The 220367-nt window shown below is 69.6% G+C and carries 207 protein-coding genes, 1 tRNA gene and 1 pseudogene; 121 read left to right on the forward strand and 88 right to left on the reverse strand.

The annotated features are described in order from the left end of the window. Positions 1-78 precede the first annotated feature (78 nt). The 7 genes from QM591_RS01900 (at position 79) to QM591_RS01930 (ending at position 7703) form a co-directional block, all read left to right on the forward strand. A complete protein-coding gene (locus QM591_RS01900; protein ID WP_415129048.1) occupies positions 79-1236 on the forward strand; it encodes an alcohol dehydrogenase catalytic domain-containing protein in 1158 nt (385 codons plus the stop codon). Then, entirely contained in the window at positions 1233-2018 is a 786-nt protein-coding gene (locus QM591_RS01905) for an amino acid ABC transporter permease (protein ID WP_415129050.1), read from the forward strand. Before QM591_RS01900 ends, QM591_RS01905 begins: the two co-directional genes overlap by 4 nt. Continuing rightward, entirely contained in the window at positions 2015-2818 is an 804-nt protein-coding gene (locus QM591_RS01910) for an amino acid ABC transporter ATP-binding protein (protein ID WP_415129052.1), read from the forward strand. Before QM591_RS01905 ends, QM591_RS01910 begins: the two co-directional genes overlap by 4 nt. 96 nt (positions 2819-2914) lie before the next feature. Beyond that, positions 2915-4498, forward strand: a complete 1584-nt coding sequence (locus tag QM591_RS01915; protein WP_415129054.1) for a thiamine pyrophosphate-binding protein — start codon at positions 2915-2917, stop codon at positions 4496-4498. A gap of 12 nt (positions 4499-4510) precedes the next feature. Beyond that, a complete protein-coding gene (locus tag QM591_RS01920; RefSeq protein WP_415129056.1) occupies positions 4511-5518 on the forward strand; it encodes a dimethylarginine dimethylaminohydrolase family protein in 1008 nt (335 codons plus the stop codon). Then, positions 5515-6759 (forward strand): M20 family metallo-hydrolase, encoded by a 1245-nt coding sequence (locus QM591_RS01925; protein ID WP_415129058.1) that lies wholly within the window; start codon positions 5515-5517, stop codon positions 6757-6759. The genes QM591_RS01920 and QM591_RS01925 overlap by 4 nt, the downstream gene beginning before the upstream one ends. Next, entirely contained in the window at positions 6756-7703 is a 948-nt protein-coding gene (locus QM591_RS01930; protein ID WP_415129060.1) for an NAD(P)-dependent oxidoreductase, read from the forward strand. Before QM591_RS01925 ends, QM591_RS01930 begins: the two co-directional genes overlap by 4 nt. Here the strand turns inward: QM591_RS01930 and QM591_RS01935 are convergent. Both QM591_RS01935 and QM591_RS01940 read right to left on the reverse strand, forming a co-directional pair. After that, on the reverse strand, positions 7694-8416 hold the full coding sequence (locus QM591_RS01935) for a hypothetical protein (protein ID WP_415129062.1): 723 nt from the start codon (positions 8414-8416) through the stop codon (positions 7694-7696). The two genes, QM591_RS01930 and QM591_RS01935, sit on opposite strands and share 10 nt — an antisense overlap. Then, positions 8416-9324: a winged helix-turn-helix transcriptional regulator gene (locus QM591_RS01940; RefSeq protein WP_415129064.1), complete on the reverse strand. Its 909-nt coding sequence runs from the start codon at positions 9322-9324 to the stop codon at positions 8416-8418. The genes QM591_RS01935 and QM591_RS01940 overlap by 1 nt, the downstream gene beginning before the upstream one ends. A 178-nt stretch (positions 9325-9502) precedes the next feature. Between QM591_RS01940 and QM591_RS01945 the strand changes: the two genes are divergently transcribed. From QM591_RS01945 to QM591_RS01975, 7 genes are all read left to right on the forward strand, one after another. After that, on the forward strand, positions 9503-10387 hold the full coding sequence (locus QM591_RS01945) for a sugar phosphate isomerase/epimerase family protein (RefSeq protein ID WP_415129066.1): 885 nt from the start codon (positions 9503-9505) through the stop codon (positions 10385-10387). 21 nt (positions 10388-10408) lie between these two features. Then, positions 10409-11635, forward strand: a complete 1227-nt coding sequence (locus QM591_RS01950) for an aromatic ring-hydroxylating oxygenase subunit alpha (protein ID WP_415129068.1) — start codon at positions 10409-10411, stop codon at positions 11633-11635. Continuing rightward, positions 11622-12605 carry a PDR/VanB family oxidoreductase gene (locus QM591_RS01955; RefSeq protein ID WP_415129070.1) on the forward strand — a complete coding sequence of 328 codons (984 nt, stop codon included), beginning with the start codon at positions 11622-11624 and terminating at the stop codon, positions 12603-12605. Before QM591_RS01950 ends, QM591_RS01955 begins: the two co-directional genes overlap by 14 nt. 73 nt (positions 12606-12678) lie before the next feature. After that, positions 12679-13623, forward strand: a complete 945-nt coding sequence (gene pip, locus QM591_RS01960; RefSeq protein ID WP_415129072.1) for a prolyl aminopeptidase — start codon at positions 12679-12681, stop codon at positions 13621-13623. Between the two features lie 89 nt (positions 13624-13712). Beyond that, a complete protein-coding gene (locus QM591_RS01965; protein ID WP_415129074.1) occupies positions 13713-13991 on the forward strand; it encodes a hypothetical protein in 279 nt (92 codons plus the stop codon). Next, positions 13988-14743 (forward strand): aminoglycoside phosphotransferase family protein, encoded by a 756-nt coding sequence (locus QM591_RS01970; protein ID WP_415129076.1) that lies wholly within the window; start codon positions 13988-13990, stop codon positions 14741-14743. The genes QM591_RS01965 and QM591_RS01970 overlap by 4 nt, the downstream gene beginning before the upstream one ends. Before the next feature lie 38 nt (positions 14744-14781). Further along, positions 14782-15726: a hypothetical protein gene (locus QM591_RS01975; protein ID WP_415129078.1), complete on the forward strand. Its 945-nt coding sequence runs from the start codon at positions 14782-14784 to the stop codon at positions 15724-15726. 38 nt (positions 15727-15764) lie between these two features. Here the strand turns inward: QM591_RS01975 and QM591_RS01980 are convergent, their stop codons facing one another. Together QM591_RS01980 and QM591_RS01985 are read right to left on the reverse strand one after the other, a co-directional pair. Further along, positions 15765-16370, reverse strand: a complete 606-nt coding sequence (locus tag QM591_RS01980; protein ID WP_415129080.1) for a DUF4304 domain-containing protein — start codon at positions 16368-16370, stop codon at positions 15765-15767. 64 nt (positions 16371-16434) lie between these two features. Further along, the gene (locus QM591_RS01985; protein WP_415129082.1) at positions 16435-16977 is read right to left on the reverse strand and encodes a hypothetical protein; all 543 of its coding nucleotides are present in this window, start codon (positions 16975-16977) and stop codon (positions 16435-16437) included. 100 nt (positions 16978-17077) lie between these two features. On the opposite strand from QM591_RS01985, the gene QM591_RS01990 reads away from it, so the two are divergent. Beyond that, on the forward strand, positions 17078-17332 hold the full coding sequence (locus tag QM591_RS01990; RefSeq protein WP_415129084.1) for a hypothetical protein: 255 nt from the start codon (positions 17078-17080) through the stop codon (positions 17330-17332). A 175-nt stretch (positions 17333-17507) separates the two neighbouring features. On the opposite strand, the gene QM591_RS01995 is transcribed toward QM591_RS01990, so the two are convergent. Together QM591_RS01995 and otnK are read right to left on the reverse strand one after the other, a co-directional pair. Further along, positions 17508-18200, reverse strand: a complete 693-nt coding sequence (locus QM591_RS01995) for a class II aldolase/adducin family protein (protein WP_415129086.1) — start codon at positions 18198-18200, stop codon at positions 17508-17510. After that, entirely contained in the window at positions 18197-19438 is a 1242-nt protein-coding gene (otnK, locus tag QM591_RS02000; RefSeq protein WP_415129088.1) for a 3-oxo-tetronate kinase, read from the reverse strand. The genes QM591_RS01995 and otnK overlap by 4 nt, the downstream gene beginning before the upstream one ends. A gap of 135 nt (positions 19439-19573) precedes the next feature. Here otnK and QM591_RS02005 point away from each other — a divergent pair, with 135 nt between their 5' ends. The 5 genes from QM591_RS02005 to erm all read left to right on the forward strand — a co-directional run bounded on the left by QM591_RS02005 (position 19574) and on the right by erm (position 25007). Next, the gene (locus tag QM591_RS02005; RefSeq protein ID WP_415129090.1) at positions 19574-20950 is read left to right on the forward strand and encodes a homoserine dehydrogenase; all 1377 of its coding nucleotides are present in this window, start codon (positions 19574-19576) and stop codon (positions 20948-20950) included. A gap of 28 nt (positions 20951-20978) precedes the next feature. Continuing rightward, positions 20979-22283: an MFS transporter gene (locus QM591_RS02010; RefSeq protein WP_067165208.1), complete on the forward strand. Its 1305-nt coding sequence runs from the start codon at positions 20979-20981 to the stop codon at positions 22281-22283. Beyond that, positions 22276-23223: an amidohydrolase family protein gene (locus QM591_RS02015; RefSeq protein WP_415129092.1), complete on the forward strand. Its 948-nt coding sequence runs from the start codon at positions 22276-22278 to the stop codon at positions 23221-23223. Before QM591_RS02010 ends, QM591_RS02015 begins: the two co-directional genes overlap by 8 nt. A 25-nt stretch (positions 23224-23248) precedes the next feature. Beyond that, positions 23249-24049 carry a DeoR/GlpR family DNA-binding transcription regulator gene (locus tag QM591_RS02020; protein WP_067165211.1) on the forward strand — a complete coding sequence of 267 codons (801 nt, stop codon included), beginning with the start codon at positions 23249-23251 and terminating at the stop codon, positions 24047-24049. Between the two features lie 199 nt (positions 24050-24248). Continuing rightward, positions 24249-25007: a 23S ribosomal RNA methyltransferase Erm gene (gene erm, locus QM591_RS02025; RefSeq protein ID WP_415129095.1), complete on the forward strand. Its 759-nt coding sequence runs from the start codon at positions 24249-24251 to the stop codon at positions 25005-25007. Positions 25008-25032: 25 nt separating this feature from the next. Here erm and QM591_RS02030 read toward each other — a convergent pair whose 3' ends face one another. After that, on the reverse strand, positions 25033-25719 hold the full coding sequence (locus QM591_RS02030; RefSeq protein WP_415129097.1) for a hypothetical protein: 687 nt from the start codon (positions 25717-25719) through the stop codon (positions 25033-25035). A gap of 67 nt (positions 25720-25786) precedes the next feature. Here QM591_RS02030 and QM591_RS02035 point away from each other — a divergent pair, with 67 nt between their 5' ends. The 10 genes from QM591_RS02035 to QM591_RS02080 all read left to right on the forward strand — a co-directional run bounded on the left by QM591_RS02035 (position 25787) and on the right by QM591_RS02080 (position 35081). After that, a complete protein-coding gene (locus QM591_RS02035) occupies positions 25787-27034 on the forward strand; it encodes an MFS transporter (RefSeq protein ID WP_415129099.1) in 1248 nt (415 codons plus the stop codon). Further along, positions 27027-27794: a MerR family transcriptional regulator gene (locus QM591_RS02040; RefSeq protein ID WP_415129101.1), complete on the forward strand. Its 768-nt coding sequence runs from the start codon at positions 27027-27029 to the stop codon at positions 27792-27794. Before QM591_RS02035 ends, QM591_RS02040 begins: the two co-directional genes overlap by 8 nt. 76 nt (positions 27795-27870) lie before the next feature. Further along, entirely contained in the window at positions 27871-28275 is a 405-nt protein-coding gene (locus tag QM591_RS02045) for a hypothetical protein (protein WP_415129103.1), read from the forward strand. A gap of 153 nt (positions 28276-28428) precedes the next feature. Beyond that, the gene (locus QM591_RS02050; protein ID WP_067165229.1) at positions 28429-28998 is read left to right on the forward strand and encodes a helix-turn-helix domain-containing protein; all 570 of its coding nucleotides are present in this window, start codon (positions 28429-28431) and stop codon (positions 28996-28998) included. 200 nt (positions 28999-29198) lie between these two features. After that, entirely contained in the window at positions 29199-30293 is a 1095-nt protein-coding gene (locus QM591_RS02055) for an ABC transporter substrate-binding protein (protein ID WP_415129106.1), read from the forward strand. After that, complete coding sequence (locus tag QM591_RS02060; RefSeq protein WP_415129108.1) at positions 30290-31627, forward strand: amidohydrolase family protein; 1338 nt, start codon at positions 30290-30292, stop codon at positions 31625-31627. The genes QM591_RS02055 and QM591_RS02060 overlap by 4 nt, the downstream gene beginning before the upstream one ends. After that, positions 31624-32385: an ABC transporter ATP-binding protein gene (locus tag QM591_RS02065; protein WP_415129110.1), complete on the forward strand. Its 762-nt coding sequence runs from the start codon at positions 31624-31626 to the stop codon at positions 32383-32385. Before QM591_RS02060 ends, QM591_RS02065 begins: the two co-directional genes overlap by 4 nt. After that, entirely contained in the window at positions 32382-33188 is an 807-nt protein-coding gene (locus tag QM591_RS02070; protein ID WP_415129112.1) for an ABC transporter permease, read from the forward strand. The genes QM591_RS02065 and QM591_RS02070 overlap by 4 nt, the downstream gene beginning before the upstream one ends. Next, entirely contained in the window at positions 33185-33904 is a 720-nt protein-coding gene (locus tag QM591_RS02075) for a DUF1028 domain-containing protein (protein ID WP_415129114.1), read from the forward strand. Before QM591_RS02070 ends, QM591_RS02075 begins: the two co-directional genes overlap by 4 nt. Before the next feature lie 79 nt (positions 33905-33983). Next, positions 33984-35081, forward strand: a complete 1098-nt coding sequence (locus QM591_RS02080) for a hypothetical protein (RefSeq protein WP_415129116.1) — start codon at positions 33984-33986, stop codon at positions 35079-35081. Between the two features lie 65 nt (positions 35082-35146). Here QM591_RS02080 and QM591_RS02085 read toward each other — a convergent pair whose 3' ends face one another. From QM591_RS02085 to QM591_RS02110, 6 genes are all read right to left on the reverse strand, one after another. Continuing rightward, entirely contained in the window at positions 35147-37207 is a 2061-nt protein-coding gene (locus QM591_RS02085) for a heavy metal translocating P-type ATPase (protein ID WP_415129118.1), read from the reverse strand. Positions 37208-37223: 16 nt separating this feature from the next. After that, entirely contained in the window at positions 37224-39458 is a 2235-nt protein-coding gene (locus QM591_RS02090) for a heavy metal translocating P-type ATPase (protein ID WP_415129120.1), read from the reverse strand. Between the two features lies 1 nt (position 39459). Beyond that, positions 39460-39669 carry a heavy-metal-associated domain-containing protein gene (locus QM591_RS02095; protein ID WP_415129122.1) on the reverse strand — a complete coding sequence of 70 codons (210 nt, stop codon included), beginning with the start codon at positions 39667-39669 and terminating at the stop codon, positions 39460-39462. Positions 39670-39731: 62 nt separating this feature from the next. Next, on the reverse strand, positions 39732-40367 hold the full coding sequence (locus QM591_RS02100) for a sugar O-acetyltransferase (RefSeq protein ID WP_415129124.1): 636 nt from the start codon (positions 40365-40367) through the stop codon (positions 39732-39734). A gap of 119 nt (positions 40368-40486) precedes the next feature. After that, positions 40487-44443: an SdrD B-like domain-containing protein gene (locus QM591_RS02105; RefSeq protein WP_415129126.1), complete on the reverse strand. Its 3957-nt coding sequence runs from the start codon at positions 44441-44443 to the stop codon at positions 40487-40489. Between the two features lie 246 nt (positions 44444-44689). Then, entirely contained in the window at positions 44690-45751 is a 1062-nt protein-coding gene (locus QM591_RS02110; protein ID WP_415129128.1) for a hypothetical protein, read from the reverse strand. Positions 45752-46083: 332 nt separating this feature from the next. Between QM591_RS02110 and QM591_RS02115 the strand changes: the two genes are divergently transcribed. Continuing rightward, a complete protein-coding gene (locus QM591_RS02115) occupies positions 46084-47082 on the forward strand; it encodes a TerC family protein (RefSeq protein WP_415129130.1) in 999 nt (332 codons plus the stop codon). Continuing rightward, complete coding sequence (locus QM591_RS02120; protein ID WP_415129132.1) at positions 47082-48377, forward strand: hemolysin family protein; 1296 nt, start codon at positions 47082-47084, stop codon at positions 48375-48377. The genes QM591_RS02115 and QM591_RS02120 overlap by 1 nt, the downstream gene beginning before the upstream one ends. 9 nt (positions 48378-48386) lie before the next feature. On the opposite strand, the gene QM591_RS02125 is transcribed toward QM591_RS02120, so the two are convergent. The 5 genes from QM591_RS02125 to QM591_RS02145 form a co-directional block, all read right to left on the reverse strand. Beyond that, positions 48387-49112, reverse strand: a complete 726-nt coding sequence (locus QM591_RS02125; RefSeq protein WP_415129134.1) for a VIT family protein — start codon at positions 49110-49112, stop codon at positions 48387-48389. Between the two features lie 110 nt (positions 49113-49222). Further along, on the reverse strand, positions 49223-50059 hold the full coding sequence (locus QM591_RS02130) for a helix-turn-helix transcriptional regulator (protein WP_415129136.1): 837 nt from the start codon (positions 50057-50059) through the stop codon (positions 49223-49225). Positions 50060-50121: 62 nt separating this feature from the next. Further along, on the reverse strand, positions 50122-51060 hold the full coding sequence (locus tag QM591_RS02135) for an SDR family oxidoreductase (protein WP_415129138.1): 939 nt from the start codon (positions 51058-51060) through the stop codon (positions 50122-50124). 319 nt (positions 51061-51379) lie between these two features. Next, entirely contained in the window at positions 51380-52312 is a 933-nt protein-coding gene (locus QM591_RS02140; RefSeq protein WP_415129140.1) for an aldo/keto reductase, read from the reverse strand. A gap of 243 nt (positions 52313-52555) precedes the next feature. Then, entirely contained in the window at positions 52556-53770 is a 1215-nt protein-coding gene (locus tag QM591_RS02145; protein WP_415129142.1) for an MFS transporter, read from the reverse strand. 106 nt (positions 53771-53876) lie between these two features. On the opposite strand from QM591_RS02145, the gene QM591_RS02150 reads away from it, so the two are divergent. Beyond that, the gene (locus tag QM591_RS02150) at positions 53877-54332 is read left to right on the forward strand and encodes a MarR family winged helix-turn-helix transcriptional regulator (RefSeq protein WP_415129144.1); all 456 of its coding nucleotides are present in this window, start codon (positions 53877-53879) and stop codon (positions 54330-54332) included. Positions 54333-54405: 73 nt separating this feature from the next. Here QM591_RS02150 and QM591_RS02155 read toward each other — a convergent pair whose 3' ends face one another. Both QM591_RS02155 and QM591_RS02160 read right to left on the reverse strand, forming a co-directional pair. Beyond that, on the reverse strand, positions 54406-54906 hold the full coding sequence (locus tag QM591_RS02155; RefSeq protein WP_415129145.1) for an SRPBCC family protein: 501 nt from the start codon (positions 54904-54906) through the stop codon (positions 54406-54408). Positions 54907-55024: 118 nt separating this feature from the next. Beyond that, on the reverse strand, positions 55025-55564 hold the full coding sequence (locus QM591_RS02160) for a YaeQ family protein (protein WP_415129147.1): 540 nt from the start codon (positions 55562-55564) through the stop codon (positions 55025-55027). Between the two features lie 41 nt (positions 55565-55605). Here QM591_RS02160 and QM591_RS02165 point away from each other — a divergent pair, with 41 nt between their 5' ends. Continuing rightward, entirely contained in the window at positions 55606-56001 is a 396-nt protein-coding gene (locus tag QM591_RS02165) for a VOC family protein (protein WP_415129149.1), read from the forward strand. Between the two features lie 12 nt (positions 56002-56013). Here QM591_RS02165 and QM591_RS02170 read toward each other — a convergent pair whose 3' ends face one another. The 4 genes from QM591_RS02170 to QM591_RS02185 all read right to left on the reverse strand — a co-directional run bounded on the left by QM591_RS02170 (position 56014) and on the right by QM591_RS02185 (position 59246). Then, positions 56014-56466 carry a CatA-like O-acetyltransferase gene (locus tag QM591_RS02170; protein WP_415129151.1) on the reverse strand — a complete coding sequence of 151 codons (453 nt, stop codon included), beginning with the start codon at positions 56464-56466 and terminating at the stop codon, positions 56014-56016. A 38-nt stretch (positions 56467-56504) separates the two neighbouring features. Beyond that, complete coding sequence (locus QM591_RS02175; RefSeq protein WP_415129153.1) at positions 56505-57926, reverse strand: serine hydrolase domain-containing protein; 1422 nt, start codon at positions 57924-57926, stop codon at positions 56505-56507. Further along, positions 57916-58224: a DUF427 domain-containing protein gene (locus tag QM591_RS02180; RefSeq protein ID WP_415129155.1), complete on the reverse strand. Its 309-nt coding sequence runs from the start codon at positions 58222-58224 to the stop codon at positions 57916-57918. The genes QM591_RS02175 and QM591_RS02180 overlap by 11 nt, the downstream gene beginning before the upstream one ends. Before the next feature lie 116 nt (positions 58225-58340). Beyond that, positions 58341-59246 (reverse strand): DUF808 domain-containing protein, encoded by a 906-nt coding sequence (locus QM591_RS02185; RefSeq protein ID WP_415129157.1) that lies wholly within the window; start codon positions 59244-59246, stop codon positions 58341-58343. Between the two features lie 59 nt (positions 59247-59305). On the opposite strand from QM591_RS02185, the gene QM591_RS02190 reads away from it, so the two are divergent. The 3 genes from QM591_RS02190 to QM591_RS02200 all read left to right on the forward strand — a co-directional run bounded on the left by QM591_RS02190 (position 59306) and on the right by QM591_RS02200 (position 63124). Continuing rightward, positions 59306-60247, forward strand: a complete 942-nt coding sequence (locus tag QM591_RS02190; protein ID WP_415129159.1) for a 3-methyladenine DNA glycosylase — start codon at positions 59306-59308, stop codon at positions 60245-60247. Positions 60248-60372: 125 nt separating this feature from the next. After that, on the forward strand, positions 60373-61896 hold the full coding sequence (locus tag QM591_RS02195) for an MATE family efflux transporter (RefSeq protein ID WP_415129161.1): 1524 nt from the start codon (positions 60373-60375) through the stop codon (positions 61894-61896). A 457-nt stretch (positions 61897-62353) separates the two neighbouring features. Then, positions 62354-63124, forward strand: coding sequence for an alpha/beta fold hydrolase (locus QM591_RS02200; RefSeq protein WP_415129437.1), 771 nt, complete (start codon positions 62354-62356; stop codon positions 63122-63124). 46 nt (positions 63125-63170) lie between these two features. Here QM591_RS02200 and QM591_RS02205 read toward each other — a convergent pair whose 3' ends face one another. Then, entirely contained in the window at positions 63171-64094 is a 924-nt protein-coding gene (locus QM591_RS02205) for an NADP-dependent oxidoreductase (RefSeq protein WP_415129163.1), read from the reverse strand. Between the two features lie 58 nt (positions 64095-64152). Between QM591_RS02205 and QM591_RS02210 the strand changes: the two genes are divergently transcribed. From QM591_RS02210 to QM591_RS02265, 12 genes and pseudogenes are all read left to right on the forward strand, one after another. Next, the gene (locus QM591_RS02210) at positions 64153-65109 is read left to right on the forward strand and encodes a Gfo/Idh/MocA family protein (RefSeq protein ID WP_415129165.1); all 957 of its coding nucleotides are present in this window, start codon (positions 64153-64155) and stop codon (positions 65107-65109) included. Between the two features lie 69 nt (positions 65110-65178). Next, the gene (locus QM591_RS02215) at positions 65179-66351 is read left to right on the forward strand and encodes a cytidylyltransferase domain-containing protein (protein ID WP_415129167.1); all 1173 of its coding nucleotides are present in this window, start codon (positions 65179-65181) and stop codon (positions 66349-66351) included. A gap of 101 nt (positions 66352-66452) precedes the next feature. Further along, a complete protein-coding gene (locus QM591_RS02220; protein ID WP_415129169.1) occupies positions 66453-67325 on the forward strand; it encodes an N-acetylneuraminate synthase family protein in 873 nt (290 codons plus the stop codon). Next, positions 67322-68635 carry a DUF6716 putative glycosyltransferase gene (locus QM591_RS02225; RefSeq protein ID WP_415129171.1) on the forward strand — a complete coding sequence of 438 codons (1314 nt, stop codon included), beginning with the start codon at positions 67322-67324 and terminating at the stop codon, positions 68633-68635. The genes QM591_RS02220 and QM591_RS02225 overlap by 4 nt, the downstream gene beginning before the upstream one ends. A gap of 119 nt (positions 68636-68754) precedes the next feature. Continuing rightward, positions 68755-69129, forward strand: a complete 375-nt coding sequence (locus tag QM591_RS02230; protein WP_415129439.1) for a helix-turn-helix transcriptional regulator — start codon at positions 68755-68757, stop codon at positions 69127-69129. 10 nt (positions 69130-69139) lie between these two features. After that, positions 69140-69565, forward strand: coding sequence for a VOC family protein (locus QM591_RS02235; RefSeq protein WP_415129173.1), 426 nt, complete (start codon positions 69140-69142; stop codon positions 69563-69565). Between the two features lies 1 nt (position 69566). Then, positions 69567-70010 carry an iron chaperone gene (locus QM591_RS02240; RefSeq protein WP_415129175.1) on the forward strand — a complete coding sequence of 148 codons (444 nt, stop codon included), beginning with the start codon at positions 69567-69569 and terminating at the stop codon, positions 70008-70010. A gap of 1 nt (position 70011) precedes the next feature. After that, the gene (gene pdxH / locus QM591_RS02245) at positions 70012-70665 is read left to right on the forward strand and encodes a pyridoxamine 5'-phosphate oxidase (protein WP_415129177.1); all 654 of its coding nucleotides are present in this window, start codon (positions 70012-70014) and stop codon (positions 70663-70665) included. A gap of 292 nt (positions 70666-70957) precedes the next feature. Continuing rightward, positions 70958-71116, forward strand: a pseudogene (locus QM591_RS02250) (ISL3 family transposase); the annotation flags it as partial. Between the two features lie 105 nt (positions 71117-71221). Continuing rightward, positions 71222-72160, forward strand: a complete 939-nt coding sequence (locus QM591_RS02255) for a hypothetical protein (protein ID WP_415129179.1) — start codon at positions 71222-71224, stop codon at positions 72158-72160. Continuing rightward, positions 72153-72950, forward strand: coding sequence for a hypothetical protein (locus tag QM591_RS02260; RefSeq protein ID WP_415129181.1), 798 nt, complete (start codon positions 72153-72155; stop codon positions 72948-72950). The genes QM591_RS02255 and QM591_RS02260 overlap by 8 nt, the downstream gene beginning before the upstream one ends. Before the next feature lie 40 nt (positions 72951-72990). Beyond that, positions 72991-73218: a hypothetical protein gene (locus QM591_RS02265; protein WP_415129183.1), complete on the forward strand. Its 228-nt coding sequence runs from the start codon at positions 72991-72993 to the stop codon at positions 73216-73218. A 27-nt stretch (positions 73219-73245) separates the two neighbouring features. Here the strand turns inward: QM591_RS02265 and QM591_RS02270 are convergent, their stop codons facing one another. The 3 genes from QM591_RS02270 to QM591_RS02280 form a co-directional block, all read right to left on the reverse strand. Further along, positions 73246-74187 (reverse strand): hypothetical protein, encoded by a 942-nt coding sequence (locus QM591_RS02270; RefSeq protein WP_415129185.1) that lies wholly within the window; start codon positions 74185-74187, stop codon positions 73246-73248. Between the two features lie 36 nt (positions 74188-74223). After that, positions 74224-77079 (reverse strand): FAD-binding and (Fe-S)-binding domain-containing protein, encoded by a 2856-nt coding sequence (locus QM591_RS02275; RefSeq protein WP_415129187.1) that lies wholly within the window; start codon positions 77077-77079, stop codon positions 74224-74226. A gap of 97 nt (positions 77080-77176) precedes the next feature. Next, positions 77177-77338, reverse strand: coding sequence for a hypothetical protein (locus QM591_RS02280; protein WP_415129189.1), 162 nt, complete (start codon positions 77336-77338; stop codon positions 77177-77179). Positions 77339-77488: 150 nt separating this feature from the next. Here QM591_RS02280 and QM591_RS02285 point away from each other — a divergent pair, with 150 nt between their 5' ends. Next, a complete protein-coding gene (locus tag QM591_RS02285; RefSeq protein ID WP_415129191.1) occupies positions 77489-78154 on the forward strand; it encodes a GntR family transcriptional regulator in 666 nt (221 codons plus the stop codon). 6 nt (positions 78155-78160) lie between these two features. Here QM591_RS02285 and QM591_RS02290 read toward each other — a convergent pair whose 3' ends face one another. Beyond that, entirely contained in the window at positions 78161-78526 is a 366-nt protein-coding gene (locus QM591_RS02290; RefSeq protein ID WP_415129193.1) for a bleomycin resistance protein, read from the reverse strand. Positions 78527-78581: 55 nt separating this feature from the next. Then, on the reverse strand, positions 78582-79727 hold the full coding sequence (locus QM591_RS02295) for a PQQ-dependent sugar dehydrogenase (protein WP_415129195.1): 1146 nt from the start codon (positions 79725-79727) through the stop codon (positions 78582-78584). Positions 79728-79827: 100 nt separating this feature from the next. Between QM591_RS02295 and QM591_RS02300 the strand changes: the two genes are divergently transcribed. Continuing rightward, a complete protein-coding gene (locus QM591_RS02300; protein ID WP_415129197.1) occupies positions 79828-80478 on the forward strand; it encodes an acyl-CoA synthetase in 651 nt (216 codons plus the stop codon). After that, on the forward strand, positions 80475-80834 hold the full coding sequence (locus QM591_RS02305) for a hypothetical protein (protein ID WP_415129199.1): 360 nt from the start codon (positions 80475-80477) through the stop codon (positions 80832-80834). Before QM591_RS02300 ends, QM591_RS02305 begins: the two co-directional genes overlap by 4 nt. A gap of 17 nt (positions 80835-80851) precedes the next feature. Here QM591_RS02305 and purB read toward each other — a convergent pair whose 3' ends face one another. After that, entirely contained in the window at positions 80852-82243 is a 1392-nt protein-coding gene (gene purB, locus QM591_RS02310; protein WP_415129201.1) for an adenylosuccinate lyase, read from the reverse strand. A 47-nt stretch (positions 82244-82290) separates the two neighbouring features. Beyond that, positions 82291-82767 (reverse strand): low molecular weight protein-tyrosine-phosphatase, encoded by a 477-nt coding sequence (locus QM591_RS02315; protein WP_415129441.1) that lies wholly within the window; start codon positions 82765-82767, stop codon positions 82291-82293. 141 nt (positions 82768-82908) lie between these two features. Between QM591_RS02315 and QM591_RS02320 the strand changes: the two genes are divergently transcribed. Then, a complete protein-coding gene (locus QM591_RS02320; RefSeq protein ID WP_415129203.1) occupies positions 82909-83181 on the forward strand; it encodes a hypothetical protein in 273 nt (90 codons plus the stop codon). Beyond that, positions 83178-84476: a hypothetical protein gene (locus tag QM591_RS02325; RefSeq protein ID WP_415129205.1), complete on the forward strand. Its 1299-nt coding sequence runs from the start codon at positions 83178-83180 to the stop codon at positions 84474-84476. The genes QM591_RS02320 and QM591_RS02325 overlap by 4 nt, the downstream gene beginning before the upstream one ends. A gap of 11 nt (positions 84477-84487) precedes the next feature. Here QM591_RS02325 and QM591_RS02330 read toward each other — a convergent pair whose 3' ends face one another. Continuing rightward, a complete protein-coding gene (locus QM591_RS02330; protein ID WP_067165405.1) occupies positions 84488-84883 on the reverse strand; it encodes a phage holin family protein in 396 nt (131 codons plus the stop codon). 67 nt (positions 84884-84950) lie between these two features. Between QM591_RS02330 and QM591_RS02335 the strand changes: the two genes are divergently transcribed. Beyond that, positions 84951-86012, forward strand: coding sequence for a histidinol-phosphate transaminase (locus QM591_RS02335; RefSeq protein WP_415129207.1), 1062 nt, complete (start codon positions 84951-84953; stop codon positions 86010-86012). 138 nt (positions 86013-86150) lie between these two features. Here QM591_RS02335 and QM591_RS02340 read toward each other — a convergent pair whose 3' ends face one another. The 8 genes from QM591_RS02340 to QM591_RS02375 all read right to left on the reverse strand — a co-directional run bounded on the left by QM591_RS02340 (position 86151) and on the right by QM591_RS02375 (position 95300). Continuing rightward, positions 86151-86735, reverse strand: coding sequence for a PIN domain-containing protein (locus QM591_RS02340; protein WP_415129209.1), 585 nt, complete (start codon positions 86733-86735; stop codon positions 86151-86153). 39 nt (positions 86736-86774) lie between these two features. Further along, positions 86775-87302: an excisionase family DNA-binding protein gene (locus QM591_RS02345; protein ID WP_415129211.1), complete on the reverse strand. Its 528-nt coding sequence runs from the start codon at positions 87300-87302 to the stop codon at positions 86775-86777. Between the two features lie 223 nt (positions 87303-87525). Then, a complete protein-coding gene (locus QM591_RS02350; RefSeq protein ID WP_415129213.1) occupies positions 87526-88818 on the reverse strand; it encodes a glucoamylase family protein in 1293 nt (430 codons plus the stop codon). Further along, complete coding sequence (locus QM591_RS02355; RefSeq protein WP_415129215.1) at positions 88815-90554, reverse strand: ABC transporter ATP-binding protein; 1740 nt, start codon at positions 90552-90554, stop codon at positions 88815-88817. The genes QM591_RS02350 and QM591_RS02355 overlap by 4 nt, the downstream gene beginning before the upstream one ends. 1 nt (position 90555) lies before the next feature. Continuing rightward, positions 90556-91539 carry an ABC transporter permease gene (locus QM591_RS02360; protein ID WP_415129217.1) on the reverse strand — a complete coding sequence of 328 codons (984 nt, stop codon included), beginning with the start codon at positions 91537-91539 and terminating at the stop codon, positions 90556-90558. A 15-nt stretch (positions 91540-91554) separates the two neighbouring features. Further along, positions 91555-92541 (reverse strand): ABC transporter permease, encoded by a 987-nt coding sequence (locus QM591_RS02365; RefSeq protein ID WP_415129219.1) that lies wholly within the window; start codon positions 92539-92541, stop codon positions 91555-91557. A 3-nt stretch (positions 92542-92544) separates the two neighbouring features. Then, a complete protein-coding gene (locus tag QM591_RS02370) occupies positions 92545-94242 on the reverse strand; it encodes an ABC transporter substrate-binding protein (protein ID WP_415129221.1) in 1698 nt (565 codons plus the stop codon). Positions 94243-94289: 47 nt separating this feature from the next. Then, a complete protein-coding gene (locus tag QM591_RS02375; protein ID WP_415129223.1) occupies positions 94290-95300 on the reverse strand; it encodes a LacI family DNA-binding transcriptional regulator in 1011 nt (336 codons plus the stop codon). 215 nt (positions 95301-95515) lie between these two features. On the opposite strand from QM591_RS02375, the gene QM591_RS02380 reads away from it, so the two are divergent. The 5 genes from QM591_RS02380 to QM591_RS02400 all read left to right on the forward strand — a co-directional run bounded on the left by QM591_RS02380 (position 95516) and on the right by QM591_RS02400 (position 102246). Next, positions 95516-97198, forward strand: a complete 1683-nt coding sequence (locus tag QM591_RS02380; RefSeq protein WP_415129225.1) for an alpha-amylase family glycosyl hydrolase — start codon at positions 95516-95518, stop codon at positions 97196-97198. Continuing rightward, positions 97195-98391, forward strand: a complete 1197-nt coding sequence (locus QM591_RS02385) for a glycoside hydrolase family 1 protein (protein ID WP_415129227.1) — start codon at positions 97195-97197, stop codon at positions 98389-98391. The genes QM591_RS02380 and QM591_RS02385 overlap by 4 nt, the downstream gene beginning before the upstream one ends. A 320-nt stretch (positions 98392-98711) precedes the next feature. Further along, a complete protein-coding gene (locus tag QM591_RS02390) occupies positions 98712-99839 on the forward strand; it encodes a thiamine pyrophosphate-dependent dehydrogenase E1 component subunit alpha (protein ID WP_415129229.1) in 1128 nt (375 codons plus the stop codon). Continuing rightward, positions 99839-100885 (forward strand): alpha-ketoacid dehydrogenase subunit beta, encoded by a 1047-nt coding sequence (locus tag QM591_RS02395; RefSeq protein ID WP_415129231.1) that lies wholly within the window; start codon positions 99839-99841, stop codon positions 100883-100885. Before QM591_RS02390 ends, QM591_RS02395 begins: the two co-directional genes overlap by 1 nt. An 11-nt stretch (positions 100886-100896) precedes the next feature. After that, entirely contained in the window at positions 100897-102246 is a 1350-nt protein-coding gene (locus tag QM591_RS02400; RefSeq protein WP_415129233.1) for a dihydrolipoamide acetyltransferase family protein, read from the forward strand. Between the two features lie 842 nt (positions 102247-103088). Here QM591_RS02400 and QM591_RS02405 read toward each other — a convergent pair. Further along, the gene (locus QM591_RS02405) at positions 103089-105260 is read right to left on the reverse strand and encodes a hypothetical protein (protein WP_415129235.1); all 2172 of its coding nucleotides are present in this window, start codon (positions 105258-105260) and stop codon (positions 103089-103091) included. A gap of 552 nt (positions 105261-105812) precedes the next feature. Between QM591_RS02405 and QM591_RS02410 the strand changes: the two genes are divergently transcribed. The 12 genes from QM591_RS02410 (at position 105813) to rpsN (ending at position 115034) form a co-directional block, all read left to right on the forward strand. Beyond that, positions 105813-106859: a metal ABC transporter solute-binding protein, Zn/Mn family gene (locus QM591_RS02410; RefSeq protein WP_415129237.1), complete on the forward strand. Its 1047-nt coding sequence runs from the start codon at positions 105813-105815 to the stop codon at positions 106857-106859. Then, entirely contained in the window at positions 106856-107695 is an 840-nt protein-coding gene (locus tag QM591_RS02415; RefSeq protein ID WP_415129239.1) for a metal ABC transporter ATP-binding protein, read from the forward strand. Before QM591_RS02410 ends, QM591_RS02415 begins: the two co-directional genes overlap by 4 nt. Beyond that, positions 107692-108558, forward strand: coding sequence for a metal ABC transporter permease (locus QM591_RS02420; protein ID WP_415129241.1), 867 nt, complete (start codon positions 107692-107694; stop codon positions 108556-108558). Before QM591_RS02415 ends, QM591_RS02420 begins: the two co-directional genes overlap by 4 nt. Before the next feature lie 44 nt (positions 108559-108602). Next, on the forward strand, positions 108603-109007 hold the full coding sequence (locus QM591_RS02425) for a Fur family transcriptional regulator (RefSeq protein WP_415129243.1): 405 nt from the start codon (positions 108603-108605) through the stop codon (positions 109005-109007). Between the two features lie 209 nt (positions 109008-109216). Continuing rightward, positions 109217-110155 (forward strand): permease, encoded by a 939-nt coding sequence (locus QM591_RS02430; RefSeq protein WP_415129443.1) that lies wholly within the window; start codon positions 109217-109219, stop codon positions 110153-110155. Then, on the forward strand, positions 110148-110966 hold the full coding sequence (locus QM591_RS02435) for a TIGR03943 family putative permease subunit (protein ID WP_415129245.1): 819 nt from the start codon (positions 110148-110150) through the stop codon (positions 110964-110966). Before QM591_RS02430 ends, QM591_RS02435 begins: the two co-directional genes overlap by 8 nt. Beyond that, complete coding sequence (locus QM591_RS02440) at positions 110956-112413, forward strand: hypothetical protein (RefSeq protein ID WP_415129247.1); 1458 nt, start codon at positions 110956-110958, stop codon at positions 112411-112413. Before QM591_RS02435 ends, QM591_RS02440 begins: the two co-directional genes overlap by 11 nt. Next, a complete protein-coding gene (locus QM591_RS02445; protein ID WP_415129249.1) occupies positions 112410-113102 on the forward strand; it encodes a DNA-3-methyladenine glycosylase in 693 nt (230 codons plus the stop codon). Before QM591_RS02440 ends, QM591_RS02445 begins: the two co-directional genes overlap by 4 nt. 52 nt (positions 113103-113154) lie before the next feature. After that, positions 113155-114153 (forward strand): SDR family oxidoreductase, encoded by a 999-nt coding sequence (locus tag QM591_RS02450; RefSeq protein WP_415129251.1) that lies wholly within the window; start codon positions 113155-113157, stop codon positions 114151-114153. A 164-nt stretch (positions 114154-114317) separates the two neighbouring features. Next, positions 114318-114554 (forward strand): 50S ribosomal protein L28, encoded by a 237-nt coding sequence (gene rpmB / locus QM591_RS02455; protein WP_060959747.1) that lies wholly within the window; start codon positions 114318-114320, stop codon positions 114552-114554. After that, positions 114554-114724: a 50S ribosomal protein L33 gene (rpmG, locus tag QM591_RS02460; protein ID WP_029145259.1), complete on the forward strand. Its 171-nt coding sequence runs from the start codon at positions 114554-114556 to the stop codon at positions 114722-114724. The genes rpmB and rpmG overlap by 1 nt, the downstream gene beginning before the upstream one ends. 4 nt (positions 114725-114728) lie before the next feature. Further along, on the forward strand, positions 114729-115034 hold the full coding sequence (rpsN, locus tag QM591_RS02465) for a 30S ribosomal protein S14 (protein ID WP_067165504.1): 306 nt from the start codon (positions 114729-114731) through the stop codon (positions 115032-115034). Positions 115035-115101: 67 nt separating this feature from the next. On the opposite strand, the gene QM591_RS02470 is transcribed toward rpsN, so the two are convergent. Further along, the gene (locus tag QM591_RS02470; RefSeq protein ID WP_415129254.1) at positions 115102-115920 is read right to left on the reverse strand and encodes an alpha/beta hydrolase; all 819 of its coding nucleotides are present in this window, start codon (positions 115918-115920) and stop codon (positions 115102-115104) included. A 99-nt stretch (positions 115921-116019) separates the two neighbouring features. On the opposite strand from QM591_RS02470, the gene QM591_RS02475 reads away from it, so the two are divergent. The 4 genes from QM591_RS02475 to QM591_RS02490 all read left to right on the forward strand — a co-directional run bounded on the left by QM591_RS02475 (position 116020) and on the right by QM591_RS02490 (position 119588). After that, positions 116020-116616, forward strand: a complete 597-nt coding sequence (locus QM591_RS02475) for a TetR/AcrR family transcriptional regulator (protein ID WP_415129256.1) — start codon at positions 116020-116022, stop codon at positions 116614-116616. Positions 116617-116840: 224 nt separating this feature from the next. Beyond that, the gene (locus QM591_RS02480) at positions 116841-117119 is read left to right on the forward strand and encodes an HU family DNA-binding protein (RefSeq protein WP_067165507.1); all 279 of its coding nucleotides are present in this window, start codon (positions 116841-116843) and stop codon (positions 117117-117119) included. Between the two features lie 80 nt (positions 117120-117199). After that, positions 117200-119170, forward strand: a complete 1971-nt coding sequence (locus QM591_RS02485) for a cytochrome c oxidase assembly protein (protein ID WP_415129259.1) — start codon at positions 117200-117202, stop codon at positions 119168-119170. A 166-nt stretch (positions 119171-119336) separates the two neighbouring features. After that, positions 119337-119588, forward strand: coding sequence for a hypothetical protein (locus tag QM591_RS02490; protein ID WP_415129261.1), 252 nt, complete (start codon positions 119337-119339; stop codon positions 119586-119588). 19 nt (positions 119589-119607) lie between these two features. On the opposite strand, the gene QM591_RS02495 is transcribed toward QM591_RS02490, so the two are convergent. After that, positions 119608-120702, reverse strand: a complete 1095-nt coding sequence (locus tag QM591_RS02495; protein ID WP_415129263.1) for a hypothetical protein — start codon at positions 120700-120702, stop codon at positions 119608-119610. Positions 120703-120757: 55 nt separating this feature from the next. Between QM591_RS02495 and QM591_RS02500 the strand changes: the two genes are divergently transcribed. Continuing rightward, positions 120758-122158, forward strand: coding sequence for an ATP-dependent DNA helicase (locus tag QM591_RS02500; protein ID WP_415129265.1), 1401 nt, complete (start codon positions 120758-120760; stop codon positions 122156-122158). Positions 122159-122312: 154 nt separating this feature from the next. On the opposite strand, the gene QM591_RS02505 is transcribed toward QM591_RS02500, so the two are convergent. Together QM591_RS02505 and QM591_RS02510 are read right to left on the reverse strand one after the other, a co-directional pair. After that, complete coding sequence (locus tag QM591_RS02505) at positions 122313-122972, reverse strand: heme oxygenase (biliverdin-producing) (RefSeq protein ID WP_415129267.1); 660 nt, start codon at positions 122970-122972, stop codon at positions 122313-122315. Positions 122973-123037: 65 nt separating this feature from the next. Then, entirely contained in the window at positions 123038-123349 is a 312-nt protein-coding gene (locus tag QM591_RS02510) for a DUF2470 domain-containing protein (RefSeq protein WP_415129269.1), read from the reverse strand. A gap of 98 nt (positions 123350-123447) precedes the next feature. Here QM591_RS02510 and QM591_RS02515 point away from each other — a divergent pair, with 98 nt between their 5' ends. Beyond that, entirely contained in the window at positions 123448-124710 is a 1263-nt protein-coding gene (locus QM591_RS02515; RefSeq protein WP_415129271.1) for a serine hydrolase domain-containing protein, read from the forward strand. Next, positions 124707-125570: an EamA family transporter gene (locus QM591_RS02520; protein ID WP_415129273.1), complete on the forward strand. Its 864-nt coding sequence runs from the start codon at positions 124707-124709 to the stop codon at positions 125568-125570. Before QM591_RS02515 ends, QM591_RS02520 begins: the two co-directional genes overlap by 4 nt. A gap of 78 nt (positions 125571-125648) precedes the next feature. Here QM591_RS02520 and QM591_RS02525 read toward each other — a convergent pair whose 3' ends face one another. From QM591_RS02525 to QM591_RS02535, 3 genes are all read right to left on the reverse strand, one after another. Continuing rightward, on the reverse strand, positions 125649-126023 hold the full coding sequence (locus tag QM591_RS02525; protein ID WP_415129275.1) for a YybH family protein: 375 nt from the start codon (positions 126021-126023) through the stop codon (positions 125649-125651). A 74-nt stretch (positions 126024-126097) separates the two neighbouring features. Further along, complete coding sequence (locus tag QM591_RS02530) at positions 126098-126649, reverse strand: RNA polymerase sigma factor (protein ID WP_415129277.1); 552 nt, start codon at positions 126647-126649, stop codon at positions 126098-126100. Between the two features lie 101 nt (positions 126650-126750). Next, on the reverse strand, positions 126751-127701 hold the full coding sequence (locus tag QM591_RS02535) for a helix-turn-helix domain-containing protein (protein WP_415129280.1): 951 nt from the start codon (positions 127699-127701) through the stop codon (positions 126751-126753). Positions 127702-128315: 614 nt separating this feature from the next. On the opposite strand from QM591_RS02535, the gene QM591_RS02540 reads away from it, so the two are divergent. From QM591_RS02540 to QM591_RS02565, 6 genes are all read left to right on the forward strand, one after another. Continuing rightward, the gene (locus tag QM591_RS02540; protein ID WP_415129282.1) at positions 128316-129599 is read left to right on the forward strand and encodes an ABC transporter substrate-binding protein; all 1284 of its coding nucleotides are present in this window, start codon (positions 128316-128318) and stop codon (positions 129597-129599) included. Between the two features lie 127 nt (positions 129600-129726). Beyond that, on the forward strand, positions 129727-130602 hold the full coding sequence (locus QM591_RS02545; protein ID WP_415129445.1) for a carbohydrate ABC transporter permease: 876 nt from the start codon (positions 129727-129729) through the stop codon (positions 130600-130602). Next, a complete protein-coding gene (locus QM591_RS02550) occupies positions 130592-131491 on the forward strand; it encodes a carbohydrate ABC transporter permease (RefSeq protein WP_415129284.1) in 900 nt (299 codons plus the stop codon). The genes QM591_RS02545 and QM591_RS02550 overlap by 11 nt, the downstream gene beginning before the upstream one ends. Positions 131492-131499: 8 nt before the next feature. Further along, on the forward strand, positions 131500-132621 hold the full coding sequence (locus QM591_RS02555; RefSeq protein WP_415129286.1) for a Gfo/Idh/MocA family protein: 1122 nt from the start codon (positions 131500-131502) through the stop codon (positions 132619-132621). Further along, positions 132614-133495, forward strand: coding sequence for a DUF6807 family protein (locus QM591_RS02560; protein ID WP_415129288.1), 882 nt, complete (start codon positions 132614-132616; stop codon positions 133493-133495). The genes QM591_RS02555 and QM591_RS02560 overlap by 8 nt, the downstream gene beginning before the upstream one ends. An 80-nt stretch (positions 133496-133575) precedes the next feature. Beyond that, positions 133576-134280 (forward strand): DUF3800 domain-containing protein, encoded by a 705-nt coding sequence (locus QM591_RS02565; protein WP_415129290.1) that lies wholly within the window; start codon positions 133576-133578, stop codon positions 134278-134280. Positions 134281-134404: 124 nt separating this feature from the next. Here QM591_RS02565 and QM591_RS02570 read toward each other — a convergent pair whose 3' ends face one another. The 9 genes from QM591_RS02570 to QM591_RS02610 form a co-directional block, all read right to left on the reverse strand. After that, positions 134405-135412, reverse strand: a complete 1008-nt coding sequence (locus tag QM591_RS02570; protein ID WP_415129292.1) for a LacI family DNA-binding transcriptional regulator — start codon at positions 135410-135412, stop codon at positions 134405-134407. Between the two features lie 49 nt (positions 135413-135461). Continuing rightward, entirely contained in the window at positions 135462-136784 is a 1323-nt protein-coding gene (locus QM591_RS02575) for an FAD-dependent oxidoreductase (protein WP_415129294.1), read from the reverse strand. 56 nt (positions 136785-136840) lie between these two features. After that, positions 136841-137623: an enoyl-CoA hydratase/isomerase family protein gene (locus tag QM591_RS02580; protein WP_415129296.1), complete on the reverse strand. Its 783-nt coding sequence runs from the start codon at positions 137621-137623 to the stop codon at positions 136841-136843. Beyond that, complete coding sequence (locus QM591_RS02585) at positions 137620-138819, reverse strand: CaiB/BaiF CoA transferase family protein (RefSeq protein WP_415129298.1); 1200 nt, start codon at positions 138817-138819, stop codon at positions 137620-137622. Before QM591_RS02585 ends, QM591_RS02580 begins: the two co-directional genes overlap by 4 nt. Continuing rightward, complete coding sequence (locus QM591_RS02590) at positions 138819-139880, reverse strand: NAD-dependent epimerase/dehydratase family protein (protein WP_415129300.1); 1062 nt, start codon at positions 139878-139880, stop codon at positions 138819-138821. The genes QM591_RS02585 and QM591_RS02590 overlap by 1 nt, the downstream gene beginning before the upstream one ends. Before the next feature lie 17 nt (positions 139881-139897). Next, positions 139898-140962: a dihydrodipicolinate synthase family protein gene (locus tag QM591_RS02595; RefSeq protein WP_415129302.1), complete on the reverse strand. Its 1065-nt coding sequence runs from the start codon at positions 140960-140962 to the stop codon at positions 139898-139900. A gap of 230 nt (positions 140963-141192) precedes the next feature. Beyond that, positions 141193-141576: a phage holin family protein gene (locus tag QM591_RS02600; RefSeq protein ID WP_415129304.1), complete on the reverse strand. Its 384-nt coding sequence runs from the start codon at positions 141574-141576 to the stop codon at positions 141193-141195. 142 nt (positions 141577-141718) lie between these two features. Continuing rightward, positions 141719-142678: an alpha/beta hydrolase gene (locus tag QM591_RS02605; RefSeq protein WP_415129306.1), complete on the reverse strand. Its 960-nt coding sequence runs from the start codon at positions 142676-142678 to the stop codon at positions 141719-141721. After that, positions 142675-143904: an MFS transporter gene (locus tag QM591_RS02610; RefSeq protein WP_415129308.1), complete on the reverse strand. Its 1230-nt coding sequence runs from the start codon at positions 143902-143904 to the stop codon at positions 142675-142677. The genes QM591_RS02605 and QM591_RS02610 overlap by 4 nt, the downstream gene beginning before the upstream one ends. 295 nt (positions 143905-144199) lie before the next feature. On the opposite strand from QM591_RS02610, the gene QM591_RS02615 reads away from it, so the two are divergent. Genes QM591_RS02615 through QM591_RS02625 form a run of 3 tightly spaced genes read left to right on the forward strand, consistent with a single transcriptional unit; the run spans position 144200 to position 147020 of the window. Beyond that, entirely contained in the window at positions 144200-144832 is a 633-nt protein-coding gene (locus tag QM591_RS02615) for a LuxR C-terminal-related transcriptional regulator (protein ID WP_415129310.1), read from the forward strand. Next, complete coding sequence (locus tag QM591_RS02620; protein ID WP_415129312.1) at positions 144829-146007, forward strand: ATP-binding protein; 1179 nt, start codon at positions 144829-144831, stop codon at positions 146005-146007. The genes QM591_RS02615 and QM591_RS02620 overlap by 4 nt, the downstream gene beginning before the upstream one ends. Then, complete coding sequence (locus tag QM591_RS02625; protein WP_415129314.1) at positions 146004-147020, forward strand: hypothetical protein; 1017 nt, start codon at positions 146004-146006, stop codon at positions 147018-147020. Before QM591_RS02620 ends, QM591_RS02625 begins: the two co-directional genes overlap by 4 nt. Before the next feature lie 20 nt (positions 147021-147040). On the opposite strand, the gene QM591_RS02630 is transcribed toward QM591_RS02625, so the two are convergent. The 7 genes from QM591_RS02630 to QM591_RS02660 all read right to left on the reverse strand — a co-directional run bounded on the left by QM591_RS02630 (position 147041) and on the right by QM591_RS02660 (position 157937). After that, a complete protein-coding gene (locus QM591_RS02630) occupies positions 147041-147478 on the reverse strand; it encodes a PLDc N-terminal domain-containing protein (protein WP_415129316.1) in 438 nt (145 codons plus the stop codon). A 129-nt stretch (positions 147479-147607) separates the two neighbouring features. Then, entirely contained in the window at positions 147608-148240 is a 633-nt protein-coding gene (locus QM591_RS02635) for a LysE family translocator (protein WP_415129318.1), read from the reverse strand. A gap of 115 nt (positions 148241-148355) precedes the next feature. Next, positions 148356-149795, reverse strand: a complete 1440-nt coding sequence (locus QM591_RS02640) for a hypothetical protein (protein ID WP_415129320.1) — start codon at positions 149793-149795, stop codon at positions 148356-148358. Beyond that, positions 149792-152848, reverse strand: coding sequence for an alpha-mannosidase (locus tag QM591_RS02645; RefSeq protein WP_415129322.1), 3057 nt, complete (start codon positions 152846-152848; stop codon positions 149792-149794). The genes QM591_RS02640 and QM591_RS02645 overlap by 4 nt, the downstream gene beginning before the upstream one ends. 42 nt (positions 152849-152890) lie before the next feature. Further along, positions 152891-155332, reverse strand: a complete 2442-nt coding sequence (locus QM591_RS02650) for a hypothetical protein (protein ID WP_415129324.1) — start codon at positions 155330-155332, stop codon at positions 152891-152893. 224 nt (positions 155333-155556) lie between these two features. Next, on the reverse strand, positions 155557-156798 hold the full coding sequence (locus QM591_RS02655; protein ID WP_415129326.1) for an Nramp family divalent metal transporter: 1242 nt from the start codon (positions 156796-156798) through the stop codon (positions 155557-155559). Positions 156799-157001: 203 nt separating this feature from the next. Next, entirely contained in the window at positions 157002-157937 is a 936-nt protein-coding gene (locus QM591_RS02660) for a dihydrodipicolinate synthase family protein (protein WP_415129328.1), read from the reverse strand. Positions 157938-158116: 179 nt separating this feature from the next. On the opposite strand from QM591_RS02660, the gene QM591_RS02665 reads away from it, so the two are divergent. Then, positions 158117-159175: a LacI family DNA-binding transcriptional regulator gene (locus QM591_RS02665; protein WP_415129330.1), complete on the forward strand. Its 1059-nt coding sequence runs from the start codon at positions 158117-158119 to the stop codon at positions 159173-159175. Here QM591_RS02665 and QM591_RS02670 read toward each other — a convergent pair. From QM591_RS02670 to QM591_RS02695, 6 genes are all read right to left on the reverse strand, one after another. Next, the gene (locus tag QM591_RS02670) at positions 159172-159978 is read right to left on the reverse strand and encodes a ChbG/HpnK family deacetylase (RefSeq protein WP_415129332.1); all 807 of its coding nucleotides are present in this window, start codon (positions 159976-159978) and stop codon (positions 159172-159174) included. The two genes, QM591_RS02665 and QM591_RS02670, sit on opposite strands and share 4 nt — an antisense overlap. A gap of 7 nt (positions 159979-159985) precedes the next feature. Then, a complete protein-coding gene (locus QM591_RS02675; RefSeq protein WP_415129334.1) occupies positions 159986-160894 on the reverse strand; it encodes a PRD domain-containing protein in 909 nt (302 codons plus the stop codon). A gap of 61 nt (positions 160895-160955) precedes the next feature. Next, on the reverse strand, positions 160956-162872 hold the full coding sequence (locus QM591_RS02680; protein ID WP_415129336.1) for a glucose PTS transporter subunit IIA: 1917 nt from the start codon (positions 162870-162872) through the stop codon (positions 160956-160958). A 257-nt stretch (positions 162873-163129) separates the two neighbouring features. Further along, a complete protein-coding gene (locus QM591_RS02685) occupies positions 163130-164416 on the reverse strand; it encodes a glycosyl hydrolase family 28-related protein (RefSeq protein WP_415129338.1) in 1287 nt (428 codons plus the stop codon). Positions 164417-164488: 72 nt separating this feature from the next. Then, positions 164489-165373 carry a LysR family transcriptional regulator gene (locus QM591_RS02690; protein WP_415129340.1) on the reverse strand — a complete coding sequence of 295 codons (885 nt, stop codon included), beginning with the start codon at positions 165371-165373 and terminating at the stop codon, positions 164489-164491. A 59-nt stretch (positions 165374-165432) separates the two neighbouring features. Then, positions 165433-166305 carry a sugar phosphate isomerase/epimerase family protein gene (locus QM591_RS02695; protein ID WP_415129342.1) on the reverse strand — a complete coding sequence of 291 codons (873 nt, stop codon included), beginning with the start codon at positions 166303-166305 and terminating at the stop codon, positions 165433-165435. Between the two features lie 188 nt (positions 166306-166493). On the opposite strand from QM591_RS02695, the gene QM591_RS02700 reads away from it, so the two are divergent. The 6 genes from QM591_RS02700 to QM591_RS02725 all read left to right on the forward strand — a co-directional run bounded on the left by QM591_RS02700 (position 166494) and on the right by QM591_RS02725 (position 175981). Continuing rightward, positions 166494-167798, forward strand: a complete 1305-nt coding sequence (locus tag QM591_RS02700) for an alpha-L-fucosidase (RefSeq protein ID WP_415129344.1) — start codon at positions 166494-166496, stop codon at positions 167796-167798. 69 nt (positions 167799-167867) lie between these two features. Continuing rightward, a complete protein-coding gene (locus QM591_RS02705; protein ID WP_415129346.1) occupies positions 167868-169169 on the forward strand; it encodes an ABC transporter substrate-binding protein in 1302 nt (433 codons plus the stop codon). Between the two features lie 16 nt (positions 169170-169185). Further along, positions 169186-170115 (forward strand): carbohydrate ABC transporter permease, encoded by a 930-nt coding sequence (locus QM591_RS02710; RefSeq protein ID WP_415129348.1) that lies wholly within the window; start codon positions 169186-169188, stop codon positions 170113-170115. Further along, positions 170115-171014, forward strand: a complete 900-nt coding sequence (locus QM591_RS02715) for a carbohydrate ABC transporter permease (RefSeq protein WP_415129350.1) — start codon at positions 170115-170117, stop codon at positions 171012-171014. The genes QM591_RS02710 and QM591_RS02715 overlap by 1 nt, the downstream gene beginning before the upstream one ends. A gap of 66 nt (positions 171015-171080) precedes the next feature. Then, positions 171081-174341 carry a glycoside hydrolase family 2 protein gene (locus QM591_RS02720; protein WP_415129352.1) on the forward strand — a complete coding sequence of 1087 codons (3261 nt, stop codon included), beginning with the start codon at positions 171081-171083 and terminating at the stop codon, positions 174339-174341. A gap of 20 nt (positions 174342-174361) precedes the next feature. Beyond that, positions 174362-175981 (forward strand): fucose isomerase, encoded by a 1620-nt coding sequence (locus tag QM591_RS02725; RefSeq protein ID WP_415129354.1) that lies wholly within the window; start codon positions 174362-174364, stop codon positions 175979-175981. A 33-nt stretch (positions 175982-176014) separates the two neighbouring features. On the opposite strand, the gene QM591_RS02730 is transcribed toward QM591_RS02725, so the two are convergent. The 3 genes from QM591_RS02730 to QM591_RS02740 are packed head-to-tail and all read right to left on the reverse strand — an operon-like array spanning position 176015 to position 179052. After that, positions 176015-177004 carry a class I mannose-6-phosphate isomerase gene (locus QM591_RS02730; protein ID WP_415129356.1) on the reverse strand — a complete coding sequence of 330 codons (990 nt, stop codon included), beginning with the start codon at positions 177002-177004 and terminating at the stop codon, positions 176015-176017. Next, a complete protein-coding gene (locus tag QM591_RS02735; protein ID WP_415129358.1) occupies positions 177001-178026 on the reverse strand; it encodes a LacI family DNA-binding transcriptional regulator in 1026 nt (341 codons plus the stop codon). The genes QM591_RS02730 and QM591_RS02735 overlap by 4 nt, the downstream gene beginning before the upstream one ends. A gap of 39 nt (positions 178027-178065) precedes the next feature. Beyond that, positions 178066-179052: a carbohydrate kinase family protein gene (locus QM591_RS02740; protein WP_415129360.1), complete on the reverse strand. Its 987-nt coding sequence runs from the start codon at positions 179050-179052 to the stop codon at positions 178066-178068. 132 nt (positions 179053-179184) lie between these two features. Here QM591_RS02740 and QM591_RS02745 point away from each other — a divergent pair, with 132 nt between their 5' ends. The 5 genes from QM591_RS02745 to QM591_RS02765 all read left to right on the forward strand — a co-directional run bounded on the left by QM591_RS02745 (position 179185) and on the right by QM591_RS02765 (position 185962). After that, a complete protein-coding gene (locus QM591_RS02745; protein ID WP_415129362.1) occupies positions 179185-180021 on the forward strand; it encodes a class I fructose-bisphosphate aldolase in 837 nt (278 codons plus the stop codon). Then, positions 180018-181163, forward strand: a complete 1146-nt coding sequence (locus QM591_RS02750; RefSeq protein WP_415129364.1) for a Gfo/Idh/MocA family protein — start codon at positions 180018-180020, stop codon at positions 181161-181163. The genes QM591_RS02745 and QM591_RS02750 overlap by 4 nt, the downstream gene beginning before the upstream one ends. A 245-nt stretch (positions 181164-181408) precedes the next feature. After that, positions 181409-184612, forward strand: coding sequence for a glycosyl hydrolase 53 family protein (locus tag QM591_RS02755; protein WP_415129366.1), 3204 nt, complete (start codon positions 181409-181411; stop codon positions 184610-184612). Positions 184613-184700: 88 nt separating this feature from the next. After that, on the forward strand, positions 184701-185147 hold the full coding sequence (locus QM591_RS02760; protein WP_415129368.1) for a GNAT family N-acetyltransferase: 447 nt from the start codon (positions 184701-184703) through the stop codon (positions 185145-185147). Beyond that, positions 185144-185962, forward strand: coding sequence for a sugar nucleotide-binding protein (locus QM591_RS02765; protein ID WP_415129370.1), 819 nt, complete (start codon positions 185144-185146; stop codon positions 185960-185962). Before QM591_RS02760 ends, QM591_RS02765 begins: the two co-directional genes overlap by 4 nt. A gap of 29 nt (positions 185963-185991) precedes the next feature. On the opposite strand, the gene QM591_RS02770 is transcribed toward QM591_RS02765, so the two are convergent. From QM591_RS02770 to QM591_RS02780, 3 genes are all read right to left on the reverse strand, one after another. After that, positions 185992-187089 (reverse strand): SH3 domain-containing protein, encoded by a 1098-nt coding sequence (locus QM591_RS02770; RefSeq protein ID WP_415129372.1) that lies wholly within the window; start codon positions 187087-187089, stop codon positions 185992-185994. 121 nt (positions 187090-187210) lie between these two features. Beyond that, the gene (locus tag QM591_RS02775) at positions 187211-188647 is read right to left on the reverse strand and encodes a hypothetical protein (protein ID WP_415129374.1); all 1437 of its coding nucleotides are present in this window, start codon (positions 188645-188647) and stop codon (positions 187211-187213) included. Positions 188648-188884: 237 nt separating this feature from the next. After that, positions 188885-189739 (reverse strand): NAD(P)H-binding protein, encoded by an 855-nt coding sequence (locus QM591_RS02780; protein WP_415129376.1) that lies wholly within the window; start codon positions 189737-189739, stop codon positions 188885-188887. A 94-nt stretch (positions 189740-189833) separates the two neighbouring features. Between QM591_RS02780 and QM591_RS02785 the strand changes: the two genes are divergently transcribed. Then, positions 189834-190205, forward strand: a complete 372-nt coding sequence (locus tag QM591_RS02785; RefSeq protein ID WP_415129378.1) for a winged helix-turn-helix transcriptional regulator — start codon at positions 189834-189836, stop codon at positions 190203-190205. Between the two features lie 24 nt (positions 190206-190229). Here the strand turns inward: QM591_RS02785 and QM591_RS02790 are convergent, their stop codons facing one another. Next, on the reverse strand, positions 190230-190538 hold the full coding sequence (locus QM591_RS02790; RefSeq protein WP_415129380.1) for a hypothetical protein: 309 nt from the start codon (positions 190536-190538) through the stop codon (positions 190230-190232). 365 nt (positions 190539-190903) lie between these two features. On the opposite strand from QM591_RS02790, the gene QM591_RS02795 reads away from it, so the two are divergent. The 3 genes from QM591_RS02795 (at position 190904) to QM591_RS02805 (ending at position 192863) form a co-directional block, all read left to right on the forward strand. Continuing rightward, positions 190904-191830, forward strand: a complete 927-nt coding sequence (locus QM591_RS02795; RefSeq protein WP_415129382.1) for a hypothetical protein — start codon at positions 190904-190906, stop codon at positions 191828-191830. A gap of 30 nt (positions 191831-191860) precedes the next feature. After that, positions 191861-192220 carry a hypothetical protein gene (locus QM591_RS02800; RefSeq protein ID WP_415129384.1) on the forward strand — a complete coding sequence of 120 codons (360 nt, stop codon included), beginning with the start codon at positions 191861-191863 and terminating at the stop codon, positions 192218-192220. A gap of 76 nt (positions 192221-192296) precedes the next feature. Beyond that, a complete protein-coding gene (locus tag QM591_RS02805) occupies positions 192297-192863 on the forward strand; it encodes a TetR/AcrR family transcriptional regulator (protein WP_415129386.1) in 567 nt (188 codons plus the stop codon). Positions 192864-193336: 473 nt separating this feature from the next. On the opposite strand, the gene QM591_RS02810 is transcribed toward QM591_RS02805, so the two are convergent. From QM591_RS02810 to QM591_RS02830, 5 genes are all read right to left on the reverse strand, one after another. After that, positions 193337-193410: transfer RNA gene (locus QM591_RS02810), tRNA-Gly, on the reverse strand. Positions 193411-193486: 76 nt separating this feature from the next. Continuing rightward, positions 193487-193687: a type II CAAX prenyl endopeptidase Rce1 family protein gene (locus QM591_RS02815; protein ID WP_415129388.1), complete on the reverse strand. Its 201-nt coding sequence runs from the start codon at positions 193685-193687 to the stop codon at positions 193487-193489. 9 nt (positions 193688-193696) lie between these two features. Beyond that, positions 193697-194005 (reverse strand): hypothetical protein, encoded by a 309-nt coding sequence (locus QM591_RS02820; RefSeq protein ID WP_415129390.1) that lies wholly within the window; start codon positions 194003-194005, stop codon positions 193697-193699. A 44-nt stretch (positions 194006-194049) separates the two neighbouring features. Further along, the gene (locus QM591_RS02825; protein ID WP_415129392.1) at positions 194050-194832 is read right to left on the reverse strand and encodes a hypothetical protein; all 783 of its coding nucleotides are present in this window, start codon (positions 194830-194832) and stop codon (positions 194050-194052) included. 115 nt (positions 194833-194947) lie between these two features. Then, positions 194948-195922 (reverse strand): hypothetical protein, encoded by a 975-nt coding sequence (locus QM591_RS02830; protein WP_415129394.1) that lies wholly within the window; start codon positions 195920-195922, stop codon positions 194948-194950. A 263-nt stretch (positions 195923-196185) separates the two neighbouring features. Between QM591_RS02830 and dcd the strand changes: the two genes are divergently transcribed. Beyond that, positions 196186-196791, forward strand: coding sequence for a dCTP deaminase (gene dcd, locus QM591_RS02835; protein WP_415129396.1), 606 nt, complete (start codon positions 196186-196188; stop codon positions 196789-196791). A 97-nt stretch (positions 196792-196888) separates the two neighbouring features. Here dcd and QM591_RS02840 read toward each other — a convergent pair whose 3' ends face one another. Further along, positions 196889-197713, reverse strand: coding sequence for a hypothetical protein (locus tag QM591_RS02840; RefSeq protein WP_415129398.1), 825 nt, complete (start codon positions 197711-197713; stop codon positions 196889-196891). A gap of 116 nt (positions 197714-197829) precedes the next feature. On the opposite strand from QM591_RS02840, the gene QM591_RS02845 reads away from it, so the two are divergent. Then, positions 197830-198351, forward strand: a complete 522-nt coding sequence (locus QM591_RS02845) for a MarR family winged helix-turn-helix transcriptional regulator (RefSeq protein WP_415129400.1) — start codon at positions 197830-197832, stop codon at positions 198349-198351. Between the two features lie 110 nt (positions 198352-198461). Beyond that, positions 198462-200180, forward strand: a complete 1719-nt coding sequence (locus QM591_RS02850; protein WP_415129402.1) for a BCCT family transporter — start codon at positions 198462-198464, stop codon at positions 200178-200180. 2 nt (positions 200181-200182) lie between these two features. On the opposite strand, the gene QM591_RS02855 is transcribed toward QM591_RS02850, so the two are convergent. The 3 genes from QM591_RS02855 to QM591_RS02865 form a co-directional block, all read right to left on the reverse strand. After that, complete coding sequence (locus tag QM591_RS02855; RefSeq protein ID WP_415129447.1) at positions 200183-201577, reverse strand: MFS transporter; 1395 nt, start codon at positions 201575-201577, stop codon at positions 200183-200185. Between the two features lie 178 nt (positions 201578-201755). Continuing rightward, entirely contained in the window at positions 201756-202727 is a 972-nt protein-coding gene (gene murQ / locus QM591_RS02860) for an N-acetylmuramic acid 6-phosphate etherase (protein WP_415129404.1), read from the reverse strand. Beyond that, positions 202717-203673, reverse strand: coding sequence for a BadF/BadG/BcrA/BcrD ATPase family protein (locus QM591_RS02865; RefSeq protein ID WP_415129406.1), 957 nt, complete (start codon positions 203671-203673; stop codon positions 202717-202719). The genes murQ and QM591_RS02865 overlap by 11 nt, the downstream gene beginning before the upstream one ends. A 150-nt stretch (positions 203674-203823) precedes the next feature. On the opposite strand from QM591_RS02865, the gene QM591_RS02870 reads away from it, so the two are divergent. The 10 genes from QM591_RS02870 (at position 203824) to QM591_RS02915 (ending at position 214112) form a co-directional block, all read left to right on the forward strand. Continuing rightward, positions 203824-204690: a MurR/RpiR family transcriptional regulator gene (locus QM591_RS02870; RefSeq protein ID WP_415129407.1), complete on the forward strand. Its 867-nt coding sequence runs from the start codon at positions 203824-203826 to the stop codon at positions 204688-204690. 97 nt (positions 204691-204787) lie between these two features. Then, positions 204788-205753, forward strand: coding sequence for a GNAT family N-acetyltransferase (locus tag QM591_RS02875; protein WP_415129409.1), 966 nt, complete (start codon positions 204788-204790; stop codon positions 205751-205753). Between the two features lie 14 nt (positions 205754-205767). Beyond that, positions 205768-206460, forward strand: a complete 693-nt coding sequence (locus QM591_RS02880; protein WP_415129411.1) for a PIG-L deacetylase family protein — start codon at positions 205768-205770, stop codon at positions 206458-206460. Positions 206461-206565: 105 nt separating this feature from the next. After that, a complete protein-coding gene (locus QM591_RS02885) occupies positions 206566-207885 on the forward strand; it encodes an ABC transporter substrate-binding protein (protein WP_415129413.1) in 1320 nt (439 codons plus the stop codon). A 72-nt stretch (positions 207886-207957) separates the two neighbouring features. Beyond that, positions 207958-208941 carry a carbohydrate ABC transporter permease gene (locus QM591_RS02890; protein WP_415129415.1) on the forward strand — a complete coding sequence of 328 codons (984 nt, stop codon included), beginning with the start codon at positions 207958-207960 and terminating at the stop codon, positions 208939-208941. Beyond that, the gene (locus QM591_RS02895) at positions 208938-209858 is read left to right on the forward strand and encodes a carbohydrate ABC transporter permease (protein WP_415129417.1); all 921 of its coding nucleotides are present in this window, start codon (positions 208938-208940) and stop codon (positions 209856-209858) included. Before QM591_RS02890 ends, QM591_RS02895 begins: the two co-directional genes overlap by 4 nt. Before the next feature lie 243 nt (positions 209859-210101). Then, positions 210102-211958 carry a molecular chaperone DnaK gene (dnaK, locus tag QM591_RS02900; RefSeq protein ID WP_415129419.1) on the forward strand — a complete coding sequence of 619 codons (1857 nt, stop codon included), beginning with the start codon at positions 210102-210104 and terminating at the stop codon, positions 211956-211958. Between the two features lie 2 nt (positions 211959-211960). Further along, positions 211961-212602, forward strand: a complete 642-nt coding sequence (locus tag QM591_RS02905; protein WP_415129421.1) for a nucleotide exchange factor GrpE — start codon at positions 211961-211963, stop codon at positions 212600-212602. A 15-nt stretch (positions 212603-212617) separates the two neighbouring features. Further along, positions 212618-213604: a DnaJ C-terminal domain-containing protein gene (locus QM591_RS02910; protein ID WP_415129423.1), complete on the forward strand. Its 987-nt coding sequence runs from the start codon at positions 212618-212620 to the stop codon at positions 213602-213604. Positions 213605-213683: 79 nt separating this feature from the next. Further along, entirely contained in the window at positions 213684-214112 is a 429-nt protein-coding gene (locus QM591_RS02915) for a heat shock protein transcriptional repressor HspR (RefSeq protein ID WP_415129425.1), read from the forward strand. Positions 214113-214296: 184 nt separating this feature from the next. On the opposite strand, the gene QM591_RS02920 is transcribed toward QM591_RS02915, so the two are convergent. Next, on the reverse strand, positions 214297-215271 hold the full coding sequence (locus QM591_RS02920) for a hypothetical protein (RefSeq protein WP_415129427.1): 975 nt from the start codon (positions 215269-215271) through the stop codon (positions 214297-214299). Positions 215272-215323: 52 nt separating this feature from the next. Between QM591_RS02920 and QM591_RS02925 the strand changes: the two genes are divergently transcribed. The 4 genes from QM591_RS02925 to QM591_RS02940 all read left to right on the forward strand — a co-directional run bounded on the left by QM591_RS02925 (position 215324) and on the right by QM591_RS02940 (position 220019). Continuing rightward, on the forward strand, positions 215324-216562 hold the full coding sequence (locus tag QM591_RS02925; protein WP_415129429.1) for a DUF4185 domain-containing protein: 1239 nt from the start codon (positions 215324-215326) through the stop codon (positions 216560-216562). A gap of 59 nt (positions 216563-216621) precedes the next feature. Continuing rightward, on the forward strand, positions 216622-218088 hold the full coding sequence (locus QM591_RS02930; RefSeq protein WP_415129431.1) for an ABC transporter substrate-binding protein: 1467 nt from the start codon (positions 216622-216624) through the stop codon (positions 218086-218088). Positions 218089-218155: 67 nt separating this feature from the next. Continuing rightward, positions 218156-219124 (forward strand): carbohydrate ABC transporter permease, encoded by a 969-nt coding sequence (locus QM591_RS02935; protein ID WP_415129433.1) that lies wholly within the window; start codon positions 218156-218158, stop codon positions 219122-219124. A 1-nt stretch (position 219125) separates the two neighbouring features. Then, complete coding sequence (locus QM591_RS02940; protein ID WP_415129435.1) at positions 219126-220019, forward strand: carbohydrate ABC transporter permease; 894 nt, start codon at positions 219126-219128, stop codon at positions 220017-220019. The last annotated feature ends 348 nt before the right edge of the window (positions 220020-220367 follow it).

The following is a 220367-nucleotide window of genomic DNA, read 5'->3' on the forward strand; positions in this document are numbered from 1 at the left end:
CGCCCCCCCCCCCCCCCCCCCGACCCCGGCTCCGCCACCCCCAGCCCCCCACCCGCCAGATCCCGAAAGGAGCGCGTGATGACGACAGCGACCGAGACCACCGCCTCTCGCCGTTCGCGCGCGCTCGTGTTCGACGATCGCGTCGACGCCGAGCCGCGCGTGCGGCGCACCGAGGTGCGAGCCCCGGGACCGGGGGAGGTGCGGGTGCGGATGCGTGCCGCCGGGGTGTGCCATTCCGATCTTCACGCGATCAACGGTGACTGGCCCACGGGCCAGCGCGTCGTCCTCGGTCACGAGGGCGCCGGAACGGTGGACGCGATCGGTCCAGGGGTCTCCGACCTCGACGTCGGCGACCTCGTCTCGCTCAACTGGTACGCCTCCTGCCTGACCTGCGCCGCGTGCCTACGTGATCGTCCCTGGTTGTGTGCGCAGAGCCCCGCGGTATCGAACACGCTCCCCGGCGGGCTCACCGCGACGAGCGACGACGCATCGGGTGAGGAGGTGTGGCCGTATCTCGGCGTCGGAGCCTTCGCCGAGTACGTCGTCGTTCCCGCCCACGCCGCGATCGCCCTGCCGGCGGAGGTTCCCGCGGCCGTCGCTGCCATCGTCGGGTGCTCGGTGACCACGGGCTACGGCGCCGTCGTGCACACCGCCGCGGTGGAGCCGGGAGAGTCCGCCGTCGTGGTGGGCTGCGGTGGCGTCGGACAGGCCATCATCCTCGCCCTGGCGCTGCGGGGCGCGAGCCGGATCGTCGCCGTGGATCGCTCGCCGGAGAAGCTCGAGGCCGCCCGTGCGGCCGGGGCGACCGACCTCGTCCTCGCCGACGGCGACGAGCGCGATCGCCTTCGCGCCCTCCTGCCGGAAGGCGCCGACGTCGCCTTCGACGCGATCGGAGCCCCCGCCGTCTCCGGCTACCTTCCCCGCCATGTCGTGTCGGGCGGGCGCTGCGTGCTCGTCGGCATGCCGCGCGTGGACGGCACCGCCGAGATCGACACCTGGGACCTCGTCACCCGCGGTGTCACTCTGATCGGCTGCAACTACGGCTCGTCCGTGCCGCGGCGCGACTTTCCCGCGATCGCCGCGCTCTACCTCGACGGACGCCTTCCGCTCGACCTCCTGCTCGGACCCCGCATCTCCCTGGATGCCGCCACCGAGGCGATCCGCGCTCTCCCCACCCACGGCGGCGGTCGCATCGTCGTCGACCTCGACGCCCGAACCGCGAACGGAACCCCATGACCTTCGACGTCCAGATCTTCCTCCAGCAGGTGTTCTCGCAGGCGTTCCTCAACGGCGCCTTCCTCTCCATCTCGGTGGCGGTGCTGTCACAGATCGCCGCGATCGTGCTCGGCTTCCTGCTGGCGCTGGCGACGATGGGGAAGAACGCGGTGCTGCGTGCCGTCGCCCGCGTGTACATCTGGCTGTTCCGCGCCATCCCCGCCCTGCTCGTGCTGCTGCTGCTGTGGAACGCGGCGCCGCAGCTGATCCCCGCGTTCCGGCAGAGCTGGTACTCCCCGTTCCTGGCGGCGGTCATCGGTCTGGCGCTCACCGAGGCCGCGTTCATGGCCGAGATCATCCGCTCGGCGATGCAGAGCGTCGACGACGGTCAGGCCCTCGCCGCCCGCGCACTCGGGATGAAGCCGGTCTCGGTGCTGTTCAAGGTCACCCTGCCGCAGGCCATCCGGGTGGCCATCCCGCCCACCGGGAACGAGTTCATCGCCATGGTGAAGTACACGTCGCTGGCGAGCGTGATCTCTCTGCGGGAGCTGCTGACCACGGCGCAGCTGGGCGTCTCGACGACCTTCCGGTACGCCGAGTACTACGCCGCCGCGACCGTCTACTACCTCGTGATCGTCTCCGTCCTGATGATCCTGCAGAACCGGCTGGAGCGGAGATACCGCTGGACCAGCCCCAAGCGGAAGCGGAGGTCGGCCGTGAACACCGGATCCATCCCCACCATCGACCTGGGCGGCGTCGCCGCCCCGGCCGCCGAGCAGCGCAAGGAGGCGGGCGTTCGATGACCGGCCACACCATCCTCGACTCGGTGCCCACCGGCACCCTCACCGACGGCCCGCTCATCGCCGCCGCCGATCTCCACAAGTGCTACGGCGAGGTCGAGGTGCTCAAGGGCGTCGACTTCGCCGCGCGCACCGGTCAGGTGAAAGCGCTCCTCGGCCCCTCGGGCAGCGGGAAGTCGACGCTCCTGCGCCTCCTCAACCTCTTGGAGCCCGCCGACAAGGGCACGATCATCCTCGACGGGGAACGCATCGGGGTGCGTCCCGGCACCGATCGCCATGCACCGGAGCGGATGCTGGCGGTGCAGCGCCGCGACATCGGCATGGTGTTCCAGCGTTTCAACCTCTTCCCGCACCTCACCGCGCTGCGCAACGTGTCCCTGCGCCTGGCCGAGCTCCCCGGCGTCAGCCGTGCCGAGGCACAGGAACGCGCGGCAGTGATGCTCGAGCGCGTGGGTCTCGGCCATCGCATCCACTCCTTTCCCTCCGAGCTCTCCGGCGGTCAGCAGCAGCGCGTGGCGATCGCCCGGGCGCTCGTGCTCAGCCCGAAGGTGATGCTCTTCGACGAGCCCACGAGCGCCCTCGACCCCGAGCTGGTGCACGAGGTGCTGGATGTCATGGAGGAGCTCGCCGCCGAGGGGATGACGATGATCGTCGTCACCCACGAGACCCGCTTCGCCCGCCGTGTGGCCGACGAGGTGGCGTTCTTCGACCACGGCGTGATCCTCGAACAGGCCGAGCCCGAGCGCTTCTTCACCCAGCCCGAGCACGAGCGCACCCGACAGTTCCTCGCGCACCTCCACTGAGCCGCGGATCGCACCGGCGCACCGCGACGCCATTCCGCCCCACCCCACGTTCCGCGCACGATCCGCCGTCCCCGGCGACGAGAGAGACAGAGAGTCATGAGATTCGGAGAAGGAGTAACGCGCCTCCTCGCCGACTACGGTGTCGACACCGTCTTCGGCATCCCCGGTGTGCACACCATCGAGATGTATCGCGGGCTGCGCGACGCCGGCATCGCTTCGCACCCCGCCCGCCACGAGCAGGGCGTCGGCTTCATGGCCGACGCCTACGCGCGTCAGACGGGACGCCCCGGCGTCGCGATCCTGGTGACCGGACCCGGTCTCCTCAACGCCCTCACCCCGCTCGCCCAGGCGTGGCACGACTCGGTGCCGCTTCTGTTCCTCGCCGCCGACACCGACTCCACGCTCGCCGGTCGCCGCCGCGGTCCCCTGCACGACGTGCGCGATCAGACCGCGGCAGCCGCCGGGGTGAGCGACCACGTGTGGCGCGTGACCGACCCCGCCGAGTTCCCCGCCGTGCTCGCCGCCGCCTGGGCCGCGATGACCACCGGCCGTCCCGGCCCCGCGGTGATCTCCCTCCCGATCGACCTGCTGGAGCGCGAGATCCCCGCACCGTTCACGCGGCTGCCGCTTCCCACGGCGACTCCCGAGCCCGACCCCGCAGCGCTCGCCGACGCGAGCCGCGTGCTGTCGTCGGCGAGCAGGCCCGCGATCCTCGCCGGTGGCGGCAGCCGTGGGGCCGAGGTGACCCAGCTCGCCGAGGCCCTGGACGCGCCCGTCGTCACCACCGGCAACGCGGCGGGCGTGCTGGCCGCCGCGCATCCGCTGAACGTCGGGGTGCTCCTGCCTTTCGCCGGCGCGCAGAGGCTCCTCAAGGAAGCCGACGTCGTGCTCGCGGTCGGCACCGAGTTCTCCGAGACCGACGTGCTGTACTCCGGCCGCCCGATCCAGATCGACGGAACGCTCGTGCGCGTCGACGTCGACCCCGACGCCCTCCACGTTCCGTTCCCCGCCGACGTCGCGGTGCTCGGAGACGCGGCTGCGGTGGTGGCGGTGCTCGCGGAGAGCGCGTCACGCCCCGCAGGCGATGGTGCGGCGCGCGCCGCCGTCGCCCGCGCCGACGTGGCGTGGACGACGCAGTCCGAGGGCCACGCGCCGTGGATCGACGCGATCGTCGCCGCGACTCCCGCCGAGGCGGTCACGGTGCTCGACTCCACCCAGCTCGCCTACACGCTGCACCAGATGGTCGTGCCGAGCTCTCCCACGGCACGCATCGCCACCTACGGCCTCGGCACCCTCGGGGCTGCCGTGCCGATGGCGGTCGGGGCGGCGATCGCCGAGCCCGAGCGTCCCGTCCTCGCCATCGCCGGTGACGGCGGTGTGCTGTTCTCGCTGCCCGAACTCGCCACCGCCGTCGACCTCGGTCGCCAGTTCACGCTACTGATCTGGGACAACCGCGGCTACGGCGAGATCCGCGACTCCTTCGACCGGGCCGGCGCCGAACGCATCGACACCGAGGTCACCGCCCACGACCACGCCGCCATCGCCCGCGGCTTCGGCGCTCACGCCGTGACGGTCGACACCCCCGACGAACTTGCCACCGCCCTGCGCGACGCGTTCGGCTCCGCCGGAGCGACCGTCATCGTCGCCCGTGAAGCCGCCGCCGTCGCGGCCACCGTCTGAGAGAGGACCGTCATGACCACCATCGACTCCACCCTGGAGATCTCGGACGGGCGCTTCCACGCGCTCCTCGGCCCCGAGCCGTTCCCCGCATTCGACGACACCGGGGAGCTGGAGGCGACGTGGGGCCGTCGCTGGGGCGCCGCCGACGAGGTCAGCCGCCTCCGCTCGGTGCTGGTGCGCCGGCCGAGCCCAGGCCTGGCCGACATCCGCGCGGACGCGTACTCCGACGACCTCGACGCCCTCGTCGACCCGGCGCTGCGCTGGTACTGGACGGGCCGTGAGACCCCCGATCTCGACCGCGTCGCCGCCGAGCACGACGGCCTCGTCGACACGCTGCGCGCACACGGCGTCGAGGTGCACGTGGCCGACGAGCTGCCCCGCACCTTCACCAAGTCGATCTACACGCGCGACCCGCTCGTCACGATCCCCGGGGGCGCGATCATCGGCCGACTCGCCGCGCGGGTACGCCGTGGGGAGGAGCAGTCGATCACGGCGGCCGTTGCCGGAGCCGGGATGCCGATCCTCGGCACGATCACCGGCTCGGGTCTCGTGGAGGGGGGAACCTTCGTCAAGGTCCGTCGCGACACCGCCTTCTTCGGCACGTCGGTGCGCTGCAATCCGGAAGGCTATCGCCAGCTCGCGCGGCTGCTGGAGCCGCACGGCATCACGCTGCACCGTTTCTCGCTGCCGGGCTACCTCATCCACCTCGACATGTGCTCGTCGATGCTCGACGACGACCTGGCCCTGGTCAACCCGCGGCTCGCCCCGTACGACTATATGAACGCCCTGCGCGAGCTCGGCGTCGAACTGGTCGAGGTGCATCCGTCGGAGGAGTGGGCGTGCAACCTCCTCGTCCTGGACCGGCGCACCGTGATCATGCCCGACCACTTGCCCCGCACCGCCGAGATGCTTGCGGACAAGCACGGGGTGACCGTGGTCACGCTGCCCTACCGCGAGATCCTCAAGAACGGTGGCGGCATCCACTGCTCGACGATGGAGCTGCAGAGGGACTGGGCATGACGGGGCGCGACTTCCTGGCCGACTTCGCGGAGATGAGCGCTTTCGGTGCCACGCCTCGCGGAGGACTCGACCGCATCGCCGGTACGGCCGCTCACCGCGATGCACGCGCCTGGCTCGCCGCGATTCTGCGAGAGCACGGGTTCGAGGTCGGCACCGATGCCGCGGGAAACATGTTCGGCGTCATCCGTCCGGCCGGTGACGCGCCCGTCGTGCTCTTCGGCTCGCACCTCGACAGCCAGCCCAAGGGCGGGCGCTACGACGGGTCGTACGGCGTGCTCGCTGCCGCCCACGCCGCCATCGCCGCCGCGGAGGGCTTCCGCGCGCGCGGAGAGACCCCGAGGTACAACATCGCGGTCGTCGACTGGTTCAACGAGGAGGGCGCGCGCTTCAAGCCCAGCATGATGGGCAGCGGGGTGTTCACCGGAATCCTCGACCTCCATGCCGTCCTGGAGACGACCGACCGCTTCGGCGTGCGCGTGGCCGACGCCCTCGACGACATCGATGCGCGCGGCGCGTTCGAGCTGGGCGAGGTCGCCGGTTACGCCGAGATCCACATCGAGCAGGGGCGTTCACTGGAGGAGCAGGGCATCACGATCGGAGTGGTGGAGGCCACCTGGTCGGCGCACAAGTACGACGTGCTCGTGCGGGGCGACCAGTCGCACACCGGCGCCACCCGCATGGCCGACCGCAAGGACGCGATCCTCGGGGCCGCGCACCTGATCACCCGCGTGCGTGACCTGTGCGACCTGTTCCCCGTGGAAGCCCTGCACACGTCGGTGGGCGAGCTGGACGCGTTCCCGAACTCTCCCGTGACCGTCGCCGGCGAGGTGCGGATGCTCGTCGACCTGCGGGCGCCCTCGAGCGAGACCCTGGTCTCGGCCGGCGCCCACTTGCGTGAGGCGATCGCCGCCGCCGCCGCAGCGAGCCGCACCGAGATCGAGATCCTCTCCACCGTCACGTGGAACAGCGGGCCGTTCCTCGAGCGGGGTATCGCCGTGGCCGAGGAGGCCGCGGCGGCGGCCGGGCACTCGCACACCCGGGTGCTGACGCTCGCCGGACACGACGCCACGAACATGAAGGACATCGCACCCACGGTGCTCGTCTTCGTGCCGAGCGTGGAGGGCATCACCCACAACGAGGCCGAGTACACGCGCGACGACGACGCCCTCGCCGGGGTCGCCGTGTTCACGCGCGTCGTCGAACGTCTCGCGTCCGGCGCGCTCGACGAGCCCGCCCCGTGAGCGACGCGCCGGTCGCGGTCATCACCGACGTGACCGACCTCGACGTCGGCCCCGCCCGCCGGATCCTGGAGGAGGCGGGGTTCGAGGTGCACGTCCTGGCGCTCGACACCGACCCGACCATCCCGGACGCCGCGCGTGGCGCGGTGATCGCGCTCGCCGGCTATGCGTTCCTCGGCGCAGAGTTCTTCGACGCTCTCCCCGCCCTCCGCTACATCGGCACGGCGTCCGCGGGAATCGACATGGTGGACGCGGCGGAGGCGGCGGCGCGCGGCGTCGTCGTCCAGCCGCTCGTCGGGGTGGCGACCGAGGAGGTCGCCGCGCACGCGCTCGCCCTGCTCCTCGCCGTCGAGCGCGGTGTGCTCCCGGCGGCGGCCGCGGTGTCGGCGGGCTCGTGGAGCGAGGCCTATGAGGCGGTGCCGCGGCGTCTGTCGGAGCGAACCCTGGGCCTGTTCGGCCTGGGCCGGATCGGGGGACGCCTCGCGCAGCTCGCCCGTCCCCTCTTCGCCCGGGTCATCGCACACGACCCCTACGTCGCGGCCGCTCCCGACGGCGTCGACGAGCTCGTGGACGCCGTCGCGCTCCTCGCCGCGAGCGACGTGCTGTCGTTGCACGTGCCCCTGACCGCCGAGACGGCCGGCGTCATCGGGGCGCCGGAGCTCGCGGCTCTCCCCGCGGGCGCGAGCATCGTGAACGTCTCCCGCGGTGAGCTCATCGACAGTGCGGCGCTCATCGCGGCGCTGGATGCCGGCTCCCTCCGGGGCGCGGCCGTGGACGTGCTCGACGCGGAACCGCCCGCGGCCGATCACCCGATGCGGACGCATCCGCGCGTGATCGTCACCCCCCACATCGCCTACCTGTCGGAGCGGTCGCTCGAAGGCTACGAGCAGCAGCCCGCCCGGTCGGCCGTCGCGTGGTGGGAGGCCCACGCGTCGCCTCAGATGTAGAAGGGGACGGTACCGCGCGTCGCGCCGGGGAGGATGTGCTCGTCGGCGGCCATCGCCGCGTGCCATTCTTCGAGGAAGCGACGTCCGCTCGCGTCGTCGAGCGTGAGGCCGGACACCCGCATGTGCGGCACCAGCAGGGCGAGCACGGCTCCCAGTGCGGCGGCGGCCGGCTCGCCCGCTCCGGTCCATTCGCCGCCGTGGAGCGGCTGCGGGAACACGCGCGCGGTCTCGCCGTCCCAGTCCACGAGGGCGCCGAGGCCCTGCAGCTCTGCGAGGAGCCGGTCGACGTAGGAGCCGTGCTCCCCGAGACCGCGCAGTTCGCTCGGATCGTCGGCGAGCGCGGTGAGTACCAGGAGCGGGGCGACGAGGTCGCGGTGGTCGGAGAGGTCGACGACGATGCCGCGCAGGTGTCCCGACGTCGACCTGCTGGTGCAGGTGAGCCCTTCGGCGGAGCGGACGACGTATGTGCCCATCGAGGCGAGCGCTTCGCGCAGGGGAGTGGCCGAGGGCTCGCCGGCGATCGCGTCCCAGTTGCGGACGACGACGGTACCCGTGGTGACGGCGGCAGCCGAGAGGAACACGGCGGCGTCGGCGACGGTGGGGGCGTACACCTCGGTGTTCGCGGGGCTCGTGCTCGCGCCGAGGTGCGGCACCGTCACGGTGGCGCGCAGGGGGATCGTCGCCAAGGGGGCATCCCACACGTCGTCGCTCATCATCGGGTCCTCTCGGTCGGTCTGTCGGGGATGTCCTGGGTGTCGTAGATCTCCTTGGCCACGGCCAGGTGCACCCAGGTGGTGAGCACGTTCACGCCGGGGAGAGCGTTCAGTGCGTCGATCTCGGCGGCGGCGGCCTCCAGCCCCGCGACCCGGAGCGTGCCGACGAAGCTCGAACGCCCCACGGAGGTGGCGAGGTACTCCACGCCTCCCCTCGCGATGAGGGCGGCCTCCAGTGTGCCGTCGTCGTCGGCGACCATCCGGAATCCGATCTGCAGCGAGTCGGGGCGGGCCTGCTGGCGCACGCCGATCCGGACGACACCCGCCTCGATCAGTCGGAGCACGCGTGCGCGGGCCGAGGCGGTCGTGAGACCGACGAGGCGAGCCAGCGAGGCGTACGGCACGCGTCCGTCGGCCTGCAGCTCGCGCAGGAGCACTCTGTCCACCGCATCGAGGTGCACGTCGCCGAGGGGATGCAGCCGGACCATGGCGTCCTTCACCACGTCGAGGTACTCGTCGACCTCGACGGTCGCCACCGACGGCAGTGCGCGGATCCGGCGCAGCCGTTCCGCCAGTGCCGCTCGGTCGGCCACGCGCACTTCGGCGGCCACGGCCGCCTCGCCCGCGACGCGGGTGATGTAGGGGAGCGCAGGGTCGTCGACGAGGGCGGCTACGACGTCGGCGACGGCGCCGGTGGGAGTGATGAGCAGGTGTGCGAGGGCGTGCTGACCGAAGACAGAGGGGTGGATGATGCCCCGAACCTCGATGTGGTCGGCGGCGAGGGCCGCCAGCAGCTGCCGGGTGTGAGATGCCGAGAGTCCGGTCGCGCGGGCGAGCGCTTCGACGGAGGCGCGGCCGTCGTCGATCAACGCCGAGAGCAGCGCCTCGCGCGCGGGGGATGCGGACATGCCTCTCCTTCGTTCGCGGGCCCGAGCTTACTGAATCGGTCGCGCGTTACCGTCGTGTTTCCGTTGAAGAGAAAGTTTGTTACGGATGTAGCTCAACAACATCTTTGCGCATTTTTCACGGCTCGTGACGTATATCGTTTCGCTCATGGCTTCACTTGAGCAACTGATAGGAAACGCCATGACCCGCCTTGCCCCTCCCGCTCTGCGCACGTTCCAGTCGCTCTGGGCCATGGAGGACCTGCCGACGGCAGCGGCTCCCTGGACCCTCGAGGAACAGATCGGGCTGCTCGTGGAGGCGGGGTACGCGGGTGTCGCCGTCGACCTGGGTGCTCGCCGGGCTCCGACCGCCGAGGCTCTCGACCGTGCGCTGGCCGGGTCGGGGCTGGAGCGGATGGTGTTCACCTTCGCCGGCACCACGGCAGCGCTCGACGAGGCCCTCGACTACGCCGCCCGGATCGAGGCCCGCGACATGGTGCTGTGCGCGAGCGTGTATCCGGACGACCCTCGCGAGGCGGCCGACCTCGTCGCCGGTTGGCACGCCCGTGCCGCGGCGGCCGGCGTTCACCTTGAGCTGGAGACGCACCGCAACACCCTCACCAACGACCTGCGTTTCACCCGGCGCCTGGTGGATGAGCTCGATCCGGCCGTGCGCCTCGCGATCGACCTGTCCCACTACATCGTCGGCGCCGAGATCCCCGCCGAGCCCACCGCCGAGATCGAGGAGAAGATCGCGGCGATCCTCTCCCGCGCGGGCAGCCTGCAGGGGCGGATCGCGTCCCGCTGCCAAGTGCAGATCCCGCTGCACCACGAGGGGTCGCAGCCCTGGATCGCGCTCACGCGCCGCTGGTGGCGAGACGGCTTCGCGCACCTCCTCGCCGCCCGCGAGGAGGCGGCCCGTGAGGAGCCGGTGACCTTCGTCACCGAGTTGGGCACGACGCCGTACGCCCTCGTCGACGCCGACGGCGTCGAGCTGTCCGACCGCTGGGCCGAGGCCCGGCAGCTCATCGAATGGGCAGAGGCAGACCTCGCCGCCGCCGCCCGCATCGTTCCCGTTCCCGCCTGATCACCCGCAGAAGGACTCCCGATGGACACCACCTCCACCCCCGCCGCTCCAGTCACCTACGTCCCCACCGCCAGCGGCAAGAACGTCATCGTCGAGGGCCCGCTGACCGAGGCCACGCTCGGCACCTCGATCGTCCCCGCCTACGCCTACACCGACGAGGAGGCGTTCGCTCACGAGCAGCAGACCATCTTCCGCTCCGGCTGGTCGTGGGCAGGCTACGCGCACTGGATCCCCAACGTCGGCGATGTCCGGCCCGTGACGATCGCCGGGTCGCCGCTCCTGCTCGTGCGCTCCACCGAGGAGGAGATCAAGGTCTTCCACAACTCGTGCCGCCACCGCGGGATGGTTCTCACCGAGGAGCCGATCGAGGTCACCCAGCGTATCCAGTGCGCGTACCACTGCTGGTCGTACAACCTCGACGGCAGCCTCGCCGCGGCTCCGTACTTCACGCGGGAACGTCGCGGCAACCCGTCTCCCGAGGCCAAGGAGCGTCTGCATCTGCTGCCGGTCGCCAGCGCGACCTGGGCGGGCATGATCTTCGTCAACCTGTCCGATGATCCCCGTCCGTTCCTGGAGTCGGCGGGGCCGCTCGTGGAGCGGTGGTCGTACATCGACTTCGACCGTCTGCACCTGGGCGCCGAGCGGGAGTTCGATCTGGCCGTCAACTGGAAGCTGTGCGTGGAGAACTTCCTCGACTTCTACCATCTGCCTTTCGTCCACCCGCAGGTGGGTCCGGTCGCGGCGTCGCTCGACGTCGACGACGTCGTGATCGAGCCGTCCCTCATCGTCGGCGGCTCCTACCCCCGGGGAGCGGTCGGCAAGGCCAAGAAGAGCGAGGATCAGCTCCCCTATCTCGGCGACGTTCCCGACGACAAGAAGGAGTCGCAGGACATCTTCTGCCTCTTCCCCAATGCGCTCGTGTTCCTGGAAGCGGACTGGTTCCAAGTGATCGCGCTCGACCCGCGTTCGGCGACCCACACCGTGGAGCACATGGCGGTGTTCGTGGACAAGGATGCCGATGACCCGCGGTTCGCCGAGAGCATCTCCTCGCTGGTCGAGGTGCTCTTCCACGTCAACGAGCAGGACATCCCCTTCCTCTACAAGCTCCAGGCCGGGCGGCGTTCGGTCGGCTCCGACCACACGTCGCTCGTCGAGCACTGGGACCAGATCACCGCGATGTTCCAGACGATCGTCGCGTCGCGCGCCGGTTACGGCACGGCCGGGGAGGCGGCGCGTGTCGACGAGTGAGATGATGCGTGATCGGCTCGTCGTGCGAGAGGTCGCCCCCCTCAGCGCCGACGTCGTGCGCATCACGGTCGCGGCCGAGGACGGTCGTCCGCTGCCGCCGTGGGGTCCCGGCGACCACATCGACATCGAGCTGACGTCGGGGCTGACCCGGCAGTACTCCCTGTGCGGGGCGCGCGCCGAGTCCGACGCCTGGACCGTGGCCGTGCGGCTGGATCGCGCGGGCCGCGGCGGATCGGTGTTCGCGCACGAGGGACTCCGCGCCGGCGACGCGGTGCGGGTCGCCGGCCCGCGAGCGACGTTCGCCCTCGAGCAGGCGCCCCGCTACGTCCTGGTCGCGGGAGGCATCGGCATCACCCCGATCCTCACGATGGCCGAGCATCTGGCCGAGAGCGGCACCCCGTTCCGTCTCTACTACTTCGACCGAGGTGCCGAACGGATGGTGTTCCGCGAGCGCCTCGCCGCCCTCGGGCCCGCGGCGGTGATCGTCGACCGCGCGGTGGACACCCACACGACGCTCGCCGCCGTCGTCGCCGATGCCGGCCCAGAGGCCCTCGTCTACGCGTGCGGACCGCGGCGGATGCTCGACGAGCTCTCCGATCTCGTCGCGCCCGAGCGGCTGCGCATCGAGGACTTCGCCCCGGCTCCGGCACCGGCTTCCGCGACCCCGGACGGCGGGGAGCCGGCGGGTGCGTCGTCCGACGCGTCCGCCTTCGAGGTGCAGCTGGGGGCGGGAGGCGAGGTGCACCCCGTCCCGGCCGGGTGCTCCCTGCTCGACGTGCTGCTGAAGGCCGGGGTGGACGTCATGTGGTCCTGTCGTGAGGGCAACTGCGCCAGTTGCGAGACCACCGTCCTCGACGGCGTGCCCGATCACCGAGACGTCATCCTCACCGACGACGAGAAGGCGGCGAACGACGTGATGTTCCCCTGCGTCTCGCGTTCGCTCACGCCGCGCCTGGTGCTCGACTGCTGAGAAGGGTCTACGCGCCGCTGGCGGGACTGCACGAGCATGGGGCGTGCGCGTGTGGCCCGGCTATCCTTCGACCGTGCATCCTCCGCTCGAACCGTTCGCCTCCGGCATCCTGTCGCGCCCCGGTGGGGTGGGCCTCCATTGGGAGACGTCCGGCAACCCGGAGGGGCGACCGGCGCTGTACCTCCACGGCGGCCCGGGCGGCGGGCTCGGGCGAGGGGGCTATCGCCGGCGGTTCGACCCCGACGTCTACCTGATCGTCGGACTCGACCAGCGCGGGTGCGGCCGGAGTACGCCGTGGGCCATCGACGACCTCGACCACCTCGACGAGAACACGACCCCCGCGTTCCTGGCCGACATCGAAGCGCTCCGCGCACACCTGGGCATCGATGCGTGGCTGGTCCACGGCGTCTCGTGGGGCTCCACCCTCGCGCTCGCGTACGCGCTCGCCCATCCCGAGCGGGTCACGGAGCTCGTCCTCACCGCCGTCACGACCGGCGCGCGGTCGGAGATCGACTGGATCACCGAGGGGGTGGGGGCGATCTTCCCCGAGGCATGGGCGGAGCTCGCGGCGGACCTGGCTCCCGGTGAGCGCGTGGTGGAGCACTACGCGGCACTGCTGAGGAGTCAGGACCCGGCGGTCCGCGCCGCGGCGGCCGATCGCTGGGACGCGTGGGAGTCGACGCACGTCTCCCTCGACCCCGCTTACCAGCCGGGTCCGTCTCACGAGGACTCCCGCACGCGGGAGAACTTCGCGACCCTCGTCACTCACTACTGGGCGAACGACTGCTTCCTCCGCGGTGACGAGGCGATCCTCCCGCGCGCGGCAGCCCTCGCGGGGATTCCGGGTGTGCTCGTTCACGGCCGCTACGACGTCAGCGGACCCGCGATCACGCCGTGGCTCCTGCACCGGTCCTGGCCCGGCAGTCGTCTCGAGATCGTCGAGACCGAGGGCCACGGCGGGGAGATCGAGATGGCGCTCACGACCGAGGCGATCGACGGCTTCGCGCGACGGGGGTGACCCCGCTGTACCGGGTCTATCGCATCGAGTAGCCGATCTCCGTCGCCCGGGGGAGGTGATCGGGTGTCGTCCCTCGTAGCGTGGGGGTCATGGACAGCGGGATCGAACGTGAGCAGGAGCACCCGTCGGCGGACGAGGCGGCTCGCCTCCGGGCGGGCATGAGGTGGCTCGTGACCGGATCGATCATCGCGCTCATGGCCCTCGTCTCCTGGTCGATCCTGTCGGCGGCCAGCGGGTCGGCGGCGGGCATGGTCGCGGCGAGCTCGGGCTCTGTCGCGGTCGTCGTCGCCTGGACCACCGGATACGTCGCGATCTCCACCCGCCTGAAGCAGCTCGCTGCTGCGGCCACGGATCCCGAGAGCGCGTGACCGAGGAGCAACCGCTCACCGGCGGCAACTCGACCGCCGTGGTGAGGGTGGGCGACACGGTGCGACGCGAAGCCGGACCCTGGACTCCCGCGGTCCACGCCCTGCTCCGCACGCTTCGAGTCGCGGGGATCGAAGCCGTCCCGGAGCCGATCGGGTTCGACGATCGGGGCCGGGAAGTGCTCTCCTTCCTACCGGGCGAGGTCGGCGCCTACCCGTTACCCGACTGGCTCTGGGATCCGACGATCCTCGACGACGCGGGTGCGCTGCTACGGCGCGTCCACGATGCGAGCGTGCCTCTGGTGGTGCAGGACCTCTCGTGGCGGTCGCCTCGCCACCATCCGGCCGAGGTGATCTGCCACAACGATGCCGCCCCGTACAACATGACCTTCTCCGGAGGGCGGTTGACCGGCCTGTTCGACTTCGATATGGCCGCTCCCGGGCCGCGTCTTCGCGATCTCTCCTACCTCGCATATCGTTTCGCCCCGCTGGCGGGAGACGCCGGGGCGGAGTTCACCACGGAGCAGCAGTTGGGGCGGATCGACCGACTCGTCTCCGCGTACGGGATGTCCTTCTCACGATTCGAGGTGCTGACCGCTGTCGCCGATCGCCTCCGCGAGCTCGCTGAGTACACCGACGGGCGGCATCGCGAGACGGGCAACCCGGAGTTCGCCGAGCACGCCGCGATGTACCGGCGGGATGCGCGTCGGGCGGAGCGGCTGTCGATCCCGGCGACGGGCGCGGTGGGCGGGTGAAAATAGCGCGTCTTCTCGTACCCGGTATCGCGATCGTCGTGCTCGTCATCGTGTGGGTTGCGCCCTTCACCGAGGCGCGAGAGTGGCCCGGTATCGCCTTCGTCGTCGCAGCCGATAGGCCCATTGCACTCGGATTGGCGGCGCTGAGTATCGCCGCGGGTGCCACCGTGATCCTGGTGCGTCGCTTCCGCCGGGCCGCCATCGTTCTCGGAGTCGTCTGCGTCTTCGGCGCGGCGATGTTCGGGGGCCGAGTCATTGCGCAGGGCGCTTCTGACGGACGAGCACCCAGCGCAGACGCGGCAATCTACGGCATGGCCTGGAACGCTCGGGGGGAAGACGTGTCAGACATCGCAGGCGCGGTCGAATCCACATTTCGGGGTCGGCATAGCGCCATCGTCGTCCTCCCCGAAACGCCGTGGAAGCTGGGCGAAGAGGTCGCTGAGATTCTTCGCGCGGGTGGGCACGACGTCGTCGCGTTCGCTCCCGACTGGACGGCCACGTCCATCATCATGACGCGCGCTCTCGCCGAGGAAGGGCAGTACGCCATCGACAGCGGCACACCTCCGTGGGCCGGGCTTGCGCTCACCCCCGCGGCGCCGTCCGCGCGGACACCGATCATCGTGGGCACGCACCTTCAACAACCCTCCCTGTCCGCCATCGATACGTGGCGACAGCACATCGAGTGGGTTCATCGAACGTGCTCCGCGAGTCCCTGGGTCGTCGTCCTCGGGGACCTGAACTCGACCCTCAACAACCTGGGCGGTGATCAGCTCGGAGGCTGCCACGACGTCGCGGCAGCCAATGGCGCCGGATCCGCGTCGACCTGGCCGACCAGTCTCCCGCCGATCCTGGGCGTATCGATCGACCGATTCCTCGTGGGGAAGGGATACTCGCCGGCTGCGGCGACGTGGGAGGTGGATCGGAGCCTGTCGATCACGAAAACGGATCATTGGCCGATCCGGATTTCCGTTCCTCGCGACTGACTCTCCCTCTTCTTGCTGATCCGCGGAGGTCGCGCGATTCAGTCCAGGGTGATGCCGTGCTGGGCTGCCACCCGCTCGAACTGCGCGGCGAGCCGGGGCCAGCGCTCCTCCTGCCCGAACCGTTCCTGCGCCGACTGGACCTGGCGCCGGATGGCGTCCTGGTCGCCCGTGGCGCACCACCATGCGAACAGCGTCGTGTCCAGGGGAGCGTCGCTCTCGCGGAGCACGGCGGCCAGTGACGCCCCGTCGGTCACGCGGCTGAGGTGCGCATCGAGATCGCGGAGCGCGGCGGCGAACGCGTCGTCGAGAGCGTCGTCGCTCCATTCCTCCAGGTCGATCCACTGCCCCGGCCACGCGACGACGTCCTCGAACCGCGTGACGTACTGCGGTGCCGCACGAGTGAGGTCGTCGGGAACCGCCGATCCGACGGTGCGCGCGAACTCTGCCGAGTAGGCGCTGACGTTCACGTAGATCCGCAGGTGGTCGGCGGAGTTGCCGTGACTGCGCTGCAGGCCGATGCCGTGCACCACGTCGCCGGTGACCCGGGTCCATTCCCACCGCTTCTTGCGGTACCCGCGAGGTTTCAACTCGGGAGTGACGACGCGGGCGGCGAAGGCGGTGAGACGGGAATCGAGGTCGGTCACGACACCCGATGGTAGCGGCCCCGCCCGGCCCCGCCCCGCCCGGAATCGCCCTGCGCGGAACCCCTCAGTGCGCGGGAAGGGATCGCTGTGCGCGAGATGCCGGCCGCAGGAGCAGCGCGCCCGAGACGGCGTAGGCGACGGGAACGAGGAGGTGAGCTCCGTCCCACGGGAAGACGAAGAGACTCACGAGGACGAGCACCGCCGCGATGGCGGGAAGCGCCAGAGTCCATCGAAGCGGGTCGCCGGTCGAGTCGCTCCAGAACACCAGTGCCGCGCCGGCGGTGAGCGCGGCGAGGCTCAGGAGCGATGCCAGTTGCGACGGGGCGGGCCCGAGAGGCGAGCCGGCCGCGATCTGCACCGTGTTGACGACGGCGAGGAGGAGAGCACCCACCCCGGCGACGACGAATCCGAGCCGCGCCCGGCCTGCGACGGCAGGAGCCAGGAGGAGGACTCCGACGGCGATGAGAAACGTCGGACCGACGGTGATCAGCACGATGACAGCCGGAGAAGCCGGCGTCGACACGAACCGCCCGACCACCATTTGCGCCGTATCGGCGATTCCTCCGACGATCAGCAGGATGCCTCCCGCGAGGCGATAGATGTCCACGCGCGCAGTCTCCTCTCCGCGCGCGATCCGCAGCAAGGAGGGCGGCAGGACTCCGGCCAGACTCGCAGGTGCGTCCGCGCCAGTCGACTAGCCTCGGGGCATGCCCCTCGCTCTGGTGAGCGGTGCCGCGCGCGCCAATAGCATCGCTGCGGGCATCGTCCCCCGACTCATCGCGGACGGGTGGGACGTGGTGACGAGCGATCTCGACTCCGGCGACTTTCCGTGCGACCTCTCCGACCCCGCGGCGCCGATCGCGCTCGTCGAGAGGATCGCGTGCGAACGGGGAACGCTCTCCGGGCTCGTGCTGAGCCACGCGCACGACTGGCCGGGCTGGGCCTCGTCTCCATCGTCCTGATCCTCGCGGGCTGCGCCGAGATCGACGATGTCGCTCACGGGAGCGCCCAGACCACGTACCCGAACGCCGCCGCTTTCGAGAAGGAGCACGCCGACGCCGCTGCGACGGCGACCAGTGGCTGGCGTGGACGCCCGCGACCGAGGCGGAGTGATCCGTCCCGCCCGCGCCGCCAGTTTCAGGCGGGTGGCGCGTCGGACACCTGCTCCCGCCACGGCATCCCGTAGCGCTGGGTGAGCTCCGCGATCTGCTCCTCGGTCAGGAGGCGATACCGGTCGTCGGGCTGGAGGAGCCAGGTGCGCGACGCCTCTTCCACTTCGATGGCGGCGTTGAGAGCCGCGTCGGGGGTCGCGCCCGCCGTGATCTGACCGTGGTTGGCCAGCAGCGCCCCCCGGAACCGCCACGGCGAACGCCGCACCTCGTCGGCTTGGCGGACGTCGCCCGGCGCGTAGAACGGAATGAGCGGAACCTGTCCCACCCTCATGAGGAAGTAGGGCGTGACCGGCGGGAGCGCGCAGTGGTCGGCCCACGGCTCGCGGCACGAGGCGGCCACGGCATACGGAGAGTGCACGTGCACGATCGACCGCATGTCACGATCCCGCTCGTAGAGGGCGATGTGGAGGAAGACCTCCTTCGAGGGACGGGGACCTTCGAGGTGTCGTCCGTCGAGGGCGACGATCGACAGGGCATCGGGGTCGAGGCCCGCGAGGTCGGCGTTCGTGGGGGAGATCGCGACGAGATCCCCGTCGCGCACGCTGACGTTGCCCGAGCGACCGGGGCTCAGACCCGCCTGCGTGGCGGCCGCAGCGGCGGCGACGAGCGCGAGGCGCTGCTCGAGCGCGATGGTTCCGGTCGCCGAATCAAGGCTCATGCGAGAAGCTCCCACGCGTTGGTGAACATGTCGTCGGCGCCGAAGTTGCCCGATTTCAGGGCCAGCCCCATCCGGCCGTGCGCGGCGAGGGCATCGGTCCACACCACACCGGGGGCGATGACCTGCCCCACGCGGAGCGAGGCGATCCCGAGGTCTTGGACGACCCGGCCGCTCGTCTCGCCGCCCGCGACGATGAGTGCGCCCAGCCGTGGCGCGGCGTGCTGCGCGACGAGGCCGAGCACGCGCTCCACGTCGTCGCCGGACACCGCGGCCGCCGGTGCGTCGAGGTCGGTGAGGGCGTCGGTCGCATAGACGAGGGCTGCGCGTCCCGGCTCGGCGGTCCACTGCGCCGTCACCCACGTGAACACCTCGGCGGCGTAGGCCGCCGGCTCGTCGGCGATGCGCGCCGGGTCGAGCTTGAGGGCGGGCAGGTGCTCCCGCGCGTGAGCGACCTGGCGACGGGTGGTGGCCGAGGCGGATCCGCTGAGGATCAGTCGTTCCCCCGGGCGGGACGCAACGGGCTCGCCGCCCGCCGCGTCGTCACCGTCGGCGTCGCCCAGCCCGAGGGCGAGCCCGGCGCCGCCGGTGAGGAGGACGTGGTCTCCCGCGGAGTGGGCCAGCGCGACGAGGTCGGCGTCGTCGATCGCGTCGGCGATGACGATCCGGGGTGCTCCCGTCGGGGCGAGCTCGTCCTCGATGCGACCCGAGCGCACCGCATCGAGGTAGAGGGAGGAGATGCCGAGCGCGGTCTGTGGCTGGAGGAGCCGCTCCAGGCTGGCATCGCGCATCGGCGTCAACGGGTGGTACCGCATGGGGCTCTCATCCAGCGGCACATGTCCGACGAACAGGCGCCCCTGGTACACCGTGCGTCCGTTACGGGGATAGGCGGGCGCGACGAGGGCGACCTCCAGGCCGAGTTCGGCGAGCAGGGCGTCGATGACCGGCCCGATGTTGCCCTCGGGGGTGGAGTCGAACGTGGAGCAGTACTTGAAGAAGAACGTGCTCGCCCCCTGGTCACGGGTCCACCGCATCGCTGCCGTGCTGGTGGCCATGGCCTCCTCCACCGGAGCCGTGCGCGACTTCAGTGCGACCACGAGCGCATCCGCCTCTCGCAGGTCGTCCGGGTCCACGCGGTCGACGTCGAACACGACGAGGGCGCTGCGTCCGACCGCAGCGAGAACGGACGCGATGTCTGTGGCGCCGGTGACGTCGTCCGCGACGCAGCCGATGATGCTCATGTGTTCCTCCACGTCTCAGCATATACGGCCGATGTGAGGTTATGTGAATGTGTTTGACTCAGATGTGAATCTATGGTTATGTGCTCTCGTGCCCGTCTGGGCACACGACGACGTGTGGAGTCAGGACGGGTAACGATGAATGTGACGGCGCTGCTCTCGCGAACCAGCGGAGAACCGGCGCGCTTCGCGCTGACGGGGGCCAAGGGAGCCTACGCGAGAACGCTCCTCGCGCAGGCGAAGCTCGGCGATCTCGTCCGTCCTACCGTGCTCTGCGACCTCGACACCGAGGGCGTCGCCGCGCTCTGCATCGACCTCGGTTACGACCCCGACGCCTTCGTGATCGCCTCGTCGGCCGACGAGGTCGCGGCGGCGGGGGAGCGGATCGCGATCGTCTCCGACCTCGACCTCATCCGCGCGTCCGATGCAGAAGTCCTCGTCGAGGCCACGGGAAGCCCGGTCCACGGAACCCGCGCGAGCCTGGCGGCGATCGAAGACGGCCGTCATGTCGTGATGGTCTCCAAAGAGGTCGACACCGTCTCGGGCCCCGCTCTCGGCCGGGCGGCGAACGAGGCCGGCGTGGTCTACACCCTGGCGCACGGCGACCAGCCCGCCAACCTCCTGGATCTCATCGGATGGGCGCGCCTGGTCGGATTCGAGGTCGTCGCGGCCGGGAAGTCGAGCGAATACGACCTCGTCTACGACCCCGCCGCCGGCACCGTCACCCAGCTCGACGAGACGCACGAGGTCGACACGGCGGCGTTCGACCGTCTTCTCGCGTTGGGAGAGGTCGAGAGCACGCTCGCGGCCCGGGCCGCCGCCGTTGCGGCGTTCACGCGGAGCGCTGCGGCCGACCTCTGTGAGATGGCCGCCGTCGCCGCCCAGAGCGACCTCGTCCCCGACACCGAGCTCTTCCACTACCCCGTGGCTCGCATCGCGGAACTCGCCGACATCTACGCGCTCCGCGCTGACGGCGGCATCCTCGAGGGCCCCAATCGGGTCGACGTCTTCAGCGCGCTGCGCGTGGTGGGTGAGCCCAGCTTCGCGGGCGGAGAGTTCGTCGTCGTCCGCACCGGCGACGTGTCGACGTGGGAGGTGCTGCGCCAGAAGGGGCACGTCCTCAGCCGCGACGGACGATACGCGTGCATCTTCTGGCCGTATCACCTGATGGGTGTCGAGACGGTCGCCACCATCGCCGCGGCCGCACGGCTCGGGGTCGGCACCGGTCGTCCCGGCGCGGCGCCTCGCGTGATGATGGCGGGCCGGGCCCGGCACGACCTCGCCGCCGGCACCCGCCTGACCATGGGCGGCCACCATCACGAGATCGAGGGCGTCGCCCCGGTCGTGCGGGAGATCGCCGCCACCCCCGCCGACGCGGCGCCCTTCTACCTCGCCGCCCACACGACGCTCGCGCGTCCGGTGGCCGCGGGCGAGCTGATCATGCTCGCCGACCTCGCCGACCCCGAGCCGCTGCTGCGCGACACCTGGTCGACGGCGCGAGCCCTTCTCGTCTGACTCTCACCCGAACGCAAAGGAGCACCCGATGACTCAGACCACCTCCGCGGCGGCGCAGACCCGCGCCGGCGCGCCCCGCAAGACGAACATCCGCTGGTCGGTGGTCGTCATCCTCTTCCTCTTCTACACGGTCAACTGCATCGACCGGGCGTCGCTGTCGGTGGCTCTGCCCACCATCAGCGCCGAGTTCCTGCTGGAGCCTGCCGTCCAAGGCCTCATCCTGTCGGCGTTCTTCTGGACGTACTGCCTGTTCCAGATCCCCGGGGGCCTCGCCTCCGACCGCTGGGGACCGCGCAAGGTGATCGGGATCGCCGCCGCCGTCTGGGGCGGGTTCACGGCTCTGGCCGGCCTCGCGCTCAACGGTTTCATGCTCGTGCTCGCGCGCCTCGGACTCGGAGCGTTCGAGGCCCCGTACATGCCTGCCGCGTCGAAGCTCGTCTCCAAGTGGATGCCGCAGAACCGCCGCGCCTCGGGAGTGACCCTCATCGACTCCGGCGCTCCCCTCGGATCCGCGCTCGGCGGACTGATCGTGGCGGGGCTCATCACCGCGACCGGGTCCTGGCGCTGGTCGTTCATCATCATCGGTGTCGCGACGATCTTCATCGGCCTGGCCGTCTACGCCTACATCCGCAACACCCCGCGCGAGCACAAGCTCGTCAACGCCGCCGAGGCCGAGTTCATCGAGACCAACGGCGGACGTGACGTCGTCGCGAAGGAGAAGCCCGGGCTGACCGTCGGCACCACGATCTGGATGGTCGTCGGGCGCATGGGCTGGGCGATGGTGTTCTGGGGCCTGGTCACCTGGGGCCCCAACTACCTCTCCAACGCCCGGGGCCTGGACTTGGCCGCCATGGGCTTCGCCACGTTCGTCATCTTCCTCTGCGGCGCGTTCGGCGAGATCCTCTCGGGCCTTCTCGCCGACCTGCTCCAGCGCCGGTTCGCCCCGAACGTCGCCCTGAAAATCCTCTTCGGTGGCTCGGGCGCGATCAGCCTCGCCGCGCTCGCGATGCTCCCGTTCGTCGCCGACGCCGGAACGGCGATCCTCCTCCTGTGCGTGGGCGTGTTCTTCAACCTCTTCGGCGGGCTCTACTGGACCATCCCGGGCATGCTCGCCAAGCCCGAGAAGGTCGGCTTCGTCGGCGGGGTCATGAACTTCGCGGGTACGTCGTCGGGCATCATCGTCCCCATCGTGGCCGGCCTCATCGTCCAGTTCACCGGCGGCTACACGGGCGTGCTCATCTACCTCGCCGTGTGCGCGGCCGTCTACCTCGTGGCCTCGCTGTCGATCGACTTCGAGGGCAAGCGCGTCAAGCGGGGAGCAGTCAGTGTCTGACGACCTGCTGCTCGATGGGGCCGGCCGCTATGCCGGCCCCATCGTGGACGCGCACCACCACGTCTGGGATCTCGAGCGGAACCTCTACCCGTGGCTCACCCCGGAGATCCTCGTCCCCCACCGCTACGGCGACTACACGGCGATGAAGCGCACGTACCGTGCGGAGGATTACCTCGCCGACGTCGACGGGCTCGGCATCGCCGCGACCGTGTACATGGAGGCGGAGTGGGACCCCACGGATCCGCTGGGCGAGACCCGCTACATCGAAGAGGTCCACTCCGCGACCGGCGTCCCGGGCGCCATGGTCGCGCAAGCGTGGCTCGCCGCGCCCGACGTGGCCGCCACGCTCGCCGCGCAAGCGGCGTCGCCTCTCGTGCGGAGCGTCCGGCACAAGCCCGGCGGGCCCACCTCGCCCGCCGACGTCGACAGCGGCGGCCGCTCGCTCATGAGCGACGACACCTGGCGTGCGGGATACGCGCTCCTCGCCGCGTACGGGCTGCACTTCGACCTCCAGACTCCGTGGTGGAACCTGCCCGAGGCCCGCCGGCTGGCCGAGGACTTCCCTGATACGACCCTCGTCGTGAACCACTCCGGCGTGCTGCTCGACCGGCACCCCGAGACGATCGCGCGCTGGCGCCGCGCTCTGGAAGAGATCGCCGCCGCCCCCAACGTCGTGATCAAGGCCTCGGGGCTGTGCGTCGAGGGAGAGCCGTGGACCACCGACCTCAACCGCGACGTGATCCTCGACATGGTGCGCATCTTCGGTGCCGACCGCGTGATGTTCGGCAGCAACTTCCCGGTCGACGGAATGTTCGTCAGCTACCGCGGACTTCTGGAGACCTACCAGGAGGTGCTGTCGGTGCTCCCGGCGCGCGATCAGTGGGCGGTTTTCGCCGGGACCGCAGAGCGCGTGTACCGGCCTGCCCCCCTCGGGGCGTGAGCCGGTCGCCGGTTAGGGTGGGCGTATGGCGATCACCTCCGACAGCGAGGCCCGTGTGATCCCCGATCAGCGTCGCGAGAGACTCATGCGTGCCCTGCACCGCGAGAAGGTCTTGAGCGTCCACCAGCTCACGGATCTCCTCGGCGTCTCGCACATGACCGTGCGTCGTGACATCGCGGTGCTCGAGCAGGAGGGGCTTGCCCTCGCCGTTCCCGGCGGCGTGCGCCTCGCGACCCATGCGATCTCGGAGCCCTCGCGCGACGACAAGTCGCTGCTGCGCCCCGAGCAGAAGTCCGCGATCGCCGCGGCGGCCGCCGCCCGCGTCCGCGACGACATGGTCGTCTACCTCGACGCCGGCACGACCATCCAGGCGATGGTGCCGCTGCTCCTCGAACGCACCGGCCTCACGATCGTGACGAACGACTTCGGCATCGTCGACGCACTCGCACGCACGAGCATCCCCACGATCCACACGGGCGGGCGCGTGGACCACGCCAACCGCTCGACGATCGGCTCGCTCGGCGCACTCGTGCTCGCCCAGCTCAACACCGACATCGCCTTCATCAGCGCCTCATCGTGGAGTCTCGCGCGCGGGGTGACGACTCCCGAGCCGTCCAAGGTCGACGTGAAGCAGGCCGCGATGCGTGGCACGGCCGAGAGCGTGCTGGTGGCGGACTCCTCCAAGTACGGCTCGTTCAGCGTCTACAAGGCAGCCGAGCTCAAGGCCTTCGATGTCATCGTCACCGACACCGAACTGTCCGACACCGCCGCCGAGGCGATCACCGGCCGCGGGATCGAGCTGACGCTCGCGCTTGCTACGCTCTAGCGCGTGGGAACAATAAACGCGGCGCTCGTGACGGGGCGCTTCTTCACCTTCCGCGACCGCCGCGCCTGACGGCGCGCTCGCTCTCGCTCGCATCAGCGCGCCGTCCTTCCGAGACGTCACCACGCACCTCGGACGGGCGCTTTCTCGTCTCCACGACGCTGCCCTCTGGGGTGCTCCTTCTCACTCTGGGAGCACGCTCATGCCTCGATCTCACCATGGCGGCCGCCATGAACTCGGCCAGAACTTCCTCATCCACGTCCCGTCGATCGACGCCGTCCTACGCCTCGTGGCCGAGACGCGCGGACCGATCCTCGAACTCGGTGCCGGTGACGGCGCCCTCACGCGACCGCTCGCCGCACAAGGTCGTCCCCTCACGGCGATCGACCTCGACGAGCATCGGGTGCGCCGGTTGGCGGAGGGCCTTCCGCACGTCGACGTCGTCCACGCCGATGCGCTGACCTTTCCGCTGCGCGCGCCGGTCATCGTCGGCAACATCCCGTTCCACGTCACGACGCCGATCCTTCGACGGCTCCTGCGCGAGCCCGGGTGGGAGCACGCGATCCTCCTGACCCAATGGGAGGTGGCACGCAAACGCGCGGGCGTGGGAGGGCGCACGATGATGACGGCCCAGTATGCGCCCTGGTTCGAGTTCGCCCTCCACGGGCGCGTTCCGCGGTGGGGGTTCTCGCCGCCGCCGAGCGTGGACGGCGGCATCCTCAGCATCAGTCGCCGCGCCGCGCCGCTCCTCCCTGAAGAGCAGCGCCGGGGATATCAGGACTTCGTCCGGGCGGTGTTCTCGGGACGGGGCGGGAGGTTGGAACGTATCGTGCAGGGGGCCGCGCGGGTGGGCCCGGGCGTGGCGCAGCGAGCGGTCGCTCAGGCTCGGGCGCACGGGGCGCTGCCGCGCGATCTGAGCCCCGAGCAGTGGGTGACGATCTGGCAGGCGCTGCGGAGATGAAGATCGGCGTGCGGGAGGAGTCGCGCTATCCGCCCGCACGCCGCCGCTCGTCTGCGCGTCGCAACCGGAGCCGCATCGCTTCGCGTTCCTCCAGGGGCCACGGGCCGGAGTCGGCGAGGGGGATCTCCGTCATCCATCGCCGTTGGTGCTCGGGGATGAGCCTCGCGACGCGGTCCGGGTCGCGGTCCGCCGTCGCATAGAGGTCGGGCCCATCGGCGTAGAACGGATCGCACAGGACGAGGCGGCCATCCGAGGTGCGCATGACGTTCGACGGATTGTCATCGAGCGGTCCGCACCACGGAAGCTCCTGCCGGGCGCGCTCATGGATCGCCGCGACGAGGTGCGCGAGCTCCGACAGCTCAGGGGTCGGCTCGTGCAGCTGGGCGAGAAACGACTGCGCCCGCGTGGTCGCTACCGGAGTCAGTCGTTCCATGATCTGCAGATCGCCTCCGCCGTCCAGCCGACGGTGTTCGTGCAGTACCGGTACCCGTCGGGTGTGGGATGCCTCGACGTAGAGGCTCGCCGTGTACGGTCCGACGGGATCGCACGGACTGATGCGGGCGGCCAGCTCGCCGTCAGGAGAGCCGAGGGCGATCGCCCAGTCTCCTTCGCCGCACGAGGTCCATCCCTCCGCCCGCAGCAGTCGCTCCACGTCGACATACGTCGCGGCGGCGGGCACGTCGTCCAGGAACGCGAGGTGCGGTGCGGCCATCACGACAGCGTACTGACGGGCCGTCGCGGCTTGACTCCGACGCGGCGTCATAGTTTCCACTGGGGGCATGCTCATCCCCTTGGCGTACCTGGCCTCGTATCTGCTCTCCGTGCTCGGCAACTCGATCGCGGGTGTCGCGCTTCCCCTCATCGTCCTCCAGGTGACCGGCAGCGTGCTCGGCGCGGGCACCGTCGCCGCGGCGACCGCGCTCCCGGCCGTGCTGGCGGGACTGCTGATGGGTGTGGCGATCGATCGGATCAACCGGCGCACGTCCTCGGTGATCACCGACCTCATCTCGGCGGCGGCGGTCGCGGCGCTGCCGCTCATCGATCTGGCAACCGGGCTGACGCTCGGGTGGTTCATCCTGTTCGGCGTGATCGGGTCGCTCGGCGATGTGCCCGGGATGACGGCGCGCGAGGCGCTGCTGCCCGCCATCGTGCGACACGGGCGGATCGGCGCCGAGCGGCTCATCGGCATCCGGGAAGCGCTCGGAGCCATCGCGCTGGTGCTGGGGCCCGCTGCGGCCGGGACGCTCATGGTGCTGTTCGACGGATCGACCGTGCTGTGGGTCACGGCGGCGACGTCGTTGGCGGCCGCTCTGATCACGCTCCTCATCCCGCATCGGGTGGGCGCAGTGACGACCGGTGACGGCGTGGCCGCGCGCCGGGCCGCCGGCACGTGGAACCAGTTGCGCGAGGGATGGCGGGTGCTCTTCGGCAGCGGCTTCCTGCTCGTCACCACGGCATTGAGCGTGGTCTCGGTGATCGTGCTGGCCGCGCTGCAGGGCCTGCTGCTGCCGGTGTACTTCTCGCTGGAGCAGCAACCGGGAATGCTCGGGTTCGTCTTGACGGCGCTCGCGATGGGAATGCTCGTCGGAAGCGGCATCTATGCGGTCGCGGGCGTTCGGGGCAGGCGACGAGGCTGGTTCCTCGCGGGATTGGTCGGCACCACGATCGGGTTCGGTCTCGTCGGCTCGCTGGCCTCGGTGTGGGTCGTGTTCGCGGGAGCCTTCGTCGTCGGGCTCTCGAGCGGCCTGTTCGGCAGTCTCATGGGCGTGCTCATGATCGAGCGGATCCCGGAACAGATGCGCGGGCGGATCCTCGGCACCCAGAACGCGATCATGACGGCCGCCCCCGCCCTCGGCATCATCGTCGCCGCGGTGATCACGGAGTATGCCGGTGTGCGCTGGGCGGCCGCCGCGCTCGCCGCGGTGTGGCTGGTGGCGCTGGTGCTTGGGCTCGCCGCACGATCGCTGCGTACTCTGGAGGCGGGCGAGGGCTTCGAAGAAGAGACGACGGCGGTGGGCAGTGCGTAGCGCAGAGCTGGCAGGACTCGCCGGAGTGAGCGTGCGGACGCTCCGTCACTATCACCAGACCGGGTTGCTCGAGGAACCTCCGCGGCACCGCAACGGCTACCGCGACTACACCGTGCACGATCTCGTCCGCCTTCTGCGGATCCGACGGCTGGCCTCGCTCGGCATCCCGCTCGAGCGCATGCCGCCGCTCCTCGACGACGTCGACGCGGATGCCGGGTCGGCCCTGGAGGAGCTGGACGCGGAGCTGGCGGCGCAGGTCGACCGGCTGAACGCCCAGCGCGCCGTCATTGCGCATCTGCGCGCGCACGGCGCCGCACCGGACCTGCCGCCCGAGCTCGCCCCGTTCCTGGCGGTCTTCTCGACGGCACCGTTGCCATCGAGCATGGTCCAGCACGATCGCGACCAGTCCGTGCTTCTCGCTCACCTGGCAGGGGATGAGGGCTTGCGCTCCCTCGCGGCGTTCTACGAGCGCCTGAGCGAGCCCGACATCGCACCGCGGGCGACCGAGATCGCACGGCGTTATGCCGAGCTCGGATCGGAGAGTGCGGATGCCGAGGTCACCGAGACCGCCGAGGCACTCGTGGCGATGCTGCGCCCGCTCATCGACGAGCTCTCTCCCGGTGAGGACGGCATCGTGTGGTCCGGGCCCCTGCACTTGTTGACCGAGTACACCGACGACGCCCTGAACGATCAGCAGCGCCGGTGTCTTCACCTCGCCGAGCGCATGCTGGAGGAGCGAGACGGTGCGGCCGGGGGTTGACCCCCCGCCGGCCTACCGCAGGATGCACCGCCGCCTGATGGTCCGCGCTGTCGGAGGCCGCTCGTAGGCTGAGCCCGTGGCGACCGTCGGCGATGTGCGAGCGATCGCCTCGCGCTTGCCGGGAAGCGAGGAGCGCACCACGACGGCCGGGGTGTCGTGGTTCGTGCGGTCGAAGCCGTTCGTGTGGGAGTGTCATCCGTGGCCGAGTGTTCCGGAGCCCGTGCGCACCGTGCTCGCGACCGAAGAGGTCTTCGGGGTCAAGGTCTCCGACCCGCTCGATGCGGAGGCGCTTCGCGAGATGGAGCCGCGGGTCTTCCTCCCCCAGACCACCCGCTGGGGTGAGCCGAAAGTGGCGTTCCGTCTGGCGGACATCGACCTCGATCACCTGGCGGAGCTCGTCGTCGAAGCGTGGCGGGTGCAGGCGCCGAAGTATCTCGTGCGTGCGTTCGACGAGGTGGGGGAGTCGGCCGCCGACGTGTAGGGCGGGCATCTGAGCGGAGCCCATCCGGCCTCCGATCCACCCTCCGACCGGTTTTACATCACGGAAACATCCCGGTCATTGTCACGACAGAACACCGGGTATACAGTGTGCTTACTCAGTGTAAACATGCTGCTTAATGACGAGAGGATCGCCGTGGACGACAGCAATCTCGGTGCCCGGGTGCGCGAGCTGCGCATGCTGCGCCAGATGTCCACGCGCGAGCTGGCGCGGCGCGCGTCGATCAGCGCGGGGTACGTCAGCCAGATCGAGAACGGCCAGGCGAACACCAGCCTGGACGTCGTCCGACGGATCGCCGCCGCGTTCGGCGTTCCGTGGACCGAGCTCTTCAGCGCGCAACCCGCGCTGGGCACCGTCCTCCGCCGCGCCGAGCGCCCCATGCTCGCGGCGGGCAACTCCGTCCGGCACTTCCGCATCACGCAACCGCCCCTCGGCAACGTCGAGGTGCTGGTGTCGGAGTACGAACCCGGTCACGGCGAGGGGAGCGAGAGCTACACCCACGGCGACTCGCAGGAGGTGTGCGTGATCCTGCGCGGTCGCTTCCGGTTCCACCTCGGTGACCAGGACTACATCCTCGAGACCGGCGACAGCCTGGACTACCGCTCCTCCACGCCGCACAGCATCGTCAACATCGGCGACGCCCCCGGCGAAGCGTTGTGGGTGGTCACCCCACCCTCCGACGCCCCCCTTCCCTACGTGGACTGATCCCCGTCCTCAGACTCCCGGCGCCGATGCGACGCTCGCAGGGCACCGGTGATCGGCGATGCCGAAAACGGCACCGCGATCCGCTCCACCGCTCCACTCACCCGTTCCACCCGCTCCACCACGCACCGCACCGTCCGAGCTCCATCCCTTCCCCGGATTCCCGGATCCGCGCATCACCCGTCCCGCGCTAGGAGAACATGATGAACATCCGCCGCACCGCCGCGCTGCTCGCGGCCGCCGCCCTCGCCACCACCCTCGCCGGCTGCGCGAGCGAATCGCCCGACGCCGAAGGCGCCACCACGACGATCGAGTTCGGCCTGCCCACCAACATGGGCGCCAACAACTCGCCGATGGCCGTCGCCGAGGCGATGGGATACTTCGCCGACGAGGGCCTCAAGGTCGACATCGTCGTCACGGGCGACTCGACCTCCATCGTCCAGGGGATCGACTCCGGCTCCCTCGACATCGGCAGCACGCCGCCGGAGCCGATCTGGCAGGCCATGACCAAGGGCAGCGACCTGCAGCTGGTCTACAACTACATCCGCAAGCAGACCGGATCGCTCGCCGTGCTCGAAGACAGCCCCATCCAGTCGCTGGAGGACTTCCGCGGCGCGGTGATCGGGCAGGCCAGCCTCGGCACCTCGAACATGCTGCTGTCGGAGGGCATCCTCGCCTCGGCAGGCCTCGTCCCCGATGTCGACTACTCGCACCTCGCGGTCGGCACCGGCGCGGCGGCTCTGCAAGCCCTGAAGGGCGGACAGGTCGACGCGTTGTCGCTGTGGGACACCGAGTACGCCGCGTTCGAGGCGCAAGGCACCGCGCTGCGCTACTTCACGACCGACGAGGTGGCCTCGCTCTTCTCCACGACGTACTTCACGAGCGCCGACTACGCGGGCAAGAACGCCGAGACGATCGAGGGCTTCGGTCGCGCCATGGCCAAGGCGACGCTGTTCACCGCGACCAACCCCGAGGCCGCGCTGCGGATCATGTACGACAAGTACCCCGACACCCTCGTGGCGGGCAACTCCATCGACGACCAGCTCGCGATCGACCTCGTGGCACTGGAGCGCCGCATCGAGCTGCTCACCGCCGGTGACCCGCAGGCCACCGGGACCTGGGGCGCCTACGACGAGTCGGCGCTGAAGGCGTGGGCCGCGTTCGCCCTCGACGCGGGGATCATCGACTCCGCCGTCGACAGCGTCGCCGCCGCCCCGAACACGTTCGTCGAGGCCTACAACGACTTCGACGGAGACGCCGTCATCACCGAGGCGAAGAACTGGAGCGCTGCCGAATGACGACCCTCACCTACACCGCGGGGGTCCCCGCGATCGACCACCACTCCCATGCCGGATACATCCGGCCGGGGGAGGAGCTGGAGGGGATCGATGCCCTCGAGCGCGAGAACGCGATGGGACACGTGGAGGCTCAGCTTCCGGCTGGCGTGTTCGACGCCTTCGTCGACGCACGCGGACGCCGCGACGGGGACGAGCTCGACCGGCTCGATCGCGAGTACGGTATCCGGGCCCTCTTCGAGGAGAGCATCGCCTTCCAGGCCACGACCGTTCATGCGGTCGCCCTGGCCGACGGGAGCCGGGCGCTCTACGGAGACATCCCGCACGCCGAGCAGGTGCGACTGAGCACCGAGCGTCGCCGCGCGGACTTCCCGGGCCTCTACGGCCAGGCGCTGGAGCTCTCGCACACCGCGGCGGTGCTCACCGACATCCCGCAGATCGACGGTACGCGGTGGCCGCACGCGCAGTACAAGCCGGTCGCGCGCATCGATCCCTACCTCTACCCGTTCGGGCACCCGCCCTTCCGGCGCCGCGGTTCGGACAGTCCCCGCTTCCAGCGTGTGTTCGGGTCGATCCTCGTCGACCTGCTCGCGGCCGAGGCGCTCGCAGGGCCGCCCGCGACGCTCGCGGAGTACGAGGAGTTCGTCCGGACCTCCATCGCGCGTCGCCAGGACAGCGGGTTCGTCGGGCTCAAGATCGCCTCGGCCTATGTGCGCTCGCTCCACTTCGTGCGGCGGTCGCGGGAAGAGGCGACGGCGGCGTACGAGCGGCTCCGCACCGACCCGGCGGCGCTGGAGACCGAGGCCCACACGATCCTCGCCGACTTCCTCGTCTTCGCGATCGCCGAGCTGGCCGTCGAGCGCGAGTTGCCGGTGCAGATCCACACCGGCATGGGGCACGCCGAGCCCGGGCTCCTCCTCACGGGCGCCGACCCGCGCAACCTCGAGCCGCTGCTGTCCGACCCCGCGCTCAATCGACTGCGTGTGATCCTCATCCACGGCGGATACCCGTACACGGCGTATCTCGCGGCGATCGCGCAGGCGCACGGCAACGTGTACGTCGACTACTCGTGGATGCCCTACCTCCACCATCACGCCCTGGAACGGATGCTCCAGGAGTGGCTGGAGCTGCTCCCCGCCAACAAGGTGATGTTCGGCACCGACACCGGGCAGCCGGAGTTCCACGTGTCGGCCACAGCCCGCGGGCGGCTGCTCCTGGATCGTGCGCTGGCCGCCGGGGTGTCCGACCGCCTGTGGACGACGACCCAGGCCGAATGGCTGGCCGGCCGCGTGCTCAACGAGAACCTCTGTCGCGTCTACGGGTTGGAGGCACCGTGAACGACCTCATCCAGATCACCGACCTGTCGAAGGTCTACCAGACCCGAACCGGCGACGTGACGGCGCTGTCTCACGTCGACCTGGGTATCGGAGAGGGCGAGTTCGTCTCGATCCTCGGTCCGAGCGGCTGCGGCAAGACGACGCTGCTGCGGATCCTCGCCGGCCTGGAGGACCACACCGACGGCGAGGCCACGATCTCCGGCACCCCCATCGGGGCCCCGCGGGGCGAAGCGGGCATGGTGTTCCAGAAGGCCACGCTGCTGCCGTGGCTGAACATCCTCGACAACGTGCTTCTCCCCCTCAGCCTGAAGCGGCGCGTGACGGCGGCCGACCGCCGCCAGGCCACCGACCTGCTGACGATGGTGGGGCTGGAGGAGTTCCTCCGCAAGCACCCGCACGAGCTCTCCGGCGGCATGCAGCAGCGCGCCGCGATCTGTCGCGCCCTCGTGCACGACCCGGCGGTGCTCCTCATGGACGAGCCGTTCGGTGCGCTGGACGCCATGACGCGCGATGCCCTGAACGTCGAGGTCAACCGCATCTGGCGGGAGACGGGCACGACCGCCGTGCTCATCACTCACAGCATCGCCGAAGCGGTGTTCCTGGCCGAACGCGTCGTCGTGATGACGCCGAGGCCCGGCCGGATCGCGGAGATCGTCGACGTGCCGTTCGGCAAGGAACGCACCCCCGACCTGCTCGGCGATCCCGAGTTCGCCGCCCTGACCTCCCACATCCGACGCCATTTCGAGGTGAACTCATGACCGTCACCACTCAGATCGTGTCCTCGCGCCGGCGCCTCGTGAACACGCCGGCCAAGCGCACCGTCGGCTCGCTCGGCCTCCTGGCGGTGCTGCTCCTGGTGTGGCAGTTCGTCCCCGGCTGGACGAACACACCCGAGTACGTCGTGCCTCCGCTCAGCGACGTGCTGGCCGCCCTGTTCGATCCCACCGCCTTCCCCCGCTACGTGGAGAACGCCGCCTCGACGATGACGATCGTCCTCACGGGGCTCGCGATCGGCGTCGTGGCGGGCCTCGTCCTCGCGATCCTGTTGGCGCAGTTCCCCACGGCGTACGCCGTCGTGTTCCCCTACATCGTGGCGATCGAGTCCATTCCGAAGGTGGCGATCGCTCCGCTGTTCATCATCTGGTTCGGTTTCGGCATGCCTTCCAAGGTCGTCGTGGTGGTGCTGCTCGCCTTCTTCCCGATGCTCGTGAACGCGCTGCACGGCTTCCGCGGGGTGGACCGCGACCAGGTCGACCTCTTCCGGGTGAACGGCGCCAAGCGCTGGCAGATCCAGACGCGCCTCATGCTGCCCGCCGCACTGCCGCAGATCTTCTCCGGCCTGGAGCTGGCCGTCGCCAACTCCATGATCGGCGCGATCGTCGCCGAATTCGTCGGGGCGCAGAAGGGCCTCGGCGTCCTCATCCTGCAAGCGCAGGGACGCATGGAGACCGCGGCGGTGTTCGCGCTCCTCATCATCCTGTCGGTGCTCGGCATCGTCCTGAACCTGATCGTGCGGGTGCTCCGCAAGGTCGTCGTGCGATGGGAGATCACGTCGAAATGACTTTCAGCATCGTCGCACGCGATCCGCTGACCGGTGCGGTCGGCGTCTGTCAGGGAACCGGCTCCATCGCCCTCGCCTCCCGATGCCCGCAGGTGTCGGGCGAGGCCGCGGTCACGAGTCAGTGGCACTCCGATTGGCGGCTGGGGCTGCGGGCGCTGGAGCGGGGGCGCGCGGGGCTCGACCCCGTGCTCATCCTCGCGGGGCTCGCCGAGACCGATCCGCTCTTCCGCTACCGCCAGATCGGTGTGGTCCTCGACGACGGCCGTGTCGCCGCGCACACCGGGGACTACGTCGAGCCGGGCCTGTACGCGGGGCACCGGGTGGGGGACGGCTACGCCGTGCTCGGCAACGGCCTGGTCGGCCCCGAGGTGCTGGTGGCGATGGCCGAGTCGTTCGAGGGCGAGGGCGAGGCGGCCGACGAGGGTGAGACGGCCTTCGAGGAGCGGCTGATGCGTGCCCTGGAGGCCGGGCTCGCCGCGGGTGGGGAGGGTCGGCGGCACGTGTCGTCGTCGATCATCACGGCCGTTCGTGGTCAGCGCCGCCCGCGCCTCGACCTCCGCGTCGACATCGCGCCCGAGGGGACCGACGCGATCGTCGATCTCCGCAGGATCTTCGACGAGTACGCGCCCTTCATCGACTACTACGGGAGCTATTGGCTCGACCACCCCGAGGTCACCGGCGAGCAGTGGCTCGCCCTGGGCTCCCCCCTCTCCTGATCCGCAGGATGCCCCACCTGAGCGGGGCGTGGCAGGGCAGGAGCGGGGCGGGGAGAAGCGGGCCGGTACCCTCTTCATCGTGCGCCGTGTGACCTCCCTCGACACGACAGCCCTCACCGGTCCGATCGACCGCGACCTGCTCGCCGCGTTCCGGCGGTCGCTTCCGGTCGACATCCGCGGATCCCTGTGGGCGATCTGGTGGCCGATGGTCGCCCTGAACGTCAGCTCCCTCTTCCTGACGGGGTTCTTCGCGTGGCTCGCGCTGTCGGACGGCCCTCCTCGGACCGACAACCTCGTGGTCGCCGGGGGACTCGCGGCGGTCGCGCTCTTCGTGCTCGTGATCACGACGGTCTCGGCGGTCTCCGGCACCCGCCGGCGACGCGGCGTCCGGCAGTTCCGGCTCTCGCGCTTCGCCCGCGACAACGACTGGACGTATGCGCCGGTCAGCGCCGGGCTTGCGTTCCCGGGAATGATCTTCGGGGAGCGCGCGGCTCAGGTGGCGTATGACGTCGTGCGTGGGTCGGGGGCGAGCGGACTCGTGATCGGCAACCAGACCTTCACGACGGGGGAGGGGAAGAACCGCCGGACGCATCGCTGGGGATTCGCGAGCGTGCGGCTGGGGACGAGCCTGCCGCACATCGTCCTCGATGCGCGCAGCAACAACGCCCTCGGCGCCACGAACCTCCCGGTGTCGCTCGACCCGACGCAACGGCTGGAACTGGAAGGCGACTTCTCTCGCCACTTCACGCTGTACGCGCCGCACGGGTATGAGCGGGATGCGCTGTATCTGTTCACGCCCGACGTGATGGCGCGCTTCGTCGATCACGCGGCCGCGGTGGACATCGAGATCATCGACGACCGGATCTTCCTCTACTCCCGCCGCGATCTGGCCACGCTCGACCCGGCCGTCTGGGAGTGGCTCGTGTCTGCCCTCGACGCCGTCACGGAGAAGATCGAGCAGTGGCGTCGTTGGCGTGACGACCGTCTCGGGGAGACCCAGGTGGTGGCTGCCGCATCCGGTGTCGGCGAGATCGTCCGCCCGCCGCGGGGAGTGGCTCCGGAGGGTCGACGACTCGTGCAGCGAGTGCACTGGGCGTGGATCGCGATCGGCGGCGCCTTCGCGGCGTGGGGGCTGTTCACCCTCCTCCGCGATGTCTGGTCTGGCCTCTTCGGCTGAGGCGAGACCCGACCGTCACGCGACCCCTGCCCCGACCGCCACCGCCGCGCCGACGGCTCCCTCAATCACCCCATCCGCTGGGGTCGGAGGTCGATGCGGCGGAGCAACTGTGCGTTGAGGGCGACCACGATCGTCGACAGAGACATCAGGATTGCTCCCACCGACATGGGCAACACGAACCCGAGCGGGGCGAGCACTCCGGCGGCGAGGGGAACGGAAAGCAGGTTGTAGCCCGCCGCCCACCACAGGTTCTGTGCCATCTTGCGGTAGCTGGCGCGCGAGAGCTCGATCACCGAGAGGACGGATCGCGGGTCATCGCTGGCGAGCACCACTCCGGCCGAGGCGATCGCCACATCGGTGCCCGCGCCGATCGCGATGCCGACTTCGGCCTGAGCGAGGGCGGGGGCGTCGTTGACGCCGTCGCCGACCATCGCCACGCGGCGACCATCGGCCTGCAGCGTCGCCACGGTGGAGGACTTGTCTTCGGGACGCACGCCGGAGAAGACCCGGTCGATTCCCACCGACGCCGCCACCGCTCGGGCGACCGGCTCGGCGTCGCCCGTGATCATCACGACCTCGATTCCGCGCCGGCGAAGGGCGGCGACGGCGCCGCGCGACTCGGGCCGCACCTCGTCGGCGAGGGCGATCGCTCCGATCACGGTGTCGCCTCGGACAACGTGGAGCACGATCTCGCCGCGATCGTGGCCCAGTGCCGACGCGTCGAGTCCCGCGGAGCCGATCTCGTCGAGCAGCCGCGGACCGCCGACCCGCACCCTCGCCCCGTCGACGGTCGCCGTGACGCCCAGCGCCGGCACCGACGAGAACTCCGTCGACCGCGGAACGGTGAGGCCTCGTTCGGCGGCCGCGCGCACGATCGCCCGAGCGAGCGGGTGCTCGCTGTCGGTCTCGGCGGCCGCCGCCAGCGCCAGAACGTCGTCCGCGCTGTGGTCGCCCGTCGCGGCGACGTCGATGACGGCGGGTTCGCCCCGCGTGAGGGTTCCCGTCTTGTCGAACAGCACGGTGTCGATCGTCCGCATGCTCTCCAGGGCCAGTCGGTCGGTGACGAGCACACCGCTGCGGGCCGCCCGCTCGGTCGCGATCGAGACGACGAGCGGGATCGCGAGGCCGAGCGCGTGCGGACAGGCGATGACGAGCACCGTGATCGTGCGGACGACTGCACTGTCGGGATCCCCCACCGCCGTCCAGACCACCGCCGTGACCACGGCCGCGCCCAGAGCGAACCAGAACAGCCACGCGGCGGCCCGGTCGGCCAGACGCTGAGCGCGGGAGGTGGAGCTCTGCGCCTCCGCGACGAGCCGGCGGATGCCCGCGAGCGTGGTGTCGTCGCCCGTGGCGGTCACCTCCACTCGGACCCCGGAGTCGGTGGCCACGGTCCCCGCGACGACCGCGTCGCCGACGCCGCGGTCCACCGGACGCGACTCGCCGGTGACGAGCGACTCGTCCATCGCGGCGCGACCCTCGATGATCCGTCCGTCGGCGGGAACGCGGGCTCCCGGGCGCACCACAACGACGTCGCCGACGACGAGCTCGGACGGAGAGACGGCGACCGTCGCGCCTGCATCCACGCGCTCCGCCTGATCGGGGAGCAGCGCGGCGAGCGAGTCGAGCGCAGACGTCGTCGCCGCCAGCGACCGCATCTCGATCCAGTGCCCCAGGAGCATGATGACGATGAGGAGGGCGAGCTCCCACCAGAACTCCAGTTCGTGGTCGAGCAGGCCCAGGCTCGCTCCCCACGAGGCGACGAACGCGACGGTGATCGCGAGCGCGATGAGGAGCATCATGCCCGGTCGGCGGGATCGCAACTCCTCGACGGCGCCCACGAGGAAGGGGCGTCCGCCCCAGACGTACATGACCGTTCCGATGAGCGGCGAGACGAAGGCGAGCCCGGGGACATCGGGCAGCCGGTAACCGAGCAGCATCGCGAACATGCCGGAGAACGCGACCACCGGCACCGCGAGGACGAGGTTCACCCAGAACAGCCGGCGGAACTGCGCCACGTGCCCCGCGTGCCCGGCGTGTCCCCCGTGCCCGCCGTGATCCCTGTGGTCGCCGTGTCCCTCGTGCGCGCCGTGGGTGTGCTCCATCGATTCGTGCGGCTCGGTCATCGCCGGTCCTTTCGTCTCAGGCGGTCGGGAGGGAAGAGCGGAATCGGCGCAGTCGCAGGCTGTTGCCCACGACGAAGACGCTCGAGAACGCCATCGCGGCGCCCGCGATCATCGGGTTCAGCAGTCCCAGAGCCGCCAGCGGAAGGGCGGCCACGTTGTAGGCGAACGCCCAGAAGAGATTGACCTTGATCGTGCCGAGCGTCCGTCGTGACAGCCGCACCGCGTCGGCGGCCACGCGCAGGTCGCCGCGGACGAGCGTGATGTCCGCCGCCTCTATCGCGACGTCGGTGCCGGTGCCCATCGCCATTCCGAGGTCGGCCTGGGCCAGGGCGGCGGCGTCGTTGACACCGTCGCCGACCATCGCCACCACTCGGCCTTCACCCTGCAATCGGGCCACTTCGGCCACCTTGTCGGCGGGAAGGACGCCGGCGATCACGCGCTCGATGCCCACCAGGTCGGCGATGTGACGCGCGGCCGCGGCGTTGTCTCCCGTGAGGAGCACCGGCGCGAGACCGAGGGCACGCAACTGGGCGACGGCGTCGGCACTCGTGGGCTTCAGCGTGTCGGCGACCACCACGATGCCGCGCGCGCGACCGTCCCACGCCACCCAGATCGCGGTCTGTCCCCGCGCCTCGGCCCGCTCCTGTGCGGCCACGAGCGCCGGGTCGGGGACGATCCCGAGTTCGTCGAGGAGTGTGGAGCGCCCGACCACGACCGTCGTGCCGGCGACGGTTCCCTCCACGCCGCGTCCGGGAAGGTTGCGGAAGCCGGACACCTCGGCCAGCGCGCCGGTCTCGCCGGCAGCGAGGGCGACGGCGCGCGCGATGGGGTGTTCCGAGGCATCCTCCACGGCGCCGGCGCGCCGCAGCACCTCGCCCGCCGTCTCGTCGGCCGCAGCGACGACTTCTGCCACGCTCATCCGGCCCGCCGTGACGGTGCCGGTCTTGTCGAGCACGACGGTGTCCACGCGTCGGGTCGACTCGAGGACCTCGGGTCCCTTGATGAGGATGCCCAGCTGCGCGCCGCGGCCGGTGCCCACCAGGAGTGCGGTGGGCGTGGCAAGGCCGAGCGCGCAGGGGCACGCGATGATCAGCACCGCGACGGCGGCGGTGAAGGCGGCCGCCGCGGACGACCCGATCAGCAGCCAGCCCGCGAGCGTCGCCGCGGCGATTCCGATGACGACCGGCACGAAGACCGCCGAGATCCGGTCGGCCAGCCGCTGCACCTCGGCCTTGCCCTCCTGGGCCTGTTCGACCAGTCGTGCCATCTGCGCGAGCTGGGTGTCGGCGCCGATGCGCGTGGCGCGGACGATCAGGCGCCCGCCGGCGTTGATGGTGGCTCCCGTGACCGCATCACCCACCGTCACCTCGACGGGCACGGGCTCACCGGTGAGGAGCGACCGGTCGATCGCGGAGGTCCCCGATACGACGATGCCGTCGGTGGCGATCTTCTCGCCGGGGCGCACCACGAACTCGTCGCCGACGCGGAGCTCTGCAGTGGGGATGCGAGTCTCCACCCCGGCGCGACGGACGGCGACCTCCTTCGCCCCCAGCTCGAGCAGGGCCCGCAATGCCGCTCCGGCGCGACGCTTGGCCCGCTTCTCGAAGTAGCGGCCCGCGAGCACGAACATCGTGACTCCGGCGGCGACCTCGAGGTAGATGTTGCCGCTGCCGTCTCCGCGCTCCAGCGCCCACGTGAAGCCGTGGGTCATGCCGATCATCCCCGCGCTTCCGAAGAAGAGCGCGTAGACCGACCAGAGGTAGGCCGACAGGGTCCCCATGCTGATGAGGGTGTCCATCGTGGTGGCGCCGTGTCGGAGGTTGATGACTGCGGCGCGATGGAAGGGCCATCCGGCCCAGACGACCACCGGCGTCGCCAGCGCGAGCGAGGCCCACTGCCAGCCGGGGAACTGCAGAGCCGGCACCATCGCCAAGACGATCACCGGTACCGACAGCGCGACGGCGCCCACCAGCCGACCACGCAGGCTGCGCAGCTCGGGATTGCTCCCGGCGTCGTCCGGCGGGGCGGGAAGCGTCGCGGTGTACCCGGTGCGCTCGACCTCGGCGATGACCGCGGCCGGGTCGAGGCCGGCGGGCGCCACGACGATCGCCTTCTCGGTGGCGTAATTGACGGTCGCGTTCACGCCGTCGAGGCGATTGAGCTTCTTCTCGATGCGCATGGCGCACGATGCGCACGTCATGCCGCCGATCTCGAGCTCGAGGCGCTCGGTGCCGGGGTCGGTCGTGGTCATCTCAGACGGTCGCGGCCTCGTAGCCGGCCTCTTCGACGGCGGCGATCACCGCGGCGGTGTCGACCGCGTCGGACGTCGTCACGCGGAGCACGCCGGTCTGCGCGCTCACCTCGATGTCGGTGATGCCGGGAACCTGCGACACTTCGCCGCGCACGGCGCTCTCGCAGTGTCCGCACGTCATGCCGGTCACCTGGAACTCTGTCGTCTGCATGGAAGATCCTCTCTCGAATACCCCCGGGGGGTACTTACGCGACAACTCTATCCGTCTGCCGTCTATTCCGCGCCCGGCGGCGTCTCCGATTCGCGCAGAGGGCGGATGACTCGGCAGGGATTCCCCGCGGCCACCACGTTCGGCGGGACGTCGCGGGTGACCACCGAGCCGGCGCCGATGATGCTGTTTTCGCCGACGGTGACCCCGGGGGTGAGGGTGACCGAGCCTCCGAGCCAGACGTTGTCTCCGATCGTGACGGGCAGCGGGAGTTCCCAGCCGTCCCGCCTCCGAGGCACGTCTTCCGCGTGGTTGGGCGTGTAGATGGCGCACCGGGGACCGATGAGGCAGTCTGCGCCGATCGTCACCTGCCCGCCGCCGATGACGAGGAAGTCGGCGTTGATGAAGGTCCGATCGCCGATCACGAGGCGTATGCCGTAGTCGATGCTGATCGGCGGACGGAAGTCGATGTCGGCGCCCGCGCCGGGGATCAGGTCGTGGAAGAGCTGTCGCGCATGCTCGGGCGAGCGGTAATACGTCGCGGTGATCTCGGCGCAGACCGCGTGCGCCTCCCACGAGAGCTCCTGCAGCGCGGGAGACGTGCGATATCGGATCCAGTCCCCCGCCAGCAGCCGCCGCAGGTCTTCGTCTGTCGCGGCCAGCGCCTGTATCCGGGCGTCTGGGACCGTGTCGTCAGTCATGCTTCCTCCTATGTTGTTAGCAACAACATATAGGGATCACGTGGCGAGCATGCGGGGAGGCCTGCAGAAAGACAACAGGGCCCGTCCGACGCATGGTCGAACGGGCCCTGTTCGCTGGATCAGCCGAGGCGGCGGCGTCGGGTCACCGCGATGCCTCCGACTGCCAGCAGCAGGACGCCGGCCAGCAGCGCCGGCCAGGGAATCTCACCACCGGTGCCGGGGAGGGAGGAGCCGGGGTCTTCACCGGCCGGGTCTTCACCGGCCGGGTCCTCGCCGCTCGGCGTCTCCCCGGGTGTCGGCGTCGGAGCCGGCGTGGGCTCACCCGGAGTCGGCGTCGGGGTCGGCGTCGGCTCTCCCGGCGTCGTGTCGCGGAGGACCACTCCGGCGTCCCACGTCGGGTCGATCCCCTGCGAGGCACGCACCTCGAAGTAGTCGTACTCGCCCGTGAGGTGAGGGTTGTCGTCGCCGAGCACGATCGTGGCGGTCAATCCGGTCTCCGGATCGGCGTTGGAGTCGGTGCCGTCGGTTCCCGCGCCCGTTCGCGTGAAGGCGTACTGCGTCGCCTGCTCCTCGGTCAGCTCGAAGCGCACCCGGTAGGTGCCGGCGACCAGCTCGTCGAAGATGTAGCGGCCGCGGGCGTCGGTCGTCGTCGTTGCGAGTGTCGCGCCGTCCTCTCCCAGGAGCACCACCCGCACGCCGGCGAGGGGTTTCTCTCCGGCTCCCTGCACGCCGTCGCGGTCGGCGTCGATCCACACGACGTCGCCGATCGCGTACGTCTTCAGCACGAAGCCGAAGTCGAGCGACGGGTCGTGATCGCCGTCCTCGGTGAGTGCCTCGACGGTCGTCGCCGTCCACGTCGAGGAGTCGCCGGAGGTGTCGCCGACGCCGTCGCGCGTCGGGACGTAGGGCGTCAGCGCCTCCACCGTGCGGGGATCGTCGCGGACGATACGCACCGTGTAGGTCTGTCCCTCCTCGAGCACGGGGAGCTTCTCGAACAGGTACTCGCCGTTCGGCCCGGTCGTCACGGAACCCACCGGCTCGCCGTCCACGTCGATCACGGGACCGTTCGGTCCCACGATCTCCAGCACGACCCCGGGAATCCCCGGCTCGCCCGGATCCTGGCGTCCGTCGCGGTTCTCGTCCACCCAGACGAAGTCGCCGACCGACACGCGCGGCGCCGGCGCGTCTTCCCCGGGCTCGTTGAAGATCCGCACTTCGGTCGAGCCCGTCGTCTCGTCCACGACCACGCGGAACAGCTCCGAGGTACGGAGGTATCCGGTCGGCGCCTTCACCTCGCGCACCCAGTAGGTGCCCGGCTCGGTGACCATCGGCACGCCGCCGTCGGCGGTGCGCAGCTTGCCCTCGCTCACCCGGAGGCCGTCGAGAACGACACGGCCGGCATCGGCCTGACCGGCCTCGGTGGAGCCGAGCACCTGGAACCGTGCGGCGTCGTCGTCGATCACGACCGACGCGTCATCGGCATCCAGCTTGCTGAGGTTGAGCGGATAGTCGTTGGTCGGGGTGATCGTGGCGCTCGTGCCGTCGATCACGTTGGTGATGCCCATGCCGACCTCGTACTCGGCGAGCCGGACGGCGAAGTAGAGCGTCACCTCCTGACCCTGCGTCAGGCGTCCGCGCTCGACGGTGAGGGTGTTCGAGCCATCGTCGAACACGACCTGGAGCGACGAGCCGGGGATCGAGTACCGCTCGGTCGCCGCGATCTCACCCGAACCGACGTTCGCCGGGTCCACGAACCCCAGGAAGGAGAGGCCGCCGGGGAGCACGTCGGCTACATCGCGCACCATCGCGGTGAAGGTGCCGTGCGGGATGAGATCCACGCGGTAGACGAACTCGTCGTCGACGAGGCGGCCGTCGGCGTCGATCTCGGCACGCAGGTTGTTGGTGAACGTGTCATTCGCGGCGTCGTAGATCCGCTTGCGCACCTCCATCTCGTTGCCGAAGGTCGTCGCGCGCGAGGTCGCCGACGAGACGTAGGTGTACCCGTTGTCGGCACCGCGGTACGACGCCTTGTTCACGATCTCCAGCGACTGCTTGCCGGCGATCGGCTTGGTCGGAAGCGTGATCGTGATCACGAAGTTCGCATCCGTGCGAATGCCGAGCTCTGTGAGCGCGTCGGCGAACGCGTCGTTGACGGCGAACTCCAGATCGCCGCCCGGGGTCAGGCGCAGATCCCAGAACGAGGAGTCGAGGGCGAAGCCGTTCCAGCCCAGCTGGTTCTCCGGGAACCACTCGTAGCGCAGTGAGATGCCCGCCGAGATCTCGTCGAGGTTCGCCGGGGTCACGTCGAACACGTCGTGGTCGACGAGATCCGTGATGACCGACGAGGTCACGTCGCCCACGCCGTTGCCGATCGTGAAGGTGAAGGGCACATCGATCGAGGAGCCGGGGGTGCCCGAGAGGGCGTTCGTCGGCCCGGCCTTACGGAAGACGTCGGGGTTGCTGACCTCCGATCCTGGGGCCTTGGGCTCCAGCGGGCGGTGGCCGACGGTGCGCGAGGCCGGGTCGGCGTCGTCCGAGTAGGCGAAGCGCGCCGTGTTGCCGAGCCCCGTGTACACCGCGTCGGCGGTCGGCGGCACCTGACCGGCAGCCGTCGTGCGGACAAGGCCGGCGACGGAGATGATCCGCGCCTTCACGGTGATCTTCACGTTCGTCGTGACATCCCTGCCCACGTTCACGAGCAGTGTGTCGCCGTCGCGGAGGTAGGTGCCCACGTACTCGTCCGCCGCGAACTGCGCTGCCGACACTCCGGTGACCTCGGTGAAGGTCGCGCCGTCGGCCGTCAGGAAGTCGGCGCCTGCCGCCCACTCCGTCTGCGCGGGAAGCGTGTCGGTGATGACCACGTTTCGCGTGAGCGCGTGGCGGGTGTCGGCGAAGTCGGCGAACGTCCGCAGATCGGCACCGAGGGTGTACTCCACATCGATCGCGGGGTCGAGTGTCACGCCGTCGGCGGCGAAGGTCACGGGGATGTCGCCCGGGCGCGACGTGGTCTTGGTGAACGCCACGCCCAGGTTCGGGCGGGGCTGCGCGGCGACGCGGCCGCCGACGCTCGTGCCGGCGGTGCGGTCTTCGCCGCCGTTGAGGGTGGCCGTGTTCTCGAGACGGACGGAGTAGTCGCCGCCGTCCTCGTTGTCCTTCACGGCGTCGTATCGCTCCTGCAGCTCGTCGCGGAGCGCCGCGAGCGCGTCGGCATCGGCGATCTTCGCGCGGTAGGTGAAGGTGTAGCGCGAGTTGGCTTCGGCGTCGAAGGTGTACGAGAACGACGCACCACTGACCGAGGGGAGTCCCGTCAGCTCGCTGGTCGCCTTGTTCACGCCGTCGGCGTCGAAGACGTCCTTCGTGCCCGAGAGCGAGCCGTCGACGAGGGCGAGGTGCGCGCCGAGCTCATCTGCGACCGTGACCTCTCGCGCGGCCGCGCTGTTGACCGTGATCGTGAAGGGGATCTCCCGCTCCAGGAACGACTCCGGCAGGACGACCTGTCCGTCTTCGATCGTGACGGCAGGGAAGTTCACCCCGCCCACGTTCTTGGCGAACGCGTCGGTCACCGTCTGCGGGGTCTCGCCGGGACGGGTGATGAGCACCGTCGTCCGGGTCTCCTCGCCGTCGTAGCGCCAGACGTGCTCGGTGGTCACGGCCTCATCGACGACGTCGACCTGGAACTTCAGGTCCAGGACACCCTGGTTGATGTCCGACGGGAAGGGATCGGCGAAGGTCACCACGATGTTGCCGTCGGCGTCGAGGGCCAGCGACTCCACCGCGGTGTTGCCCGAGGGGACGACGAGCGCCGACTCCGGGATCGTCACGCCGGAAGGCCGCTGAACCGTCACCACCTTGCCGTCGTCCATGCTCCCGTAGCCGATCTGGAAGCTGTAGTCGCGCCCGCTCTCGTAGACGGGCTTGCCGTTGTGCTCGGACACGTTCGGCAGGAGGACGGAGACGGTGCCTCCGGCGGCATGGGCGGCAGTGACGCCGCTGACGGCGAGGGCGGTCGTGACGACGACCGTCACGAGGGCGGCAACGGCGGTGCGCACGCGCGACCGCAGCCTTCGATTGTTCACGGGAGACTCCTCGGTGATCGCTCCGCTACGCGTGCGCCGCGGCTTCCGCGCGCGCCACATAGCGCCGGGCAGCGGTCGTGCTGCTGTCCGTCGGTGGGGGCCGTGCGCCGGTCGTCCCCGCCTCTGATCCGATGCGTGGGAGCGCTACCAAGGCGCATTCGCTCTCACGCTACCGACGGCGCGCAGCTCGACACGAATCGATTCAGCGACCATGCGCGAAATGCTCGCGCCGCTGCGGAAAGCGCTCTACAGGCTGTGTGCGTACAGCACGCCGGAGGAGGTTCCGAGGTAGACCCGCCCTCCGCCGACCGCCAGCGACGTGGCGCCCGACACCGGGGTGATCAGTCCCGCGAACGTCGCGCCCGCGTTGCGCGAGACGAACACGCGATCGCTCGTCAGCACGTACACCGTGCGTCCGGATACGTACAGGTCGGTGATGGACTCCCCGCCAGGCATCGCGACGGTGTGGATGCGGCGCGTGGACGGGGTGAACACACGAAGTCCCGTCGACCCGCCACTGAGGAGACGTCCGTCGCAGCTCTGCACGCGGGAGCCGACGGTACCGAGGTGGAACCTCTCACGAACGAGCGGCATCTCCTGCCAGTACCCCTGGTGGAATCGTCGCATCGGTCCGAACCCGCCTCCGGACCACCCGGCCTGGAGGTAGGGGACGCCGTCGGCGGACGCGATCCAGTGATACCGGTCTTGGGACTGTGCCCGCACCCCGTCTCGCGCGAACGACCGCTCCCACGTATAGGCGGCCGTGCGCCTCCACGCCACCGGGCCAGCCGGGCCAGCCTGGCCCGCGACCGAGCCCGAGCCGACGGCGAAGCGGCCGGCGTCCGAATCGGTGATGTCGAACACGTGGAACGAGGCACCGACCGGTTGCTGCTCCCACCTCAGCCCGTCGGGCGACCAGCTGAACCCGCCGCGCGGATCGAGCGCGGCCACGGGAGCATCGCCGAGCGGATCGATGTTGGGGGCCATCAGGCCGGCACTCGTGATCCGCCAGGTGTGGATGGCGTGCGTGTAGGCGCGGTGGCGGCTGCCGACGAACCGTCCGCGTGAGATGTCGAACGGGTCGATGCTGATCGGTCCCGTGTTGCCGTTCCAGTCTCCGTATCCGGCGAAGAGCATTCCGCGGTAGATCTCGAGGTCGACGATCCGCCTGCCGACCGCGGTCGGTTGAGCGGTGGCGCCGGGATGCGCCCCGAGGCGTTCCCAACCGGGCTCCTTCGCGCGAGGAAGCGCGGCCGCGGCCGAGGCTGCGCCGGCAAGAGTCAGAAACGTACGGCGTGAGATGGTCAACGGTCCCCCAGACGTGTCGCCACCCCCCAGCGGCGATCACCGACCCGACGGTAGCGCTACGCGTCGACCTGCCGGGCTCCGCTGCTCAAAGTGCGGCGTCCGCGGCGCGTTTCGCCGTCCGCCGGTGGCCGATGTCTCCGGACCGCCTGCGGCGATCTCCCAGGAATGCGTCACCCGGCTGCCCTATTCTCTTTCCATCCAGGGGGAGTACTCCGACACGGTCGGCTCGTCATTACGGGTGCATCGCACTCCGGGCCACCGGTCCCTGATCACAGGGATGGGGGAGACCTTGGCGTCGTCGCAACGCTGAGCCCGAGTCTTCCGGAGACCCTGTGAACATCACCCCCCTCGTGTGGATCATCACGATCGCCGTCACGATCGCCTTCTTCGTCTACGAGTTCTTCGCCCACGTGCGGAAGCCCCATGAGCCCACGATCGGGGAGTCGGCGCGCTGGTCGGCGTTCTACATCGGACTCGCCCTCGTCTTCGGCGTCGGGGTCGGTCTGGTCTCGGGGTGGACCTACGGCGGCGAGTACTTCGCGGGCTACCTCACCGAGAAGGCCCTCTCGATCGACAACCTGTTCGTCTTCCTCATCGTGATGACGAGCTTCGCCGTGCCGAAGATCTACCAGCAGAAGGTGCTGATGATCGGCATCGTGATCGCGCTGATCCTCCGCGGCATCTTCATCGCGGTCGGGGCGACTCTGATCTCGAACTTCTCGTGGATCTTCTACATCTTCGGTGCGCTGCTGCTGTTCCTCGCCTACCGGCAGGCCTTCGCGCACGGCGAGTCCAATCCCGCGGACGGCCGCTTCATGCGATTCGTGCGCCGCCACCTACCCGTCAGCGACGAGTACAACGGCGACCGCCTCACGGTGAAGCGAGACGGCCGCCGATTCGTGACGCCGATGCTCCTCGTCATCATCGCCATCGGGTTCGTCGACCTCATCTTCGCCGTCGACTCGATCCCCGCCATCTACGGGCTCACCGAGGAGGCGTACATCGTCTTCACCGCGAACGCGTTCGCGCTCATGGGGCTCCGCCAGCTCTACTTCCTCATCGGCGGGCTGCTGGAGCGCCTCGTCTACCTGGCGCAGGGGCTCGCGGTCATCCTCGCCTTCATCGGAGTCAAGCTCGTGCTGCACGCGATGCACGTCAACGAGCTCGCCTTCATCAACGGTGGGGAGCCGATGCTGTGGGCACCGGAGATCCCGATCTGGTTCTCGCTGCTGTTCATCACCGCGACGATCACGGTGGCCACCGTGGCGAGCCTCCTGAAGACCCGCCACGACCGTGAGCGTGCCGTCGAACGGATCGAGGACGCCCGCTGATGGGCGACCTCGTCTGGAACATCGTCCTCGTCTTCGTCTTCGTCCTGATCGGCGGTGTCTTCGCCGCCACGGAGATGGCGCTGGTGACGCTCCGTGAGAGCCAGGTCAACGCCATCGCGGCCCGCGGACGGCGCGGTGCGAAGGTGGCCTCGCTTGCGCGCAACCCCAACACCTTCCTCTCGGCCGTGCAGATCGGCGTCACGGTGGCCGGGTTCGCCTCGGCGGCCTACGGCGCCACCTCGATCGCGCCGTCGGTCGCGCCGCTGTTCGAGGGTTGGAGGGTTCCCCCGGCGCTCTCGCTGACCCTCGCGACCGTGCTCCTCACCCTCGTCATCGCCTACCTCTCCCTCGTGCTGGGTGAGTTGGTGCCCAAGCGGCTTGCGATCCAGCGCAACGCGCAGTTCGCCTACGCCGTGGCTCCCGTGCTCGACGGCTTCGCCACCCTCATGCGCCCCGTCATCTGGCTGTTGTCGGTGTCGACGAATGCGCTCGTGCGGCTTCTGGGCGGTGACCCCGACAAGACCTCCGACGAGCTGACCGACGAAGAGGTGCGTGACATCGTCGCCAGCCATCAGGGTCTCCCCGACGACGAGCGGCGCATTCTCGACGACGTGCTCTCCCTCCGCGGTCGGCAGATCAGCGAAGTGATGCGGCCACGTCCCGAGGTGGTCGCTCTGGAGGAGTCGATGTCGGTGGTCGACGCGGTGGCGCAGGTGCGCGACCTTCCCTTCTCGCGTTATCCCGTCGTCGACTCGTCGATCGACGACATCACCGGCTTCGTGCACGTGCGCGACCTCTTCGAGCGTGCGGCCGCCGACCCGGCCGAGCGTCTCGGCGACCTCGCCCGCGCGATCACCTATCTCCCCTCCACGGCGCGCGTGCTGCCGACGCTGACGCGGATGCGCGCCGACGGGCATCAGATCGCGGTGGTCGTCGACGAGTACGGCGGCACCGATGGGATCGTGACCCTCGAAGACCTCGTCGAGGAGGTCGTGGGTGAGATCTTCGACGAGTACGACACCGACGGGATGATCACGGGCGACTCGGAGACGGTCGATGGCCGCCTCAACCTGCAGGACTTCGAGGAGGCGACCGGCGTGCACCTGCCGCGAGGTGCCTCCGACACGGTGGCCGGGTTCGTCACGGAACGACTCGGACGCCTCGCCGTCGTCGGCGACACCGTGGAGGTCGACGGAGCCACGCTCCAGGTGGTGGCCCTGGACCGTCGGCGCATCTCCGCCCTCCGGGTGGTGCCCTCCCCGGCTGAGGCGACCGTCACCGACGAGAGCCGCTGAGACCCCGGCTCAGCCGACGACGGTGCCGAAGAGGGAGCCGACGAGGAAGGTGGCACCTAGCGCGATCGCGCCGCCGGTGACGGTGCGCGCGACGGCGCGCCACCGAGACGCCGCTCCGATCCACGCCGCCGTGTACCCCGTGATCGCGAGGGCGAGCAGCACCGCGATGAACGTCCACACGATCCGTGCCGGATGCGGCACGAGCAGGATCGTCGCCATCGGGAGGAGGGCGCCGACGAGGAACGCGATCGCCGAGGCGAGGGCGGCGTGCCACGGGCTCACGACGTCGTCCTGGTCGATGTTGAGCTCGATCGACAGGTGCGCCGAGAGCGCGTCGTTGGCGGTCAGCTCGGTCGCGACGCGAGTGGCGGTGTCGTGGCTCAGGCCCCGCGCCTCGTACAGGCCGACGAGCTCGGCCAGCTCCGCCTCGGGATCGTCTGCGAGCTCGCGGCGCTCCTTCTCGATCAGGGCCCGCTCGGTATCGCGTTGACTCGACACCGACACGTACTCGCCCAGCGCCATGGAGATCGCCCCGCCGACGAGGGCCGCCGAGCCCGCCAGCAGTACCGGCATCACCTCGGAGGTGGCACCGGCGACGCCGACGACCACCGCCGCTGTCGACACGATTCCGTCATTGGCTCCGAGCACCCCCGCACGCAACCAGTTCAGTCGCTGTGAGAGACCCACGCGGTGAGGTTCGTCGCGATGCGCCCCGGGGGCCGAGGGGATGGTCATGCCGTCACGGTACGCCTGCCCCGGTGGTCGATCCAGCAAGGTCAGCCGATCCTTGCCGCCAGATGTCTCGCCCGCGGGTTCGCCGTCGGTGCTCGCCGTATGGAGGGGATTCAGTCCATCCGTTGGGCGCCGATCACCGACAGCAGTTGGAGCTTCTCGGCGTCCACCGTGCCCGGCGGTGCAGTGATCACCAGGAGGGTCTGGGCCTGATCCGGATCGACGAGCACGTGGCACTGCAGGTTCATGATCCCTGTCTCGGGGTGCTGCAAGCGCTTGTCGATCGTGTGCTCGCTCCGCAGCTCGTGCTGCTCCCACAGCGCGGCGAACTCCGGACTCTTCGCCCGCAGCTCCGACACCATCGCGGCCGCCCGCGAACGGGGCCCGTGCTCGGCGTAGACGGCACGGATGTCGGCGGTGAAATCCCGTGAGCGGGCGGCGTGATCCTCCGGCGGATAGACGTCGCGCGCAGGGGGATGAAGGAACCAGCGGTAGCCGATGCTCCTCATCGGTCCCGAGAAGCGCGTCTCGTCGCCGAAGAGCGCCCGCGCGGGTGGCGTCTGTGCGAGGGTCTCGCCGAGCCGGGTCATGACCTGCGCCGGGGTGTCGGCCAGGCGATCGAGCACACGCATCAGCCCTGGAGAGACGTGATCGCTGCCGCTCAGCCGGGCCGGTGCCGTGTGACCGGCGAGGCGGAAGAGGTGATCGCGCTCGGCGAGGGTGAGGCGAAGGCCACGGGCGAGGGCCGTGAGCATCTGGATGGACGGTTGCGGCCCCCGTTGCTGCTCCAGCCTGCTGTAGTAGTCCGTGGACATGTCGGCGAGGGCGGCCACCTCTTCCCGCCGGAGGCCGCTCGTGCGCCGCCGCTGACCCCGAGAGAGCCCCACGTCTTCCGGCTGCAATGCCTCGCGTCGGCGGCGGAGGAAATCGGCGAGCTGTTCACGGTCCATTCGTCGAGTCTCGGACGCTCCGGGCCTACGGGCAAGGGATCGCCGCTCCCCCTCAGGCCACGTCATCCCGGCAAGGGCGTTCCGAGGAGCTCGCCCGTCACCTGCCACGCGCGGGCGGCGTCGTCGGCACCGGTGAGTCGGCTGTACAGAGGCTGCTCGGCCGGCGGTCCGCCGAGGTGGCGCAGGCCGCTCGGTCCGTACAGGTGGCCGCCTCGCGCGTTGGGGCTTGTGCCGGCGTACACGGCGGTGAGGGCGGCCGAGGCCGGGGTGCCGAAGATCAGGCCGCGCCGGGAGAGTGCCCGGATGACGCGGACGGCGGTGGTGTCGCGGGGGCGCCCGAGCTCGGGCTGTGCGGCCAGGAGGTTGGTCGGGGTGACACCCGGATGCGACAGCATGCTCCGCACTCCCCAGCCGTGCGCGGAGGAGCGGCGGTCGAGCTCGGCGGCGAACAGGCCCACGAGGATCTTCGAGGAGGAGTACGCGGCCATGGCGTCGTAGCGCTGCTCGGAGTTGAGGTCGTCCCACAGCACGCGCCCCTGGTCGGCAGCCACCGACACCTGGCTGACCACGCGCCCCTGGCCCGCGCGCAAGAGCGGGAGGAGGCCGACGGTCAGTGCGGCGTGACCGAGGTGATTGGTGGCCAACTGCATCTCGAAGCCGTCGGTCGAGAGCTTGCGCGTGGGCGGGGTCATGACGCCCGCGTTGTTGACCAGCAGGTGGAGCGGGGCCTCCTCGGCGTTCAGCTCCTCGACGAGGGTGCGCACGGTGTCGAGGGCCGCGAGGTCGAGACGACGTCGCTGCACGCGCGCCTCCGGAACCTCTGCGCGGATCCGCGTGAGGGCGGCCTCGCCCTTCTCCGCGTTGCGTACGGGCAGGATGAGCTCCGCGCCCGCACGGGCGAGGCGGAGGGCGATCTCGAACCCCACCCCGTCGCTGGCCCCGGTGACGAGGGCCCGACGGCCGGTGAGATCGGGGACGGGGATGTCGATGCGTTTCGGCATGAGGCTCCTGGCGGTGGGACGACCGGGTCATCGGATGAGACCTGGTCGCCGGAGGAAAGGCCGGTGCGGTCGCACCGACCCTTCCAGGGTGGGCCTCATCGCCCGCCGGCGTCAGAGAGGGGTCATCCGCGGATCCGCGGTCCCTCCCTCGCTGCCCGGCCGTGGCCCACATTCCGCGGCCGTGGCCGACGTTCCGCGGGCCAAAAGCAGGCTGACACCCGCCCCTCCCCCCGATTCCACGAGCAACACCCCCGGCGCGCCTGCTTTTGGCACGTCACGAGGGCGGCATCAGCCCGGCCGACGGACCCGGCTCCGGGCTTTACGGAACCCGGTAGCCGGCGGCGCGGAACAGCTCGTACCACTCGGCGCGCGTCAGGGGCACGTCCGACCCCTGCGCGGCGCCGGCCACCCGCTCGGGCGTCGTCGTGCCGAGCACCACCTGCATCTGCGCCGGATGGCGAGTGATCCACGCCGTGGCGATCGCGATCGGCGGGACGTCGTATTGGGCTGCCAGTCGGTCGATCGCCGCGTTCAGCTCCGGGTAGTCGTCGGACCCGAGGAAGACACCCGTGAAGAAGCCGGCCTGGAAGGGCGACCACGCCTGGATAGTGATGCCGTGGATGCGGCAGTACTCGACGATGCCTCCGCCGTCGAGCGTGACCGATTGGTCCGTCCCCTGCATGTTCGCTGCCACGCCCTGCGCGATGATCGGCGCGTGGGTGATCGACAGCTGCAGCTGGTTGGCGACGATCGGCTGACGGACTGCCGTCTTCAGGAGCTCGATCTGCCCGGGCGTGTGGTTGGAGACGCCGAAGGCGCGCACCTTGCCGGCCGCCTCCAGCTCGTCGAACGCGCGCGCGACCTCGTCGGGCTCCACCAGCGCGTCGGGACGATGCAGCAGGAGCACGTCGATGTAGTCGGTCCGCAGCGCGCGCAGTGACCCCTCCACCTGCCCCACGATCCGCTCGTACGAGAAGTCGAAGTACGGACCCTCCGGCACGATGCCCGCCTTCGTCTGGATCGTGACCTCAGCGCGCTCGGAAGGTGTCAGCTGCATCGCCTCGGCGAAGCGCTCTTCGCACTGGTGCAGGTGGGAGCCGTAGATGTCGGCGTGGTCGAAGAAGTCGATCCCGGCATCCCGGGCGGTGCGCACGAGGGTGCGGATCTCGTCGTCGGACTTGTCGCTGATGCGCATGAGGCCGAGCACCACATTGGGTGCCTGCAGGGCGGGTCCGAGGGGGACGGTCTTCATGGGTGGCTCCTGTCGTTCGGTGCGCTCTCACGCTAGATAGTCGCCTGCCGGAAGTCCACCGCCCGCGCCGCCCGCGCCCGCCCGTCGCCTCCGCGATCCGCCCGCGGCGCCGCTCACCCGCCCCAGGTTGTGCACAACGGCGGAGCCCGCGGGCGACACGCCGCATCCCGAAGGGCACGGGGCGGCGTGTCGCGTCGCGCATCCGCCGTTGTGCTCGCGGGTGGCGGTGTCGCCCGCGGGTGCTCAGCCCCGGGTGGTCGCCAGCGCGGGCGTGGGGGCGGCCGCCGTGCGGGGCCGCGTGAGGGTGGCGACCGTCATGACGACCAGCGCGGCCGCGGTCATGGCCGCCCCGGTCCAGAGGGGGGCCGTGTAGCCGAGGCCCGCAGAGATGGCGAGGCCTCCCACCCACGCGCCGAGCGCGTTGCCCACGTTGAACGCCGCGATGTTGGCCCCCGAGGCGAGCGTCGGCGCCTGGCCGGCGTAGACCATGATCCTGCTCTGGAGGCCCGGCGTCGCGCCGAAGCCGAAGCCGCCCATGAGGAACAGGAGCAGCACGGTGGCCGGGCCCGACGCGGCCACGAGGGCGAAGACGACGAGGATTCCGGCCAGGGCCGCGATGCAGACGAGGAGGGTGCCGTCGATGGAGCGGTCCGCGAGCCGGCCGCCCACGACGTTGCCCACCACGAGGCCGGCACCGAAGACGACGAGCAGCCACGGCACGGCTCCCGAGGGGAATCCGCTCACCTCCGTCAGCGTGTACGCGATGTAGGTGAAGGCGCCGAACATGCCGCCGAACGACAGCACCGTGACCGTGAGCGAGAGCCACACCTGCGGGGCCCGGAACGCGCGGAGCTCGTGCCGCAGGCCACCCGGCTGCACATCTGTCTCCGCCGAGTCCGCCGTGGCGCCTGCCGTGGCACCGGGGACGAGGGCGGCGACTCCCGCGAAGGCCACCACTCCGATCGCGGAGATCACCCAGAACGTCGCGCGCCACCCGAACTGCTGGCCGAGGAAGGTGCCGAAGGGAACCCCCAACACGTTGGCTGCGGTGAGCCCGGTGAACATGAGCGCGATGGCGCCCGCCTTCTTCTCGGGAGGCATCAGCCCGGCGGCGACGACCGACCCGAGGCCGAAGAAGGCGCCGTGGCACAAGGCTGCGACGATGCGTCCCGCCATCGCGATCTCGTACGTGCTCGACGCGGCCGTGAGTGCATTGCCGACGATGAACAGCACCAGCAGTGCCAGCAGCACGGGCTTGCGGGGAAGGCGGGTGGCGGCGGCGGTGAGGAAGAGGGCGCCGACCACGACCGCCACGGCGTATCCGGAGATGAGCCAGCCCGCCACGGCCTCGGTGACGCCGAAGTCGGCCGCGACCTCCGGCAGCAGACCCATGATGACGAACTCGGTCAGTCCGATGCCGAATGCGCCGACAGCCAGCGCGAGCAGTCCGAGGGGCATGACGGTCTCCCTGAGGCTAGAATGGTTGCAGACGCGGGATATTGCGAATCGGAAGCAATCATTGCACGCGCAGATACAACGCGCAAGCAACTAACGGAGGTCGCTCATGGGTATCGCCGACGATGCCGTCGAGGTTCGCGCTCAGGGGTGGCGCACGTTGATCGCACTGCACGGGCTCATCGAGGCGGAGCTGGAGCGCGCCCTCGACGAGGGCTTCTCGCTCTCGGTCGTCGAGTACACGGTGCTGGATGCTCTCGAGCGGCAGAACGGATGGCACATGCGGATGCAGCAGCTCGCTCGCGCGGCCGCCCTCAGTGCCAGTGCCACCACGCGCCTGGTCAATCGCCTGGAAGACCGGGGGCTCCTCACCCGGGTGCTCTGCGCTGACGACCGGCGCGGCATCTACACGGAACTCACCCCCGCGGGCCGCGCCCTGTACGAGCGCGCGCGTCCCGTGCATGACGCGACACTCGAGCGTGTGCTCGACGAGGCGCAGGAGCGGCCCGAACTGGCCCCCGTCGTGGCGGCCCTCCATGGCGAGACGGTGCTGCCGACGCGATGATCCCGGGACGAGTTCTCGTCATCGCGTCATGAAACGCACCGACTGTCATCTCATATATGCGGGCGGTCGGGCATCACCCCAGGATCCCGGCCGTCCCGTCCGCCTCGGTCGCGGATGAGGTTCCCGTCTCGGCGATGGCCTTGAGCCGAGCCAGGCCATCCTCGACGTCGCGGCTGATCATCCGGTCGGTACCGACGAGTCGTGCGACGGCGCCGCGGAGCCCGCGCCCCTCGAGCGAGATGGTCCAGGTCACGCGTGTTCCGCCGTCGATCCGGGTGAGGTCGAATCGCATCGGCAGGTTGACCTTCCAGGGCGAGACCATCGCCAGACGCACCTCGACGCGATCGGGCGTCGTGGCGCCCACGATCATGTTCCCCTTGCCGATCTTGCCGGGCCCGGACCACGCGTAAAAGGCGCCCTCGCCCGATTCGGGGCCGGAGTACTCGCGACTGTCGGCGGCGAGGCCCGACCACGGGGACCACTCCTGCCAGGACCGCAGGCTGGAGACGAGCGCGCGGACATCCCCGCGCGGCGCGGCCACCTCGACCGATCGGCTGATCGCGGAACTGCTCATATGTGCAACCTACCTCGCCCGCCTGGAACCGATCTCAGCGTCGCGCAAGATGCGTACGGTTCGTGCGAAAGCGCGGCGGGGGAGGACTCGGTGAGGGAGTCCCGCGGAGCGCGAGGGCCTATTGCGCGGGCCGTTCGAGGATGGCCGACGACAGCGACGTGCCGTTGACGTCGAGGTAGATGCGACGCTCGGTGACCGACAGTGTCAGCTCCGTGCGGCGTTCCAGCGCGGCGGCGGCGGCCTCGACGAAGCCCGGCTCGAACGCGTACAGCGGAATCTCGCCGCCGCGGTGGATGCGCTTGCCCGCCCAGAGGGCGGCGACCTTCTCCGCGTCGCGGTGCGTGTAGACGGCGACCCGATCCGCAGCCAGCGCTCCCTGATGCAGTCGCGCGGCGTCGGGCGCCCCCACCTCGATCCACGCGAGCAGCGACCCGGTGAGGTCGCGCACGAAGACCGCCGGCTCGTCGGTCGCGGCGATGCCCTCGCTGAAGGCGATGCCGTCCTCGTGCTCGAGGCAGTAGGCCAGCACGCGCGTCATCATGAACTCCGCCGTCTCGGCCGACTGCCGTGCGGTGCGGAGGGAGAGCTCCTCGTAGACGCCGCGGTCGACATCGGCGAGATGGACCGTGAAAGTATGAATCGTCGCGCCGATGGCCATGAGAAGCGAGCCTACCGGCGCGGCCCCGGCACACTGGAGAGATGACGGGTCTTCATCATGTCGAGGTGTGGGTGGCGGATCTCGCTGAGGCGCAGACCGAGTGGGGGTGGCTCCTGGGCGAGCTCGGGTTCGTGCGCGAGAGCCGGTGGCGCGACGGCGAGTCGTGGACGGCGGGCGGTCTCCCTTACCTGACTCTCACGACCTCGCCGAACCTCTCCGGCCCCCACCACGACCGCCGCGCGCCGGGCGTGAACCATCTCGCGTTCGCCGGGGGCTCCCCCGCTCGCGTCGACGCGATCATGGCGGCCGCTCCCGCGCACGGGTGGCGTCCGCTGTACCACGACCGGTATCCCCACGCGGGCGGTCCCGACAGCTACGCGGGCTGGCTGGAGAACTCCGCCGGATTCAAGGCCGAGGTCGTCGCGGACATCCCGTGATCGGCGCGTCGATCAGACCTCGGTGCCCAGCCAGGAGGGCTCCGCGAACAGCGCCTGCAGCTCGGTGACCAGCCGTGACGTATGGAACCCGTCCGCCGCCGCGTGGTGGATCTGGATCGCGAGGGGGAGGAGCGTGCGGCCCTCGCGCTCGACGTAGCGGCCGAGTGTGAAGATCGGCGCGAGGTGGTCCCACCCTCCGTCGACGTTCAGGGTGAAGCCGGTGAAGCTCGCCCACGGGAGACTGGAGATGTCGAAGCTGTGCCGCGGCGGCGCTCCCTGGGGGAAGAAGTCGGTCGCATCGCGGTGCTCGGCGATCACTCGAACCGCCGCGTCGTGGAACGCGGCGAAGTCGGCGTCGAACGGAACCCACAGGCTGGAGAACGTCTCGCTCTCCGGATGGAACACGGTGAAGGAGGGGTCGACCTCGGGCCACACGGCGGGCGCGCCGTCGTCGAGGCCACGCATCGAGGTCGATCGGTGTGGGGTGGCTCATCCTTCCGAGACTAGGCCTGTTCGTCCACCCACTCCGGGACGGCCAGCGTCTCGAGTCCGGGTCCCTGGAGCGGCACGGTGTGCCACGCGCCGTGGAGTTGGCCGTCGCCGTCGCGGTGGAGGAGCAGGCGGTGGGGCGACGCCGTGACCACCAGATGCACGCGCACCCCGTCGGCCTGGGGCTCGCCGCGGACGGCGACCGGCACGGCGGTGCCCTCTTCGACCTCGGGCGAGGCGACGACGGCGGGCCCGGGCTGTGCGGGTGCCGGAAGGGGAAGGAGAGCCGCCGTCCAGCTGTCGCTCGCCACGGCGACGGTGTCTCCCGAGGGAAGAGCCAGTCGCCATCCGCCGTCGGCATCGTCCAGTCGCCAGTCGGCCATGTCGATCGCGCCGTCCGGTGCCGGAGCGAGCACGTCGCGCGCGTCCCACGAGTCGACGGTGTGCGCCCGTTCGCGTAGCTGCTCGAACGCGTCGTCGTCCTCGTCGAGGGGGAGGTCGGACACGTCCGACATCAGCTCCCAGAACGCGCGGAGGGTGCGCTGCGTCTCGAGCGTCGACCCCTGGTAGGCGATGACGATCCCGCGTTCCGGGTCGATGACCCCGAACTGTCCGTACGCACCGTCGAGACGGAAGCCCACCGTGCTCCGCCATACCTGGTAGCCGTAACCCAGTCCCCAGTCGTTCGCCGCGGCCTCCTCGGGGGACTGCGCCGGGTCACGCGTGTCCGACCATGGCTGCGACAGCTCTCCGACGTACGACGACGCCACCAGCTGCTCGCCGTCGTGCCGCCCGCCGTCGGCCAGCAGCGTCGAGACGCGGACCAGATCGCCGACCGTGATGTGGAAGCCCGAGAAGCCCTGCTCCACACCGAACGCCGGCTTCATCCAGCGCTGTCCGATGCCCAGGGGCTCCAGGAGCCGCGGGCGGAGGTAGTCGGTCAGACGCTCTCCCGTGAGCGCCGTCACGATGCACGATAGGGCGTAGGTCGCATCGGAGTTGTAGGCGAACCGGGTTCCGGGGGTGGCTGCCGGCGTCTGGGTCAGGAGCTTCCGCACATCGAACCCCAGGGCGTCGATCTGCTCGGGATCGTGGCCCGTGTTCATCGTGAGGAGGTGACGGACGGTGAGCCCGTGGGGATTGGGGAGTCCGAGGAGGTCGCCCACGGAGTCGTCGAGCGACAGCATGCCTTCGGCTTCGAGCAGGCCGATCGCGAGGGAGGTGAAGGTCTTGGAGACCGAGTAGACCAGTGCCGGTCGGGTCAGGTCGTAGGGCTGCCACGCGCACTCGAAGGCGGAGTTCCAGCCGCCTTCGCCGTCGCGCCGAGCCACCACGATCGCGTGAGGGTCGAGCCCCGAGGTCTCGAGGGTGTCGAGGAGCCGCAGGAGGGCTCTCGAGGGGATGCCGTGAGCTTCGGGCGTACTGTCACTCACCATCGACGACCTGCACCTCTTTCCAGAACGCGACGTATCCCGAGAAGTCGCGGCCCACCCGCTCGATCGCGGTGGGGTAGGGCTCGGGGTAGCTCCAGGCGCGATCGGTCAGGCTCTGCCCGTCCACCTCGACCGTGAAGTACTGGCAGTCGCCCTTCCACGGGCACCGGTACGGGGTCGGGCTCTCCACGAGATACTCGCCGTGCACGCTGGTCGGCGGGAAGTACCAGTTCCCCTCGATGGAGACGAGCTCGTCGCGGCTCGCTTCGGCGATCACCGTCTCGCCCAGAACTGCCTTCATGGTTCCTCCTCGGTCGACATCGACTCTTCCAGTCTGCCGCGTCACAGCGCCAGACGGGCGCGATATCCGTGGTTGCATCGCGGGCGCCGTCGGCGTCTCGTCGGTTCGGGGCCGGATCAGTGCGGCGACTCCCCGCCTTCGGTGAAGGAGGGTCGGCGCCCGAAGGCCCGAGCGATGCTCAGCACCACCCCCACGACGACGAGACCCAGCGCCAGACCGGCGACGGCGGAGACCGCGGTGTCGGCCACCCAGACCACGACCGGGCCGAACGCCTCGACGGCGTGCTCCACGGCATGGAGGAGCTCCACCGGAAGGGCCCAGCCGACCTCGCCGAGGTTCGCGAGCACGAGGTGGCCACCCACCCAGAGCATCGCGACGGTGCCCACCACGCTGATGACGCGGAAGATCGCGGGCATCGATCGAACGATCCGCGCTCCGGTGTGACGCACGCGGCGGGAGGGGCTCTTGGCCATCCGGAGCCCGATGTCGTCGATCTTCACGAGCAGTGCGACCGCTCCGTAGACCGCGCCGGTCATGACGACGGCGATCAGCGCGAGCACCGCCAGCCGCGTCCACACGCCCAGACCCGGCTCGATGTTGGAGAGGGAGATGAGCATGATCTCGGTCGAGAGGATGAGGTCGGTGCGCACCGCCCCGGCCACGAGGCGCTTCTCGTCGCGTCCACCGGCGTCCTCGTGCCCGTGGTGGAAGCCGAACCACTCGAGCACCTTCTCCGCGCCCTCGAAGCACAGGTACGTGCCGCCGATGATCAGGAGCCAGGGGAGCACGTCGGGCGCGAACGCGGTGAGGAGCATCGCTGCCGGGATGATCAGGAGGAACTTGTTGGCCAAGGAGCCGAGGGCGATCTTCCCGACCACCGGGAGCTCCCGCGCGGGGGAGATCCCCTGGACGTACTGGGGGGTGACGGCGGCGTCGTCGATCACCACACCGGCCGACTTCGCAGACGCCTTGAGCGCCGCACTGAGGATGTCGTCGACGACGGCGAGCAGACCAACGGACATGTGGCTCCCTGGATGAGTTCCGGCGGAGCAACGTTACCCTCCCGCCGTATCCTCGAGGGATGTCGTTCGCCCCTCCGACAACGCCGCGTGCGGGCGACGCGTCGGCCCGCCGACCCGCGGTGCGGAAGGCTATCGAGCTGACGGCGGAGGAGTGGCGCGCGCGCGAGGCGGAGCATCGGGCTCGCGCCGACGAGCTCACCGCCGGGCGCCGTGACCGGGTCGCGCGCGGGCAGGCGCACCCCGTCGACGACTTCCTGTACACGTACTACAGCTACAAGCCCGCCGTGCTCCGCCGCTGGCACCCGGGGATCGGGGTGCGGCTGCAGGGTGCTGCGGCCGAGCCGCGCGCCGCCTGGCGCGGCTACCGAGCGGACGGCGCGGACGTCGAGGTGGACGCCGCGGCCGTGGCCCGAGAGCGGGGACTGCTGCTGCGCGGGATCGCCGACATTCTTCGAGCCACCCGCTCGCGGCGGGCACAGTTCGGGTGCTTCGGTCTCCATGAATGGGCCATGCTCTACCGCGACGACTCCCCCCGGCACGCGGTGCCGCTGCGGCTCGGCTCGCGCGGCACCGATGCAGTCGTCGAGTCGCACCAGCTCACGTGCACGCACTTCGACGCCTTCCGGTTCTTCACGCCCGACGCGGTCCCTCGCAATCGTCAGCCCCTGGATCGCGCCGGTCAGGTCGGGATGGAGCAGCCGGGATGCCTGCACGCCAACATGGACCTCTACAAGTGGGCGGTCAAACTCGGGCCTCTGGTTCCGGGCGACCTCCTGCTGGACGCGTTCACGTTGGCGCGCGATATCCGCGAGCTCGACATGCGAGCCTCTCCCTACGACCTCACCGACTGGGGATATGCACCGGTCGCGATCGAAACCGTGGCGGGCAAGGCGGAGTACGTCGCGTTCCAGCGCGGCTTCGCCGAGCGGGCGGACGAGGTGCGCGGTGAGCTGATCCGCATCGTGGCAACGGCGCGCGAGGCCGGCGCGGCACCGGCCTGAGAGCCCGCGACGCGTCGTCGTTTTTGCGCCATCGCCCTAGAGTGCGCCGAATCGATTCGATACCATGGGGAGGTCGCGGTCGCGACCGTCTCCCCTTCGTCTTCCTCCTGTTCGAGAGCACTTCCATGGCACGCACCCTCACCACCGGCAGCCCGTGGCGCGTCATCCTGGCCTTTTCCGTGCCGCTGCTGATCGGCAACGTCGTGCAGCAGCTGTATCAGGTGGCCGATGCCGTGGTCGTCGGTCGCTGGCTCGGCGTCGACGCGCTCGCCGCCGTGGGCGCCACCGGCAGCCTCATCTTCCTGCTCCTCGGGTTCGCCTGGGGTCTCACGTCGGGGTTCGCGATCCCCACGGCGCAGGCGTTCGGAGCGCAGGACGCCGTGGCCGTGCGTCGCTCCGTGGCCGCCGGCGCCACCCTGACCGCGGTGACCAGCGTGCTCCTGACGCTGCTCGCGCCCATGGTCGCGCGTCCGGCGCTCGCCGTGCTGCAGACCCCCGCACAGCTCATGGACGACGCTGTCGTGTTCGCCCAGATCAGCTTCCTCGGCGCGAGCACGATGATGTTCTTCAACTTCCTCTCCGCGATCATCCGCGCCATCGGCGACTCGCGCACCCCGCTGGTGTTCCTGAGCCTGTCGTGCGCCCTGAACGTCGGCCTCGTGGTCGTGATGGTCGGGCCGTGGGGATGGGGCGTCGCGGGCGCCGCCCTCGCGACCGTGGTGTCGCAAGCGGTGTCGGTGCTGCTGTGTCTGGAGTTCGTGCGGCGGCGCGTTCCCGTGCTCCGGCTCACCCGCCACGACTGGCGTCTCACGCGTCACGACTTGACGCGTCATCTGCGGCTCGGCCTCCCCATGGGCTTCCAGGCCTCGATCATCGCGATCGGAACGCTCGCCGTGCAGGTGCGGCTCAACGAGCTCGGTGCCGATGCGGTGGCGTCGTATACGACCGCCTCTCGCGTCGACGGGCTTGCGATCGCGCTCCTCATGTCGCTCGGCCTCGCAACGTCCATGTACGTCGCGCAGAACCACGGCGGAGGCCGCCCCGATCGCATCCGCCGGGGTGTGGGGCAGGCGGTGTGGATGTCGCTCATCGGAGCCGTCGTGCTGGGGGCGCTCCTGATCGTGTTCGGATCGAGCCTCGTGCGACTGTTCGTCGGCGACGGGTCGGACGGCGTGGTGCACGACGCAGCTCTCATGCTCGTCATCAACGGGGCGAGCTACGGCATCCTCGCCGTGCTGTTCGTGCTCCGTGGCGCGCTGCAGGGACTCGGGCACACGATGATCCCCACCGTCACGGGAGTCGTCGAGCTCGTCGCGCGCGTGGGCGCAGCCGTGGTGCTCGGCGCGATCTTCGGGTTCGTGGGCGTCGTCTGGAGCAATCCGCTCGCGTGGGTGGGTGCCGTCGTCATCCTCGTGCCCGCCTACCTGCGCGCGCATCGCGAGCTCGCGCGGATGCCGGTCACTCCGGCCGTTCCCACCCCTACTGCCGCCATTCCCGTCGTCGGCCCGCACGACGGGGGCATGGTGGTCGACGCGATCGTCACGCAGCCGATCGCGCTGCCGCAGCAGCCGTCCGCCGCGCCGCGCGGTCACCTGATCCGTGTCCTCGCACGTCGCCGTTCGCGGCGCGACCGCGCCCGCTCCCGCTGACCCCCGCTCGTCGGTGAGTGGCGCGGTCCGGTCCGGTCCGGTGGCGTGGTGCACAACGGCGGATCACAGGGGTGACACGCCGGGGGAAAAGGCTCTGCTCCGGGGTGTCGCTCGTTCGCATCCGCCGTTGGGTCCGGTGAGTGACGGGCCGATCCGTCGTGACGCGGCCTCGCGCGGGAGCCCTCGGCCGCGGGCGTGCTTACGGGGTGGGTGGAGCCGGCGACCCGGCTCGGCGGAACACAGTCGCGGACACAACGGCGGATCACAGGGGTGACACGCCGGGGGAAAAGGCTCTGCTCCGGGGTGTCGCTCGTTCGCGTCCGCCGTTGGGTCCGGTGAGTCGCGCGCCCACCCGTCGCGCACCAGCCGCCATCCGTCGCACGGTGGTGGGCCCCGTGCCCGGTGGACGCCGAGCGGGAGGAGAATCGGTCGGGTGATCCTGCCATTGCTGACCGAGATGCCCGACCCGCAGTACATCATGGTGGGCGAGGGACATCGCATCGCGACCTACTCGTGGGGAGACGATGCGCTCCCGACCGTCGTCGCGGTCCATGGGTTCGCCTCCAGCACGCAGGACAACTGGGTGGCGACGGGATGGGTGCGAGACCTCCAGGCCGCCGGGTATCGCGTGCTCGCTCTGGATCAGCGCGGTCACGGCGCCAGCGACAAACCGCACCAGGCGAGCGACTACACGCTGCGGCAGCTCGCCGGAGACGTGGAGGCGGTCCTGGATACCTACCTCGTCGACGAGGCGCGCTACGTCGGCTACTCGCTCGGCGCACGCGTGGGCTGGGAGGTGCTGCAGGACATCGCTCCCCGGATTCCGCGCGCCGTCCTCGGCGGAGTGCCCGACGGCATTCCTCTGGCCCGGCTCGACCTCGATCAGGTGCGCGCGCTCGCCGACGACGGCACGCCCGTCACCGACCCGGTGACGCAGAACTACGTCCGGCTGGTCGAACGGGTTCCCGGCAACGATCTGCGCGCGCTCCTGGCGATCGCGAGCGGGCTCCGCGCGTCGAAGCAGGTCGATCCCGACCCGGCGCACGCGCCGCAGCAGCCCGTGCTGTTCGCCACCGGCGCGCGCGACGCGATCATCGAGGGGTCTCGGGCCCTCGCCGCGGCCTGCACGCAGGGACGGTTCCTGGAGATCCCCGACCGGCACCACTTCAATGCGCCCGGGTCGCGAGTGTTTCGTCAGGCGGCGATCGAGTTCCTCGCGGAGGACTGACCGCGCGGACCCTCCCGCCACGGTGCCGGAAGGGTCCGCGCGAGGCTCAGACCGTGACGACGATCTTGCCGCGTGCGTGGCCCTCTTCGAGCTCGCGGTACGCGGCGACCGCGTCGTCCAAGGAGTACGTCGAGGCGATCTCGGTGCGCAGCGTCCCGTCGGCGACGAGCTGCGCCAAGTGGGTCAGTTGCGCGGCGTCGGGGCGCACCCAGACGTAATGCCCACCGAACTCGCTGCGCGCACGGGGATCGGCGATCGACACGACGGCGCCGCCTTCGCGCAGCAGCTCCGAGGTGCTGTCGAGCGAGCTGCCGCCGGCGAAGTCGATGATCACGTCGAAACCGTCGGGAGCCACCGCCCGGGCCTGTGCGACCAGGCCATCGCCGTACTCGACCGGTTCGGCGCCGAGCGAGCGCAGGTACTCGTGGTTGCGGGTCGAGGCGGTGCCCACGACACGAGCGCCGCGCAGCGCCGCGAGCTGGACGCCGAATGAACCGACCCCGCCGGCGGCGCCGTGGATGAGCACCGTCGCGCCTTCCCCGAGGCCCGACCGCTCGATCGCCTGCCATGCGGTCAGGCCCGCGAGAGGGAGCGAGGCCGCCTGCTCGAAGCTGATCCCGGCGGGCTTGGGCGCGGCCGTGCGGACGGGAACCGGCATGAACTCCGCGAGCGAACCGTGCTGCACGACGTCGGCGCGTGCGTACGCGAGCACCTCGTCACCGACCGCGAACTCCGGGGTGTCGAGCCCCGCCTTCTCGACCACTCCGGCGACATCCCATCCGGGCACCGCGGGAAGCGTCGTATCGATCAGTCCGCGGAGGTATCCCTCCCGGATCTTGTAGTCCACAGGGTTGAGGCTGGCGGCGACGACGCGGACCACGAGGGTGTCGGGTCCGACGTGGGGCTCGGGAAGCTCGGTGAGCTCGAAGCGGTCTGCTCCGCCGAAGTCGCGATAGACGAGTGCTTTCATGCTGAAGCGCAACGGCGCTCGGACGGGCCGCATTCCCCGCCGTCGCTATCGTGGGGGCGTGATCACCTTCGCCACGATCGGGACCAGCGTCATCACCGAGCGATTCGCGGAAGCGGTCGCGGAAGTCGAGGGCGCACGGATCGGCGTCGTCTCCTCACGTGACGCCGAGCGCGGCCGGGCCTTCGCCGAGCGCATCGGGGCGCCGGCGAGCGTCGACGGCCCCATCTCGGCGCTCGCGGGCGACGTCGACGCCGTGTACATCGGATCGCCGAACGGATTGCACGCCGCTCAGGCCCGCGAGGCGATCGACGCGGGCCTCCACGTGTTCGTCGAGAAGCCGGCGACGCCGACGGCGGCGGAGTTCGCCGCGCTGATCGAAGCGGCACGCGCCGAAGGCGTCGTGATCTTCGAGGGGATGCGCAACGTCTACGACCCCGGACTGGCGCGGGTGCGGGAGCTCCTCCCTCGACTCGGCACGCTCCGGCGGGCATCGTTCGCGCTCAACCAGCGCTCGGCGCGGTACGACCTCGTGCTCCGCGGTGAGACCCCCAACATCTTCGATCCGGCCCTCGCCGGGGGCGCCCTGTTCGACCTGGGCGTCTATCCGCTGAGCGCCGCCGTCTCGCTGTTCGGTGAGCCGTCGCGGGTGGCGGGGGCCCTCAGCCGCATCGCGACGGGGGCCGACGGCGCCGGCGCCGCGCTCCTCACCTACCCCGACCTCGTCGTCGACATCGGCTTCTCCAAGGTCACGGCTTCGGCGCGTCCGAGCGAGATCCAGGGAGAGCTCGGCACGCTCACGATCGATCGCATCACCGATCCTCGCCATCTCGTGCTGACTCCCCTCGGGGGAGAGCCGGAGGAGTTCGCCATCGATGCGGCGGAGAACAACATGCGCTACGAGGTGGAGCGGTTCGTGCGGGTGGCCTCGGGGGCAGACTCGGCCGCCGCGGATCAGGCGCGGTCGCTCGCGGTGCTCCGGATCGTGGAGTCGTTGCGCGCGCCCCTCGGCGCCTGACGTTCACCCGTCGTTCTCCCGCGCGTCATCGGCGTCGCCCAGGATCGCCGGAACGCCCGAAGGAGTTCCGTGTCGAACGTCAATGCTCCCGCTGTCGTCGCCATCATCCCCGCCCGAGGAGGGTCGACGGGGGTGCCGCGAAAGAACGTGCTCCCCGTGGGGGGCGTGCCGTTGATCGCGCGCGCGGTGGCTGCGGCGCGGGCGGCGGTGCGGGTCGACCGGGTCGTGGTCACGACGGACGACGCCGAGATCGCGCGGGTGGCCGCCGAGGCGGGGGCCGACATCGTCGACCGACCCGCCGAGCTCGCCGGCGCCACGGCCACGTCCGAGAGCGCGCTCCTGCATGCGCTCGACGTCCTCGACGGGCGGGGTGTCACCACCGGCACGGTGGTCTTCCTTCAGGCCACGTCTCCGTTCATCGACCCCGCGGGCATCGACGAGGCCGTGAGCCTCGTCGTCGACGAGGGGTTCGATGCCGTGTTCTCGGCCTACGAGACCTATGGCTTCCTCTGGCGACGCGCCGAAGACGGAGCGGCCGCGGCGCTCAACCACGACGCTTCCGTCCGCCCCCGCCGCCAGGACCGGGAGCCGCATTACTTCGAGACGGGGGCGTTCTACGCGTTCGACGCCGCCGGCTTCCGCGCGGCGCGCCACCGCTTCTTCGGCCGGGTGGGGATCGTCGAGGTGTCCGAACGGACGGCGGTGGAGATCGACGATCCGCACCAACTGGGGATCGCGCGCGCCCTTGCGACCCACCTCGACCCGGCTCCGACGGCGATCGACGTGGACGCGGTGGTGACCGACTTCGACGGCGTCCACACCGATGACACGGCGCTGATCGACCGCGACGGCGGCGAGCACGTGCGGGTCAGCCGCTCCGATGGCATGGGCGTCGCTCGCCTGCGCCGCGCCGGCATCCCCGTCCTCATCCTCTCCACCGAGACCCACCCGGTGGTCCGCGCCCGTGCCGACAAGCTCCGCGTGGAGGTGCTCCAGGCGGTCGACGACAAGGCGGCGGTGATCACGGCGTGGGCGCACGAGCGCGGCCTCCCGCTCTCCCGGATCGCGTATCTCGGCAACGACGTCAACGATCTCCCCGCCATGGCTCTCGTGGGCTGGCCGGTCGCGGTCGCCGACGCGCAGCCGGAGGTGCGCAGTGCGGCACGCGCCGTGCTGCAGCGCGGCGGCGGTCAGGGCGCGGTGCGGGAGCTCGCCGAGCGCGTGCTGCGGGCACGGCCCTGACCGAATCGACACCGGATCGGAGTCTCCGCGTCAACTCGACGTGGCCAATCGTTCACCTTGTCGGCCGACACTTTCCGAACGACGTCACGAGAGGAACCGAGATGACCGTCACGATCGGATCGCGCACCATCGGTGCAGGCCACCCCACCTATGTCATTGCCGAGATCGGCCTCAACCACAACGGCGACGTCGAGATCGCCAAGCAGCTCATCGACGTGGCTCGTCGGGCGGGCGCGGACGCGGTGAAGTTCCAGAAGCGCACGCCCGAGATCGCGACGCCGGCGCACATGCGCGACGTGCCGCGCGACACGCCCTGGGGCACGATGAGCTACCTGGAGTACCGCTACCGCGTCGAGTTCGACCGTGAGCAGTACGTGGAGATCGGCGACTACGCCACCATGTCGGGCCTGGACTGGTTCGCCTCCCCGTGGGATGTGCCGTCGGTGCACTTCCTCGAAGACCTCGGCGTCGTCGCGCACAAGGTGGCGTCGGCATCTCTCACCGACGGCGAGATGCTGGAGGCGCTGCGTGCCACCGGCAAGCCGATCATCCTGTCGACGGGGATGTCGACGCTGGAGCAGATCGACCGTGCCGTGCAGATCCTCGGCACCGAGAACCTCATCCTCCTCCACGCGACCTCCACCTATCCGATGGAGGCCGAGGAGGCCAACCTGCGCGTGATCCCGGCCCTCCGTGAGCGCTACGCGGGGGTCCCCGTGGGCTACTCGGGCCACGAGCGGGGTCTGCAGATCTCGCTGGCAGCCGTGGCGCTGGGAGCGGTGGCGGTGGAGCGCCACATCACCCTCGATCGCACGATGTGGGGATCGGACCACTCCGCCTCGCTGGAACCCGCTGGGCTCGAGCACCTCGTCCGCGACATCCGCGTGATCGAGGAAGCGCTCGGCGATGGCGTCAAGCGCGTGTTCCCGGGCGAACTGGCGCCCATGGCCAAGCTCCGCCGCGTCCCGGCATGAGCGAGCGCCGCCTGCGGGTCGTCGCGGTCGCCGACGCCGACTCCTTCGTCAAGTGGGCGGCGTCCCTCCTCGACTCCGTCCCGAATGCCGACAGCAGCATCGTGCTCGTGCGCACGCCGCTCACCGTCAGTGCTGCCCAGGAGCGCTCCGCGTTGGCCGGCACTCGGTTCGCCGCGCAGGATGTCACCCGGCTCGCGCACGCCGCCCTGGCCGGATGGCTCACCCGGGAGCGTCCCGACGTGGTGGTGATCGCGGGCCGCGGTCCGTTCGCGCGCCTCGTCATGCACGAGATCGACCGCGTGCACCCGCGCCCCGTCGTCGTCGCGGGCCTGCCGGGCATCTCGATCCCCGCCCAGCGTGCCGCCGTCACCTACCGGCGGGAGGCCGACCTGTTCGTCGTGCACTCGCATCGGGAGGAGCGGGCGTTCCGCGACCTCGCCCGCCGCCTCGACGCCGACGTGCCTTTCGGGCTCGCGAGCCTGCCGTTCGCACAGCCGCGTCCGCCCGCCGCGGGGGGCACCGACCTGGTCTTCGCGGCGCAGGCGCTCGTGCCCTTGACCACGGAAGACCGGATGGTGGTCGCCGACATGCTGCGTCACGCGGCGGTCGCCGAGCCCGACCGGCGTGTGGTCGTCAAGCTTCGCTCCCGCGCGGGCGAGAACGAGACCCACTACGAGCGGGAGAGCTACGAGAAGCTGCTGCGTCACCGCCCGCCGAACCTCGTCTTCTCCTACGCCCCGATGCGTGAGGCCCTCGCGACGGCGGAGGGTCTCGTCACGGTCAGCTCCACCGCCGCGATCGAGGCCATCGCGGCGGGGATCCCGGTGATCGCGCTCGACACGTTCGGGGTGAGCAAGGAAAACCTCAACACCGTCTTCCGCGGCTCGGGGTTGTTCGGCAACGCGGGCGCCGTGATCGGGCGCTCCTTCCGGCACCCCTCGCCGAACTGGCTGATCCAGAACTACTTCCACGACCCGGGCGAGTCCACGTGGTGGGACGACGTCGAGCGGCTGGTGGGCCAGCGGCAGCAGGGTCTCCTCCCGGCGCGCCGGCAACCGGTGCGGGCGGGGGGCGCGCTGCGGCTGGCGTGGGACCGCAAGTCGGTACTGGGCCGGGAAGACCGCACGCTGTCGGGGTACGCGGCGCTCGCGGTCGGCATGCCGCTGCGGGCGATGATCCTCGCTCGCCGGCGCCTGCGCGGAAATCGCGGGGCGCTGTCGTGGACCGACCAGACGACGGACATCACCGTCACGCCGGCCCTTCGGCAGGAACCGCTGCTGCGGCGTCGACCGGTCGGCGTCGACGGCTGAGTATCCCTGCGGCGGCGCGAGCGGGCGTCACACAGCCGGGACGGTCCGCGTGGCATGATCGGGCCGTGGCCTCACCGGATCTCGACACGCTCACGCGGTTGCGCCGTGTTCGCGACCGGATGGACCGGGAGTTCGCGTCGCCGCTCGACGTCGAGTCGCTCGCGCGGGGCGCCCACATGTCCGCCGGTCATCTCAGTCGCCAGTTCCTGGCCGCACACGGGGAGTCGCCGTACTCGTACCTCATGACGCGGCGGATCGAGCGCGCGATGACCCTCCTGCGCCGCGGTGATCTCTCGGTGACGGAGGTGTGCTTCGCCGTCGGATATCAGTCGCTCGGCACCTTCAGCACCCGGTTCGCCGAGCTCGTCGGCGTGCCCCCGAGCGTCTACCGCGAGCGCGGTGCCGAGGTGCGCCCGGGGATGATCCCGTGCATCGTCCGGCAGGTGACCAAACCGATCAGGAATCGAGAAGCGCGTCCGGCGCCGGCGTCGTAGCGTGGGCGGCATGCAGATCACGATCCATTCGAGCTACCTGCCGCACACCGATGCGGACGCCTCGCTCGCCTTCTATCGAGACGTGCTCGGCTTCGAGGTGCGCCTCGACGTCGGCTACGAGGACATGCGCTGGATCACGGTCGGCCCTCCCGGGCAGCCCGACACGGCGATCGTGCTCCACCCGCCGGCCGTCGGATACGACGTGTCGCCGGAGGAGCGCGACCTGCTCCTCGCGCTCATCGCGAAGGGCAGCACCTTCGGTATCAACCTCGCCACCGACGACCTCAACGACGCGTTCGCCCGGATCGAGGCGGCCGGAGCCGAGATCGTCCAGGAACCCATCGAGCAGGACTATGGCGTGCGCGACGCCGCGTTCCGCGACCCCGCGGGCAACCTGATCCGCCTGCAGCAGACCCGCACGACCGAGGAGAACTGACATGACCGAGCGCGACACCAAGAGCGGGTTCAGCGATACCGAGCGCGAGGCGATGCAGCAGCGCGCCGCCGAGCTGAAAGCCATGAAGAACGTCAAGGGAGCAGCCAAGAAGGCCAAGGAGCTCGAGGCGTGCCTCGCCGCGATCGAGGCGCTGGAAGGCACCGATCGCCAGATCGCCGAGCGACTCCACGTCATGGTCAGCGAGGAGGCCCCCGGCCTCGATCCGAAGACCTGGTACGGGTTCCCGACCTATGCCAAGGACGGCAAGAACATCGTCTTCTATCAGCCGGCCTCGAAGTTCGGCACGCGCTACGGCACCGTCAACTTCGCCGAAGACGCCGCGATCGACGACGACGAGATGTGGGCCGTATCGTTCGCGCTCCTGGAGATGACGTCGGCGGCCGAGAAGCAGCTGCGCGCGCTCATCGCGAAGGCCGTCGCCTGAGGTGGCGGGGGAAGAGGCCCTGACCCGGCACACCGACTACGGCGCCGAGCAGCTGGAGGAGGGGGATCTCGCACCCACCCCGCACGAGCAGTTCACCCGGTGGCTGGACGAGGCGGCCCGCCGCGGGGTCTACGAGCCGAACGCCATGGTGCTGGGGACGATCGGCGCCGACGGCGTGCCGCAGAGCCGCACGGTCCTCTGCCGCGGCGTCGACGAGCGCGGCTTCGTGTTCTACACCGACCGGTCGTCGCGGAAGGGGCAGGCGCTCGCGGCTCATCCCGTCGCAACGCTGCTGTTCCCCTGGTACGCGTTGCACCGGCAGGTGCTCGTCACGGGCGTCGTGCATCTGGTGGATGACGCGGAGTCGGACGCGTACTGGGACAGCCGCCCGCACGGTTCACGCACCGCCGCCACGGCGAGCCGGCAGTCGCAGCCCGTCGAGGGTCGAGAGGCGCTCGAGGCCCGTGTGCGTGCGGAGGCCGAACGCTACCCGGCGGACGTCTCCGTTCCGCGTCCGGAGCGCTGGGGTGGGTATCGGGTGACCCCGACCCGGGTGGAGTTCTGGCAGGGGCGTACTTCGCGGCTCCATGACCGTCTCGTGTTCTCGCGCCCCGCCGTCACCGAGCCGTGGCGTGTCGAGAGGCTTCAGCCCTAGCGGCGTGGTGGGTGCGCGCGGTCTGGTCTGAGCGCATCGCAGCGCCGCGGTAGCGACAGCGCGGTCCCATCCATGCGGATGCTCTCGTCAGCTGTCTCCCGCGGCTGCCGAGCTGTGATGCCCTCTAGCGCCAAGGAGAGGATGCCCGCCAGAGGCCAAGAGATATCGGAGCACCCGAGGGCTCAACGTCTGAAGCTCGCCACTCGTCGCCACGCTCTGAAGCGCGCACTCATTCATACGAGCGTCGATCGCGTCGGCGTACGTTCGGTGGGTCCCCGCGGCCGAATCCTTGCTCCGGCCACCGGGGCAGCATCTCACCCCAGACCGTGCGGTGATCGACTGCCGCCTCGCGGAGCCTGACCCGTGGTGTCGGAACTGTGGTGGGGAGGCGATGTCGCGTGGCACGACAGCGCGTTGGTTGGCGCACGAACCGTTCCGGCATCGGCCCACTGCGAGTTTCTCCGTCACCCGACCCCGAAAGGCGGCTATCTTCGCGGCTAGCGAATATTCCTATTCACGGCTAATCTGATCATTAGGAATACTGCGAGGGGTGCCCATGGATGTGAACGACGCCATCCGCGCGCTCCGCTCGCAGGGCAAGAACGTGACGGTCCGCGACGCGCGCCATCTCGACATCGATGAGCGCAGTTACCGGCACGCCGCAACGCGGAGCACGCCAACGCGCGCGGACGCAACGCGGGCGCTGGAGCATGGCGACGCGGTGGTGTTCACACCTGACACACTCACGCCCAGCCTCCGCGCATTCGCGCTGAAGGAGCCAAAGGCGGCTGTGGTCACCGAGGAGGAGATCATCCTCGAGGGCCGTGCAATCACCCTCCGCGAAGGCAAGGTCCAGGCCGTCTCGAAGCGAGGCCCGAAGCCATACGGCCGGTATGCGCTCGCGCGCACTCTCCTCGCGACCAGGGGCTCGTTCATGCAGCTCGAGCTGGCGGCGCGCGTCCGCATCACACAAGGTGCCGTCGCCAAGGCGCTGCAGCACGATCTGTTCGGGGACGTGATCGTCCAGACGCGAGCGGGCGGTGTGCACGTCACCGATCGCGGCGAACTGTTCGACCGGATCCTGGATAGCTACCCCGGTCCGGGTGGCATCACGACGTACTGGTGGAAGGACACCGCGCCCACTCTGCAAGCGAAAGACATCATCGAGGCCGATCCCGCAGCGCTCCGATCGGGCGACGTCGCTGCGGATCTGACACGAGCGTGGCGACGCCCTGAGCATGCTGTCGTCTATGCGCAGCGACCGGTGGATCCTCGCGACCGCGGCTTCGCGACAGCTGACGGCTCCGATTACACGCTGATGGTCATTCACGCCGCCGACCCAACCATCCCTGCGACAGCGAAGACGTGGATGGCGCCCGGGAGGGTGGACCCGATCATCGCGGCGTACGACGTGCGCCGCACCGGGACCACCGGCGACCAGGAGGAAGCGGTCGCGCGACTGCGCGAGTACACGGTCAGGGGCATGGATGGCTAGCCCGGCGAACCGACCCGGTGCCTCACGCACCGCTTATCTGATCGCCACCTCCGCCACAGACGATGCGGCGTTCGAGGCGCTCATCGACCTGTCGGGGGTGATCGCTGGCCACGAGGAGACAGCGATTATCGGTGGCCACATGGTGACTGTCCTCAGCGCGGCGTTCCCCGCTCCCGGATTGGTGGAGCGTCGGACCCAGGATGCCGACGCCGGCATCTCCGTCGAACTCGCCTCCACGGGCGAACTCCATGACGAACTGATCGCGCTGGGTTACACGGCCGTCAACGGGAACCGCTATGTCAAGGGTGAGGCTGAGCCCCAGTCGATCATCGACCTGCTGATCCCGACCGTCAACGCACGCTTCCGCGAGCAGAGAGCGGGAGCTCGGCGATTCGACGCGATGCCCGGACTCAGCTTGGCGTTGAACACCAGGCTCCTCATGACCGTCGCCCTCACCTTCCAGGACGGCACCGAGCGCATTGCCGAAGTGCTCGTCCCCGGCATCGAAGGCGCCATCATTCTCAAAGCTCTCGCCTGGGGAGACCGGCCCGGGGCACAGAAGGATGCTCTCGACCTCAGCAACCTCTTCGCCATCCTGGAACACCACGACGTCGCCGCCCTCGGCGAGCAATGGCGGTTGGATGAGGCAGTCGTCTCTGGTCACCGCCTCACGGCCGCGACCATGCTCCATCGACTCGCGGACTCGTGGGATTCCCGACCGCCGACCGTCTCCGTCGACACCCGAGCACTCGTATCGCGGATTCGACGTCGAGTAACGGACCCGCGCTGAACCGCGTCCTCCGCCGCTTCGCAAAGGCGATCCCGTAGTCGTGGCCTGCGGACCGCGGTGGAGCTCCTGGGCAGGGCTGGCGACCATCACGGTGGTCTTGTCGGCATGCAGGGCGTTCGCGACCGCGCAGCAGGTTCCCTGGCTGACGGAGTGCTTCTTCGCGTTGTTGCACGGCGCCGCCGCCGGCGTGCGCGAAGGGCGTTTCACGCCCGCCGTCGCGGCGGAGGAGCTCACCACGACGGTGCTCGCCCTCGTGCGTTCGCGCTGAGGACGATCTCGCTGTGGCCCGGGGGCTCTAGATCGCGCCCGTCCGCAGTTCGAAGCGCTGAACCGCGCCGACGTCGACGAGCCACAGCACCCACGGGTTCTCTCGCACGGGGTGGGCCGAGTGCAGGACCGATGGGTCATCGGCATCGGCGACGAGCTCGTTGTCCTCGGCGAAGCGCTTGCCGAGAACCACGAGGTTTCCCCGCCCTTGCGCGACCTCGCTGACGCTGAGCTCCAGCCAATCGCCGAGGACGTGGACGTCGGGGGAAAAGGTCATCCCGCCGGTGGGGCTGGGGTCGGGCACGAACGCCGTCTCGTCCGCCATGTCGATCGTGACGAGCCGGCCCCAGCGTTCGGCGAAGACGAGACTGCAGGTCTCGAGTTCCGCGCGCAGTGAGCGGATGGCGTCGGCGGCGTCGGCCGCGGCCAGCGTGTAGCCCGACGTGAGCGCCTCGAACTCGTGAAAGGGGAAGCTGGACCGCGACCGAGCAACTCGGGCGGTGCGGCGCACTGCATCGGTGTGGCTGCTGTCCACGCAGAAGTCCGCCAGCTGGGCGAGAGTGATGGGCGCGTATCGAGGAGCGAACCCCAGGGGAGCGAGCTCGTCGAGCACGCGAGCCCAGCGCGATCCACCCGCGAGCCCGTCGCCGGGCTCCGGGAGCCCGGCGGGATCCACGTTCTCGACGCGACACCCGGCGCGCGCCGGATCGCTCTCGACGCGGAAAGCGACCTGTTCTCCGTCGACGTTCCCCTTCAGGAGGGCGCGGCCTGGCTCACGGAAGAACGCGTTCGTCGCCCACTCGGCGGCGTAAGAGCCCGCGGCCGATGAGGTTGAGCGCGGGTCTTCTCGAAACCACCGCTCGCCGCTCGGTGAGACGAGGACGGCGTCGTCTGCGACCGCCGTGAAGACGGCGAATGCATCGATCTCGTCGTCCGCTGCGGCCAGCAGGGCAGTGAGATCCTCCGTCATGTCGAGCCTCTCCGTTGTGTCGCTCCTCGAGCCCGACTAGCGGGTCGCCTCCTCCAGCATTTCCAGGATGTGACGGTAGTCGCTCCCGGTCGCCCGCGTCATGCCGATCTCACAGGTGCGGTTGCACGAGGCGTGCGCATCGGCCTCCAGCGCCTTCACCTCGGCCGCCTCTGCCGCCGTCGCCGACGCGGTGAGCTCGGGGTGGAGCATGCCTCGGTCGCCCGCGAACGCACAGCAGCCCCACGCGTCCGGAGTGACGGGACGGGTGGCGACGGCGCGGGCGATGGCATCGATGTCGGCGTTGATGCCGAGCTGGGTCGAGGAGCACGTGGGGTGCAGGGCGAGGGTGTCGACCACGGGGGCGATCTCTCCGAGCCGGGGGAGCACCTCTCTTTCCACGAAGGTCACCGCATCCTCCACGACCACCGAGATGCCGGCCCGCTCGAAGAGGTGGACGAACCCCTCGGTGCAACTGGCGGCGTCGCTGATGATGCGCAGCGTCGCGGTCGGGTCGGTGGCCTGCACGGCGTCGGCGACCCGTCGCGTCATCCGCTCCACGCCGCCGCTGTACCCCTTCGAGGTCCAGGGCGTCGAGCAGCAGAGCGATTCCACCTCATCGGGGACGACGACGCGCACCCCGGCGCGGTCGCACAACGCGACCACGGCGGCGGTGACACCGATGCCGCGCCCTTCACCCGTCTCGGCGTGTCCGAACATGCTGTTGACGCACGCGGGGAGGTAGAGCGCGATCGGTGCGTCCTCGCCCCCGCCGCGCACCCCACGCAACGGCCGGCGTGCCGCCCCGCCGGAGGGGAGATCGGCGGAGTAGGCGGGCACCACGTCAGCGCCGAGCACGGCGCGTCCGACCGTCGTCACGGCGGTCACCGCCGGCGCAGGAACCTTGTCGGCCGCGGTCAGGGCCACCGATCCGATCCGGGTGACGGAGCCCCACGACCGGGCCGCCGCCGTCCACCCGGCGGCGAGGGCGGGGTTCTGGTTCTCGCGACGCAGGCGCTTCACGAGCTGCCCGGTGTCGATCTTCACGGGGCAGGCGGTGACACACATGCCGTCCACGGCGCAGGTATCCACGCCCGCATAGTCGTAGTCGCCCTCGAGCTCGCGGGCGAGGGCATGGTCGCCGTTCGCTTCGGCACGGACGATCGCGCGCCGCACCACGATCCGCTGACGGGGCGTCAGGGTGAGGTCTTTCGAGGGGCACACCGGCTCGCAGTAGCCGCACTCCACGCAGCGGTCCGCCTCCTCCTCGATGCGCTCGGCGGGCTTGAAGTCGCGCAGGTGTGCGACGGGGTCCTCGGTGATGATGACGCCGGGGTTGAGGATGCCGGCCGGGTCGCACGCGTTCTTCAGCTCGCGCATGACCTCCCACAGTTCCCTCCCGTACTGGCGCGCGACGAACGGTGCCATCACCCGCCCCGTGCCGTGCTCCGCCTTGAGGTTGCCGCCGGCGTCGAGGACGAGATCCACCATGTCTTCGGTGAACTGCGCGAAGCGGTCCATCGCCGCCGTCTCGCCGAAGCGATCGGTGAGCATGAAGTGGATGTTGCCGTCTTTGGCGTGGCCGAAGATCACGCTGTCGCGGTAGCCGTGCTCCTCGAACAACTGCTGCAGGCCGTCGCAGGTGGGAGCCAGCTGCGGAACGGGCACGACGATGTCCTCCAGGAGCGCCGTGGTGCCCGGCGGGCGAGCCCCGGCGACCGTCGCATACAGGCCCTTGCGGAGCTTCCAGGCCTGCGCGCGCGTGAGGGCGTCTGCCGAGAACGCGGTCGGCGTCGTCGTCTCCGCCAGAGCGAGCGTCGCGGCCCCCGCCCGGGAGAGGGCATCGAGCTCGTCGGCGGTGGTGGCGTGATATTCGATCAGGAGCGCCGCGTGGTCGCGGAGCTCGAAGCCGTGGATCTGCGCGGGCGCGTCGTCGAACCCGCGGCCCACGCGAAGGCTCGTCGAGTCCATCAGCTCCAGCGTCGCGGCACCCGTGGAGACGAGGGCGGGGAGGAGCCGCGTCGCATCGTCGAGCGTCGGGAAGACCGCGAGCGCTGTCGTCACCTCCGGCTCGAGCGGCACCGTCCGGTACACGGCCGACGCGACGAAGGCGAGCGTTCCCTCACTGCCGATGAGGAGATGGGCCAGGATCTCGGCGGCGGAGTCGAAGTCGAGGAACGCGTTGATGCCGTAGCCCATCGTGTTCTTCATGGCGAACTGTCGACGGATCGTCTCGACCGATGCCGCGTCGGAGCGGACGCGGTCGCGCAGCGTCAAGAGCGTGCGATGGAGATCGGGCTCGGCGCTTCGCAGTCGCGCGTCGGCGTCGGGATCGGCGGTGTCGACGACGGTGCCGGTGGCCAGCACGAAGCGCAGCGACTCCAGCGTGCGGTAGGTGTTCTCCTCGATCCCGCAGGCCATGCCGCTGGAGTTGTTGGCGATCACGCCCCCGATCGTGCACGCGGCTTCGCTGGCGGGATCGGGGCCGAGGCGATAACCGTGGCGGCGCAGCCGGTTGTTCACCTGCCGGACCGTCGCGCCCGGCTCCACGCGCACGCGTCGTCCGCCGTCGAGCACCTCGATCCCGCGGAAGTGGCGGCGGGTGTCCACGAGGAGGCCGGTGCCCGAGCCCTGGCCGGACAGACTCGTGCCGCCCGAGCGGAAGGTCACCGGCATCCGGGTCTGCTGGGCGGCGCGCAGGAGCGCGGCGACCTCGGCGGCGTCGGCCGCGGTCGCGACGGCGGAGGGAGTGAGGAGGAAGTGCGAGGCGTCTGACGCGGCGGCGACCCGGTCCAAGGCTCGCGCGGTGACTCGCGTCGGATCCGACACGGCCCCGCGGACGGCGGAGGGCACCTCGAGCGGAGCGACGGTGCGGGTGGCTTCCTCGACGACCATGGCACGATTGTCAGACAAGTGGGCTGCCATGTCAAACGAGACTGCGCCGTCCGGGGGGCCGTACGGTGGACTGGCGCAGTGACAGAGGGCGAAGCGGCTAGGGCGAGGTCCGGTGGTCGCGGGCGTGCCGCGCGGGATCGGCGGTGCGAGGATCGTCCCCCGCGGCGCTCGCCACTCCGCTCGACCCGGTCAGCGCCGAAAGGGCGACGGCCACGGCTCGCCACACGGCCTTCGCGCCCGTGAGGATGACGTTCTTCATGAGGCACCTCCTGAATCCGTCCGGGACGGTGGACGCCGCCGGCGGCGCGGGCCCGGCGCGCCTGGCGCCGGTTCGCTCACCCTAGCGACGGCGCCTCGTCGCCGACAAGAGCGCGAGGGTGCGACCGGCGGCGCCGGTTACCATGTGGCGGTGGCCCCCAAACTCGAGGTGGTGTCGGTCGTCGACGCCGTGATCGCCGATCTGCGTCGTCGGATGTTCTCCGGCGATCTCCCTCCGGGGGCGCCGTTGACGGAAGCCACCGTGGCCGCCACGTACGACGTCGCTCGCACGACAGCGAAGGCGGCGATCGAGAGCCTGGTGGGCGAGCGCCTTCTCGTGCGGAACGCGCACAAGACGGCCCGTGTCGTCACCCTCGATGCCGATGACGTGCGCGACGTCTACCGCACGCGCTCCCTCATCGAGGGCCAGGTCGTGCGGACGCTCGCCGACCAGAAGCGTGTGCCCGACGCCGCGCGTCTCGCCCTCGATGAGATGCACGCGCTCGCCGACGCGGACCCCGAACGCATCGTCGCACCCGATATGCGCTTCCATCGCGCCCTCGTCGACGCCCTCGGCAGCGCGCGCACGAGCCGCGCCTACGAGGCGCTCGCGTCGGAAGTCGTGCTGTGCATGTCACACGTGCAGGGCGCCGCGCTCCTTCCCACGGCCGACATCGTCTCGGAGCACGAGGAGATCCTCCGCCGCATCGTCGACGGCGACGCGGCGGGAGCAGCCGCAGCCGTGCACGATCATCTGGGCCGCGCGTCCGACCGCCTCGCCGCGCTCGTCGAGATCCGCGCCGCCGAGACGCGCTAGCCGTCGCTACGCGACGTTCTCGATCAGACTCAGCTGGGTTCCGTCCGGGTCGATGAGAAACCCGGCGCGGTGACCCCACGGTTGCATCTGGATCGGATGCAGCCGGGGGTGACCGACGGCCTTCTCGGGCACCCCGGCCGCAGCGATCTGCCGGTACAGCACGTCGAGATCGTCGACCCGGAAGCTGCACATGAAGGAGCTGTCTTCGGGCGCGAGATCTGGGAACGCGAAGAACTCCAGTCGGAGATCTCCACGGCGGAGCATCAGCCACTCATCGCTCCGATAGGTGAGCTCAAGTCCGAACGCGCCGTAGAACGCGAGCGTCACATCGAAATCACGGGAGGGCAGATTCGGCACCGCGCAATCTGTCATCCCGGAAGCCTAACGACGCAAGCCCAGGTTCGGACAGGGCTGCTCGACCGCGGAACTAGTCTCCGCCCAGGGCCGCGGGGTCGACACGAAGCAGACGGTCGTCGCCGCGGCGGGGATCACCACGGCCGTCGGTGTTGTTGGTCAGGAACCACACGGCGCCGTCGGGCCCGATCGTGACGTCCCGCAGCCGCCCGAGTTCACCGGCGTAATGCTCGGACTGGCGCTCGGGATCGCTGAGAGAGACGCTGCGCAGCACCTCGCCGCGGAGGTTCGCCATCAGCACGACGTCGCCGACGATCGCGATGCCACTGGGGCTGGCCGCATCGGTCGGCCACTGCGCGATCGGATCCACGAAGCCGTCGTCCTCGCCGCCGGTCCCCTCGACCACGGGCCATCCGTAGTTGCCGCCCGGCTCGATGAGGTTCAGTTCGTCCCACGTGTTCTGACCGAACTCGCTCGCCCAGAGGCGCCCCTCGCCATCCCATGCGAGGCCCTGCACGTTGCGGTGTCCGAGGCTGTAGACGGGGGACCCAGGCGTGGGATTGTCATCGGGCACCGACCCGTCGAGCTCCAGCCGGAGGATCTTGCCGTTGCGGCGTTCGGGGTTCTGCGCCGCGGGCCGGTTGCCGGCGTCGCCGACGGGAACGTAGAGCTTGCCGTCGGGCCCGATCGCGATGCGGCCCGCGTTGTGCGTGCGAGCGAACGGCAGACCCTCCACGATCGTCACGGGGTCGTCGAGCGAGAGGGAGCCCGGCTCGCCGCGGAGGTCGTAGCGCTCCACGCGGTTGCCGCTGCGGGTCGTGGCGTAGACGAAGACGGAGTCGCCGGCCGCCGCGAGACCCAGGAGACCGCCCTCTCCGCCGTGCAGGACGCCGTCGATCTCTGCCGCCTCCCGCAGCTCACCGTCCGGGGTCAGCTCGAGCACGCGTCCACTGTCGCGCTCGGTGAGCAGGGCCCCCTCGCCGACCACGGCGATCGACCACGGGGCGTCGAGGCCATCGACGACGGTCTCCGGCTCGCTCGGGAGCGGAGTGGGGGCCGGGGTGGGCGTCGGCGTCGATGACGGCGCCGACGGTGACGGGGCGGGTGTAGCCGCGGGTGCCGACGACAGCGTCGGGTCGGGGGTGCTTCCGCAGCCGGAGAGAGCGGTCGCCGCGGCGAGCGTTCCGGCGGCGAGGAGGGTCGTCGAGGCGCGTCGCATGGCGCCACCGTATCGGCATGACCGCCGGAAAGGAGGGGTCTTGCGCGCGACGACCTAGACTGAGAGGGTTCCGCGTCCGTCCGATCCGATGAGTTCTGCCGTGCCTGCTGCACCCGAGACCGCACCGCCGGTCCGCGCATTCGAGATGCGCCACCTCCAGCTCGCGCGCGCCTTCTTCGCCGCCATCGCCGCCGTGATGATCACCTTCTCGCGCGACCACTCGGCCGCCGTCGGGCTCTCGGTCTTCAGCGGCTGGGCGATCGCCACGGCGCTCGTGCTGTTCGTCGCCGCCTGGCAGGTCTACGACCGCGGCCAGCGCGCCGTTCCGGTGCTCCTCGGCGTCCTCACGCTCCTGGCCGGCATGGCGGGCGGGCTCCCGCCCTTCCGCTCGACCACCCTGTTCTTCGTCGTCGTGATCGTCTGGGCGTTCGCGGCGGGAATCACCGAGCTGATCGCCGGAGTCCGCGCACGCGGAACGGACGAGCACGCACGCGACGCGATCCTCGTCGGGGCGCTCACGATCGCCCTCGGCGTGGGACTGCTGCTGGTCAATCCCGCCTACAGCCTCGAGTACTTCATCAAAGAGGCCGGGCAGAGCTTCGTTCTCACCGGGATCACGATCGGCGTCGGGATCTTCGGCGGGTACGCCGCGATCGTCGCGGTGTTCCTGGGGATCGCCGGGTTCTCGCCTCGACGCCCCGTCGTCAGCGCCGCGACATCCGATGCCGAGTCCGCAGGAGAGCCCGCATGACCGACCCCCGCCCCACGCGCCGTGACCTCATGAAGCCCGCTCAGTTGCTCGGACTGGCCTTCGCCGCCGCCGTGTTCGGCGGCGTCATCACGCTCGTGTCCATGGGCATCTTCCAAGATCCGCGGCCGGTGCCCGCGGGGGAGCTCCACCCTCACCTCAAGGCCTGGATCGTCTCGGGTGTCGTCGCCGGCATCGTCTTCATCGTCACCCTCGTGACGATCGCTCTGCTCCTCCTGGCGGTCGATCCGGCCCAACTGGCGAAGCAGGTCGACAGTCCCGTGCTCGTGCGCGACGAGGATGCCTCACCGGACGAGTCCTCGGACCCGACGGCCGAGCCCCGCGCTCCCGACGCCTGACCCGGGACGGATGCCGGTCAGTCGAGCTCGTCCACCAGGCGGTCGGCCAGGCCCGTGTAGCCGGCGGGAGTGAGCGCGAGGAGGCGTTCCTTCGCCGCGTCGCCGATGTCGAGTCCCCGCACGAACTCCGCCAGCTCGGGAGCGCCCACGCGGCGGCCGCGAGTGAGCTCCTTCAGCAGCGCGTACGGGTCGGTGATCTGCGAGCGACCAGCCACGATCTCGGCACGCACGACGGTCTGGATCGCCTCGGCGAGGACCTCCCAGTTCGCGTCGAGGTCGGCGAGCAGCACACCGCGCGAGAGGGAGATCTCGGTGAGCCCGCGCTGCAGGTTGTCGAGCGCGAGGAGCGAATGGCCGAAGGCGACTCCGATGTTGCGCTGCGTCGTGGAGTCGGTGAGGTCGCGCTGCATGCGGGAGGTGACGAGCGTGGAGGCGAGGGTCGTGAACAGCCCGTTCGCGATCTCCAGGTTCGCCTCGGCGTTCTCGAAGCGGATCGGGTTGATCTTATGCGGCATCGTCGACGACCCGGTGGCACCGGCCACGGGGATCTGCGCGAAGAAGCCCATCGCGATGTAGGTCCAGATGTCGGTCGCGAGGTTGTGGAGGATGCCCCCGGCGTGACGTACGCGATCGTAGAGCTCCACCTGCCAGTCGTGCGACTCGATCTGGGTCGTCAGGACGTTGAAGTCGATCCCGAGCCCCTCGATGAACGAGCGCGACAGCTCGGGCCAGTCGACGTCGGGTGCCGCGGCGAGGTGCGCCGACCACGTGCCGGTCGCCCCCGAGAACTTCGCGAGGTACTCGCCGCCCTCGATCTGGCGCGCCACCCGCTCCAGCCGCCAGGCGAACACCCCCAGCTCCTTGCCCATCGTCGACGGTGTCGCCGGCTGCCCGTGCGTCCGGGAGAGCATCGGGGCGTCTCGGTGCTCGCGGGCGAGCGCCGACAGGGCGTCGATCACCGCGCGGAGCTTGGGCAGCCAGACCCCCTCGACCGCGCGCTTGACGGTGAGGGCGTAGGAGGCGGAGTTGATGTCCTCGCTCGTGCACGCGAAGTGCGCCAGCTCGGCGATCCGTTCCAGACCGAGGCTGGCCAGGCGATCGCGGACCAGGTACTCGACCGCCTTCACATCGTGACGGGTGACCGCCTCCGTCGCGGCGAGCTCCTCGATCTCCGCCGCTCCGAAGTCGCGGTACACCGCGCGCAGCGCATCCTTCTGGTCGCCCGACAGCGGCGAGGAGCCGAAGAGCGAGCGGTCCGTGAGGGCGATGATCCACTCGACCTCGACCTCGACGCGGGCCCGGTTGAGTCCCGCTTCGGAGAGGAAGTCGCCGAGGTCGGCGACCGCGGCACGGTAGCGGCCGTCGAGCGGGCTGAGGGGTTGGGGCGGGAGAGAGGTCGCTGAGGACAAGGCGCGGGGCTCCGATCGATGAAGAACGGGCGCTCAGGACGAAGTGGCTACGCGGGGCGGATGGCGGGTTCGAGCTGCCGGAAGAGCGCCCGGCTCGCACTCTCGATCATACCGAGCACCTCGTCGAACATCGGAGGGCCGGCGTAGTAGGGGTCGGGCACGTCGAGGTTGCCGCCTGCGTTCGGGTCGAACGACAGCAGCAGTGCGAGCTTGTCCGTGTCGCCGGGCGTCCGCGCCCAGCCGGCGAGGATTCGCTCATGCGAACGGTCGAGCGCGACGATGAGGTCGTGGCGGTCGAAGTCGGCCTGCACGAACTGACGGGCCCGATGGCGCGAACCGTCGTAGCCGCGCCCCGCGAGCGCATCGATCGTGCGGGCGTCCGCCCGCTCGCCGACATGCCAGTCGCCCGTGCCGGCGCTCGTGGAGACCACTCTGTCGCCGAGCCCCGACTGGTCGGCGAACCACCGGAACACGACCTCCGCCATCGGCGATCGGCAGATGTTGCCCGTACAGACGAAGACCACGCGGAAGGGGTCGACGCGGGAAGCCACGACCCCTATTGTGCGCGAGTCGTCGCGTTCTGCACAGGGCGCGATCGGGCCTCGTGCGTCCACGGCTGTGTCTGGGGGCCCTTCCTCATCCGTCCTGCGTCGCAGGATCGAGGAATGGACGATCCCGATGCCCTTCTCGAAGTCCGTCGGGGCGTGCAGCAGGTGACCGTCGATCTCCTGTCGGTCATCGACGGTGTGCCGTCGTTGATCGACTCGATGAACTGGCGATGCCGAGCCGCCGATGCGTTCCGTGAGGCGCTGTCGGAGTGGCGCGAGGAACTGGATCGCGCCACCGCCGGCCTCGACGGCTGGAGCGGGGCGCTCGAGCGCCGTGCCGCCGCGTTGCGCCTGGCGGCAGAACCGGACCGCGCGGGGGCGGCGGGGTGAACGACGAGGTCGACATCCGCTCGGGCGGGTTCGTCGCGGTCGATACCGCCACCCTGCGTCACGCCGCGGCCCGCTTGAGCGCGGTGGCCGGTGAGCTCGACGCGCTCGCGGCACGGTTGTGGGTGCTGAGCGGGCAGTCGGCGCGCGCGGGGCTCCTGGAGCCTTCGCCGGCGGGAGGAGTGGAACGGGCGCGCGATCGGGCCGAAGCGCTCACGCGTGCTCTCCGCGACCGGGCGGAGCTGTACGAGGTCGTCGAACGGTCGGTCACTCTGGGCTGGGACTCGCCCGCGGCGCGGATCGCCCTCCTCGGTGTCGACCCGGCCGTCGTCGCGCGTGCGCATCGCCTGGTCATGCAGTGGCACGACGAGCGCCACCGTGAAGTCGAGGACCAACTGCGGGGTGCGCTGGCGCCGGTGGCTCCGATGACGCTCCTGATCGGGAGGCTCATCCAGGGGATCGCGGCGGTCGATCACGGCGTCGTCGGGCGGAGCGACCCGCTTCTTCGCGGAACTCCGCCTGCCACGGTGGTCACCGAGCTCGCGCGTCGTCAGGTGGAGCCGCCCCGCGCGCTCGCCGACCTCGCAGCGCGTGTGCCGGGGCAGGGCGAGAGCAGGGTGCGCGTCGAGGTGTACACCTCGGCCGGACCCGCCCCGGCCCACGAGTACGTCGTCTACATCGCGGGCATGCAGTCATTCGGTGATGGGGTCGACCCGTGGGACATGCAGTCCAATCTCGAGCTCTACGAGGGGCGGGCCTCGTCCTCCTCCGATGCGGTCGAACGCGCCTTGGCGGCGGCCGGCGCGCGCCCGGGCGATCGCGTGCACTACGTGGGGCACTCCCAGGGCGCGATGATCGCATCGCAGCTGGCGCGCGAGAGCGAGTTCGACGTCGGATCGCTCGTCACGTTCGCGAGTCCAGTCGCCGTCCACCTTCCCCCCGATGTGCTGCAGGTGACCGTTCGGCATCCCGATGATCCGGTAGTGGCGCTCGCCGACGGCGGCTGGCCCTCCGCGGCGGGGTCGGCGCAGAGCCTCGTGATCGAGCGGATCGCCGATCCCGAGCCTCGGCTCACCGACCTCGCGCTCGGCGTCCATCAGATGGACGTGTATCGCGAGACGGCCGCGCTCGCCGACGCGTCGGGCGACCCGCGGCTCGCCGACCTACAGCGCGAGCTGTTCACCTTTGGAGGTGCCACCGCGGGCGTCGCGATCGTCTACGGAGCCGAGCGCGACCGCGCGCGGCTACCGTCGCCGCGACCCGGTCCCTCGCCGCAACCCCCGACGCCGCCGCGGTGAGAGGTCCGCGGTCAGCGGCGCTTGAGCTGGGGGCGCAGGATGATGCCGAAGATCCAGTTGATGACCGAGATCACGAGCGCCGCGACGACGCCCAGCCAGAAGTCCTCCACTCGCAGACCCCAGTTCCACCAGTGCGTGGCCCACGCCGTGATCCACAGCAGGAGGCCGTTGATGAGCAGCGAGATGAGACCGAGGGTGAGGATGTAGAGCGGGAACGCGACGATCTTGATCACGGTGCCGATCACGGTGTTGACGATCGCGAACACGGCCGCCACCGCGAGCAGAGTGAGCACCAGCTGCAGGGTCTCGCCAGGGGCGAAGGGGATGACGGTGACGCGGAGCCCCGCGAGCAGGGTGACGACCCAGATCGCGAAGGCGTTGATGACGACGCGGACGAGGAACCTCATAGGCGGCAGTCTCCCATGTCGCGCCGGCGGAGGGAATCGATCCGGGTGGCATCCGTAGACTCGACGCGTGACCGACCTGCCCGTCCGCCTCCGTCCCGAGATCGCCGCACTTCCCGCCTATCGGCAGGGGCGGCAAGCCGGTGCCGACGCTTTCAAGCTGTCGAGCAACGAGAATCCCTTCGACCCGCTCCCGAGCGTCGTCGCCGCGATGCAGTCCGCCACCGGGGTGAACCGCTACCCCGACGCGTCCTCGCCGCGCCTGCGCGCCCGGCTGGCGGAGCGATTCGGGGTCGGCGACGACGCGGTGCACGTGGCCGCAGGGTCGGTGTCGATCCTCTACCAGCTCACGCAGGCCACGAGCGGGCCGGGCGACGAGGTGCTCTACTCCTGGCGGTCCTTCGAGGCGTACCCGGGACTCGCCGTCGTCGCCGGGGCGACGGCCGTCGCCGTGCCGAACACGCCCGACGGTCGTCACGACCTGGAGGCGATGGCGCGGGCTGTCACCGAGCGCACCCGGGTGGTGATCGTGTGCAGCCCCAACAACCCGACCGGACCCGTGGTCACGCAGGCGGAGTTCGACCGGTTCGTCGAGGCCGTGCCGCGCGACCTGCTCGTGATCCTCGACGAGGCCTACGCCGAGTTCGTCACCGACCCCGATGCCGTCGACGGGCGACGGGTGCTGGCGTCCGGCCGGGAGAACGTCGTGGTGCTGCGGACGTTCTCGAAGGCCTACGGCCTGGCGGGCCTGCGGATCGGATACGCCGTCGGTCACCCCCGCATCCTCGATGCCGCTCGCTCGACGGGCATCCCGCTCTCGGTCACGGCCGCCGCCGAGGAAGCCGCCCTGGCGAGCCTCGACGCCGAAGCGGAGCTCCGCGAGCGCGTGCGCGTCATCGCGGACCGTCGCGACCGTCTCGTCGCCCGGCTGCGCGAGACCGGCTGGCAGGTTCCGCAGGCGCAGGGGAACTTCGTGTGGCTCCCCGCGGGGGATCGCGCCATGGATGTCGCCGCGGCCTTCGACGAGGCCGGACTGATCGTCCGCCCGTTCGCCGGCGACGGCGTGCGCATCTCAGTGGGCGAAGAGGAGTCCCTCGACCGCGTCATAGAGGTCGCCGCCGCGACCGCCTGACCGCCCGCGCGTCAGGCCGGCGTGAAGCCGAGCTTCTCCGCTCCGCGTGCGATCCAGGAATGCCCCGCACTCACGGTCGAGGGCTCGCGCCGCTGATGTAGGCCTCGTCCGCGCCGCTTTGCAGGTTGCCGCAGCGGCTCACCGTTGCTTTATGCGCGGGGCGAGCATCTGCTTCACCTCGTGCATACCGTACCGCTCGGCGAGAAGGTCGAGGATCTCGAGCGGCGTCATCGGCGGAGCCACGAACCGCTCGGAAATGGCATGGACCGCGCGAACGCCGGCGTCGATGTGCGCGGATACGCAGTTGGCAGCGAAGTCTGCGACGCTGACGACCTCGACTTGCGCTTCAATGAGCGCGCTGCACTTCTCGAACTTGGCCCTCTTGTCTTCTGTCACCAGCGCATCAGTCTTTCCGATGATCGCGGCATGAACGACATGCGCGTCGAACTCGTCGACGATGTCGTAGTCGTACTCCCGTTCCCTGGGTGCCTCGATGAGCGCGCCAGGGAACACGGCCTGCATATTCGTCAGCAGATGGGCCCGGTATTCGGGCCTGTCTGGGACCGCGCGTTTCTCATCGAGGCGAGCGAGCACGTCGTCGAGTTCGCCTATGGTACCGCTGCTCCACAGCGGGGTATACGCCTTCTCCATCGCCAGCGACAGCAGGAAGTCACGCTGTTTGCCGGGAACAAGGGCGACAGTGTCGAGTACAGCGCGGTACACGTGCCGGAGTCTGCCACAACCAGCGCGCCCCGCGCCGGTTCAGTGCGCTTTTCGCGCTGCCGCGACGAACGCGGCAGCCTCGTCGGGGTCGACGTCGCCATAGGCTTGGGAACTCTCAGCGATGAAGTCGCTCCGCGCCTCGTAGAGCCTGTCGCGGTACGCGAGTACGTCGGCTAGACGCAGTTTTCGGCGCTGCTCTCCGGGGATGGTTGCAGGCAGCTCACCCTGCTCGATGAGCTTGACAACCGTCGGCCGGCTGATGCCGAGCAAGTCGGCGGCCTGTTGAGTGCTGATCTCCTTGTCGCGCGCGACGATGCTCACCGACTGCCCCTGGCTCAGAGCTTCGGCAACGTCCTTGAGTATTCGGAACAGCGGCTCGGTCAGTTCGACGCGGTCGTGCTCGTCCGGCCCACTGAGGTAAAAGTCAGGCATGGACGCAGGTGCAGGCGATGGCGTCTGCACCGCCCTGGACTGCGCCAGGTGCGCATCGACGAAGCTCACGACCCGGGCGGTGCGCTCGCGCTCCTCGGGGGCGGGAGTGACCATGTCCGGTGCTGCGGTGCTCATTGGGCTGCCCTTCCGTTGCGCACTACCAACCTAACATGATTACGAAAGTTACGAAAGTGTCGGGGGGCCCGCCGCAATCGATCCTCTTCCGAGCTCGCCGCAGCTCCGCGCCGGAATCTCTTCGTTCCTCGGATGCCGGGACGTGTGTCCCGGACGCTCGGTGCATCCGCGGGCCTCGCTCGGCCAGCGGATGTCGTAATGGCCGGTGATGATCGCCCGCGCGTCAGGCCGACGTGAAGCCGAGCTTCTCCGCTCCGCGTGCGATCCAGGGGTGCCCCGCGAAGGCGTCCCAGACCACTGTCGACCCCAGCGCGGCGGCACCGAGGAGAGCGGTGGCACCCTTGTTGAGCCCGTACCGAGGCGCGGCGTACCAGGGCTCGTCGCCCTCCAGGTTCACCCCGTCGGTCGCGCCCCACTCGTTCCAGGCGCCGGGGTGCTCGTCGCGCAGGATGCGCAGGGCGGGGGCGACCTCGGCGGGGGCGAGCGGCAACGCCCCGAACAGCGACACCGGCGGAATCGTCCCGTCGGCGTGCGGCTCGCGGGCGGACGGGCGGGCGCCGTTGACGACGTAGCCATGCGGACCGAGGCCCGCCGCCGGTCCCCAGAGGCCCGCCGCGTAGGTCCTCCACCGGTCGGCCTGGTCGGCGCACCAGGCCTTCGACGCCAGTGACGCATCCCGCGCGTTGGCCCACCAATCGCGTCCCTCCAGGTCGCGGACCCGCTGGAACGGGTAGAACGCGAGCGGAAAGTGATAGGTGAACAGGGTGCCGCCGGGCTCGTAGACGCACTCGTGCCCGCCGTAGGCCCCCACCGGCTTCTCGAACCCCCGCCACAGGTCGCGGGCGAACCCCTCCGACACGTCGGGATGCCCCGCCGCGAGCAGGTACATCGTCAGCTGCTCCGCGGTCATCGACCAGGCGCTGACGAAGCCCGCCTCGTCCGCACCGTCGGCGTAGTCGTCCTCCCGGTCCGACACCCAGGCCATCCGGAGAACCGTGCGCCCGTCCCGGCTGTCGGCGAGCCAGTGCCAGTCGATGCGGTGCAGCAGTCGCTCCAGCCGCGCGTCGATCTCCGCATCGCCGAAGTAGGCGCTCGCCACGGTCGCTCCGCAGAGGGCGAGGGCGGTGTCGATCGTGGAGTACTCCGACCGTCCCTGGCGCTCGCCGGTGTCGGCGTCGACGAAGTGCGCGAGGAAGCCGTTGCGGTGCGGCACCGACTCCTCGAGCGTCCGGAGCGTCCCCCGCACGCGGTCGCGCACCTCGTCGCGGTCCAGCACGCCACGTTCGACCCCGACACACCACGCCGCCAGCGCGAAGCCGGTGGCGGCGACGGTCGCCACTCCCGGAAGGTCGTCGCGGTCCAGCACGAGACCCTGGCCGCGGCTGGCGGCGGTGGCGTGGGTCCAGAGCCAGCGGATCGATGCGTCGACCTCGTCCTCGGTGAGGCGGCGGATGTCCTCGGGGAGCTCGGGCACGATCGACGCGGTCGCGGAGTGGGCGAGGTGGGGGGAGGTCATGCAGCGGTCCTCTTCTCGAAGGGGTTGGGGATGGCGTCCAGGAGCATGCGGGTGTAGTCCTCGCGGGGATGGTCGATCACCTCGGCGGCGGTGCCGGATTCGATGAGCTCGCCGCCACGGAGCACCATGACGTCGTTCGCGAGACTCTTCGCGCTCAGCAGGTCGTGCGTGATGTAGAGCATTCCCACGCCGTGGTCGGCGACCAGCGATTGCAGCACTTCGAGGATCTCGGCGCGGATCGAGACGTCGAGGCTCGCGATCGGCTCGTCGGCGATGACGATCCGGGGCTCTGCAGCCAGCGCCCGGGCGATCACCACGCGCTGGCGCTGACCTCCCGACAACTCGTGCGGAAGGCGACCGATGTAGCGCCCCGCGGGGGTCAGTCCCACGGTCTCCAAGAGGCTCGCCGCCCGCTCGATCGCCTCTCGTCGCCCGACGTGCAGATAGTTGACGAGCGGACGCGAGAGCGCGTATCCGACGGTGAGGGTGGGGTTGAGCGCCGCGTAGGGGTCCTGGAACACGTACTGGACGTTCCGCTGGTATTCGCGGGCGAGCGCGCCATGGAGAGCGGTGAGCTCGGTGGGCTCTGCGGTGGGACGCCCCTCCCGCTTCTGCGGGTGATAGAGCACCGAGCCGGACGTCGGCCGGTCGATGCGCGTCAGGATCCGCGCGATCGTCGACTTGCCCGAGCCGGACTGCCCCACCAGGGCCGTGACCTCGCCCTCTTTGAGGGAGAACGAGACATCCTTGACGGCGTCGACGTGCTCCACGCGCAGGCCCCGGCGCTTCTCGAAGCGGCGGTGCAGCCCGGCGACCTCGAGCACGGGACGACGTTCCACGGGAGCCTCGTCGGCGACCGCATCGGGTTCCTCCAGCTCGGCCCCCTGATACCCGTCCACCTCTTCGCCGAGGAGCTCCGCGTACGAGCCGACGAGATGCACGGAGTAGGGATGACGGGGGCCCGTGGTGACCGCCTCCGCCGCACCGATGTCCTCCACGATCTCGCCTTCGTACATCACGGCCACGCGGTCGGAGAAGTCCAGGAGCGTGCCCATGTCGTGGGTGATGAGGATGGCGCCGAACCGTTCCCGTTCCTGCAGTTCGCGGATCTTGTCGAGGATCGACTTCTGCACCACGACGTCCAGCCCCGTCGTCGGCTCGTCGAAGAGGACGAGGTGCGGGTTGAGGGCGAGCGCGAGGGCGAGGTTGACGCGCTGGCGCATGCCGCCGGAGAGCTCGTGCGGGAACATGTCGAGGAAGCGGGCATCGACGCTCACGAGGTCGAACAGCTCCTCCGCGCGCTGCCGCACCGCCTGCCGGTCGACGTGTCCGCTCTCGCTGTGCTCGCCGATGACGTCCTCGAACACCTTCCGCACCCGGACGACGGGATTCAGGGAGTTCATGCTCGACTGGAACACGGTCGACACGTACGACCAGCGCAGCGGGCGCACGTCGTCTTCGCTGAGGTCGGTGACATCGACGTCGCCCCAGCGGATGGCGCCGCCGGTGATCTTCCCGGGGCTGCGAAGGAGCTTCAGCACCGCCTGGGCGAACGTCGTCTTCCCCGACCCGGACTCCCCGGCGAGCCCGACGAACTCGCCGGGGGCAACGCGGAGCGACGCGTTCTTGACGGCGTCGACGGGGGGACCGAGCCGCGGCTCGTACCGGACCGAGAGGTTCTCGACCGACAGCACCGCGGGGGAGTCGGCCGGGGTGTTCTGGGCGCGCTTGTCCATGTCACTTCTCCTCTTCGCGCAGGTGCGGGTTGCTCAGCATGTCGACGCCGAAGTTGACGAAGGTCAGCGACGTCATCAGCAGCGCCAGCATGAGACCGGGGGCGACGAGCCAGATCCACAGGCCCTGCACGAGGGCGCCGTTGGCGTCGGCCTGGGCGAGCATCTGCCCCCAGCTCACGGTGTTGGGATCCCCGAAGCCCATGAACGACAGTCCTGCCTCGGCGGCGATGGCGCCGGTCGCGGCGCCGATGAACCCCGACACGATGAGCGAGGACATGTTCGGCATGATCTCCCGGAAGACGATCCGGAACATCCTGTCGCCGCCGAAGCGCGCCGCTGTCACGTAGTCGCGGTTGCGCATCGAGATGATGAGCGACCTCATCTCCCGCGATGCCCCCGCCCAGCTCGTGATCGCCACGACGAAGACGAGCAGCATCAGCCCGCGGGTCTCGCTGTAAGCGACGATGACCATCATGAGCGGCAGGACCGGCACCACGAGAGCCAGGTTCGTGAGGAACGACAGCCCGTCGTCCACGATCGAGCCCTCGGTGTAGCCCGCGATCAGGCCGATCACGAGCGCGATCAGGATGGTCGCGAGCCCTCCCAGCACCCCGATCGCGAGGGAGAGCCGCGTGCCGTGCACGAGCTGGGCCCACAGGTCGTAGCCCAGCGTGTTGGTGCCGAGCCAGTGGTCGGCGCTCGGGTCCTGCACCGGCGCGAAGCTCGCATCGGTGGGGCTGTGCGGAGAGATCCAGTCGGCCAGCAGTGCGACCAGCAGGAACACGGTCAGCATGATGATGCCGATCCGCGCTTTGGGGCTCGACCAGATCACGGCGTACCAGCGCGGCGGCTGGACGACGGCCACGACCTCTTGCGTCGATGCCTCCTCGGCCGTGACACGTCGCCGGTAGGTGCGCGTGGGGCGCGTGGGCGTCGGCATCGAGGCGCTCTGCTCGGGAATCCGATCCCTGTCGTTCGGAGTCATTTCGTCACCTGCCTTTCAGGCCTTCGCCTTGCGCGCACGCGGGTCGATGAGCGGATAGAGGAGGTCGACGATGAAGTTCGCCGTCAGGACGATCACGATGGTCGCGAGCAGGATCGCCTGCATGAGCGGGAAGTCGCGGGCAGCGGTCGCCTCGCCCATGAGCCGCCCCATCCCGGGGTAGTCGAAGACCGTCTCGATGAGGATCGACCCGCCCATGAGGACCCCGAGCGACAGCGCGAAGCTCGTGACCACGGGGAGCAGGGCGTTCCGGGCCGCGTAGCCGAGCGCGAGCGTGCGCTGCTTGAGTCCCGCAGCGGCGCCGAGCCGGATGTAGTCCTCGCCGAGCACCTGCACCATCGTGTTGCGCATCGAGAGGATGAACCCGATCGGTGCCGTGATCATGAGGGTCAGCGCCGGGAGGAACCCGTGGGCGATCACGTCGGTGATGTGCAGCCACGAGAAGTCCTCGTCGGTGTAGCCGTACCCGCCCGCCGCCGGGAACCAGCCCAGTTGGTAGGCGAAGACGTACAGGATCATGAGGCCGATCCACACCGACTGCAGGTTGCCGACGAACGTGGATCCCACCGAGATCGTCGCGTCGAAGCGGCTGTTGCGACGCCACGCGGCGACCGCCCCGAGAAGCGTCCCGATGAGGAACGACAGGAGCTGGGTGAGCCCGACGAGGACGAGGGTCCACGGGAGTGCCTTGGCGATGACGTCGGTCACGGGGAACGGGAAGTACGTGAACGAGATGCCGAAGTCCCCCTGGAGCATCTGCCCGAGGTACTGGATGTAGGCCACGAACACGTTGTCCGACCCGTAGCCGAGCATCGTGCGGATCGCCGCGACCTGTGCCGGGTCGACCTCGCCGCGACCGGTGAGCTGGCGCACCATGATCTCGGCGGGGTCGCCGGGCTGCAGCCGCGGGATGATGAAGTTCAGCGTGACGGCGGCCCACAGCGTGAGGAGGAAGTAGCCGATCTTCCGGATGTAGTAGACCATCGCTCACTCCCCGGTCGAGGCGTCGCCGGCCGTTCCGGGCGCGGGGCGCAGCTGGGTCGCGAAGCGCAGGGGCTGGTCGACGGGGTAGGGGTTGTCCTCGCTCGGCCAGCCGACGGCATTGTCGGTGCGGTAGATCAGCCGGCTCGGCGCGTACTGCAGCGCGATGTAGGGGAACTCGGTCATGAAGACGTCGATCACCTCGTCCTGCAGCTTCTTCGCCTCGGCCTCGTCGGTGGTGTTGGACCACGTCGCCACGAGCTCGTCGACCTCCGGGTCGTCGAAGCGGGCGCGATTGAGGAGCAGCTCCTTGTCGTGCGAGATCTGCGACGACACGAGCCGCGAACCGAGGTCGCGGGCGCGCTGGCAGCCCCCTCCCACGAAGTCGAGCACCATGTCGAAGCTGCCCGAGCGCTGCATCCCGTCGACCGCGTTGGGGTCGGTCGCGACCATCTTGATCTGCACGCCGACCGCTCGGAGGTTGCGGACGATGACGTCGGCCATCGCGATGAAGTCCATCCATCCCGCCTGAACGCTGAAGACGAACGACAGCGGCGTGCCGTTCTCGTCCACGCGCCAGCCGTCGGCGTTCTTCTCGTAGCCGGCCTCGTCGAGCAGGCGGTTCGCCTCGGCGGGGTCGTAGGGGATGTACTCCTTGCCCTTCCACTTGTCGGGCACTTCGGCCTCTTGGAACGGGAGGAGGAGCATCGTCTGGCTCGCCGGCTCCATGATCCCGTAGCTCGCCCGTTCGCTGATCGCCTCGCGATCCAGCGCGTAGGCGATGCCCTCCCGGAACGCCGGATCGCTGAGCACCGGCCGCTCGTTGTTGATCGCGATGACGGTGGAGGAGTCGGGCGGGAAGAAGTAGTGCGCGTTCTCCGGGTCGGCGGACACGATCGATCGCGGCGGGTTGGGGATGTCGCCGCGGTACATGTCGAGCGCCCCCGAGCGGATCTTGAGCGCGCCGGAGTTGGCGTCGTACTGGCCCTCGAGCGAGATCTGCTGGATCTTGAGGTTCTCGGCGTCCCAGTAGTCGGGGTTCCGGGTCATCACCAGCCGGCGGCCGTTGTAGTCGGCCGGCACGAACGGTCCCGTGCCGACGCCTTCCGTGTCGACGTAGGTCGTCGGGTCGCCCTTGTCGGCGTAGATGTGCGCCGGAAGGATCTTGGTGCTCTGCAGCACGTCGTCGGTCTTGGGCACGGCGGGCCCGTCGAAGCGGAACTCCACGGTGTGGTCGTCGAGAGCGGTCACCGAGGTGGCCGCGGCGCCGTAGAACTCGCCCCAGACCCCGTTGCGGTCGGCGGCGGGATACTCCTTTCCCGCCTGGAAGGTGTAGACGACGTCCTTCGCCGTGAACGGCTCGCCGTCGTTCCAGGTCACGCCTTCGCGGAGGTGGACGATCATGCGGTCGGTCGTGGGCCACTCGTACGACGTCGCGAGCCACGGCACGGCCTCGCACGTGAACCGGTCGCGGATCATCAACGGCTCGAACAGCCAGTTCTGCACCGTCGCATTGGGGGAGAGGTAGTTGTAGTTGACGAGTCCCTGCACGGAGGAGTTGGCCTCGGAGGGCATCCGGATCTCCGCGATCATGCCTTCTTCGGCGGGGGGCGGGGGCTCGAGCCCGATGTTGGCGCACCCCGACGTGGCGATCAGCGTCATGAGCGCGCCGGCACTCACGATCGTCCTCGTTCGCTTTCTCATCGGAACCTCCTCGTTCCTCGGATGCCGGGACCTCCGCCCCGGCGGGCTCAGTCGGCCGCCTCCCGCTCGGTGCATCCGCAGGACTCGCGGACGACCAGGGTGGTGGCCAGAACGGTGTCGTCGTCGATGTCGTCGCCGAGCGCTCCGGCGGCGGCGCGCGCACCCAGCTCGGCGATCGGCTGGTGCACCGTCGTCAGGCGCGGGGAGGCGAGCTCGGCCAGCGCGGTGTCGTCGAACCCGGTGATGGCCACGTCGGACGGAATGCGGTGGCCGAGGCCCGGGAGCGTGGCCAGCAGCCCCAGCGCGAGCTCGTCGTTCGCGCAGACGAGCGCGTCGGGGAGGTCGCCGCCGCGGTGCAGTTCACGGGCGGCCACGGCGCCGCTGGGCACGTCGAGTCCGTAGTGGAGCGGCTCGCCGCTCTCGTCGAGGCCGTGGCTGGCGAGGGCGTCTCGGAACCCCGCGTACCGCTGCATCGGGTCGGGGGAGCCCTTGGTCTCTCCGACGAAGCGGAGGCGCCGGTGGCCGTGGTGCTCGATGAGGTGGCGGGTGAGCTCGGCGGCAGCACGACGCCCGTCGGTGCGCACCGACGGGATGCCCTCTGCCGCGCCGGCGACGAGGACCACGCGACCGGAGCGGGTGAGGCGATGCAGCTCGTCGTCGGGGATCGTCCCGCCCGCGATCAGCAGCCCGTCGGTGTGCTCGGCGAGCTGGCGTACCGCGGCGACGGCATCGGGGCGCAGATGCGTGCCGAGGACGTTGATGACGACGCCGCGCTCGACGGCGATCGACTCCGCTCCCTCGATCAGCTGCGCGAAGTAGGGTCCGCCGAGGCCGGGGAGAACGATGCCCAGGGTGTTGGTGCGCTGGTACGACAGGGCGCGGCCCAGCGCCGACGGACGGTAGTCGAGGCGGTCGATCGCCTCCTGCACGCGCTTCTTGGTCTCCGCCGTGACCCGCGGATCGTCGTGGGTGACGCGGGAGACCGTGGCCACCGAGACCCCGACCTCGCGAGCGATGTCGCGGATCGTCGTCTTGCCCGAGCTCTGCGGCTTCGTCATGCGTCGGTCACCTCCACGTCGTCGTGCGTCCGTCCGGCGTGCGGGTGCCGGATGCGTGTTCTCCGGCTGGATGTAACCGGATACATCGGGTACCGTAGCGAAGGTAACCGGTTACATCAAGCCCCCGGACACAGATCGAGCGCCCAGGCCGCGCGTCGGGGCGAGGGATGCATCCGAGATCACGACCGCAACGACGCGACGGCAGGAGGCCACCGATGGCGACGCAGACACGACCCGGCACGCTGCGGGATCGACTGGACCGCATCGTGCTCTACCAGGTGTATCCGCAGAGCTTCGCCGATGCCGACGGCGATGGCATGGGCGACCTCGACGGTCTCGCGGCGCGGCTGGATCATCTCTCCTGGCTCGGTGTCGATGCGGTCTGGATCAACCCGTGCTTCGTCTCGCCGATGCGCGACGCCGGGTACGACGTCGCCGACTTCCTCCACATCGATCCGCGCTACGGCGGAGATGCCGCGTGGGACCGCCTCGTCGCCGAGGCCGACGCGCGGGGGATCGCGGTACTGCTCGATCTGGTGGCCGGTCACACGTCCGACCAGCACGACTGGTTCCGGGCGTCGGCAGACGACCCCGACGACGACCGGTACGTCTGGAGTCCCGTCGCCGCACCCGGGTTCGTTCGCGGGCCCGGTGCGCGCGGCCAGTTCTACAAGCCCAACTTCTTCGAGTTCCAGCCTGCCCTGAACTTCGGGTACGCCCGCCCCGATCCGAACGAGCCGTGGCGGCAGCCGGTGGACGCCGCCGGCCCACGCCGCAACCGTGACGCCCTCGTCGAGATCATCGGCCACTGGTACGACCGCGGCGCCCAGGGGTTCCGCGTCGACATGGCCGCCTCGCTCGTCAAGGACGACCCGGGGCACGTGGAGACCGGCCGACTGTGGGCCGACGTGCGCGCCCGCCTCGACGCCCGTCACCCCGGCAACATCCTCATTTCGGAGTGGGGAGATCCGGCGCGCGCCGTTCCCGCCGGGTTCGACGTGGACTTCTTTCTGCAGTTCGGCGGAGACGACGACGGTGCGCCGCTCAAGTCGCTGTGGAACAACGGTGCCGGAACCGTGCACGAGGCCTGGGAGCCCCGGATCGCGTGGGCCGATGCCTCGGGCGAGGGGGATGCCGACACGTTCGTGGCGGCGTGGGAGCATGTGCGCGACGCGATCGCCGCGGCGGGGAGCTCCGGCATTCCGGGCCTTCCCACCGCCAATCACGACTTCACTCGGCTGGTCGCCGGCGACCGCACGGCCGATCAGGTGCGACCGGCGCTGCTGCTGGCCCTCACCTGGCCGGCGCTGCCCTCGATCTACTACGGCGACGAGATCGGCATGCGCTACGTTCCGGGCCTCGCCTCCCATGAGGGCTCCTCGCTCGGGCCGACGTACGAGCGCGCCGGATCGCGGACGCCGATGGCGTGGGGGGATCTGCCGGCCTCGGCCGCCGTCGTCCACGAGTCGCGCTATCTGCCGCAGGATCTCGACCCGCTGCGTCCGACCGTGGCCGATCAGCTCGCCGACGGTGACTCGCTCCTCCGCTTCGTCCGCGCCGCCGTGGCGCTCCGGCGTTCCGACGACCGCCTCGCCGCCGGAGCCCCCGTGGAGGTGCTGAGCACCGGCGCGCCCTTCGTCTTCCGGAGGGGTTCGTTGCTCGTCGCCCTCAATCCGTCGGGTGCGCTGCGCGATGTCGCGATCGACGGCGACGGCGCGATCCTCCTCGGTCACCGCGCACGCGTCGATGCCGGGGTGCTGCGCCTCGACCCCTTCGGGTGCGCCGTGGTCGACCTCGCCTCGCTGGGTGTCGCCCCCGACTCGACCCGCGATCTCGACCCCGGCCCCACCGACCGCGACTCCGCCGACCGTGACTCCAGCGAAAGGAACAGCGCATGACCGCCACGACCCCGTACTCCGGCGAGACCGTCCCCGCTCCCGAGGGGTTCATCTGGGGTGCTGCCACGGCGGCGCACCAGATCGAAGGGCAGAACGTCAATACGAGCCACTGGGAGTACGAGTACTCCGAGAACACCACCGTCCAGGAGCCCTCCGGCGATGCGGTGGACTCGTACCACCGCTACCCCGAGGACATCGCCCTGCTCGCCGCGGGGGGCCTGACGGCTTACCGGTTCTCGATCGAATGGGCACGCATCGAACCCGAGAAGGGTGTCGTCTCCCGCGCACAGCTGGACCACTATCGCCGCATGATCGACACGTGCCGCGATGCCGGGGTGGAGCCGATCGTCACCCTCCACCACTTCACCGTTCCGCGCTGGCAGGGACGCGACGGCGGCTGGTACGCCGACGACGTGGTCGATCGCTTCCGCCGCTACACCGAGACGGCCACCGCGATCCTCGACGACGTCGAGTGGGTCGTCACCATCAACGAGCCCAACATGATGGTCAATCAGGACGAGGCGAAGATCGACACCGACAACGGCGTCAACTTCCCGGGCCCTTCGCCGCACGTCGCCCAGGTGATCGCCGCGGCGCACCACGCGTCGGTCGAGGTGCTTCGCGGTCTCGGTCACGTGAAGGCGGGCTGGTCGGTCGCCAACCAGGTGTTCCAGGCCGTCCCCGGCTTCGAGAAGGAGCGGGACGAGTGGGGGTACTGGCGCGAGGACTACTACCTCGAGCAGGCTCGGGACGACGACTTCATCGGAGTGCAGTCGTACCTGCGCACGATCATCGGCGCCGACGGCCCGGTTCCCTTCCCCGACGATGTCGAGCGCACCCTCACGGGATGGGAGTACTACCCCGAGGCTCTGGGCCACGCCCTGCGGCATACGCGCGAGGTCACCGGCGGCATTCCGATGATGGTCACCGAGAACGGCATGGCCACCGCCGACGACGCACGCCGTATCGACTACACGACGGGCGCCTTGCAGGGTCTGGCGGCCGCTGTCGCCGACGGCTGTGATGTGCGCGGCTATCTCCATTGGTCGCTGCTCGACAACTACGAGTGGGGGTCCTTCCGTCCCACCTTCGGCCTGATCGGGGTCGATCGGGAGACCTTCGTCCGAACGCCCAAGCCGAGCCTGGCCTGGCTCGGCGACCTGGCCCAGCGGAACGTGCTCCCCGCCCCCTGACCCGGATCCGTGCACAGTGGCGGACGCACACAACGGCGGACGTGCACAACGGCGGACGTGCACAACGGCGGACGTGCACAGTGGCGGACGTGCACAGTGGCGGATGTGGGCTCCAACACGCCGCACCCCGCGCGCAACACGCCGGGGGAGCGCATGCCTCGTCCGCCGTTGTGCATGGGAATGGTCCGTCGGACCCGCCGCCGTGCCCGCCGACATCCGCCGTCGTGCACGCGCGAGTTGTCCGCCTGACACCGCGAAACGGCCCTTCCGTTGTCGATCTCATGCGGTCCGGCGCATGGGGGGAGCGTTAGCGTGGAGACATGACCCCGTCTGACGACCCGGCTCTCGTGCGCGTTCTGGCGGCGGACGGGACGTTCGCCCCCACTGCGGAGGCCGAGCGCTACGTCCCCCTGATCGAGGCCCTGAGCGACGCCGAACTCGAGACGTTCTACCGCGACATGGTCGTGGTGCGCGCCTTCGACCGGCAGGCCACGAACCTCCAGCGTCAAGGGCAGCTGGCCCTGTGGCCGCCGTCCTTCGGGCAGGAAGCCGCTCAGGTCGGCTCCGCCCGCGCCGCGCGCCCGCAAGACCACCTCTTCCCCTCGTATCGCGAGCACGTCGTGTGCACCATCCGCGGCGTCGATCCGATCGACATCATCCGCGTCATGCGTGGGCTCACGCACGGCGGATGGGATCCGACCGATCCGAAGAACGGCAACACGCACATCTACACGCTGGTGCTCGGGTCGCAGACTCTGCATGCCACCGGGTTCGGTATGGGCCTCGCGTTCGACGGACGATCCGGTTCGGGCGACGTGGAGCGCGACGAGGCCGTCATCGTCTACTACGGCGACGGATCGTCGAGTCAGGGCGATGTGCACGAGGCGATGGTGTTCGCCGCCAGCTACGCCACGCCCCAGGTGTTCTTCCTGCAGAACAACCACTGGGCCATCTCGGTGCCGGTGACGACGCAGTCGCGCTCGCCGCTGTTCCGCCGCGCCGACGGATACGGAATGCCCTCGGTGCAGGTGGACGGGAACGATGTGCTCGCCAGCTACGCCGTGAGCCGCGTCGCCCTCGACGAAGCGCGCGCCGGTGGTGGGCCCCGCGCGATCGAGGCGCTGACGTATCGCATGGGCGCCCACACGACCAGCGACGATCCCACCAAGTACCGCACCTCCGACGAGGAGCGGGCCTGGGCGGAGCGCGACCCCATCGCGCGGATGCGCGCCTATCTCCAGGCCCGTGGGGCCGCGGACACCTTCTTCGCGGAGGTCGATGCCGAGGCCGCGGCCTACGCCGATGACATTCGCACGCGCACCAATGCCCTCGGCGACATCGATCGCGACGTGATGTTCGCCCACGTGTACAGCGAGCCGCATCCGCTGATCGACGAACAGCGACGGTGGTTGTCCGACTACGAGGCGTCGTTCGAGGGAGGCAACTGATGGACCGGATCGCCGTTTCTCCCCAGACGGACCCCTCGCAGGCCGAGCGAGCCGACGAGGCCCCCGCATCGCGCGAGACCCTTCCGTTCGCCAAGGCCCTCACCGCCGGCATGCGGGCCGCCCTGGCCGCCGACGATCACGTTCTGCTGATGGGTGAGGACATCGGTCGCCTGGGGGGCGTCTTCCGTGTGACCGAAGGACTGCAGGCGGAGTTCGGCGAGCGACGCGTGCTCGACACACCGCTGGCGGAGTCCGGCATCCTCGGTACCGCGATCGGCCTCGCGATGGCCGGCTTCCGCCCCGTCTGCGAGATCCAGTTCGACGGCTTCGTCTTCCCCGCCTTCGATCAGATCACCTCGCAGCTGGCCAAGCTCACCAATCGGCATGAAGGCGCGATGTCCTTCCCGGTCGTGATCCGCATTCCCTACGGCGGCCACATCGGCGCGGTCGAGCACCACCAGGAGAGCCCCGAGGCGTACTTCACGCACACCCCGGGCCTGCGCGTGGTCTCTCCGTCGACGCCCAACGACGCGTACTGGATGATCCAGGACGCGATCACCTCGAACGACCCGGTGGTGTTCCTCGAGCCCAAGGCCAAGTACTGGCTCAAGGGCGAGGTCGACACCACCGCCCGCGCCCTGCCTTTGCACGCGTCGCGGGTGGTCCGCCGGGGCACAGACGTCACCCTCGTCGGGCACGGTGCGATGGTCACCACGCTCTTGCAGGCGGCGGCTCTCGCCGAGGGCGAGGGAACGTCGTGCGAGGTCATCGACCTCCGCTCTCTCTCGCCGATCGACTACGGCCCGATCCTCGACTCCGTGCGCCGCACCGGCCGCATGGTCTACGCGCAGGAGGCGCCCGGATTCACCTCGCTCGGCTCGGAGGTGGCGGCCACGGTGATGGAGAAGGCGTTCTTCGCTCTGGAAGCGCCGGTGCTGCGCGTGTCCGGCTTCGACACTCCGTTCCCTCCCGCGAAGCTCGAGGGGCAGTACCTTCCCGATGCCGATCGGATCCTCGAGGCCGTCGACCGCGCCCTCGCCTACTGACTGGAGCCGCTATGAGCAACCAGACCTTCCACCTCCCGGATGTCGGCGAGGGGCTGACCGAGGCCGAGATCGTGCAGTGGCGCGTCGGGCCCGGTGACCAGATCGAGGTCAACGACGTCATCGTGGAGATCGAGACGGCGAAGTCGCTCGTCGAGCTGCCGTCGCCCTTCTCCGGCACGATCGGGGAACTGCTCGTCGCCGAGGGCGAGACCGTCACCGTCGGCGCCCCGATCATCACGATCGCCGGCGAGGCGGCCCAGCCCGATGCGGCTGCCGGGCAGAGCGAGCACGGCGAGAAGCCGGCCGAGCCCGAGGCGGACGCGGCGGGTTCCGTGCTCGTCGGCTACGGAACCGGCGGTGCGGTCTCCAGCCGCCGGTCCAAGAAGCCCGTGCGTGCCGAGGCGGTCCGCGCCTCGGCCGGCGTGATCGCCAAGCCTCCCGTGCGCAAGCTCGCCCGCGATCTCGGTGTCGATCTGTCCGACGTCGTGCCGTCCGGTCCCGCCGGAGAGGTCACTCGCGACGACGTCGTCCGCCACGCCGACCAGGCCTCCGTCTTCCGCAACATCGCCACTCCCGATCTTCCCGCCGAACGTGAGCGGACGATCCCCGTCGCTCCCGAAGCGCCCTCCCCGGTGTCCCCTCCGGCCCTCGTCGAGGGGCGCGAGGAGGCCATTCCGGTCAAGGGCGTGCGCAAGGCCACCTCGTCGGCGATGGTGCGTTCGGCCTACACGGCGCCGCACGTGTCGGTGTGGACCGACGTGGATGCGACGCGCACGATGGAGCTCGTGAAGCGGCTGAAGGCCTCGCCCGACTTCGCCGACATCAAGGTGTCGCCGCTGCTGATCATGGCGCGTGCCGTGATCTGGGCCGTGCGCCGGACGCCGATGGTGGGGGCCGCGTGGATCGACCGCGAAGACGGCTCGGCCGAGATCCGTGTCCGCAACTACGTCAATCTCGGTATCGCCGCCGCCACTCCGCGAGGGCTCCTCGTCCCCAACATCAAGGACGCGCAGGATCTCAGCATGCGGGAGCTGGCGCGGGCTCTGGAGCGGCTGACGCTCACGGCGCGCGAGGGGAAGACCTCGCCCGCCGACCAGCAGGGCGGCACGATCACGATCACCAACATCGGTGTGTTCGGGATGGACGCGGGAACGCCGATCATCAACCCCGGTGAGTCGGGCATCGTCGCCATGGGCACGATCCGCCAGAAGCCCTGGGTGGTCGACGGCGAGGTGCGGCCGCGGTTCGTCACGACCGTCTCGGGATCCTTCGACCACCGCGTGATCGACGGCGACGGCATGAGCCGCTTCATCGCCGACGTCGCCTCCATCCTGGAAGAGCCCGCCCTCCTGCTCGACTGACGGTCGCCGCCGGCGGGATTGCGCTCGCCGGATTCGAGTTGCTCCTGAAAATCGGATCTCCCGAATCACAGGAATCCGCGGTGGGAGCCTCCTGATCACGCGATCGACCGTTCTCGGGGTGGCTTGCCAACCTACCGCGGAGCAGCCGTCCTCCGAGCAATCGTCCTCTGGCTCAAACGGTTAGGAGACACGCCCTCGGTGTGGTGAACGGGTGTCCTCAGCTTCGCATCCTGCCGTCGACGTAGCTCAGCTATTCGTGCCGGTCGCTTCCATCTCTGCCCCGGCATCGGCGAGTTGCGTTCCAGGCGGACGGCTCGCTGGCTCCGGACGCCTCATGAAGTCTCTCCAGTACTCGGCATAGTCCGAGTCGAACCCTTCGCGGAAGCGCAGCATCTCGTTCGGTGGCGCAAAGACTGCCCCCTGCATGAGGTAAACCCTGCGGTGCAGCGAAGGTAGGCCGACAAGTTCGTACGTGGACGGCCCAGTAACGCGGATCTCCGTACCGCAGACGGCCTCAATCATCATCCGCCACACTCACGGCGTTGTCTCACACCCAACACCGGAACGTTTTGCTCGCCCGCGCGGAACTCGATTCCCGCGACGGGTGGCGTCGACCTGGCGAGCTTCGCGTTCATGCGGACCGCTCAAGTCCCGGCGATCTCAGCATTCCTAACTGAGTCGCGCGCCGCAGGCCCCACCGAGCACAACGGCGGATGCTGCGGACAACACGCCGTCGTCGCGGCGGTCTCGGGCGGCGTGTCGCCGCTCGGATCCGCCGTTGTGCCCGTGCGCCGATCCGCCGTTGTGCCCGTGCGTCCGTCCGTGTGTCCGGCGGGTGAGGATCAGCGGACGGCGCGTGTGGCCGACGATGTGCGAGCGACGGTGGTGTACCCCGGTTTGGTCCCGACGACGGTGACGGTGATCTTCTTCCCCCGCAGAGAGGTCGTCACGGTCAGCGTCGACCTCGTCGCGCGGGGAATCGCCTTCCCATCGGCTCGCCATTGGTAACGAAGGGTGGTTCCCGTCGTCCATTTGCCGGGCTTCGCCGTCAGTCGCTGTCCCACTTTCGCCACACCGCCGATCGTCGGCTTCGCGGTGCGGGCGACCTTCGCCGTCTGCGATGACGTGGCCGAGGCCGTTGCGTATCCAAGTGTCCTGCCGGTGACGACGACCGTGATCCGCGTGCCGACCAGATCGGGCGAGAGCACGAGGGTCTTCGACCGCGCACCCGGCACAGGGTGTCCGTCCGACATCCATTTGTAGGAGTACCGCGTGCCGGGCATCCACGATGTCATCTCGAAGCGCAGGGTCGCCCCGACCCGCGCAGTCCCTCGGAGTCGAGGCGTGTAGCTCGTCCCGACCTTGCCCATCGACGGCGTCGTCTTCACGACCGTGCCGTAGCCCGGGATCTTCGCCGTGACCCGAGCAGTCACGCGGTGGCCGAGGTCCGACTTCTTCAGGACGTACCGCCACGAGGACGCGCCGGAGATCGGTTTCCCATCGCGGAGCCATCGATAGCTGAGCGTGGTGCCCTTTCGCCAGGTGTTGTCGAAATCGACGGCCACGGTGCCGTACACGGCCATGTCTCCGTACACAGTGGCCTGCGGGATCCGCACAGCCCGCTGAGTGGGAGCCGACGTCACCGACACGGCGTCGTAGCCTGCCCGCTTGGCGGTCACCTTCACGCGGATCGGCTGGTCGACTGCCCGGTCGTCCAGGCGATAGGTCGGCCGGTTCGCGCCGACCATTGCCATGTCTCCGACATACCACTGGTAGGACAGCGTCGTCCCAGGCGCCCACGTGCCCGGAGAGGCGGTGAGGACCGAGCCGATGACGGTCTTTCCGCTGATCTTCGGTGTCCCGGGGGTCATGACCCGCGAGGTGGGCGCGGAGACGGAGACCAGGGTGGACCGACCGGACATGGCTCCGCTGATGCGAACGGTGAGCCGTTTGTCCGCCTGCCCCGCCGTGGGACGGAAGGAGGACGCCGTTGCTCCGGATACGTCGACACCATCGGCGGACCACTGATAGGTGAACGTGGTTGCCGCGTTCCAGCCGGCTGGCTTTGCGGTGAGCGTCCGTCCGACGGCGGCTGTTCCCGCGATGGCGACGCTACCGGGGGCGATCACTTCGCCCGTGGTCGCCGAGGAGAACCCGGTGTGCCAGCCGCCCTTCGTTCCGCTCACGCTGAACGAGACGCGCTTGCCGAGCATCGACGCGGTGATGAGCAGTTCGCGTCCGGGATGCTGAATGCTGCGTCCATCCACCAGCCACGACGTCGACAGACTCGTGCCGTCGGTCCATGTTCCCGGCACGCCAACGATCGTCCGTCCGACGACGGCGTCGCCCTCGATCGTGACCGTTCCGACGCGCAGGATCTGCGCGGTCGCCGCAGAGGTGGCGGAGCCGGTCGCGTAGCCGGCCGCCGTCCCGGTGACCCGGACGGATATCTTCGCCCCCTCGGCGCTCGCCGGCACCACGTAGGTCTGCCCGGTTGCGCCACCGGCGGGCGCGCCGTCGATGAGCCACTGGTACGTCAGCGTGTAGACGGAGGTCCAGTCGGCGGTGGCCTGCAGCGTGCCGCCGACCTTGCGGGAGCCGGAGATCACGGGAGTTCGGACGACGCCCACACGCGCCGTGGGTGTCGAGGCGCGGGACTCGCTCTCACCCGACGGCAGCGCCCCGGTGACGACGACGTGTATCCGCATGCCCTCGTGTTCGTAGCTCGGCCGCAAACTGCTCCCCGTCGCTCCGTCGATGGGGGCGCCATCCGCGTACCACTGGTAGGAGAAGCGGGTGTCGTCGGGCCAACTGCCCGGGACGACCCACAGTGTTCCCGCGGTGGTCGCGTCGCCCGCGATCGTCGGCGCGGCGGACTCCGCGGTGGCTGCCGACGAACCGGAGACGGGGTCGGCGCCGACGGCCATGGCGGTGGGCGATGTGAGGAGCCCCGCAACGACCGTGAGCACGGCGGTGACCGAGAGTGCTGCGGTGCGCCAGCGGTGTGCGATCATCGCGAATCCTCCACTTTATGTGAGCTCTCTCATGATGCCATCCGCGGTGCGCTCCCGTCGTCGGAGTTCACTCGGTCTCACAACGGCGGATGGGTGCACCACCCGAGCACAACGGCGGATGCCGCGTGGCCGCGCACAACGGCGGATGCTGCGGACAACACGCCGTCATCGCGGTGGTCTCGGGCGGCGTGTCGCCGCTCGGTCCCGCCGTTGTGCCTGTCCGCCGTCGTGCCCGTCCGCTCGTGTGTCCGTGCGTCCGGCGGGTGAGGATCAGCGGATGGAGCGTGCGGCGGACTGCGTGCGGGTGCACAACGGCATGGGGGTGGGTGCACAACGGCAGGGGTGCGGGTGCACAAGGACATGGGGGTGGGTGCACAACGGCGGATGGTGCTGCCGACACGCCGCGGTCCTATTGGGTTCGGACGGCATGTCGTCGCGTGGGTCCGCCGTTGTGCTCGACAAGCAGCCCACCCCGGAGCGCCACCCCCGAAGCGTCACCCCGGGGCGCCTCCCGATTTTGATAACGATTATCAGTAGGCGTACGCTGAGCGCATGACCCGCACGCCTCTCGCCCTCGTCGGGCTCCTCGGAGCCTCCGCCCTCGTCCTCGCAGGCTGTTCGTCCACACCCGGCGGTGCGACAGGAGGAAACGGCGACGGCAAGATCCAGGTGGTCGCCTCGACGAGCGTCTACGGCAACATCGTGGAGGCGATCGCCGGCGACGCCGTCGACGTCACCTCGATCGTCGCGTCGACCAGTCAAGACCCGCACTCCTACGAGGCCTCCGCGGCCGACCAGCTGACGGTCTCCAAGGCCGATCTCATCATCGAGAACGGCGGGGGCTACGACTCGTTCGTCGACGGTCTCATCGAGGCGACGGGCAGTTCCGCGCACGTCATCACGGCGGCCGAGTTCTCCCACGATTGGCCCGGCAACGAGGATCACGACCACACCGAGGGCGACGGCCACGATCACGCGGACGAGACCGATGCCGCCGACGATCATGACCACGGCGACGAGACCGATGCGGCCGACGACCACGGTCACGATCACGAAGGCCACAATCACATCGAGGGGTTCAACGAGCACGTCTGGTACGACCCGCACACGATGGAGCACCTCGCCGAGGCGATCGCCGAGGAGCTCACCGAGCTCGCCCCGGCCGATGCCGACACATTCCAGAAGGGGCTCAGCACCTTCGTCGCCGGGATCGGCGAGCTCGAGACGTCGCTGGCCGACGTGGCCGCGGCGCACGAGGGCGACAAGATCTTCGTCACCGAGCCCGTTCCGCTGTATCTGACGGCAGCGGCGGGGCTCACCAACGTGACGCCCGAGGCGTTCAGCGAAGCGGTCGAAGAGGGTCAGGACGTTCCGCCGGCCACTCTCCTGGAGGCCGACAAGCTCCTGAAGGCGGGCGACGTCCGCGCCGTCATCGCGAACGCCCAGACCGGCGGTGCCGAGACGACGCAGGTGATCGACACCGCCAAGGCGGCGGCCATCCCCGTGATCGAGTTCACCGAGATCCTGCCCGAGGGCAAGACCTACCTCACCTGGATGGCCGACAACATCGCGACGCTCGCCGCTACGCTGAACCGGTGACCCCCGAGCACGACCCGCAGCCGGAGTCGGTGCTGCGCATCCGGGGAGCCGCCTTGCGGCGCGGGCAGCGAGAACTGTGGAGCGGGCTCGACCTCGACGTCCGTCCGGGGGAGCTCGTCGCCGTCCTCGGTCCTTCGGGGTCGGGGAAGACCACCCTGCTGCGCGCGATCCTGGGCCTCGAACCTCTTTCCGAAGGGACCATCACGGCGTTGGGGGAGAGGGTCCGTAGCCGCGGCAATCGTCGAATCGGCTACCTCCCGCAGGCCCGTCCGTTGACCGACACGGCCCTGCGCGGTCGGGACCTCGTCGCCCTCGGGGTCGACGGTCACCGCTTCGGGCTCCCGTTCCCCCGGCGCGGCGACCGGGCTCGCATCGACGCCCTCGTCGAGGCGGTCGGCGCCTCCGCGTTCGCCGATCAGCCCGTGGGTGTGCTCTCCGGCGGGGAGCAGCAGCGCCTGCGCGTGGGGCAGGCGCTGGCAGACGACCCGCGGCTCCTCCTGTGCGACGAGCCGCTGACCAGTCTCGATCTCGCCAATCAGCAGGCGGTCGTCCGCCTGATCGATGATCACCGCAAGACGGGTGCCGCCGTGCTCCTGGTCACCCACGACATCAATCCGATCCTCGGCAAGGTCGACCGCATCCTCTACATCGCGAACGGACGCTTCACGCTCGGGGCCCCGAAGGACGTCCTCACGTCGCCCGTGCTGACCGACCTCTACGGCGCTCCGGTCTTCGTCCTACGGGCGGGAGACCGCCTGGTCGTCGTGGGTGCTCCCGACGCCGACGCCTCCCACCACCATCACGACGACCACCTCCACGAGGGGGGTGCCGCGTGAACTGGGCCGACATCGGCGACGCCCTCTTCGGTGGACTGGCCGACTACGGGGAGATCCTCGCGCTCGTCTCCAACTCGCTGTGGGCCGGCGCGGTCCTGGGCCTCGTCGGCGGGCTCATCGGCGTCTTCGTCATGCAGCGCGACATGGCCTTCGCCGTCCACGGCATCAGCGAGCTGTCGTTCGCCGGCGCCGCGGCGGCGCTCCTGGTGGGCGCGGACGTCGTGACCGGCTCGGTCGTCGGCTCCCTCATCGCGGCGGCGCTCATCGGGTCGCTCGGCGCTCGGGCGCGCGACCGCAACTCGATCATCGGCGTGCTCATGCCGTTCGGCCTGGGCTTGGGGATCCTCTTCCTCTCGCTCTACAACGGACGCAGTGCCAACCGGTTCAGCCTGCTCACCGGCCAGATCGTGTCGGTCCAGAACGCTCAGCTGGGATGGCTCATCGGGATCTCGGCGGCGGTGCTGCTCGCCCTCCTCCTCATCTGGCGCCCGCTGCGCTTCGACTCGCTCGACCCGCAGTCGGCGGCGGCGCGCGGCGTCCCGACGACCGTCGTCTCGCTCGGCTTCATGCTGCTGCTGGGCCTCGTCGTCGCCGTCGCCGTGCACATCATCGGTGCGCTCCTCGTGATGGCGCTCCTGGTCACCCCCGCCGCCGCGGCATTGCGCATCGCCAGCGGACCCCTGGCGGTCCCCGTCCTGTCGGCCCTCTTCGGGGTCGTCGCCGCCGTCGGGGGGATCCTCCTCGCGGTGATGGGCACGTTGCCGGTGAGCCCGTACATCACCACCATCTCGTTTGCGATCTACCTCGTCTGCCGGGTTGTCGGTGCGCGCCGCGGACGCGTCACTCGCGCCGCGCGAGCGTGACGGCTCCCAGCCCGCTCCGAAGCCGCGCGAGTAGACTCGGGGGCATGGCCCAGCGGAACACCTGGCAGCGCGATCGCGTGCGTACGGCGCTCGCCGACGCTCAAGGGTTCGTGAGCGCGCAGGATCTCCACGCGACCCTTCGCGACGAGAACACCGGCATCGGTCTGGCGACCGTCTACCGCGCTCTGGCCACCCTCGCGGCGGGCGGCGAGGCCGATCAGCTGCAGAGTCCCGAGGGCGAGGCGATCTATCGGGCGTGCTCGAGCGAGGGCCATCACCATCACCTGATCTGCCGCAGTTGCGGCACCACCGTCGAGATCAAGGCGACCGACGTCGAGGAGTGGGCACAGCGCACGGCCGCCGCCCACGGGTTCACCCGTGCCGAGCACGTCGTCGACATCTTCGGACTGTGCGCCGCGTGCGCGGCCGCCGGGGCCGCCGAGCGTTGAGCGAGCCGCGGTCCTCCGACCCGACCCGGACCGATCTGCCGCGGACCGATGTGGTCCGTGCGGACCTGCGCCGTGCCGACCTGCGCCGCGCGCAGCCCGACCGCCCCGCCGGACCGCCGCAGGGGCGCGTGACCGTCACGCGACGAACGGAGCCCGTCGGCGTCGGCGAGCCCGCACCGGGCAAGAAGATCCTCGCCGTGGCGGCGGGAGTGTTGCTGGTCGCCGCGCTCATCGTCGTCGCGTTGCTCGCTCCAGGTCCTGCGCTCCCCACCCGAGCGCAGGACGGCCTCACCCTCGCCGTCAGCGTCCTCATCGAGTCGTTGCCCTTCGTCGTGCTCGGAGTGATCCTCTCGATCGTCGTGCAGGTGTGGGTGCCGCCGGGAGTGATCGAACGATGGATGCCGCGCAATGCCTGGGGGCGCCGCGCGGTGCTGTCGCTCCTGGGCATGCTCATCCCGGTCTGCGAGTGCGGCAACGTGCCCTTCGCCCGGGGGCTCCTCATGCGCGGCTTCAGCGTGCCCGAGACCCTGACGTTCCTGATCGCCGCGCCGATCGTCAACCCGATCGTCATCATCACCACGCACCAGGCCTTCGGGTTCGACGACGGGATCCTCATCGCGCGACTCCTCGGCGGCTATGCGATCGCCAACCTCATCGGGTGGCTCTACAGCCGACACCCCGATCCCGACGGACTCGTCACCGATCGTTTCCGGGCCACGTGCGAGATCGTCGAGACCGAGGGCGGCGGACGGGCACGGCGGAGCCTCGCCCAGTTCGTCGTGGAGCTGCGCGCCGTCATGCCCGCCCTCGTCATCGGCTCGGGCGTCGCGGGGGCGGTGCAGGTGCTCGTGCCGCGCGACGCGCTCCTGGCGATCGGCTCGAACCCGGCGCTGTCGATCGTTGCGATGATCGCTCTCGCCATGATCGTCTCGATCTGCTCCAACGTCGACTCGTTCTTCGCCCTGTCGTTCGCCTCGACGTTCACGCCCGGGTCGATCGTGGCGTTCCTTTTGGTCGGCCCCCTCGTCGACGTGAAGATGCTGGCCCTGCTGAGGACGACCTTCCGCAGCCGCGCGCTGGCGGGGATCGTCGCGGTGGTCGTCTTGTCGGCCGTCGCGATCGGAGGGGCGGTGAATCTCCTTGCGTGATCGGATCGGACCCCTCGGCACACGGCTCCTCGGTGTCGGCCTTGCTGCGGGACTCGCCGCCGTGACGATCGCGCTGGCCCTCACCGACCAGCTCGCCCTGTACATCAGCCCGTCCTCCAACTGGTTCGCGATCTCGATGGCGGTGCTCGTGCTCGTGGGCGCCGCCGTGAGCTTCGCTCTGCCCCTGGGGGCAGAGGCCGACCACGGTCACGACCACGGAAACGGTCACGACCACGACGACGACCGCGGCCAGGGCCTCGCCGAGCATGACCACGATCACGGTGCGCGCGCCGTCCATCGCTCCCGGGCGTCGAGGGTGACCGGCAGCAGCGTCGGCGCTGCCGTGGGCGGACTCGTGGCGACGGGAATCGTCGTGGCGATCGTGACGGTGCCGCCGGCCACGCTGTCGGCGGAGCTCGCGATGTCGCGGGAGACCGGATCGGCCCCGCTCTTCCAGGGCGCGGACACGGTCGCGCTCGCCGCCATGGGCGACACGTCCACCTTCGGAGTGGGCGAGTGGTCGAGTGTCTTCGCGACGGCGACGAACCCGGAGACGTTCGACGGCGAGAAGGTCACGCTCACCGGATTCGCGACGCCGGGCGAGGGAGGCTTCGACCTCACCCGGCTCGTCATCACGCACTGTGTCATCGATGCGCAGCCGGCCAGCATCCCCATCGCGGCCGGTGATGCCCCCGACACGGGGCAGTGGGTCACCGTCACCGGCACGATCCGCGACGTCAATGGCCGGCTCCAGGTCACGGCGAGCAGGGTCGAGCCCGTCGCGCAGCCGAAGGACCCGTATGAGTACTGACGGTCGCCGCGCGCGCGAGGGGGAGCGTCGCCGGTCCTCGGCGCGTCATCGCCGCGGACGCGCATTCACGGCATCGTTCGTGATCGTCCTCGGCGTTCTCGCGGCGATCGGCCTGGGTGGTGCCGCGCTCACCACCGTGCAGGGACCCCGCGTCACGGCCACCGAGTTTGACCCCGCTGCTGCCGTCACCGCTTCCGGCTCACGCCTCCTGTTCACCACGACGCAGTCGCTCGCCGAGGTCGACCCGTCGCAGGTCAGCGTCAGCCCCGCCGCCGACTTCACCGTCGACACCTCCGGCCGCACCGTCGGCCTGCGTTTCTCGCTCCCGCTGTGGGACGACACGACCTACACGGTGCGGATCGCCGGGGTCGCCGGCCTCGGCGGCGGACCCCCGGCGACGATCGAGGACTCCTTCACCACTCCCGCCCTCCAGGTCTACCTGCTCGAAAGGTCCGACGCGGGCGACACGATCTTCCGTTCCGATCTCGCGGGCGACGCTGCGGTCCCCGTCTTCCGGCACGACCACATCGAGGACTTCCGTGCGACGGCCTCGCACCTCGTGGTCTCGACGGTGGATGCGGACGGACAGTCGCACCTCATCGTGACCGACCTCGACGGGGCCGGTCAGCGCGAGCTGCCATTGCCCGGAACGGGAAGCGTCACCGATCTACAGAGCGCCGACCGCGGAAACCTCATCGGATACACCTTCACCGATGCCGACATCGGCGCCGACGTCGGCCGCGAGAGCGCCCTGTTCACCGCGTCCCTCTCCGCCTCGCAGGCACAGACGCCCCCGACGCCGATCGAGCGGACCGGCGGCGACTCGCGCGTGGACGACTGGCGCTTCGTCCCCGGTACCGACACGATCCTCATGCTCACCTTCGACGGTGCTCTCACCCTCGTCTCGGCCCCCGATGCCTCGGGACGGACCGCCGACCCGGTCGCGCTCGGCAACGCCGTGGCGATCGACAGCATCGCTCGAGGCTCCACCGTCGCGATCGTGGAGCGCGCCGACGGCCCCCTCGCCATCGACCTCGCCACGGCGGAGGAGAAGGAGGTGGCTCCGACCGACCCCGGGCTCGGTCAGGCGTCGTCGGTGCTCGCGCTCGCCGACGGCTCGACCCTCCGGCTCCTCACCCGCCTCGATGCGGACGGGGTGACGGTGGAGCAGACCTCGGTCGCCGTGGTCGACGCCGCCGGCACCGGCGCGCGTTCGGTGTTCACGGTGCCGCCCGACGACGCACTGCTCCAGGCATGCATCTCGCCCAGCGGGCGCTACGCGGCGCTGCTGGTCGCGCCGAACGTCGTCGACAACCCGTACGACGGATACCTCCTTCCGCTGCCGCAGCGCCTGCAGACCCACGTCGTTTCCCTCGCTGACGGGAAAGAGGTCGTCGCGCTCCGCGGGTTCGACATCTCCTGGTGCCAGGGGGCGCCGCGGGGATGAGCGCTCCCGGATTCGTGCCCGCGACCCGTGAGGCCCTCACCGCCCTCCCGCGGGAGGTGGCGCCGTCCCTTCTGGGAGCCCTCCTGCGCACGATGGTCGACGGTGTCGAGGTGGCCGTGAGGCTCACCGAGGTCGAGGCCTACCACGGCCAGGGGACGGGCGACCACGCCGACCCGGGCTCCCACGCCCGCATGGGTCGCACGGCACGAAACGCGACGATGTGGGGCGAGCCGGGCCACTTGTACGTGTATCTGAGCCACGGCATCCACTCCTGCGTCAACGTCGTGTGCGGCCCCGAGGGAGTGGCCGGCGGAGTGCTCTTGCGGGCGGGCGAGATCGTCGAAGGGGCGGAGGCGGCTGCACTCCGGCGTCCGGCAGCCCGCGCCGCCCGCGAACTGGCCCGCGGCCCGGGGCGCCTCGGTGACGCGATCGGGCTCCGCCACCCCGTGCACGACGGGATCGATGCGATCCAGGGCGTTCCTCAGGCGGGAGCGGTCGCCCGCCTCTTCCTCCCCGAGACGCCACCGTCGGGCGTGTCCACGGGACCGCGCGTCGGGGTGGCGGGCATCGCGGGAACGGAGGCGTTCCCGTGGCGGTTCTGGATCACGGGCGACCCCACGGTGTCGCCGTTCCGATGGGGACGGGGCGCCGCCGAGCTCGCCCGCGACGCACGCGAGCGCCCGGTGTGACATCGCCCATGTGATACTGACCACGAGGCTCAGCCCTCGAGAGGGGAACGACATGTCGGCGTTGCGCGTGCTGTTCATCGGCGGGACGGGTGTCATCAGCACGGCGTGCGTGGCCGAGGCCGTCCGTCAGGGACACGAGGTGCACCTCCTCCACCGCGGGCGGGAGCAGCGTCGCGCGGTCCCCGACGGCGTCATCGTGCACCGCGGCGACATCCGCGACGAGGTGTCGGCCAGACGTGCGCTGGAAGGCGAGGAGTTCGACGTCGTCGCGCAGTTCCTCGCCTTCGTCCCGGAGCACATCGAGACCGACCTTCGCCTGTTCACCGGGCGCACGCACCAGTACGTCTTCATCAGCTCCGCCTCCGCCTACCAGACCCCGCCGACCCGGCTCCCCGTGACGGAGTCCACTCCACTGCGAAACCCCTTCTGGGAGTACTCCCGGAACAAGATCGCCTGCGAGGACCGCCTCGTCGCGGCCTATCGGGAGGCCGGCTTCCCCGTGACGATCATCCGGCCTTCGCACACCTACGATCCGACCCTCATCCCGATCGACGGCGGATGGACCGCGATCGCCCGGATGCGTGCGGGGGAGCCCGTGATCGTCCACGGCGACGGGACGTCGCTGTGGACCCTCACTCATCACACCGACTTCGCACGCGGATTCGTCGGGTTGCTGGGGCGCGCCGACGCCGTCGGCGAGGCCTTCCACATCACGGGCGACGACGCTCCGACGTGGAACGAGATCTACACCGAGATCGCGCGGGCGGCCGGTGTCGCCGAGCCCGACCTCGTCCACGTCCCGTCGGCCGCGATCGCCGCCGTCGATCCCGAATGGGGAGCAGCCCTCCTCGGCGACAAGGCGCATTCCATGCTCTTCGACACGTCGAAGCTCCGGTCGAGGGTGCCGGAGTTCCGCACCACGGTGCGCATCCCCGAGGGCGCTCGGGAAATCGTCGATTGGTACGACGCCCACCCCGACGCGCAGACGATCGACGAGGACTATGTGCGGCTCGCCGACGAGCTCGCCGCCCGGCATCGAGCCCGTCCATGAGTCACCCGACGCGCGTGCTAGACTGACTCTTTGTCTGCGCGCACTCCAGCACGCAGTTCGTATCCCCTCCTCACCTCAGGCCCGAAACGGCCGGATGAGGCGTGGATGCAGACAAGGGATCTTGGGTGGCACCGTCCGGTGTCACGGTACTAAGGAGAATCACTATGGCAGCAGTGTGCCAGGTGACTGGAGCAGTTCCCGGCTTCGGTCACAACATCTCGCACTCGCACCGCCGGACGAAGCGCCGCTTCGACCCGAACGTGCAGAAGAAGACCTACTACGTTCCTTCGCTCGGTCGCAAGATCACGCTGAACGTGTCGGCCAAGGGCATCAAGGTCATTGACGCCCGCGGCATCGAGTCGGTCGTCAAGGACCTCCTCGCGAAGGGTGTGAAGCTCTAATGGCGAAGAAGGCTCAGGACGTCCGTCCCATCATCAAGCTGCGCTCGACCGCCGGCACGGGCTACACCTACGTGACGCGCAAGAACCGCCGCAACAACCCCGACCGCATCGTGCTGAAGAAGTACGACCCGGTCGTCCGCAAGCACGTCGAATTCCGAGAGGAGCGCTGATCTCATGGCTAAGAAGAGCAAGATCGCGCGCAACAAGCAGCGCGAAGAGGTCGTCGCCCGCTACGCCGAGAAGCGTGCCGAGCTGAAGAAGACCCTCGTCGACCCGAACGCCACCGATGAGGCCCGCGAGGCCGCTCGCGTGGGTCTGCAGAAGCTCCCGCGCAACGCGTCGCCGGTGCGCCTGCGCAACCGCGACGCCATCGACGGCCGCCCGCGCGGCCACCTGTCGAAGTTCGGCATCTCGCGCGTCCGCTTCCGCGACATGGCGCATAAGGGCGAGCTGCCCGGCGTCACGAAGTCGAGCTGGTAAGCACACCGCATACGCGAAGGCCGGAATCCTCTCGGGGGTTCCGGCCTTCGTCGTTCCTGCGGTCTCGTCAAGCCGCGGCGTGTGCGGTCGCCCACTCGAGCGCGTAGTCGGCGACCTCCTCCCAGCCGCTCTGACTGACGATGCGGTGCGTCCGGCCGGGAAACTCGCGATAGTCGACGACGGCAGGACTGCCTGTGGAGCGGTACTTCTTCACGATGGCCTCGCCGATCGCCGGCGGCACGACGTGGTCGATCTCGCCGGTGATGATCAGCAGGGGAGCGCGGTCGCTCCGGCCGTAATCGACGTGCGATGCGCCGCCCTTCTCGTTGAAGGCGGCCGCCACCCCCTCGAAGAAGACACGGTTGTAGGAGTTGACGGCGTACTCCTCCCACAGGGCGTCGGAGGCGGCACGATCGAGGTCATTGCCGAACGTGAAGTGGAAGTGGCGCTTCGACAGCGGCTTGGCCCCATTGCGGCCGAACGGGTTGGACAGGATCGGGGTCCCCGTCCAGAGCGTCGACAGGGGCAGCGTCGTGATGCCGGCCGGCTGACCGGGAGTGACTCCGACGTAGGAGACCCCGAGACCGCGGTCGGCGAGCATCTGCGTGAACAGCCCGCCGAAAGAGTGGCCCATGATGATCGGCTTCTCGGGCAAGGCGCGGATGATCCGCTCGTAGTGGTCGACGATGTCGTGGATGCCGACGCCCTTCAGGGCCTCCGAATCGCGGCGGATGTCGTCCACGGCACGGTCGTCGATTCCGGGCCAGCCCGGCACGATGACCTCGTGGCCGGCCGCCCGGAAGCGCTCGGCCCAGGTGTTCCAGCTCTTCGGCGTCATCCATAGTCCATGGATCAGGACGATCGGGGTCTTGCGTGTGGTGGACATGTCGTTCTCCTCAGTGGGTCGTGCAGCGGCTATGATCGAATGGTAGACCGAACGTTCTATCCACACAAGAGTATTCCCGACATGACGGAGAATGTGACCATGAGCCCCGAAGCCGTCGCCGTGGACGAGATCGCCACCTCCGGACTCCCCGCCCGCGACCGGCTGCTCGCCGCGGCGACCGCGTTGTTCTACCGCGAGGGCATCCACTCGGTCGGGGTCGATCGGGTGATCGAGGTCGCCGGGGTGACCCGCGCCACCCTGTACAAGCAGTTCGCCGGAAAGGAGGCGCTCGTGCTGGCCTACCTCCGAAATGAGGATGCGGTTCTCCGCGGCATGTTCGACGATGTTGCGGCGTCGGGGCGAGCTGCCGACGGACTGCTCGATCTCGTCGTCGGGGGCATCCAGGCCGACATCGCCCACCGTCATACGCGAGGGTGTCCGTTCATCAACGCCGCCGCGGAGTATCCCGACGAAGGCCCCGTCCGAGAGCTCATCGCGCAGCACCGCGACTGGTTCCGGGCAACGCTCAGAGACCTGGCCGCGGCGGCGCAGTTGCGAGACCCTGACGAGGTCGCCGGCGCGCTGGTGCTGCTGCGCGATGCCGCTCTGGTCGGTGGCTATCTCGACGGATCCGACCGCATCGCGCCTACGTTCGCCCACTCCGCGCGCATCATCATCGACGCCCACCGGGCGTGACGTGCGCGTCTCCGCGCCGGGCGGGAGGGGCTACATGACGTCACATCCGTCACATCTGCACCGGATCTGGCCCCGACACGCCGTGAGAACGACGCCAGATGTCCCGAAATCCGCGGTTTTCCGCGCTTCGTAGGTATATTCGGGGGCGGTCCAACCGACCAGCCGGCGACTCCCGTCTCCGGTCCGAAGTAACTGACGGCCTTCGCCGTCTGGAGGACAACCCCATGGCTATCACCAAGACCGAGCTCGTCGCCAGCATCGCTTCCGCGACGGGCCAGAGCCAGTCCGCTGTCTCGGGCGTGCTCGACGCGCTGTTCTCGACCGTCTCCGAGGCCGTTGCCAAGGGTGACAAGGTCACGATCCCCGGCTGGATCGCGTTCGAGCAGGTCGAGACCTCGGCTCGCACCGGCCGCAACCCGCAGACGGGTGCGGAGATCAAGATCCCCGCGGGCAAGCGCGTCAAGGTCACCGCGGGCTCGAAGCTCAAGGCTGCCGTCAAGTAAGACGACACCGCCCGAAGGGGGATGCCGAGAGGCGTCCCCCTTCGTCGTTCCCGGCGGCGGGTCCGCCGTAGGCTGGAGGAGTGAACTCCCGCGCGCTTCGACTCGCCGGGCCGGTAATCCTCGTCGCGGCGGCGGTGGTGACACTTCTGCTCGGGTTGCTGCTGGGTGGCGGCGCCGCCCCGCTCCTCCTGCTCGACCCCGGTCCGTTCGTCCGGTGGGGACTGCCCGCGGCCAAGCTCCTCGTCAACCTCTCGGCGGCGGGCATGGCAGGGTCTCTCGTGCTGGCGTTGTTCGCCCTCCGCGCCGGGGAGCGGCCCTTCGACGTGGCGCTGGACACCGCCTCGGTCTCTGCGGCCGTCTTCACGGTCAGCTCCGCCGTCACGACGTTCCTCACGTTCGTCAACATCTACAACGCGACGCCGAGCCCTGACGCCCAGTTCGGCCAGCAGCTCGGCCAGTACCTGATCGGCACCGAACCGGGCCGCGCCTGGACGATCACGACGATCGCGGGAGCGGTCCTCACCGTCCTGACCTTCGCGGTCCGCGGCTGGACGACCACGCTCCTCATCGCCCTCGTGGCCCTGGCGGCTCTCGTCCCGATGGCCACGCAGGGGCACTCGGGAGACGACGCCAACCACAACGCCGCCGTGATGGCCCTGGCCCTCCACATCATCGGCGCGGCGGTCTGGTTGGGCGGACTCGTCCTGCTCGTGGTGGTGCGACCCGTCATGGAACGGGGGGACATCCCGCGGATCCTCGAGCGGTACTCCAGCATCGCCCTCGCGGCCTTCTTCGTCGTCGCCCTCGCCGGGACGGCCCGCGCGGTGGCGGGGGGAATCGGCTTCACGCAGCTGGCGACCCCCTACGGCACGCTCCTTCTCGTCAAAGTCCTCGCGCTGATCGCGATCGGACTCCTCGGCGCCTGGTACCGCGGCCGTCTCATCTCGCGCATCTCGCAGGCGGCGGTCTCCCGGACCTTCTGGGCCCTGATCGCGCTGGAACTGGCCTTCATGGGGATCGCGAGCGGGGCTGCCGTCGCCCTGTCCCGCACCCCGCCGGCCGTCGACACGGGCCTTCCCGAAGTGCGTACACCCGCCGAGTGGCTCACCGGCGCACCGCTTCCCCCCGAGCTCACCCTCGAGCGCTGGTTCACGACCTGGGATGTCGACGCGCTCTGGGCGTTCGCGGTCGGATTCGGACTATTCTTCTACCTCGCCGGCGTCTGGCGCCTGCGGCGTCGCGGTGATCGGTGGCCGATCCATCGCACGGTGCTGTGGGTGCTCGGTCTCGTGCTGCTGTTCTGGGTGACCTGCGGGCCGATCAACGCCTACCAGGACTACCTCTTCAGCATGCACATGGTCGGACACATGCTGCTGTCGATGGCGATCCCGATGTGTCTGGTGTTCGGCGCGCCCGTGACGCTCGCTGCGCGCGCGATCCGCAAGCGTGACGACGGCACGCGCGGCGGTCGGGAGTGGATCCTGTGGGCCGTCCACACGCCGTTCGCCCGCGTGGTGACCCACCCCCTCTTCGCGGCGGCCATGTTCATCGGATCGCTCTGGGCGTTCTACTACAGCGAACTCTTCCGCTGGTCCCTCTACGACCACCTCGGGCACGAATGGATGGTCGCCCACTTCCTCATCTCCGGCTACCTCTTCGTCCAGTCGCTCGTGGGTATCGATCCGGTCCCCTACCGTCTGCCGCACGCATTCCGCCTTCTCACCCTCATCGGCGTCATGGCGATGCACGCGTTCTTCGGCATCGCCATCATGATGTCGTCGGGACTCTTCGTGGCGGAGTGGTTCGGTTCGATGGGACGGACGTGGGGCGATCCGCCTCTCGTGGATCAGTACACCGGCGGAGGCATCGCCTGGTCGATCGGCGAGATCCCGACGCTGATCCTCGCGATCGTGGTCGCCGTCCAATGGAGCCGTTCCGACGAGCGTGCGCAGCGACGGTCGGATCGTCAGGCCGATCGGAGCGGCGACGCCGAGCTCGAGGCCTACAACGCCCGACTCGCTGCCCTCGCCGCGCGCGACACACGGCGCTGATGTGCGCCTCCCCCGCGGCTTGCGTGGGCGGATTCTCCCCAGGCTCGACCCAGCATCCTCCTCTCCTCCGCGCGGTCGCCTAGGCTCGTCCACGAACGGGGTGAGATCCCGGCGGCTCGTCCGCGAACGACCACTCATGAACGACGACCGAAGGAGGACCCCGAACGTGTCCGTCGACACCCTCACGATCGTCATCAGCGCCGCGACCCTCCTCCTCGGCTTCGTCACCGCCTTCGGCTGGCTCGTGAGCCGGATGGATGCGCGCATCGATCGGGTGGAGCACGGACTCGGTCAGCGGATCGATCGGGTGGAGAGCGGACTGGGTCAACGGATCGAGCGGGTGGAGCACGAGCTCGTCGAGGTCAAGATCGCCGTCGCCCGCATCGAAGGCCCGCCCCGTCACCTCGTCACCCGGTAGCGGGGCTGCGCGAGCCGCGTCAGTCGGCGGAGCCCACGTTGATCGAGGCGCTGCCGTCGGGGAGGATCGTGATGTCTCCGTCGATGAAGAACGGGATGTCCTCGTCGAGGGAACGGACCGAGCCGTCGAAGATCGACTGGATGTCCACCTTGATGTGCGCGACGGCCTGCGTGCGTCGGATCCGCCAGTCAGCACCGTCCGGTTCCAGGGTCACGGTCGGCTGGTCCGCAATCGACCAGGTGGGCTCCCCGACGATGCGGTTGCGCACCGTGAGGCCGAACGGGCACCCCGTCGGCTGCAGCACGCGCTGCGTCGCGCACTCGTCCAGGAAGTCCTCCACCTTCTCCTGCACGACCTCGACGAACTTGTCGGTCGCCTGCGTCTGGACGTCCACGGGGATCTCGGCGCGGGGCTTGTCCGACAGCACCGCGACGCCGGGACTCGCCGACAGGGCGGTGTCGACGGAGATGGAGTAGAGCCCGGGGGAGAACACGAGCAGGGACACCGGATCGAGCGGATCGGCGTCGTTGCCGTCGGGCGAGACCTGGCGTTTGTCGATCTCGAAGCCGTTGACCTCGAACTGCATCGCGCCCCGCACGGTCAGATCGATCACGGCCAACGGGCTCGTCGCGAATCGCCAGGAGGGGGCGATGCCGATGGTGCCGGCACGCTCGACCGCGAACGTGGTCTTTCCGGCGTGCGGTCCGGCCTGGTAGCCGACGGTGACCGAGGTGACGCCGTCCTTCTCGCTGGTGCTCAGCACCTCGATGTCGGTGATCGGCGCCAAGGCGTCTCGTCGCAGGAGTGCATCGGCGGCGTCGGTGGGAAGACCGGCCTTCTCGAACTGGGCGGCATCGACGCGCACGCCCGGAACGGCGAGAGCATCGGTCGCGCGACCCTGGGAGAGGAGGTCCAGATAGCGGGTGACGAACGCGGCGGGACTGTACAGCCGGTCGTATGCCACGGCGCCCGCGGCGTAGACGGCGCCGGCCAGCAGCACTCCCACCACGGCGAGGGCCGTCAGGTCGAAGGCGAGGCTGCGTCGGCGTCGAGGTCGGCGTGGCGCGGCGGCGACGGCCTCCCCGGCCTGCTCGTCGCTCTCGTCCCGCTCCACCGCTTCAGTCTAGGAAACCGTCCCTGACAACTCCCCCCGACGCCCGACAACTACCATGGGACCGGTGAGCACCCCGGCTTCGTCCTCCGTGCGGGCCCTGTCGCCTGAGCAGGAAGAGCTGTTCCGACTCATCGAGGACACGCGGGAGCACGTGTTCGTCACCGGTCGTGCGGGCACGGGGAAGTCGACGCTCCTTCAGCACCTCGCCTGGAACACGGAGAAGCAGATCGCCGTGTGTGCGCCCACGGGTGTGGCCGCCCTCAATGTGGAGGGGCAGACGATCCACTCCCTCTTCCGTCTTCCGATCGGGTTGATCGCCGACAGCGAGCTGGAGCAGTCGGAGCCGGCGCGGAAGATCATGAACGCGATCGACACGCTCGTGATCGATGAGATCTCCATGGTCAACGCCGATCTCATGGACGCGATCGACAGGTCGCTGCGGCAGGCGCGCCGCCGCCGGTCCGAGCCCTTCGGCGGCGTGCAGATCGTGATGTTCGGAGACCCGTATCAGCTCTCGCCGGTGCCGCCCCGGGGAGATGAGCTGCGATATATCCAGGACCATTACCGCTCGTTCTGGTTCTTCGACGCCCAGGTGTGGGCAGGCCCTCGCGGCGACGCGGGGGCGATCCGCTCCGACGGGCTGCTCGACCTCGGACGGGTGGGTGCGCCCCTGCACATCCGCGAGCTCCGCGAGATCCATCGGCAGTCCGATCCCGAGTTCAAGATGATGCTCAACGCGGTACGGTACGGGATCGTCACCGCCGAGATCGCCGGAAAGCTCAACGCCGCGGGCGCCCGGCCGGTGCCCGAGCCCGTGGATGGCGAGCCTCCCATCATCACCCTCGCCACGCGCAACGACATCGTCAACCGCATCAACCAGCGTCACCTGGACGCCCTTCCGGGCCCGGTGCAGAGGGCTCGCGCCGACGTGACGGGAGACTTCGGCCGCGGCGAGGCGTATCCGGCCGACGTCGAGCTGCAGCTGAAGGTCGGCGCCCAGGTGATGTTCCTCCGCAACGATCTCGGCGGCAAAGGCGACGGTCCGCGGTGGGTGAACGGGTCCATCGGCACGGTCACGCGCATCGCCGGCGGTACGGTGCGGGTGGAGCTCGACGGCGAGGAGCACGATGTCGAGCCCACCGTCTGGGAGAGGTTCCGCTACGCCTACGACCCCGGCAGCCGGAAACTCACCCGTGACATCGTCGCCGAGTTCACCCAGTTCCCTCTGCGCCTGGCGTGGGCCGTGACGATTCACAAGTCGCAGGGCAAGACGTACGACCGCGCCATCATCGATCTCGGATCAGGTGCCTTCGCCCCGGGGCAGACCTACGTCGCCCTGTCCCGCCTGACGAGCCTCGACGGCCTGTACCTGTCGCGCCCGCTGCGACCGAGCGACATCCTGGTCGACGCCGACGTCCGCCGCTTCATGGCCGCCGTCCGCGCCGCCGGAGGCTGAGCCCTCGTCGCCCCCCACCCCGTCCCCTTCCGTCCCCTTGTTCGAGAGCACATGCTCTCAGCGAGCGCCTACGTTATCGGCGGCGAGGACATGTGCGCTCGGTGACAGCATGTGCTCTCGCGAGAGGGTGCAGGAGGGGCGGGCGGGGAAGGGGTCAGGCGGTCTGGGCGGAACGTTCCTTCGCTGCGGCGAGGTCGTCGAACAGCTCGGTGTTGAAGCGGTAGGCGACCAGTACCTCCTCGATCACGCGCTCCTGCTCGGCTGCATCCCAGGGTGCGGCGTCGAGCTGCTCGCGGTAGACCTCCTTGAAGGCGGCCGGGTCGGCGATGTCGTCGAAGAGGTAGAACCCGATGCCGTTCGTCTCGAACCCGAACTGCCGCGCCATGAGCTTGCCGATGAACTGCCCGCCGGACAGATCGCCGAGGTAGCGCGTGTAGTGGTGAGCGACGAAGCCGCCGGACCACGTCGCCGCGACCTGCTGGATGCGCTCGACGTAACGGCGCGTCGTCGGCAGCGGTTCGATCCGCTCCCGCCAGTCCTCTCCGAGCAGGAACTCCAGGTCGGATTCCAGCGCGGGGAGCCGCGTGAGCCGCTCGCTGATGAAGGGCGCGGCCACCGGGTCGGCCTTCATCCGCTCGGCGGCGGATTCCAGCGCCGCGTAGATGAACCAGTGCTGCGCGACGAGCGCGATGTAGTCGTCGCGGGTGCCGCGGCCGCGCATCAGGTCGGCCATGAAGCCGGCGTGCTCGCTGCCCGAATGGGCGGAGGAGGAGCGCTCGCGAAGGGCGGTGGAGAACGGGATCAACTCGGCCATGCGATGAGCATAGCGGAAGTTAGGTACAGCTAACCTGAAGGTTTCCTTGCGGGAGGCGGCGCGCCTCAGGCGTGCGGACGCGGCGTGACGCCCAGGCGCGCGCAGGCGGCGTCATACAGCGCCACGACCTCGCGTCGCACCTCGGGGCGCTCCGTGATCGGTCCTCCCGGCCAGGGGATCGTCACCGTCTCGTGGCTCCCTGTTGCCGTGACCACCTGCCAGCGGCCACCGTCGCCGTCGAAGTGCACCATCTCGGCGGAGACGACATCGGGCACCGCTGCGAACGCTCGCGTGATGAGCACGTTGTCGTCGACGTGGTCGTTGTTCATGTGCCCCAGCACGCCGCGCAGCGTGGTCTCGTCGAATTCGTGAGTCATGACAGTCACCCTATTGACGCTCGCGAGGGGACCGCTCGTCCGGGTGCCCGCGAAGCCATGACGTAGGCTGGAAAAGGAACACTCGGGGGGGTGATGGGATGAGGCGGAACCGGCGCGCGCGCGGTGTGTGGGCGGTTCTCGCGGCGTCGGCGATCGCGGTGATCACCGGCTGCTCTCCTTCCCCCACCGTCGAGCACGAACCCCTTCCGCAGGTCGACGCGGCCTTCCCGTCTGCGATCCAAGACCAGCTCACGACGGCGGTGCAGACGGCCATGGCGGCCACCGGTTCCACCGGGGCGATCGTCGAGGTGCGGGCGCCTTGGGCGGGCGTATGGCGACAAGCCCTCGGGACGCAGACGCCGAAAGGCGGCGCCGTCTCTCCCGACCTCGCCTTCAAAGCGGGGCCCATCACTCGCGCCATGACCTGCGACGTGCTCTACGGCATGGCGCATCGGGGGATCGTGCGTATCGACGATCACCTCACACGCTGGCTGTCCGGATATCCCTCGGCGGAGGGCATCACGCTCGGTGACTTGTGCGACAGCACGAGCGGGCTGAAGTCGTACGCGAAAGAGATCTCCGACCGTTGGTACGTCACTCCGGAGCGTGTGTGGAAGCCGAAGGAACTGGTGGCCTACGGCATGTCGACAGGCCTCGACGGCGAGCCGGGAGCGGCCTACCGCGACTCCGACACCGGTTATGTGCTGCTGGGCCTTGCGCTCGAGCGGGCTGGGGGCAAGAGCGCGGCCGACCTGTTCGATGAGTACGTCTTCGAGCCCCTCGGCATGGAGTCCAGTTCGCTGACCTCCGGCTCCCGCACCGGCGCCGGCATGCTCACCGGTCAGCGCTCGGTGAACGGCGACGACGGCAAGATCGACTGCGCTGCTCCTGTCGACGTCACCGCGGTCTCGGGGTCTGCCGGGTTCACCGCAGCGGGGGTGTTCTCGACCGTGGACGACCTCAGCGACTATGTGCAAGCGCTCGCCCTCGGTACGCGCTCCTTCGACACCGAAGCACGGTTCGCCGACCCGCTGCCCACCTCGACGACGGCGCCCACGTGGTTGACGGCTCGCGGTGGCGCGGTGCAGGCGGCGACGCTCGTGGGGCAGGCGGGAGCCGTGCCCGGCTACCTCACCGCGGCCTTCGCCGACCGCGAGACCGGGATGTCGGTCGTCGTCGTGCTGAACAACTCTCGGGCAAGTGGCGTCAACGCCCGCGACCTCGCCTGGGAGCTTGCGGCGATCGTCTCCAAGGCGCCCGCCGCAGCGGGAGAGAAGGCTCCGGAGGGCGGCCGGCTGCCGTGGGAGCCGCAGACGTACGCCGACAAGATCGTCGACGCGGCCATCTGTCCCCTGCCGTGAACCGCCGGGCGGGTGCGGCGTCCGCGTTCGTGATCGTCGGCCTTGCCTGCCAGGAGGTCGGTGCGGCGGCGGCCGTGCACCTGTTCCCTGAGGTGGGGCCGCTCGGGGTCGTCATGCTCCGCCTCGTTTTCTCGGCGCTCATCTTGTGTCTGATCGCACGCCCTCGGGTGCGCGGCTACACGCGAGAGGCCTGGACGGCCGTCGTGCGATTCGGCGTGGTGCTGGGCCTGATGAACGCCCTGTTCTACCTCGCGCTGCAGCGGCTTCCGCTCGGGGTCACCGTGACGATCGAGGTGCTCGGGCCCCTCGTGCTCTCGATCGTCGTGAGCCGTCGGGCCTCCGCGTGGGGATGGGCGGCGCTGGCGTTCGCTGGAGTGGTTGCTCTGGGCGGTGGCGGATGGGACCGCCTCGATCTGCTCGGAGTGCTGTTCGCCCTGGGGGCTGCGGCCAGTTGGGCGTTCTACATCCTGTCCTCGGCCCGAGTGGGGGCGGAGTTCCCCCGTCTCGACGGGCTGGCGCTGGCGATGGCCGTCGCCGCGGTGCTGTCGCTTCCGTTCGGTGTGGTCGCTGCCGGCAGCGCGCTCCTTCGGGTGGACATCGTGGCGCTCGGCGCCGCGGTGGCCCTGCTCAGCTCGACCATTCCGTATGCGTTGGAGCTCATGGCGCTTCGGCGCCTTCCCGCGTCCGCGTTCTCGATCCTCATGAGCCTCGCCCCCGCTACGGCGGCGCTGGCGGGCCTGGTGCTTCTCGGGCAGAAGCTCTCGTGGCTCGAGGTGGCAGGGATCGCCGTGGTGATCGCCGCCTCGATGGGAGCCGTGCGCTCCACCGCCCGCCACGCGCCTCTCCCTCCCGTCGGCTGACGCGAGTGTCCACGACGCGCCGGGCGCGGGGCGCCCCGGGCGGCGTGTCGTGGACACTCGGCGGTGGGAGGGTGGGGATCAGGCGGTGCCGAAGGGGTTGTCGACCACGTAGCGCCACCCGTGTGCCTCGTCGAACACCGCGACGTCGGCGGTGGTGCCCGACAGGGCCACCTCGCTGCCGTCGGGACCGGTGCCGGTGATGCTCCAGTCCGCGATCGCGAGGCCGGTGTCGCCGCTGCGGAAGGTGTGGCGGACGGTCATCTCGATCGGAAGCTGCAGGCCGAGGAACTGCTCCAGTGCGCCGCGGACCGCCTCGGCGCCGGTGACGGGCGTTCCGGGCGCCGGGACGAAGACCACGTCGTCGGTGTTGAGGGCCATGAGGCCCTCGAGGTCGCGGGCGTTGAAGCGCTCGGCGAAGGCGAGGTTGAGCTGGTCGAGTTCGGTGACGGTCATGACTGTGTCCTTTCCGGAGGGCGCGTGATCGCGCGCTCCAGAGAGGAAGACGCCCCGGCGTCAGGAATGTGACATCACGACGCGATCTCGTCGTCGGTGAGCATGCCGCTGCGCCGACAGCCCGCCAGCGCCCGGCGTGCGCGGCTGATCCGTTGACGGACGGCGGCGGCGGTGAGACCCAGCCGGAGCGCGATCTCCTCGGCGCTCAACTGGTCGACCGCGCTCAGGAGCAGGGGCTCGCGCAGAGCGTCGGGCAGATCGTGCAGAGCGCGGACCGCTGCGTCGAACACCACCCGCGCCTCCACCTCTTCGGCGACGCTGTGCGCGTCGGTGGTGTCCTCCTCCCACGGCGACTCCTCCCGCCGAGCGCGCCACCGCGCGAGATCCACCGCAGCGTTTCGGGCGATCGTGTCGAGCCACGAGCACATCCCGCCCGGAGTGACGTTCTCCAGCCGTTCGACAGAACGCCAGGCGCGCAGCAGGACCGTCTGGGCGACGTCGTCGGCGTCATCGAGCGGAACACCGAGAGAGATGCTGCGCCGGCGCAGGCGCTGCGGGTCGGCGGAGATCATGGCGGTCAGCGAGGCCCGGGCGTCGGGCTCCGTGGAGGGCGTGGCGCGCAACATCGTCTCCGTCTCGTGCGTCGTCCTGGGTCGTCTCCCGTGGCCAGCGCGCGGAGGGCGGAGAGTATTCCGGTTCGGCGACCGTCATCGCCGGCCGCCGACCCTCACAGGGCGCGCAGCAGCGAGTCGACGGAACCGAAGCCCACGGCTTCGGCGACTGCGGCGCGAGTGAGCTCGGGGCGCTCGGTCATCAGGCGGCCCGCGGCGGCGGCGCGGACGGTGCGGAGCGTCGCCGCGAAGCTCGTGCCCTCGGTGCGGAAGGCCTCCTGAAGGCTGCGCCGGGACACGCCGAGCCGGGCGGCGACCGACGCCGTGTCGATGGATCGGTTGGGGTACTCGTCCATCACGATCTCCATCGCGGCGCCGAACAGGGTCAGTCGCTGGCGGGGTTCGCGGCTCGCCAGCAGTTGGATGGCGGTGCGGGCCACCTCTTCGGCGGCGGTGCGAATGGGCTCGGAGTCGGCGAGGTCGGCGGGGTCGAGCCGGCAAACGCCCGCGGCGAAGGCGTAGGCGGGGAGGAAGGCGCCGGGCAGCCCCGGGGTCTCGTCGGGCGTGATCGACGGGGGGATCCCTTCACACATCCGCGCCGGCACACTCAGGTACACCACCTCGGTGGGGGTGCTGGACGACCGCATCACGACCGGCTCGGTTCCCGGGAGGAGCAGGCGGGCCCCCGCGGGCCCGGCGGTCGTGCGCGCGGCTCCGTCGACCTCGAGGTGTCCTCGTGAGACGAGGAGCAGGGCCGCGCGGTCGATCGACCCCTCGTCGCGGTCCCAGAGCAGGGTGAAGGGCGGGACCACGGCGTGGACGAAGGTCATCCCCGGAAACTGCGCAGCGCGGGCACGGAGCGGGGCGCCCGTGTCGAGCTCCAGGAAGCGGATATTGGCGGTGTAGAAGTAGTCGGCCATTCGCTGCGCGCGGGGGAGCTCGCGCGGATGGGAAAGGTGGATGTCGAGCCGGTGGAAGTCCTTCTCGGCGAAGACGTGCGCGCGGCGGACGCGGCGTTCTTGTGCCGGCGAGAACGCTCCCGGCGCGGTGCCGCTCGACTCGTTCATGGGTCTCCGTCCTGAACATGCTCTCGGGCACGCCGTTGGGCATCCGTTCACGCCATTATGGCGAGGTGGCGGTGCAACGAAGTGCCGCAGTTCGCGCATGACGAGTTGCAGATGGCGCGATTGCCTGGTGGAGCCGGGCGTTCTGTGCGTGCAAACCTCGTCTCCGGGGCGTCTCCGGGGCGGAGGGGTGCGCCATGCCGCACTTCGCGCGCCGGCCGTCGCAGTCTGCGCGGCGGCCGAGTCAGCGGCCTGGGCTGCGCCATCATCGAGCCAGAAGTGCCCCGATCCTTGAGCACTTCGGTCCTCTCGTCCGCCCCTTCGCGGGGCCGTCGCGATGCCTCCCCCAGCGCATCCGCAGCGGACGTGAGCGATCGGTCCGTACCCCCGCGTGAGCCTCGCTCCGCGGGGGTACGTCGTTGTCATCGAGTTCGTAGTGAACATTCGATTGCGCATCGGTCGTGAACATCTCGTTGACCGATCGTGTGGCAACTTCTATAGTGATCCTCGAGCCGCAGTGAAATCGATTGTTCAGATGACACGGCGCCCCTGACACGTCGAACCCGTGGAGCGACGGCCAGAGTTCAGCAACTCTCAATGAAGAGAAAGAAGACACAGTGTTCACAGGACGCAAGACACGCATCCTCGCGGGACTCGCTGCGGCGGCCCTCGCGGTGGGGCTCGCGGGGTGCGCCTCGCAGGCCGAGCAGAAGCCGGAAGGGCCGGTGGAGATCCGGTTCACGTGGTGGGGCGGCGACGCTCGCCACGAGCTGACCAACAAGGCGCTCGACGCCTTCGAGGCCGAGAACAAGGACATCAAGGTCGTGCGCGACTTCGGTGGCTTCGACGGCTACCTCGACAAGATCACCACGCAGTACGCCGGCGGCAACTCGCCCGACGTCATCCAGCTCTACAACGAGGTGCTCGTCGAGTTCGCCGACCGCGGGCAGCTCTGGGACCTCAACAAGGCGGTCGACTCCGGCACGCTGTCGCTGGAGGGCTGGCCGCAAGACGTCGTCGACACGACCACCGTGGGCGACGAGCTGGCGGCCCTCACCTTCGGCTCGACCACCCACGCCTACATCTTCGACCAGACCGCGTCGGAGAAGTACGGCGTGACGGCGCCCGCCGAGGGCTACAGCTGGGACGACCTCAAGACCTACTCCGAGGCGATCTCCAAGGCGAGCGACGGCAAGGTCTGGGGCACCACCGACCTGTCGCACAGCTACCAGATCTTCGAGGTGTGGGCCAAGCAGAACGGTGAGGAGTACCTCACCGCCGACGGCATCGGCTTCACGCAGAAGACACTGGAGTCGTTCTGGCAGTACTGGGCAGACATGCGCGAGGATGGCGCCGTGCCCAGCCCGGACGTCTCGACCGAGTACCTCGGCACCCCGTACGACGCGGTCGTTCAGGGCGTGGTCACCTCGACCTTCCTCTTCACGAACCAGTTCGCCTCGGTGGCCGACAGCACGCCGTCGACCCTCTCGATCGCGCGGATGCCGGGCGAGAACCCGACCCCCGGCCAGTACCTGCGCTCGGCGATGAACCTCACCGTGTCGAGCCAGTCGAAGCACCCCGAAGAGGCGGCGCGCCTCGTGAACTTCCTCCTCAACAGCGAGGAAGGAAACGAGCTGCTCGGCACCGACCGCGGGTTCCCGTCCAACACCAACGTGTTCCCTGCCGCCACGAAGGGCCTCGAGGGGGCGTCGGCAGAGGCGGCGAAGATCTTCGAGTCGGTGCGCGAGAAGGGCTCCCCGGCGCCCGTGCCCGCGCCGGTCGGATCGGCCGCCGTCAACACGATGTTCAGCGAGTACGCCCAGCAGGTGCAGTTCGGCCAGCTGAGCGTGACCGATGCGGCCGCGCAGTTCCTGAAGGCCGCCGAGTCGGAGCTCGGCTGATCCGATGACCGACCACGCCACTGACCCGGAGCGCGCCGTCGTCGACGACCCGGCGCGCCCGGGGAGGGGCCGGGTGCGGGCCCCGCAAGGGTCCGCACCCGCTCGGTCCGCGTCGCTCCGACGGGCGATGCGGCGGAACCGGATCGCCCCCTACCTCTTCCTCACGCCCTGGCTGATCGGGTTCTTCGTGATCACGCTCGGCCCCATGCTGTACTCGTTCTACCTCTCCTTCACCGACTTCAACCTGCTGGGCTCGGCGGAGTGGATCGGCATCGACAACTACATCGAGCTGTTCACCGACGACCCGAAGTACCTCGAATCGGTGCGGGTGACCCTCGTCTACGTCTTCGTCTCGGTGCCGCTGCAGTTGGCGTTCGCGTTGCTGCTGGCGGTGCTCCTGAACCGCGGCCTGCGCGGTCTCGCACTGTACCGCTCGATCTACTACCTCCCCTCCCTCATCGGAGCCAGCGTCGCGATCGCGGTGCTGTGGCGGCAGATGTTCGGCCGGAACGGGCTCATCAACCAGGTGCTCGACTGGTTCGGCATCGTCGGGGAGAGCTGGATCGGAAACCCCGATACTGCCCTCGGCACGCTCATCATCCTCAACGTCTGGACCTTCGGGTCGCCGATGGTGATCTTCCTCGCGGCGCTGCGCCAGGTGCCGGAATACCTGTACGAGGCCGCCGCGGTCGACGGCGTCTCCAAGTGGAAGGCGTTCTGGCACATCACGCTGCCGATGCTGACGCCGGTCGTGCTGTTCAACCTGGTGCTGCAGCTGATCGGGGCCTTCCAGGCGTTCACCCCCGCCTACGTCGTCTCGGGCGGCACCGGCGGCCCCGTGAACTCCACCCTCTTCTACACGCTGTACCTGTACCAGAAGGGCTTCGCGAACTTCGAGATGGGCTACGCGAGCGCCATGGCCTGGGTGCTGTTCTTCTTCATCGCGATCGTGACGGCCGTCAACTTCTGGCTGTCGAGGTACTGGGTGCACTATGACGACTGAGACCGCCGCCCTCATCACTCCCGCCGGGCGCCGCCGCCGCCGGGGCGACGAGAACGTCCGGCCGCCGCGGAAGCGGCCGCTGGCCCACCTCATGCTCATCGGGTTCGGCGTGCTGATGCTCTACCCGCTGATCTGGATGCTCGGTGCCTCGTTCAAAGAGAGCCAGTTCATCTTCTCGGAGGTGAGCCCGTTCCCGAACCCGGTGACGCTGGAGAACTACCGGCAGGGCTGGCAGGGCTCGGGAGTGGGGTTCGGCACGTACTTCCTGAACTCCACGATCGTGTCGGGCCTGTCGGTGCTGGGCAACATGTTCGCGTGCTCGCTCGCCGGCTTCGCCTTCGCGCGGATGGAGTTCCGCGGGCGCAAGTTCTTCTTCGCCGCGATGCTCGCGACCCTCATGCTGCCCACGCACGTGCTCCTCGTGCCGCAGTACATCCTGTTCTCCAACCTCGGCTGGGTGAACTCCTTCCTCCCGCTCGTGGTACCGAAGTTCCTCGCCGTCGACGCCTTCTTCATATTCCTGATGGTGCAGTTCCTCCGCGGGCTTCCGCGGGAGCTCGATCAGGCGGCGATGATCGACGGCGCGGGGCCCTGGCAGACGTATTGGCGGATCATCCTGCCGCTCACACTGCCGGCCCTCGCGACGACGGCGATCTTCACGTTCATCTGGACGTGGAACGACTTCCTCACCCCGCTCCTGTACCTGCAGGATCCGCGCATGTACACCGTGCCGCTCGGCCTCAACGCCTTCCTCGACGCGAGCGGCGAGAGCGCCTGGGGCCCGATGTTCGCCATGGCCGTGCTCTCGCTCGGTCCGCTGTTCGGCTTCTTCCTGGCCGGGCAGAAGTACCTCACCTCCGGAATCGCCACGACTGGTCTGAAAGGCTGAACCCGTCCATGTCTTCTCATCCCCTCGCCCGTGTCGCCGTCGTCGGCGCCGGGGGCATCGGAGCCGCCGCCCATCTCCCGGCCGTCACCTCGCTCGCGGGCGAGGCGGAGCTGGTGGCCATCGTCGACCTCGACGAAGACCGGCGCGCCGCGGCGGGTGCGCAGTTCGGCTGCGACCGCCTGTACGCCGACATGGCACAGATGCAGGCCGAGCAGCGCCCCGACATCGTGATCATCGCGACGCCGCCGCACCTGCACGAGCCGCTGTCGATCCAGGCGATGCGCGCAGGAGCGTGGGTGTACTGCGAGAAGCCGCTCACGGGGTCGCTCGCGAGCGCCGATCGCATCGTCGCCGCCGAAGCCGAGACCGGGCAGTGGACGATCAGCGTCTCGCAGTTCCGCTACGCGGGCGGATCGCAGCAGGCGCACGAGGCGCTCCGCTCCCACCGGTGGGGGCGACCGCTCATCGGCGTGGCACACACCACGTGGTACCGCGGGCCGGAGTACTGGGACATCCCGTGGCGCGGGAAGTTCGCGACCGAGTTCGCTGGCGCCACCACCACGCAGGCCTACCACGCGGTCGACCTGCTCCTGTGGCTCATGGGTGGCGACTGGGCATCGGTGAGCGGCATCGCCGACACCCTCGCCCGGCCGATCGAGGTGGAAGACGCCTCGGCCGCAGTGGTGCGGTTCGAGTCGGGCGCGATCGCCACGCTCCTCTCGACGGTGCTCAGCAGCAAGCAAGAGACGCGGCTGCAGGTGATCGCCGAGCGCGCAACCGTCGACCTCGACACCCTCTACCTGCCGCAGCGCGACGAGTGGTCGCTCCGGCGGATCGACGACGAGGGGCAGACGGTGGTCGACGCCTCGTGGCCGGAGCCCGAGCCGCCGCTCGAGGTGAACGCGCATCGCTCGCAGCTGCGGGCGATCCTGGCCGCCTGGCGCGAGGGCCGTGTGCCGGAGGTGACGGCGAGCGAGGCCCGTGCGACGCTGGAGTTCCTGACGGCGCTGTACAAGAGCTCCGCGACCGGCGCCCCGGTCGCGCGGGGCGACATCGGCGCCGGTGACCCGTTCTACGAGGCGCTCGACGCCGCCGGACCCGACCGCAAGGGAGTGCACGCCCGTGTCTGACGTCTCCATCCGCCGCGACGGCGACGACCTGCACCTCACGGTGGACGTGAGCGAGGTGGGTCTCTACCGCGCGAGTGACGAGACCATCCCCGCGGTCAACACGCCCAAGCCGTACTTCCATCCGCTGCGCACCGTCGGCGGCGTGGTGGTCACCGGGTTCGCGCCCGACGACCACCCGTGGCACCACGGCCTGGAGTTCGCCTTCCCCCGGGTCGGCGCCCACAACCTGTGGGGCGGCGGCACCTACTTCGGCCCCCAGCGGGGCTATGAGGTGGTGGAGGACCAGGGGCGCATCCGCCACGACGCGTGGGGAGAGGTCGACGGGGGCCGCTTCTCGCACACCCTCTCCTGGCTCGGGCTCGACGGTGAGCCGCTGCTGACGGAGGAGCGGTCGTACCGACTCCACGGCGTATCTGCCGACGAGACCACGGGCTGGCTCCTCCAGCTCGACACGGCGCTCCGCAACGCCACCGATGATGAGGTGGCGATCGAGACGCCGGCTCAGCGCGGCCGCCCCGACGGCGGATACGGCGGCTGGTTTTTGCGGTTCGCCGAAGGTTTCACGGCAGCGAGTCTGACGGCCGACGGTGAACCGGTGGAGGCTTCCGGCGCGGCCGGAGACACCTTCGTGATCGACGGGCGTACCGCCGCCGGCGAGGCCGTGACGGTGGGCATGCACTACGGCCCCGGAGAGAGCGCGGGGGAGCGGCGATGGCTGTACCGGTTCGAGCCCTTCTCGCTCGCCGGATTCGCCGTGGCCTACGACCGCGGGCTGGTCGTTCCCGCCGGCGGCGAGATCTCCTTCTCCCACCGCATCGCCGTGTTCGACGGGTCGATCCCGGGCGACGCCGTGGTGGAGGTGCTGCGCGGCTGACGGCGGCTGTGGCGGGGTGTGACGACGGGGCCTTATGTACAACCCGCTCGACCGAGACATCTCGCGGCTACTTTTAGGGTGTGCCAGACCCGCTTGCCCGCGTCGCCTACATCGACGACTCAGGCCATCAACAGAGCGGTCTCGTCGTCTACGGCTGGGTCCACTTCAGCCCCAGTCACTGGCCCGTCGTCCTGCGCCGCTGGCTCGAGATCCGCAAGCGGCTCTACAGGGAGTTCGGCATCCATGTCGAGACCGAGCTTCACTCGACGGACTACATCAATGGGCGAAGGCGTGTCACCGATCGCGCTCCGGCACGGTACGTCCATGACGGGGTCACCTTCTGGAAAGATCTCGGTCGCGACGTGGCCCGAACGCTGCTCGAGGAGATCAGTTGTCTCGAGGGCCTGACGGCGGGTGCGGTGTACCGCCGATGCGATCCTCACCCCACCGCGTCGGACAAGGTCGGGGTGTATCGCGCGATGATCGGGCGGTGGGAGTCGGAGTTGGCTGCCCGCCACGAGTACGCCATGCTGTTCGTGGATGGCGACGGGTCTGACGCCAACTATCGCACCGCACACCGTGCGCTCAAGCTCGATGAGCGTCGCATCCTCGAGGACCCGATCATGGTCCAGTCGTCGGTATCACAACTGATCCAGATGGCAGACCTCGTTGCCTGGTGCGCATTCGTGAGCATCGAGCGTCATCCCGCTCATCGCTTCGCAGAGGCCTGGTACGACAGGTACATATCTCCGCGAGATCCGGCGCGATCGCCCGTCGCGGTCTAGCTCCAGCAACAGCGAGACCCCCTGATCCGCACTGCTGCGGGGGGGTCTGCGTCTCCTATTGTTCCACACATTCGTGCGGAGAAGTGGCGATTCCGAGCAACTCAGCCCGTCAGCGCTCTCGACCTCAGCGCGCGGCGGTGGACTCCCGCGCGATGAGTTCCGGGGCGGGGTCGGCGACCAGTTCGTTCGACAGCGGCTCGCCGCCCAAGTGGTCGAGGAGCATCGTCGCGGCGCGCGCGCCGGCCTGCCGCATGGGCATGGCGACGGCGGTGAGCGTGGGGACGGTGTAGCGGGCCATCCACGCGTCTTGGATCGTAACGATGCTGAGCTCCGACGGCACCGCGACGCCGGCCTCGTGCGCGGCACGGAGGGCACCGATGGCGGCATTGAGGCTCGCGGTGACGAGGGCCGTCGGCCGAGAGGACAGCGCGAGCACCGCGCGGGTTGCCGCGGCGCCGGCGGGGGCCTCCCATCCGGCGGGGACGATCCATTCCTCGTGCACGGCGAGGTCGGCGGCGGTCATGGACTGGCGGAAGCCTTCCAGGCGCCGGAGGGCGGCGTCGTGGCGGGGCGCTCCGGCGATGAAGCCGATGTCTTCGTGACCGAGGTCGCGGAGGTGGTCGATCGCGATCGCCACGGCACGGCGATCGTCGAGGGCCACCGATCCCACGTGCCCCTCCAACCGGGTGTTGAAGAGGACGACGGGCACGTCGAGCTGGGTGGCGGCGAGGAGGTCGTCGTCGGTGAGGTGCTCGTTCCGCTGCAGGATCACCCCGTCGACCCGGCCGTGACCGATGACCTCCGCGACCGATCGCGCATCGGCGGAGTCGGTGTCGAGCTGCGCGAGGAACACCGACGAGTGCCGATCGTGCACCACTTCCTGCACCCCCTGGTGGAGGCTGGAGAAGATCGCGTTGTTGACCTCGGGGACGATCAGCGCGATCGCCCCGGCCCGCGAGAGCCGGAGCGCCCGGGCGCGGTGGTCGGGCACGTAGTTGAGCTCTGCGGCGGCCGCCATCACCCGTTCCCGGGTCTGCGGGCTGATCCGCGCCTCGGTGTCGTTGTTGAGCACACGGGAGGCGACGCTCAGCGACACCTGCGCACGCGCCGCGACGTCTCTGAGGCGGGCCATGCCGCTGATCCTATCGATTGCGCAGCCTCTCGTGGGGTCTCGAATGCACCTAGATCGAGCTGCCCGACGCCACCAGGTCGGCACGGACGTCCTCGCCGCGGATGGCGCGGTAGGGCAGGTCGTTGCGAAGCGAGCGCACCGTGGCCAGGGCGGCCGCGTTCCCGTACTCGAAGCACTGCGCCGTCACGCGGGCCGAGGCGAGCGCCTCGTGCTCGGCGCCCAAGCATCGCCCGGCGACGATGAGGTTCTCTCCCGCCTCGGGGACGAGGCTGAGGTAGGGCACGTCGTACCAGTCGTCGATGAGCCAGTGGAGTTTGGGCGCGGCGCCGTCGTGGAGCTCGATCGGCCACGGCGAGCGGACGATGCCGTCGGGGCGCTTCCGGCAGGCGACGACGTCGTCGTTCGTGAGCATCTCCACCGCCTCGATCGAGCGCGTCTGGCGGATGCCGGCTTCGACGCCGGTGTCGACGACGAACGCGTCGGCGCATCCGGCGACCGACTCGCGCAGGAAGTCGGCGTACGCGCGCACCTGACGGCGCCCGCGGATCTCGGCGATCGTGAAGTCCTCGGGGTCGACGACGTTGAGCATGCGGCCGTCGGCGGCGGTGAGGCGCGTGGCGTTGACCATGAGCTCGCCGGGGCGCGTGGTGGCGAAGATCCAGATCTTGTCGCGGGGGAGATCGGCGCCTGCCTCACGCGCGGCGACGATTGCCTGCGAGACGGCGGGCGGGCTGATGGTGTCGCCGCCGAACTCCGCCCAGAACGCGTCGGTGTCGACGCCGCCGAGGCGGAAGAACATCGTGGGGTTCTGGATGCGGCCGTCGTCGCCGTAGCGGTAACGCCCGCCGGCGCGGGCGAGCACCGCGGCATCGCCGGAGGCATCGATCGTCCTCCGAGCATGCACCGCGGTGCGGCCTGCCTTCGACTCGATCGCGACGCCCACGTGCCGGTCGCTGTCGAGGATCGCCGCCACGACCGACGCGTGGAAGATCACGCGCACCCCGGCGCGTTCCAGCAGATCGTCGGCCGCTTCGCGCCACACGAGCGGATCGTGCGCCGAGGCCCACGTGCGGCCGTAACGCTGCGGTGCGGTGAGCCCGCCGCGATCGTGCAGCGCGACGCGGAACCGCTCCGTGAAGCCGTGCACCACCTGCTGCGGCACCTCATGGTCGCCGGCGAGGTACATGCCGCAGATGGTGCCGCTCATCCCGGCGACGGCGGCTCCGCCCGCGAAGCCGTACTGCTCCACCAGCACGACGTCGAGCCCCTGTTCGGCGCAGACGACCGCGGCGGCAACTCCCGCGGCGCCCCCACCGACCACGACGACGTCCACGTCGGCGAGCACCGGGAGGCCGTGGTCGACAGGCAGCATGCTGCGCTCCTGCCACGAGGCGCCGTGTGGAAGGGGAGAGGCGAAAGGCGGCATGGTCACCTGCCCTCGAACCGTGCCGCGCGCTTCTCGACGAAGGCACGGACGCCCTCCCGGCCATCGGCGCTCGCGAAGAGCGCGAGGAGGGATCGGGTCTCCTCCTCACTGCCGGGAGAGCGCCCGTGGGTCTCGTACGAGGCGCCGATCGCGCTCTTGGCCGCCGCGAGGGCGAGAGGGGCGCGGGAGGTGAGGTCGGCCACGCGCTCGTCGACGAGCGGGCGCAGCAGCTCCGGCGTGGTGACGGCGTTCACGAGCCCCGCGGCCTCCAGCTCGGGTGCCGACAGCACGCGCGCGGTGAGGATCGCCTCCTTCGCCCGCGTGGGACCGAGGTGGCGGACGAGGCGCTGCGTGCCCTCCCAGCCGGGGATGAGGCCGAGCGTGATCTCGGGAAGGCCGAAGCGCGCGCGGTCACTCGCGAACACGAGGTCGGCGGCGAGCACGAGCTCGAACCCGCCGCCCATCGCGATGCCGTCGACCGCGGCGACGACGATCGTGGGGCTCGTGCTGAGGCGATGCATGAGCGACTTCGCGCGCGCGCCGAAGGCGGCCAGCGCGTCGAGGTCGTCGAGGTTGTCGGCGTAGGTAGCGATGTCGGCGCCCGCGCAGAAAGCCGCACCGCTCGCCGAGATCACCATCACCGGCAGTCGCTCGTTCTCGGCCCGGTCGAGTGCGGCGTGGAGACCGTCGAGCATCTCCCGGGTGAGCGCGTTGCGCTTCTCGGGGCGGTCGAGGCGCACATGGAGCACACCCTCGCGCGCGTCGACCAGGAGCCCGGTGCTCATGCCACGGCTCCCGCACCCCGCAGGGCCGCCACGTCGTCGGCGCCGTAACCGAGGTCGGTGAGGACGTCGGCGGTGTGCTGGCCGAGCTCGGGCGGTGCCGTCCGGACGCCCGGGCGCAGGCCGTCGTAGGTCACCGGATGCTTGAGCACCCGCACGGTGCCCGCATCGGGGTGCTCGTACTGGTCGAAGCTGTCGTTGTGCTGCACCTGCGGGTCGGCGATCACCGCATCGTGGTCGTTGACGGGCGCCCACCACATCGCGGCGGCGCGGAAGACCTCCGCCCACTCGGAGGTCGTCCGCCTCGACAGGTGCGCGGCGACCCGCGCGTTGACGTCTTCCCGGCGGGCGAACGCCTCACCCGGCTCGATGCCGTCGAAGCCCTCGTCGTCGAACACCTCCCGCAGCTTCTGCGGGCTCGTGAGCGAGAGGCAGATCCACCCGTCCGCGGTGCCGAAGACCCCGTAGGGCGCGGTGTAGAACGGGCTCGAGACCCCGCTCGCCGAGCGCTCGCCGCGGAAGCCGTTGAGCGCGTAGGTCAGCGGCTCGATCTGCAGGTCGAGCGCGGCGTTGAGGAGATTGCTCTCGACCTTGGTGCCCACTCCCGTCCGCTCGCGTCCGTGGAGCGCGGCGAGGATGCCGAAGGCGCCGAGCACGGCACCGTGCTGATCGACGATGCACGCTCCCGTCGGCTGCGGCGGCTGGTCGGCGCGGCCGGTCGCCATCGCGAGGCCCGACATCGCCTGGATGAGCACGTCTTGCCCCGGACGGTCGACGTAGGGTCCGTCGGACCCGTAGCCCGACAGCGACGCGTAGACGAGGCGAGGGTTCCGGGCATGGAGCACGTCCCAGCCGAACCCGAGCCGGTCGAGGGTGCCGGGACGAAAGCTCTCGATCATCACATCGGCGCTGTCGAGCAGGCGCAGCAGCGGCTCGGCGGCGTCGGGGTGCTTGAGGTCGACGACGATGCTCCGGACGTTGCGGTTGCCGAGCCCGAAGAAGGGGCTGTGCCCCTCCAGGAACGTCCCCGGCCCGGTCCACGAGCGCTCGAACGCGCCCGATCGCGGCTCGATCTTGATCACGTCGGCGCCGAGGTCGGCCAGCAGCTGGCTGGCCGACGGCCCCTGCAGGAAGTGGGTGAAGCTGACGACCCGGATGCCGGCGAGCATCCCCGGGCCCGCCGCGGAGGTCGCGGGCATCAGAAGATCCCCGTCCGCACCTGGAACTTGCTGGGTTTGCCGTAGAGCGGTTGGCCGCGCCCCACCCAGTCGGCGACCCAGTCGATCATCCGTTCCACCCCGACCACGGGGTTGCCGAGCAGGTGCTGCGCGCGCTCGCAGTTCACGAACAGGGCGCTGTCGCTTTCCTCGCCCTCGAACACCGGGGCGACACCGAACCTCCGGCCGAACTCCTGGGCCACATGGCGCACGCTCACGCACTCCGGGCCGCCGATGTTGATCGGCGTCGCGGGAGTCTCGCAGTGCGCGAGCAGCCGGACGAACTGGTTGATCGCGTCGCCCTGCCACTGGATGTTGACGTTTCCGGTGGCCAGCGGAATCGGGGTTCCGGTCTTCACCCAATGCGCGATCTCCTGCAGCACGCCGTAGCGCATGTCGATCGCGTAGACGAAGCGCACGATGCGGCCCGGTGTTCCGTGCATGCGGGAGAAGTACTGGAACGTCCGCTCGCGCCCGACCACGGAGTTGGCGTACTCGCCGGGCCGCGCCAGCGGCGGCACCTCTTCGGTCACGCCGCCGCGCCGCGGATCGGACCACGGGTAGACGTGGATCGTCGACAGCGCCACGATGCGGCTGTCGCGGAATGCCTCGGCGACGTAGCCGGGGACGAGCGTGTTCATCGCCCACAGGAAGTCCTCGCGCCCGCGGTAGTCGAACTTCAGCCCCGCCATGTAGATGACGTTCGGGAGCTTGGGGAGCGCCTCGACGGCCTCGCGGTCGAGCAGGTCGGCGGTGATCGCCTCCACGCCGTGCTCCTCGAGGTACTCGCGCGAGCCCGCGTCGCTGAAGCGGGCGACGCCGACGACGCGCTTGTGCGGAGCGGCGCGCTTGATGAGCCGGGCGAGGCCGAGTCCCATCTTCCCGGCGACCCCCAGCACGATCACGTCGCCGTCAAGAGCGGCGAGGTCCGCGACGGTCGCCGACGTGGGGCGCGAGAGGAACTCGTCCAGCGCGTCGACGTCGTCGAACCGATCGGGGAGCGGATCGCGATCGAGCAGCAGCGGTGGGGCGGTCGTCGTCATCGGGTGTTCCTCCAGGGTCACGTCAGCCACGCGTCTCGGTGCGCGGCGACGAAGTCGTCGTCGGTCAGGTGCGGGTAGGACGCCTGTACGCGGGTGATGTCGTCGGCTTGTCCGGGGGAGAGGGTCTCGTTCTCGTCGAGGCACCACACGCCCTCGAGGAGTCCCTGGCGGCGGAGCACCTCGTGCACGCCCGGGATGCATCCTGCGAAGTCGTGGACGGCGTCGTAGACCGCGCGGTTCGCGTCGGTCACCTGGCTGTCGAGGGCGAGGAGGCGGGAGGGTACGCTGTCGTCGCGAGCGGTGGTCCGCAGCTCGTCGAACAGCTCCGCGGCCCGGCGCGTCCAGACGCTCCAGTGGCCGAGGAGGCCGCCGACGATCCGAACCGTCACGGTCTCGTCGTCGCGACGGATCGCGAACGGCTGCAGCAGGTCGAGCACGATGTGGTCGTCGTTGCCGGTGTACAGGGCGATGCGGTCTTCGGCGCGGGCGTCGACCACGGCGCGGACGATGTCGATCGTCCGGTAGCGGTTGAACGGTGCCATCTTGATCGCGATCACCCCCTCGATCTCGGCGAACCCTCGCCAGAAGTCGTAGCTCAGGTGCATTCCGCCGACCTCGGGGAGGAGCGCGAAGCCGATCACCGGCACCACCTCCGCCACGGCACGGCAGTGGGCGAGGATGTCCGCCTCGTTCGCGCCGCGCCACGACGCGATGTTGAGAAGCACCGCGTGGTACCCGGTCGAGAGCGCGAGCTCCGCTTCGGCCACGGCCTGTCGCGTGTCGCCGATGACACCGGCCACCAGCGCGACGGGCCGGTCGGCCCAGGTCGCCGCCTCTTCGGCGGCGAGGCGGAGCACGTCGGGGAAGAGGCCCGCGGCGCGGATACCGAACTGGGTCGTGTGCACGCCGACCGCGAGCCCGCCGACTCCGGCGTCGAGGTAGTAGCGGCTGAGGGCGCGTTGGCGGCGCTCGTCGATGCGCCGGTCGGCCGTGAGCGCGAGGGGGTGCGCCGGGATCACGGCGCCCCGGGCGATGATCTGCCGGGCGGCCTCGGCCGCGCTGTCGGACTGCTGGAGCGTCACTGCTCACCTTTCGTTCTGGGGGAATCAAATCACAGGGAACGACAGGCGCGCAACCGTTTGTTCACAGATGCCGCATCGAGGTGCGCAATCCGTTGCTCATTGACGCACGACCGATCATCTTGCCCAGCGCCGACAGAGCGCGGTGAGGGGCGAGCGCGGACTCTCCCCTCGCCGCGCTCTGATGCGGTCGTGAGGCGACGCTCGGCGTCAGCTCGCCTCTCGTCTCGGCGTCATCGCTTCGTGACGACGCGCTTCTTCAGGAACAGGGCAGCGAGCAGCCATCCCCCCAGAGCATTGACGAGCCAGACGACCAGAGCACCGACGATCCACGCCGTGACGCCGGTCACTCGGATACCGCCCGGAAAGAGGGAGGCGATGAGGAGAGCAAGGAGAGTGGAGATGAGGCCGATGCCTCCGAGCAGCGCGGTCGCGTTCTTGCGCGCCAGGTTGAACGCGAACGGCGTCAGCACCGACTGTGCGATCGCGAAGACGATCACGGCAACGAGGAACCCGCCAAGCTCAAGGCGGAAGCCCACGACCACGAGCGCGGCGACCAGCAGGCCGAGGGCCGAAGATGCGATCGAAATGCTGAGCCGGATCAGGAAGCGGATCAAGAGGACACCAGCCTGTCGTGTCGAGTCCCGGAAGAGACGGTTCGTCGTTCCGGGTATGAAGCGTCGCAGCACAAGATGCCGCCGATGGATGAGATCGACGCGCCGCCGACGTCGCGACCGCCTTCGTGGATTCCCGCCGTCCTCATTGCGTTTCCGGCCATGTGGTCGGTACGGATCCGCGAGCGAGAAAGTCTCCGACGATCCGGTACAGCTGATCGGAGACGTCGGGGATCATCGCCTCGAAGAACGCGAAGGCATGGATCATGCCGGGCGCGACGAGCAGATCGGCGGCGGCATCCGCCGCACGGACGCGCTCGACATACGTGCGCGCCTCCGACAGCAGCGGGTCGTACTCGGCCGCGATGACGAGGGTCTTCGGCATCCGCGAAGAGAACGGGCCTAGCATGGGCGAGGCCGCCGCACGGTCGGATCCCGCGGGAAAGTACTGTTCGAAGTACCAGGCGACCCGCTCGGCCGACAGGAAGTAGCCGCTGCCGAACTCGCGGATGCTCTCGCCGCTCATCGTGTAGTCGAGACTGGGATACAGGAGAACCTGGCGTTCGACCGGCGACTCGAGGGTGCCGGCGGCGGCGCGCTGGGCGATCGAGGCGACCATCGCGCCCCCGCCGGAATCGGCGACGGCATGCACGCGCCCGGTCGTGGCGACGCCCAGGGTGGCCTCGTCGACGTGGGTCAGCACGTCGATGACGTCTTCGAGGCCCGTCGGGAACGGCGCCTCGGGCGCCCGTCGGTAGTCGACGGAGACCACGACCATGCCTGAGGCGACCGCCGTGCGCCGGGCCTGGTGATCGTAGACGTCGAGATCGCCGGCCACGTGGCCGCCCCCGTGGACGAAGAGCACGATGTCGCTCGGCTCCTCGGGGCGGGGAACGTAGACGCGCACCGGAGTCGTGGAGCGCTCGGTGCGGACCGACGTGTCGAGGATCTCCTGCACCGGCTCGCTCGGCAGTGCGTACTGGTTGAGAGAGGCCAGCGCCGCGCGCGCGGACTCGGGAGTCGCCTGGGTCCCGTTGCGTGCGGCCTCCTCGACGAGCGGGTTCAGCCAGTCGAGGTACTCCTGGAAGGCGGGATGCAGGCTCACGGGGCGCTCGTCACCGGACGTGCCGCCCATTGGCGGGCGAACCACCGCCAGATCAGGAACGTCCCGATGAGGAACGTCGCCTCGATCGCGACGATGAAGATCATGGGTGCCACCGACACCGGCACGTTGTCGGGGCCGAGCCCGCCCGTCGCGTCGGCGATCCAGGCGAAGATCTGGATGATGACGACCGAGCCGGCGTAGCTGACCGCCCAGAAGATCGAGAAGGTCACGGCGATCTGGCGGGGAGTGATCTCCGGGCGGATGAAGGCGGTCTGGACGAAGAACGGCATCGGGAAGAAGATGACGAGGCCGAGGATCACGCCGATGAGGATCTCGAGCCGGTGCCCGCTCATCGCGAGCACCAGGGCTGCGGCGATCAGCTGCAGGGCGGCGCAGATCACGACGATCAGCGGCTTCCGGCGCTCGGCCACCCGCGCCGAGACCACCGTCCCCGAAAGCGCGCCGACGATGCCGGCGTAGACGACCCACCGCACCGTGCCCGCGTTCATGAAGGTGAACGCGACGATGTAGTACGACAGCAGGCCGGTGTAGGCGAGCGCGTACACCCAGTTGAACCACTCCCTGAACCCGTCGCGCATGGTGTACGAGCGGTCGACCGCCTTCACCGGCGCCATCCCGCGGAGGCCGGATCGAGAGATGACGAGCCAGAGGATCAGGATCGTCGCGGACAGACCGGCGGCGAGGGCGACGGCGAAGGCCGGATCGTCGTTCATCTGCATGCCGAAGGTGAGTGCCACGGCGAGGCCGGTGTTGAACGCCACCGAGTTGATCCCGTTGGCGACCTGCAGTGCGGTGCCGGTGAGGAGGCGGGCGAGGATGCCGGAGCCGAGCACGACCATGAGCGCACCGCCGAGCCCCATCACGAAACGGATGAAGAAGACGAGGGGGAAGGCGTCGGTCAGGGCGACGATCCCGCCGAAGATGATGAGCGCCGAGGCGAGGGTGAACGCCCTCCGGGGGCCGACGCGCAGCATCACGTTGGCGGCGAAGAAGCTGCCGACCACCTGCGCGATCGTGATGGCGTTTGTCATCAGTGCGGTGCGCGAGGCGCTGAAGCCGAGACTGCGGACGTAGAGATCGCCCCAGTTCCACGCCACGGCGAACAGCATGTAGCTGAGGAACAGCATGATGACCACGAGCAGCTTCATGAAGGCGGACGCCGGCGGGTCGTCGGTCGTGAGGTGGGCCGCGGGTGTCTGGGTCATCGCCGATCTCCGACTTCGGGTGCTGCAGCGGGCGGGACCCCGCGGGCGGACGTGAGGATTTCCGCGCCCGTCAGGAGCATCCCACCTCTGTCGCACGATCACGACTCGAAAACGTCACGTCCCCTGCATGTAGGGGTCTCACGGCGGTGGAGCGTCGGCGCATCCACCAGCAGTAGGGGACGGGCGTGCGATCGGGTGCCGGGCGATCGCGCAAATCGGCTGTGCGATCCTCCGCGGCGCGCGGGGAGCGCACCCGTATTCTGATCGACAGGAGCCTGGAAGAGGAGGAAGGTCGATGCGTCGGCGAATCGGAATCGTTGATGACCATCCGGCCATCGTCCTCGGGGTCGCGGGGGTCATCAACGCGCAGCCGAGCCTGATCGTCAACGGCATTGGCGCCACCGTCACCGAGCTGCTGAGCGGTGGTTCCGATCTCGACCTCGTGCTCCTCGACCTCTCGCTCGGCGATGGGTCGCGGCCCGGTGCCAATGTGCGGGCGCTCACCGAGCGAGGCATCCCCGTGCTCGTCTACACCACCGGCGACCAGCCCCACCTCATCCGCGAGGCGGGGCGCGCGGGTGCCATGGGCATGATCCGGAAGTCGGAGCTGCCTCATCGCCTCGTCGCGGCGATCGTCGCCATCTTGCGGGGGGAGGTCGCGGCTACCACCGACTGGGCGGCCGCGATCGACACCGACGAGGAGTTCGTCTCGGTTCAGCTCACCCAGCGCGAGGCGCAGGTGCTCTCCCGGTATGCCTCGGGCGAGACGGCCGAGCAGGTGGCGCAGGCGCTGTTCGTCTCCCGGCAGACCGTGCTCGATCACATCCGTCGCATCCGTGCGAAGTACGCGGCCCTCGATCGGTCGGCGCCCAGCAAGATCGACCTCTATCACCGTGCCGTGGAGGACGGCATCTTGCCGCGCACGTGAGAGACGCAGATGCGCAGCTCCTGACCGAGTCGGACGAGCAGCGGACCGATCGCCTCGTCGGCTGGCTGATGGCCATCGGCGGAACGGTGCTGTTGGTGGGGCGGACCGTCCCCGCCATCGTGCACGCCCCGGGCGGCGACCACCCGACATGGTGGCATCTGCTCGGCGCTGTGCAGGTCGTCCTTCTGCTCACTCTCGCCGTGGCGGGGTGGGTCCTCCCCTTCGCGCTCCTGCGTGCGGGCTGGCTCGCCCTGCCCATCGGCAACGCGGCGGTGCAGCTGACGGCCTTCGCCGGCTACAGCGGCGAGAGCGCGCACACGATGGTGTCGTGGCCGCAGACGCTCGACGCCGTGGGCGCGAGCACACTGCTCCTGTGGGTGAGCCCGTGGGGCGCCGTCGTCGGCGTGGTGATCGTGACGATGCTGCCGCTCCTCTCGGGGCTGCTGTTCCTCGGGTTCGTTCCCGATATGGCGGTGGAGCTCATCCCGTTGCATCTCACGTACGTGGGGTTCCTTGCCGTCTTCCAGGGGATTCGCACGCAGGTCCTCCACGCGCGGCGCAGCGAGACCGCGGCGATGCGCGAGCGGGAGCGGGAGCGGCGGGTGAGCGCCGAGGTCGCCCGCCAGCGGCAGCTCTCCCGCATCGTGCACGATCATGTGCTCTCGGTCCTGACGGCGGCGCTCACCCTGCCGGGGCTCCCGCCGGCGGAGCTGCAGCAGGCGGCCTCCCGCGCCGTGCTCCTCACCCGGGGGCCGCGCGATGCGCTTCTCGAGGAGCCGTGGGGCAGCGTCACGGCTCACGAGTTCTCCCGGGATCTGCGCCGCCGCCTGCGCGCCGTCGACGTGCGGTGCCGCATCGAGGTGGACGTGGACGACAGCGATCTGCCGATGGGGGCGGCGGCGGCATTGTCGGACGCGTCGACCGAGGCGCTGCGCAACAGCGTGCGGCACGCGGGGTCGGGGGCGACCCGGACGACGACCATCGTTATCCGCGCCGGGGCCGTCGTGGTGACGGTCGTCGACACGGGCGTCGGGTTCGACCCGGATGCGGTCGCGCGCGAGCGGCTGGGCCTTCGGGACTCGATCATCTCCCGGATGCGCTCGGTGGGGGGCTCCGCCCTCGTCCAGAGCGCGCCGAGCGAGGGGACGGAGGTGAGGCTCGCATGGTCGGCGTGACGCGCCCGCGCCCGCGGGGAGCGGGGATCGGGTCACGCTCCGCTCGCGCGGCGATCGTGTCCACGGGCGCGCTGTTCGTCGTGAACGGTGTGATGGACGGCTCGCTGGTGCCGATCGTGCCGACGATGGTCCTCGCGTTCCTCGTGGTGCTGGCCGGGGTGATCGTCCTGACCACGCGAGGCGGCGATGCGCTGTCGCCCCGGCGCGCTCTCCTCGTCGCCGCGTGCGCGCTCACCTCGGCGGCGCTGATGCTCGGAGCCGTCGGGGTTCCCGGCGAGGTATGGATGTTCAGCTTCTCGTCGTACCTGACCGGTCTCCTGATCGTGCGCGGCAATCCACGAACGGGACTGGCGTCGAGCGTCGCGCTGCTGGCGATCGGCGTGGGTGCCGGGCTGATCGCTCACGCGCCGGCCAGTGCGGTGGTCGCGCTCTTGACGGTGCCGACGATGGCGGTGTGCACCGGCGTCGTCTGGTCGGTCGCCCTCCGCTACCTCGGCGCGCGCGAGGCGCGTTTCCGGGCCGCTGCCGCCCGGGCCGCACTCGAGGCCGACATCGCCCGCGAGAGCTTGTCGGCGAACGAGCGGGAGCTGACAGGGATCACCGATCTCGCATCGCCCCTGCTGGTGACGATCGCCGAAGGGACGACCCCTTCGGAACGCCTCCGCCCCGAGCTGGAGCTGGTGGAGGCCGCGATCCGTGATCGCATCCGCGTCGCCCGCCTGCGCCAGAGCGCCGTCGAGCACGGGGTGGATGCCGCCCGCAGGAGAGGGGTCGCGGTCGTCCTGATCGGCGAGCCCGACGACCCGAGGCCAGTGATCGGGGCGCCCCTCGCGTCGGCGATCACCGAGGCGATCGCCGACGTCGGAGAGGGGCACATCACCATCCGATGCCTGCCGCCTCGTCGGGGAGCGGCGGTGTCCGTGCTGATCGAGGATGCTTCCGGGCCGCGCCGGCTCGTCTTGGCCGAGGACGGCTCACGCGCCGAGAGCGCCGACCGGACCTCCGGCGGTTGATACCCGGTCGGGGCGCCGGATCAGGCGAGGGCTTTGGCCTTCAGGCTTTCGAACTCGGACGCCGAGATCGTACCGGCCTCCAGCAGCGCCTTCGCCTTGGCGATCTCCTCGGCGGGACTCGCTGCGCGACCGGCGACGGACGCGATGTAGTCGGCCTGTGCCTCCTGGATCTTCGCCGCCTGGGCCTGGCTACGCTCTCCCATTCCGCGACCGCGGGCGATCAGGTACACGAGCGCCGTGACGATGGGGAAGAAGAGCAGGAAGACGATCCAGATCGCCTTGCCCCAACCGTTGAGCTTGCGGTCGCGGAACAGGTCGCCGATGACGGCGAACAGCACGAAGAAGTAGCTGATGAAGAGGAAGACCGTGAGGAACCACCAGATCAGGTCGCCGAAGGATCCCCAGAAACCGTGGTACTCGGTGGCGGAGATGGGGGTGATGGTGTCGAAGAATCGCACGGGGTTCCTTTCGGGTGAGGGATACGATCTTTCTCACGGTAGACGCTCGATGGCGGGCACGCGGAGCCGACCGGCATATGAGAGGTCACAACCCCTCGATATAGGGGGTTCGTCGTCCAGCGGGCGGCGTCAGCTCTTGGAGCCGGTGAGGGCGAGCGTGCCGCCCAGGCCGATCATCATCACGCCCCCTGCGCCGGCGAGCGTCGAGGTGCGTCGCGGCGACCGGGCGAACCACAGCCGTGCCGTGCCTGCGGCCAGCGCCCAGACGCTGTCGCAGATGAGCGCGAGCAGTTGGAAGACGATGCCGAGCAGCAGCAGTTGCGCCCACACCATTCCCGCCGACGGCGCGACGAACTGCGGAAGCACCGCGACGAAGAACGCGATGGTCTTGGGGTTGGTGAGACCCACGATGAAGCCCTGACCAAGGAGTCGCCAGGACGACGTGGGTACGGGTTCGGCTCCCGTCGCGTGCGCGCGACGGTGCCGGATCGCCTGGATTCCCAGATAGACGAGGTAGAGCGCGCCGACGATCTTGATGACGGTGAACGCCACGACCGACGAGGCGACGATGGCCCCGACGCCGAACGCCACCGCGACGACCGCCGGCACCGTGCCGAGCGCGTTGCCGACGACGCTGAGCACTCCGGCGCGCCGCCCCAATGCGATCGAGCGTCCGATGACGAACAGCACGCTGGGGCCGGGAATCACGATGATCACGATCGACGCCACGGCGAAAGAAACGAGGTTCTCGACCGGGATCATGAGGGAACCGTACTCCCGCGGCGCCCGTCGCGCGAACCGGCGAGAATGTGACCGCCGGGTCGTCGGCGGCCGAACTCGGCGGACGCGATGCCATCGTCCGCCGACATGGTCACCATCAGATGAGGGCGCGTGCCGTCTCGAGCGTCAATTCCGGCAGGTCGCCGATATCGAGGGTGGGGGAGAACCCGAACGGTGCCGCGAGGGCGCTCGCAAAGGTCACGTCTCCACCGTCGATCCGCAGTCGCGCGCCCACTCTGTCGTCGGCGCGGTAGAGGTCGGGATGATAAGCCAGGGCCTCGTCGACGATGGTCGCACCGAGCGGGGCGAGCCGTCCGAAGTAGTGGTGGCCGTTGCGCTCCAGATGTGTGAGGCCCATCGCCGAGGCCACGACGAGGTCGTGCGACACCGTGAGCGGCGGCAGCGTCGAGAGGTCTTCGGCGGTCATGAGCCGCGTGCGCCCGTCGTCCGCCGTCCGGTGGGCCGTGAGCACGGCGTTGGCGAGACCGCGGAACACGCCCTTGCAGCCCTTGTATGTGCCCCCGGCGTACCCGAGATCGAGCGCTCGCCGCACGGCGCCCACGTCGGAGTCGGACTCGTCAATGATCACCGCGATGCCGTCGGCGGCGAGGCGGGCGAGCGTGCCCGTCAGGGCCGGGTCGAGGGCGACATCGCGGTGCACCGGCTGTTCCACGGCGATGAGGCTTTCGCGCAGGCGCGGACCGACCTCGGGGTCCGATCGGAGCTCGCCGATCCAGCGCTCCAGGTGCGCACCGTCGCGCATCGACTCGTTGCCGTCGATCGTGAGCTGCGGAGTGACGCCGGCGGCATCGCACACTTGGAAGATGCCCGCCAGACGCACGCGATCGGCGGCAGGGTCTCCTGCGGTCTTGATCTTGAGGAACCGCACCCCCGTCTCGCGCAGGACGGCCTCCAGGCTCACCGGAAGGCCATCCTGCGGGGGATTGACGCACTCCGCGTCGCTGAGGGCGTCGGCGAAGCCCACGGTGTGGCGCACCGCGAGGCGCGGTGCGGGGGCGCCGGGAAGGTGCGCCCTCCAGTGCGTGCCGGCCAACTCGGGATGGAGGTCGGCGGGCGAGAACCCGAGCGTGCCGTCGTGCAGCGACTCGACGAACGGACGGCCGACGGCCCGGCACACCGCATCGATCACGGCGCGCTCCACGAGGGCCGTCCCGAGGCCCGCAAGGAGCCCCGGCACGCCCTCGGCCGATGCCCACGCCGACTGTCGCGTATCCAGGTGGTGCCACAGGTCGAACGCGGTCTCGCCGCGGAGCCCTCGTGCAGCGGCGAGGGCATGGAGCACGACGCCGACGAGGCCTTCGAGGTCGTCGGAGAACGACGTCGTCGGGTCTTTGGTGAACCATTTGGGCGGCAGTTGCTCCGATGCCCAGCCCGTCACCGGTTCGGCCCCGTCGATGCGGAGAGTCACTTCGACAACGGTGTGGGGCGCGACGGTCATCTCGGCGATCCCGTAGCGGAACGGAAGGCGCGTCTGCACCCGCACCACCCGCGCCTGTGCGGAGATGAGCTCGATCATGCGAGATCCTTCCTGGCCAGACGCAGCGTAGCGAGCTGGAACGGCCGGAACTCCAGCGGGATCCCGGTCGCGTCGGCCTGGCCGCAAACGACGCGAGGGTCGACCGGGCGTTCGAGCAGGTCGGTCTCGACCACGCGGCTGAGGGCGAGGTCAGTCGTCAGCGCGCCGCGGGAGCGACGGCCCCACGCCTCGTACAGGCGCACGATCACATCGCCGCTGCCGTCGTCGGCGAGCTTGAGCGCTTCGACCATCACCCCCGGAGCCGTCACCTGCACGAGGGGTTCGAGCAGCTCCGCCGAGGCGCCCGACACCGCGCGGAGCGGCACGTTCAGGCGGTACCCCTCGGCGACGGCCTCCGGAATTCCCGCCCCGGGCCGCAGCGAGAATCGCATGCGGTGGCGTCCGCGGTCGGACGTCGGGTCGGGATACCGCGGCGCGCGAGCCAGAGAGATCCCCACCACGGTGGCCGGAGTGCCGGCGAAGGTCTCCCGGGTGACGTCGTACCCATAGGTCGCCTCGTTCGCGAGCGCGATTCCGTATCCCGGCTCGCCGACGTGGAGCCACCGGTGGGCGACGACCTCGAATCGGGCCTCCTCCCAGCTGGTGTTGGTGTGGGTCGCGCGGCGGAGGTGGCCGTATGCCACCTCGAAGGAGGCCTCGTCGGCGTGCACGTCGAGCGGCAGGAAGAGCTTCAGCACCTTCTGGTCCTCGTGCCAGTCGAGGTCGATCGCGATCTCCATCCGCGGCTCGCCGCGGCGGAGCGTGTAGTCGATCGCGATCGTCGACGCGTCGGTGCTCCGATGCACGCGGATGGTTGCGGTGTCGGCATCGGCGTCGATGATCGTCAGGTTCACCTGGGGGCGCAGCGGCACGGGACGAGAGCGATAGTGCGCATCGAGGTCCCACGCATCCCACGTCGTGGGGGTGTCGTGGAAGAGGCACAGACGCCCCGCCGTGGCTCCGGACGGAATCAGCTCGCGAGCGGCGCGGAGGTCGATCAGCGAGGAGATCTCCCCGCCGGCGGAGACGGCCACCCGGAGCAGTCCGTTGTCGATCGCTGCGCCGTCTCCGACGGCCCCGGCGACGACGGCAGGCGCCCCGGAGTCCGACACCCGGGCACCGCCGCCCAGGGCAGGGACTCCCGCTTCGGTCAGCGGCGAGGCGTTGACGGCGAAGACCGACGAGTCCGTAGGCGCATCCTCGGGGATCGCGGAGCGCAACGCCGCGGCGATCATCTCTTCGAGCTCGGCCTCGATCCGGACGTACGCCTCCTGCGCCTCGCGGTGCACCCACGTGATCGACGATCCGGGCAGGATGTCGTGGAACTGCAGCAGGAGCACCTCGCGCCAGATCCGGCGCAGCGCCTCGTGCGGGTAGTGCGCACCCGCCCGCACCGCGGCGACGGTCGCCCACAGCTCGGCCTCCCGCAGGAGGCGTTCGGCGGTGCGGTTGCCGCGCTTGAGGGCGATCTGTGTCGTGGCGACACCGCGGTGCCGTTCGAGGTAGAGCTCTCCCACCCATACGGGCGGGTCGGTGAGGTCGGCCATCGCCTCGTCGAAGAAGCGCGCCGGCGTCGACGGGATGACGCGCGGGCTCCCCTCCAGGTCGGCGTAGCGAGCGACCGAGGCGAGCATCTCCTCCGTGGGTCCGCCTCCGCCGTCGCCCCACCCGAAGGGAAGGAGCGAAATGTTCGTGGCGCCCTTGTCGGCGAACTGCCGTTCCGCCTTGCGCAGATCGAACGCCGACACCTCGGCGTGATACGTGTCGGCGGAGGGGAAGTGCGTGAACAGCCGGGTGCCGTCGATGCCCTCCCACAGGAAGCTGTGGTGGGGGAACGTGTTGGTCTCGTTCCACGAGATCTTCTGGGTGAGGAAGTACCGGGCGCCCGCCGCCGCGGCGATCTGCGGCAGCCCGCCGCTGTAGCCGAAGGAGTCGGGGATCCAGACATCCTCGGTCTCCACCCCGAACTCCTCCAGGAAGAACCGCTTGCCCTCGATCAGCTGACGGGCGAGCGACTCACCGCTCGGCAGGTTGCAGTCCGGCTCGATCCACTGGCCGCCGGTCGGGATGAACCGTCCCTCGGCGACTCGTTCGGCGACCCGCGCGTAGAGGTCCGGGTAGTCCTCCTTCACCCAGGCGAACTGCTGGGCCGACGTCGCGGCGAACGAGAACCCGGCGTCGGCGTCCATGAGGGCCAGCACGTTCGCGAACGAGCGGGCGACCTTGCGTCGGGTCTCCCGCAGCGGCCAGAGCCACGCACTGTCGATGTGCGCGTGTCCGACGGCGTGGATCCGGTGCGCCGAGGCGTGCGCCGGACGTGCGAGCACCTCCGCGAGCTCGCCGCGCGCCGACGCGGCAGAACCGGCGACGTCGCCGGGGTCGATCCGGTCGAGGGCGCGCTCGATCGCCGTCAGGATCTCCTCCCGGCGCGCGTCGGCGTCGCCCGCCTCGGCGACGAGACCGCTGAGGGCCTGCAGGTCGCGCAGCAGCTCCGTGGTGGGAAGGTGTCGGCGGGCGAGCACGATCGGTCCCCAGCGGTAGAGCGGCTCGTCGCCGGCGGTCGCGCGGTCGCCCAGGGCAGTGGGAAGGAAGCGGAAGTGCTGGGCGACATCGGGGTTCGCCGCCGCTTCGACGAAGTACACGAGGTCCTCGCCCGGGCCCTCGGGCAGCACGAACACGCGCTGGGCGGGCTCGATGCCCTTGACGGGGCGCCCGTCGGCGGTCCAGATGAGCGCCTCGCTCTGGAATCCGGGCCGCCAGTCGAGGAACCCGAGATCGATGCTGAGTTCCGTGCGACGCTCGGGGTCGTCTCCCCACTCGTCCGGCACGCGCCCCGAGACCCGCAGCCAGGCCGTGCTCCACGGTGCTCCCCAGGGAGCTCCCGTCTGCGCGGTCGTGTACTCCTGCTGCGCCGCCACGGGGAAGGGCACGGGGTCGGTCGTCGCCCACACGGCGAGGCTGAGGGGCACGGTGTCGAGGTGGACCGCGGGGAGGAGGCCGTCGCGCACCGCCCGGGCGGCACGGGCGAGCACGCGGTCACGTCGGTCGAGCATGAAGGTCCTTTCGGGAGGGAAAGCGCCGGCGCCGGCGGAGGGTCAGGGTCGCGCGGTCCGCAGGGATTCGGGAACGTCGCTCCCGTAGCGGTCGAGGGCGACGGCGAGGATGCCGAACTGCTCGGTGAGTTGGCCCTCGTACCCGCAGGTCGCTCCGTCCCAGTACCGCCAGTCCACGCCGGTCTGCGATCCGCCGAACGCGCTCCCGTCGGCGAGCGTCTCGCATAGGGATGTCAGGAGCGACTCGGCCTCTGCGATCATCCCCACACGGAACAGCGCAGCGACGAAGTGACGCGACTGCGAATGAGAGAGGGCGCCGTTGAGGTAGAACCCGTGGGGAAAGCCCTGCATGGGGGCGGTGAGGTCGGCATCGGGGATTGACCACAGGTTGTTGGGGAGCCCCCAGCGCGGATCGGGCGCGCCACAGCGCTGGTACTCGTCCCAGAGGGCGGCGATCACGGCGCGCTCGCGCTCGGGCGGCAGCACGCCGCTCGTCGCCACGATCGCATTGACGGCCAGGAATGCATAGTCGTGGAGGGCGCCGTCGGCCGACCGCCACCCGGCGATCCACCCCGTGTCGGGGTTGTGGAAGGCCGGCAGGAACGCGCGTTGCAGCCGCGCCGTCCATTCCGCCAGTCCTTCGGCGAGGTCGCCCGCCCCCAGCCGCGGCAGGGAGACGGCGAGGAGGCGCAGCGTGCGGAAGAGGAGGGCGTTGACGTAGGCGTCTTTCCATCCGAACGACACGACGTCGTACCAGTTGGTGCTCCAGTCGTGTTCGCCGCTGACGCCGCGGCGGTGGGGGCTCTCGATGAGGCCGTCGCCGTCGAGATCCCGCGCCGCGAGCGCATCGAGGTGGGCGCGGAGGCGAGGGCGGTAGGCGTCGACCCAGGCGGCGTCGTCCGATCCCTCGAGGTACTCGGCGAGCCCCAGCAGCGTGCCCACTCCCGAGATCAGGTACTCGTCCTCCGCTGGGCGCAGCAGGGGCCCGTCGCGAAGGGTGCCGCTCGCATAGCCGGGTCCGCCGTCGAGCCAGCGCTCCAGCGAGTCGCGCAGCATGGTGCGTGTGTCGATCCCCGGGGCGACCTCGCCGCAGCGCATCGCCAGAGCCGACCAGGTGTCCATGCTCATCGGGCAGTGGATGGAGACGCTGTTGTTGCTGTACGTGCCCGTGTCGGCGCGATACGACAGTCCCGTCAGCGCGGTGCGGCGGATCGCGCGCGCGATCTGCTCCGGAGCATCGGCGCGCGCCTCGACGCCCGTGTCGGTGACGCGCCACGAGACCCGGGCGTGGAAGGTGCCCTCGGCCAGCACGACGGTGCCGCGATCGGTGGGCTCCTCGCCGAGCCTCAGCTCGCCCAGCAGCCAGCCGTTGCCCCGATCGGCATCGGAGCGCCACGCGGCATCGGCGCTGTCGCTCACGAGATGGAACGAGCCGTGGCCGGGCACGTGGAGGAGGAGCGGGAGGTCGACAAGGCCCGTCCGGCCGACGCGACGCGCCGTGCCGAGCGTCGTCGTGGCGGCCGCACCCGGGTCGAACGCGGTCTGCCACACGGCGCTCTCCCAGGCCTCGACGGTGCGGCCGGACGTGCGGGTCGCCTCGAGCTCCAGTCCCTCGGGCGTCATCGTCCAGGCGAGCCGCAGGCGCTGGCCGGCATCGGGGATCGTGAGGTCGTACGTGACGGTCGCGCCCTTCACGCGTACCTCTCCCTCCACCCGGCAGCGCAGGGCAGGTCCGACGAGCGACGAGCCGCCGACCGGATGCAGCATGACTCCCTGCAGGTTCACGCCGGGACGGTGCAGGAGCAGATCGCGCTCGACGCGGCCGTGCCCCTCGTCGTCGACGGCGAGGAAACTGAATCCGGCGCGACCGAGCGAGAAGCCGACCGCGTAACGGTCGGTGCTAAAGCGCACCTCACCCCGATCGACCTCGGCCGAGACGCCGTCGGGGAGGCCCGACAGATCGACGCCCCCGTTCCGCAACCGTGTCTCTCCCTGGGTCGGCGCCACCGGGTCGTCACCGATCAGCTCGAACGCGTCGTCGGCGAGGTTCCAGGGCGTCCACGGTCCATCGAGCGCGCTCCGGCGCACCTCGATCACCGCGGCCGCCGTCTTCACGCCGCCGAGATCGAACTCCACGGGCGGCGCCGATCCGCCCGTGGGCATCGGCAGGTCGGTGACATCGAGGAGCGTCGTCCACCCGGCCCCGGTGAGAGCCCGGACGCGGAACGCCGATACCGCGTCCCATTGATCCTCACTGCCGCACTTGTGATAGCCGCGCCCGGGCCGCACCCGGAGCGTCTGCAGCGGTGTGGGTGCCGGAAGACGGAGCGTGCGGGCGTGGACGATCCGGCGCCCGACGAGCGCGTCGGTGGGATCGCCGTCGGCCCAGATGGCCACCGTGACACCGGAGCGGTTGCGAAAGCCCATCCCTCCGAGGGGCGGAGGGCGTTCGATGAGGGAGAGCAGGTCGACGGTGGCGGTCATCGGGCATCCGTGGGTCTGTCGGGCACAACGGTGTGCGGGGAACGCGCACGGGAGAGCACCATGCGCAATCGATTTTTCACGATGTTAGCGCACGATGCCCCGCTGCGCCACGCCGACTTCGCCCGCAGACCGAGACGCCCCGCACCGGGCCGGACGTCGGAGACGCGGACCCGAGCGGGGCGTTCGATGGGGGCTGCGGAAACGGGGGCGCCCGCAGGGTGGGGTCAGGTGAGGAGGCTGATGGCGAGCCGAATGGAGAGAGCGACGACCGACACGAGTCCGATGACCCCCATCACGTTCTGCCACCAGCGATTGCGGAGGCTCCCCATGAGGGCACGGTTGTTCGCCATGATGAGGATGAGCGCCGCCAGGATCGGGGCGAACAGAACGGTCAGGGCCTGCGCGATGACGATCAGCTCCACCGGCGACGACCCCGAGAAGACCAGCGTGATCGCGAGGCCGAAGGCCAGGATGAAGGCGCTGCCGAGACGAGCCGTCGTCGTGTCCGCGGAGCCGCCGCGCCCGAGAGCGTCGGAGATCATCGTTCCGCCGGCCACGCAGTTCGGGATCATCGACGAGAAGGCGGCGCCGAAGAACCCCAGGGCGAAGATCCATGCACCGACGGGGCCCGCGATGGGCTCGAAGATCCGCGCCAGCCCGCCGAACGCCCCGGGGGCGTCGGTGCCCGTCGCGTGGAGCACGGCCGCGGCGACGACGATCACGAGGGCGGTCATGATCCCCGGTGCGATGATGCCGGGAATCGTGTCGACGATCGTGATGTCGCGATAGTCCGCCTCGGTGCGGCGCCGGGCCTTGGTGCCGTAGGAGGCGTAGAAGGCTGCGTTGATGGAGAAGTTCGTGCCGACGAGCCCGATGATCAGCAGCCACGCACCGTCCGGCACGACCGGGATGAGTCCGGCGCCGGCCGCGGCCCAGTCCGGGTTGGCGGCGAAGGCCGAGACGATGAAGCACACGGCCATGAGTGCGACGATGACGATGAGCACCTTCTCGACCACGCGGTAGATGCCCTTGAGGAGCAGGATCGTGGCGACGGCAGCGGAGCAGATGATGGTCCACATGACGGGCGAGGTGCCCGGGATCAGCATCGACAGGCCGACTCCCGAGCCGACCGCGTTGCCCACCGAGAAGCAGAGGGTGATGAGGAAGACGCCGAACCCGGCGACCACGCCGACCCATCCCCCGAGGGTCTCCTTGATGGAGGCGATGAGGGACACCGGAGTCCGTATCCCGAGCCGCACGCTCATGTCGGTGAGGAACACCATGAGGATCGTCGAGACGATGATGACCCAGATGAGGGTGTAGCCGTAGAGCGCGCCGGCGTTCATCGCCGTGGTCAGGTTGCCGGGGCCGAACTGCCAGGCGCCCGCGACGAAAGCGGGGCCGATGAGAGTGAGCTGTCGCCAGAAGGAGCGACGAGTGTGACGGGACTCGACGATGGACCTCACTGTCTCAGTCGAGATGCGCCCGTGTCCAGTGGCAGGCGTGGCGGGCGGTCGGGTGGCGGAGGGGCGGTCGGTGCTCATGGTTCTCCTTCGTGGGAGGGCGGCGGTGCCGCATCGTCGTCATTGACTGAGGGGCGGTGCTCCGAGGGTGAGGACCGCGAGTTCCGGGCGGGGGCGTCCGCGACACGCCCCCGCCCGGAGGTGGATCACGCCGAAACGGTCACCGTGCCGAGCTCGGCCGAGGCGAAGGCGGCGGCGATCTCGGCGTCCGCTCCGGGTTCCAGCGGCAGGAGCGGCGTACGCACCGTCGCGTGGTCGAGGATGCCGCGGTTGACGAGTCCCCACTTGAGGGCGACCGTGCCCTCCATGTGCGATCCGCGGTGATACACGGCCTTGGTGACGGGAAGCAGGCGCTCGTGGATCGCGTGGGCGGCGGCGTAGTCGCGCGCCTTCCCCGCCTCGATCAGCTCGATCAGCAACTCCGGCGCGATGTTGCCGTAGCCGACGAGCAGGCCGTCCACGTCGAACATCGTCGGCAGCAGGTACTCGTCGTGGCACGACAGGATCTGCAGTTCGGGGTAGGCGGCTCGCAGGGCGGGGATCTCCGTGTACCACCGGCGCATGTTGCGGACGCCGTTCTTGGTGTGGTTGACCCCCTCCTGCCCTGCGATCTCGAGCTGGGTGTCGAGGTCGTAGGAGGCCTTGGTGTTGTCGGGGTACTGGAACAGGATCTCCTCCAAGCCGGACTCCTCCCAGATCGCGCGGTAGCGGGTCTGCGGTGCGCCGGGCTGGAAACCGAAGCGCAGCCAGCCGTGCGAGGGGTAGACGAGCGCACCCTTCGCTCCGGCGTCGGCGGCAGCCTTGGCCTCCTTGGCGGCGGTGAGGTTCCCTTCCTTGGTGATGCCGGCGATGATCGGCAACCGGTCGTCGACCGAGTCGCGAAAGGCGCGGATGACGTCGAGCTGCTCCTCCTCGGTGAGGAAGGTGCCTTCGCCGGCGTGACCGAGCACGACGAGGCTCTTCACGCCGTCGAGCGAGCCGAGCCAGGATCCCAGTCGCTGGATCGCTGCGTAGTCGACGTCACCGTCTTCCGTGAAGGGGGTGACGGGGGCGGGGTTGAGGCCGCGGAGGTCGAGGACCATGGGAGGCTCCTTCTCTTCGTCGAGATCCACCGAACTGAGAACGTTGGCGGGAACGTTTGCATGAACGTTTGCAAGTATCGTGGGGACATGAGTTCCTGTCAACCCTTTCGAGGCTCGCGGGGTCTGATGCCGACTCGAGGTCTGGCTAGACTGTGCGCGGCGACGGGGAGGGCGCATCGATGAGCACACCGCACGCGGGGCCGGGATCGCGCCATCGCGACGGGGGGCCGGTGACCCTGCGAGAGGTCGCCGAGGCGGCAGGGGTGAGCATCTCCACCGTGAGCAGGATCCTCGACGAACGGACGCCGCCGTCGAAGTCCGAGACTGCGCAACGCGTGCGCGCCGTCGCCGACGAGCTGGGATACCGCCGGAACGTCTTCGCCTCCAACCTCCGCCGGGGTGCGACGGGCACGATCGGGGTCCTCGTTCCCCGCCTGACCGACGCGGTGATGGCGATGATGTTCGAGGCGATCGAGCGCGTCGCCCGCCAGCGCGGCTACTTCGCGGTCGTCGCGACCTGCGGCGACGATCCCGACGCGGAACGCCGCGCCACCGAGACCCTGCTCGATCGCGGCGTGGACGGGCTGATCCTGGCCACCGCGCGTCTCGACGACGAGCTGCCCGCTTCGCTCCGCTCGCGCGGGGTGCCGCACGTCCTGGCGCTGCGCACCGACCGCGTGAGTCCGTCATCGCTCGGAGACGACGAAACCGGCGGATACCTCGCTCTCCGGCACCTGCTCGACCTCGGTCATCGCGACATCGGTGTCATCACGGGCCCGTGGTTCACCTCCAGCGGGCGCGATCGTCGCGCGGGCGCGACCCGTGCCGCGGCCGAAGCGGGAGTGGCGCTCGCCGACGAGCGCATCCTCGCCGTCGGGTACGGGCTGCAGCACGGCATCGATGCCGGGCGCCAGCTGCTCGCGGGGGACTCGCGGCCCACCGCGATCTTCGCCGCCAACGACAACCTCGCCGTCGGGGTGCTGAGCGTCGCGTACTCCCTGGGCATCCGTATCGGTGAAGAGCTCTCGATCGTCGGGTACAACGACATCCCGCTCGTCGCGCAGCTGCCGGTGCCGCTGACCTCCGTCCACACCCCGTTCGACCAGATCGCCGCCAACGCCGTGGAGCTCCTGCTCGGGGAGAGTTCGACGCAGACGCTGGTCGCTCTGCCCTCGCTCATCCCGCGCCAGTCCACCGCGCCCCACCGACCGGCGCACGCGCCCCCGGTCGGCCGCTAAGCGGGAAGCGCGTCGGTGAGGCGGATGATCTCCACGCCGGCGTCGTCGAGGCGGCGCCGGACGGCGGGCGAGGTCACCAGCTCCAGGTCGCGCGCGCGGATGATCGAGTAGCTGCTGAGCTCGAGGATCTCGGCGTCGACGTAGCCGGGGTGGACGATCAGCAGGCTCGCCTCGTGCGAGAGGATCGTCGGCAGCAGCCTGTCGATGGCCCCCACCGCGTCCGCGCGGGCCTGATCGGGGAGCGGAAACGGCTTGGCGTACCAGTCGTTGGGCAGGAGCGGCAGACCGCCCGTGCGGTACAGATCGTCGACGAACGGCACCCCCAGGTCGTCCGCCGCGCGACGGACCACCTCGTCGGAGACGGGCGAGACGAGCGAGTGGTGGTGCACGTAGGCGGGCGCCCGCCCCATGAGCTCGAAGAACCGCTCGATCTGCGCGGCGGCCTCGGCAGCGGTCTGCTCCGGGTCGAAAGGCTCGTCCGCGAACTCGGTGTACACGGCGTCGCCGCCCACCACGCGATGTGCCTCACGGATCTCGCCCGACGAACGGAAGCGCCCCGAGGGCGTCACGAGTCCCGGCACCTCGGCCGCGGGAAGGAGCGGAACGCCTGTCACGAAGTTCAGGTCGATCCCGACGTCCACGCCGTCGAGCTCGCGGAGCCGCTGCGCGGCGAACTCCGCATCCGGGCAGTTGGTGAACATGCCGGTGGCGCGGACGATCCCGGTGGAGATCGCGTCGAGGATCCCGAGGGTCGAGCCGTGGGTGATGGCGATGTCGTCGGCTTGGACGATGAGGGCGGTCATGACTGTCTCATTTCTCGGGTGCGGGTGCGGGTGCGGGAGCGGGTGCGGCTGCGGGTGCGGGTGGTGCGGTGTAGACGTCGCGACGCTGCTCGTCGCGCAGCGTGATCAGGTGGAGGAGCAGGTAGATCTTCTCTTCGTCGGTCACTCCCGCCTCGAACGCGGAGTCCAGGTACGCGCCGATGCGTTCCGCGCAGGCGTAGAGGTCCGCGTTGTCGGCGATGAGGGCGGCGTAGTACTCGTCGGCCGCGCCGTGGTGGACGCGATGCCGGGTCAAGCGCTGCACGACGAACTTGATGTGCGTCAGAAAGCGTGCGCTCGCGGTCGTCGAGCCGTCGACCTCGATGCCGAGGTCTTCGCGGACGATGTCGATGAGCGCGCGGATGGTCGTCCCCAGGGTCATCGCGCGGCCGGGATCGCCGACGAGCCCGGCGTTGACGAGGTGCAGCGTGATGAAGCCGGCCTCGTCGAGGGGGAGCTTGCGGCCGAGCTCCGCATGGATGACGTCGAGGGCGTGGAGGGCGATCGCGAACTCGTTCGGGTAGGTCATCTTCGTCTCCCACAACATGGAGTTGTAGAGCGGGATGCCGTCGTCGATACGCCGGATGGACTGCGCGATGTGGTCGGCGAGGCCCACCTCCACGGGGGAGGGGAGCTCGATGCCGTAGGTCTTGGACAGCAGCTCCGACACGCGCGTCGTCGCGCGAAGCACCGGATAGGGCACCTCCAGCAGCACGCGGAACGCGCCGCTGCGTCCGACGCCGGTGAGATGGAACTCGCGCTCGACGCGGGACTCGTCGACCGGCTTGCCTTTGCTCGTGAGGTAGCCGACGCCGGCTCCCACGAGGATGACGTCCTCGCCGTCGGCGTCGACGGCATTGACGATGTTGTTGTTGAAGATCTTGGTGATGGTGCGCATGGGATTCTCGCCTGCGATGGGGTGGGGCCGGCGTCGGGTCGCCGGCCCCACCAGAGGGTGGCTAGTCGGCCGCCGGGTGGATGGTGAACAGAGGGGCGCGCTCGGCGACCGCCCCATCGGCGCGGAGGTCGACACGCTGGTCGCCGCCGAGGTTGGTGACCACCACGGGGGTGACGAGGGAGTAGCCGGCCGCCGAGATTGCGGCGGCGTCGAACTCCATGAGGAGATCGCCGGCTGCCACGCGCTGCCCCTGCACCACCCGGGTCGTGAAGTGCGTGCCCTCGAGGCGCACGGTGTCGATCCCCACGTGGATGAGGAGCTCCACGCCCTCGTCGGTGCGGATGCCGATCGCGTGACCGGTCGCGGGGACGGCCACGACGGTGCCACCGACGGGAGCGACGACGCGGTCGCCCGTGGGGTCGATCGCGACGCCCGGTCCGATGAGTCCTCCCGAGAAGATCGGGTCGGGAGTCTGCGCGAGCGCCAGCACCGTGCCGGCCAGGGGCGCGCCGACCGCGACCGTGGCGGTGCGGGCAGCCCCGTCGACGAGGCCGCGGAAGCCGGAACCGGAGCCGGCGACGGGAGCGGGCGTGGCCTCAGCGTCGGCGGACTCCACGGTGGCCGTGCCCTTCTTCTGGTAACCCCACACCTGCAGCAGCACGATCGGGACGACGAGTCCGACGACGAGGGCGATGACGGCTCCGACCACCGGCACCAGCAGCGGCAGCGCCAGGATCGGCGCAGGGCTGAACCCGACGCCGTAGACGCCGAAGATGCCGAGCACGAGACCCGATGCGGCGGCCGAGATCATCTGGATGATGAGCACGCGACGGAAGGGGAGCACGAGGCCGTAGAGCGTGGGCTCGGTGATGCCGCCGATCCCGACGGAGATCGTGGCGGCGACGGCCGTGTCGCGGAGCTTCCCGTTGCGCTCGCGTGCGGCACGGATGACCATGCCGAGCGCGACGCCGAAGATCGCGTACTGGTACCCGAACGCCGCGCCGATGATCACGCTGCTGCCCGCGGCGAGTTCCACGAGCGCGATGGAGATGAGCGCCCAGTGGATGCCCATCGCGACGAGGAACACCCAGAGCGCCGGAACCACGACGTAGAAGACGAGCGGAGCGTTCGTGCTGAGCCAGGCGAGCCCCTCGCCGATCCCCTGTCCGACGACGACGCCGATCGGCCCGAACACCAGCGCCGTCAGCGGCACGAGGATGAGGAGCTCGAGGGTCGGCACGAACACCTGCTGCAGGGCGCGCGGCAGCACTCGCTTGAGCAGTCGGTCGAAGCCCGCGAGCGCCAGCGCCATGAGCAGGGCCGGGAACATCGAGCTCGCGTACGAGTACATGAACAGCGGCAGCCCGAACGCCTGTGCCACGGAGCCCTGCTCGCCGATCGCGGTGAAGGCGGGGTGGAGGAGGGCAGCGGCGATCGCGGCGCCGACGAACGGGTTGGCGCCGAGCTTGCGCGACGCGGTGAAGCCCACGAACACGGGGAGGAAGAAGAACACCGCGTTTCCGGTCGCGGTGAGCACCGCCGCGGTCGGGCTGTCGGCCGCGAGCACGCCGAACTGGGTGAGCAGCAGCACGAGCACCTGCACGAGGGCCGCGCCGGTGATCGCGGGGATCAGAGGCTGGAACGTCGCCGCGAGGAAGTCGAACACGACGTCCAGCGGTCGGCGCTTCCCCGTCGCCTCGGCGGTGTCGTCGAGGCGGGACCAGCCGGGCAGTGCGACCAGCCGGTCACGCACCTGGTCGACGTGCGTGCCGATGACGACCTGCACCTGTCCGCCCGCGCGGACCGTCTGCAGCACCCCGGGGGTGTCGTTCAGCCGGTCGAAGTCGACTTTGCCCTCGTCGCGCACGACGAAGCGCAGTCGGGTCGTGCAGTTGTGTACCGACGCGACGTTCTCGGCTCCACCGACGAGATCGCCGATCGTTCGCGCGAGAGTCGCATCCGTGTCCGTGGTGACCACGGCTCCTCCTTCATTGGATGATCTGCGGAAGTCTCGCCTGCGGGCAACAAAAAAGACCTCACACCACGAACGGATCGTGATGGAGGTCTCGCCTGCCGTGCAGTAGCAATCCTCACGTGGGACGGGCGTCCCGCCGAGAATTATCCTCACCCGCGCGGAGAACGTCAACCCTGCCGCCGAGTGTCCACGACGCGCGCAGGCGTAGCCGCCGGGGGCGGCATGTCGTGGACACTCGGCCGCAGGGGGGAGGGGGGCGTTTAGAGGTTGTCGGCCACCACCCAGTGGGTGCCGACAGTGGCGTCGTTGTCGATCTCACCGGACACGTTGCCGAGGAGGTTGTTGTCGGTGATCATCAGCACGTCGCCGTAGCCGTCCTCGATGTGGATCGCGTACGACTGTGAGGCAACGAACGAGTCCAGCGGCCCGATGCGGTTGTTCTGGATCATCACGCCGTCGGCGCCGTCTCGCAGCACGATCGCCGGCTTGCGCGACCCCGAGCCGAACAGGCGGGAGTTGCCGGCAATCCGCGAGTCTTGAATGCTCACGTCCTGCGCGCCGTCGGTCACGTCGATGCCGACACCGCCGTTGTTGTAGATGCGGCTCGCCGAGATCGTGATGCCGAGCACGTCACCGATCACGATGCCGGTCTGTCCGGCGCTGGCCGCCCAGCCGTTGGTCATCACGACCGACTGCGCCGACTGCAGATCCATCCCGATGACGGCCTGGGTGTCGGCGAGGAAGTTCGTGAGGAACAGGTAGTTCGGCGGCACGCCGTTACGCGAGTTGGTCGTCAGCAGCCCGGTGCCCCCGCCGTTGACGTTGATGTTCGTCAGGTAGGCGCCGCCGACGTTGGTGTCGAGGTGGATGCCGATGTCCGTCGTGTTGCTGGAGAGGTTGACCTCGAGGTCGGACATGAGCACGTCGCCGATCTCGACCACGTAGATCGCGGTGTCGACCGGGTAGCTGAACACCGTGTCGAGGATGTTGAGCTGGCCACCGCCGTCGGCCTTGATGCCGTAGGCCCCCATCTTCGTGATCGCGGGGTTCGCGTTGTCGCCGAATCCCATCGACTGCACGTACACGCGCCAGCAGTTCTTGCAGTCCAACGCCGTGCCCGTCGCCGACGTCGACGCGTACGACAACTCCATGCCGCGCAGCGTGAGCTGGTTGACGACGGCGCCCGTGCCGGAATCGACGTCGAAGATGTCGGCGGCGGCATCCTGCTGGATGATCTTCACCGTTGCGCGGTTGTTGCCGTAGAACGTGTAGCCGCCCTTGGACACCTCCAGGGCGCCGTCGATCGCGTACGCCCCGGGCGGGAAGTACAGCGTCTTTCCTTCGTCCTCCGCGTCGGCGATGCAGGCGGTCAGCGCCGCGAGGTTGTCGGTGGCGCCATCGGCGACGGCGCCGCAGTCGTCCACCACATTGAACTCGCCCGGGGTGGGAAGGCTCGCGGTGGCGGGCGCGGCGAGGGCTGTCGCTGCGATCACCGCCGCCAGCGCTGCACCTGTGCCGCCGGCGATGGTCCATCGTCTTCTGGTCATGTCGGTTCGTCTCCTGTGTCTCGGTCTTCGTTGGCCGATAGCCGTCGTCGTCGACGGCTCTCCGTGCCGAAACTAGACCGCCACGCGCTGGGGGGCGCCGGCGAAAACCGCACCACCCGATCCGGATTGCGGAACACGCTCGGGGATCGCTCGCACGGGGGAGCGGCGGCACGTGACGGCGCCCACCCACTCGGGTCCGTCGACCGAGGCTCTGATGCCATAGCGCAGCCGCGGTGCGCGGTCGTCGATCGATGCCGTGAAGCGGGGCGACGGCGGCGGCGCGGCCCCCTCCGACATCACCGCCGTGGCCTGGCCTGCCGCCACCATCGCCAGAACGATCCCCACGTGAGCGACGGGCTCGGGTGTGCCGGAGAAGGGATAGTCGGCGGCGAGGAGGAGCGGCAGCTCGGATGCCACGACGAGCACCGGGCCGGAGTCGGCCGGTGGCCACGGGAGCGCTGACTCGATGGTCACGACCGTCTCCTCCCAGAGCACCTGCTGGGTGTCCGAGGGGCCGGGGCGCCGGATCACCGGCTCCAGCGCCGCATCGATCGCGTGGGACTGCAGCGCCGCGTCGACGGCATCCGCGGAGATCTCCGAGAACGAGGGACGGACGCCGGCCGGCCACTCGATGGCGGCGAGCAGCGCCGGCGGCACGGGAAGGCAGATGCCCACCCGTGCCGACGAGCGGTCTCGGTCGCGCGCGGCCGCCACTGCGGCATCGAGCTCGTCCACGGCGAGCCGGGCGTGGGCGAGGAAGGCGTCGCCGGCCGGAGTCAGATGCGCGCCGCGCGGGCCGCGGGCGACCAGGCGCACCCCGACCACCCGCTCCAGCGCCGCGAGGTGCGCACTCACGCGCGACTGACTGAGGTGCAGGGCGTGGGCCGCCGAGCGGATGCCGGCGTGGTGCGCGATGGCGAGGAAGGTGTCGACCCAGTCGGTTTGCACGGCTCGCATCGACGCGGCTCCACCGGGGGGAGAGGAGAGCGCGGACATCGATCCGGGCGCCGGGCCGCTCAGTGCATCGCGATGGTCTCGACGGCGCGGACGGCGCCTCGCATGTACTGGTTGGCGTGGCGGGCGAGGTCGACGTTGTCGTCCCACAGATTGCGCCACACCCCCAGCATGTTGCTGAGCACCGGGTCGACCACCGCCGAGGAGAAGGACTCGAAGACGATCGGGCCGTCGTAGCCGATGCGGTTGAGAGCGCGGAACGCGGTGTCGAAATCGACCGATCCCGAGCCCAGGTATCCGCGGTGACTCTCGCCGATGTGCACGTACCCGAGCCGGTCGCCCGCATCCAGGAACGGGTTCATCATGTCCGACTCCTCGATGTTCATGTGGTACGTGTCGAGGTGGATGTAGGCATTGGGGTGATCGAGTTCGGTCACGTAGGCGATCGCTTCTCTCGCCGTGTTCATGATGTTCGTCTCGTAGCGGTTGACGACCTCCAGCCCGACGCGGATGCCGTGCGACTGTGCGCGGTCGGCCACCCGGCGCATGACCTCCATGCCGTTGCGCCGTCCCTGCGCGGTGGCGGGCGCCATGTGCTTCTTCAGCGCGCCGTAGACCACGCCCACCAGCCAGTCGGCGCCGAGTTCGGCCAGCACGTCGACGGCGCGGTTGAGCAGGTTTTCGCCGGCGGCGATCGCGGCCGGGTCTTCGCTACTGATGTCGGTGGCGTCGCCGAGGCCCAGGGAGGCGTTGATGCCGATGCCGTACTCGTCGATGACCGCGCGACCCTGCGCGGCGTCGAACGAGTACGGGTCCAGAAGGGGGATCTCGATGAGGTCGTATCCGGCCTCGGCGGTCTGGCGCACCGCTCGGCGGAAGCTCTCGGTGTCGAAGCTGCCTGACCACACTGATCCATGGCATCCGAACTGTGACATGACGACGCATCCTCTCTGATGACTGACACTGGTTCGATCAGACTACAGACAACGTTGTCTGTGCAAAAGGGGCGAGCGATCCCCCCACTTGGCACTCGGGGCTTGACGCATGAGACAACGTTGTCTAGCATGACGCAGACGCCGTGATGATCGCGGTGGGAGACGACATGACGAAGGAGTCAACGGACGTGAGCGCGCTGCAAGCCTCGACGGCAGGCCTGGATCGGTACCAGAACGACCGGTTCGGCATGTTCGTGCATTGGGGGCTGTACGCCTTGATCGGCGCCAACGAGTGGGCCATGTTCCACGATCGCTGGTCCGTCGTCGACTACGAGCGCCTGGCCGATCGCTTCGAGGCGCCCCGCTTCGACGCCCGCGCGTGGGCCGACACGGCCGCCGATGCCGGACAGAAGTACCTGACGATCACCTCGCGCCACCACGATGGCTTCTCGATGTACGACACGTCGCTGTCGGACTACAAGGTGACCCGCGCTCCGTTCGGCCGCGACCCCATCGCCGAGCTCGCCGAGGCGTGCCGCGACCGCGGAGTGCGCTTGGGCTTCTACGTGTCGCTTCTGGACTGGCACCATCCCGCCTATCGCGCCGTGCTGCGCGAGCGGAGCGGGATGGCGTGGGACGACTACGTCGCGTTCCTCCACGGGCAAGTGGAGGAGCTGTGCACACGCTACGGCGACATCGCCTCGTTCTGGCTCGATGGCTACTGGCCCGCCGAATGGCCGATTCCCCGCTTCCCCAACTGGTTCGCCCCCGGCGGCGACTTCCACTTCGCCGAGCTGTACGAGACCATCCACCGCCTGCAGCCGGACGCCGTCGTGATGAACAACCACCATCTGGAACCGCTTCCCGGTGAGGACGTCCAGGGGTTCGAAGGCGACGTGCCCGGCGAGAACACGAACGCCGGCATGAACCGCACGGCACCGATCCTCGACGTGCGCGAGACCTGCCAGACGGTGATGACGCACAGCTACGGCTTCCACAAGGACGACCACCACTACCGCCCGGCACAGGAGCAGCTCGCGATGCTGCTGCGCGCCGCGGGCGCGGGGGCGAACTTCCTCCTCAACGTCGGACCGACCCCCGACGGCGAGATCCCTCTGCCGGCACGCGCCCGCCTGGGCGAGCTGGGTGCGTGGCTGCGCACGCACGGCGAGAGCGTCTACGGAACACGCGCCGGTCGCGTGGTCGTCGCCGACAGCCACGGCACCGCACCCCTGACCTCGTCGCTGGCCGTCACCTCGCGCGGTAACCTCACGCACTACATCCATCTCTTGGACGGCGACGTGCCGACGTCGTTCCTCGTCGATCTCCCCGCCGGCGTGCACGCTGGTGGAGCGACGGCGACGTTGCTCCACGACCACGAACCCGTACCGGTCGACCTCCGGGGCGACGGCGACACTCTGCGTGTCACCGTGCCCGCAGAGCGACGAACCGGATCGGTCACCACTGTCCGCGTCGACCTATCGGCGACGTAGACCCCGCGCCGGACACCCACCGGTGCGACAGCCCTTCACCCATCACTCAACGAAGAGACGAGAGGCCTCATGAACAAGAGATTCCTGAGCGGCGGAGCAGCCATCCTGGTGGCGACGCTCGCGCTCACATCGTGCTCGGGTGGCGCAGAGCCCACCCCGAGCGCCGAGCAGTCCCGCGGCGACTTCACGCTGTGGTACTCCAACGTCCCCGAAGAGAAGGTCTGGGCCGAACAGGTCATGAAGGCCTGGAACGCCGACCACCCCGACGAGCAGGTCACGGGCGAGGCTCTGCCGCAGACGTCTGACTCCAACGCCGCCGTGCAGGCCGCGATCGTCGCCGGAAACGTCCCGTGCCTCGTCTACAACATGGACGGTGCCGGAATCCAGCAGTTCGTCGCCACCGGTGGCGTCGTCAACCTGTCGGAGACCTTCGACGATGCCGACGCATTCATCGACGAGCGCACGGGAAGCGACCGGGCGACCGGCTACGCCTTCGGCGACCAGTTCTACAGCGTGCCGTGGAAGTCCAACCCCGACATGGTGCTCTACAACAAGGACGTGTTCGCCAAGGCCGGGCTCGACCCCGACAACCCCGGCATCACGAACTACTCGGAGTTCGCTGCCGCGGCGAAGAAGATCGTCGACTCCGGCGCGGCCGACTACGCGCTCACCCTCGGAACGGGCGGCGAGTACTTCTGGAACTGGTGGGACTGGTACCCGCTCTACATTGCTGCCACCGGCGGTCAGCAGGCCGTGGTCGATGGGACCCCGAAGTTCGGCTCTGCCGAGGGCGTCGCGGCCGGCGAGCTGCTGCGCGGGCTCGTGGAGGACGGCTCCATCCCCAAGCAGATCCCGCCGAACACCTGGCCGTTCGGCGAGGGCAACGCGGCCATGTTCATCACCGGGTCCTACACGGTCTCGGCGCTGCGCAACTCCGAGAAGGTCACCGACCTCGGAGCGTTCCCGGTGCCGCTGCCGGACGGCTCCTCGCAGTCGGACGTCTGGACGTTCGCCGATGCGAAGGTCGTGTCGCTCTTCAGCAACTGCGACAACAAGGCGAGTGCCTGGGACTTCCTGAAGTTCTCGATGTCGGAGGAGAACGACGTCGCGCTGCTGGAGGCCGCGTGGCAGATTCCGCTCCGCAAGGGCATGGCAGACCTCGACAACGCGGTGTTCCAGGAGCAGCCCGTGGTGAAGACCTTCGCCGAGCAGGCCGACCGCACCACCGACGTTCCGGTGACCCCGAACGGCGTGGCGGTCTGGCAGGCGTTCCGCGACAACTTCATCAAGGCGGTGTTCAACCAGTCCGTGAGCGTCGCCGACGCCTTCACGGCTGCCGACGAGGCCGCCAAGCCACTGCTGGCGGAGTGAACCGGAAAGCCACTTCATGACCACGATCGATCGTTCGATCGCTGCGCGCGTGCGCCGGGGAGTCCAAGCGACTCGGCGCACGCGCGCAGAGCATGTCGCCGGGGCGCTGTTCAGTGCCCCCTTCATGCTCTACGCGATCCTCATCTTCGCCGTTCCCCTGGGTACGGCGGTCTACATCTCGTTCTTCGCCTATCGGTTCACGGCTCCCGGAGCCTCGATCGAGTTCCCCTTCATCGGCCTCGACAACTACGGCAAGATCCTCACCGACCCCCGCACCCTGCAGTCCTTCGGCAACGCGCTCCTGGCGATCGCGATCACCGTGCCGGTCACGATCGGGGTGGGGCTCCTGCTGGCGCTCGCGCTGAACTCGCCGCTGCGCGGGCGGGGGTTCTTCCGCACCGCCTACTACCTGCCGTTCATCACCGCGGCGGTCGCCCTCATCCAGGTGGCGATCCTCGTCCTGCAGCCGGACGGACTCCTCACCTCGCTGCTGGGTCCCTTCGCCCCGGAGGACGGCTTCCTCATGAGCCCGGTGTGGGCGATGCCGATCATCTCGCTGTTCGTCGCGTGGAAGCAGCTCGGGTTCTTCGTGCTGCTCTACCTCGGGGCCCTGCAGTCGATTCCGACCGAGCGCTTCGAGGCGGCGGAGGTCGACGGTGCCGGAGCCGTACGCCGGTTCTTCCACATCGCCCTGCCGGGCGTCGCGCCGGTGACGACCCTCGTGATCGTGTTGTGCACGATCACCTGCGTCAACATCTTCACCGAGCCTTACCTGATGACGCAGGGCGGCGGGCCCGACGGCGCATCCACCACCCCCGGTCTGCTGATCTACCAGCAGGGATTCCAACAGGGCAACGCCGGCTACGCGTCCGCCCTCGGGATCGTCATCGGGATCTTCGTCCTCGTGATCTCGCTCCTGCAGCGACGAATCTTCCGGAGCAGCTGATGACCGCCACCGAACTCATCGTCACCGGGCGCGCCCGTCCTCGCCGTCGGGTCGGAACCAGCGCTCGTCGGCGCCGCACGCTGACCCGCGTGGTCCAGGTCGTGTCACTGGCCCTGGGCGCTCTCGTCTTCCTCTTCCCCTTCTACTACATGCTGGTCGTGTCGTTCAGCCCGAACTGGACGGCGGACTGGTCGGTGCTCGTTCCCGGAGAGCTCACGCTCAACAACTACGCCGAGCTGTTCGAGTCGACCAACGTCGGCCGATCGATGCTCAACTCCGCGATCTTCGCGGGCGGAGTGGTCATCCTCACTCAAGTGGGTGCTCTCCTGTGCGGCTACGCGCTCGCGTTCATCCACTTCCACGGCAGCCGCTTGGTCTTTGCCACCGTGCTGCTGCTGCAGATCGTGCCGTTCCAGGTGCTGCTGATCCCGCTGTACGTGCTCGTGACGCGTAGCTACGGGCTCGGCGACAGCTACGCCGGGATGATCCTGCCGTTCGCGATCAATGCCGGAGTGGTGTTCATCTACCGGCAGTTCTTCCTCACCATTCCGGTGGAGATGATCGAGGCGGCCAAGCTCGATGGTGCGGGCCACGTGCGCACGCTGTGGTACGTGATCCTGCCGCTGACGCGACCGGCCCTGGTGACCGGGGTGGTGCTGTCCTTCGTCGGGCCGTGGAACGACTTCCTGTGGCCGTTCCTGATCACCAAGGCGCAGGAGATGCAGCCGCTCGCGGTCTCGCTGATCTCGTTCCAGTCGAACATCATCCAGCGCCTCGACAACCCCACCGGCGCCATCATGGCCGACGCGACACTGCTCATGCTTCCCAGCGTCGTGCTGTTCGTGCTCGGGCAGCGGTGGTTCACCACCACCGGCCTCGGCGGCGCCGTCAAAGAATGACCGGCGGCGACCGCGCCCACGTCGCTTCCCCACCCTCCTCCCCCTCATCGACAGGAGCACCTCGCTGTGTCTGTTTCCTCCCGCCACTTCCTGAACGGATCCGAGTGGACCCTCCGCCCCACCGGCGACCCGCGCTTCCCCGTCGACGGGGCGGTGCCAGCGCGGGTGCCGGGCAACGTGCAGGACGATCTGGAGCGTGCCGGCCTCCTGGCGCCGTTGTCGGTCGGACTCGGCGACCCGCGCTGGCACGACGTTGCCCTCACCGGCTGGCGGTATGAGCGACGCGTGACGCTCACCTCCGCCCCGCGACAGTTCGTCACCTTCGACGGCGTCGACTTCTCGTGTCGGGTGAGCGTCGACGGGGTGGAGGTCGCGACGCACGCGGGCATGTTCCGACGCTTCACGGTCGAGATCACCGACGCTGCGGCAGGGCGCGACAGTGTGCTCCTCCACGTCGACATCGACCCGATGCCGAAGCAGCTGCTGCCGGTGCTCGAAGCCGCCGACGGCGCACAGTCCGGGGCCGAGACGCCGGGCTTCTTCGTGTTCGCGAACAACGAGATCCGCCGCACCCTGAAAGACCTCAAGAGCCCCGCCACGTGCAGCTACGACTGGGCCACGAATACCTGGGCGCTGGGTATCTGGCGTGACGTCGAGCACCGCGGCACCGGATCCGCGCGCATCGAGGATCTGCGCGTGGACGCCGACGTGTCTGCCGAGCGCGCCGCGCTCACGGTGTCTGTCGCGCTCGATCTCGGGGACCGGCCGACGTCGTCTGCGCCGGTCGGCGTCGAGGTCGACGTGATCGCCCCCGACGGGGCCACGGTGGCCACCGGCCGGACGGACGCTGTGGACGGTCACGCCGCGCTGCACCTCGAGGTCGCACGACCGGAGCGGTGGTGGCCCGTCGGGCACGGCGCCCAGCCGCTCTACCGGGTGGAGGCGCGGGCAGTCACCGGTGACGGGGCGGTCTCCGACCGTGCCGAGCACCGGGTGGGTCTGCGCGACGTGCGCTGGGAGCAGGTCGACGGGGTAGACGACGGATTCATCAACCCCTTCATGCTGGTGATCAACGGCCGGCGCGTGCGCACGCTGGGCTCGAACATCGTGTCGCCGGATCTCCTCTTCGGTCGCAACGAGCGGTCGGGCGACTGGTTCATCCGCGCCGCCGTCGAGGCGGGGATGAACGCCGTGCGCGTGCACGGTGGCGGGGTGACGCTGCCTCCCGCCATGTACGACCTCGCCGACGAGCTGGGCCTGCTCATCCTCCACGAGTTCCCCGTGGGCAACTGCCTGATGGAGAGCGACCCGGACTTCCTCGAGAACCTCGACGCGACGGTGCGCAGCATCGTGCGTCAGCTGCGCCACCATCCGTCGATCATCGAATGGTCCGGCGGCAACGAGCTGCACTGGCTGCAGCGCGACGACCATCCGGCGCTCCAGGCGATGCGCAAGGCCATCGCGGACGAGGACACGCGGCTGTTTCGTGCGACCTGCCCGATGGAGGGCTCGCGTCACTCGCCGTGGCACTACGACCACGCGTGGTTCTACGCGCACTACGACGACACGTCGATGACCGACAACCTCGGCGAGAACCCGCTGATGCGCTACGGCGAGTTCGGCACCCAGACCCCGGCGCTGCTCGACGTGTGGGAGCGCGATATCCCCGAGGCGTCGCGATGGCCGCTGGCGGCGGCCGACGATCCCGTGCTCGTGCGCAAGAACGCCACGAATGCCGTGTTCTCCGACGACTTCTGGCTGACCGTCCCCCTCACCGAGGAGATGTTCGGTACGTCGCGATCGCTGCCCGATCTGCTGCGGGCGGGACAGTTCCTGGGCGCCGAGGGCATCCGCTATGCGGTCGACGCCCTTCGGGCTCGCGGCGGGTCGCTCGGCGGATTCACGACGTGGGACTTCAACGAACCGTGGTCCAACGCGGCCGGCAGCTTCCTGATCGATCACGGCGGGCGCGCGGTGATGGCCTTCGACTTCTTCGCCCAGGCGATGGCCCCCACGGTGGCATCGCTCGTCTACGACGACCTCCTCCACGCACCGGGATCGACGTTCCCCGTCGCCGTTCGGGTGGTCAGCGACGCCGCCGACACCGTGCAGGAGGTGGGCTGGGAGGTGGAGACCTTCGACATCACCGGCAGGTCGCTCTCGCGCGAGTCGGGTGCTGCGGGTGACCTGTCGCCGCAGCAGGCGGAGAAGGTGGCCACGGTAAGCCTGGTGCAGCCGGGGGATGGCAGCCCGCTCTTCGTGCGGGTGGCCACGCTGGTCGGTGGCGAGCGTGTCGCGGAACGTCTGCACGTGTTCGGGGCGTCTGGGGTGCGCGCGCCGCTGGCTGCACTCCTTCCCGCCGGGCGGCAGCCGGCCGCCGACCTGATCGCCGCCGCCGGCGTCGACCCTGCCAACGCCGACAACCGCGCGTGGAGCGGAAACGGCGGGCGCGTGCACGCCGTCTCGGGCGCCGAGGTGCGCGACCACGATCCGGTGGCCGGCCTCATCGACGGCCGTTACTGCACCGCGCGTGATGGCTTCGGCTCGGGAGCGGTGTGGCAGTCGCCCACCCGCGAGGGGTGGTTCGTGCTCCGTCCCGCAGAGGGCTCGACCGGCATCACCCGGATCGTGCTCGGACGCGACCGCAGTGGCACGCACGGTGATCGCACGCTCGACCGCCTGGCCGTCGAGGTGTCGGACGACGCGCAGTCCTGGACGCGGATCGTGGAGGCCGACCGCCTCGCTTCACTCCTCGGCGACCGCCCCCGCACGTCGGAGGAGCGTTCGAACCCGGGGCTCGGGGAGCAGCTCGGGCGGCGCTCCGCCTATCGGCCCGCCTGGTCGCTCGAGGTCCACGTGCCCGAGACCCGTGCGGAGTACTGGCGGTTCGTGGTCTCCGGTCGCGATGACACCGAGCGGTTCGTGGCCTTCGACGAGGTGGAGCTGTACGCCGACCCCGGCGTGCGGGTGGACGCCCCGGGGCTCCTCGTGCGCGACCACCGCGAGCTCGACCACGCCCTGACGCCCACGCGGCTGCGGGCCGAGCGGGGTGAGCAGAGCGTGGATGCCACGGGGCTGCGCACCGTGCCGGTGACGATCCACAACGACGGCGAGGCGCTGGCGGTGTTCTGTGAGGTCACCGGGCCGGGCGGAAGCCGGCCCCGGGTGTTCGGGCGGAACGCGAACGTGTCGGTGCCGCCGGGACAGTCACGCGAGATCGTGCTGGCGGCCGGCGACGAAGACGAGGCGTGGGAGCACACGGCGTGGGAAGTGCGGGCGTGGAACGCTCCGCCCGCCCCCGTGGCGACCACCACCGGAACCCACTGAACGCGAAGGAGCAAGAGACCATGACATCCTCGATCCCCGCGGCCGAGGGCCGCATCGCCTACCTGGTGGCCAGCGGAGACCTCCGCGAATCCGCCAACCGCGAGGGGTGGCCCACCCAGGTCGCCATGGAGGCGGCGCTCTCGGCCGCGTTCGCTGCGGAGGGGTGGGAGCTGGTGCGGGCCCACGAATACGACGCGACGAAGGGGCACGGCTTCCTCGACAGTCAACGCCTCGGCATGGACGTGTTCCGCTCGATCCCGGCGACCGCCCCGGTCGTCGTCGCCGAGTCGATCTGGCAGTACAGCCATCATGTGCTCCCGGGGCTGCGCTTTCACCGCGGACCGATTCTGACCGTCGCCAACTTCTCGGGCGAGTGGCCGGGGCTGGTCGGGATGCTCGGCCTCAACGCCGGGCTCCGCAAGGCGGGTGTGGCGTACTCCACCCTGTGGAGCGAGCGATTCGACGACGCCTGGTTCCTCCACGGGTTGTCGACGTGGTTGCGCACCGGCGTCGTCGTCGCCGACGAAAGCCACGTGCGCGCCCTGGGCGTTCTCCCCGACTCGCCCGAGCGGGAGCTCGGACGACGCCTGGCCGACGAGCTCCGAGATCGCAAGGCGATCGTGGGCGTGTTCGATGAGGGCTGCATGGGCATGTACAACGCGATCATCGACGACGAGCTGCTCAACCCGTTCGGGATCTTCAAGGAGCGCCTCTCGCAGAGCGCCCTCTACGCCGAGATGCGGGCAACGAGCGACGCCGATGCCGACGAGGTGCGGGCCTGGCTCGATCGCCGCGGCATGCGCTTCGACATCGGCACCGACGAGGCCACTGAGCTCACCGACGCGCAAATCCACCAGCAGCTCAAGATGTACGTCGCCGCCCTCCGCATCGCCGACGACTTCGGACTGGATGCCGTCGGCATCCAGTACCAGCAGGGGCTGAAGGATCTCGTTCCCGCCAGCGATCTGGCGGAAGGGCTGCTCAACGACCCCGATCGACCGCCCGTGCGCAGCCGTGACGGCAAGCGGGTGCTCTGGGACGGCCGCATGCTGCCGCACTTCAACGAGGTGGACGAGGGCGTGGCCGTCGATGCCCTCCTCACCGAGCGGATCTGGACCGGCCTCGGCTTCGACCCCGCCAACACCCTGCACGACATCCGTTGGGGAGAGCAGTACGGCGATGACTTCGTCTGGGTGTTCGAGATCTCGGGGGCCGTTCCGCCCGCTCACCTCGTGGACGGCTACGCCGGTGCGGTCAGTGAACGCCAGCGCCCCAGCTACTTCCCCCTCGGTGGGGGCACCATCAAGGGCATCTCGAAGCCCGGCGAGATCGTCTGGTCGCGCGTCTACGTGGAGGCAGGGCAGGTGCGGGTCGACCTCGGTCGTGCCACGGTGGTCGAGTTGCCCCAGGAAGAGACGCAGCGGCGGTGGGAAGCCACGACGTCACAGTGGCCGATCATGCACGCGGTGCTGCACGGGGTCTCCCGCGACCAGATGATGGGTCGCCATCCCGCCAACCACGTCCAGGTCGCCTATGCGCCCGACGCTGCGGCGGCCGATCGCGCCCTCGTCGCCAAAGCGGCGCTGTTCGACGCGCTCGGGGTGCCGGTGTTTCTCTGCGGAGACACCCCGCTGTCCTGAACGGGGAGCGGGGCGGGTGCCGTGCGTCGTCCGTCAGGGAGACGGCGGGCGGCACACGACACCGTGCACGTCGCCGGAGATGCGCACGGCGCCGGCGGCGTGCGGCAGCAGCACCGTGGCGCCCCGCGACAGGGGGAGCGAGGTGGCCTCGGTGTGCAGCTCGCCCTCGCCGTCGAGAACCACGACCACGGCGAAGCCGGCATCCAGCGGCGCCTCGCCGGCGGCGAAGCGCTCGATGACGAAGAACTCGTCCGCCTCGCCGACCAGAGCCGACGACCGCGCGTGATCGCGCGAGATCAGCGCATCGATGGCCGCCGGGGACGTCTGCGACATCGTCACCGCCGTGAGTGCCACCTCGAACCCGAGACCGAGATGGCCTGCCGCGGCGCCGTCGATGTCGAAGTCGCGCCACTCGAGCAGGATCGACAGATCCTCCGGCTGCTGTACCTCGACCAGGAGGATTCCCGCGCCGATCGCGTGCAACATGCCGGCGGGAACGAAGACGGTGTCGCCGGCATCCACCCGGCGGGTGTGCAGGAGATCGCGCAACTCGTCGACGCGCTGCGCCGAAACGAGGGCCGCGAGCTCGCGTTCATCCACGTCGCGACGCAGACCGAGGAACACTTCGCCCGGTTCGAGGATGTACCAGGCCTCCGACTTGCCGTGCGCCCGGCCCAGGGTGCGCTGCGCGAACGCATCGTCGGGATGGGCGTGAACGGGGAGGCGCTGGCCGGCATCGAGCAGCTTCACCAGAAGCATCGTGTCGACTCCGTACCGCGCGACGTGGCGTTCACCCAGCCAGGCGAGCGGATCGGCCTCCACGGCATCCCGCAGACTGCCGCCGTCCCACGGCGTCAGCCCGATCTGCGCGTCGCCGAAGAGGGTGGTCGTGGATCCCACCCAGTCCTCCGGGGTGTGAGGGGCCGCCGAACCGACGCCGCGGAAGCGCGCAATGCGCTCGCCGCCGGCGTAGAACCGGTCGCGCGGCTGGTTGGCCGGGAGGGCGACGGGGGAGAGTGTCATGAGAGAGCCTCGCTTCCGATACCTGAGCGCACGACGGTGACGGGGAGCACTTCCTTGCGTCCCGGTCCGCGGTATCCGTCGATGCGGGAGAAGAGCAGCTGAGCCGCCCGGCGCCCGAGCTCCGTCGCGTCGTACGACGCGAGGGTGAGGGGGAAAGGCATGAGGTGCGCCAAGTGGAAGTCGTCGAATCCGGCGACGGCGGTGTCGGAGCGACGCCGCCAGATCTCCTCGACGGCACCGATCGTGGCGCGGTTGTTTCCGCAGAAGATCGCGGTGGGCGGTTCGGGTGCATCCAGCAGGGCCGCCACGGCGGCAGCCGACGCCTCCGGCCCGTGTGCGCCCGAGCGGATCAGCGATTCGTCGACCGACAGCCCGTGTGCGCGGATCGCCGCGACGGCGCCGTCGTGCCGCTGGCGGAGCGTCGCGATCTCCAGGGAGTCCAGGACCATTCCAATCCGGGTGTGCCCTTCGGCCACGAGCGCGTCGATCACCGCTGCCGCACCGCCGACGTTGTCGACCACGACACTGTCGGCGTCGAGGCCCACCGGCTCGCGGTCGACGAACACCATCGGTGTGCCCATCTCCATCTCCTGGGCCAGCGGCGACTGGTCGTGGCCACGCGGGACGACGATCAGGCCGTCCGCGCGTCTGCGACACAGCTCGAAGATCGTCGCGAGCTCGCTCTCGTCGCTCACGTCCTCATCGGTGCTGCTGGAGGTGATCAGCTGCACCTTTCGCTGGGCCGATACCTCCACCGCCCCCTGGGTGATCGAGGCGTAGAACTCGTTGGAGATGTCCTTGATCACCAGCCCGATCATCGCCGTTGCGGCACCCGACTTCAGGGTGGCGGCCATCTGGTTCGGGCGGAATCCCAGCTCAGCGGCGGCGGCGCGCACGCGATCCGCCATCTGCTCGTCGACGGTGGTGACACCGTTGATGACTCGCGAAACCGTCTTCAGGCTCACGCCCGCACGCTCAGCGACGTCTGTCATGGTCGGCCGACGTCGCGTGATGTCTGCCATCGACACCTCTCGTCCACGGGAAGCTCGCGACGGAGTGATTCACAGCGGAATCGATTCGCGAATCGGAAGTCCTTGGATTCTAGCCCGCGCCGCTTCGGCGGCGTATCGGGCCGCCGTCAGTGGATCGTGGCCTCGCATCAGCGCAGCGAGGAAGCCGCCGCTGTGGGCGTCACCGGCCCCGTTGGTCGTGACGACATCACCCACGGGCGGTGCCGCGATCCAGCCGCGGTATCCCGACCAGTGCGGCGCGTGCCGGGAGAGGAGGTCCGGAGCGGCGTCGAGACGCGCGTGGTCGGCCACGGCCAGGTAGCTGCCGCGCGCCCCGGCAGACAGGGCGACCACGGCAGCACCCTGCGCGATCGCCCACTCCGCTCGCTCGACCACCGTCTCGGGCCCCGCGGTCTCCGCGGAGCCGAAAGCGGACTGCAAGTCGTCGATGCTGGGTGTCAGCACGTCGGTGAGGGCGCATACCTGCCTGAGCAGCGCCGGCCAGTCGGTGTGCGAGGACGAGTCGTCGACGACGGCCAGATCGACGGAGGTGACCAGCCCGGCGGCGCGGGCGCGTCGGAGGAGCGCAGTGAGTGCTCGTCCTCCGTCGGCGCTCAGGGCGGGCAGCAGCGAGGGGTATCCGAGATGCAGGACATCCGCCTCCGACAGATCGACGGCCGAGCCGTCGAAGTCGCCGCATGCGCCCACGTGGTGCCAGAACGACCGGTCCTCGCCCGGCCGCTCCACCACGATCGAAAACGAGGTCGCGTGCGTCTGGCTGCGCAGGAGGTCGACGTGCAGGTGCTCCGCCGTCAGTTGGCTCTCGAGCAGGTCGCCGAGCACGTCGTCGCCGATCTCCGCCGCGAGCCGGACGTCGACGCCGAGCTCGGCCATCGCGCTCCCGGTGTTGTAGACGCAGCCGCCGGCCGACACCGCCATCGGTCCGATTTCGCGGAGGGTTCCAGGACGGATGTCGGTTCCGGCGGGCAGGCGGGGCGTGAAGTCGAGGCAGATGTGCCCGGCGACGATGGCGCGCATTGTGCTCCTCGTGTGTCGATCGCGCTGAGGACAGTCCAGCGCTCGGCATCGAGGTGCTAGACAACGTTGTCTCACCGTACTACTGTTGCAGCCGTTCCACCACTCCCACGACATCACAAGGACGGATCACAGATGCTCCCTCGCCTCCATCGACTCTTCGACGCCCGATCGGGACGCGCTCTCGATGTCGCCGTCGATCACGGGTTCTTCGGCGAACGGTCGTTCCTCGACGGCATCGAGGACATGCGTTCCGTCATCGCGACGCTCGTGGACGCCGGCCCCGATGCGGTGCAGCTCACCCTCGGCCAGGCCCGACACCTGCAGTCGATCCCGGGCAAGCAGAAGCCGGCGCTCGTGATGCGCACCGACGTCGCGAACGTCTACGGCCGGCCCCTCGATGCCCACATCTTCAGCCACCACGTGCCCCACGCCATCGAGGAGGCGGTGCGGCTGGACGCCGTCGCGGTCTGCGTCAACCTGATGCAGCTTCCCGGTCGGCCGGAGATCCGTGAGGCCTGCATCCGCTCGATCATCGAACTGCGTCGCGAGGCCACGCGGTACGGGATGCCGCTCATGGTCGAACCGCTCGTGATGCAGGGGGCGGAGGCCGACGGCTACGGGGTCGATGGCGACATCGAGAAGATCGTGACCCTGGTGCGCCAAGCCGTCGAACTGGGCGCCGACCTCATCAAGGCCGACCCCGCCGATCGCATCGAGGAGTACCACCGGGTGATCGAGGTCGCCGGAGACGTGCCCGTTCTCGTGCGCGGAGGAGGGCGCGTGGACGACCGCACGTTGCTCGAGCGCACCGTCGCCGTATTGGAACAGGGAGCGAGCGGCATCGTCTACGGCCGGAACATCATCCAGCACCCCCGCCCGGCCGCCGTCACCCGCGCGCTCCTGAGTGTGCTGCACGACGGTGCGACGGCCGAAGACGCTCTCGCCGAGCTCGAGGAGTCGGACCGATGAGCGACGTCGTCAAGATCGGCATCGTGGGCGGCGGACTCATGGGGCGCGAGATCGCGGCGGCGATCCGTCGCTGGCCCGCCCTCATCGACCATCCGTCGCGCCCAGTGCTGACCGCCGTCTGTGACATCAACCCGGATGCGCTGGAGTGGTTCCGCCAGATCGAGACCGTCCAGACCCTGACGACGGATGCCGACGAGCTCTTCGCCAGCGACATCGATGTGGTCTACATCGCCGTGCGGCACGACCTCCACGAAGGCCTGTACACGCGTGCCCTCCACGCCGGGAAGGACCTGCTCGCCGAGAAGCCGTTCGGCATCGATCAGGGTGCTGCCGAGAGGGTGATCGCCGAGGCGGACCGCGCCGGAGCCTTCGTGCGGGTCTCCAGCGAGATGCCCTTCTTCCCCGGTGCGCAGGCCGTGATCGACTATGCGCGGTCGGGTGCCGCCGGTCGGCTCATCAGCGTACGGTCGGGGTTCCTGCACTCCAGCGACCTCGATGCCGCCAAGCCCATCAACTGGAAGCGCCAGGCGCAGTATTGCGGAGAGGTCGGGGTCATGAACGACCTGGGCATGCACGCGTGGCACGTTCCGCTGCGACTGGGGTGGACGCCGCGCCGGCTCACGGCGCAGCTGTCCGACCTGGTCGCCACTCGTCCTGGGCCCGGTGGCGAGCCGGTGCGGGTGGACACGTGGGAGAACGCCGCCTTCCACGCCGACGCCGGACCGGCCGAGGCCGGGTTCCCGCTCGATGTCCGCGTCGAGAGAGTCGCGCCGGGCGAGAAGAACACCTGGTATCTCGACGTCGTCGGCATGTCGGGGGGAGCGCGCTTCTCCACCGCCTTGCCGAAGACGGTGGACTACTTCGCGATCGCCGACGTCCCGGGGCTCGGCCGCGAGCAGACGTGGCAGCGCGTGCAGGTCGGCAGCCAGTCGGTGTGGCCGACGGTTACCGGGGGCATCTTCGAGTCGGGTTTCTCCGACGCCATCCTCCAGATGTGGGCGGCCTTCCTCGCCGAGCGCGCCGGGCAGCTGGGCGACCGGTTCGGCTGCGCGACACCCGAGGAAGCCCTGACCGTGCACCGGTTGGCCGCCGCCGCCGCCCAATCGGAGCGCGAGGGCATCCGCGTCGACTTCTCCTCCTGACCCCCACCCCCCCACCCCACCTCCGCCCCGCCCCGCCCCCGCCCCACCCCCGCCGAGTGTCCACGACGCGCGCATCCGAGGAGCCCCCGCTCCGCGCGTCGTGGACACTCGGCCGTTGCAGGACGTCCGGCGGTGGCTCTAGACTGTGACCGGTTACAGACTGTGACCGGTCACAGTTCCTCCGCGTGCAGCATGGTCGCCGCTCGGACACTCGGACCCCTCGAAGAAGATGGGATGACAGCAACGTGAGACAGCACTGGGTGCGTCTGGCCGCCCTCGGCACAGCCGCCGCTCTGATTCTGGGGGTCAGCGCGACTCCCGCGATGGCGGCCGATACCGGCCCGGTCGACGCCGACATCTACGTGGAGAAGGTCGACGGACTGTCGCCCGACTTCACGATGGGCGTGGACATCTCCTCCTACCTCTCGCTGATCGACTCGGGAGTCGTCTTCCGCGACGATGCCGGTCAGCCGGCCAACCTCTTCGAGGTGCTGGCCGACCACGGCGTCACGGACGTCCGGCTGCGGGTGTGGAACGACCCGTACAACTCCACCACCGGCGCCGGCTACGGCGGCGGCACGGTCGACGCCGAGCGCGCCACGGAGATGGGCAAGCTCGCCACGGCGGCAGGGCTCGGCGTCCTCGTCGACTTCCACTACTCCGACTTCTGGGCCGACCCCGGCAAGCAGAAGGCACCCAAGGCGTGGACAGGGCTCGGCATCGCGCAGAAGGCAGCGGCGGCCAAGGCCTACACGATCGACGCGCTCACCCTCATGAAGGACGAGGGCGTCGACGTGCGCATGGTGCAGGTCGGCAACGAGACCACGAACGGTGTCGCGGGGGAGACCTCGTGGGCCAACATCGCGCAGATCTTCCAGGCGGGCTCGGAGGCTGTTCGGCAGGTGTTCCCCGACGCCCTCGTGGCCGTCCACTTCACCAACCCCAACCGGGCCAACTACACGACGTTCGCCGCGTCGCTCCAGAACTACGGCGTGGACTACGACGTCTTCGCCTCGTCTTACTACGCGTTCTGGCACGGCACGCTCGCCAACCTCACGAACGAGCTCAACAAGATCGTCAACCAGTACGGCAAGAAGGTGATCGTCGCCGAGACCTCGTGGGCGTACACGCTCGACGACGCGGACGGCCACCCCAACGTCATCCGCACCGCCGCCGCGGCCACGCAGTACCCGGTCTCGGTGCAGGGGCAGTCCCGCGCACTCCGCGACGTGATCGCCGCCGTCAGCCGGGTCGACGACGGCGCCGGGCTCGGCGTCTACTACTGGGAGCCCGCGTGGCTTCCGGTCGGTCCGCCCAGCGCGCTGGAGGCCAACAAGGCGTTGTGGGAGCGGGACGGTTCGGGCTGGGCGAGCTCGGCGGCCGCGGAGTACGACCCCGCAGACGCGGGCGTCTACTACGGCGGCTCGGCATGGGACAACCAGGCCCTGTTCGCCGCCGACGGCACGCCGTTGTCGTCGCTGTCGACGTTCGAGTACGTCTACACGGGGACCACGGCGCCCCGCGAGGTCGTCGCCGTCCAGCCGGTGTCGCTCACGTTCTCCCGCGCATCCGACGTGGCCCTGCCTGCCACCGTGACCGTCGAGTACAACGACGGGTCCACCGGATCCGCGGACGTGGAGTGGTCCGACGCGGTGTCGTGGATCACGAGCCCCGGCATCTACAGCGTGTCGGGTGTCGCCGCGGGAGGGCTCACCGCCACCGCGACCGTGACGGTCACCGCGTCGACCACCAACCACGTCGCCAACCCCGGCTTCGAATCGGGAACCACCCCGTGGACCGTGACCGGAACCGGTGGGTCGATCGCCGCGACGGCCGATGCCTCGTCCGGCACGCGTGCCTTCAAGTTCTACTCCGGCAACTCGTTCTCCACGGCGGTCAGCCAGACGGTGACCGGCCTCGAGCCGGGCAGCTACCAGCTGTCGGCCGTCGCGCACGGCGGTGCCTTCACCTCCGGCGCGGCGACGCTGCGGGCGGTCACGTCGGAGGGCACGTTCGAGACGCCGCTGTCGCTCACGGCTTGGGGTGAGCACAACCCCTCCAGCGTGGTCGTCCAGGTGGGGGCGAACGGTGAAGCACAGATCTCCGGCTCGCTCACGAACGCCTCGGCCGGCGCGTGGGGCACCTTCGACGACTTCGCGCTCGTGTCGTATGCGCCCTCGACCGTCGACACCGCGTCGTTGGCCGCGCTCGTCGACGAGGCCGACGGCATCGACCGCTCGCTCTACACGGCTGCCTCGCTGTCTGTGCTGGATCGAGCCGTCGAGAAGGCGCGCATCGTCCTGGCCGCCTCTGCGCCCTCGGCGGAGCAGGCCGACGCGGCCACGACTCTCGTGACCGACGCGATCGCCGCGCTGGAGAAGATCGTCGAGCCCGTGCTCGAGGTCGTCGCAGCTCCCACCATCAGCGGCACCGCCCGCGTGGGGCAGACCCTCACCGCCTCGGCGGGGGAGTTCACGCCGGCGGTGGATCACGTCGACTACCAGTGGCTCCGTGACGGTGCCGCCATCTCGGGCGCCACGGCGAGCTCGTACGTCGTGGTCGCGGCCGACCGCGGTGCCGAGCTCTCGGTGCGGGTCACGGCGTCGCGTGCCGGCTGGACCTCGGCATCGGCGACATCCGGGTCGGTGAAGGTCGACCGCGTGTTCGCGTCGGTGGGCGCCCCGAAGATCACGGGCACCGCCGAGGTCGGCAAGAAGCTGACCGCGTCGGTGTCGGTGAGCCCGGATGCGGCGAAGGCGTACCAGTGGTCCGTCGACGGAAAGGCGATCGCCGGGGCCACCTCGGCCTCCTACACGGTGCGCGCGGCAGACGCCGGGAAGAAGCTCACCGTCGCGGTCACCCTTACCCGAGCCGGCTATGAGGCGGTCACCGTGACCTCCACGCCGACCACCGTGGCGAAGGTGTTCACGCGCGTCTCCACCCCGAAGATCACCGGGACCGCGCAGGTCGGCAAGAAGCTGACGGCGACGGTGTCGGTGAGCCCCGAGCCCACGAAGAAGACGTATCAGTGGTTCTCGGGCAGCTCGCCGATCGCCGGCGCCAAGAGCGCGACGTACACGGTGAAGAAGGCGGACGCCGGCAAGAAGCTCACCGTGCGTGTGACCGTCTCCCGTGGCGGATACCAGTCGGTGACCGTCACGTCGGCTCCGGTGACCGTCGCCAAGGTGTTCACGAAGGTGGGCCCGGCGAAGATCACGGGTACCGCCAAGGTGGGGAAGAAGCTCACCGCGTCCCTCACGGTCAGCCCCGCTGCGACCAAGAAGTACCAGTGGTACCGCAACGGCACGGCGATCGCCGGGGCCAAGGGCTCGACCTACACGGTGAAGAAGGCCGACGCCGGCAAGAAGCTCACGGTGACCATCACCGTGAGCAAGAGCGGGTACCAGAGCGTCACGAAGACCTCTGCCCCGAAGCGGGTCGCGAAGTAACCCACCGCCGAGTGTCCACGACACGCGCCCTCGGGCGCAGCGCATCCCGCGCGTCGTGGACACTCGGCGGCTTGCTTAGGCTGAGCGGATGGAGATCGGGCTGCGCGACAGCGTCGCGGGAGACATCGACTGGCTGGTGGAGCTGCGCGCCGTCGTCCTCCGCTCTGATCTCGAACGGCTCGGGCGGTTCGACGAGGTGCGCGTGCGCGACCGGATGCGCGCCGCCTTCCAGCCCCGATGGACGCGCATCATCGTCTGCGACGGGGAGGACGCGGGGTCGATCACGGTGCGGCCGGAAGACTCCGTCCGCTGGATCGAGCACTTCTACCTGCCCCCGGCGCGCCAGGGGAGCGGAGCGGGCTCCCGGGTGCTGCGCACGGTCCTCGCCGAACCGTTCGAGGGTCGAACCCGTCTGAACGTCCTGCAGGGCAGCCCCGCACGACGCCTCTACGAGCGGAACGGTTTCGTCGTCGACAGCGAGGACGACGTCGACGTGTTCATGACGTGGAGCGGCGCGGGCGGGAGCGACGGATGACGGGACACGATCGGCGACCGGGGGCGACTCTCCTCGTCGGGTGCGGGAAGGTGGGCGTACGGCTCGGTCTCCGGCTGTACGCGCGCGGAGAATCAGTGATCGCACTGCGACGGACGACCGACGGTCTCCCGCCCGTGTTCCAAGCGGTCGCCGTCGACCTCGACGCTCCGGCGCGCGAACCCCTTCCGCAGGTCGACTCGGTGGTCGTCACGCTTCCGCCTCGGCGCGGCGAAGGCGCCGGGTACCGCGCGCAGCTGGAACACCTCTCGGCGGCGTTGCCCGAGCGTCCGTCGCGGGTGATCTTCGTCTCGTCGACGGGGGTCTTCGACGGCAAGGACCCGGGCCACGCGCTGACCGAGCGCGATCTCCCGCAGCCGGCGTCGGACCGCGCGCGGGAGCTGCTCGCGGGGGAGAGGGCCGCGGTCGAGCTCTTCGACGCGATCATCGTCCGCCCCGCGGGCATCTACGGGCCCGGGAGGGAGTACCTCCTTCGTCAGGTGCGCGCCGCCGCACCGGTGGACTACGTCCGCCGCACCAATCGGATCCACGAGGTGGACTTGGTGCGAGCTCTCGACCTGTTGCTCACGCTGGCGGATCCGCCCGCCCTGGTGCACGCCGTGGACGCGGCGCCCGCTCCGCTCGGTGACGTGGTGAGGTTCCTCGCCGCCGAACTGCACGTCGCCCCTCCTCCCGCTGCCGAGCCGGGCCGCGACGGGATCGAACTCGATGGCAGCCTCCTGCGTTCGCTCCTCGGCGAGCTGGAGTATCCCGACTACCGCACGGGCTACCGCGCGGTGCTGTCCGGCCGAGACTGATTCCGACCGAGCGTCGCGCCCGCAAGAGCTCAGTCGCGGGGGTTGACGTCCTGCTTGCACAGGATGCGCGCGTCGCCCCACGCCGCGGCGACAGCGGTGCTCGACGAGCCGAACACGCTCAGGCGCAGACGCATCACGTCGGTGAGGTCGACGGTGATGCGGGTCGGCTTGCCGAGCTTCAGATCCACCAGGCTCGATGCGACGTCGGATCCGTCGACGGAGGCGAAGCTCGTTCCGACGGCCGCACCCGACGAGCTGTCATCGGCGCCGGCGAGGGCCGTGAACGTCCGGCACTGGAACGAGGTGTTGAACTCCGACCACGTCACGCGGCCTCCGCGGGAGCGACCGAGGAGTCCGTCCCGGTAGGTGGTGCCGGCCATCGTCACGACGGACGGGTTGGGCTCCCACCATCCCCATGCGGCCTCGGAGTCGACGATCCGCTGGCCGGCGAGGGGGAGCCACTTCCACACCGTCACGGCGCGCGACGCGCTGGAGGCGGCGAGTCTCTTGCCGGTCTTCGTCGCGGCGAAAACGACGCGGTAGGTCGTCTTGCCGATCCCGATTGCCTTCACGGTGAAGGTGAACTTCCCGGCACTCGTGACCTTCGGTTTCGCGCTCAGCGTCTGCCAGCCCGATCCCACCTTGACCTTGACGGTGAGCTTCTTTCCGGCGAGGTTCTTGGATGCCGATCCGGAGACCCGCACCTGCTTTCCGGAGATCACGGTGGAGCCCTCGACGGGGACGATGCTCGCGATCTTCACGGAGGTCTTGGCGGGAGGCGCCGCGAGGAACTTGCCGGAGACCCATCCCGTGCGCTTGCCCGCGGTGACCTTCCGCCAGGAGCTCTTCGACCCGATGACGGTGACCTTGGTGCCCTTCTTCAACGTCGTCAGGATCTTCGCCTTGGTCGACGGCGACTTCCGCAGGTTGAGATCGGCGGTGGTCACCATCACCTTCTTGGCGGCCTGCGCCGGCGGAGCGACGATCGCGCCCGCGATCGCACTGGCGCCCACGGGAGCGGCGGAAGCCGACGAGACGCCGACGGCGACGCCGCTCACGGTGAGGGCGGCGGCCAGCGCCGCGGCGGCCCACTTGTTCCGGACGCGGCCGACGGCACGTTTGTTCATCACGAGGTCCCCAGATCTTCGAGTGTGAATGGCGCGCCCCCGCGCGCTGAGGTCAGCATAGGGGCGCGTCCTCTGCGCCCGCTAGAGCGATGTCGCGGCAGTGGTCACACCCCGACGGGCATCACTTCGTCGAGAGCACTTTGTACGAGTACTCGACCGTGAAGGTCTGGATCCCGACGAAGCTGTACTCGCCCAGACCGAGAAGCACATCGAGCTTCTTGGTCGTTGCCGGCAGCGAGAGCCACCCCGGAGAATTGTTGCCCGTCGAACGGATCGCGGCGGAGGTGGACAGGTCCTTGCCCACGGGCGCATAGCCCCAGGCGGCATCGCCATACAGGCTCGACACCTTCGCGGTGATACGCACCTTCGCGCCCCCGTATTTCTGCGCGTTCACGACGGCAGTGGGGACGGTGCGGGTACCACTGGCCATCAGGGAGAGGCCGTCGATCGAATCGTCACCGTCGCAGAAGATGTCACCGAGCACGTAGTAGTTCTGCCAGCAGTCGTTGTAGTCCCAGTCCCCGAGATCGATGTAAGCGGTCAGGATCTTGTTCGCTTTGACCGTCGTCTTGAGCGACTTCGAGACGAGCTTTCCCTTTTTCACCTGAACGGTCGTGCTCGCGGTCCGGGTCGTCCCCTCGGGGCCCTTGAGCGATGTCTTGACGGTGTACTTTCCGTAGACCACGCGGGAACCGGTCTTGCCGTTCCAGACACCCGACCAGGTCTTGCTCGACGACAGCTTCCACGTCTTGACGGTCTTGCCCTTGGAGTTGAGGATCTTGACCGTTCCGGTGACAGGAATCGCCGAGCCCGTGGTCGTCGTCGACGTGGCGGTGAGCTTGACGCTGTCCTTGTAGCCGTCCTTCGTCGGGTAGACCACCGACGTCGAGCGAGCGACCTTCGTGGACGCGATCGCCGTCGCGCGCACCGTCAGCGAGACGGCGCTCGAGGTCGCCTTTCCGCCGTTGGCAGTGACCGAGGCGGTCACCTTTCCGCTCCCCGCCTTCAGCTTGGACGCGGGGATCGTCGCCGTAACTGTCTCACCGCGGGGCGACGCGACGGCGACCGAGTACTTCGCCGAGCCCACGACGGCCGTGACCGTCCCCGTGAACGGGATCGTGAGATTCGTCTCGTCGACCGCGGACACGGTCGCGACGGTCGATCGTGCCGAGCTTCCGCTCCACGTGTGGATGGTGCGGGGGTTCAGTGACACCGTGGCCTTCGTCGGCTTTCCGGACCCGACGCGCAGAGGCGAAAAGACCGGCGCGCCCAGGGAGGGGGTCGCCTTGACCGACAGGAGACCCGCGGGCAATCCGGCGACATTCACCGTGACGTTCGCCGTCAGTGCCGTCTCAGTAAGGGAAATCGGTGCCAGAGAGCTGATGACGGTGCTGCCGTCCTGCCCGACGATATCGACCGAGACCGTTGTCGCCCTGTCTGCCGTGAGGGCGAAACTCGCGCTGTCGCGCACGCCATCTCCGGCCGGCAGCGAGAGGACGGCTTTCGGGTCGCTCAAGGTGAGGAGAGTCTCCGGTTCGGGAGTGGTCTCCTCTGCCATAGCAGGAGTCCCCGCCCCTGCGAGCGCGAGCGATAGTGCGAGTGCGCCGATACGCGAGCGCGTGTTGATCATGGTCATCCCCAGTCCGCCATTTATGAGAAGGCTCTCATAAAGCGGTTCGGGGGCGCTAGTGCGAATGGGGGAGAAGTTCGCGAGTTGCCTCATTTTCCTCGGGACGCGGAGGCGCCGATCGGCCGGTCGGCGCCCCGCGGTCCCAGATCCCTGGAGGCGGTGGGTTCAGACGAGCGCGCGAAGCCCCTCGACGAGCGGGGTGGTGGGCCGTCCGATGAGGCGCGAGAGGGTGCCGTCGGTGTCGGCGAGGGCGCCTCCACGGATGCCGGCGTCGAGCGCGACGACGAAGCCGGCCGTGCCGGCGTCGAGCCCGGCTGCCTCGAGCGCGGCGGCGTGCTCCTCGGGCGTCAGGTTCTGGTAGGTCACGTCGCGGCCCAGCACCTCTGCGGCAGCAGCGGCGAGCTCGGCGTAGGTCCACGCCACGTCGCCGGCGAGCTCGTAGACCTGTCCGATGTGACCGTCTTCGATCAGCACCACGGCGGCGGCGTCGGCGTAGTCGGCGCGGTTCGCGGATGCCACGCGGCCCTCGCCGACGCTCGCGGCGATCACGCCGGTCTCACGGGCGCGCGCCACGTCGGCGGCGTAGTTCTCGGTGTACCAGTTGTTGCGGAGGATCACCGCGGGAAGGCCGGCGGCGGCGATCGCCTCCTCGGTGGCCTTGTGCTCCGGAGCGAGCACGAGGTCGCTCGTCGTCGCCTTCGGGGCGCTCGTGTAGACGAACTTCGCCACACCCGCTGCGGCGGCGGCATCGATGACCGCCTGGTGCTGCGGGGCACGCTGGCCCACCTCGGAGCTGGAGATGAGGAGCACGCTGTCCACGCCCTGCAGGGCCGCCGCGATCGTCTCGGGCTGCGTGTAGTCGAGGGGGGCGACGGTGACGCCCCGGGCGGCGAGGTCGGCGGCCTTGGCGGTGTCGCGCGCGCCGGCGACGATGTCGGAGGCGGCGACGCCGCGGGTGAGGAGGCTCTCGACGACGAGGCGGCCCAGGTGACCGGTGGCACCGGTGATGAGAACGGTCATGGTGTTCCTTTCGTGAACGGACGTCAGGGTCAACGCTCACGCTCACTGCTTACCTTCCCGAACGGCGATACCCACTTTCAGGTAAGGTACCCACGTGGCAGTGAGTTATGCGCAGATCCGGGAGACGATCCCCGGAGTCTTCTCGGAGCAGTGCGAGACGAGGGTCGTGCTGGACCACGTCATGAGCAAGTGGGGCGTGCTGGTGCTGTCGACGCTGTCGGACGGCACGCAGCGATGGGGTGAGCTCAAGCGCGGCGTTCCCGGGATCAGCGAGAAGATGCTGGCCTCCACCCTCAAGACCTTGAGCGCCGACGGCCTCGTGCACCGGGAGTCGTTCCCGACCGTCCCGCCGCACGTCGAGTACAGCCTCACTCCGCTCGGTCGCGAACTGATGGACCGCATGCTCCCGCTCATGGAGTGGATCGCCGACCACGCCGGAACCATCGTCGGCGGCGCCGGGCGCTGAGGGGCGCGGGCGGGCCAGGGGCGGTCAGCCCGCCAGCACGTCTCGTACGCGTGCGATCTGCGCGAACGTCGCGTACGGGTACAGCCCTACAGCGGGCATCCGCTTTAGAGCGGCGGGGAGCGTGCCCACGACGTCTGCGACGGCGGCCTGAATGTTCACCGCGACGTGAGTGGCGAAGTCCTCGAGGTGTCCCGGAGGGAGCCCGGCGTCTCGTTCCACCGTTCGCAGGTGCGACAGCCCGAACGACCCGATCGTGTCCGCTTCCTCCACCGCGAACGCGAGCCTGACGCCGTCATACGCGTGGTACTCCTTCGCGCGCACGACCTCGGGCAACTGGAAGGGGAGGGTGGTGTTGAGGTCGTAGAACGGGGCGAGGAGCGACTCGGTGGGGGCATGCGGTCAGACCGCGTTCACAACCCCACGGGGAAGAACACCTGGGCCTTCGCATCCAGCTGAGCTCTCATATCGGCTTGGTCGCCCCGTACGAGCTCGTCTCGGCGGAAGGCCGTTTGGTGGCGCGGCACGCAGGTGGCAGTAGCCCCTTGGGTCGGTCGACCGAGGCGCGACGCTTATCAGCGTTCTGCCGGGACGACGCGATCTGTACGAATGTCCACTCTTTGGCCTACAGACGTACAGCAAGCCGGTCCGTAGTGTCCGAAGGGGTAGGAACCGTCCGACCCTTGAACGAAAGCAGGAACATGTCACTTCGCATTCGAGGTCGGAGTCTTTGGCCGGTCGCGGCAATGTCGTTGGCTGCCGCATTGATCATTAGCTTCACCGCGCCGGTCTACGCGTTGGACGGGCAGGCTGATGTCGAAGAGGTGAGCGCGCTGATCCAGGAGGTCGCCCCGGGCGCAAAGCTCGCAGCGCGAGGCGTCGTAAACTTGTCCGCGTCGAGCGTCCATGTGGACGGGATCACGACGCGGGTTCCGCTGAACCCGGAAAGCGACATCGTCGTCAGTGACGACGCAGGCAACAGGGTCTCCCTCGGTTTGCCGGACGAGCTCACAGTTGGCAAGGGTGTGGTCGCGGACGACGGCACTGTCGTATACGCCGACGCGACGCAGCCCGGGGATGCGGTCGCCGTGCAGACGCTCTCCGACGGCAGCACACGGGTGCAGACCGTTATCGCTGGTGCCGACAGTCCTCATGAGTTCAGCTACAGCCTGAGCGGATACATGCCAGCGGTGAGCGACCGCGGCGAGGCGATGTTCTATAAGGCGGATGGCAACTTTGTTCCGGTCGCCGCTGCGTGGGCTCGTGACGCGAACGGGAACGACGTGCCGACCTCCTACGAGGTCCGAGGTGGGAAGCTCGTCCAGCTGGTCGAGCCCACCACGGACACCGTGTACCCGATTGTCGCTGACCCGAGCTGGGTCTGGATTGGTGCTGGGTGGGGCATGAAGCTGACCCGGACAGAGACCTCACGGTCCCGCGACTATGCTGCGGCCGTGGGAATGTGTGGCATCTTCGCGCGAAGCGCTCCCGGCTTCACGGTCGGTTGCTCCGTGTGGGGATCCTACGTGCAGTTGCAGGCGAATCTCGCGCAGGGAGATAGCCCACGCACGTGCCTGTTCTTCAACGTCGTCCCGGCGCCCGGTAGCATCTGGCGTGTGAAGTGCTGACTTCGCTCAGCGCTGAGAGGAACGACTGAGATGACCGACTTTCCTGAGCTGGTGGTGTACGCGCTGACCGCTCTCCTGGGTGTCGCGGCCGGGATGGCGTTTGCGGCACCGGCCGGGCGGTACCGCGTCTTCGGTACTCTGTCTGGCGCTCTCACGACGGTCTCGGTGGTCGTGGTCGCTGTGGCCGTTGGCAGTCATGCCGTCTGGATGGGCCCCCTCTTCGCCCTCACGGCGGCTGTTACTGCCCTGCTCGTCTCGGCCATGCTGCAGGTCGACCACCCCGGCCTTCTCGCGGAGCCATACTGGCGACGCGTCATCCTCATCGCCTTCCATCAGCGACGTCTGGCAGCGGTGCAGCGTGAGCTGAACGAGACGGCACTAGCCCGCTGACACGTGAGAGGAGGGAGGGATCGCTGAGCTGCCCTCCCTCCTCGCGTCCATGTGGGTGCGCGGCTAACGTGGTCGCGTGACCCCCCGCACACAGCTTCTCGAAGCAGCCGCCGCAGAGTTCGCCTTCAGAGGTTTCGACGGAGCGACCTTCGCCGGAATCGCGTCCAGGCTCGGGAAAGGACGTTCCTACGTTCAGCACTATGCGAGAACCAAGGAAGAACTCGCTCGTCAGGTGATGACCGAGGGTGACTTCGTCGCCGTACTGGCGGGAATGACTGGCGGTATCCGGCAGCTGCGTCGCGCCTGCGAGGTTGCGGCCGATCGCTACGCCGGAGACGCCTCCGCGCGAGCGGCGCTCCGCCTCCACGCCGAGCGGCCGGACCTGAACCCGGAGAATAATCCACTCGCGACGTGGACATCGTCTCTTGAGCAACTGCTCTCGGAGGCGCTGGAGGATGGGAATCTAGCATCCGGAACCGACGTAGCAGCGCTCGCCCAGCATCTTGTGGCGGGAATCCTCGGCTACGGCGCACTTTGCGAGGCGAGCGGCGCCCTTCACGAGATGCCGTCGAAGGTGCACAGCTTCGTAAATGACCTACTCCGCACCGACCCTGCTTGTGGCGTACGAAGAGACGCGAGGTGAAGGCCTTCACTAGCTGGTGATCACGTGCGGGAGCGAACGACCTCGCGTGGGACCCTTCCGCGGTCTTCGCGAAAGTGACGGAGACGACCGGATCCGAAGACGCGGACTCTCCACTCATCAGCGCGAGCGATCCTGTGCTGACCTCGACCGTTGTTGATTCGGTCGATGGGGGTGTGGTCTCCGATGCCAAGGTGGGCTCTGTCTAGATTGTCGTGGTCGAGCCATGTTGGCAAGGCGGCCGCGCGGGCGGTGTTCGAGATTCCCTGTCGATCATTGCTCTCAGCGTCGCTCGCTTTGCCAACGTAGTGACGGCGGCTGGACGTGTCGGTAAGGGTTGAGGTCCCGGCGGCGGAGACTTCGGCAGCGGTGCGAGTGGACGGAGCCACTGTGGTTGCCCACCACGTTCGAATGTGCCGTAGTGTCGCAGCTTCTGTCGGGTCCGCGCGACCTCCTTGACCATGTCAAGGAGAAGTTGGAGGGGCTGACGGGAATCGAACCCGCGCTGTCTGCTTGGGAAGCAGAAGTTCTGCCATTGAACTACAGCCCCGAACCCCGGCTCCCGCAGGATCCTGCGGTCGGACGAGGTGTCGCAAGCCTACTCGCTCGACGCGGGTGCGCCAAAGTCACGCGGTCGTGGTGAGGAGCAGGGCGACGAGGCCCGTGGTGTTCCAGATCGCGTGGACGGCGATCGACGCGAGGATGTTCCGGCGCGTCAGCAGATACGTCGTCGCGAGGGCTGCCGCGAACCCGGCGTAGAGCACGGCGAGCGGCCACTCCTCGATACCGCGCAGGTGGATGACGGCGAACACCGCGCACGTCAGCACGTAGGCCGCTCAGGTCGGGAGGCGATGACGCAGGCGCCCGAACGGGATCTCGCGGAACACCAGCTCCTCCACGAGCGGTGCCACGAGCCGGCCGATCGCCACGAACAGCACGCCTCCGAGGGGAGAGGCCGCACTCGCGAGCACCTCAGCGACGATTGCGGCGTATCCGAGGTTCTTGACGAGCCGGAAGGCACCGTCGCCGACGAGGTCGGCCCCGATCAAGATCCAGACGGTGAGGGCAACGTAGAGCGCCGCGAAGAGGGCTACCGCAAAGATCCTGTCCTTCGCGGTAGCCCTCTCAGTGATGATGTCGGTCATGGCGTGCGTTCACCGGGGCGTCGCGTCTGCGGCGCCCACCCCGATCAGCGACGCTTCTTGATCACCAGCTTCTGCGTGGACGACGTCTTCGTGATGACCTTCGAGTACACCTTCTTCGTGGTCTTCTTGGTGATGTACGTGGTCTTCATCAAGTCGTCCTGCGACACGTACACCGCACCGAAAGCGACTCCGGCGGAGGGGAGCTGGTCGGTGATGACGATATCCGTCAAGGTCTCGGTGATCCCGCCCCACTGGCCGTCAACGTCGATGAAGAAGAGCTCCAGGACGCGGGGTCCGTCAAACTTCGGCGAGGTGCACGAGACCTCAGCGAGGTAGGCCCACGGCTCGACCTCTGTCTCGTCCAGGAACTGGGGCTCGAGCGAGCTGGCGGTGCAAGTGACCTCGACCGGAGTCTCGGCAGGGACTCCGACGACCTTCTTCTTGACCTTCGTCGTCGTGGTCTTGGTCGTGAAGGTCCGGTACGTCACCTTCTGCGTGACGCTGTAGGTGCCGGGGCGCAGGCTCACCGATGTCTTGTTCTTCGCGACCGTGTTCGATCCCTTCTTCACGGTCAGCGTCGTCTTCGAGACCTCCACCTTCCCGGTCTTCTTGATCTTCGGAGTGATCTTCGCCGTTCCCTTTGCCGACACCGTTTTGCCTGGGATCTTGAGGAAGCTGACGGAGTTCTTCGACGCGGCAGGGACAGAATGGGCGGCCGGAGTGGAGGTGGCATTGGCGGGAGTGGCGGAGAGCGCCCCACCCGAGATGACCGCAATCGTCAGGAGCAGCGCTGCAGCCTTGCGGCGGCCGGAGAAAGGTATGTGCATAGTCGAACGCTAGCGGTCCGTCAGGTCACTATCCGAATCCGGTCGCCGGGCCTAAACAGACGAGGGCGGGCAGTCCCCCGACTGCCCGCCGTCCCTGCGAGGAATGCGACGCTTTTCAGCGCTTCGATTTCCGGTATCCGGCCGCGCGGGCGGCGGCCTCGGTCGCGAAGCACTCCTCGGGTATGGTGCGGCTGTAGTAGGCGCCGCCGGGCACGTGATAGATCATGCTGTCGGCATTGCCCTTGATCGGGTATCCGGCGGGACAGTTGTATCCGCCCGTTCCCCAGACCGACGATGGCTTCTTCTTCTGCTTGACGACCAGGGTCTGCGCCTTCGACGTCTTGGTCTTGGTGCCGGAGTAGACCTTCTTCGTCTTCTTCTGCGTGACGTACGTGGTCTTCATGAGGTCGCGGTCGGCGTCGAGGTCGCCCGTGAAGCTGACTCCCACCGAGGGGAGAGCGACCACCGCCATCGAGTACACGTAGTCATCGCTCATGCCCCACCACTCGTCGTCGTCCATTTCGAGGAAGCCGTCGAAGGTGATCGAACCGTCGAATCGGGGCGAGGTGCATCGGGCGACTATGTCCGCGCGCCATGGCTCGGTCTCTCCGCTTTCGAATTCGGGCGTGACGGCGGACGCGACGCAGGTCACGGTCACACCGTCATACGCCTCGACGCCGACGACCTTCTTCTTGACCCTCGTGGTGGTGGTCTTCGTCGAGTAGGTGCGGTAGGTCACCTTCTGAGTGACGCGGTAGGTGCCGGCCGGGAGCTTGACGGAGGTCTTGTTCTTCGCGACGGTCCGTGAGCCCTTCTTCACCGTGAGGGTCTTCTTGCTCACCGTGACTTTGCCCGTCGTCTTCACATTGGGCTTGACGGTGGACTTCCCTTTGTACGGCGCCGTCTTCGCGGTGACTTTGCCGAAGGTGATCTTGTTCTTTGCTGCTGCGGCCGGCGCGGGGGCAACAATTGCCGAAGTGCTCGGCGTGGCGGCGGTGGCGGGGGCGCTGACGATCGCCCCGGCAGAGACGAAAGCGGCGGTGAGGAGCAGCGCTGCGATCCTCTGGCGCCGAGTAAAAGGTGTGTGCATAGGCGCATGGTAGCGGTCCCACGCTTTCGGCGCTCGATAGGGCAGCCAGGGATAAACGGCCGCGAAGACGGGAACGGGCCGGACAGCCCCCCGACCGCCCGGCCCTGCACCCGAGAGGCGAAGCCTTGCCCCTCCGTCGAGGCGAAGCCTGCCCCGATACCTTCACGCTACGGATCGGCGCCCGCGAAGACATCCGCCGCAGGGGGGAGATGGCGTCGTCCTCTGGGGTGATCGTCGGGGTCTCGCGCCGCTAGGCTTGCCGCGTGCTGCTCAGTGACCGTGACATCCGCCAGGAGATCGCCGACGGCCGGGTCGGTCTCGACCCCTGGGACCCCGAGATGGTGCAACCGTCGAGCGTCGACGTGCGCCTCGACCGCTACTTCCGTCTCTTCGACAACCACAAGTACCCGTTCATCGATCCCTCTGAGGACCAGCCTGACCTCACCCATCTGATCGAGGTGGCGCCGGACGAGCCGTTCATCCTCCACCCGGGCGAGTTCGTGCTCGGGTCCACGTTCGAACAGGTGACCCTCCCCGACGACGTCGCCGCGCGCCTGGAGGGCAAGTCGTCGCTCGGTCGGCTGGGCCTTCTCACCCATTCCACCGCGGGGTTCATCGACCCGGGATTCTCGGGGCACGTGACGCTGGAGCTCTCGAACGTCGCGACGCTCCCGATCAAGCTGTGGCCGGGAATGAAGATCGGACAGCTGTGCTTCTTCCGCCTGTCGTCGGCCACCGAGTCAGCCTACGGCTCCGGTCCCTATGGAAACCGGTATCAGGGACAGCGGGGGCCGACCGCATCGCGTTCCTTCCAGAACTTCCACCGCACCGACGTGGGGGCGACCGACGCCGGCGCGCCCGGCCGCTGATCCCCCGCCCCCTTTCCTTCCCCCACGCGCGAGTGTCCACGACGCGCCGCGTGATCGCTGTGGCGATCGGCGCGTCGTGGACACTCGGTGGGAATGGTCAGGACTCGCGGCCGCGAGTGAACCCCGCTTCGAAACCACGTTCGTAGGCGCGCTCGATGTGGCGGTCGGCGCGGCGATCGCGGTCGTGCGGGCCGAACGCGTGCGGGGGGAATGCGTGAGGCGGGAACGCGTGAGGCGGGAACGCGTGAGGCGGGAACGCGTGAGGCGGGAACCCATGGGGTCGGTCACCGTGGCGTCCGTCACCGTGGGCGCCGTCCCCGTGTGCCTCGAACCCCGGGCCGTCGAATCCCGGGGCGCGGAAGCCGCGGGGGTCGAATCCCCGGGGCCCGAATCCCCGGGGCCCGAATCCCCGGGGCCCGAATGCGCGAGGGTCGAAGCCGCCTCGAGGCCCGAAGCCGCGGGGGCCGAAGCGCGGGCCGAAGCCGAGAGCGTCGCGCCCGCGCGGGGACTCGGCGTCGACGTCGTCCGCGCCGAGCGCTCTGGCCATCGCCTCGAGGGAGGCCATCGTGGTGGCGTAGTCGTCTGGTGAGACGGCTCCGGCCACGGTGGCGCGGATGCCGTCCACCGCTTCCGACAGCCGCGTCTTGGCGGCGCGCCCTTCGTCGGTGAGCGTCCAGCGACCGTCGGACTCGGTGACCCAGCCGCGTTCGGCGAGGGCGCGGACTCGCTTGCCGCCCCGCTGCACGCGCTCGGCGAACGGGGGTGCGTCGACGCTGTCGTCGAGCACGTTGAGGATCATCCAGTCGCGACGGTCGACGCCCTCGGCGTGGAGCACGCGGGCGAATTCGCGGGTGAGGAGGGCGTCGAGCGAACGCAGCCAGTACCCGAGCGGGCGGTCGTGAGAAAGAGGAGTGTCAGTCATGAGAGGTCCTTTCGGTGGAGGCTCCGTCGGCCTCCATGGATTGCATGTCATTTCGCATGTACATGCAGTGTGACATGGAATCGGAATGCATGTCAACCCACATGTATCTTTGAGGCATGACAGACGCCGCTGACCTCGACGCCATCGTCACCGCGCTGGGCCAGCTGCGTGGCGGTGGTCGGCCGCCGTTCGGTCCGCCCGGACCCCCGGGCCCTCTCGGCGGAGGCCACGAGCATCCCGGACCGTTCGGAAGGGGGCGCGTTCCCGGCCCCGGCTTCGGGCCCCACGTCCGGTTCGCCGGAGGGCCCGCCCGGATGCGGCTGCTCGACGCATTGGCGGCCGCGTCGCATCCCCTGAGCGTGAGCGAGGTCGGCGACGCGATCGGCGTCGATCAGCCGCGTGCCTCGCGCCTCATCCAGCAGGCCGTCGAGCATGGACTGGTGCAGCGGGAGGCCGACCCCGACGACGCGCGCCGCACCCGCACCGCCCTCACCGACGAGGGCCGCCGGCTCGTGCGCGGCTTCCGCGGGCAACGGCGCGAGCAGCTGCAGGAGGCGCTGACGGGGTTCACCGATGCCGAGCGGGCGGAGCTCGCCCGACTCCTCACCAAGCTCGCCGCCGCCTGGCCCACCCGCTAACCCCGAAGCCGAGTGTCCACGACGCGCCGACGGCGACCGTGCCCGCCCGGCGCGTCGTGGACACTCGGCGGCGGCCTGACGTGAGGAGGGTGCCTCGGTAGGCTCGGCGGGTGAGCAAAGAACCCGCCGATGACGCCGTGTCCCCTTCGGAAGCCACTGCCGCGGCCGAAGCCGCTCCCTCCACGGAGGCCCCGCAGAGCCCGTTCCGCACCGGGCCGATCCTCTGGGTCATCGTTCCGGCGGCGGTGGTCACGCTCGTCTTCAGCGCCTTCGCGATCGCGTTCCCGCGCCAGGCGGAGACGTTCTTCGGCACCATCCAGACCGCGATCGTCGACGGCTTCAGCTGGTACTACGTCCTCATCACGGCTTTCTTCGTCGCGTTCTGCCTGTTCATCGGGTTCAGCCGCTTCGGCGACATCAAGCTCGGGAAGGACGACGACGCCCCCGAGTTCTCCACCCCGGCGTGGTTCGCGCTGCTGTTCGCCGCCGGCATGGGCATCGGCCTCGTCTTCTACGGCGTGAGCGAGCCGCTCAGCCACTTCGTCTCGCCCAAGCCGGGCGTCGAGGGGACCCCCGCTCAGCTCGCGCAGTCGGCGCTCACCCAGACCTACCTCCACTGGGGCGTGCAGGCCTGGGCGATCTACGTCGTGGTCGGTCTCGCCCTGGCTTACGCGATCCATCGCCGCGGGCGTCCGCTGTCGATCCGGTGGGCGCTGGAGCCGGTGCTCGGACGCCGGGTTCGCGGCGGCTGGGGTCACGCGATCGACGCCGTGGCCCTCGTCGGCACGCTTTTCGGCGTCGCGACGAGCCTCGGTCTCGGGGTCATGCAGATCAGCTCCGGACTCGAGGCGGCCGGCATCATCAGCGAGCCGGGACTGGTCGAACAGATCGTCATCATCGCGATCATCACCGGTGGCGTGCTGTTCTCGGTGCTCTCCGGCGTCGGACGCGGGATGAAGTGGCTGTCCTCGATCAACCTCGTGCTGGCGGGCCTGCTCCTGGTCTACATCCTCGTCGCCGGCGACACGGCGTACCTGCTGCGCGAATGGGTGCAGTCGATCGGCGCGTACCTCCAGAACTACATCGGGCTGAGCTTCAGTGTGAGTGCCTTCCAGGGCGTCCCGGGTCAGGAGTGGCAGGCGGCCTGGACGGCGTTCTACTGGGGCTGGTGGATCTCCTGGGCCCCCTTCGTGGGCATCTTCATCGCGCGGGTGAGCCGGGGGCGCACCGTGCGCGAGTTCACGATGGGCGTGCTCATCGTGCCCACCCTCGTGGGCATCCTCTGGTTCGCCGTGCTGGGCGGATCGGCGGTGAAGCTCGAGATGGACCGGCCCGGCACGATGACCGGCAGCGACGGATCGGTCGACGTGGAGGGCGCGCTCTTCCAGTTGTTCGAGCACCTGCCCGGAACGCTGCTGCTGACCGTGGGTGCGATCATCCTCATCGCGATCTTCTTCGTCACCTCGGCCGACTCGGGCGCGCTCGTCATGGGGATGATCGCCTCGGGCGGCAACCCGGAGCCGAACCGGCCGGTGCGGGCGCTGTTCACCTTCGTCACCGCGATCCTCGCCATCGCCCTGCTGATCGCCGGCGGACTCGTGGCGCTGCAGACCGCCGCGATCATCATCGCCCTGCCGTTCAGCATCGTCATGCTCCTCATCTGCTGGGCGACCGTCGTCGCCTTCCAGCGGGAGCGACGCGCGTATGAGCGCGCGCGGCGGGCGGAGTTCGTGCAGGAGATCGGCGACCGCTACGGCCTCGAGGTCGAGGAGCCCAACGAACGCGGTGTGATGTTCCCGCGGTTCCGGCGTCGTCGCACCGGCGGCTGAGCTCAGTCGATCTCGGTCTGCTGGGCCTTGACCGGCAGCATGAGCAGGAGCCCCACGAGCAGGATCAAGACGATCCCGAGGATGCCGAGGCGGGTGTCGCCCGACAGTCCCACGAACAGGGCGAACAGCCCCGGCGCCATGAACGACACCGCGCGGCCCGTGGTGGCGTAGAGGCCGAAGATCTCGCCCTCGCGGCCCTCGGGGGTGATGCGGGCGAGGAACGAGCGCGATGCCGACTGGATGGGCCCGACGAACATCGTGAGGATGAGCCCGACGATCCAGAAACCGACCTGGGCGGTGCCGATGAACAGCACGGCGGTGCCGGCGACGAGCAGGCCGACGAGGGAGACGAGGATCACGTTCTTCGGCCCGAATCTGTCGTCCAGTCGACCCGCGATGATCGTCGAGACGCCCGCGACGACGTTGGCGGCCACCGCGAAGTAGAGCACCTCCGACGAACTGAAGCCGAACACCTGCGCGGCGATGATGGCGCCGAAGGTGAACACGCCGGCGAGTCCGTCGCGGAACACCGCGCTGGCCAGCAGGAACTGCAGGACCTGCCGGTTTCCGCGCCAGAGCTTGCGGATCGTCCCGAACAGCACGCCGTACGACGCGAAGAACCCCACGCGATTGGTCCGCGCACGAGCGGGGATCTCGGGCACGCGCAGGAGCACCGGAATCGCGAAGATGCCGAACCAGATCGCCGAGGCGAACACGGCGAGGCGGATGTGCAGGCCGTCGTCGGTCGTGATCCCGAGGGGGCCGGGACTCGAGGAGAGTCCGATGAAGCCGACGAGCAGCACGATCAGCAGCACGATGCCGCCGACGTACCCCATCCCCCAGCCGAACCCGGAGACGCGACCCATGTTCTCGCGCGTGGAGACCTGGACGAGCATCGCGTTGTAGTTGACGCTCGCGAACTCGAAGAACACGTTGCCGACCGCCAACAGAGTGGCTCCGAGGATCAGGTACTGCGGCGCGCCCTCGACGAAGACCATCGCCGCCATCGCGAGGACCACGACGCCGGTGTTGATGCCGAGCCAGAGCTTGCGCCGGCCCGAGCCGTCGGAGCGCTGTCCGAGCACGGGGGCGAGCACCGCGATGAGGATGCCCGCGATCATGAGGGCGACCCCGATGAGCGAGGCATTGGCGGCCTCGGCGGCCACCAGCGCCGGGTCTTTGTCGTTGCCGGCCGCGGCATCCACGATCGCGGGATCGATGAAGTAGCTGCTGGAGAGGTAGGTGGAGAAGACGAAGGTGGTGACGACGGCATTGAACGCCGCCGAACCCCAGTCCCACAGCGCCCAGGCGAGCACTCCGGTCTTGCGGGTCTTGTCGGCGGCTCCGCGCGCGGCGGCGCGGATGGCGTCGGGGGCGGGCTGATCGGGCAGCGACATGTCGGTCACCTTAGGACTCCTCCGTGAACGGGCGGTGCCGCGAGTGCGGTCCGATCCCGTTCCGCGCCCGTGCGTCCTGTCAGGCTAGTGCCGCCGCGCCGTCACGAGCCGTCGAGTGTCCAGAACACGCGGGAGGAAGCGCCGCCCGCGCGGCGTGTCGTGGACACTCGGCGCAGAGTCAGTCGGGGAGGGCGAGGGTCAGGGCCACGCGCAGGAAGCCGTCGGCGTCGTCGAGAGCGCGCGCGGTGGCGGCGGGGTCCATCCCCGTCAGCACCCGCAGGATCGCCCGCTTGACGCCGCCGCCGACCTCGCCGAGCGCCCGCTCCGCCTGGGCGTGATCGCACCCCGTCACGAGCGCGACCGTGCGGATGGACCGCGCACGCAGCTTGTCGTTGGTGGCGAGCAGGTCGACCATGACGCCGCGATAGGTCTTGCCGAGCTTGACCATCGTGAGGGTGGTGAGCATGTTGGCGACGAGCTTCTGCGCGGTGCCGGCCTTCAGCCGCGTGGAGCCGGCGACGAACTCGGGCCCGACGACGGTCTCGATCGCGATGTCTGCGACGGTGGCGATCACCGAGTCGGCGTTGGCGGCCACCGCGATCGTCAGCGCGCCGCGCGAGCGGGCGTGGGCGAGGGCGCCGCGGACGTACGGGGTGCGACCGGAGGCCGAGATGCCCACGACGGCATCCCGCTCGTCGAGTCCGAGGCGATCGAAGTCCGCGAGTGCGCCGTCGGGGTCGTCCTCCGCGCCCTCGACGGCGGTGTGGATGGCCGTCTCCCCGCCCGCGATGAGTCCGATGACGAGCTCGGGAGGAGTGCCGAAGGTGGGAGGGCACTCGCTCGCGTCGAGGATGCCTACTCGGCCCGCGGTGCCGGCCCCCAGGTAGATGAGACGTCCGCCGCGGCGCAGGCGCGCCACGATGCCGTCCACGGCGGCGGCGATGTCGTCTCCGCACGCCGCGACGGCGTCCGCGACACGGTGGTCTTCGGCGTTCATCGCCGTCACGAGAGCGCGGGTGTCGAGCAGGTCGAGATCGGAGCGGTCGCGGTCGAACGACTCGGTGGTGAGCGTGTCGAGCTCCGCGATGAGGGCCCCCAGGCGCGCGGGCTCGGGCGGCAGGGTGTCGGGCGGCAGGGTGTCAGAGGGCACGGTGGAGGAGCCTTTCGTGGGGGAGGCCGTCGACGGTCACCGCGCGTGCGGCGCCGTCGAGCGCCGTGGCGGCGGGAGGCTGCGGCCGTCGACCCGCCGCTTGCAGCGCGGTGTGCAGTCGGCGCGCGAACGATGCGTGCTGGGTGAGTCCGCCCAGGCAGGCGACGGGGTCGCCCGCGTTCGAGGCGGAACATGCGGTGGCGACGAGCTCGTCGATCGCCCCGGCGACGATGGCATCGGCGACCCGGTCGGCGTCGTCGGCGGCGTCGAGCACCACGCGGGCAAAGGAGGCGACCGCCGCCACGGTGAGGGGCTCGTCGAGCTCGCCTCCCGTTCCCAGGCCCCCGCTGTCCGGGCCTCCGGTGCCCGGGCCCCCGGTGTCCAGGCCTCCGGTGTGCGCGCGCCAGCGCCCCGTCAGCGTCGTCGGTGACGATCCTGCGTCGCCGATCGCCGCGGAGATCCCGGCGCGCCCGATCCAGTAGCCACTGCCCCGGTCGCCCACATCGGGCCCGAGGCCGTCGGCCAGGCGCGCCTCGCCGTCGGGAGAGAGTGACCAGGCGACCGCCCCGGTGCCGGCGACGAGAATCGTGCCCGCGGCACCACCGAGCGCGCCGAGGTGCGCGGTGACGACGTCGGAGGTGACGCAGGCCGGCATCCGCCAGCGTGATGAGAGGGCGTGAGCCAGTTCGTCGGCGGCCGCGGGGGCGGCGAGAGCGCCTGCCACACCGACGGCGACGGCGTCGTAAGTCCGGCCGTCGAAGCCCGCGGATTCGAGGCGATCAAGACACTCCTGCAGGCGGCTCATCGCGTCTTCGGCCCCGCCGGGCGTCGCGAGGCCGGCGATCCCGGCCGCCGTCGCCGGAGCGCTCGCCGTCCCCTCGCTCCAGGGCGCGAGTCGGGTCGTCGACTTGCCGATGTCGGCGACCAGGACGGTGCGGGCTGTCATGGGGGCTCTTCCTACGGACATGCGTCACGGTGTGGGGCGTCGGCGATCCGACGGTCTGTAACAACTCTACACTGGGGGGCGCGAGAGCGTAACTGCTTTCCATCGCGACGAACGGGAACACCGTCGCGACATACTGGGGCGGGAGGTCCGATGAGCATCCAATCCACGATCGATGCGGCGGTGGGAACGCTGTCGCCGTCGCTCGCGCGCGTGGCGAACCTCGTGCGCACCGATCCCGCGGTCGTCGTCGACAACACGATCAACGAGCTGGCCGACCTGTGCGAGACGTCGGTGGCCTCCATCGTGCGATTCTGCCGCGCCATCGGATTCACCGGCTATGCCCAGCTGCGGATGGCCCTGGCCTCGGAGATCGGCAAGGAGCGCGCGCAGTTCGGCGACGGCATGAGCTTCGGCTCCGATATCACGGACGCGGACGCACTCCCCGACATCGTCGCCAAGATCCGCTCCCGCGAGATGCTCGCGATCGACGAGACTCTCGCGAGCCTCGACGTAGACGCCCTCGAGCGGGCGGCGACCCTGCTCGACGGGGCGAATCGCATCCTCCTCTACGGCGTGGGGGCGAGCCAGTTCATCGCCGCCGACCTGGGGCACAAGCTGCTGCGCATCGGCAGCCCCGCGTTCGTGCTCAGCGATCCCCACGAGGCATGGGCGTGCGCGGCGCTTCCGCAACCGGGGACCGTCGCCGTCGCCTTCTCCCACCGCGGCGAGACGGCGGAATCGAGCCGCTTCGTCCGCATCGCCCGAGAGGCCGGAGCTGCCACGATCGGCCTCACGAGCGTGCGCGACTCGACCCTGGGCCGGGGCGTGGATGCGGTGCTGACCACCCAGGCCCGCGAGACCGACTTCCGGGTGGGGGCGATGGTCAGCCGCATTGCGCAGCTCGCCGTCGTCGACTGCCTGTTCATGGCGGTGGCCCAGCGGCAGTACGCCCACACGATCGAGGCCCTTCGGGTCACGCGCGCGGCGATCGCTGACGCCGAGCACGGACGCTCATGATTTCGATTCTGTAAAACATCTCCGCCAATCTCGCACTCTCTGAACATTCTTGTCATACTGGGGTGACGTTCGCTTCCCCATCAGAGAGGAACACCCCGTGAGTTCAGGAGAGATGACGCTCCGGCGCTTCGCCCACGGCGACCTCCGGCCTCTGGCCGCCGCCTGGACCGAGGCCGCGCCGGCAGACGCCATCACGCCGACGCGGCTACGGGATCTCGTGCTGCTCGACCGCAACTTCGACGCCGAGGGCCTCTTCCTCGCCGAACGCGACGGCCGGATCGTCGGCGCCTCGTACGCTGTGCGACGGCTCGTCGCTCACGCCGGTGACGACCTCGAGCCCGATACCGGGTGGATCCCGTTCTTCTTCGTGATCCCCGGCGAGCGCCGGCGCGGCACGGGTCGTGCCCTCGTCACGGCGGCCCTCGACTGGCTGCGTGGTCAGGGCCGGCGACACGTCGTCTTCTCCAGCTACACCCCCAACTACGTGCTGCCCGGCCTCGACGCCGACCGTTACCCCGAGGCGCACGCGTTGCTGAGCTCGCTCGGCTTCGCCACGATCGAGCACCCCAGCGCCATGGACCGTTCCCTCATCGGCTACCGCATTCCCGACGAGGTGGCAGAGCGCGTCGCCGCATTGCGGGCGGAGGGCTGGTACCTCGGACACCCCGACTCTGACGACCTCGTCGCCCTCATCGACCTCGCCGGGACGCAGTTCAACTCCGACTGGGCCCGCGCGATCCGCGAGGGCGTGGTCTCCGGGTCGCTGCCCCTGGAGCGGATCATCATCGCCAAGAATCCCGACGGGCAGATGATCGGCTGGGCGCAGCACGGCACCTACGAACAGGTGATCGACCGGTTCGGGCCGTTCGGGGTCCTGCCGTCGAGCCGCGGAACCGGGCTCGGCAAGGTCATCCTCCACCTCACGCTGCAGAACATGGCCGCGCTCGGCGCCCACTCGGCGTGGTTCCTGTGGGCCGACGAGGGGTCGGTCGCCTCTCGCCTGTATGCCACCACGGGGTTCACCGCTACCCGGTCCTTCCACATCCTCCGCGCGGAACTCTGAAGGAGAGCACCACGATGACGAAAACAGTCCTCGCCGTCGGCGGCCACATCGGCGACACCGAGCTGATGGCCGGTCCGGTCCTCGCCAAGGTCGCCCTGGAGGGCGGGCGCGCCATCATCGTCGACTGCACCTACGGCGAGCGCGGTCATCCGCGACTGACGCCGAGCGAGTACCGCCCGCAGAAGGTGCACGAGGCGCGGTACTTCGCCGATGCGATCGGCGCCGAGCTCCACGTGCTCGACTACTCCGACGGCTTCCTTCCCGACAGCGAAGAGGTCGCCGAGCAGATTTCCGCCATCATCCGCGACACGACCCCCGATGTCCTCATCACGCACTGGACGTCGTCGATGCACCGCGACCACGAGCGGGCTGCCCAGGCCGCCCTGCGGGGGGCCTTCCTGGCCTCCATCCCGCGCGAGGAGATCGCCGCGCCCCGCCACACCGTGCCCACGATCCTCCACGCCGAGAACTGGGAGGACATGGAGGGCTTCGAGGCCGACACCTACATCGAGATCCCCGACGAAGCGTTCGAGCGCTGGCTGACCGGTATCAGCGAGCACGCCTTCGCCCGCGGCGAGACCTACGGGTTCCGCTTCATCGACTACTACTCGGCGCTCATGCAGGTCAAAGGCTGCCTGGCGGGGGCGGCCCGCGCGGTCGCCCTGCGCTCAGCCGGCACCGAGAAGTTCGTCCTCGCCGGTCCCTGATCCCGTTCCTCCCGTCCGCACCGCCTCTCCACCCGCACCGCCTCTCCACCCGCACCGCCTCTTCACCCGCACCCGCTCTCACGTCAGCACCAAGAAAGGCAAACCATGAACAGCACCACCCGCATCGCGGCGATGGGCATCGGCATCGTCGCCGCGCTCACCCTCGCCGGCTGCTCCGGCACGGCCGACCCCGGTTCCTCCGATGACGGCGTGACCGTCACCTACCTCACGCATTGGGGTCCCGACCAGACCAAGCAGCTGGAAGCGGCCGCCACCGCCTTCAGCAAGGACCACACCGACGTCTCCATCAAGATCCAGTCGGTGCCGTTCGACCAGCTGCTCTCGACGCTGGCGACGCAGGGCACCGGGCCCGATGGGCCGACGATCACCAACATCTACACCGCCTGGCTCCCGCAACTGGCCGCCGACGACGTCATTGCCCCGGCGCCGGACGCCATCGCCGCCGAGGTCACCGACAACTACGCGGCCGGTTTCGCCTCGGCCGCCTCGAACGACGGCGCGGTGTACGGCATCCCGAACGAGGTCGCCCTGTACCAGCTGAACTACAACACCGCGCTGTTCGAGAGCGCGGGGATCAGCGCCCCGCCCGCCGACTGGGCGTCGGTCACCTCCGCCGCCACCGCCCTCAAGGACGCCGGCGTGAAGAACCCGGTCGGCTTCATCACCGCGTGGGGCAACGGCGTCGTCCACCCGTTCCTGTCGCTGCTCGCCTCCAACGGAGGCTCATTCCTCACCGAGGACGGCAGCGCCTCCGCCCTGACCTCGCCCGAGGCGCTCGAAGTGGCCGAGTTCTACGAGTCGCTCGTGAAGGGCGGCCTGACCGACATCTCGCTCTCCACCGCCGACGCCAACACCACGGGCCCCTACCTCGACAGCTTCTCGCAGGGCCAGACCGGCATGATCGTGATGGCCAACTGGTGGAAGTCCACGCTGGAGTCGGCGATGGGTGACGCGTTCTCCGACGTCGCGAGCGCTCCGATCCCCGTCGGCCCGTCGGGCGACACGTCCTCGTCGATCTCCTACACGTGGGCGAACGTCGTCAGCAGCCAGGCCGACGAGGCCACGCAGAAGGCCGCCTGGGACTTCCTGACCTACCTGAACGGTCCCGACTCGGGGGCCGACGGATCGTCGGCGATGGGAGACATCCTGATGGGGATGGGCATCCTCCCCAGCCGCACGAGCGACCTCGACGCCCACAAGGCGGCCCTGGACACGCCGTTCCTGGCCTCCTACGTCGCCGCCCAGGCGACGGCCACCCCCTTCCCGACCGTCGACGGCGTCGCCGAGGCGACCACCGCGCTGCAGACCGAGCTCGAGGCGCTGCTGAACGGTCAGAAGGACGCCGCGACCGCGATGAAGGACGCCGACGCCGCCGTCAACGCGGCGCTGACCGCCGCTCGCTGATCCCGCCCGACCCGGGAGGGGCGCATCGCCACGGGCTTGCGCCCCTCCCGCCATCTCCGAGGTGTCTCACCCATGGTCTCCGCCACCCTCCATCCCGACCCGCAGGCTCCGGCCCCGCGGGACGACCAGGCTCGACGGCCGCAGGGCGCCCGGGCGCCGCGCCCCGGGCGTACCCTGACCCACCGTCGGAAGGTCGAGCACTTCTGGTCGGGGCTGTTCCTGAGCCCCACGCTGCTGATCATCGGCGTGTTCACGGTCGTGCCGCTGCTGATCACCGTGGTGATCAGCTTCACCGACTGGTCCGTCTTCCGCCCGCTGGGCGACTGGGAGTACGTGGGCCTGCGAAACTACGAGTCGCTGCTGGCCAACACGACGCGCATGCAGGCGATCTGGAACACGATCGCCTACGTCGTGCTGTCGGTCGTCTTCACGGTGCCGCTCGCCGCGCTCGTGGCGATGCTGCTGTACTTCCCGAAGCTGCGCGGTGCGGGAGTCGTCAGGGTCGCGCTGTTCGCAACCTACGTGATCCCCACCATCGCGGTGGTGATCGTGTGGGGAAACCTCTACGCGCCGGGTTACGGCCCGTTCTCGGCGGCCTTCACCGCCGTGGGCCTTCCCGCGCCGGGATGGCTCAGTGATCCCAAGCTCGCGCTGATCTCGGTCGTCGTCTTCAACGTCTGGCAGATGCTCGGCTACTACGTGATCCTCTTGACCGCTGGGCTCACCCAGATCCCCGAGGAGCTGTACGAGGCCGCCAAGATCGACGGTGCCGGGATCCTCCGGCAGACGTGGTCGGTGACGATTCCGCTCCTGAAGCCGACGCTCCTGTTCGTCGTGCTGATGACGATCGTCAACTCGATCCAGGTGTTCGACCCGATCTATCTCCTCACCCGCGGCGGCCCCGCCAACGCGACCAACGTGCTCTCATACGAGATCCAGCGGGCCGCTTTCGAGTACAACAAGGCCGGTGACGCGGCCGCCCTGTCGGTCTCGCTGCTGATGATCGTCGTGCTCGTCGGCGCCGTCGTCGTCATCGTCACCCGGAGGAAGAAATGACCGCCACCGAGACGCTCCTCCGCCCGCGTGACCGCCGACGCTCGGCGCTCCGTCGCTCCGGCCCCGCGCTTCCCGCCCGGCGGCGCTCGCCGAAGGCCGTCGTCCAGCGGGTCGTGCTCTACGCCGTGCTCGTCGGGGTGGTGCTCGTGCCGCTGTTCCCGCTGTACTGGCTCGTGATCTCCTCGTTCAAGACGCCGCAGGAGTTCTCGCAGATCCCGCCGACGTGGTTCCCGTCCGACCCCACGCTGTCGCAGATGGGCGTCGCCCTCACCGAGGCGCCCTTCGGGCAGTCGCTCCTCAACAGCATCATCATCGCGGGCGGGAGCACCCTGTCGGTGCTCGTGACGAGCGTCTTCGCCGGGTATGTGTTCGCGAAGCACTCCTTCCGCGGCCGCGATGCGCTGTTCTGGTCGATCATCGCCACGATGTTCCTGCCTCCCGTGGTCACCCTCGTGCCGTTGTACTCGATGGTCAGCTCGCTCGGGCTCGCCGACACCCATCTCGGCGTCATGCTGCCGTGGCTGGCGAACGCCTTCGGCATCTTCCTGATGCGCCAGTTCATCATGGGCGTCCCCGACGAGCTCATCGAGGCCGCGCGCATGGACGGAGCGGGCGAGGTGCGCATCGTGGTGCAGTTCGTGGTGCCGCTGATCAAGCCGGCGCTGGTGACCCTCGGGGTGTTCATGTTCGTCTACGCCTGGAACAACTTCCTCTGGCCGGTCTCGCTGCTGAAGTCCGAGGAGCTGTACCCCGTCGTGCTCACGGTCAACCGGCTCATGGCGTACACGATGAGCTTCGACTACCGCAACGTCGTGCTCGCCGGCACCCTGATCGCCTCGATCCCGACGCTCTTGGTGTTCCTCCTCACCCAGCGCGTGTTCGTGCAGGGCATCGCCTCCACCGGCGTGAAGGGCTGACCCCTCGTTCCACCCTCCCCGAGTGTCCACGACACGCCGCCCCGGGACATCCCGTCGCGGCGCGTCGTGGACACTCGGCGTCTGGGGGGGGAGGGAGGGGAGCTGGAAAGTTGATATGAGGCGTATCAAGTTGGTTTGACACCGGGGGGTGCCGGGGTTATCGTGGAACACGGATCGAAGTTGAGTCGGCACGGCTCAATCTCCACAGGCTTCTCAGATTCCGTTTCACGAAAGGAAACACCCATGGCACGTGCAGTAGGCATCGACCTCGGAACCACCAACTCCGTCGTCTCCGTCCTGGAGGGCGGCGAGCCCAAGGTCATCGCCAACGCCGAAGGCTTCCGCACGACCCCCTCGGTCGTCGCGTTCACGAAGGACGGCGAGGTGCTGGTCGGCGAGACCGCCAAGCGCCAGGCCGTCACCAACGTCGACCGCACCCTCACCTCCGTCAAGCGCCACATGGGCACCGACTGGAAGACCCAGTCGATCGACGGCAAGAACTACACGCCGCAGGAGATCTCGGCGCGCATCCTCCAGAAGCTCAAGCGCGACGCCGAGCAGTACCTCGGCGACACCGTGACCGACGCGGTCATCACCGTTCCGGCCTACTTCAACGACGCCGAGCGCCAGGCCACGAAGGAGGCCGGTGAGATCGCGGGACTGAACGTCCTCCGCATCATCAACGAGCCCACCGCCGCGGCCCTCGCCTACGGGCTCGACAAGGGCAAGGAAGACGAGCTCATCCTCGTCTTCGACCTCGGTGGCGGAACCTTCGACGTGTCGCTGCTCGAGGTGGGCAAGGACGACGACTTCTCCACGATCCAGGTGCGCGCGACCGCGGGGGACAACCGCCTCGGTGGCGACGACTGGGACCAGCGGATCGTCGACTACCTCATCAAGCAGTTCAAGGACACCACCGGTGTCGACGTCTCGGGCGACAAGATCGCGCTCCAGCGTCTGAAGGAAGCGGCCGAGCAGGCCAAGAAGGAGCTGTCGAGCTCGACCTCGACGAGCATCAACCTGCCCTACCTGTCGCTGACCGACTCGGGCCCGGTGTCGCTGTCGGAGACGCTGACGCGTGCCAAGTTCGAGGACCTCACCAAGGACCTCCTCGACCGCACCAAGAAGCCCTTCGACGACGTCATCCGCGAGGCCGGCATCAAGGTCGCCGACATCGACCACATCGTGCTCGTCGGTGGATCGACCCGTATGCCCGCCGTGAGCGAGCTCGTCAAGCGCGAGACCGGCAAGGAGCCCAACAAGGGCGTCAACCCGGACGAGGTCGTCGCCGTCGGCGCCGCCCTGCAGGCCGGTGTCCTCAAGGGTGAGCGCAAGGACGTGCTGCTCATCGACGTCACCCCCCTGAGCCTCGGCATCGAGACCAAGGGCGGCATCATGACCAAGCTCATCGAGCGCAACACCGCCATCCCCACCAAGCGCAGCGAGACCTTCACGACCGCTGACGACAACCAGCCGTCGGTCGCCATCCAGGTCTTCCAGGGTGAGCGCGACTTCACGCGCGACAACAAGCCGCTCGGCACGTTCGAGCTCACCGGCATCGCGCCCGCGCCCCGCGGGATCCCGCAGATCGAGGTCACCTTCGACATCGACGCGAACGGCATCGTGCACGTGTCCGCCAAGGACAAGGGCACCGGCAAGGAGCAGTCGATGACGATCACGGGCGGCTCGTCGCTGGCCAAGGACGACATCGAGCGCATGGTCCGCGAGGCCGAGGAGCACGCGGCCGAGGACAAGAAGCGCCGCGAGGCCGCCGAGGTCCGCAACCAGGCCGAGACGCTCGCGTACTCGATCGAGAAGCTGATCGCCGACAACGCCGACAAGCTGCCCGACGACGTCAAGACCGAGGTGCAGGGCGACGTCGACGCGCTCAAGACGGCGCTCGCCGGCGACAACGACGATGCGGTCAAGGACGCGTTCGACAAGCTCAACGCGTCGCAGACCAAGCTCGGCGAAGCGATCTACGCCTCCTCGCAGGCCGAGGCGTCGGCACCGCAGGACGAGCCGGCCCCCGACGCGGCTTCCTCGGAGGAGGACGTCGTGGACGCGGAGGTCGTGGACGACGAGGACGAGAAGAAGTAATCATGACGAACAAGGACTTCGACGAGTCGGCCGGCGACGATCAGTCGCCGAGCGAGGACGCCGCAGGCGCCCGCGACGAGACGCAGTCCTCCCAGGCGGAAGGGGCTGGCCAGGAGCCGGCCCCTTCCCCGCAGGGGGGCGACGCGGATGACGCGGACGAGTTGACGATCGACGACATCCTGGGCACGGCGCAGTCCGACGAGGCGGCCGTGGCCGAGGCGCCCGAGGAGGACCACGATCTCCTCCTCGACCTCAAGCGTCTCCAGGCGGAGTACGCCAACTATCGCCGCCGCACCGAGGAACAGCGCGAGGTCGAGGTCGAGCGCGCCAAGGGCGCCGTGGCCAAGGGGCTCCTCCCGGTGCTCGACGATCTCGACCGCGCCGAGAAGCACGGCGACCTCGTGGAGGGTTCCGCTCTCCTCGCGATCGCCGAGAAGCTCCGCGCCGTGGTGACCCGCATGGGCGTGGAGACCTACGGCGCCGCCGGTGAGGCGTTCGACCCGCAGCAGCACGAGGCGATCTTCCAGGCGCCCACCCCCGGTACCGAGACCCCGACGATCCTCGAGGTCGTCGAGATCGGCTACCGCCTGGGTGCCACCGAGCTTCGGCCCGCGAAGGTCGTCGTCGCCGTTCCGGCCGAGTAGGTCGAGAGGAGGGGTATGGCCAGTCAGGACTGGTTCGACAAGGACTTCTACAAGGTTCTGGGTGTCGCCAAGGACGTCTCCGACGCCGATCTGAAGAAGACGTACCGCAAGCTGGCGCGTCAGTACCACCCCGACTCGACGCAGGGAGACCCCGCGGCCGAGGCGAAGTTCAAGGAGATCAGCGAGGCCTACGCCGTGCTGAGCGACAAGGAGCAGCGCGAGGAGTACGACCAGATCCGCGCGATGGGATCGGGCAGCGCCCGGTTCCAGGCGCCCGGTCCCGGCGGTGCCGGCGGCTTCGAGGACGTCTTCAGTCGCTTCGGGCGGGGAGGGTCTCCGCAAGCGGACTTCGACGACCTGTTCGCGATGTTCGGCGAGCAGAGCGGCGGTCGCTTCGGGTCGGGCCGCTTCGGGCAGCCCACGGGCGGCTTCCGCGGCTTCGGCGGGCCGCAGCGCGGGGCCGACGTGACCGCGCGCACGACGCTCGATTTCCAGACGGCGGTCAAGGGCGAGACGATCACCCTGCAGGGCGAGGACGGCAAGCCGTTCAAGGTCAAGATCCCCGCCGGCGTCTCCGACGGGCAGAAGATCCGCCTGCGCGGACGGGGACGCCCGTCGCCCGACGGGGGCGAATCGGGGGACATCGTCGTGTCGGTGACCGTTCGGCCCCATCCGGTGTTCACGCGCGACGGGCTCAACCTCCGCGTGACCGTGCCGGTGACCTTCACCGAGGCGGCCCTGGGCGCCACGATCGAAGTGCCCACGCTCGGCGGAGATCCCGTCAAGCTGCGCGTGGCGCCGGGAACCCCCTCGGGGCGGGTGCTGCGCGTCAAGGGACGCGGCGTGCAGTCGTCCAAGGGGACCGGCGACCTCCTCGCCGAGGTGCAGGTGGCCGTTCCGGCGCACCTCGACGATCGCGCACGCGAGGCGCTGGAGAGGTTCCATGAACTGGAGCCGAAGGAGAACCCGCGCGCAGACCTCATGAGCAAGGCGAGGGAGTAGGCGCAGGGACTCCGCGTTCCGCGGCTGCGCTTCTCGCAGGCACACGCTGGGCAGGCACACTGGACAGGAGGAGGCGATCATGACAGACGACGTCGATGAAGAGACGCCGATCTTCGCGATCGCGGCGGCGGCCGAGCTGTCGGGCATGCATCCGCAGACCCTTCGGCAGTACGACCGTCTCGGGCTCGTCGTGCCGGGTCGCACGCAGGGCGGGTCGCGCCGGTATTCGCTCCGTCACGTCAAGCAGTTGCGTGAGGTGGCTGCCCTCTCGGCCGAGGGCATGAGCCTTCCCGCCATCTCCCGCATCATCGAGCTCGAGAACCAGGTGCGCACCCTCCGGCGGCACGTCGACGACCTCGAGCAACGGCTTCGCGACGAGGTGGATCAGCGCCGTGGCGCGCGCGTCTTCGCCGCGGGCGCCACGGGCTCGGTCGTCACCCTCCGCCACGGCACCCGCGTGCGGCGCGCCACCGAGGTCGTCGTCTGGCGCCCGCCCCTCGAGGAGTAGCTCCGCCCCTTCCCCCTGCCGCCCTTCTCCCCTTTCCCTTTGCACAACGGCGGATGTGAGGGGCGACATGCCGGACGAATACCCGGGCGAGCCGGCGCGTCGGCTGGCGGATCCGCCGCTGTGCACAGCGAGGTCGTGCACGGCGAGCTCGTGCCGGCGAGGTAGTGGTGGGCGGGTGCCGGTGTCAGGAGGCGGTGTCGTCGAGGGGATCGACGAAGAACCGGAGCGCGGCACCCTGGCGGAACGGCTCGACGATCTCGACGTTCTCGTAGGCGACGCCCCCGGGGATCGGCGACGTGCTCGCCCAGTACGCCCAGCGCCCGTTCACCTGCGCCACGAGGGCGGGATGCGGGTCGTCGACGCGCCACCCCTGCGCGGCGCGCCGTCCCTCGAAGTGCCAGTGCGCGTGGGTGTCGTCGGCATAGGTCGCCGAGAGTGGATCGCCCTCGTCGCCGGTCGCCGTGACGACGGCGGCGTCGCCGTCCCGCGCGAGGAGCGACAGCGGGAACCGGGCGTGCTCGGTGAAGTCGGTGCGCGTGAAGCCGGGCCAGAGCTCGCTCGGGTGAACGACGCGATCAGCCAGGTGGAGTTCACGAAGGCGGGCCCAGTTGCCCATCGTCGCGGTGAGGACGAGGTGGGCGAGGGGAACCGATGTCTCGCGCGCGAACCCGGCGAGCTCGACCTCGTGCGGTCGGTCGGCGTGGAGGCGCACGCGCACCGCCACCTCTGCCCCGTTGTCGAAGCGCTCGACGCCCACCCAGAGGGTCAGACGCGAAGTCCCGTCGACCTCCTCGATCACGCCCGGCGCCGGTGCGGATGGGTCGCCCGGAACGGCGGCGCTCTCGAGGGAATCCGCCGACCACAGCCGCTTTCCGGGCCGTCCGGGGTCGAGGGTGCTCGGCTCGAGCTCCGAGAACCCTCGCGCGGAGGCGCCGTCGGGGATGGGCTCGATCGCGACGAAGTTGATCAGCCGTTCGTGCGGGTGGTCGAGGTAGGGAGTGAAGATCCGCAGCAGTCCGCGCGGCCCGGGAATGGGCGGAAGACCCACCTGGAGCGCTCCGGGCAGTCCCCAGCGGGGCTCGCCGCCGGGGCCGCCGTCGGGGCGGATCCAGTCGGCGGAGGAGGAAGAGGAGAGAGTCGGTTCTGTCGACGATGACATGTCGCTCCGAGGGCCGGGATGGATGGAATCGATTTCATGCTAGCGTGCCCGCATGCGGATGCACGAGCAGTTCCTTGCCGGCCCGACGTCCCGCCCACCTCGCCGATCGCGCCACCGTCGGCGGCGGCGGTTCGCCGCGATCGGGGCGGTGGCGCTGGTGGTGGCGATCAGCGCCTGCGCCCCGTCGCCGGACGACCCGGTTCCGCTGCGCGCCGACCCCGACGCCCCGTTCGTGCTGGCGGGAGTGAGCGGGGTCACCCAGATCGCGCAGCTGACCGGACCGGACGGGATCAACGACACCGCCGCGGCCGGGGTCGCCGGCACCGATCTCGGCTGGATGCTGGCCGCCGGCGACCGCACACTGTTCGTCTTCGGCGACACGTTCGGAGACCGCGCGCCCGACGCGGTGGGGGCGCAGGGGGGTTTCTGGCGGTCGAACGTGTCGGCGTGGACGACCGACGACGACCCGTCCGACGGGATCACCTTCGACGGGTGGGCGCCCGCCGACGATCTCGGGCTCGCGGAGGCGCTGGTCGAGGGCGAGCACGACGCCAACGACGGCACCGGCGAGGTGACGAAGATCCCCACGGGCGGCTTCGCCGTGGGCGAGACGCTCTACCTCTCCTACATGTCGGTGTCGTTCTGGGGAGAGCCCGGCGCCTGGGATGCGGCCTATGCCGGCCTTGCTCGATCGACCGACGGCGGTGATTCGTGGGAGGCTCTCGCAGCGCCTCGCTGGGCGGGGACCTCGAACTTCGTTCAGGTGACCACGGCTCTGGTCTCCGACGGCGGCGCGGACTACGTGTATCTCTGGGGCATCCCCGCGGGGCGCTTCGGTGCCGTGCAGCTGATGCGGGTGCGCGCGACGACGGCGGAGGTGGAGGATCCGTCGGCGTACCAGTACTTCGCCGGCACGGACGGGGAGGGCGGGGTCCGCTGGTCGCCCCACGAGGAGGCGGCCGAGACCGTGCTCCCGGGCTCGATCGGCGAGCTGTCGGTGATGTGGTCGAGCTACCTCGAGCGGTGGGTCATGACCTACTCGGACGGCGGGAGCGCCTACATCCGCGAAGGCCTGTCGCCATGGGGTCCGTGGGGCGAGCCGATCCCGATCGCCTCGCCGTCGGAGTACCCCGGTCTCTACGCGCCGTACCTGCATCCTCGCTACGTCGACGACGGGGGACGGCGCCTCTACTTCACGATGTCGCTCTGGGAGCCGTACAACGTGTTCTGGTTCTCCCTCGACCTCGACCTCGACCTCGACCTCGGCCTCGACCTCGATCGAGCGGACTGAACCGGGGTCACTCGGAGGACTGCCAGGAAGGGCGATTGCGCTTGAAATCGATTTCGCCTATGGTGGCTCTCGACGAGGTCGACGGCGATCCGCCCGACTACCCGCCTCGGCACCGCATCGACAGCGATGCCGGACACAGCAACGACGCATGGGCGCGTCGAGTTCCTGAGGAGGAGCGAATGTACACAAGGAAGGCTCGGCTCGCGGCGGCGTTCGTCGCGACGGTCGCGGCAGGGACGCTGCTGGCCGGGTGCGCCGGAGGAAACCCCGGCGACACCGGTTCCGACGGCGTCACCACCATCCAGTTCTGGCACCGCACGTTCACGCCGGCCGAGAACGAGTGGTATGCCGGCATCGTCAAGAAGTTCAACGCCGCGCAGGACAAGGTGAAGGTCGTCGACACCGAGGTGCCCGCCGACGCGTGGGACCAGAAGATGAAGGCCGCGCAGGCGGCCGGCAAGGCGCCCGACATCTACACGCACTCCGGGTCGATCCAGGATGCCGTGAACGCGGGGCAGCTGCACGAGCTGGGCGGGATCGTCTCCGACGACGCCCTCGGCCAGATCATCGACGCCGCAAAGCCCGTCTCCGCGATCGGCGACAAGTACTACGCCTACCCGCTGCTGCTGGAGCCGCAGACCGTGCTGTTCTGGAACAAGGACATGGTCAGCGCCGCGGGCCTCGACGCCGAGAAGGGTCCCGCCACCTGGGACGAGCTGCTCACCGCGTGCGCCGCGATCCAGCCGACCCTCGACAAGGGCCAGTACTGCATCTCTCCGGCCAGTGACGCCGTCACCTTCGCGTGGTCGACGGTCGGACAGCAGTTCAACTTCTCCGGGCACACCGCACTCACCGACGACTGGACCGCGCCGAACATCAACGACGCGGGCTATGCCGACCTCATGGCCAACTACAAGAAGCTCTGGGACAACGGCTACATGCCCAAGCAGGCGCTCGCCGCCTACGTCGAGGGCAAGGACTTCGGCGAGAAGAAGGTCGCCTTCAAGGTCTCGGGCTCGTGGATGATGTCGGAGATCGGTTCCGACTACCCGGATCTGCTCACCAAGACCGGCATCGGCGCCTTCCCCGACGCGACGGGCTCGACCGGTCGCACCGCCACCACCCTCGGCAACTTCAAGTGGGTCGTCGACGCCAAGTCGAAGAACGCCGACGCCGCGGGCGCGTTCCTGGAGTGGGCGATCGCCGGTGACCCGCAGAACGTCGTGCCCTTCTTCGTCGACACGCAGTTCACGAAGGTGCCGGTGCGCACCTCGGTGCAGGACGCTGTCGCCGCCAGCGACGAGGCCGCCGACGCGCCGTGGTCGGGGGTCATCGTCAACGACATCGCCCCGACCGCCATCCCCGAGCCGACCTACCCGTGGGACGTCTCGCTGGCCGTCGGAACGGCGATGGAGTCGGTCATGAAGGGCGCCGCGACACCCGAAGCCGCCGTCAAGACGGCCGAGGACGCGATCGCCAAGGTGATCCAGCAGCAGGACCTTCCCAGCAAGGCACCGAAGAACTAGCGTCTGACGGGTCCGGGGGCCGGTGCGCCGGCCCCCGGACCGCAACGACTCACGGATGGGGTGACAGATGACCGGGACGCAGCAAGTGGCGACGCCCGCCGCCGAGGTGGCACTCATGCCCGCCACGCGCACGGGGCGACGGCGCACGGCCGCGCCGGTGCGGCCCACGCGACGTGACGGCAGGATCGCCTACCTGATGATCCTTCCCGCCGTCGTCATGCTCGGGATCTTCGTGATCTGGCCGGCCATCTACGCGGCCTTCCTCTCCTTCCAGGAGTGGAGCTTCTACAAGGACCCGGAGTTCGTCGGCTGGCGCAACTACGTCAACGTCCTGACCGACCCGCTGTTCTGGGCCTCGATCGGTCGCGGTTTCGCCTTCGTCGCGATGACGGTGCCGGTCATGCTCGTCCTGGCGTTCCTCTTCGCGAGTCTCGTCGTGGCGGTCTCCCGCCGCTTCGCGAGCCTGCTGAAGGTCAGTATCTACATCCCGACGATCATCTCGGCCGTCATCGCCTCGATCGTCTTCGCGCTCATCTACGACTACTCCGGAGGGCTCCTCAACGCGCTCCTGGCGACGTTTGGCGTCGACCCGGTGGCCTGGATCGGCGACCCATCGTGGGCGCTGCTGGCGATCGCGGTGCCGGCCATCTGGCTCGGGATGGGTCTGACCTCCCTCATCATGGTCGCCGGAATGGTCGACATCCCCGGCGAGTACTACGAGGCGGCTGCGATGGAGGGCGCCAACTGGTGGCAGAAGACCTTCTACATCACCATCCCGCAGTTGAAGAACATCCTGCTGTACCTCCTGATCACCGGCTTCGTCGCCGCGATCCAGCAGTTCGAGCTCCCCCTCGTGATGACCCAGGGCGGGCCCCTCGACTCCACGACGCTGCCGAACCTCTTCATCTTCAACCACTTCCGCAACGACATCAACGCGGGCTACTCGATCGCCGCGGCACTCCTGCTGTTCGTGGTGCTGGGGAGCGTGTCGGCGCTCGTGTTCAAGTTCGTCAACTCCGAAAGGCTGGTGGACTGACATGGCCGTCGTCACCGACGTCGCCCGCGACACCGCCTCCGCGGCAGCGCCCGTCCGCCGCCGCCCGCAGCGCACCGGCAGCTGGTGGTTCTACGCCGTCGGCAAGGGACTGATCGGGGCGGTCTTCGTGCTCCTCGCGCTGTTCCCGCTCGCGTGGATGGTGATCGCCGGCTTCAAGACCCGCACCGAGGTCGTCGCCACGCCGTTCCAGTTCTTCCCCGAGGTGTGGAAGTGGGAGAACTACGTCCAGATCCTCGCCGATCCGACCTTCGCCTGGACGATGACGTGGACGTTCTTCGGTGCCGTCCTGTTCACGCTCCTCGCGTTGAGCGTCAACTCGCTGGCGGCCTACGCGTTCGCCCGGCTCGAGTTCCGCTTCAAGCGCACGCTGTGGGTCACGATCATCACGACGATGTTCATCCCCGGCATGACGATCCTCCTCACGAGCTTCATCGTCGTCACCCGGCTGGGGATGCTCGACAGTCTCGCCGTACTCGTGCTTCCCGGTGCCGCGAGCGCCGCGACCATCTTCTTCATCCGCCAGTTCTACCTGAGCATCCCGTCGAGCCTCGAGGAGGCGGCGATGCTCGACGGCTGCGGCCGGTTCGCGATCTTCTGGCGTCTGTTCCTCCCGCTCTCCAAGCCGCCGTTCGTCGTGATGGGGATCACGTCGTTCCTCGCGTACTGGAACTCCTACGTGTGGCCAATCCTCACGATCACGAGCCCGGAGCGCTTCGTCGTGCAGCAGTACCTCGCGACCTTCCGGTCGGAGCGGGCGAGTGAGTTGGGGCTCCTGATGGCGGGGTCGACCCTCGCCGCGGCACCGGTGATCATCCTCTTCCTCATCTTCCAGCGCCAGATCATCGGCAACATCAAGATGGCGGGCCTGAAGTAGCAACAGACACCGTCGGTGGTGGCTGTGGTGTGGCCCGGCGGTGGCGCACCCACCGCGCATGCTCCGCCGGACCGGGCGCAACTGCGGACCGGGAGTGCACCGGACACAACGGCGGACCGGGCGCAACTGCGGACCGGGTGCACCGGACACAACGGCGGACCGGGCAGGGCGACACCCCGGTGGAGGGCTGATTCCATCGGGGTGTCGCGTGTCTGATCCGCCGTTGTGTCCCGGAGGCGGTGCTTCGGGGGCGGCCGGTGGAGGTGGCCCACACGAGCGCCGCACCAGACGCCCGCACCCAGCCGGCCCGCCCCGCACCCAGCCGGCCCGGCCCCGCCCCCAGCCGGC

Origin of the sequence: Microbacterium sp. (genome assembly GCF_047607225.1) — a bacterium.
GTDB lineage: Bacteria > Actinomycetota > Actinomycetes > Actinomycetales > Microbacteriaceae > Microbacterium.

Coding starts and splice junctions, on each gene's coding strand:
- QM591_RS02665 (WP_415129330.1), top strand. CDS start 158,117: ATGAGCACACCGCACGCGGGGCCGGGATCGCGCCATCGCGACGGGGGG.
- QM591_RS02305 (WP_415129199.1), top strand. CDS start 80,475: ATGACCGACCCCCGCCCCACGCGCCGTGACCTCATGAAGCCCGCTCAG.
- QM591_RS02820 (WP_415129390.1), bottom strand. CDS start 194,005: ATGACCGACATCATCACTGAGAGGGCTACCGCGAAGGACAGGATCTTT.
- QM591_RS02270 (WP_415129185.1), bottom strand. CDS start 74,187: ATGACGGAGGATCTCACTGCCCTGCTGGCCGCAGCGGACGACGAGATC.
- QM591_RS01950 (WP_415129068.1), top strand. CDS start 10,409: ATGGACACCACCTCCACCCCCGCCGCTCCAGTCACCTACGTCCCCACC.
- QM591_RS02570 (WP_415129292.1), bottom strand. CDS start 135,412: ATGGCCCGCCTCAGAGACGTCGCGGCGCGTGCGCAGGTGTCGCTGAGC.
- QM591_RS02920 (WP_415129427.1), bottom strand. CDS start 215,271: ATGTCATCGTCGACAGAACCGACTCTCTCCTCTTCCTCCTCCGCCGAC.
- QM591_RS02825 (WP_415129392.1), bottom strand. CDS start 194,832: ATGCACATACCTTTCTCCGGCCGCCGCAAGGCTGCAGCGCTGCTCCTG.
- QM591_RS02225 (WP_415129171.1), top strand. CDS start 67,322: ATGAGCGAGCGCCGCCTGCGGGTCGTCGCGGTCGCCGACGCCGACTCC.
- QM591_RS02135 (WP_415129138.1), bottom strand. CDS start 51,060: ATGCCGAAACGCATCGACATCCCCGTCCCCGATCTCACCGGCCGTCGG.
- QM591_RS02100 (WP_415129124.1), bottom strand. CDS start 40,367: ATGACTGACGACACGGTCCCAGACGCCCGGATACAGGCGCTGGCCGCG.
- QM591_RS01995 (WP_415129086.1), bottom strand. CDS start 18,200: ATGAGCCTTGATTCGGCGACCGGAACCATCGCGCTCGAGCAGCGCCTC.
- QM591_RS02195 (WP_415129161.1), top strand. CDS start 60,373: ATGGCACGCACCCTCACCACCGGCAGCCCGTGGCGCGTCATCCTGGCC.
- QM591_RS02525 (WP_415129275.1), bottom strand. CDS start 126,023: ATGACCGTCACCGAACTCGACCAGCTCAACCTCGCCTTCGCCGAGCGC.
- QM591_RS02350 (WP_415129213.1), bottom strand. CDS start 88,818: ATGACCTCCCCCCACCTCGCCCACTCCGCGACCGCGTCGATCGTGCCC.
- erm (WP_415129095.1), top strand. CDS start 24,249: ATGCCTCGATCTCACCATGGCGGCCGCCATGAACTCGGCCAGAACTTC.
- QM591_RS02730 (WP_415129356.1), bottom strand. CDS start 177,004: ATGACACTCTCCCCCGTCGCCCTCCCGGCCAACCAGCCGCGCGACCGG.
- QM591_RS02360 (WP_415129217.1), bottom strand. CDS start 91,539: ATGACTCCGAACGACAGGGATCGGATTCCCGAGCAGAGCGCCTCGATG.
- QM591_RS01910 (WP_415129052.1), top strand. CDS start 2,015: ATGACCGGCCACACCATCCTCGACTCGGTGCCCACCGGCACCCTCACC.
- QM591_RS02530 (WP_415129277.1), bottom strand. CDS start 126,649: ATGTTGCGCGCCACGCCCTCCACGGAGCCCGACGCCCGGGCCTCGCTG.
- QM591_RS02735 (WP_415129358.1), bottom strand. CDS start 178,026: ATGGCAGACATCACGCGACGTCGGCCGACCATGACAGACGTCGCTGAG.
- QM591_RS02005 (WP_415129090.1), top strand. CDS start 19,574: ATGAATGTGACGGCGCTGCTCTCGCGAACCAGCGGAGAACCGGCGCGC.
- QM591_RS02175 (WP_415129153.1), bottom strand. CDS start 57,926: ATGGTGAGTGACAGTACGCCCGAAGCTCACGGCATCCCCTCGAGAGCC.
- QM591_RS02060 (WP_415129108.1), top strand. CDS start 30,290: ATGACGACCCTCACCTACACCGCGGGGGTCCCCGCGATCGACCACCAC.
- QM591_RS02690 (WP_415129340.1), bottom strand. CDS start 165,373: ATGCGAGCCGTGCAAACCGACTGGGTCGACACCTTCCTCGCCATCGCG.
- QM591_RS01990 (WP_415129084.1), top strand. CDS start 17,078: ATGCCCCTCGCTCTGGTGAGCGGTGCCGCGCGCGCCAATAGCATCGCT.
- QM591_RS01900 (WP_415129048.1), top strand. CDS start 79: ATGACGACAGCGACCGAGACCACCGCCTCTCGCCGTTCGCGCGCGCTC.
- QM591_RS02185 (WP_415129157.1), bottom strand. CDS start 59,246: ATGTCCGTTGGTCTGCTCGCCGTCGTCGACGACATCCTCAGTGCGGCG.
- QM591_RS02675 (WP_415129334.1), bottom strand. CDS start 160,894: ATGCGCACCATCACCAAGATCTTCAACAACAACATCGTCAATGCCGTC.
- QM591_RS02365 (WP_415129219.1), bottom strand. CDS start 92,541: ATGGTCTACTACATCCGGAAGATCGGCTACTTCCTCCTCACGCTGTGG.
- QM591_RS02205 (WP_415129163.1), bottom strand. CDS start 64,094: ATGAAAGCACTCGTCTATCGCGACTTCGGCGGAGCAGACCGCTTCGAG.
- QM591_RS02280 (WP_415129189.1), bottom strand. CDS start 77,338: ATGAAGAACGTCATCCTCACGGGCGCGAAGGCCGTGTGGCGAGCCGTG.
- QM591_RS02515 (WP_415129271.1), top strand. CDS start 123,448: ATGAGGCGGAACCGGCGCGCGCGCGGTGTGTGGGCGGTTCTCGCGGCG.
- rpmG (WP_029145259.1), top strand. CDS start 114,554: ATGGCGAAGAAGGCTCAGGACGTCCGTCCCATCATCAAGCTGCGCTCG.
- QM591_RS02770 (WP_415129372.1), bottom strand. CDS start 187,089: ATGAACAAACGTGCCGTCGGCCGCGTCCGGAACAAGTGGGCCGCCGCG.
- QM591_RS02745 (WP_415129362.1), top strand. CDS start 179,185: ATGCTCCCTCGCCTCCATCGACTCTTCGACGCCCGATCGGGACGCGCT.
- QM591_RS02615 (WP_415129310.1), top strand. CDS start 144,200: ATGCGTCGGCGAATCGGAATCGTTGATGACCATCCGGCCATCGTCCTC.
- QM591_RS02140 (WP_415129140.1), bottom strand. CDS start 52,312: ATGAAGACCGTCCCCCTCGGACCCGCCCTGCAGGCACCCAATGTGGTG.
- QM591_RS02575 (WP_415129294.1), bottom strand. CDS start 136,784: ATGCTGCCTGTCGACCACGGCCTCCCGGTGCTCGCCGACGTGGACGTC.
- QM591_RS02760 (WP_415129368.1), top strand. CDS start 184,701: ATGGAGATCGGGCTGCGCGACAGCGTCGCGGGAGACATCGACTGGCTG.
- QM591_RS02775 (WP_415129374.1), bottom strand. CDS start 188,647: ATGGCAGAGGAGACCACTCCCGAACCGGAGACTCTCCTCACCTTGAGC.
- QM591_RS02150 (WP_415129144.1), top strand. CDS start 53,877: ATGGGTATCGCCGACGATGCCGTCGAGGTTCGCGCTCAGGGGTGGCGC.
- QM591_RS02925 (WP_415129429.1), top strand. CDS start 215,324: ATGCGGATGCACGAGCAGTTCCTTGCCGGCCCGACGTCCCGCCCACCT.
- QM591_RS02405 (WP_415129235.1), bottom strand. CDS start 105,260: ATGATCGCACACCGCTGGCGCACCGCAGCACTCTCGGTCACCGCCGTG.
- QM591_RS02890 (WP_415129415.1), top strand. CDS start 207,958: ATGGTCTCCGCCACCCTCCATCCCGACCCGCAGGCTCCGGCCCCGCGG.
- QM591_RS02510 (WP_415129269.1), bottom strand. CDS start 123,349: ATGACTCACGAATTCGACGAGACCACGCTGCGCGGCGTGCTGGGGCAC.
- QM591_RS02170 (WP_415129151.1), bottom strand. CDS start 56,466: ATGCGTGGCCTCGACGACGGCGCGCCCGCCGTGTGGCCCGAGGTCGAC.
- QM591_RS02355 (WP_415129215.1), bottom strand. CDS start 90,554: ATGGACAAGCGCGCCCAGAACACCCCGGCCGACTCCCCCGCGGTGCTG.
- QM591_RS02400 (WP_415129233.1), top strand. CDS start 100,897: ATGAGCAACCAGACCTTCCACCTCCCGGATGTCGGCGAGGGGCTGACC.
- QM591_RS02395 (WP_415129231.1), top strand. CDS start 99,839: ATGGACCGGATCGCCGTTTCTCCCCAGACGGACCCCTCGCAGGCCGAG.
- QM591_RS02795 (WP_415129382.1), top strand. CDS start 190,904: ATGTCACTTCGCATTCGAGGTCGGAGTCTTTGGCCGGTCGCGGCAATG.
- QM591_RS02915 (WP_415129425.1), top strand. CDS start 213,684: ATGACAGACGACGTCGATGAAGAGACGCCGATCTTCGCGATCGCGGCG.
- QM591_RS02695 (WP_415129342.1), bottom strand. CDS start 166,305: ATGTCACAGTTCGGATGCCATGGATCAGTGTGGTCAGGCAGCTTCGAC.
- QM591_RS02670 (WP_415129332.1), bottom strand. CDS start 159,978: ATGACCGCCCTCATCGTCCAAGCCGACGACATCGCCATCACCCACGGC.
- QM591_RS02345 (WP_415129211.1), bottom strand. CDS start 87,302: ATGAGCACCGCAGCACCGGACATGGTCACTCCCGCCCCCGAGGAGCGC.
- QM591_RS02710 (WP_415129348.1), top strand. CDS start 169,186: ATGACCACGATCGATCGTTCGATCGCTGCGCGCGTGCGCCGGGGAGTC.
- QM591_RS02055 (WP_415129106.1), top strand. CDS start 29,199: ATGAACATCCGCCGCACCGCCGCGCTGCTCGCGGCCGCCGCCCTCGCC.
- QM591_RS02880 (WP_415129411.1), top strand. CDS start 205,768: ATGACGAAAACAGTCCTCGCCGTCGGCGGCCACATCGGCGACACCGAG.
- QM591_RS02380 (WP_415129225.1), top strand. CDS start 95,516: ATGGCGACGCAGACACGACCCGGCACGCTGCGGGATCGACTGGACCGC.
- QM591_RS02410 (WP_415129237.1), top strand. CDS start 105,813: ATGACCCGCACGCCTCTCGCCCTCGTCGGGCTCCTCGGAGCCTCCGCC.
- QM591_RS02130 (WP_415129136.1), bottom strand. CDS start 50,059: ATGGACCGTGAACAGCTCGCCGATTTCCTCCGCCGCCGACGCGAGGCA.
- QM591_RS01945 (WP_415129066.1), top strand. CDS start 9,503: ATGACCCGCCTTGCCCCTCCCGCTCTGCGCACGTTCCAGTCGCTCTGG.
- QM591_RS02865 (WP_415129406.1), bottom strand. CDS start 203,673: ATGACAGCCCGCACCGTCCTGGTCGCCGACATCGGCAAGTCGACGACC.
- QM591_RS02645 (WP_415129322.1), bottom strand. CDS start 152,848: ATGCTCGACCGACGTGACCGCGTGCTCGCCCGTGCCGCCCGGGCGGTG.
- QM591_RS02330 (WP_067165405.1), bottom strand. CDS start 84,883: ATGAGGTTCCTCGTCCGCGTCGTCATCAACGCCTTCGCGATCTGGGTC.
- QM591_RS02445 (WP_415129249.1), top strand. CDS start 112,410: ATGAGCGCTCCCGGATTCGTGCCCGCGACCCGTGAGGCCCTCACCGCC.
- QM591_RS02370 (WP_415129221.1), bottom strand. CDS start 94,242: ATGAGAAAGCGAACGAGGACGATCGTGAGTGCCGGCGCGCTCATGACG.
- otnK (WP_415129088.1), bottom strand. CDS start 19,438: ATGAGCATCATCGGCTGCGTCGCGGACGACGTCACCGGCGCCACAGAC.
- QM591_RS02715 (WP_415129350.1), top strand. CDS start 170,115: ATGACCGCCACCGAACTCATCGTCACCGGGCGCGCCCGTCCTCGCCGT.
- QM591_RS01940 (WP_415129064.1), bottom strand. CDS start 9,324: ATGTCCGCATCCCCCGCGCGCGAGGCGCTGCTCTCGGCGTTGATCGAC.
- QM591_RS02640 (WP_415129320.1), bottom strand. CDS start 149,795: ATGATCGAGCTCATCTCCGCACAGGCGCGGGTGGTGCGGGTGCAGACG.
- QM591_RS02290 (WP_415129193.1), bottom strand. CDS start 78,526: ATGACAGATTGCGCGGTGCCGAATCTGCCCTCCCGTGATTTCGATGTG.
- QM591_RS02180 (WP_415129155.1), bottom strand. CDS start 58,224: ATGAAGGCAGTTCTGGGCGAGACGGTGATCGCCGAAGCGAGCCGCGAC.
- QM591_RS02545 (WP_415129445.1), top strand. CDS start 129,727: ATGCGGCGGAACCGGATCGCCCCCTACCTCTTCCTCACGCCCTGGCTG.
- rpsN (WP_067165504.1), top strand. CDS start 114,729: ATGGCTAAGAAGAGCAAGATCGCGCGCAACAAGCAGCGCGAAGAGGTC.
- QM591_RS01965 (WP_415129074.1), top strand. CDS start 13,713: ATGGACAGCGGGATCGAACGTGAGCAGGAGCACCCGTCGGCGGACGAG.
- QM591_RS02425 (WP_415129243.1), top strand. CDS start 108,603: ATGGCCCAGCGGAACACCTGGCAGCGCGATCGCGTGCGTACGGCGCTC.
- QM591_RS02390 (WP_415129229.1), top strand. CDS start 98,712: ATGACCCCGTCTGACGACCCGGCTCTCGTGCGCGTTCTGGCGGCGGAC.
- QM591_RS01920 (WP_415129056.1), top strand. CDS start 4,511: ATGACCACCATCGACTCCACCCTGGAGATCTCGGACGGGCGCTTCCAC.
- QM591_RS02275 (WP_415129187.1), bottom strand. CDS start 77,079: ATGGTCGTCGAGGAAGCCACCCGCACCGTCGCTCCGCTCGAGGTGCCC.
- QM591_RS02155 (WP_415129145.1), bottom strand. CDS start 54,906: ATGAGCAGTTCCGCGATCAGCCGATCGGTCGAGGTGGCCGCGCCGCGC.
- QM591_RS02120 (WP_415129132.1), top strand. CDS start 47,082: ATGGGCGACCTCGTCTGGAACATCGTCCTCGTCTTCGTCTTCGTCCTG.
- QM591_RS02905 (WP_415129421.1), top strand. CDS start 211,961: ATGACGAACAAGGACTTCGACGAGTCGGCCGGCGACGATCAGTCGCCG.
- QM591_RS02930 (WP_415129431.1), top strand. CDS start 216,622: ATGGTGGCTCTCGACGAGGTCGACGGCGATCCGCCCGACTACCCGCCT.
- QM591_RS02845 (WP_415129400.1), top strand. CDS start 197,830: ATGACAGACGCCGCTGACCTCGACGCCATCGTCACCGCGCTGGGCCAG.
- QM591_RS02075 (WP_415129114.1), top strand. CDS start 33,185: ATGACTTTCAGCATCGTCGCACGCGATCCGCTGACCGGTGCGGTCGGC.
- QM591_RS02020 (WP_067165211.1), top strand. CDS start 23,249: ATGGCGATCACCTCCGACAGCGAGGCCCGTGTGATCCCCGATCAGCGT.
- QM591_RS02750 (WP_415129364.1), top strand. CDS start 180,018: ATGAGCGACGTCGTCAAGATCGGCATCGTGGGCGGCGGACTCATGGGG.
- QM591_RS02165 (WP_415129149.1), top strand. CDS start 55,606: ATGACGGGTCTTCATCATGTCGAGGTGTGGGTGGCGGATCTCGCTGAG.
- rpmB (WP_060959747.1), top strand. CDS start 114,318: ATGGCAGCAGTGTGCCAGGTGACTGGAGCAGTTCCCGGCTTCGGTCAC.
- QM591_RS02240 (WP_415129175.1), top strand. CDS start 69,567: ATGACCGAGCGCGACACCAAGAGCGGGTTCAGCGATACCGAGCGCGAG.
- QM591_RS02935 (WP_415129433.1), top strand. CDS start 218,156: ATGACCGGGACGCAGCAAGTGGCGACGCCCGCCGCCGAGGTGGCACTC.
- QM591_RS02375 (WP_415129223.1), bottom strand. CDS start 95,300: ATGACGAAGCCGCAGAGCTCGGGCAAGACGACGATCCGCGACATCGCT.
- QM591_RS02035 (WP_415129099.1), top strand. CDS start 25,787: ATGCTCATCCCCTTGGCGTACCTGGCCTCGTATCTGCTCTCCGTGCTC.
- QM591_RS02200 (WP_415129437.1), top strand. CDS start 62,354: ATGCCCGACCCGCAGTACATCATGGTGGGCGAGGGACATCGCATCGCG.
- QM591_RS02090 (WP_415129120.1), bottom strand. CDS start 39,458: ATGACCACGACCGACCCCGGCACCGAGCGCCTCGAGCTCGAGATCGGC.
- QM591_RS02780 (WP_415129376.1), bottom strand. CDS start 189,739: ATGACCGTTCTCATCACCGGTGCCACCGGTCACCTGGGCCGCCTCGTC.
- QM591_RS02480 (WP_067165507.1), top strand. CDS start 116,841: ATGGCTATCACCAAGACCGAGCTCGTCGCCAGCATCGCTTCCGCGACG.
- QM591_RS02085 (WP_415129118.1), bottom strand. CDS start 37,207: ATGACCGAGCCGCACGAATCGATGGAGCACACCCACGGCGCGCACGAG.
- QM591_RS01935 (WP_415129062.1), bottom strand. CDS start 8,416: ATGAGCGACGACGTGTGGGATGCCCCCTTGGCGACGATCCCCCTGCGC.
- QM591_RS02840 (WP_415129398.1), bottom strand. CDS start 197,713: ATGACTGACACTCCTCTTTCTCACGACCGCCCGCTCGGGTACTGGCTG.
- QM591_RS02885 (WP_415129413.1), top strand. CDS start 206,566: ATGAACAGCACCACCCGCATCGCGGCGATGGGCATCGGCATCGTCGCC.
- QM591_RS02550 (WP_415129284.1), top strand. CDS start 130,592: ATGACGACTGAGACCGCCGCCCTCATCACTCCCGCCGGGCGCCGCCGC.
- QM591_RS02500 (WP_415129265.1), top strand. CDS start 120,758: ATGGGACCGGTGAGCACCCCGGCTTCGTCCTCCGTGCGGGCCCTGTCG.
- QM591_RS02320 (WP_415129203.1), top strand. CDS start 82,909: ATGGACGATCCCGATGCCCTTCTCGAAGTCCGTCGGGGCGTGCAGCAG.
- QM591_RS02010 (WP_067165208.1), top strand. CDS start 20,979: ATGACTCAGACCACCTCCGCGGCGGCGCAGACCCGCGCCGGCGCGCCC.
- QM591_RS02475 (WP_415129256.1), top strand. CDS start 116,020: ATGAGCCCCGAAGCCGTCGCCGTGGACGAGATCGCCACCTCCGGACTC.
- QM591_RS01925 (WP_415129058.1), top strand. CDS start 5,515: ATGACGGGGCGCGACTTCCTGGCCGACTTCGCGGAGATGAGCGCTTTC.
- QM591_RS02590 (WP_415129300.1), bottom strand. CDS start 139,880: ATGACGACGACCGCCCCACCGCTGCTGCTCGATCGCGATCCGCTCCCC.
- QM591_RS02660 (WP_415129328.1), bottom strand. CDS start 157,937: ATGGTCCTCGACCTCCGCGGCCTCAACCCCGCCCCCGTCACCCCCTTC.
- QM591_RS02190 (WP_415129159.1), top strand. CDS start 59,306: ATGTCGTTCGCCCCTCCGACAACGCCGCGTGCGGGCGACGCGTCGGCC.
- QM591_RS02070 (WP_415129112.1), top strand. CDS start 32,382: ATGACCGTCACCACTCAGATCGTGTCCTCGCGCCGGCGCCTCGTGAAC.
- QM591_RS02580 (WP_415129296.1), bottom strand. CDS start 137,623: ATGAGCACCGGGCTCCTGGTCGACGCGCGCGAGGGTGTGCTCCATGTG.
- QM591_RS02220 (WP_415129169.1), top strand. CDS start 66,453: ATGACCGTCACGATCGGATCGCGCACCATCGGTGCAGGCCACCCCACC.
- QM591_RS02095 (WP_415129122.1), bottom strand. CDS start 39,669: ATGCAGACGACAGAGTTCCAGGTGACCGGCATGACGTGCGGACACTGC.
- QM591_RS02295 (WP_415129195.1), bottom strand. CDS start 79,727: ATGCGACGCGCCTCGACGACCCTCCTCGCCGCCGGAACGCTCGCCGCG.
- QM591_RS01915 (WP_415129054.1), top strand. CDS start 2,915: ATGAGATTCGGAGAAGGAGTAACGCGCCTCCTCGCCGACTACGGTGTC.
- QM591_RS02765 (WP_415129370.1), top strand. CDS start 185,144: ATGACGGGACACGATCGGCGACCGGGGGCGACTCTCCTCGTCGGGTGC.
- QM591_RS02800 (WP_415129384.1), top strand. CDS start 191,861: ATGACCGACTTTCCTGAGCTGGTGGTGTACGCGCTGACCGCTCTCCTG.
- QM591_RS02650 (WP_415129324.1), bottom strand. CDS start 155,332: ATGACCGCCACCGTCGACCTGCTCTCCCTCATCGAACGCCCTCCGCCC.
- QM591_RS02585 (WP_415129298.1), bottom strand. CDS start 138,819: ATGCCCGCGACCTCCGCGGCGGGCCCGGGGATGCTCGCCGGCATCCGG.
- QM591_RS02030 (WP_415129097.1), bottom strand. CDS start 25,719: ATGGCCGCACCGCACCTCGCGTTCCTGGACGACGTGCCCGCCGCCGCG.
- QM591_RS02610 (WP_415129308.1), bottom strand. CDS start 143,904: ATGACCCAGACACCCGCGGCCCACCTCACGACCGACGACCCGCCGGCG.
- QM591_RS02895 (WP_415129417.1), top strand. CDS start 208,938: ATGACCGCCACCGAGACGCTCCTCCGCCCGCGTGACCGCCGACGCTCG.
- QM591_RS02385 (WP_415129227.1), top strand. CDS start 97,195: ATGACCGCCACGACCCCGTACTCCGGCGAGACCGTCCCCGCTCCCGAG.
- QM591_RS02940 (WP_415129435.1), top strand. CDS start 219,126: ATGGCCGTCGTCACCGACGTCGCCCGCGACACCGCCTCCGCGGCAGCG.
- QM591_RS02260 (WP_415129181.1), top strand. CDS start 72,153: ATGGCTAGCCCGGCGAACCGACCCGGTGCCTCACGCACCGCTTATCTG.
- QM591_RS02235 (WP_415129173.1), top strand. CDS start 69,140: ATGCAGATCACGATCCATTCGAGCTACCTGCCGCACACCGATGCGGAC.
- QM591_RS02145 (WP_415129142.1), bottom strand. CDS start 53,770: ATGCCCCTCGGACTGCTCGCGCTGGCTGTCGGCGCATTCGGCATCGGA.
- QM591_RS02855 (WP_415129447.1), bottom strand. CDS start 201,577: ATGTCGCTGCCCGATCAGCCCGCCCCCGACGCCATCCGCGCCGCCGCG.
- QM591_RS02230 (WP_415129439.1), top strand. CDS start 68,755: ATGGACCGGGAGTTCGCGTCGCCGCTCGACGTCGAGTCGCTCGCGCGG.
- QM591_RS02725 (WP_415129354.1), top strand. CDS start 174,362: ATGACATCCTCGATCCCCGCGGCCGAGGGCCGCATCGCCTACCTGGTG.
- QM591_RS02685 (WP_415129338.1), bottom strand. CDS start 164,416: ATGACCAGAAGACGATGGACCATCGCCGGCGGCACAGGTGCAGCGCTG.
- dnaK (WP_415129419.1), top strand. CDS start 210,102: ATGGCACGTGCAGTAGGCATCGACCTCGGAACCACCAACTCCGTCGTC.
- QM591_RS02535 (WP_415129280.1), bottom strand. CDS start 127,701: ATGAACGAGTCGAGCGGCACCGCGCCGGGAGCGTTCTCGCCGGCACAA.
- QM591_RS02440 (WP_415129247.1), top strand. CDS start 110,956: ATGAGTACTGACGGTCGCCGCGCGCGCGAGGGGGAGCGTCGCCGGTCC.
- QM591_RS02635 (WP_415129318.1), bottom strand. CDS start 148,240: ATGATCCCGGTCGAGAACCTCGTTTCTTTCGCCGTGGCGTCGATCGTG.
- QM591_RS02160 (WP_415129147.1), bottom strand. CDS start 55,564: ATGGCCATCGGCGCGACGATTCATACTTTCACGGTCCATCTCGCCGAT.
- QM591_RS02125 (WP_415129134.1), bottom strand. CDS start 49,112: ATGACCATCCCCTCGGCCCCCGGGGCGCATCGCGACGAACCTCACCGC.
- QM591_RS02555 (WP_415129286.1), top strand. CDS start 131,500: ATGTCTTCTCATCCCCTCGCCCGTGTCGCCGTCGTCGGCGCCGGGGGC.
- QM591_RS01905 (WP_415129050.1), top strand. CDS start 1,233: ATGACCTTCGACGTCCAGATCTTCCTCCAGCAGGTGTTCTCGCAGGCG.
- QM591_RS02830 (WP_415129394.1), bottom strand. CDS start 195,922: ATGCACACACCTTTTACTCGGCGCCAGAGGATCGCAGCGCTGCTCCTC.
- QM591_RS02505 (WP_415129267.1), bottom strand. CDS start 122,972: ATGGCCGAGTTGATCCCGTTCTCCACCGCCCTTCGCGAGCGCTCCTCC.
- QM591_RS02705 (WP_415129346.1), top strand. CDS start 167,868: ATGAACAAGAGATTCCTGAGCGGCGGAGCAGCCATCCTGGTGGCGACG.
- QM591_RS02450 (WP_415129251.1), top strand. CDS start 113,155: ATGTCGGCGTTGCGCGTGCTGTTCATCGGCGGGACGGGTGTCATCAGC.
- QM591_RS02470 (WP_415129254.1), bottom strand. CDS start 115,920: ATGTCCACCACACGCAAGACCCCGATCGTCCTGATCCATGGACTATGG.
- QM591_RS02910 (WP_415129423.1), top strand. CDS start 212,618: ATGGCCAGTCAGGACTGGTTCGACAAGGACTTCTACAAGGTTCTGGGT.
- QM591_RS02255 (WP_415129179.1), top strand. CDS start 71,222: ATGGATGTGAACGACGCCATCCGCGCGCTCCGCTCGCAGGGCAAGAAC.
- QM591_RS02740 (WP_415129360.1), bottom strand. CDS start 179,052: ATGCGCGCCATCGTCGCCGGGCACATCTGCCTCGACTTCACGCCCCGC.
- QM591_RS02870 (WP_415129407.1), top strand. CDS start 203,824: ATGAGCATCCAATCCACGATCGATGCGGCGGTGGGAACGCTGTCGCCG.